Origin of the sequence: uncultured Roseobacter sp. (genome assembly GCF_947499265.1) — a bacterium.
GTDB lineage: Bacteria > Pseudomonadota > Alphaproteobacteria > Rhodobacterales > Rhodobacteraceae > Roseobacter.
Map to the genome: position 1 here is coordinate 165,665 of NZ_CANMNK010000007.1, position 220,321 is coordinate 385,985.

A 220,321-nucleotide genomic window follows, 5' to 3' on the forward strand; every position below is an offset into this window, starting at 1 on the left:
ATTTCTGCGCTTTCAGCAGTGGCAATCTTGCGCATCAGGGCAATCATGACTTCCGGCTCAATCCGCCGCAGATCAAATCGCTGACAGCGGGACAGCACGGTCACCGGGACCTTGCGAATCTCCGTAGTTGCAAAGATGAACTTCACATGCGCGGGCGGCTCTTCGAGCGTTTTCAGCAGCGCATTGAAGGCACCCGTCGACAGCATGTGCACTTCGTCGATGATATAGACTTTGTAGCGCGCGGAGGCGGCGCGGTAGTGCACGGAATCGATGATTTCGCGAATATTGGCCACGCCCGTGTTCGAGGCTGCGTCCATCTCCATCACATCGACATGGCGCCCCTCCATGATCGCGCTGCAATGCTCGCAGACACCGCAGGGCTCAGTCGTGGGCCCGCCCGCGCCATCCGCGCCAATGCAGTTCATGCCCTTGGCAATGATCCGTGCGGTCGTGGTCTTGCCCGTCCCGCGGATGCCCGTCATCACAAAGGCCTGCGCGATCCGATCCGCTTCAAAGGCATTTTTCAGCGTTCGCACCATCGCGTCCTGACCCACCAGATCCGCAAAGGTCTCAGGCCGGTATTTGCGTGCCAGCACCTGATATTGGTTTTTTTCGGTCTCGGTCATGCACCTGCCTTGGGGTAGAGATTCGATGATCAGACCATAGCGTATGCGCAGCAAGGATGGACGTAAACCGGGGCATGGGGAATGGTTGCTGTCGTCGATAAAGCGCGACACCCATGTTTCTTATAGACCTTTGGTCCGCCTCAGGCGTTATGATGCCCATGGGGATGGCAACAGGAGGGCGCTCATGCGGTTGCGCGGCATCAGATCCAGCAAGAACGTGTCTGTCAGGGGCGGTGGGCGCGCACGGGGCGGGCGTGCCGGTGGCATGGGGCTGTTCGGTATTCTGGCTGTTCTGGCGATTGGTTACTTCACCGGCATCGACGTCACGCCGCTGTTGCAAGGGGGCAATGCGCCGACCGAGCAAAGCCGCTCGGCCACTGCCGAAGAAACTGAGGCCGTCGCGTTTTCCGCCAAGGTTCTGACCACCACCGAAGAGGCCTGGAGTCAGGTTTTCGCCCAACAGGTCGGGCGCCCCTATGAACCGCCGCAGCTGATCATTTTCTCAGGCGTCACGCAAAGCGGTTGCGGTGGCGCTTCGGGCGCTACCGGCCCGTTTTACTGCCCGGCGGATCAAAGCGCCTATCTGGATACCCAATTTTTTGTGCAACTTGATCGGCAATTGGGGGCTGCTGGCGACTTCGCCGCAGCCTATGTGATCGCGCATGAAGTGGCGCATCATGTTCAAAACCAGTTGGGCATTCTGGGGCAGGTGAATGACGTCCGCCAGCGCGCCAGCACTGTGGACGCCAATGCGCTGACTGTCCGGTTGGAATTGCAGGCGGATTGTCTGTCGGGCGTTTGGGCGCGGTCCGTTCAGGGGCTGATGGAGCGAGGCGATCTTGAGGAAGCGCTGAATGCGGCGCGCATGATCGGCGATGACCATTTGCAGCGCCAGGCCGGTCGCGTGCCACAGCCGCATACATTCACCCATGGCACCTCCGCGCAGCGTGCGCGCTGGTTCGAGCGGGGATATGACAGTGGTGCGATCCGCGATTGCGACACCTTTGGTGCCCGCCAGCTCTGAGCGCCCATCGGGACGCAACCAGCGGTCTGTGCTAACCGGCTATGGCGAAAAGTTTTGGCAGGTCGCGCAGGACCTCAGAGCTGCGCTTGGCGCGTGCCAATTGCCACCCGCCCTGGATCAATAGAAACAGATGTTCCGCACGTTGGCGGGCTTCTTTTTCGCCCATGCCAAAGCGAGTTGCGTGGTCCTGCACTTCCTCGATCCAGCCCTGATAACATCGGTCCGCGTGCTCCAGGAACGCAGCGTTTTCCGGCCCTTCAAACAGCGTTGAGCCAATCGGGCAGCCGTCTTGCTGACCGGTGAGGTCAAAGAGTTTGGCGAGCTTGAAACACAGCGTTGTGGCCCCGTCATCAAAGGATTTGGCGTCTGCAAAACTGGCCGCGATCACGCGGAGCATCTCATCTGATGCCCAGGTCGCGGCAGCCAGGGCCAGATCCGTCTTGCCGTTCGGAAAGTGGTGATAGAGCGAGCCCTTGGGGGCCGATGCCTCTGCCAGCAGGTCGTTGAGTCCGACACCATGATACCCGCGCGCCCGGAAGAGCTGAGCGGCGGCGCGGATCAGCCGATCCTTGGTGGGCAGGGCAGCGGTTTTCATGAGAAGAGCTTGACAGAAGTAGACCAATTGGTCCAGAGATGTAACTAGACTGATTGGTCTAAAGCAATAGCAGCAGAGGGATATCCGCATGCTGAAAGTCGTCGAAACACCAAATGTGCGTCGCCGCCTGATCAAGACCGAAGATGGCGCCGAGTTGAGTGGCAGGCTCTATAAGCCGCCATTTAAACCGCGTGCCGCGCTGGTGCTGAACGGTGCCACCGGGGTGCCACAGACATATTACAATGCCTTTGCCTATTGGGCGGCAGCTGAGCGGGGCGTGGCGGTTTTGACCTACGATTACCGGGGCATGGGTCGCTCGGCAAACGGCAGCATGCGGGCGAGCCGGGCAACGATGTCGGACTGGGGCCTGCGTGACAACTTAGCGGCGCGCGCGCATCTGCGTCGGGCAGTCCCCGATGTCCCGCTGTGGGTCATGGGGCACTCGCTGGGCGCGATGATGCTGCCGATGCAGGCCGATGTCAGCGGCATTGACCGGGTGATCGGGGTGGGTGCCGGATTGGTCCACCATGTCGATCATCCGTGGCCTTATCGCGGTCTTGCGCTGTTCTTCTGGTACGGGCTGCCGCCAGTGATGTCGCGGTTGCTGGGGTATATGCCGGGCCGGTTTTTGGGGTTCGGCGCGGATATGCCAGCAGCCGCCTTTGCGGAATGGCGCAGATGGTGCACAACGCCAGGGGTCTTTGCCGGTGCCGTGACGCAAAGCCTGCCAAAGCCCGATTGGTCCCGGTCGGGCGCACCGGTGCGGCTGATGTCCTTCACGGATGATGATCTAGTGCCTGAGCCATGCACCCAGCGGCTGGCGCGGCTCTATGGTGGACAGGCGGAGGTCCAGCGGATCGCCCCGGCCGACCATGGTTTGAGACGGGTGGGGCACATCTCGGCGTTTGCGCGTCGTAATGATGCCCTTTGGGACGTCATGCTCGGCACCAAAGATATCGGGGTTTAAAGAAATACACGCGGCACAAGCGCGGGTGGTGAGAGGCTGGACAACGACCCAAGCGGGGCTCGTTACGGCTGCTTCCTTCCGGATCTGACCGGGTTGGCGAGGCGCTCGCCCGCGCCAACCTCTCAACGCTCCATATAGGCAAGGCGGCACCAAGGCGCAAGCCCGGAGCCTAGAGGTGCAAGCGCAATCGTACAAAGCCGTCGCGCGTGTAGCCACAGGCTTCCGGTCGCAGGTGCGCAATGTCGTGCAGGTGGTTCAGGGCATCCGGCGCGGTATGCAGGAAAGCGCGCAAACCAAGATCGGCTTTGAAACGCCATGGGGTTGCGGATCTTACCACGTGGTAATCCGGGTTCTTCAGGTATTCGATCAAGGCCTGCGACAGGGGTGCGTCGTTTCGCACCACGATGTTGTTGTCGCTGAACGCTCGAAACGTGCCGCCGCCGCCCGCGCGGTGATCGGTCACGGCGACCAGAAATTCCTGATCAGGATGAACCGGTTCGCCCTGCCAGCGGATATCTCGGACGCGGCCAGGCGCGCCCTCGACCGGGCGCCCGGCGGCGTCAAAGCGAGATGGTTGGGTCAGATCGATTTCATAGGTCAGACCGTAGAGCGCATCATAGCGGAACCCGGGCACCCTGGGGTCCACCAGCATCTGATCCGGGGTGTCGGCGCTCAGGACATTGAACAGCAAAGCGGAGCGTTCGAGCCATCCCGAAAGCCGTGCACCGGAGGCTTTCACCGCCCAGACCTGATTTGAATAGGGAATGAGACCAGCAATATGGCGTCGTCTGAGTTGGCCTGCGGGGAGAGAGACAAAATTCTCCGGCCCGTCAAAGCCGCCGGTTGCCGGTGTGGCAACAGCCGCGATCAAGGGCAGATCGGCAAGCTCGGTGCCGATGATCGCCTGTTGGATCGCAAAGCGTTTTGCCTCCGCCATCATGGCGGGCACGTGACTGGGATGCGCGAGCGCAAAATAGCTGTGCATGGGGCCGGCAAGCGTGGCAACGGGCTGTGACAGATAGGTGCGGGTCTGAACATGGGCCTCTTGCGCAAGCGCCTCGACCGCCCTGTCATCAACGGTCTCTTTCGTGGGGTGGCGCAGGGTGGCGGCACGCTCTGTGACCTGCCACGACCCTCCGTGCGCCGGGCGGTGCAGGTCCAGGTCAATCACGCCCAGCTCAGATGCACTGCACCCTGGCATGACCACCGGTGTGCCGTTGATCATGCCGTTCTCGCAATCGACGCCGTTCACGCCTGAATGATCGGGCCCCGGGAATTTCAGGTGGGTATGACCCGCGACCACCGCATCCACGTTCTTGAGCTGGGCGACCTCCGCGGTTTGGTTTTGTGCGTCATCCCCCTCGTCAAACTGCGCGATGCCCATGTGCGCCAGCGCAATCACGATATCCGCGCCTTCGGCTTTGGCGGCGGCAATTGCTTCTTCCAGCGCCGGAATGGGATCAGCGACCTGCGCCTGTCCTTCCAGTTGATGGCGGTTCCAAGATGCGGTCTGGCGTGGCAAAGCTGAAACGATCCCGACGCGCAGCACGTCGTCGGTATCGCCCAGGCCGGACACATTCTTTTCCAGCACAATATGGGTGCGAAGCCCCGGCAATGCGGCAGATCTCAGGTTGGCGCTGATCGCGGGCGCATCAAACTGATCGAGACATCGCGCCAGATACGCAAGCCCATGATCACAGTCATGGTTGCCAATGCCAATCGCATCATATCCCAGGTCATTCATTGCGGACGCCATGGGGTGTTTCAGACCAGGATGCATTGCCAGATGACCACCCATCGGCGTGCCCTGCAAGGTGTCGCCATTGTCGACAAGCAGGCACATCGCGTCCGTTTCCTGGGCTTCGGTTTGCGCCTGCCGGATGATGGTTGCCAGTTGAACGAGGCTGTCCCCGCCCGTTTTTTGATCGTTCACGTAGTCATAGGCGACCAACTGCATGTGCAGATCGCTTGTGGCCAACACTCGCAAACGGACGCGTACGTCCGATGCATTGGACTCAGAAATGCCGGTTATCTTGGTCACATCCCTCGTCGGAAAAAATCAACTCTTGCACGAGTTTATATCCATCAGATCGCGCATGGGTTGGCAAGACCGCAGATGCGCCTGCGCGCTTTGGTCTTGCAACAGCGATAGCTGCGTGCCAGTCGTCAACGCCAAGGCGCGGGGGAACACGATGAAACATGCCGAAACAGTCACTTTTGGCGGGTCCGCGCTGGATCGCGCAGGCGAATTGCGAACCGATGATGACGCGGTTGAAACGTTGCGAAATCATCCCGATACGCGGGCAATTCTGTTCTGGCGCGGCAAACCTCTGATCAATACGGAAAACCCTGCCAGTCTAGTGCGGCTCCCTCTCGATCACCCGGTGTTATCCGAGGCCAGCGCGGAGACGATCTTTCTGGGTCGTGAAGAGGGTGCTGGTCGGTTCGGGTTTGATCTGTCGCCCTGGGTTCCGGAATACCTGGATCCCGAAGCCTTGGGTGGGTTTCTCGATCCGTCCGAGCAGCGGCATCCAAAACTACCCGCCTCGATGGCATTCGCCGAATTGCGGCGGATCATGACATGGCTCACGCCACGGGATGCTGAATTGGCGGCAACCGGAAAAGCGATCTTCGGATGGCATGAAAGCCATAAGTTTTGCTCAAAATGTGGTGAAAAGTCCCACATGAGCCAAGCGGGCTGGCAACGCAAATGTCCGGCATGCGCGGGCTCTCACTTTCCGCGCACGGATCCTGTCGTCATCATGCTCATCACCTCCGGCAACAAGGTTCTGATGGGACGCTCACCGGGGTGGCCCGAGGGCATGTATTCATTGCTGGCCGGATTTGTGGAACCCGGCGAGACATTGGAGGCCGCCGTGCGCCGCGAAGTTTTTGAAGAGGCCGGTATCGCGGTTGGTCCGGTGTCTTATCTCGCCAGTCAGCCCTGGCCCTTCCCGTCCTCTTTGATGTTCGGCTGTCGCGGGGACGCTCTGAACGAGGACATCACCATTGATCCGGTGGAAATCGAAGACGCCCTATGGATCAGTCGCGAAGAGATGATGCAGATTTTTGCAAGCGACCATCCAAAGATATTGCCCGCACGCAAAGGGGCGATTGCGCATTTTTTGCTGGAAAACTGGCTTGCGGACCGGCTGGATTGAACCGAGACTGGGCCAACAGGACTGAGCAGGCGACCGCATGAAATTCTCCACCCAAGAGGACATGGAAGCTCCCATCGCGGCAGTTTTTGAAATGTTGTCATCCTTTGAGAACTACGAACGCGCGGCGATGCGGCGGGGCGCGGATGTCAGGCGGGTGGATGGCCTGCCGGTGCCGGGCATCGGCATGAAGTGGGACGCGCAATTTGACCTGCGCGGAAAGCAACGGTCTCTGAGTGTCGAAGTCATCACTTACGATCCGCCCAACGAGATGGTGATGGAACTGACCTCACCAGGGCTCTATGGCAGCACAAGTTGCGAACTCATCGCGCTGTCGCGCGCCCGGACGCGGATCATGATCGCCCTCGAAGTGCGTCCTCAAACTCTGGCGGCGCGGGTCATGTTGCAACCTTTGAAACTGACCAAAGCGACGTTGAACAAACGCTTTAAGGCGCGGGCGGCGCAGTATCTCAAGGAAATCGAAGCAGGCTATCAGGCGCGCGCGTAAGCCCAGCGTCGCAAACGAACGTCTTGGATTTGCCCAAAGCGCGCCCCGACTCCACCGTTTTTCGATGATCACGTCGCGCCATGATAACCCTTCTGCGTCTCCATCACCGCCGCATCCTGGTGGGCACCCTGTTTTTCGGACTGGCGGGATTCTTGCAGTTTCACGCCGTTGATGATGGCGTGCCGCTCGCGTTCGACTTCCTGATCACCGCAATCTTTATGGGGATCATAGCGGTTTTGGGATTCGTGGGCGTGGCGCTCTTTCCAAGCTTTCGGGTGGTGATGGAACTTGGTGGGATCGTCTTTTTCATCACCAGCGTTTGGCAAAATACCGCTCTGTCGACGCTTTCGCGGGGCGTGCCCGAGTGGCTGTCGACCTTTTCGTTCTTCGTGCTGTTCGCCGTTTTGCATCACGTCCTTTATGGATCGTGGTGGCAGAAATCCGGCCTGGGGGTCGCAGTGCGCCTGCGGTCTCGGTTCAAAACCCGGTCGACGCCTGCGCAGGTCTGGGCGCGCTTGGTACCTGATCCGAACAATCTGGAGGCTTATTACTCCGGTACCCTGCGTGGCTTTGATCCCGTGCCGGGTGCACCCGAGCAGTACATTCAAAAAATCGGGTTGGGCGGAAGTGCAGTTTTGGAGTTGCATGTCGAGGTGACGGAGTTCGCATTGCATCGTCGGTATGCGTACAATTTCCATGCCCGAACCAGCGCCCGCAATCGGGATTTCAACAAGGGAACATGCGAAATCACGCTGACCGATCTGGGCGATGGGGGTACCCTGGTTGAGATCTTTGAAATCAACGAAAAGCTGGCAGTGGGCGAAGCCCTGTTGATGTGGTTTGACCATCTTGGCGCGCAGGTTAGCGCCTCGGCCCGAGCCGTCCTTGAGGGGTCGCGCGACCTGACGCTGCTCGGCAAGTTACGGCGTGAGGTTCGAGCGCTCAGCTGATCCTGAACCTTCAATTGCGCCCGGGGTCCGCCGGATAGACACCCAGTATTTCGACCATATTGGTGAAGTAATCCAACTCATCCAGCGCGCGACGCACGCCGGGATCATCCGGGTGGCCTTCGATATCGGCATAAAACTGCGTAGCGGTGAACGAGCCACCGACCATGTAGCTTTCCAGCTTGGTCATGTTGATCCCGTTGGTGGCAAAGCCGCCCATGGCCTTGTAGAGCGCCGCCGGGATGTTGCGGACCTCAAAGACAAAGCTGGTGATCATCCCGTGATCGCCGCGGCGCGTGATATCGGCCTGGGGCGACATCAGCAGAAAGCGTGTGGTGTTGTTGCCCTCATCCTCGATGTGCCGCGCCAGCAGGTCGAGGCCATAGATCTCGCCGGCCAATTCGCTGGCGAGTGCGGCCATGGTCGGATCGCCGCCCGCCGCCACCTCCTTGGCCGAACCCGCGGTGTCTGCACCGGTCACGCGGGAAATGCCATGTTGTGCGAGGAAATCCTTGCATTGCCCCAACAAAACGGTGTGGCTCATGGCACTTTTGACATCAGCGATTTTCGTACCGGGAAGCGCCAGCAGGTTGATGTGAACGCGGACAAAAGCCTCCTCGATGATGTTCAGGCCCGACTTCGGCAACAGCGAATGGATGTCCGCGACGCGTCCGTAGGTGGAATTTTCGACCGGCAGCATCGCCAGTTCGGCCTTGCCCGACCGCACCGCATCAATCGCATCCTCAAAGGTGGCACAGGGCACGGGGGTCATATTGGGTCGGGCCATGCGGCAGGCTTCGTGGCTATAGGCGCCAAGTTCACCCTGAAATGCGATACGGGCGGAAGTTGCGGTGCTCATTAAGTGGTCCTTGGTATTTTTCTTCTATGCGGGGTCGATTGGTCGCGGTAAGTACACCTTGCCACCAGCAAGGTGAAGCAATAGATACCGCGCAAATGCATAGCAACGGACCATAAAGCCATGTTTGATACAATGACCTTCACCAAAGCGGCCGGCGGCATCTGCGGCGCGCTGCTTGTGCTCCTTCTTGGTAAATGGATGGCTGAAGAGCTGTACCACGTAGATAGCCACGGCGAAGCATCATATGTGATCGAAGTTGAGGGCGGCGAAGAAGTTGCTGAGGTCGAAGAAGTGGATTTCGCAACGATCCTCGCATCGGCCAGCGCCGAGGATGGCGCCAAGGTTTTTCGCAAGTGTTCCGCCTGTCACAAGCTGGTTGATGGCGAGAACGGTACCGGTCCGCACCTTTATGGCGTGGTTGGACGCGACAAGGGCGCCGTTGGTGGTTTCAACTACTCCGACACTCTGGCTTCGATGGACGGTGCATGGAGCGCGGACAACCTGAACGGGTTCCTTGAGAAACCCTCCTCCTATGCCCCGGGCACGTCGATGAGCTTTGCGGGTCTTAAGAAAGTTGAAGAGCGCGCAGACCTGATTGCCTATCTGGACAGCCTCGACGACTGATATTAACCGGTCTTTAACCAAAAAAGCCGCTTGTTGAAATGCAAGTGGCTTTTTTGTTGCGCGTCGGCGGCTTTCGACACCTCGGATCACATTTTCGCAACTTGTAACTTGGCGCAACGTCCCGTTAGCTTACATGGTTAACGACAAGAACGCCGAACCGCGCGGCGCCAGACCGGAGGATATGCCAGATGAAAGCCCCACAGGCGAACACGATCATGCCAAACCCTGTTCTTTTTGCGCTCAAGCTGAGTCTGTGTTTGGTGGTGTTGTTGCTGGCATTGATCTGGTCGAATGGCGCGCGGGCCGAAGAAAAGACAATTGTCAGTCACGGTTATTCCTTCTACGGAAACCTGTCCTACCCGGAAGACTATACCCACTTCAACTACGTGAACCCCGATGCGCCCAAAGGGGGGGAAATCTCATTCTCCGCACTGGGCACGTTTGATTCGATGAACCCTTTTACCCGCAAGGGCCGCGGTGGGGCGCTCAGCACCATCATGTATGAAAGCCTGTTGGGGGAGGGCACCGGTGGCACGACCGCGCCCGCCGATGTTTTCGCGGAATACTACGGGCTGGTGGCAGAACGTCTGGAATATGATGAAGGCAAGAATTGGGTTATCTTCTATCTGAGACCCGAGGCGCGGTTTTCAGACGGCACACCGCTTACGGCCCATGATGCGGCGTTCAGCCAGCAGCTTATTCTAGAGCAAGGGCTGAAATCCTACGCGGATGCGGTAAGCAAGCGCATCACCGACATCGAGGTGATTGACGACCACACCATCAAATACTCCTTCACCCCCGGCATTTCGCGCCGGAGCCTGATCGAGGTTGTCGGCGGCATGACGATTTTCTCAAAGGCCTGGTATGAGAAGACCGGCGCGCGGCTTGATGAAAGCCGATTGGATATTTCCCCTGGCTCCGGGCCCTATATGGTCGATACCATCGATGTAAACCGTCGGATCATCTACAAAAGAAACCCCGACTACTGGGGCAAAGATCTGCCCTTTAACGTCGGTCGGAACAATTTCGATACGATCCGTGTCGAGTATTTCGGTGATGAAAACGCCGCGTTCGAGGCCTTCAAGGCGGGAGAATATACCTTCCGAACCGAAGGGAATTCGCGTCAGTGGGCGACGGCCTACAATTTCCCCAAGGTGAACAACGCGCAGATCGTGAAGAAGGAATTGCCCGATGGCTCGCCACCCACACCGACGGGCTTTGTCTTTAATCTGGGGCGGGAGGTATTTCAGGATCGTCGGGTGCGGGAGGCCATAGCGCTTGGGTTCAATTTCGAATGGACCAACGAGTCGCTGCAATTTGGCCTGTTCAAGCCGCGCGCGTCCTTCAATCAGGACACGGATCTGATGGCTGTGGGTGCGCCGGAGGGCGCGGAGCTTGAATTCCTGCAGTCTCTGGGCGATCTGGTACCTGAGGAAATGCTGACCGCCGATGCGCGTGTGCCGCACACATCCAACGGCGATCGGCTGCTGGATCGTCGCAATCTGCGCCGCGCGATGAAACTGCTGGACGAGGCTGGTTGGTCCGTGGATGCCAACGGCCAGCGCCGCAACGTCGATGGGCAACCTTTGAAGATCACCTTCCTGCTGAATTCTGCAGGCTCATCCACGCTCCGCGCTGTGGTCGAAAACTTCCTGTCCAACGTGCAGGCCATGGGCATCGAAACCGTTCTGGAAGCGGTGGATGCGTCGCAATACACCAGCCGCGAGCGGGATCGCGACTATGATCTGGTCTATGATCAATACATCCCTTTCCTCAGCACAGGCGGCGGCCTGCAACAGTTCTTCGGATCCGAAGCTGCGGCATTTTCGGTTTTCAACCCGGCCGGATTGGCCAGCCCGCTGGTGGATGAAATCATCGAGGCCTCCCAGCGCATGGAAACCAAGGAAGACACTGATGTGACCCTGATGGCGCTGGACCGGGCGCTGCGGTATGAGTTTTTTATGATCCCCACATGGTACAATGACAGCTTCTGGGTGGCTTATTACGACCAGTATGAGCACCCCGAAGAAATCCCACCCTTCGCGTTGGGTCAGCTGGACTTCTGGTGGTACAATCAGGACAAGGCGGACGCCTTGCGCGCTGCCGGTGCACTGAGGTAGCAGCCAACCATGGGCGCCTATATTGTCAGAAGGCTTTTGCTGATCATCCCGACGCTATTGGGGATCATGCTCATCAACTTTGCGCTGGTGCAATTTGTCCCAGGTGGCCCGGTGGAGCAGGCCATCGCGCGCGCTCAGGGCGAAGGCGATGTTTTTGGCGGTTTCGCCGGTGCGGGCAATGATGCAGGCAATTCCGATCTGCCCAGCAATGACAGCCAATATGTCGGCGCCCGGGGCCTGCCGCCCGAATTCATCGCCGAGCTGGAGCGGGAATTCGGTTTTGACAAACCACCCGTCGAGCGATTTCTGAACATGATCTGGAACTATATGCGGTTTGATTTCGGGGAGAGCTATTTCCGCTCGATTTCGGTCATCGAGCTGATCAAGGAAAAACTTCCCGTCTCCATCACGCTGGGGCTTTGGTCCACGCTGATCGCCTATCTGGTGTCGATCCCGCTAGGCATCCGCAAGGCGGTTAAGGACGGTACCAGTTTTGATACATGGACGTCGGGTGCCATCATCGCCGCCTATGCGATCCCCGGGTTTCTCTTTGCGATCCTGCTGCTGGTGCTTTTTGCGGGCGGGTCCTATTGGCAGATCTTTCCACTGCGCGGTCTGACATCCGACAATTTCGACCAGCTGAGCCCGCTGGGAAAGGTGGCGGATTACTTCTGGCACATCACGCTGCCGGTGCTGGCCTCGACTATCTCGGCCTTTGCCACGCTGACGTTGCTGACGAAAAACAGCTTTCTTGACGAGATCAAGAAACACTACGTGATTACGGCGCGCGCCAAGGGATTGTCGGAAAGCCGCGTCCTTTACGGGCACGTCTTCCGCAACGCGATGCTGATTGTGATTGCCGGTTTTCCGGCGGTGTTCATCGGCGTTTTCTTTGGTGGATCGCTGATCATCGAGACGATTTTCAGCCTGGATGGGCTCGGGCGTCTGGGCTTTGAGGCTGCTGTCGCGCGCGACTATCCCATCGTCTTTGGCACGCTCTTCATTTTTGGCCTGATCGGGCTGCTGGTCGGGATCATTTCGGACCTGATGTATGTGCTGGTCGATCCGCGCATCGACTTTGAACGGAGGGAAGGCTGATGGCGCTCTCCCCGCTCAATCAACGCCGCTGGCGCAATTTCAAACGCAACCGGCGGGCGTTCTGGTCGCTGTGGATTTTCGCGGTCCTCTTCGGGCTGTCGCTGATCGCTGAATTCATCGCCTATGACAAACCCATTCTGGTGCAATATCGCGGCAGCTACTACACGCCGATCTGGAACTTTTACCCCGAGACTGAGTTCGGCGGCGATTTCCAGACCGAAGCCGTCTACCGCGATCCGGAGGTCAAATGCCTGATCGAAACCGGCGGCCTTGATTTGTGCTTTGATGACCCGGATGCCTACTACGAGGACGCGCAGGATGGCATCATCGACGGCGAGGAAATCGAAAAAGGCTGGGCGCTCTGGCCATTGATCCCCTATTCTTACGACACCGCGGTAGATCGTCCGGGCGCGGCACCGCTGCCGCCCAATGGAGAAAACCTGCTGGGGACCGATGGCACCAAACGCGATGTGCTCGCCCGGGTGATCCACGGTTTTCGGCTGTCGATCTTCTTCACGCTGCTGGTGACTGGCGCGTCCAGCCTCATCGGGATCATCGCGGGGGCCGTGCAGGGCTTCTTCGGCGGCAAGACCGACCTGATTTTCCAACGGATCATCGAGATCTGGGCCTCCACGCCCTCGCTTTACGTGATCATCATCATGTTTGCGATTCTCGGCCGAAGTTTCTGGTTGCTGGTCTTCTTGCTGGTGCTCTTCAGTTGGACTTCGCTGGTGGGGGTCGTGCGCGCCGAGTTCCTGCGCGCTCGAAATCTTGAATATGTTCGCGCTGCCCGCGCTTTGGGCGTCAGCAACATCACCATCATGTTCCGCCACATGCTGCCCAATGCGATGGTCGCGATGCTGACCATGCTGCCCTTCATCATCACCGGCACGATCTCGACACTGGCAATCCTGGATTTCCTAGGCTTCGGCCTGCCGTCCTCTGCGCCGTCATTGGGAGAGCTGACCCTGCAGGCCAAGCAAAATCTGCAGGCCCCCTGGCTCGCCTTCACGGCCTTCTTCACCTTTGCGATCATGTTGTCGCTGCTGGTCTTCATCTTTGAAGGCATTCGCGATGCCTTTGATCCCCGAAAGACGTTTTCATGACAGCATTACTAGAGGTCAAAGACCTGCGGGTCAGCTTTCGGCAGGACGGTGCCGTGACTGAGGCCGTCAAGGGCGTCAGCTTTGCCGTGGAGCGTGGCGAAACGGTGGCTCTGGTCGGCGAATCCGGTTCGGGAAAGTCGGTCTCGGCGCTCTCCACCGTGTCCTTGCTGGGGGAAAGCGCGGAGATTTCCGGCTCCGTCACCTATGACGGGCAGCAGATGATCGGCGCGGATGAAGCGCAGCTGCGCAAGGTGCGCGGCAATGACATCAGCTTCATCTTTCAGGAGCCGATGACCTCGCTCAACCCACTGCATACGATTGAAAAACAGCTTGCCGAAAGCCTCGCCTTGCATCAGGGATTGGCCGGGGCCGCAGCGCGCGCGCGTATTCTGGAATTGCTGGAGCAAGTGGGCATTCAGGACGCGGAAAGCCGGATTGCAAGCTACCCGCACCAGCTTTCCGGCGGGCAGCGCCAGCGTGTCATGATCGCCATGGCGCTGGCCAATGAGCCCGATGTGCTGATCGCCGATGAACCGACGACCGCGCTCGATGTGACCATTCAGGCGCAGATCCTGGACCTTTTGAAGGAGCTCAAGGATCGGCTTGGCATGGGCCTTTTGTTCATCACCCATGATCTCGGGATTGTGCGGCGCATCGCCGACCGGGTCTGCGTCATGCAGCACGGCGAGATTGTGGAAACCGGACCGACCCGCGACATTTTCGACAATCCACAGCACCCCTACACCAATAAGCTGCTGAGCGCGGAGCCCTCCGGCGCACCGGTGCCGGTGCCCGATAGTGCCGAAGTTGTGGCGCAAACCGACAATCTGAAAATCTGGTTTCCCATTCAGGCCGGGTTGCTGCGCCGTACCGTGGGCCATGTGAAGGCCGTCAACGACGCGAGCCTGACCGTGCGGGCGGGTGAAACCATCGGGATCGTGGGTGAAAGCGGCTCTGGCAAGACCACGCTGGCCCTGGCGATCATGCGGCTGATTGCGTCAGAAGGGCAGATCGTCTTCATGGGGCAGGACGTGCGCAAGTGGTCGACACGTCAGTTGCGCGGGCTGCGCAAAGACATGCAGATCGTGTTTCAGGACCCGTTTGGCAGTCTGAGCCCCCGGATGACCTGCGCGCAGATCATCTCTGAGGGCTTGGGCATTCATAAGGTAGATGCCGACCGCGACCCGCGTGACCTCGTGCGCGAGGTGATGGTGGAGGTGGGCCTCGATCCGGCCACGATGGACCGTTACCCGCACGAATTCTCGGGCGGGCAGCGTCAGCGGATCGCCATTGCCCGCGCGATGGTGCTGCGGCCACGCCTTTTGGTGCTGGATGAGCCGACATCGGCGCTGGACATGACGGTTCAGGTGCAGATCGTGGATCTTTTGCGAAACCTGCAGGAAAAATACGGGCTGGCCTATATCTTCATCAGTCACGATCTTAATGTCGTGCGTGCCATGTCTCATCAGGTGATGGTGATGAAACGCGGTGACGTGGTCGAAGTGGGCGATGTGGACACGATTTTTGACGCGCCGTCCCATGATTATACCCGCACGCTGCTGCAGGCGACGGGCTGACTACGTGGTTTCAGATCGCCGTGGCGTGCCCGGCACCTGAGAGCGCATAGGCGTCAAAGTGGCGGGCAATGATACGCGCGAGCGCTTGCGCTTCTTGTCTTATGCGCAGCCCCTCTTCGGTGAGCTGCACCATTTCACCAAACCGCTCCGATGCATTCTGGAGCAGTTGTCTGATTTGGCCGCTGGTCTGCGGGAAACGGGCGATAACATCATCGTAGCTGACGTAGAAATCGCACATGATCGCTTCGATGATACGGGCGCGCAGCTGGTCCTCTGCTGAAAACACATGCCCTCTGGAGACCGCAAATCGGCCCGCGTCGATGGACCTGGCATAGTCCGAGGTCGCCGCAGCGTTTTGTGAATAGCCCTGCGGGAACCGCGAAATCGCTGAGGCGCCCAGGCCAATCAAAACATCTGCCGGATCATCGGTATAACCCTGAAAATTTCTCCGTAAATGGCCGGTTCTTGCCGCTATCGCCAGGCTGTCATGCGGTGCTGCGAAGTGATCGATGCCAATTTGCTGGTAGCCGTCCCATTCAAACAACTGTTTGGCGGTTTCAAAGAGTTTCAGACGTTTCTCTGGCGTCGGCAGCGATTCGGTTGGGATCATCGACTGCCGCCGCGCCATCCAGGGCACATGCGCGTATCCGTATAAGGCAATGCGGTCGGGGTTGAGCGTCAGCAATTTCTGAACCGAGGTGGCAATGCGCGCAGTGTCCTGATGCGGCAGGCCGAAGAGGATGTCGGCATTCAGTGATGTGATCTGCGCAGATCGCAACAATTGTGCGGCATCCCGTGTCACCTCGAACCCCTGAAGGCGCCCGATTGTGGTTTGTACCTCGGGGTCGAAATCCTGCACCCCGATGGAGGCACGGGTCATGCCTGCACGTGCCAGCGCCGCCACCCGGGCCGAATCAATCTCCTTTGGATCGACCTCGACGGAAAACTCGGCATCCTCTGCAAGTGGTGCAACGGCGGCAATCGCGGCAGCCAGTTCGTCAATCATATCGGGGGAAAGCAAAGTCGGGGTACCGCCGCCCCAATGCATACGACTTAGTGTCACACCATGCGGCAGGTTCTGCCCCAGCAGGGCGATCTCGGTGCGCAGCCTTTTAAGGTAGCCCGCAACCGGTGACAGGCTTTGCGTGCCTTGCGTCCGGCAGGCGCAAAACCAGCATAAGTGCCTGCAAAACGGGATGTGCAGGTACAGCGATATCTGGCTTCCAGGAGCGATAGACCGTACCCATGCCCGCATCTGATCGCTGCCAACATCAGCGTTGAACTGAGGTGCTGTCGGGTAACTTGTGTAACGCGGTACCTTCGCGTCAAAAAGCCCCAGCTTGGCTAACTTGGACGTCATGTGCATAGTGGTACAATGGCCAGCGCAGTGTCAGCATTCTTTGACACAGATCAAAATGGGAAACCGACGTGCAACAACTAGTGTCTCCAACCATCAAAAGCTGTTCCGAATGCCCGATCCGTCACCGGGCCGTCTGCGCCAAATGTGACCGGGATGAGTTGGAACTGTTGGAAGACATCAAATATTACCGCAGCTTTTCAGCCGGTCAGACCGTGATGTGGGCGGGCGACCATATGGATTTCGTGGCCTCTGTGGTCTCCGGCGTTGCAACGCTGACCCAAACCATGGAGGACGGCCGGACGCAGATGGTGGGCCTGCTGCTGCCTTCTGATTTCGTCGGTCGCCCGGGGCGCGCTTCTGCGGCCTATACGGTATCGGCGACAACCGACCTGATGATGTGCTGCTTTCGGCGCAAACCCTTTGAGCAGATGATCAACACCACGCCGCATATTGCGCATCGGTTGCTCGAAATGACCCTGGATGAGTTGGATGCCGCCCGCGAATGGATGCTTGTCTTGGGCCGCAAGACAGCGCGCGAGAAAATCGCGAGTTTGCTGTCGATCATTGCACGGCGGGATGCCGTTCTGGATGGCAGTGCACCGGGCAAAGCGCTTGAAATCGAGTTGCCGCTCACACGCGAAGCGATGGCCGACTATCTTGGCCTGACACTGGAAACAGTCAGCCGCCAGGTCTCTGCATTGAAGCGCGACAAGGTCATTACGCTGAGCGGTAAACGCAGCATCACGGTCCCGGACATGGATCGGTTGCTGCTTGAGGCCGGCGATGACAGCGATGGCGGTATTTTGAGCTGATGGGAAGCCGCGTTGTCCGAAGATCTCGGGCGACCGCGCAAGCCTGATCAGTGCGCCATGAACACAGGCGTTTGCGCGTGTTCCAGCATTTCACGGGTGGCACCGCCGAGCACCGCCTCGCGGAACCGGGAATGACCGTAGGCGCCCATCACCAGCATCTGCGCACCGGTCTCCGTCGCATGGCGTCGCAGGCGCTCGCTGACCTTGGCCCCGCTGCGGGTCATCACCTGAATGTCGCAGCTGATCCCATGCCGCGCCAGCATCACCGCCAGCGCACCGCCGGGGTCGGACCGGTCCGGCGCGTGTTCTGGTGGATCGATGATCGCAATATGCACCTCCTTTGCCGATTGCATCAGCGGTACGGCGGCCCGGACGGCGCGCAGGGCCTCGGCACTTTCATTCCAGCCGATGACAATCCTCTCGGGCCGGCCAACGGGATCCACGTCCGGCGTCACCACGGTTGGACAACCCGCATCGAACATCATGGTCTCAAGGATGACGTTTTCTTCGGCCCGGCTGTTGCTGCGGTAGGGCAGGGAGGCCACACATAGATCCGCAAAGCGCGCAGCCTTCGACAGCGGCATGCTCATGTCGGTGAAGGTGGCGACCGAATTCGTCGCATTCCAGCGGATGTTGCTTTTACCGAGCCATTCTATCACTTGCTCTCTTGTGCTTTCGGCCTGAGCATGTGCTTCTTCTATAGCGGCCTGCATAATCACCGCATTTGCGCCGACCTCGTAATAATTGCTGCGTGACCGGTCGATCCCAAGGCACATGACTTCCAGATGGGCGTCCTGCGCCTCCGTCAGTCTGGCCGCCTGCACCAATGCCGCTTTGCTGGTATCAAAGGACGAAAGGGCAGTGAAAATGGTTTTGAAAGACATGGTCCGGATCCTTTCCAACGGTATTTGGACCGGACTATAGCGGTGGGTTTTTGTGGAGCCTTGATCGGTGTCAGGCAAAAACCCCACAATACTTGATGCAGATCAAGGTCGTTCGGACCATTCCGCGCGACATGAGACCAGTTACGAACTTCCCTGCGCCCGGCGCGGGGCAAAGCGGAAGGGAACCCGGACCAATGAATACCGGAACACTCAATTACGTGAAGCTGGTGGTGCTCGCGCTCGCCACGCTGTTTGCGATGATCGCAGCCAGCTACGCGCGCGATCTGGCCTATCAGCTTCACATGGTCATTTTCATGATCGTGGCGGCGGGGTTGTTTCTCACAACACTGCGCGCGACGGATGAACCCGTCACACCAACGCCCAGCCATGAATATTTTGACAGTGTGGTGCGCGCAGGCGTCATCGCAACCGCCTTTTGGGGGGTTGTCGGATTTCTGGTGGGCGTGGTCATCGCCTTTCAGCTGGCGTTTCCGGCGCTGAATTTCGCGTGGGCTGAGGGCTACGCCAACTTTGGCAGATTGCGACCGCTGCACACCTCTGCGGTGATTTTTGCGTTTGGCGGCAACGCTTTGATCGCCACGTCATTCTATGTGGTGCAGCGGACCTCCGCCGCGCGGCTCTGGGGCGGCAATCTGGGCTGGTTCGTCTTCTGGGGCTATCAGCTCTTCATCGTGCTCGCGGCCACTGGTTACCTGCTGGGTGGCACCCAGTCCAAGGAATACGCGGAACCCGAATGGTACGTCGATATCTGGCTGACCATCGTCTGGGTCGCCTATCTGGCGGTCTTCCTCGGGACAATCGTGAAGCGGAAAGAGCCGCATATCTACGTCGCGAACTGGTTCTACCTGGCCTTCATCGTGACCGTCGCGATGCTGCACATCGTCAATAACATCTCCATCCCCGTCTCGATCTGGGGCAGCAAATCGGTGCAGGTCTTTTCGGGCGTGCAGGATGCGATGGTGCAATGGTGGTACGGCCACAATGCGGTGGGCTTCTTCCTGACCGCGGGCTTCCTGGGCATGATGTATTACTTCGTGCCAAAACAGGCCGAACGCCCCGTCTTCTCCTACAAGCTCTCGATCATCCACTTCTGGGCGCTGATTTTCCTGTACATCTGGGCGGGCCCGCACCACTTGCACTACACCGCGCTACCGGATTGGGCGGCAACCTTGGGCATGGTCTTCTCGATCATCCTGTGGATGCCCAGCTGGGGCGGCATGATCAATGGTCTGATGACGTTGCAGGGCGCCTGGGACAAGCTGCGCACCGACCCCGTTTTGCGGATGATGGTGACCTCGCTGGCCTTCTACGGCATGTCGACCTTCGAGGGGCCGATGATGTCGATCCGCTCGGTCAACTCGCTGTCGCATTACACCGACTGGACCATTGGGCACGTGCACTCCGGTGCGCTCGGTTGGAACGGGCTGATCACCTTTGGCGCGCTCTACTACCTGGTGCCGGTGCTTTGGAAACGCGAACGGCTCTACAGCCTTGGCCTCGTCAGCTGGCACTTCTGGCTCGCGACCATCGGCATCGTGCTCTACGCGGCCTCGATGTGGGTGACCGGCATCATGGAAGGCCTGATGTGGCGCGAAGTCGACGCCAATGGCTTCTTGGTGAACTCCTTCGCTGACACCGTGAGCGCGAAGTTCCCGATGTATGTGGTGCGTGGTCTGGGTGGGGTCCTCTTCCTCTCCGGTGCGCTCATCATGTGCTATAACTTGTGGATGACTGTCCGTGCTGCGCCTGCCAAGGCCGGCCTCGGCACAGCTGTCCCTGCTGAATAAGGAGGGAACAGATGTCGATCCTCTCAAAACACAAGTTCATCGAAACCAACGCAAGCCTGCTCTTGGTGCTCAGCTTTCTGGTGGTCACCATCGGCGGTCTGGTACAGATCGTGCCGCTCTTCTACCTCGAAAACACCATCGAGAAGGTTGAGGGCATGCGGCCCTATTCCCCGCTCGAACTCACCGGGCGCGACATCTACGTGCGCGAAGGCTGCTATGTCTGCCACAGCCAGATGATCCGTCCGATGCGCGACGAGGTGGAGCGCTATGGCCACTACTCTCTGGCGGCGGAATCCATGTACGACCACCCGCACCAATGGGGCTCCAAACGGACCGGGCCGGATCTGGCGCGGGTCGGTGGACGGTATTCGGACGACTGGCACATCGACCACCTGCGCGACCCGCAATCGGTGGTGCCGGAATCCATTATGCCAAAGTATGGCTTTCTGGAGCGGACATTTTTGGAACCCGATCATATCGCCGATCTGTTGAAAACCCACGCGTTTGTCGGGGTGCCCTACACCGATGAGATGATCGAAGCCGCCGCCGCTGATTTCCGCGCACAGGCGGATCCCGACAGCGATTATGACGACATGCTGGAACGCTATCCGGGCGCGCAGGTGCGCAACTTTGACGGGCAGCCGGGCATTTCCGAAGCGGACGCCCTGATCGCCTATCTGCAGATGCTGGGCACTTTGGTCGATTTCTCGACCTTCACCCCAGACGCAAACCGCTAAGGAGGATCAGATGGAAACCTATACCTTCTTACGCGAATTCGCGGATAGCTGGATGCTGCTCTTGTTGTTCTGCATCTTCGTGGGCGTTGCGTTCTGGGTCTTTCGACCCGGCAGCCGCAAGGTCCACCAGGACACTGCCAACATCCCGTTCCGCCATGAAGACAGACCCGCCCCAGATCAGGAGGCATCGAAATGAGCAAAGTACCCCCAAAACAAGAGGGCGATCCGAACACCACCGGCCATACCTGGGACGGCATCGAGGAATTCGACAACCCCATGCCGCGCTGGTGGCTCTGGACCTTCTACGTGACCATCATCTGGGGCATTGGCTATACCATCGCCTATCCGGCCTGGCCGCTGGTGTCTTCTGCGACCGCAGGTTTACTTGGGTACTCCACACGCGGTGAGGTCGCCGCGGAGATTGCAGCCGTGGAAGAAGCGAATGCAGGGATCAACGCGCAGCTGGCCTCGGCGGAGCTGACCGAGATTTCGGCCAACCCGGAACTGAACGGCTATGCCGTTTCCGCCGGGGCTGCGGTCTTCCGGACATGGTGCGCGCAGTGTCACGGCTCGGGTGCAGCGGGTTTTGTCGGCTATCCGAACCTTCTGGATGATGATTGGCTCTGGGGCGGTGATATCGAATCGATCCACACCACCATCGCCCACGGCATCCGCAACGAGGAAGACGACGATGCGCGCTATTCCGAAATGCCTGCCTTTGGTGAAATCCTGGAACCCGAAGAAATCTCCCAGGTCGTAAACTACGTTCTGGAGCTTTCGGGCGGACAGGCGGATGCGGCGCTGGCGGGTCCGGGGGCAGAGGTTTTTGCGGATAACTGCTCCGCCTGTCACGGCGAAAACGGCATGGGCGACCGGGAACAGGGCGCGCCCAACCTCACCGATGCCATCTGGCTCTATGGCGGTGATGCCCAGGCGCTGACCGAGACTGTGACCTATAGCCGCTATGGCGTCATGCCACCTTGGACCCAGCGGCTGAGTGAGGCTGAGATCAGGGCGGTGGCACTCTACGTGCACCAGTTGGGCGGGGGCGAGTAACCCCGCCGGCTTCACCCTCTTTTGTGGTAGGGTGCTGTCAGATCGACGTTATCGCGACAGCACCACGCCCAACCCGCAAGGACAGTTGTGACAGATCAAGCACCAACGCCCAGCCTATACGCCGCCCGCGAGCCTATTTTCCCGCGGCGTGTTTCTGGCAAGTTTCGCAACCTCAAATGGGTGATCCTCGCGGTCACTCTTGGCATCTATTACCTTGTGCCATGGATCCGCTGGGATAGGGGGCCGAGCCTGCCGGATCAGGCGGTGCTGCTCGATCTTGCCAATCGCCGTTTTTACTTCTTCTGGATCGAAATCTGGAGCCATGAGTTCTATTTCGTGGCCGGTCTGCTAATCATGGCCGGGCTGGGGCTCTTTCTCTTTACCTCCGCGCTGGGTCGCGTCTGGTGCGGTTACGCCTGCCCACAGACCGTCTGGACCGACCTGTTCATCCTGGTGGAACGCTGGATCGAAGGCGACCGTAACGCGCGCTTGCGCCTGCACCGGCAGGCCAAGATGGATGCGCGCAAACTGCGCCTGCGGGTGACGAAATGGGTGGTATGGCTGTTGATCGCGGTGGCGACGGGCGGTGCCTGGGTTTTCTATTTTGCCGATGCGCCGACGCTGTTTGTGGACATCTTCACCGGGCAGGCTCATGCGGTGGCCTATATCACGGTGGCTGTTCTGACCGCGACAACCTTTGTTTTCGGCGGGTTCATGCGGGAGCAGATCTGCATCTACGCCTGTCCCTGGCCCCGCATTCAGGCGGCCATGATGGACGAAGACACCATGACCGTCGCCTATCGCGACTGGCGGGGGGAGCCGCGCAAACACAGCCAGGAGGCCAAGACGCAACCGATGGGCGACTGCATTGATTGCATGGCCTGCGTGAACGTCTGCCCGATGGGCATCGATATCCGCGACGGGCAGCAGCTTGAATGCATCACCTGCGCGCTTTGCATCGACGCCTGCGATGATGTGATGGAGCGGATCGGCAAACCGCGTGGCTTGATCGACTACATCGCCCTCTCTGATGAAAAGCTGGAGCGGGAAGGCAATGCCCCCCGCAATCCCTGGTTGCATGCGTTCCGGCCACGGACCATCCTCTATTCAGCGCTCTGGGCCGGGGTCGGCGTTGCGCTGGTCGTGGCGCTCTTCATGCGCGCCGAGATCGAGATGACCGTGGCGGCCGTACGCAATCCGACATTTGTGACGCTCTCGGATGGGTCGATCCGCAATACCTATGACGTCCGCCTGCGCAACAAAAACGGCGAGGAACGCCTGTTCCGGCTCTTTGCCAAGGGCGATCCGACCCTGCGGGTTCAGTTGGAGGGCACCCCATATGGGTCCGTCCCGGTGCCTGCGGATACCTCCTTTTTGCAACGGGTCTATGTGATCGCACCGCCCGGATCCGCGCCAGCGGAAGCAGAAAGAACCGATCTGCGGTTCTGGGTCGAAGATCTGACCAACGGCGACCGTGCCTACAAAGACAGCAGCTTCAGTGGAAAAGGAGAAGCGCAATGACCACCACAACCCGCAATCTGACCGGGCGCCATGTTGCCATGATCTTTGTATCCGCGTTCACGGTAATCATCAGCGTCAATCTCTTTCTGGCGTATAGCGCGATCAGCACATTCCCCGGGCTGGAGGTGCGTAACTCCTACGTTGCCAGTCAGAAATTCGACGTGGACCGCGCCGCACAGACTGCGTTGGGCTGGTCCGTTCTGGCCGAGGCGCGCGGGGGTGAGGTGCATCTGTCGATCACCGATGCCGAACGTCAACCGGTGGAAGTCGCGGCGCTTGAGGCGACGCTGGGCCGGGCAACCCATGTGCGTGATGATCAGACGCCTGTCTTTGTCTTTGATGGCACCCGCTATGTCGCACCGGCAGCATTGGCACCGGGCAACTGGAACCTGAGGATGGTTGCGCTCGCGGACGATGGCACTGAATTTCGTCAGCGTGTGATCCTGCACGTGCCAAAAGGGTCGCCGTGACCGCGGCCACGACAAATACACCGGTCGCCTGTCCCGGCTGCCTAGCGACCCCGGTTGAGGGGGCGCCCGTTGCATTGCCGGACGCACGGGTGGTCCTGTCCTTGCCGACAATCCATTGTCAGGCCTGCATCGCGAAGGTGGAAAAGGCGCTGAACGCCCATCCCGGGATCAAAAATGCACGGGTAAACCTGACCCTGAAGCGGGCTTTGGTGGAGGCGGAGCCTGGGGTAAACGCGCCTGAACTGGTCACCTTGCTGGAGGGCGAAGGGTTCGAGGCGCATGAGCTTGATCCCGGAGCGCTCAACGAAACAGCCACCCGCATGGCAAGCCGGGACATTCTGATGCGCCTGGCCGTCGCCGGGTTTGCCTCGATGAATGTGATGTTATTGTCGGTTGCCGTGTGGTCCGGTGCGACCGATTCCACCCGTGACCTGTTCCACTGGATTTCGGCGGCCATTGCCATTCCAGCCATCGCCTTTTCGGCGCAACCGTTTTTTCGCAATGCCTGGGCGGCGCTGCGGGCAGGGCGGTTGAATATGGATGTGCCCATCACGCTGGCCATCCTGCTGGCCCTGGTCACATCGCTCTGGGAGACGTGGTTGTCCGGGCATCATGCCTATTTTGATGCGGCCTTGACGCTGACATTTTTCCTGCTGGCGGGCCGGTGGCTGGATGCGCGCGCGCGCTCCGCCGCCCGTTCCGCCGCTGAGGAACTGACGGCGCTGGAAGTGCCTCGCGCGTGGCGCATCGAGGCGGAAGGTCCGAGCGAAGTCTCTGTCGCGGAATTGCGGGTTGATGACCTTGTTCTGGTGCGTCCCGGAGGCCGCGCGCCGGTGGACGGTGTGGTGACCGAAGGCCATTCGGAGGTTGATCGGGCCATGCTTACGGGGGAAACCCTGCCCGAAGTGCGCGGCGTTGGGGATGTGATCAGCGCGGGTGAGGTCAACCTGACCGGGCCGCTGACATTGCGTGCCACAGCCGTGGGTCAGGATACGTCCCTGCAACGCATGGCAGAACTGGTTGCTGTCGCTGAAAGCGGGCGGTCGCGGTACACCTCGCTGGCGGATCGCGCGGCCAAGCTTTATGCGCCAGGTGTGCACATCCTCTCTGCGCTCGCATTCCTGGGTTGGCTCATCTGGTCCGGCGACATGCGGATTTCGCTGAATATCGCGGCGGCGGTTTTGATCATTACCTGCCCTTGCGCGCTTGGGCTTGCGGTGCCCGCGGTGACGACCGCTGCCTCGGGCAGGCTCTTTGGTAAGGGGTTGCTGATCAAGAATGCAACCGCGCTCGAACGCCTGGCTGAGGTGGATACGGTGGTTTTTGACAAGACCGGCACCCTGACCACAGGCAAACCCCGCCTGTCCAATTGGGCTGACCTGAACGCGCGGCAACAAGAGGTTGCCTATGCTTTGGCGCAAGGCTCTTCCCACCCGCTTTCCCGGGCGATTGTCGCGGTGGCGCAATCAGCCGGATTGCCGGTGCAGCCCCTGAAGGGCCTGGTCGAGAAGCCCGGTTTCGGGACCGAAGCAGAGGCAAACGGGCAGATCCAGCGTCTGGGCCGCCCGGATTGGGTGGGCGTCGCCGTGGAGCAGGATGGCATATGTGCAGCCCTTGACGTCGGGGATGGCGCGCCGGTGTTTTTGACCTTCGAAGACGATGCGCGCATGGGGGCGACGGATGCCATTTCCGGCCTCAAAGACGCGGGCATTCGGGTGGTTTTGCTGTCGGGAGACCGGGTTACCGCCGTGCGTGAATTTGCAGCGGAGCTGCAGGTTTCCGAATGGCACGCCGCTATGTTGCCCCATCAGAAAGCGCAATTTGTCAAAGCTCTCCGTGAGGAGGGGCATCATGTTCTGATGGTCGGCGATGGGCTGAATGATACCGCCGCACTGGCGACAGCACATGTTTCCATCAGTCCGGCGCAGGCCCTGGATGCGGCGCGCGCCGCTTCGGATATGGTGCTGCTGGGGCAGGATCTATCGCCGGTGGCGGAGGCCGTTTTGGTTGCGCGTCAGGCCACAAAGCGGATCAAGGAAAACTTCCGCATTGCAACACTCTACAATGTCATTGCGGTGCCGCTGGCGGTGGCAGGCATGGCAACGCCACTGATCGCCGCGCTGGCAATGTCGACGTCCTCGATCACCGTATCGCTGAACGCCTTGCGGGTCAGGGGGCGAGGATGAACGTACTGGCCTATCTGATCCCGATTTCTCTGATCCTTGGCGGGCTTGGTCTTGTCGGGTTTCTCTACACGCTCAAGTCGCGCCAATACGACGACCCGGATGGCGACAGTCGCCGTATTCTCAGCGATACCTGGGACGACGCGCCGAAGCCCTGATCCAACGATCTCAGGGCTTCTGTGGTCTAGGACGGCCCAACCATCATGCAGCTGATATTTCGTGCAGCCAGGCGGCGGCAGGCGAGATCCGCGCTGTCGCGGGTCATCCCCAGGAAGTTGGCATCAAATCCCGTCGGCTTTTTGACAACTTTCCGCAATGTGCCGTCCAGCGTTGCCATTTCCGCAAGGGCAGTGGTGACAAGCGCGCGTTCCGCGTTGTACCGGCTGTTATACTGGCCAACGTTCACACCCCACTGGTGCCCCCCGGACGTGGAAAGCCGTGTGACAACCTCATTTTCCTGCACCGGCTCACCTTGAGGCGCGGTCGCGACGTCCGTCGGGCGCATGATGGGGCGCAACGTCAGGGCCGTCAGGCCGTTGTTTGGTGCGCCGGGCTCTTGTGTCACGACCGCGGGCTCCACCGGTGTCCGCTGCGCTTCGATCAAAGCGCTGGTGATGTCAGCTGACAACACGCCGCTGGTGCTGGCCTGCGCTGCCACGGTCGGCTCCGCCGGTTTCACGGATTGTGCCACAACGGTGGCCAGAACGTCTTCGACATCCGCCACGGGCCGCAGGCGCGGACGCAGGCTCTGGCGTGTAATGCCGCTGACACGGACCGTTTTGCCCGCACCACCTGGTGTGTAGGCTGGTTTCCGAGGCTTCTGCAGTGCCACGCGCGTTGGCGCGCGTTTGAAGCCCATGTCGAGCAATTCCGCCACCCGTGCGTTGCGCGCGCTGGTCGAAGTGCCGCCGAAAACCGTTGCAATGATGCGTTCCCGGCCGCGCTCAGCAGAGGCTACAAGATTAAACCCGGCTGCACGTGTGTAGCCGGTTTTGATCCCGTCAGCGCCGCGATAAGCCGACAGCAAACGCCGGTTGGTATTGGCGACTTCACGAACGCCCGCATTTGTCGAACGGCGCGAGAAAAGGTTATAATATTCAGGGTAATCATAAAGTACGTGCCGTCCGAGGATCGACATATCCCGGGCCGTCGACAGGTGACCGGATTCCGTCAGACCATGTGCATTTTTGAAGGTTGTGCGCGTCATCCCCAACGCTTTAGCGGTGCGGGTCATACGACGGGCAAAGGCGGCCTCGGACCCTTCAAGCGCTTCGCCGATGGCAGTTGCGGCATCATTGGCAGATTTCACGGCGGCGGCGCGGATCAGATAGCGAAAGGCAATACGCTGACCTGATTTCAATCCCAGTTTGGAGGGCGGCTCGGACGCGGCGTGGCGGGAAACCTTCACCTTGGTATCGAGCGAAATCTCGCCGCGCTCCACCGCCTGAAACGCGATGTAGAGCGTCATCATTTTTGTCAGCGATGCAGGGTGCAATCGTGTATCGGCGTTGCGTGAATGCAGAACTTTGCCCGATCGGGCATCCATCACATATGCTGCATAGGGAGCAGCGGCTGCGCTGAGCGGTACAACCACCAGTAACCACAGTGCTGCGAGAACAAATAGCCCGTAACGGGCCGGCATTGCGCGCCGAACCTTCATGATAACCTGCCTTTTTTCTGCCTCATGCCGCCGAATTGTTTCGACTGGCTATTTTATGTGGAGAGGCTAACACAGCTTTGGATTTCTATAAAGTCTTTGTTTTAAGGTATTTGCGTTAACTTTTGATGAAGTGTAATCCACATCTTGGGGCGCGCTGTGGCGCGTCACCCAATTGAGCTATTGTGGCAGGAATGTGGCAGGGCGTTCGCAGAAACGCGAAAGGACTCAGTCGCCGTCGATTTCGGCGATCAGTCTGGCCAAACCGCTCAGATCGTCCAGGGCGTGATATCTTTTACCCGGTTCGGGCGCGGGCGCCTTTTCCAGTTCCCACTCATCGCCGTGCGGTACGAAGACCCCCCAGCCACCGGCATCAATCATCGGCAGCACATCCGAGCGCATGGAATTGCCGATCATCAACCCATTCTCCGCGCCGTTGCCGTGGCGGGCAAAAATGTCCCGATAAGTTTGTGGCGTCTTGTCGGACACGATTTCAACGGCGTGAAACAAATCCCCCAAGCCAGATTGCGCCAGTTTGCGTTCCTGATCCAAAAGGTCGCCCTTGGTGATGAGAACGATGGCATGGGTCTCGCGGGCCGCCACGACAGCATCGCGCGCATGCGGTAAGAGTTCGACAGGGTGGCGCAGCATCTCACGACCGGCCTCCATGATTTCCGCAATCACAGGCGCCGCGACCTTGCCGTCGGTCACGTCAATCGCGGTTTCGATCATGGAAAGGGTAAAACCCTTCACGCCAAACCCGTAGTGGCCGAGGTTCCGTTTTTCAGCCGCCAGCAGTCGGTCCATCAGGGTTTCAGGGGCGGTGTATTCCGCCAGCAGGTCCGCAAAATGCGCCTGCGTCATCTGAAACACGCGTTCGTTGTGCCAAAGGGTGTCGTCGGCATCGAAACCGATTACGCTGAGCTGCCGTGCCATTCTGCCCTCCCCCTTTTCTAAATGTTCAGACAGGTTATATAGAGCCCTCAACGACTCACCACGACCGAAAAGCAGATCAGGAGCAGAAATGCACCGCGACGCATTCATGATGGCAGACCGCACGGAAGACGAGGGCGATACCTCCATTCTGACAGCGACAAAGCCCAAGACCAAGCGCCCGCCGCTTTACAAGGTCTTGCTGCTCAATGACGACTTCACGCCCATGGAGTTTGTCGTGCACGTGCTGGAACGGTTTTTTGGCCTCAACCACGCACAGGCGTTTGAAATCATGCTGACCGTGCATAAAAAGGGCGTGGCCGTCGTGGGCGTGTTCAGTCACGAGATCGCGGAGACCAAGGTGGCGCAGGTGATGGATTTTGCCCGCCGTCATCAGCATCCGCTGCAATGCACCATGGAAAAAGAAGACTAAGCGCGTGATCGACGCCCGATTGTCGCTCGCCCTCGATGGGGGTGGTTTATCGTGGCCACCCGATGGGCGGATTGCGATTTTTCAACCGACACCAGCCGCTGCTTTGATGGGTGTTCCCAAGGATCGCGCGCAAATTCTGCAAGGTTTCCGCCCGGACTATGATGCCTGGGTCACCCGCGGATATGACTGCGCGGTCGCACCCGAGGGCCGATATGCAGCCGCACTTATCGCCTTGCCTCGTTCGAAGGCTGAAGCCCGCGCAATGATCGCAGAAGCGATGCAATGCGTGGACGGCCCCGTTGTGGTGGATGGTCAGAAAACCGACGGTGTGGACAGCATCCTGCGCGACATGCGCAAACGCTGCGCTGTTGAGGGGCCGATTTCCAAGGCGCATGGCAAGCTCTTTTGGGTGAACGCGGCCGACCCGCAGACTTTTGCGGATTGGGCGGCGGGTCCTGCGCTGACCGATGGTGGGTTCTGGACGGCACCCGGCGTCTTTTCTGCCGATGCGGTTGATCCTGCCTCTGCGCTTTTGATTGAAGCACTGCCCGAAAAACCGGGGAAACGTATCGCTGATCTGGGCGCGGGCTGGGGGTATCTGTCCGCGCATCTGCTCGCCCGCGCGGGTGTAGAAGAGGTCCATCTGGTTGAAGCGGGATATATGGCGCTTGAATGCGCGCGCCATAACGTGACCGACCCGCGCGCGCAATTCCATTGGGCGGATGCCACATCCTGGCGACCGGATGACAAGCTGGATGCCGTTGTCATGAACCCGCCTTTCCACACATCGCGCGCCGCAGATCCCGGCTTGGGGCAGGCGTTTATGCAATCTGCAGCACGGGTATTGCATGCGCAGGGTCAGTTGTGGATGGTCGCCAACCGCCACCTGCCGTATGAGGCGACGTTACAAACGCTGTTTGCGAAGGTGACCGAGATCGGTGCGGATCGGCGCTTTAAACTGTTCCACGCCAGCCGACCGCTTCGCAAACGTGGCTGAGGTGTCTAGGGTGGCAGGGCGCAAAAGGGGAACTGCATGTCTTTTTCGATAAACGGCAAAACCGCGATTGTGACTGGTGCAGCCAATGGCATTGGTCTGGCCATCGCGCGTCAATTCGCGGATCGGGGCGCCAATGTGATGTGCGCCGATATGGATGAAAAGAAGCTGGCCAACGAATGGGGCGATCAGGGCGAGGATGGCAATTTGCGCTATTTCGCGGGGGACCTGCGACAGCGGCTGACAATTGCCAATCTGGTGTCCGCCACCATTGATGCCTTCGAGCGCGTCGACATCCTTGTGAACGCCTCGCGGCAGGTCATGTCGACCGATGCGCTGAATGTCGAGGACACCTCGGTTGCCGTGCTCTTGGAGCAGAACCTGATGACCTCGCTGCATCTGACGCAACAGGTCGCCAAACGGATGATCAAGCAAGGCGCCGAGCAGCCCGAAGGACAATTGGGCACCATCATCAACCTCAGCTCGATTGCGTCGCGCAGCACCCATCCGGAACTGATGGGGTATTCGATTGCCTCGGCGGCTCTGGAACAAATGACCCGGTCGATGGCCCTGGCGCTGGCTCCGGAACGCATCCGGGTTAATGCGGTGGCTTTTGGCTCGGTGATGAGCGCCTCCCTGAAATCCTCCGTGGTGGAAAACAGCGACTGGCGCGAAGACATCCGCAACCACACACCTTTGGGCCGCATCGCGGGGCCCGCGGAACTTACCGAAGCGGTGCAGTTTCTGGCCGCCGAAAGCTCAGGCTTCATGACCGGCGAAATCATCACCGTGGATGGCGGGCGCAGCCTGTTGGATGCCGTGGCGGCCCCTGCGCATTGAGATTTCTCTCTTTTCCATATTGCGGTTTCCGGTCTAGACATGGTGTCAGGAAAAAGTGACACATTGGACCCTGTATGACCGACAGCTTCGCCTCCGAGAAATCCCGTGCATCCGATTGGTTTCGCAGCCTGCGCGATGACATCGTTGCCGCCTTCGAGGCGCTGGAACAGGATCATACATCAGGGCCACTAGCGGACGCGGCACCCGGCGCGTTTGACGTCACCGAAACGCAGCGCAGCAGCGATGACGGGTCTGATGCGGGCGGTGGTCTGATGAGCGTCATGCGCGGCGGGCGTGTCTTCGAGAAAGTCGGGGTGAACATTTCTACCGTCTACGGCACGCTGGGGGAGCGCGCGCAGATGGCCATGGCCGCGCGCAAGGGCATTCCGGGCATGAAGGACGACCCGCGGTTCTGGGCTTCGGGCATCAGTCTGGTGGCCCATATGCAGAACCCGCACGCGCCCGCGGTTCATATGAATACCCGTATGTTCTGGACTCCACATGCGTGGTGGTTTGGGGGTGGGTCGGATCTGAACCCCTGCATCGAATATGCCGATGACACGGCGCATTTTCACGGGACACAGAAGACGCATCTCGATCCCCATGGGTCTGACTTTTACCCACGTTTGAAGGCATGGGCGGATGAGTATTTTTTCATTCCCCACCGCAAGCGGGCGCGGGGTGTGGGCGGGATATTCATGGATGATCATTGTACCGGCGACTGGGAGACGGATTTCAAACTGACCCAGGACATCGGGCGGGCGTTTTTGCCGGCCTATGTTCCGCTGGTGCGCAAACGCCGGACGCAGGCGTGGTCAGATGCTGACAAGGACGCGCAACTGGTGCACCGGGGCCTCTATGCCGAATACAATCTGGTCTATGACCGCGGCACCAAGTTTGGGTTGGAAACCGGACATGATGCCAATGCGGTGCTGATGAGCCTGCCGCCGCTTGCGAAGTGGGTCTGAGAGGGGCGCTGCCCCCGGCCTCTGCCGAGGCCTCCCCCGGGATATTTTTGGCCAGAAGAATGGATCAGCTGTCGTGCCAGTCGAAGAAACCGGATCCGGCGCGCGCAAGCAGCTCTTCGGCCAGTTCTTTGCCCATCGCGGCACCGTCTGAAATGGCGCCTGAGCGCGAACCACTGATCGCCTGACTGCCATCGGGACGCAGCACTTCGCCGCGCAGGTGCAGGGCGTCGCCTTGCAGTTCGGCAAGCCCCGCGATTGGCGTTTCGCAGGAGCCATCCAGCGTCAGCAAAAAGCTGCGTTCCGCCGCCAGGCGCTGCCCGGTCGGGATGTCATGGATCGCCATAAGCAATTCGGCAGTATTGTCATCTGCAATGCGCCGCTCGATTCCAATGGCGCCCTGCGCGACTGCGGGCAACATCTCCGCAGGATCGATGGGCGTCGCGGGCACATCTGCCATGCCGAGGCGGTTCAATCCGGCCGCGGCGAGAAATGTGCATTCCGCGACGCCTTGGCTCAGTTTTTTCAGACGGGTCTGCACATTGCCGCGAAATTCCACAACGTTTAGATCAGGTCGCCGGTTCAGCAACTGCGCTTTGCGGCGCAGGCTAGAGGTGCCGACCACGGCGCCGGAGGCAAGATCGGTGATGCTGCTGAGGCTGGGGGAGACAAAGGCATCCCGCACATCCTCGCGCGGCAGATAGGTGTCGAGGATCAGCCCATCGGGCTGTAGCGTGGGCATGTCCTTCATCGAGTGGACAGCGATGTCAATTTTTCCTGAAAGCAGGTCTTCCTCGATTTCGCGGGTGAAAAGCCCCTTGCCGCCGATCTCTTTCAGCGGGCGATCCTGCACCGCATCGCCAGTGACCTTGATCACCACGATTTCGAAGCATTCTTCCGAAAGATCAAACGCTTGGGCCAGCCTGTCGCGGGTCTCATAGGCCTGCGCCAGCGCCAGCGGCGAGCCACGGGTGCCGATTTTCAGCGGGGAAGCGGGGGAGGGAAGGGTCACTGTCATGAGATCATCTTTATGCGCGTCAATTTATCCTGACAACCCGTCAGTCTCTTGACAACGGTCGCTGTGCCCCCGACCAACAAGCTACGCGAAAATGAGGACACCCATGGCCCCGACAAAAACGATCCTGCGCGCCCTTGCGGGCGAGAGCCTTCCAACGCCACCGATCTGGATGATGCGACAGGCCGGGCGCTATCTGCCCGAATACAAGGCGACGCGCGCGCAAGCCGGGGATTTTCTCTCGCTCTGCTATAATCCCGAATTGGCCGCGGAAGTGACGTTGCAACCCATTCGCCGGTATGGGTTCGACGCGGCCATCCTCTTTGCCGATATCCTGCTGCTGCCGCAAGCGTTGGGGGCGGATCTTTGGTTTGTGACCGGTGAGGGGCCGCGCCTCTCCACCATCCAGACGCAGGCTGATTTCGACAAGCTCGGCCCCGTCGAAGATATTCACGAGACGCTGAACCCGATCTATGAGACGGTCCGTATCTTACGGCGGGAATTGCCTGCTGAAACCACGCTGATCGGTTTTGCGGGCGCGCCCTGGACGGTCGCCACCTATATGATCGCGGGACGCGGCACGCCGGATCAGGGACCCGCGCATGCGCTACGCCAGGAAAACAATGCGCTCTTTGAGGCGCTGCTGGCGCGGATTACGGCGGGCACCATCGACTATCTGGCGGCGCAGATCGATGCGGGCGCCGAGGTCGTCAAGATCTTCGACAGCTGGGCAGGCTCGCTCAAGGGTGAGGCCTTCGACAAATATGCGCTGGAGCCTGCGCGCGAAATCACCGCGGCGCTGAAGGCGCGCTACCCGCATATCCCGATCATCGGGTTCCCGCGTGAGGCAGGCAATCACTACATCGGATTTGCCAAGGCAACCGGTGTCGATTGCGTGGCACTGGACAATTCGGTCAGCGCGGATTGGGCGGCGGCCAAGGTGCAGGTCGATGGCTGCGTGCAGGGCAACCTGGCCAGCAGCCATATGGTCACGGGTGGTCAAGCGCTGGTCGATGAGACCTGCGCCATCGTCAAGGCCTTCTCCAAGGGACCGCATATCTTCAACCTGGGCCACGGCATCACGCCGGATGCGGATCCGGACAATGTCCAGCGGATGATTGACGCGGTCCGGACGTAGGAAACGCGCTTTCTGGCTTGACGGCAAAGCGGGGCTGGCATAGTCCACGCTCCGATGGCGTTATAGCTCAGTTGGTTAGAGCGAACGACTCATAATCGTTAGGTCCCTGGTTCAAGTCCAGGTAACGCCACCATTCCTCCCCTGACATCATTCAGATTGACCCCGGCAAGCCCCCGCGCAAAACATGGGCGCGGGAGAGCGTGATGCCGGATACAGATCAAATCCTGATTGCGGGCGGCGGTATCGGCGGGCTGGCAGCCGCACTTGGGCTGGCGCAAAAGGGTCTGCGGTCGCTGGTGTTGGAAAAATCATCCAAACTGGGTGAAATCGGGGCCGGTATTCAGCTTGGGCCGAACGCCTTTCATGCCTTTGATACGCTGGGCGTTGGCGATCAGGCGCGGGCCATGGCCGTCTACATCGACAATCTGCGTTTGATGGATGCGTTAAGCGCGGATGAGATCACTCGCATCCCGCTGGATGATGCCTTTCGCGCGCGATTTGGCAATCCTTACGCGGTTGTGCATCGGGGCGACCTGCACGGTGTTCTGCTAAAGGCCTGCAGGGTGAGCCCGCTTATTGAATTACAGACAAATGCCGAGGTCACAGCGTACGATCAGACAGAAGCGGACGTGACCGTAACCCTACAGGACGCGCGCCGATTGCACGGGCGCGCGCTGATTGGCGCAGATGGGCTATGGTCGAAAATACGCGCGCAGCTGCTGGGGGACGGGGCGCCGGTTGTCTCCGGGCATAGCACCTATCGGTCGGTGATTCCCGTGGCCGAGATGCCCGAGGATCTGCGCTGGAATGATGCGACGCTCTGGGCCGGTCCAAAGTGTCATATCGTGCACTACCCGCTGTCGGGCGGGAAGCTGTTCAACCTGGTTGTGACCTATCACAATGACGCCCCGGAACCGGTTGCCGGAAAACCGGTAACGCATGAGGAGGTGCGCCGCGGGTTTGAGCATGTGCATCCGAAAGCCCGTCAGATCATCGACAAGGGCTCGGACTGGAAGCTCTGGGTGCTGTGTGACCGCGACCCGGTGATGGGCTGGACGGAGGGGCGCGTTGCCCTGCTGGGGGATGCCGCGCATCCGATGTTGCAGTATTTTGCGCAAGGGGCCTGCATGGCGCTGGAAGATGCGGTGTGCCTTGCCGATGAGCTGGCGGGTGCACGTGACCTGCCCGCGGCCCTGATCCGATATCAAGACCGTCGGCGCCTCAGGACCGCCCGCGTGCAGTTGCAGTCGCGTGAAATCGGGACCCATGTCTATCACCCCACAGGCGCGCATGCGGCATTGCGGAACGCGGTGATGACGGCCCGTGGGCCGCAGGCGTGGTTTGAGCAGATCGCCTGGCTCTATGGCTCCACCGGCCTTGAAGGCGCAGTTTCCCATGAGACACAAAGAGAGCGGAAGTAAGCTGTTAACCCTTTCACTGATAGTTACAAACACAGGTGACATCGGGCAGTATCTGCAATAGCAATTTGTCAGGGAAGACGAGTCCAAGGCCGCAAAACGCAAGGCCGGACCGGGATTTAAGGGAGAAACATGATGAAAATCTCACGGAAATCATTTCTGAATGTGGCCGCAGGGGCGGCGCTGGCATTCGGATTTGGCGCGGCCCCTGCGATGGCGCAGGAGGTCACCTTGCGCCTGCACCAATTCCTGCCGCCACAGGCCAATGTGCCCAAGCTGGTGCTGGACGTCTGGGCGGATAGCGTCGAGGAAGACAGCGGCGGTCGCATCAAGGTCGAACGCTACCCGTCGATGCAGCTCGGCGGCAAGCCACCGGAGCTGATGGACCAGGCCATTGATGGTGTCGCGGACATCGTCTGGACCGTGGTTGGCTACACGCCGGGGCGCTACCCGTCCACCGAAGTGTTCGAACTGCCCTTTATGATGACAAACGCCCGTGCGGCCTCCCGCGCTTATTGGGAAATGTTTGAAACGCATATGAAGGACACCGAATTCAAGGATGTGCACATCCTGGGCACATGGGTGCACGGGCCGGGCCTGATCCATACGAACAAGGAAGTGCGCAAACCCTCCGACATGGAAGGTCTGAAAATTCGCGGCGGCTCGCGCCTGGCCAATGCGCTGCTAGAAAAAGTCGGTGCAACACCTGTTGGGATGCCGGTGCCTGCGGTGCCTGAAGGGCTCTCCAAAGGTGTGATCGACGGCACGACGATCCCTTGGGAAGTGACGGCGGCGCTGAAAATTCCGGAGCTTGTGGAAAACCACACGGAATTCACCGGCAACGCGCTTTACGTGCTGACCTTTGTTCTGGCGATGAACAAGGATCGCTATGACGGCCTGCCTGCCGATCTGCAAAAGGTGATCGACGATAACTCTGGTCTGGAATTCTCGGTCTTTGCCGGGGGCACCCAGGCCGATAGCGATGGCCCCGCGCGTCAGGCAGCGGCGGATCGCGGCAACAACATCGTGACGCTGAACGCGGAAGAAACCGCGGAGTGGAAGGCCGTGGCCGAACCGATTTATGCGGAGTGGGTTGCGGACATGAACGAAAAGGGCATCGATGGTCAGGCGTTGATCGACGAGGCCCGGATGCTCATCGACAAATACACCGAGTAACATCGACACCACTGAAAGAGCCCGGTGCAAGCGCAACTTGCGTCGGGCTTTTTCACACCGGCAGCGGAGCCTCCTGAATGCATCACGCAATTAAACTGCTGGCACGCGGCACAGCGATCATTGGCGGTCTGGTGCTGGTCGGCCTGATCATCCTGACGACACTCTCCATTGTCGGGCGTTCGCTGAACAAAATGCTGCATTCAGACGGAGCTGAGAGCCTGCTGGGCGGCTTTGCCCAGACCTTGCTGGATTTAGGTATCGGCGAGGTGAACGGCAGCTATGAATTGCTCGAGGCCGGGGTCGCCTTTGCCATTTTTTCGTTTTTCCCGATCTGCCAGCTTTATGGCGCCCATGCGACCGTGGATATTTTTACCTCCAAGCTGCCGGGACGGCTACACCGCGCCATTGTGGCCTTTTGGGAGGTGGTGTTAACCGCGGCGCTGCTGCTGATCAGCTGGCGTCTCTATGAGGGCATGCAGCGCTACATTGGCAATGGCGAGACAACCTTGTTTTTGCAGTTCCCGGTCTGGTGGGCCTATTCGGCAAGCTTTGCAGCTTCCGTCGTGACCTGCATCGTTGCCGTCTATTGTGCCGTGATGCGCATCGGTGAAAGCCTTTCGGGGCGTGTTTTGTTGCCGACCGCGTAAGGATCTGACTGTGAGCAATCTCGAACTCGGATTCTGGTCCTTCCCGATCCTGCTGATCATGGTGTTTCTGCGCGCGCCCATCGGGCTTGCGATGCTGCTTTGTGGATTTGCGGGCTGGTATTTTGCCATGGGCGGCAATCCCAACGTGCTGCTGAACAAACTGAAGTCGGAAACCTATACGCAGTTTTCCAGCTATTCACTGTCGATCATTCCGATGTTTTTGCTGATGGGGCAATTCGCAACCCTGTCTGGCATGTCCACATCGCTGTTCAAAGCCGCCGAGAGCTTTCTAGGCCACCGCCGGGGGGGGGTTGCCATGGCCTCCGTGGGGGCCTGTGCCGGATTTGGCGCGATTTGCGGATCATCCCTGGCCACGGCCGCCACGATGTCCAAGGTGGCGCTGCCGGAACTGCGCCGCTACGGCTATTCCGGCGGTTTTTCCACGGCGACGCTGGCGGCGGGCGGGACGCTAGGCATCCTAATCCCGCCGTCCGTGATCCTGGTCATCTACGCCATTCTGACGGAACAGAACATCGCGAAACTGTTCCTCGCTGCCTTCATCCCCGGCATTCTGGCGGCCCTCGGCTACATGCTGACCATTTCGCTCTACGTGCGGCTCTATCCGAAATCGGCAGGCACGCGACCCCCGCAGCCGATGTCTGAACGCTGGGCGGCACTGGCTGAAACATGGCCGGTTCTGATGATCTTTGGCCTTGTGGTTGGCGGCATCTACCTGGGCTGGTTCACCCCCACCGAAGGCTCCGCCATCGGGGCGGCAGGCACCGGGCTGGTGGCGCTTTTGTCCGGTAGCCTCAATTGGTCGGTCTTTCGAGACAGCTTGCTGGGGACCGCCCGCACCACCGCGATGATCTTCTTCATCGTGCTGGGTGCGAGCTTCTACAACAGCTTCCTCGCGCTCTCAGGCGTGCCGCAATTCATGGCGGATTGGGTGCTGGCGCAGGGGTTCAGCCCGTGGTTCGTTTTGTCCATCATCCTCATTTTCTATCTGATCTTCGGCTGCCTGATGGACAGCCTGTCGATGATCCTGCTGACCGTACCGATCTTCTTTCCGGTGATTTCGGCCATGGATTTCGGCATGTCGCCGGAACACGTCGCGATCTGGTTTGGCATCCTTGTGCTGATCGTGGTCGAGGTGGGGCTGATCACGCCGCCCGTGGGCATGAACCTCTTCATCATCAACGCGATGGACCGCGAAACCCCGATGACCGACACCTACAAGGCGGTGATGTTTTTTGTCGGCTCCGACATCGTCAGGGTGGTCATTCTTGTCATGTTCCCGGCCATCACCTTGTTTTTGATACCCGCCTGACCGATGCCCCGGATGAGATCAGGGACATGCAGTAAACTGCACCAAGTTGGGGAACGGCTTGCGGTCATTTGAACATAATGCAGTATAGATCCGAAGTCGCTTTGGAGCCCCGGGGGAGAAAACGGTGACCAGCACCATTGAAAATGCGGCGCATTATTTTGTCGACCGGCACCTCACGGAAGGACGCGGCGACAAGACGGCGTACCGGGAAGCGGGCACCGGCCGCAGCCTGACATTCCAGCAGATGGCCGACGGCGCCGAGACGCTTGCAGGGGCACTTCTACGCGCAGGCATCCGGCCCGAGGAACGCGTGGCCATGTTGGTGCTGGACACGGTGGAATTCCCGCAAATCTTCTTTGGCGCCATGAAATGCGGTGTCGTGCCGATCCCGATCAACACATTGCTGGCCGCCCCGGTTTACGACGCGATCCTGCGCGACAGCCGGGCATCGGCGCTGTTTGTCTCCGCTCCGCTCTATCAGACCATCGCCCCGGTTTTGGCGGAAAATCCCTACCTCCGCCATGTGATTGTTATCGGCGCAGCGGATATTGAGGGCACAGAGACATTCGAAGACTTTCTGAAAGGTGCGGAGCGGGTGTCAACCCGTCCGGTATCAGCGGATGAAACGGCTTTCTGGCTCTACTCTTCGGGCTCGACCGGGCAGCCCAAGGGCGTTCAACATGTCCATTCCAGCCTGCAAGCAACCGCAGATACCTACGGCGCGCATGTGCTGGGCCTTACCGAGGCGGACAGGGTGTTTTCGGCGGCGAAACTCTTCTTTGCCTATGGTCTGGGAAACGCGCTGACCTTTCCTCTGGCCGTTGGGGCAACCACGATTTTATTCGCTGGTCGGCCAACACCGGTTGACATGATCGCGACCCTTAATGCAGAAAAGCCCACAGTTTTTTGCGGTGTACCTACGCTATATGCGGCGATGGTCGCCGAAATGGACAAGACAGGGACGCCTGATGCCCCGCTTCGCAGATGTATCTCGGCGGGGGAGGCGTTGCCCGAAGACGTCGGTATGCGGTGGGAGGCGCATACCGACGTCGCCATTCTGGATGGTGTCGGGTCCACCGAGATGCTGCATATTTTTCTGAGCAATCGACCGGATGATCTGGAATACGGGACTTCTGGCATTGCGGTTCCGGGATATGACATGCGGCTGGTGAATGAAGCGGGCGCAGAGGTCGGTGACAACGAAATCGGTGAGTTGCTGGTCAACGGTGCGTCTTCGGCTGCGGGATACTGGAACCAACGGGCAAAATCCCGCGCGACCTTCGAAGGCGTGTGGACGCGAACCGGCGACAAATACGAGCGCCGCCCCGATGGGCGCTATGTTTATTGTGGGCGCACGGATGACATGTTCAAGGTGTCCGGCATCTGGGTGTCGCCGTTTGAGGTTGAGCAGGCGCTGGCCAGCCATGCATCCGTGCTGGAAGCCGCGGTGGTTGCCGCCCGTGACGCGGAGGGGCTGGAAAAACCCAAGGCATTTGTTGTGCTGGAAGGGGCCGCGCCGGAGGATTTGGAGACGCAGCTCATCGAGCATGTGAAGAGCCGGATCGGCAAGTGGAAATACCCCCGCTGGATCGAGATCGTGGAAGATCTGCCCAAAACCGCGACGGGCAAAATTCAGCGTTTCAAACTGCGCGACGGGGTGGAGTGATGGTAGCCTGGGCCGCTGATCCAGACCAGCGTCTGAGTGTTCAGGGGACCCGCCTGGAATACGCCTGCTATGGTCCACCGCCTGGTGCCGCGCCCACGCTGGTCCTGTTGCACGACGGTTTGGGTTCGGTAGCCCTATGGCGTGATCTGCCGCAACGCCTTGCTGCGGCAACGGGGCTCGGTGTGTTTGTCTATTCACGGCAAGGCTACGGGCGCTCCGACAAGGTCGATTTGCCACGACCGTTGGACTACATGACCCGCGAAGCCGAAGATGTGCTTGGTCAGGTACTGGACGCGGCGGGACTGGGCGATGTGATCCTGCTGGGCCATTCGGATGGTGCCACGATTGCCAGCATCTACGCGGGATCGGTGAGCGACCGGCGGGTGCGCGGGCTGATCCTGATGGCGCCGCATTTTTTCACGGAACCCGAAGGTCTGGCCACCATCCGCGCCGCTGGTGAGGATTTTAGCAGGGGTGATCTCAAGGCAAAACTGGCGCGCCACCATGAGGATGTCGATGGTGCATTCCACGGCTGGCACGACACCTGGACCGATCCGGCGTTTGAAAACTGGAATGTTGCGGACGCCATTGACCATTGGCGCGTGCCGGTACTGGCCATTCAGGGCGACGATGATCCCTATGGCACGCTTGCGCAGATAGATGAGATTAAGGGGCGTATCTACGCGCCGCTGGAAACGCTGGTTCTGGCGGGATGTGGTCATGCACCTCACGTCGAACGCGCGGAGGTGGTTTTGCAGGAGATAACAGCCTTCTGCGCCAGGCTTGTGCGGTTGGAGCAAGAGACCGTTGCCCTGGCCTGATCTGCCGCCCGGCATTCGACTGCCGCCGCATGTTTATGTTCCCGGCAAAAACGCCCGCCACCCGGAAGATTGGTTTGACCTCATCAAGGCAAGTGTCACGCCCGATATCCCGTCCGCCGAACTGCACTGTACCACTGCCTTTCAAACTGGGGTTGCCTATCTCCAGGCCGGATATTTTTGGGAGTGCCACGAAGTGCTGGAGGCGGTGTGGATGCAGACATCCGATCCCAGCCCGGAACGCGAGATGGTGCAGGCGCTGATCCAACTGGCGAATGCGCGCCTCAAACTGCTGATGGGCAAGCCGCGCGCCGCGCGCCGATTGTGCGACATGGTGCAGGCTCATCTGGCACGCTGCGATCAGCATAAGGTCGTGTTGGGCATGGGAATCGAAGAGGTGAGGGCACAGCTTGCCACTACCCAGGTGGATGTAAAAAGTGTATTATAGTGCGTTAAATTGTAGGTTTCATACCTAAAATGAACCGTATAGCAGTTTGTAAATGTAAAAATATGAATTATAGTTCCTTCCAGCACCTCATTTCTTGGTGCTCAGGGAGGGATGGGTGTGACCCAGCGCATAGATTTCCAGGTTGATCCAACCGCAATGAAGCATTGGCGGGTCGAATATGATGGCCCTGTCGCGAACCTCTACATGGATGTGGACGAGGATGGTGGGCTGTTCGACGGCTATCAGCTCAAGCTGAATTCATATGATCTTGGTGTGGATATCGAGCTATCTGACGTGGTGCAGCGCATGCGCTTCGAGCACCCCGAGGTTAAAGTGGTGGTGTTGCAATCCGCAAAGGACAAGGTCTTTTGTGCCGGTGCCAACATCCGGATGCTGGGTGGTGCAGCGCACGCGCATAAGGTGAACTTCTGCAAGTTTACCAACGAGACCCGCAATACCTATGAGGCGGCGCTTGAAGACAGCGGGCAGAACTACATCTGTGCAGTGCGCGGCGCCTGCGCGGGCGGCGGCTATGAGTTGGCGCTTGCTTGCAATCACATCATGCTGACCGATGACAGCGCCTCCTCCGTGGCGCTGCCCGAAGTGCCCTTGCTGGCCGTTCTGCCCGGCACTGGCGGGCTCACACGCGTCACCGACAAGCGCAAAGTCCGCCGCGATCTGGCGGATGTATTCTGCTCCGTTGAGGAAGGCGTCAAAGGCAAGCGCGCCTTGCAGTGGGGGCTGGTGGATGAGGTGATCGCGAATTCAAAATTCGATGACGCGGTGGCGGCGCGGGCGCGGGCGATGGCCGACGCGTCGGATAAACCCGACGTCACGCAGGGCATAAGTCTAACCCCACTGGACCGCGAATTTGCAGAAGATGCGGTCAGCTATTCGACCGTTGCGGTCACGTTGGATCGCAAAGGACGGCGCGCGGTTGTCACGATCACGGGCCCGGATGGCGATGCGCCCGCAGATATGGATGCATTCACGGCGCAGGGGGCTGAGGCATGGATGCTTCGCTGTGCCCGCGAGCTTGATGATGCGATTTTGCATCTGCGCACGAATGAGGGTGAGTTGGGTCTGATCGAATTTCAGACGCAAGGGGAACCGGCCAAGGTGATCGCGCATGAAGCCCTGCTGTTGGCGAACAAGGATCACTGGCTGGCCAATGAGGTTCTGGGGCTTTGGAAACGGGTGCTGAAGCGCGTGGACATGACCTCGCGCAGCCTGGTGGCGATTGTTGAGCATGGGTCGTGTTTTGCGGGGGTGCTGGCGGAGCTGCTCTGGGCGGTGGATCGCAGCTACATGATGCTGGAAGACTTCGAGGATGACGCGCGCCCGATGGCGACGGTGACGATGACAGACAGCAATTTCGGGAGCTTCCCGATGGGCAATGGTCTCAGCCGTCTGCAGACGCGGTTTCTGGGCGCTCCGGAGCAGGTCGATGTTCTGCGCGCCCGGATCGGCAACGCCCTGGAGGCCGATGAGGCGGAGGCGCTTGGCCTTGTGACCTATGCCTATGATGACATCGATTGGGAGGATGAGGTGCGCCTCTTCATGGAAGAGCGCGCCAGTTTCTCCCCCGATGCGATGACGGGCATGGAAGCCAATCTGCGATTTGCCGGACCCGAGACGATGGAAACGCGCATTTTTGGGCGTTTGACCGCCTGGCAAAACTGGATTTTTCAACGCCCGAATGCCGTGGGGCCAGAAGGCGCGTTGCAGCGCTATGGCACCGGCGTGCGTGGTGTCTACGACATGGAACGTGTGTGACCAATGGGGGCTTTCCAGCCACCGAAGTTTGGAGGACAAAATGCTTGATCTGATCAATGTCAGCTACGACAGCCAAATTCCCAATAATGTCGGCCTGAGCTCTGACAAGAAAGTGCTGAAAGCTCTGGAAAAGTGGCATCCGGGCTATATCAACTGGTGGAACGACCTGATCCCCCAGAATTTCCAGGACTCGATGGTTTATCTGCGCACCGCTGTCAGCGTCGACCCCAAGGGCTGGGCCAAATTCGACTACGTGAAGATGCCGGAATACCGCTGGGGTGTTCTGCTCGCCCCTGCCGTCGAAGAGCGCAAGATCCCGATGGGCGAACATATGGGGGAGACCGCGTGGCAGGAGGTTCCCGGCGAATATCGCAACATGCTCAAGCGCCTGATCGTCATTCAGGGCGATACCGAGCCGGGCTCGGTGGAGCAGCAGCGGTTTCTGGGCCTGACCGCCCCTTCGCTTTATGACATGCGCAATCTCTTTCAGGTCAATGTCGAGGAGGGTCGCCACCTCTGGGCGATGGTCTATCTGCTGCAGAAATACTTTGGCCGCGATGGTCGTGAAGAAGCCGATGATCTGTTGGTCCGCTCGTCGGGGTCCGAGGAAGCCCCGCGGATGTTGGGCGCGTTCAACGAGGAAACGCCGGACTGGTTGTCGTTCTTCATGTTCACCTATTTCACTGACCGGGACGGCAAGATGCAGCTGGAAAGCCTCGCGCAATCGGGGTTCGACCCGCTCAGCCGCACCTGCCGTTTCATGCTGACCGAAGAAGCGCATCATATGTTTGTGGGGGAAACGGGCGTGGGCCGCACCATTCAGGCCACGCTGGAAGCGATGAACAAACACGGGATCACCGACCCCTACGACATCAACAAGATCCGCGATCTCGGCGTCATCGATCTGCCGACCATCCAGAAAAAGCTGAACCTGCACTATACATTGAGCCTCGATCTATTTGGGCAGGAAGTCTCCACCAATGCTGCCAATGCGTTCAACGCCGGGATCAAGGGGCGGTACATGGAGCAGCGGATCGATGATGATCACAAGCTGCAAAACGATACCTATGCGGTCACATCCATCAAGGACGGGGCGATTGTGACGGAAGACGTGCCAGCACTGACCGCCATCAACATGCGGCTGCGGGATGACTACGTGCGCGACGCTGCGGGTGGGGTTGGCCGGTGGAACAAGGCCATTGCCAGGGCCGGGGTCGACTATGAACTCAAGCTCCCGCATGAAGGGTTTCATCGGCAAATCGGCGTGTTTTCGACCGTGGCGGTGGACCCCGATGGCAACATCATTTCGGCAGGGGAATGGGAAAAGCGCCGCAACGAATGGCTTCCCACCAAGGCAGACGGGGACTTCATCCAGTCGTTGATGGTGCCCTGTTACGAGCCGGGAAAATATGCCTCGTGGATTGCCGCACCGAAGGTCGGGATCGACAATAAACCCGGCGATTTCGAATATGTGCAATTGCACATGGCTTGATCCACATCAAAGCAACCGCCCTGCGGGCCAGTGAAACTGGCCCGCGTCACCGCCAGTGACCTTGTTTTTCAAAGGAGACCGGACCCATGCAGACCCAAACCGCCAAGACATACGCAACGCCAAAACAGAACTGCCTCGGATGCACCGATTGCAAAGGCTTGTGCCGCGAGATCTATGACCTCGCCTTTATTCCGGATGTGGTGCTGCAAAGATCCTCCGCCAGCCCATGAACAAACCCGTAAAACAGCACCTGATCGACCCCGAAATCTGTATCCGCTGCTACACCTGCGAAATGACGTGCCCGATTGGCGCGATCCAGCATGACGACAATAATGTCGTCGTTGACCCCGACACCTGTAATTTCTGCATGGACTGTATCCCGGTGTGTCCCACCGGCTCCATTGATGAATGGCGGGTTGTTGAAACGCCCTATTCGCTGGACCAGCAATACGGTTTCGAAGAACTGCCTGAGCAGGAAGACATCGCGCTGGATGCAGAGGCCGAAGACGATGGCATCGAGGCGCATGATGATGCCATTGCCGCATTGCTTACTGAGGCGCACAAAGGGGCGGGGGGGCGTGCCAAAGCGCCTGCGTCGGCGTCGAAACCCACGATTAACCTCTATAATCTCGGCAACCCGGCGACCGCCAAGGTGCAGGGGAATTACCGCCTGACGGACCCCGAGAGCGACAGCGATGTACGCCACATCATCCTTGATCTGGGCGCGCTGCCGTTTCCCGTGCTGGAGGGACAGAGCATCGGCGTCATTGCCCCGGGGACGGATGATGCGGGCAATCCGCACCTGCCGCGGCTCTATTCCGTTTCCAGCCCCCGCGATGGTGAGCGACCGGGGTTCAACAACGTCTCGCTGACCGTAAAGCGCGAAGAGAACGGCCTGTGTTCGAACTATATATGCGATCTGGAAAAAGATGACGATGTGCAGATCACGGGTCCCTTTGGCTCGACCTTCCTGCTGCCCTCCGATCCAAATGCGCACCTGCTGATGATCTGCACCGGCACCGGGTCGGCGCCGTTTCGAGGGTTCACCATGCGACGGCAACGCGAAATGCCCGGCCTGGAGGGCAGTCTGACGCTGGTCTTTGGCGCGCGTACCCCGCGTGATCTGCCCTATTTCGGACCGCTCAAGAAGGTACCGGATCGTTTCATGCGCAAGGATTTTGCGTTCAGTCGACAGGAAGGCGCGCCCAAGCAATACGTGCAGGACAGGCTGCGCGCGCAGGCGGATACGGTCGCCGAGATGCTGAAATCGGACGCGGCCCATATCTATATCTGTGGGCTGAAAGCGATGGAGGAAGGTGTCGAAGAGGCGATGCGCGATATCGCGTCAGCCGCCGATATCGATTGGTCCACGCTGCGCGATCAGATGCGCGACGACGGACGATATCATGTCGAAACCTATTGAGATCGACGAAAGATGATGCGTGATAGTGCGCAATTGCTATCTGATGCCGTTGATTTCGAACCTCCGAAGGCTAGGCTTTGCATTATTATTCACATTTGGACCAAGATTGTTTGATGACCGATGAGATTGTCCCCCCGGATCCTGCGGCGCTGCTGATCAAGCGCCTTGCAACGCGTGTGCGCGATATCCGCAAAGCGCAGGGGCTGCCGAGACGGTTGCTGTCGGAAAAATCGGGTGTCTCGCCGAGATATCTGGCACAGCTGGAAGCGGGAGAAGGCAATATTTCCATCAGCCTTTTGCAGCGGATTGCAACAGCGCTTGATGTGAAAATCGAAACGCTGTTGTCGGAAACGGCGCCCTGGGATCGCGAGGTGCAGCGTGTCGCAACGCTCTACCGTCATGCGCCGCGGGAGCTGCAACAACAGGTGCGGGGGCTGCTTGCCCCTCAGAATCCAGCAACCCTGCGGGCGGGCCGGATATGTCTTGTCGGGCTGCGCGGGGCCGGGAAATCCACCTTGGGTAAGCTTGCGGGCGACGCGCTGAAGATACCGTTTATCGAATTGAACAGAGAGATTGAGCAGCACACCGGGATGCCGCTTTCGGAGGTCATGGCGTTTTATGGCCAGGATGGCTACCGCGCGCTGGAAGCCGAGGCAATCACCCGCGTGATCGGTGCACATGACAAGATGATCCTGGCGGTCGCTGGCGGGCTTGTGGCCGAAGAGGGGACATTCGGGCAGGTTCTGGAGCGCTGTCATACGATCTGGGTGCGCACCTCGCCCGCGGAGCATATGCAACGCGTGCGAGCGCAGGGAGATTTGCGTCCGATGCAGGGCAATCCCGCCGCGATGGAACAGTTGAAGCTGCTGCTGCAGACGCGCACGCCGCTCTACCAGCAAGCGGAGGCTGAGATCAACACGTCGAACCGTTCAGTCTCCGCGTCATTGAACGATCTGGTCAAGATCATCGCCTCGCGGGGGTTTCTTGAGGTGTCTGCAGAGTGAAGGATGCGGCGATCGCTCTTGCGCTGACAGAGGGCGCGCGCGCGGCATCGGAAACCCTGCTGATGGATGCCACCAACCCCTGGGAACTGGATGCCGCGATGGTGGCACATGGGTTTGCCGTTGGCGTCTGCGAAGCGCAGGATCTGGAGGGGTTGGACGTCGGCCTTGCCCGGCGCGCAGGTCCGCAGGCTGGCACGAATGAACGGATTATCCCCATCCTGCCCCGCATGGTCTCCGAGGGCCGGCTGGGGCGCAGTGTGGGAGTTGGCTGGTACCGCTATCCGGGCGGTGGCGGGCTGGTCATTGATCCGCTGGTCGAAGACCTTTTGCGGGAGGAGGCGTGGTTTGCCGGTGTCACACGTCAGGATCTGGATGATGCGGTTTTGGTTGAACGTGTCATCATGGGCATGACGCAATCGGCGCTTGCGCTTTTGGCGCAGGGCGCGGAACACGCGCGCATCGATCAGATCAGCATTGATGCGGTTGGATTTCCCCCAGGATCGGGCGGTGTGTTGAACCATGTCGCGTTTCTGGGTCAGGCAGAGGTGACAAGGTGCTTCGAACGGATGTCCTGGCCTGCGCGATGTCTCCGGCAGACGCAGGCCAATCTGGGCGCGTTTTTCGGCGCGGAAAGCCAGATCAGTTCTGGCAGATGAGCACCATGGTTGCGAGGCCCCATAACGTCATCTGGTAATGCGTATTTTGCGCGTCTTCATGACAGAACCAGTAGCAAAAATGGTTTCCGACGATGAGAAACCCGGCCCAGACAGCGGTAAAGCTGGTGGCACCCAACAGCGCCAAAGCCCGGCCTGTTTCGGGTGTTGCGGTCCCGATACTTCCCATCAGCAACCCGATGGTCCCGACCCAAAGAAGGGCACAGGCGAGCCCTTCGACCAGGATCACCAGGCGAAAAGCACCCCTTTGAAGTTTGCGATCTGATATGGCCCGGTGTGCGACCTCCTTGAAGGCGTCCGGGTAGGTTTCGCGCATGCGGGTCATGGCCAGGACTTCGGCGGTGTATGTTTCGTTCACTGAGGGATAAAGCAGATTATCGCGCAGTCCCAATGTCAGCCACGATGCGATCAACCCCGTGGCAATGGCCTGTGCCAGCAATAATACAGTGTCCATGTCAAATCCTCTTGGTGCTTCGGAAAACAGACAAGAAAAAAGGGGCCGCGCAGCGCGCGACCCCCTGTCATGTGGTCCGGATCAGGTCCAGGCGACACGCGCCGGATGGAACTCGAACGCGATGTGGTGGCCGGCACCCACAAGCCCTTCCTTGGTGAAGTTGTAGAGCGACCGCCAATAAGGCTGGATCGTCACGCCTTCTTCCTGAATCAGCGCCTGCATGTCTTTCATCAGCTTGCGGCGTTCTTCCACGTCCGCCGTTGCCAGCGCGACATCGAGCATCTTGTCGAACTCGGCATTGGACCAGCCGAATTCATTCCAGGCCTCGCCGGAGCGATAGGCCAGCGCCCAGATCTGCACGCCCAGCGGACGGTGGTTCCAGTTGGTCGAGGAGAAGGGATACTTCGTCCAGTCGTTCCAGAATGTGGAGCCGGGCAGGATCGTCCGTTTGACCTTGATGCCTGCGTCGCGCAGCTGTGCTGCCACCGCATCGGTGGTGTCCTTGCGCCAGGCGTCGTCAATGGAGAAGAGCTCGTGCTCATAATCGCCCATGCCGGCCTCATCCATCAGCGCCTTGGCGGCTGCGGGGTCGACCGTGCGGGCGGGCAATTCGGCATAATCCGGATGCATCGGACCTACGTGGTGGTTTTCGGCTTCAAGGCCGCGACCGCCATAACCCAGTTCCAGCAGCACCGCATTGTCCACCGCCATGGACAAGGCCTGACGCACGCGCTTGTCTTCATAAGGTTTTACGCCATCCACTTCGGCCAGTTGGTTCGGACGGATCACAATGGTCGCCGCTGTAGCGATGGAGTTTTCAACCCAGCCGTCCAGGGTGGAGAAGATGTCGATAAAGTCGCCCTCGATGGAATAAAGCGCATCGATCTCTTCAGCTTCAGCCGCGGCCACAAAGGCAGAGGGGTCTGTGCCGTAGTCGATGTATTCGATCCGATCCATGTAGGGTCCGCCGAAGACCTCGGTGCCCCACCATGTGTGCTCTTCGTTCTTGACGATTACGCCTTTTACGCCAACTTCGAGCGATTCTGGTAGGTAAGGGCCGGTGCCGATGGGATTGTCCATCATGGCGGCCGCATCAAAGCCCGCAGGCGTGATCGCCGCCGGGTAGTCCGCCATGCCAGGGATCAGTGAGATATCAGGGCGCGGCAGGGCCAGTTTGACGGTGTGGCTGTCTACAACTGTAATGGCGCCGTCGATGGCCTGGCCTGAGGCCTCATCGATGAGAACACCGAAACGGCCCGCCATCGAGTTGCCTTCAAGGGCCTTGTCACACCAGCCGGTGATGTTGCGGGCCACGTCTTCGGCAGTGAAATCGTCGCCGTTGTTCCACTTCACGCCCTTGCGAACGTTCAGCGTGTATTCGGTGGCGTTGTCGTTGATTTCCCAGCTTTCCAGTAGCGCGGGGGTGAATGTGCCGTCATTTTCGTAGATGACCAGATATTCCAGCCAGCCGCGGCTGTAGTTGGCGATCTGTGACCAGTCATAGGTGCGCGGGTCTTTCAAAGCGCGCACTTCTTGCTGGTAGCGGACGGTGCCGCCGGTCTGATGGCCATCCGCGCGCGCAGGTGCGGCCATGCCGATCATGGAATAGGCAGTGGCCGCTGTGGCGCCGAACGCGCTCGCCATGGCCAGGAATTCGCGACGATTTACCGGGTCCGTGCCGACCTTCGCGGCGGACTCCACGACCGTCTTCGGCAAAGGTTTGCCGGTGCGTGTGAAAAATGTCATTTTCTTCCTCTCTGTTGGTGCGCGCATCGTCGCGCGCAGTGCCGGATTCTTGCTCCGGAGTGGTGATGCAGTTGTTCTGCTTTCTTGGCGTCCTCTCGAGGACGGCTGGAGTGTCATTGCTAGAGCTTGTGGCGTCAACCCCATCGGAGCGTCACAAGACCCCCTGAGGCGGGGAGGCCCGAACAGTGAAACGCCTGGATCGCGTATGTCCATTTCTGATCGGCGCGTGGCTTGATGTGCCCGATGCGGGAAGGGCAGGTGCAAATTTTGCTGTTGGGGGCGCATTTTGAACAGTCAGTGTCGCTCTTGCACCTTGATCGCGCGCGGGAATTTGGCAGCCATCTGGCCAGTTCTTGATACGGATCAGTCCAAAAAAAGCCAAAAAAGGCAATCAAAGCGGTTTGAAATTTTTTTCCTGCTTGTTTTTTTATTCAACGGCAATCCGCCCGATTTGGGTGGATATGGTTTGGTTTTGGAGGAGATGCCTGGTCATCGAATCTTCTTTTAAAACCGCGCGCGCCCCTTAATTTCGCCTGGGTAATGGCGTCGATTGCCCATAGTTGCCGGTGCCGCCGCTACGGATAACGATGGGCGTACTACGGGCTGCAGCACATGCCCATTTCATCGGGTGTTTTGGACGTGTCACCAGATCGCCAAAACAGCTTTTCAGCTCCGCATTCAGGTTCGGGCTGTCCCTGAAGAAATCGCGGCTGCGCTTTTTTGACAAGCACAGGCGTATCCATGACCTCAGCAGCGGCGAGTGCCGCCGCAACGGCGGGCCAATCGTTTCTGATTTTGCCGGAAATGGAGGTTATCCCAAAGGCTCCACTTCAAGGAAATCAACAAGCGGCCCTGCGAACCACCTGTGTCAGAAAGGATGATTTGCAGTTTCAAACCGGGCGTGCATCGGCAAGTATCAAGTGGCTCAGATAGATGGAGAGGCCAATGAAATCTCTTTTGCCCAGCAGCATCGCGCCGCCCTTTGCTCGCTATTCTCATGGCGTGGAATTGCCTGCGGGCGCACGCGTGGTGCGCACATCGGGCCAGTTGGGTTTGGCGCGGGATGGCTCTGTCCCGGACGGGGCGGAAGCGCAGGCCAAGATCTGTTTTGCGAATATCCTGGCCATTCTGGGTGAGGCGGGCATGGGGGCGGCGCAGGTCTGCCATGTGAGCGCCTTTGTCACCGATCGAGCGCATATGGCGGGCTATATGCGGGCGCGGGATGCTTTTTTGGCAGAGGTGGAGGTGCTGCCCTCCTCGACCCTCATGATCGTGTCCGGCTTTACCCGGCCCGAGTTTGTTGTTGAGGTTGAGGTTTGGGCCGCGATGACGCCCTAGGTTTCTCTAGAATACTCCTTGCGGATCAGTTTTTTCAGCGTCCACACGAATGTGCCGCCGAAAAACGCCCCGGCAATCCCCAGGGTCTCGAACATCGCAGGCCCCTGAGGCATGCCCCGATATGCAATGGCGCCGATCATCAGGATCAGACCGGCGATGGAAACATAAAGCCGGAATTGCAGTTCTTTCTTGTCGGGGCCGTATTTGCTCATTGCCAGTAAACCTGGGCTGACAAGGCGCGATCATATCGCAGGTGGAAGTCATCAAGCTGTGGCGGGTCAATGCCCAGGGCGTGCAGCTGAACATGCGCCTGCCCGCGGTGATGGACCTGATGCTGGAAGAGATGCAGCAGAAGGGCCTGAACCTCTTCGTGAACCGTTTCTTCGTGGCGTTCTGTCGGGCGCATTTCCAAAAGCATCTCTGGAGTCAATTTGGCGCAAAACCGGATCAGCCTTGCATCAAGTTTCGCCTGCGCCTCTGCGAGATCAGCCATGGCTGGGATGTCGTCGCGCCGGTAGACCGCCCGCCCCAGTCCTTTCTGCTCAATTGCGTCCAGATAATAGAGGTCGACCTCATGGATGTGATTGAGCGTCCTGCTGAGGGTCGGAAAAAACCCCGGCGCGGGATCATGGGCGGCGGTCTCCGGCAGCCGTGTTGCAGCGCCAAAGAGTGTCGCATTTGCCCAGGCGTTGTTGGCCGCCATGGTTTTGAAAGCTTCGACCATCCTTGCCTCTTCTTGAAGAAGTCAATTGTCTTTTAGCGACCCTAACAGGTCCCCCCATGCGTGCAGAGTTTTTTGTCGGCGAAAGCGGTGGTGGCTCTACGGAAAGTCGATTGCGGGCAGGATTTTGCCGGTGCAGGCGCCAAAGCCCACTTTATAGCCGTCTCCTTGTGCATGCCCGGTCAATGTCAGCGTGTCGCCGTCGTCGATGAAGCAGCGCGTTGTGCCATCCTGCAAGGCAATCGGTTTCTCGCCGCCCCAGCTCAGCTCCAGCAGCGAACCGCGCTGATCTTTCTCGGGGCCTGATATCGTGCCCGATCCCAAAAGATCACCTGCGTTCATCGCGCAACCCGATGATGCATGATGTGCCAGTTGCTGTGCGGCGGAATAATACATTTCCTTGTAGTTGGTCCGCGCGATCACCTCCGATGCGCCACCATCCGGTTCAATCAGTACCGCAAGGTCGATGTCGAACAACATAGGCCGCGGTTCCTGCAGATAAGGCAGCAGGTCTTTCTCGCGTTCCGGCGTGGAGGTGCGGAAGGGATCCAGCGCGGCGGTGGTCACGATCCACGGGCTGATGGAGGTGGCAAAGGCCTTGGCCTGAAAGGGCCCAAGCGGCTGGTATTCCCAGGCCTGGATGTCACGCGCGGACCAGTCGTTCAAAAGCACATAGCCAAAGATCATCTGATCGGCTTCGGCCACAGAAATCGGTTGTCCCATTTGCGTCGACATGCCGACGACCGCACCCATCTCCAATTCGATGTCGAGCTTCTGGCAGGGACCGAAAGCGGGCAGGTCGGCATCTGGCGCCTTGGTCTGGCCTGAGGGTCTGCGGATCTCCGTCCCGCTGACGACGACAGTGCTGGCGCGGCCATTATAGCCGATGGGGATGTGCAGCCAGTTGGGTGGGAGCGCGTTTTCAGCGCCGCGAAACATGGTGCCGACATTGGTGGCGTGATGCCGTCCCGCGTAAAAGTCAGTGTATTCGGAGACGACCAGCGGCATGTGCAGGCGGACCTGAGACATGGGCACCAAATGCGGTGCGATCATGGCTTGTTCCGGCGCGTATTCTTTCAGCAATTCAGTGAGCCGGTTGCGTAGCTTTTGCCAGGCATCGGGGCCCAACTCCATCACGTCATTCCAGAAGGGCAGATCAAAGACCGGCTCTTCGCTCAGCCTGATCAGGCCCGCAGCTTCAACCGCTGCCATGTCCAGCACCTGATCGCCAATGGCGACGCCACAGCGCGCGTCATGCGGGTCGTTGGAGAAGACGCCACACGGCAGGTTGTTCAGCGGGAAATGCGTATCGGGATCATTCGCGCTGGCAACCCAGCTTTTTGTCAGTGGCATCTGGGGCGGTCCCGATTTGAAGTCCCTTGAAATACCTGCCTCAGTCTGTAGTCGAAGGGGCATTTCGGGAGATCTGTTTCAATGAAAACCGGAAACCTTTCAGTCATCCTTTGGGGTGTCTCCGCGCTTCTTGCGGGCTTGAAGCCAGCGGAACAAAAAGAAAAAGGCGACGAAGACGCCGATCCAGAAGAGGAGGTCAACAAGTGCAGTGTTCATGCACAGTACTTATTTCTTCCCGGGCGTTCCGTCGAACTTTTTCTCAATATCGCGCCAACAATCGATGTAGTCGTCCTGCAGCGGCGCTTCCTTCGCGGCAAATGCTGTCAGGTGCTGCGGGAAGCGGGTCTCGAACATGAAACTCATCGTATTGGCGAGGTATTCGGGCGCCAGTTCGGCGTTGGAGGCGCCGTCAAAGGCGTTCTTGTCGGGGCCATGGGGTAGCATCATATTGTGGAGGCTCATACCGCCTGGCACAAATCCTTGTGGTTTGGCGTCATAGATACCGTAGATATTGCCCATCAGTTCCGACATGACGTTCTTGTGGTACCACGGCGGGCGGAACGTGTCTTCAGCCACCATCCAACGGTCCCGAAAGAGCACGAAATCGATGTTGGCGGTGCCCTCCACACCAGAGGGGGCGGTCAGCACGGTAAAGATCGACGGGTCGGGATGGTCGAAGAGGATCGCGCCGACCGGGCAGTAGGTGCGCAGATCGTATTTCACCGGCGCGTAGTTTCCGTGCCAGGCGACCACATCCAGCGGGCTGTGACCAATCTCGGTCTCATGGAACTGACCACACCATTTGATCGTCACGGTGGAGGGGGTTTCGCGGTCCTCAAAGGCTGCAACCGGTGTCTTGAAGTCGCGACGGTTCGCCATGCAGTTCGCACCGATGGGGCCACGGCCCGGCAGTTCGAATTTCTGACCGTAGTTCTCGCAGACAAAGCCGCGGCACGGCCCCTCCAGCACTTCGACCCGGTAGAGCAGACCGCGTGGCAGGATCGCGATTTCCTGCGGCGCGATGTCGATGACACCCAGTTCGGTGCAAAACCGCAGACGTCCCTCTTGTGGCACCACCAGCAATTCGCTGTCGGCGGAGTAGAAATAGCTGTCCACCATGGAGGCCGTGACCAGATAGATATGGCTGGCCATGCCGACCTGCGTGTTGACATCGCCCGCCGTTGTCATGGTGCGCATGCCCGTCAGCCAGGTCATCTCTGCCGCGCCATGCGGCACCGGATCCCAGCGGTATTGCCCCAGAGAGGTGACATCCTCGGGGATATGTGGCGCGGATTTCCAATAGGGCAGATCGATCTTTTCATAGCGGTGCGAATGCTTGACCGAGGGGCGGATGCGGTAGCACCAGGTGCGTTCGTTCTGATGGCTGGGTGCGGTGAAAGCGGTCCCTGAAAGCTGCTCGCCGTAGAGGCCGTAGTTCACCTTTTGCGGTGAATTCATCCCTTGCGGCAAAGCCCCGGGCAGCGCCTCGGTCTCGAAATCATTGCCAAACCCGGGCATGTAGCCAGCAACCGTGCCTGCACCGCTGGCTGCTTGCGTTAAACCTGTTGGTGTCACCTGTCTATTCACTGCGCGCTCCCTTGCCAAAGACCTGCGCGCTTGTAATAGTTGTTTTTGTAACTAACAAGGGATCCCAATGACGACACCCGAAAATGACACCTTCGATTTACAGGATTTCCTGCCCTATCTACTCAATCAGGCAGCGGAGGTCAGCAGCCTTGAGTTTCAGCAGGTGTACAAGGACCGTTATGGGATGTTGCGGACGGAGTGGCGGGTGCTGTTCCATCTGGGGCTCTATGGCAGCATGACAGCGGTTGAGATCGGGACCGCCGCGAAAATGCACAAGACCAAGATCAGCCGCGCGGTGCATCGGTTGGCGGAGCGACGGTTCCTGACCCGCAGCCGTGACGAAAGCGATCGTCGGGTGGAACATCTGGGCCTGACAGCGCGCGGGCAGGCGGCATACAAAGACCTGCGGGAAGTTGCCCGAACCTATGACGAGACGCTGAGCGGGCAGTTTGACCCGGCTGACCTCGAAACGCTGCGCAAGGCATTGCGGTTGCTGGCGCAAATGCCCCCGGTGGACAAGGCGAAAGGCCCCTGAACAGGCCTTTCGCGTGGTGGTTTAGCTGCGGGTTTTGCGACGGTGACGCCACCCCATGAAGCCCAATGCGCCCAGCAGCAGCGGCGCGGTTGCGGGCAGGGGGACCGGCGCAACTTCAGTGATCTGGATGGTCAGCAGGTTGAAGGCGCCTGGGTTCGAAGTGAAATCGATCAGCGCCGGGTTCAGTGTGTCGCCTGTTGCAAGCAGCACGCCTTCTCCAAAAAGCTCATCCGACAGCGAAAGGCCCTGCTGGATAGACCCTTCGCCGGTCGGGCTGTCCTCGATGTCGACGCCCTGAATGAAGGCAGCGCCTTCAAGCCCGTTGGCTTCGGTGCCTGCGTCGTAGATTTGCGCACCGGTGACGTTGATCGTGCGGTTGCCCGTGAAGTTACCGGCTGCGTCAAAGATCTGATAGGCCAGCGGATCATCATTACCGATGAAATGGTCGTTGGAGGGCAAAAGCATCGACAGGAAGGTGAAATAGAGCGCCTCGGACGCGTTCACCTCGAGGATGCCGGACACGCGTTCGCCAGGTTGTACCGGCGGCGGACCATTAGGCGACGCCAGGACCAGCGGCTGGGAATCCCCATCGATCGCACGGCGCTCCGCGGCAATTGCGGAGGGCATTCCCGTTTCAGCAATCAGTTCCAGCCCGGGCGAGGCCGTACCCCCCAGATCAAAGGCATCAAAATTCCCGTCGTGTAATGCGGTGTAGAGCGGTGTAATCGACAGACCACCGGGAGCCTGATTGTTCGTCACGGTGATCTGGAGGGTGGTCGCCTGCGCCGAAAAGGCGACTGTCGCGCCCATGGCAGTTACGGCCAGAGCCAAAAGGTTTCTGGATACAAATCTCATTTTTCACTCCTGTCAGATGAGCTCTCCGAATGGAGAAGCTGCGGCACCTTAGGAGCAAGGTCTGATCACCTTATACTCACACCTGCGTGACACCAGCGTGCCTACCGGGGTTGTGAAAAAAACTGAAATTTCCGTGAGTTGGCAGGATCAGAAATCGACCGAAACGCCCGGCAGTTCCAAGGCTTTCATCAGGTCACGCAGCTCCTGCCGGGCTGCCACGTTAGAGATGTTGAGCTGTTTTACCCCAATGTCCTTGAGGTCGAGCAAGGTCAGACCCCGCGGGAATAGCTCACGGAAGACGACGCGTTCGGAAAACCCGGGTGCAATGCGAAATCCAATGCGTTTGGACAGGTTCTTGATCGCACGTTCCATCTTTTCCTTATTGACCATGCGCTGCGCCCCCATGCGGTTGCGCACCACGATCCAGTCAATGGGGGTGAGGCCGGCCTGTGCCCGCAACTGCCGCGCGTTCCAGACCATTTCCGAATAAACCGAAGGGCCGAGAATTTCGTCTCCAGAAGAATCCGTCCGGGCCAGCAGGTCGAAGTCCACGAAGCTGTCATTGAGAGGGGTGATCAACGTGTCCGCCAGCGAATGCGCCACCTGGCTCAAGCGCGTGTGCGACCCCGGGCAGTCGATGAGGATGAAATCATTGTCCGGTTCCAGCGAGGCCACCGCCGCCGAAAGGCGATGATCATAGATGTTTTCACCGGGCTTCAGGCTGTCAGCTGATATCTCGGGCAACTCGTGCGTGCTTGGACTTGCGAGCTCCAGCCCGGCTTTTTTGAGAAAGGATTTCCGGTTTTCGGTATAGCGCCCAAAGGTGCGCTGGCGCAGGTCCAGATCGAGGGCGCTGACCTTGTGTCCCATGCGCGCAAGCGCCGTCGCCACATGCATGGAGACAGTAGACTTCCCCGCGCCGCCTTTTTCATTCCCGACGACGATAATATGCGCCATGTGCCCGATCCTTTGCCCCAGCTGCTTTATGCGGCTTTCTATTGGCAGGCACTATATGTTGGGTTTCGAGATTTGGGAAGGTGTACAGAGGCTGAATCTACCGCTGTTTTGCGGCAATTCAGATGTTTTGGAGCGCGTGACGATCTGCGGGCAAGGGCAAGCGGATGGTATGACCCGACAGGTGTTGTGAGGTCAGAAATCGCTGATTTCCCTTAGCTGATTGTAAACCAGTGACCGATATGAACGCTCCGATGAATTTGGAGCTGCCATGCCAGTAATTGCATATGCATTTGTTTTAACTGTCGCACTGCTCGCGGGGCCTGCCATTGTGCTGGCCAATGCCAAGCCGGTTCCCGGAGAAATCGTGCTGGTTATTTCGCCGAACGAACGGGGGCGTGCGGCGTTGATCCAGCAGTCTGGCGGCAGAATTCTTGGTCCGGAAACGGCGCTTTTGGGGGCCTTGGCCATCTCGGATAACCCGGACTTTCCCGACACGTTGAAATCAGATGGCGCTTGGTTTGTCCTGGATGGCAGACAATTCGCGTTGTTGTGTGGAGTTGCAATATGAATGTGGTAGCGAACGAGAGTAACGATGTGCTGGAGGAGAAGCCGGACACATCCCCGATGCGCCTTGCCTTGGGAAGCATTGCGCTGGTGCCGGTGTCACTTGGTGCCGCAATGCTCGCCCAAACGCCGCTCTTGATCGTGGGTGCAATGGCTGCATTTTTTGCCATCGTCGCGTTGACGGGCGCGAAAATGCAAACGGTGCATGGGCGCATATTTGTCGCATTGGGGCTGGTCGGCCAGGCGATTTGCATAACTGCCGCGCTGTCGGGGCATCCCTGGCAGATCGACAGCCATATGATTTTCTTTGCCGTTTTGGCGGTGTGTATGGTGATGTCGGAACCGATTGTCATTCTGGTTGCTGCCGGGGCCATCGCCGCGCATCACCTTGGTCTGTCCCTGTTCCTGCCCTCCATGGTCTACCCGTCTTTCGATCTGGCGCAAAACCTGCAGCGGACTGCGGTGCATGGTGTCATCGTCGTCGTCGAGGCGGCTTTCCTGTGGACCGCATTGCGTGCCCGCAACCGCGCCTTGGCCAACAGTGTCGCGAAAAGCAAAGAGGCGCAGGCATCGGCTGCGGAGACGCGCACCGCATTGGCGGCGGCCGAAGCGGCGCGTCTTGAGGCGGAAACCGCGTTGCGCGACACCAAAGAGGCGCAGAAAGAGGCGCTTGAGGCCCGCGCGAAGGCGGAGGCTGGCACGGCCGAAGCAATCGAAGCTGACCGGAAAGCCCGCGCCTTTGAATTGGAAGAGCGTGAGAAACGTGCCGTGATCGAGCGGGATCAGCGGGCAGTGGTGGAAACACTCCGCACTGCGCTCAAACACCTCGCAAACGGCGATCTGTCCAAGCAGATCGATACGCCACTGCCCCAGAAATACGAAGACCTGCGAGCAGACTTTAACAAAGCGGTGTCAGAGCTGCGGGAGGCGATTGGGGCCGTCCAGCACAATGCTGGCATCATCAACGATGACGTTGGATCTGTTGAGGCAGCCGCCGAATCTTTGGCAAAACGCACCGAATCCCAAGCGGCAACACTCGAAGAATCGACCGCTGCGATTTCCCAGATCGCAGTGAATTCACAGCAATCCGCGAAGAGCGCACAACAGGCAGATGAGATCGTGCGGACGGCGAAGACGAGCGCCGATTCATCTGATGAAATCGTGCGAAACGCCGTGCAGGCAATGGGTGAAATCGAGGAGTCGTCCGGCAAGATCAGCAAAATTGTCGATGTTATTGAGGACATTGCGTTTCAGACAAATCTTCTCGCGTTAAACGCGGGAGTTGAAGCCGCTCGCGCCGGCGACAAGGGCCGTGGGTTTTCGGTGGTCGCGTCCGAAGTGCGCGAGCTTGCTCAACGCTCGTCAGAGGCTGCTCGCGAAATTGGCAGCCTCATCGAGAACAGTGAAAAACAGGTGGCAACCGGGGTGCAATTGGTCAGTGACACAGGTGTCGCCATCAGTAAGATCAACGCGGCGGTTGGGGAGATTTCATCTTTTGTAGCAAAAATCAAGGTGTCTGCGGAAGAGCAATCGCTTAGTATTTCGCAAACCAATGATGCGATGGTGCAATTGGAAAATGTCACGCAACAAAATGCCGCGATGTTTGAAGAATCCAATGCTGTGACCCATTCTTTGGCAAAGCAGGCCGGGTTACTTCAGACGACATTGGGGCGTTTTGAGATGGGTGGGCATCGGGCCGTCGATGCGCCCGTTCACGACAGGGCTAGGGAAACGGAAGTGCCGTCTGTAGCCCAGATGGAACGCAATGCGCCCGCCGCGAGACTATTCGAGGGAAATGCGGCTCTTGCGCCACCGGAAGAGGATCTTGATTCCGGTTGGGAAGAGTTTTGAGCGGACCAAGATGTTCATTTGCTAAGACGATATGCCTCGTTTGTACAGAGGCAGCAGCAGGCAATCGGATACAATGGAACGGTCTTAGGGGACAAAAAAGGCTGCACCGAAAAAGTGCAGCCCGTGTTCGTTAGATCCGGCGGGTCTTTAGAAGCCCAGGCCTGCGTATTTGTTCTTGAACTTGGACACGCGGCCACCGGTGTCCATCAGGCGCGATGTTCCGCCAGTCCATGCGGGGTGCACGGAAGGATCAATATCCAAAGAAAGCTGATCGCCTTCCTTGCCCCAGGTCGACTTCATTTCTACGATCGTGCCGTCGGTCATCTTGACGTTGATCGTGTGGTATTCGGGATGTGTATCGGCTTTCATGAGACCGGTCCTTACGCGCTGGCGCCCGATTTGGGCTTGTAGTGAGTGTTTTCGGCGATCCGTGCGGATTTGCCACGACGGCTGCGCAGATAGTAGAGCTTGGCACGACGCACGCGGCCACGGCGTACAACCGTAATGCTGTCGATGTTTGTCGAATGCAGCGGGAAAACACGTTCCACACCTTCGCCAAAGGAAATCTTGCGCACGGTGAACGACCCGGCAATGCCATGCCCGTTGTTGCGCGAGATGCAAACACCTTCGTAGTTCTGCACGCGGGTGCGGGTGCCCTCAGTCACTTTAAATCCAACGCGGACCGTATCGCCAGCGCGGAAATCGGGAATATCTTTCCCAAGAGCGGCGATTTGTTCCGCTTCGAGTTCTGCAATCAGATCCATCTGATCGTCTCCTATGATGCTCGTGGTTTTGTCCACGAAGATTTACCGCGTCTCAGAGCTTCCGGTCTGTCATCGGGTCCGCGTATCGCGCCCGCCGGGAGGGTTCAAACGTCATTCCTGGTTTTGTCCGTCTTCTGGGCGTTCGATAGGTGACAGCGCAACCCACCCGTCAGCACATAAGAAACGGGTCCCGAGCCGCCGTTGCGACTCCGAACTCGCGCGGTATAGGGGGGAAATTCAATGAGATCAAGACTAAACGCATACCGATGATCAGGCCTGATCACCATGTTTCCGAGCGCTTATGAAGATCTCGGTTAGGAGACCCATGCTAGAAAGAAAACAAATGCTGTTGCCTTCAGGAACGGCTTTTTTGGCTTTCAGAGGGGTGTCGCGAAAACCTCTCGACGCCCGGCGGGCGCTCTACCGATTGGGCGCTACATCACGCGATTTCGGCAAATCGTATCGGCAGGGCACGGCGCAAGACGGCGACAGAAACGCGTGCCTCAGAATGCAGATGCGCTGCATCGTCGAATTTGGGCTCAGCTCTTTTAGCAGCAAGAGAAGCCGGGCGGTAAGCGGCAACAGGTGCAGGCGTTTGGCGTGCTGGCTGGACCGGGATAACGACGTCCTCGGATAGGGTTTCGCGCACATGGCGCGGCTCAAAGCGCGAAAACTTTTCGGCAGACGTCGCGATGATGCGGTCATGCTTTGCGGTGTTTAGTGTATTGAACAGTCTCAACATGTGACATCTCCCCAGACTTTCACTTTGGGAGAGTGTCGTTAGAAACTTTGACGAAACTTAGTCAAATTGATCGTAATTTGCGGCAATATTGGGGCTTGTTAACCAGTCTCGAAAGACAGCGCCCCGCGCCTAGGGCTCGTCTCGCGCCTTCTCCCAAAGATCGGGACGCCGTTGTTTGGTCAGTGCTTCCGACTGTGCGCGGCGCCATGCCGCGATGTCGCCATGGTTGCCCGACATCAAGACATCCGGGATTGCGCGATCTTCCCATATTGCCGGGCGGGTGTATTGCGGATGCTCCAGAAGGCCATTCGCGTGGCTCTCTTCCACGGTGCTTTGCGCATTTCCCAACACACCCGGCAGCAGCCGTACCGTCGCATCGATCATGGCCTGCGCGGCCAATTCACCGCCCGTCATCACGAAATCACCCAAGGACACTTCCGTAATGTCAAAATGCTCAATCACGCGTTCGTCGACCCCTTCGAAACGGCCACAAAGCAGGGTCACACCATCACATCGCGCCAGATCACGCGCCATCGCCTGATCAAACGGCCGCCCGCGTGGCGACATATAGAATATCGGCCAACGCCCGCGCGCGTGAGATTGCGCGGCGGCGAGAGCAGGTCCAACGACATCCGCGCGCAATACCATGCCCGCGCCACCCCCGGCAGGCGTATCGTCAACATTGCGGTGCTTGCCGATCCCGAAATCACGCAGATCATGCGTGTGCAATTGCCAACGGCCTTCCTGCAACGCCTTTCCGGTTAGCGACAACCCAAGCACGCCGGGAAACGCATCCGGAAAGAGCGTGACAATGCGCGCTTGCCAGACGCCTGCCAGTTCTGCGCCCGTATCCATCAATGACCGTGGTTGCAGTGTTGGCCGAATGGTCTTGCGACCGTGAGATTTCGGGGTGTCGCTCATTTTTGTCCCATCTGCTGAACCCATATTCGGTTTTTGTCCCGGTGGGTACAAGGGGCGAACCCCTGTCGTAATCTGTTGTCTCTTCTTTGTCGCGCGCGTGAAATCAGCTAAATGGCGGGATCGGTCGTATTCATTTGGTGCTGCAGGTTGATTTCTCACGCTCTCAGACGAAGGGTTTGCCCGAGGAAGCGACGATCGAGCAGCAGGGTCAAAACAACCCATCAGGCGGATCCGCGACAATGCGTCCTGCGCCGAGGTCGACCGTTGGGACAGCGGCAAGCGTGAAAGGAAGTAGTACAGTCTCCGATGAACCGGGGCGTTGTACTTCCAACAGGTCACCCGCCCCGTGATCCAGAACATTTTTGACGCGTCCCAACATGGTGCCACCCGTGTCCAAAACGTCCAGCCCGATGAGGTCGGTGTGATAGTATTCATCATCCGGCAAGCTCGGCAGCTGATCGCGGCTGGCAAAAAGCTGCACGCCTTTCAAGGCATCAGCGGCCTCTTTCGTGGCAACTTCGGCAATGCGCGCGACAAAGCCGTTTTTGATCGGCCGGATCAGCGCCAGATGGAAGGTTTGCCCCTGATCTTCCGAGGTCAGCGGGCTGTAGGTTTCGATGTCTTCGGCAACAGCGCAAAAACTCTTGATGCGCAGTTCGCCGCGCACGCCATAGGCGCCCCCGATGGCACCGACACAGATTCTGTCTTCGCTCATTCCTCTGCTCCCAGACACAAACCTTCCGACATTGCACCGCCCCGATCAACACAGGCGTCGCGATGTGCCGCCCGTTCAAAGAATATGCCGGTTACAAATGCAACGACGATCAGGATCAGGGTTCGAATGGGTCTGAACATGATCGCTCCGAACGTGGTGTGAAAAAGGCGCCGGCCCCATGAAAGAGCGCGGCGCCGTTCTTGTCCAGCCTATGGGCTGGTCCGCTCAAAAAGCTCCGATTACTCGGCGCCTTCTGCTGCAGGAGCCTCCTCGGCAGGTGCTTCTTCCGCAGGTGCTGCAGCTTTTGCCGCTTTCTCTTCGGCGCGTTCCTGGGCTTTCTTGCCTGGCGTGCCTTTGTTGGGGTTGTTGCGCTCGGCTTTCTCTTTCAGGCCAGCCGCTTCGAGCATGCGCGCGACTCGATCTGTGGGCTGTGCGCCTTGGCCCAGCCAGTGCTGAACGCGCTCAACATCCATTTTCACCCGCTCTTCGCTGTCTTTTGGCAGCAGCGGATTATAGGTGCCCAGCTTTTCGATGAAGCGGCCATCGCGTGGCATGCGGCTGTCTGCAGCAACGATACGGTAAAACGGGCGTTTTTTGGAGCCGCCACGGGCGAGACGAATTTTCATAGCCATTGTGTATTTCCTTTTACGTTCAGTAGGTAAGGTGGATTTCAATCCATCCTATGATTGGTGTGTTTGATGGTGCTGAATCACTTCAGCGATGATGAAGTTGAGAAACTTCTTGGCGAATTCCGGATCCAGATCAGCCCGGTTCGCCAAATCTTCGAGCCGCTCGATCTGTGCGGCTTCGCGCGCAGGATCGGACGGGGGAAGGTCGTGTTCGGCTTTGAGTTTCCCCACAGCCTGTGTGTGCTTGAACCGCTCGCCCAGCGTATAGACGAGGATCGCATCGAGCCTGTCGATGGAGGCGCGGTGTTCTTTCAGCACCGCGGCGGCGCGGGTGACAACATCAGTCAATGGCCCATCCTTTCGGTTTGAAGAGAGGATCGGCGTAGTGGCTGATCTCCATTTCGATGCCATGCGCCAGCTGCGATCCCTTGAGATCGGCAGGGGCCGGATGGCGGTAAACGGCATCATTGCCATCAATGGTCGCGGCGTCATGGTCCTTGACCGCGCCGAGACGTTCGGCGAGCCGGATACTGTCGAGGTTCTTGGGATCGATGTAACTCACCGCTGTTTCCCAGCCCTTCTGGGCGTATAGGTAATCGCGCACCGCATGTGTGGCTTCCAGCGCGTAGCCATGGCCAGCCTTGTCCGGCCAGATCACCCAGGCGATTTCAGCCTCTGGCCAGGCTGCGGGTTTCCAGGCGCCCGCCATGCCATAGGTCTCATCGCTGGTTTTGTCGTGGATCATCCACATGCCATAGCCACGGATCTGCCAATGGCCGATCTCTGCCGCATAGAGCATCCACGCTTCATAGGCGTTCAGGGGGCCGCCCATATACCGCGCGCGGTAACTGGTAAACGTTGCCTTGAAGTCCGGGTAATCTTTGGGCTCCGGGCCGCGCAGGCTCAGCCTGTTGGTTTCCAGCTTGGGGATCTGCGTGCTCATGCGGATGCCCTCGGATGACGGTAGACCAGCCCGGGTGTTTCGGGCTTGGGCTGCAGGGCTTCGCGGTCAAGTGTCGCTCCGAGACGCTCCGCCAATGCAATTGACGCAGCATTTTCGGGGTGGATGTAGCTGACAATCGTATCCCACTTGAGCACAGTCCAGGCATGCGCAATGCAGGCCTCTGCGGCCTCGCGCGCGATGCCCTGACCTTCGCTGGCGGCGTCAAAGAGGACCCACCCCACTTCTTTTTCCGGCCAGCCATGGGGATACCAATGCCCGACGATGCCAAGAGGATCATCCGATCCCTTGCGGGTGACGATGAACATGCCAAAGCCGCGAATGGCCCAGTGACCGATTTCAGTGCCAAAGAAGTTCCAAGCCTGCCGGTCGGTCATCGGCCCGCCGGTGTATTGCGACCGGTCCGTCCGGTAGAATGCCATGAAGGCTTCCGCATCAGACGGTTGGGGGCCGCGCAGGATCAGGCGCTCTGTTTCGAGCATTGGAAACTCTGTCATCATACCCGCCCTTCCGGGGCCGGATGCCGATAAACCAGAATGTCGTCTGGCATGGCCGCTTCGGCCTTTAGATCGCGGCGCGCGCCAAGGCGTTCGGCCAGTTTGCAGGACCGTGTATTTGCAGGCTCGATTGTGCTGACAAGCGTTGGCATTTCCAGCACCGCATAGCCGTAGTCGCGCGCGGCGAGTGCTGCTTCGCGGGCATACCCTTTGCCCTCTGCAACCGCGCGCAGCATGAAACCAAGCTCGGCTTCGTGATCGCCCGGCTCAAACCCAAGCAAGACAAACCCCAGAACGGTACCGTCTGATTTCAGTTCCACGGTCCACAGACCATGGCCGCGCAGGGTCCACCCCGCGATCATCTGCGTGAAGTCGTACCAGGCCGCCTCGCGGGTCGGGTCCTCAAGGATATGCTGACCACGGGGGCCCACTGTGATCTCGGCGTAATACTTGAAATCGCCAATATGAGGTGCACGCAGGCACAGCCGGTCGGTTTCCAGAACCGGTACAAGCGATTGGAAATTTGCGGCCAATGCCGCCGCGGCACCGATGGATGGTGTCTCACATGGCAAGGTGTTCATGCGATCAACCCCAGCTCGGAGGGGGTGGCGCCCTGCAGCACTGGGCGGGTAAAGCTGCGCTGGTAAGACAGAATGCACTTGGTTTTGGCGGCAAAGGCAAAAGCCGCCTGACATTCGCTATCCTCGGCCATCTCGGCGCGATAGGCTTCGTATGCGGCCAGCGACGGGAAGGAAAACATGGCCCATGCCAGGTCATTTGCGCCCTCGTGCGGCAGGAAATAGCCGTGATGCGTGCCGCCCATCCGGGTCACCAAATGGATCCAGACCTTGGCGTAGGTCTCGAATGCGTCCACCTGATAGGGGTCGATCCGGTATGTGAGCGTGCAGGTGATCATTTCTTCTTGCCGAACCCTGACAATCCCGGGGGCAGGGGCATGCCGCCACCACCACCGAGGCCGCCCAGACCGCCGGGCAGCTTACCCCCCATGGCCTTGGCTGCCGCTTCAAGCTGTTTGGGATCCATCTGCGCGGGGTCCATGCCGCCCTTGCCCATCATCCCCTTCATGGCCTGTTTGAGCATGCCACCTTTGCCCATTTTGCCCATCTTCTTCATCATGTCGCCCATCCGGCGCTGCATCTTCAGAAGCTTGTTCAATTCGGAAACCTCAAGTCCCGCGCCTTTGGCGATCCGCTTTTTGCGCGAGGCCTGCAGGATCTGCGGATTGGCCCGCTCTTTCTTGGTCATGGACTGGATGAGCGCGATCTGGCGACGCAGGATGCTGTCGTCAAAGCCGGCATCTTCCACCTGCTTGGCCATTTTGCCCATACCCGGCATCATGCCCATCATCCCCTGCATGCCGCCCATCTTCAGCATCTGTTCCAGCTGCATCTTGAGGTCGTTCATGTTGAACTGCCCCTTGGCCATGCGCTTCATCATGCGCTCGGACTGTTCCAGCTCGAGCGTTTCTTGCGCCTTCTCAACCAGCGCAACAATATCGCCCATGCCAAGGATGCGGCCCGCGATGCGCTCAGGCTCGAAGGTCTCGATGGCGTCCATCTTCTCGCCGAGGCCCACGTATTTGATCGGTTTGCCGGTGACAGCCCGCATCGACAACGCTGCGCCGCCGCGCCCGTCGCCGTCCATCCGTGTCAGCACGACGCCGGAGACGCCGATCTTGTCGTCAAACTCGGTGGCCACATTGACCGCGTCCTGACCGGTCAGACCATCGACCACCAGCAGGGTCTCACGCGGGTTGGCCACGTCGCGCACGGCCGCGGCCTGCGCGATCAATTCCTGATCGATGTGCAAGCGGCCCGCGGTATCGAGCATATAGACGTCGTAGCCGCCCAAACCCGCCTGCGTCTTGGCCCGTTTGGCGATGGCGACGGGATCCTCGCCTTTGACGATCGGCAGGGTGTCCACACCGATCTGGACGCCCAGGATCGCCAATTGCTCCATCGCGGCGGGACGGTTGACGTCAAGCGACGCCATCAGCACGCGCTTGCCGTCGCGGTCCTTGAGCCGTTTGGCCAGTTTCGCCGTCGTGGTGGTTTTGCCGGAGCCTTGCAGGCCGACCATCAGGATCGGCGCGGGCGGGTTGTCGATTTTCAGGGCACCCGGTTCGCCTTCGCCTTTCAGCACGTCGATGAGCGCGTCATGCACGATCTTGACGACCTGCTGACCGGGGGTGATCGATTTGGTGACCGCCTGGCCGGTGGCTTTTTCCTGAACCGCTTTGACAAAATCACGCGCCACGGGCAGCGAAACGTCAGCCTCCAGCAAGGCGACACGTACTTCGCGCAGGGCGGTTGCGACATCTTCTTCGGAGAGCGCACCCTGTTTCGTCAGGCGGTCGAAGACGCCGGAGAGGCGTTCGGACAGATTTTCAAACATGGGCCATGGCCCCCTTTGGTTCGGTTGCGATACCCCTGATGTAAGGGGCATGCGATTAATGCACAAATGCCCGGCGTCATTTCGCAAGAGGGCAAAACCAAATGGCTTTGCCCCCGTGGGCGCAACGCGCTGACGGAGGGCGATCCCGAATGGTTCGGGACCGGAAGATCAAAGCTTCCGGATGTTGTAACGGCGTTTAGGCTTTGGGCCTTGCGGAGTCAAGCCAGGCATTGATGCGCTGAACGACCTTTTCCGCTTGCGGGCCGCTGCGATAGCTTTGCGTCAGCCCGTGTCGTTTTTCCAACCGGTCTGCGCCAAGCACAAGTGCTATGCGGTGCGTGTCAGCATTGTCATGATCGCCTTTGCGGGTCTGGATCATTGCCCGGGTCACATCGGATAGTGGATGGGTCTGGCGCTCATCCCCTGACATTCGACGCTTGTGCAGGCTGCAGGTTTGCGCGCGTCGGTCAAAGACCACCTGCACCCGTTCGACCGCGAACCACAGGGAAGGCCCCATCAATACAATTGTGATCACCAGGATAAAAAATGCCTTGCCGATTTCCTCGGCCGAATAAGCCGAAAACGCGGCGTAAAGCAGGACCAAAATCATGGCCACCAATGCCAGTGACAGCAGAATAGGTCGACTTTCAATCACCAGCCGGTCCGGAGTGTCGATCAAGATTTTCATGCCCGCAGAGATGCAGATGATATTGGTGTTTTCTGGGCCGTTCCGGCACAAAAAAATGGCGCCGGGAATGGTCCGGCGCCATCTTGCTCGATGTTCGGGGATGCGTCCGCCCTCAGGCGGCCAACGCGTCGATTTGCGCGTGAGCCCCTGTCACGGCCTTTTCCGCATCCGCCATCACCCGGTCAGCGGCGATGATGTCGACATCCGAAATGCCGATGAACCCCATGATGTGGCGCAGGTAGCCAGAGGCGAAATCAATCTCAGACCCAACCGACGTCCCCCCGGTCGCCAGGGCGATCACCGCACGTTTGCCCTCCAGCAGGCCTTTTGGCCCGTTTTCGGTATAGGCAAAGGTGAGCCCGGCGCGGACAATCAGATCGATCCAGGCCTTGAGCGCGGCCGGGACGCCAAAATTATAAACCGGCGCGCCGATCACGATGACGTCTGCGGCTTTGATTTCGTCCACAAGCGCATCAGAAAGCGCGAGTGCTTGTTCCTGCGCTTCGCTGCGTTGGTCGGCAGGGGTGAAGTTGGCGTTGACCCAGGCCTCGTTGATCTGGGGCAGCGCGTCCGTTAAATCGCGGCGGATAACGTCACCGCCCAATTTCTCGACGATGCGTGAGGTCAGCTGGCGGGTGGTGGAACCGGCAAGGCGCGCGGATGCATCAATGTGCAGAATGGTCTTTGTCATTGCAGAGGTCCTGTTATCAGTGGCACGAGTGTTGTGTTGTGCAACAAATATGATTATTGCAATTTCGAACGCAATTAGCGTTATTGAACAAAAATCGTGCGTTTTCGCACATATCTGGGCATCAGTGCGGCGATATGGATAACTGGGACGAAATAAAAACGGCGTATCAGGTCGCGCGCATGGGCACGGTGAGCGGGGCAGCGGATGTGCTGGGCGTGCACCATGCCACGGTGATCCGGCACATTGATGCGCTCGAAGGACGTCTGGGCGTTAAACTGTTTCAGCGTCATGCGCGGGGATATACCGCCACCGAAGCGGGGCAGGACCTGCTGCGGGTGGCGCAGGCCACGGATGATCAGTTCAGCCAATTGGCGGGCAGAATCCGCGGGCTTGGCAACGAGGTGTCCGGCGATCTGGTGGTGACCTCGCTGATCAGTCTTGCGCCGCGCATGGTGCCGCTGCTGGCAAGGTTTCAGACGCAATATCCGGATGTCGTGGTGCGGTATCTGACCGGGGACCGGTTGTTCCGCCTGGAATACGGAGAGGCGCATATTGCGATCCGGGCGGGGTCGGCGCCCGATCAGCCCGACAATGTGGTGCAGGCTTTCCACCCACAGAAAATGGGTCTCTACGCGACAAAGGCCTATCTGAGCGCAAATGGCACGCCCAAAGGCCTGGACGATTTTGCCAAACACCGGTTTGTCGGTCACGACAGCGACAACAGCCGCGCGCCCTTCAATCGATGGCTGCGGTCCCATATCCCGACCGCATCGCTTACGTTCCGTTCCACCGACACCCATGCGCTGGAGGAGGCGATCAAGGCGGGCGCGGGCATCGGGTTCCTGCCCGTGATAGAAGCCCGTCAGGACCCTGATCTTGTGGAAATCTACGAGCGCCAGGAGGAATGGTCCGCACCGCTCTGGCTGGTGACGCATGTCGATTTGCATCGTACCACCAAAGTGCAGGCCTTCCTGACGTTCCTCAAGGAACAGTCGAAAGACTGGATCGTATGACATCGGGCCAGCAAGGGCACCTGGCCATGCTGACGTTTTCTGCGCTTGTCGCCGGGTCCTTCGCGCTGGGCGCACAGGTGGCCAATGTCATCGATCCGGCAGTGCTGAACGCGGCGCGGTTTGTTCTGGCCGCCGCTGTCATCGGGGCCGTGGCAGCGGCGACAACCGGGCTCCCGATGGGCGCGTTCCGCGCGCCCTGGCGTTACATCGTGCTTGGCGGCACCTTCGTGACCTATTTCGTGCTGATGTTCGAGGGGCTGAAAACGGCGGCACCGGTGAGCGCTGCAGCGGTCTTTACGCTGACACCGGTGATGGCTGCAGGCTTTGGCTGGATCCTGTTGCGGCAGGTGACAACGCCGCGCATGGCCTTGGCGCTGACCATTGGGGCGGTGGGCGCGTTATGGGTTATCTTTCGCGCGGATTGGTCGGCGTTTCGGGCGTTTGAAGTCGGGCAGGGTGAGGCAATATATTTTGTCGGCTGCGTTGCGCATGCGGTCTACACGCCGATGGTGCGCAAGCTGAACCGGGGTGAGCCAGCGGTGGTTTTCACCTTTGGCGTTCTGGTGGCCGGGGCCGTGGTGCTGACGCTTTATGCGTGGTCCGACATCATGGCCACCGATTGGGCGGGCTTGCCCATGATCGTTTGGATCACACTCATATACATCGCGGTTTTCGCCTCATCCGCGACTTTTGTGCTGCTGCAGTTTGCGACACTGCGCCTGCCAAGTGCCAAGGTCATGGCCTATACCTACCTCACGCCCAGCTGGGTGATCCTGTGGGAACAGGCGCTGGGTAACGGTGCGCCCGGCATGGCGGTCTTGGGGGGTGTGGCGCTGACAATGGTCGCGCTCTGGCTCTTGCTCAGGGACGATGGTCGGCCACAACTGGAACCGAAACCGACAGGCGCGCGTTGATCCTCCACAGAAATTGAGAGGGAAAAACAATGCACGGTATTATTTATCTTGTCGGACTTGTGGTCATTGTGATGGCTGTGATCAACTTTGCGACCTGATCAAAACCGCGCCGTTCAGGCGCTCTCTTCAGGCAGTTCGGATTCCAGGAACCTCTCAAACGCGTCGAGGTTGACCGGTTCGAACTGCCCGAAGCCCTGCATCCAGACCGATGCGGCCCGCAAGGCGTCGGGCTCCAGCTTGCACCACTTTACACGTCCACGTTTTTCCTGAGAAATCAGGCCCGCATTTGTAAGGACGGTTAAATGCTTTGAGATCGCGGCAAGCGACATCTCAAACGGCTCCGCGACATCCGTGACGGCCATATCGTCTTCCAGCAACATTGTCAGAATGGCCCGCCGTGTCGGGTCGGCAAGTGCCGCAAAGGCCTGGTCGAGGTCGCGTGTCATACCCCGTCATAACGCCCGCCCCGCCGGAGGGAAAGCGTGTCATCCGCGCGGGTGGAACGTGGACTGCGAAGGCAGGGTCAGCCGGTGGCGTTCCATTTCTGCCGGGCTGAGGCCGATGTCGCGCGCCATATGATCACTGAGATCACGGGCATGCGGGATATAGGGTCGGGGCCGCAGAATGTTCAGAATTTGGCGCCAGAGGCTTTTGCGGGGTGTGACGGGTGCGTTTACGACACATCTGTCTTGCACGCAGCAAGCTGCGTTTAAGGTCTGAGTTTGCATGAAAATCACCTGTTTTCAGAGTTTCAGGTTAAATTTAGTATCCCCTATGTTATTTCACAAAGACAATTGCTTGACAGAACCTGTGCAAAAAACGCACGTAAATACCATGTCGCGCAAACTCCCCCCGCTGAATGCCCTGCGTGCCTTTGAGGCGGCGGGGCGGCATGAGAGCTTTTCCCGTGCCGCCGATGAGCTGGGGGTTAGCCATTCGGCGATCAGCCGTCATGTGCGCGGGCTGGAGCATCGGTTGGGTGCGCAGCTCTTTCGTGATTTGCCACGAGGAGTGCAGCTGACGCCCGACGGCAAGGCCTATCTGACGCGGATCATCCCGGCGCTTGATGTGATCAGCGAGGCAACCGAAGAACTGGAGGAGGCCCCGGCAGGGCAGATCACCGTCAGCAGTGAGACCCTGTTTGCGCAGCGGTTCCTGATCCCCCGGCTGCCTGACTTCTACAAGGCATATCCTGACGTAGAGGTCCGGTTGGATGCCTCGCAGAACCTCGCGGACGTCGAACGCTACGAGGCCGACCTGGCCGTGCGGTTCCTGATCTCCGGCGGGGTTGATGCCCCATCCGATCTGCTCAGCAACGCGCCGCTCTATCCCTATGCGGCCCCAGGCCTGATCCCGGAGGGCGGGATCGCAGCGGCCGAGCTGCTGAAATTCCGCCTGCTCAAGGACCGGGGGCGCAATGTCTGGCAGCAATGGTGCGAGGCGGCGGGCATCGGTGCCGACGCCATCACCGAGCCACGCTGGCGCATGCGCTCCACCCTCGCGATCGAGGCGGTGCTGCATGGTCACGGCATCTATCTGGGGTCTGCGGAATGTGTCGATATGGAGTGCCGCATGGGCCGGCTGATCCGGTGTTCCGATGTGGGCATCCGGTCGGGCAGCTACCATCTGGTCTATGGCAGTCGCGGGATGCGCCGCAAAGCGCTGCGCCAGTTCCGCCGGTGGCTGCTGGAGCAGACCGAACCTTTTCGCGAGACCGGGCTATCCGATTAAGGTCAACCAATTGGTTGAATAATGCAAACCGCCGAGGCAGCGCGAAATAAGCCTGTGACATCCTGTACCGGCGTTTTTGCGAGGTCAGGTAAATGTAGATAAATCAGATATTTAAATGGTTCTTGGGGCCTCTCTGCCGGTGCTTGACTCGCAGCGCTGTGCACAATAGCAACAGCGCAACCATCCAAAGGGGTGTTTCGACGTGACGGATCCCGACCAAAAGCAGCGCATGCAGCAGCTTGAGGACAAGATCGAAGCGGCAAAACAGGCGCAAGCGCCAGCGCCCCGCGCGGATGAGCACTACTCTCAGGCGCAACTTGCCTGGCGGATGGTGATCGAATTGGTGGCCGGTCTGGGGATCGGTTTTGGCATCGGATACGGGCTCGACGTTCTCTTTGGAACACTCCCGATCTTCATGGTGCTGTTTACAATGCTGGGTCTGGCAGCCGGGGTGAAAACGATGCTCCGCTCTGCGCAGGAAATCCAGGAAAAGAAATTGGCCGACGAGGCCGAGAAACGAGACGAGGGAGCCCGGAATGGCGGATAAGGCGGAAGAAGGCGGTCTGGTTTTCCACCCGATGGACCAGTTCATCATCGAGCCGATTTTTGGCGGTGATGTCACATGGTACACGCCGACAAATGCGGCGCTCTGGATGGGTCTGTCGATTGTCGCCATCATCCTTCTGCTGGTTCTGGGCAGCTCCAAACGCGCCATCGTGCCAAGCCGGTCGCAATCGGTTGCGGAACTCGCCTACGGCTTTGTCTACAAGATGGTCGAAGACATCTGCGGCAAGGAAGGTCTGCGGTATTTCCCGTATATCATGACCCTCTTTATGTTCATTGTCTGCGCCAACTTCCTTGGCTTGATCCCTACATCTTTCACGCCGACATCGCATTTCGCGGTCACCGTGGTGCTTGCGCTTGCGGTCTTCCTGACCGTGACAATCCTGGGTTTTGTCAAAAACGGCGCGGCGTTTTTGGGTCTGTTCTGGGTATCGTCGGCGCCTCTGGCCCTGCGGCCCGTACTGGCCATCATCGAGCTGATTTCATATTTCGTGCGCCCCGTGAGCCATTCCATTCGTCTGGCGGGCAACGTCATGGCAGGTCACGCGGTCATTAAGGTTTTCGCCGGTTTTGCTGCACTGACGCTTGTAAGCCCGGTTGCGATCCTTGGCATCACCGCGATGTACGGCCTGGAGGTCCTGGTGTCCTTCATTCAGGCCTATGTCTTTACCATCCTGACGTGCGTGTACCTCAAGGACGCGCTTCATCCGCATCACTAATTCGGGCGATTTTGACACCCGTCCAAATACTCAACTTCCAATCGTAAGGAGAATTCACATGGAAGGCGAACTCGCACACATCGGCGCAGGTCTGGCAGCAATCGGTTCCGGCGCCGCCGCAATCGGGGTTGGCAACGTTGCAGGCAACTACCTGGCAGGCGCACTGCGAAACCCATCTGCTGCTGCAAGCCAAACAGCTACACTCTTCATCGGTATCGCTTTCGCAGAAGCGCTGGGGATCTTCGCATTCCTCGTCGCTCTGTTGCTGATGTTCGCCGTCTAAGAGCAGACGACGACTATCCTTACGGTCGGGCGGCGCGACATCTCGCGCTGCCCGATGTAACGGCCCGCCGCGCAGGAGACCGACATGGCAACCGAAACACATAGCGCTGACGCTGCCTCCTCGGGAGGGATGCCACAGCTCGACTTCTCGACATGGGGGAACCAGATTTTCTGGTTGGTGATCACGCTGATTGTGATCTATTTTATCCTGTCTCGGGTGGCCCTGCCCCGGATCGCCGCTGTTTTGGCAGAGCGCCAGGGCACCATCACAAGTGACCTCGCCGCCGCTGAGGATCTGAAAGTCAAAGCGCAGGAAGCTGAAGCCGCCTATGACAAGGCGCTAGTGGACGCACGTGCCGAGGCGCACCGCATTGTTGGTGAGGCCAAGGCAGAAATTCAGTCGGATCTGGATGCCGCTATCGCCAAAGCCGATGCGGAGATTGCGGCCAAGGCTGCAGAATCCGAAAAAGCGATTGCCGAAATCCGTGCGGGCGCGATGGATGCGGTCAAAGAAGTGGCTGCCGATACCGCCGGTGAAATCGTGGCCTCAATGGGCGGCAAACCCGATGCCAAGGCAATTGCCACGGCGGTCGGCGCCCGGTTGAAAGGATGAACGCAATGCGCAAAACATTTTCCTTTTTGACTGCCACATTTGCACTGGGCATTGCGAGCCCGGCGATGGCCGCAGGCGGTGGCATATCCTTGAAGAACACCGACTTCGTGGTGTTCCTCGGCCTGGTCGTTTTCATCGGCATTCTGATCTACTTCAAAGTACCCTCGCTGATCGGCGGCATGTTGGACAAACGCGCCGAAGGCATCCAGTCCGAACTGGAAGAAGCCCGTGCGCTGCGCGAAGAGGCGCAGTCCCTGTTGGCCAGCTATGAGCGCAAACAGCGCGAGGTGCAGGAACAGGCTGATCGCATCGTCGCCGCTGCCAAGGAAGAAGCACGCACAGCCGCCGAGCAAGCCCGCGCCGATCTGGCCGTTTCACTGGAGCGCCGTATGGCCGCCGCGGAAGAGCAGATTGCAACGGCACAGGGCGCTGCGGTCAAGGAAGTGCGGGATCAGTCGATCACCGTCGCTGTCGCTGTGGCCCGCGAGGTGATCGCCAAGCAGATGACCGCCGCGCAGGGCAACAGCCTGATCGATGGGGCGATTGCCGAAGTAGACGCTAAACTACACTGATTGGCTGCCTGAAGCTGATGTCACGGGAACCCCGATCTTCCGATCGGGGTTTTTTGTTGGCTGAGTATGAACGCGGGCAATTTGCATTCTTGCCTGATGCGGCCCCCGGGCAGATATCGCCGCTAGTGGCGTTCCACCTCGTGATCAAGCCGTTGTCGCGCGACTTCTTCGTTGCGGTCCGCCTTGATCTGCCCGTGCAGGCAGGTTTCCACGTAGTTCAGATGCGTTTCCACAGCCTGTCTCGCGCCTTCCGGGTCGCGTTGCTGCAACCGGTCATTGATCGCCCGATGCTGGTCCAGAAGCATACCGCGCGTGGCGCGTTGCTTGAACATGACCTGACGGTTGTAGAACACGCCTTCGCGCAGCAACTGGTACATTGACCGCATCATATGCAGCATGACCACATTGTGGCTGGCCTCGACAATTGCCATGTGAAATTGCGCGTCCAGTTGCGCTTCGTCTTCCGGATTGCGCTTGGTATGGGCCACTTCCATCTTGTCAAAAACAGTCTGCACCACGCGCAAATCCGTATCGGAGCCGACCTGCGCAGCGCGCTCAGCGGCGAGCCCTTCCATGTCTTTGCGAAACGACAAGTAGTCAAATACAGCTTCGTCATGTCGCGCGAAAAGCTGCACCAACGCCGGGGCAAAGGCAGACCCAAGAACATCCGCGACATATACGCCAGCGCCCGCGCGCGTGCTCAACAGCCCTTCCTCCTGCAACACACCGATGGCATCCCGCAGACTGGGGCGCGAAACTTTCAGACGCTCTGCCAACTCCCGCTCCGCAGGCAATCTCTCACCCGGCCGCAGAATGCCGCGCAGGATGAGCTGCTCGATCTGTCGCACAACGGCGGCTGAGAGCTTTTCCGACTGGACTGGGCGAAAGGGCATGCGGCCTCCTATTGGTCAAATAATATGACCACTTTGGCGCGCGGTAAACAACAATAGAGATGTGGCAACACGCTTTCGGTGCCGGGAGCGGTTGACCGCCTGCATGCGGAAAACCGGATATTGACTGTCGGATAGGCTCAGGGCAAGGAGATCGCCGGAAGGGGGATTGCATCAATATCTTGTGGATAACTGACAAATGCTCCCCATCTTGTGGGGTGAATTGGTTGACAGAACGCCCCCTGTCCCCTCACGCTAACGCACCTTAGGAATCATTGGACACCCTGCATTGCGCTTTTCCAAACTGCGACTGACCGGCTTCAAAAGCTTTGTGGACCCCACGGATCTGATCATCGCGGATGGTCTGACAGGCGTTGTCGGCCCCAATGGGTGCGGCAAGTCCAATCTACTCGAAGCGCTGCGCTGGGTCATGGGGGAAAACCGCCCCACGGCGATGCGTGGTGGCGGTATGGAGGATGTAATCTTTGCCGGGGCAGCGACCCGGCCCGCGCGCAACTTTGCGGAAGTGGCCCTGCATATTGACAACTCCGACCGGCTGGCCCCGGCAGGGTTCAACGATAACGACCAGTTGGAAATCGTGCGGCGGATCACCCGTGATGTCGGCAGCGCCTATAAGGTTGGTGCCAAGGACGTGCGCGCGCGAGATGTGCAGATGCTCTTTGCCGATGCGTCGACAGGCGCCCACAGCCCCGCCCTTGTGCGGCAGGGGCAGATTGCGGAGCTGATCAACGCCAAACCCAAGAACCGTCGTCGCATTCTGGAAGAGGCCGCGGGCATCAGTGGGCTCTATCAACGTCGCCACGAGGCGGAACTGAAGCTGAAAGGGGCAGAGACAAATCTGGCCCGGGTCGATGATGTGATCGAACAGCTTGCAAATCAGCTTGCGCAACTGGCCCGGCAGGCCCGGCAGGCGGCCCGCTATCGCGAGATCGGCAATGACCTGCGCCGCGCCGAGGGCATGCTGCTCTATCGGCGGTGGCGTGAAGCGGATGACGCGCGTGCCAGCGCAGAGGAAAGCTTGCGGGGCAAGGTGACCGAGGCGGCGCAGGCAGAAGCGGCGGTGCGTCAGGCCGCCAAACACCGTGAAGAGGCTGAAGGCGCATTGCCGCCGCTGCGGGAAGAGGAAGCCATTGCGGCTGCGGTCTTGCAGCGGTTGACGGTGGAGCGCGACACGCTGAGCGATCAGGAAGCCCGGGCGCAGGCGCTGATCGAAACGCTGACCGGGCGCATCGCGCAACTGGGCCACGATATTGAGCGTGAAGGCGGCTTGAACCGTGATGCGGGTGAGACCATCGCGCGGCTGGAATGGGAAGCGCAGGAGCTGTCCAAGGCTGCCGAAGGGCATGAGGAAAAACTGGAAGAGGCGGCGGAAGCTGCGCGCGAGGCCGCGGCGGTTTTGCAGACGCGCGAGGGGGAGCTGTCGCAGCAAACCGAGGATATGGCGCGGCTTTCAGCCCGGCATGGCTCCGCGCAGCGCTTGCTCGAAGACAGCCGCAAGACGCAAAGCAAGGCAGAAGCCGAGGCGGTGAAGGCCCGCGATGCGGTGGCGGAAAGCCAGGCCGCGCTGACCAAAGCCGGGCAGGACTTCTCAGAGGCTGAAGCGGCGGAAAAGGAAGCGGTTGCGACGGCTGAGAACGCAGAACGGGCGTTGGTTGAAGCGGATGAAGCCCGGGCGGAGACGCAAGGCCGCGAAGCGGATGCACGGGCGCTCCGCTCCGAGGCCGAGGGCGAAATGAACGCGTTGCGTGCCGAGGCGGGTGCGCTCGCCAAACTCGTGGACCGTGACACGGCGGAAGGCGGGCAGGTGCTTGATCAGCTGCAGGTGAAAAGCGGCTATGAGAAAGCGCTGGGGGCTGCCCTGGCCGACGATCTGCGCGCGCCGGAGGTGTCCGCGGACGGGCCGTCTGGTTGGGCTGCATTGCCTGCCTACGAGCGTCATCAGGCTTTGCCGGAAGGGGTTAAGCCCCTGTCTCTTTTTGTGGATGTTCCCGAAGTCCTGGCGCGCCGGATTAGCCAGATCGGTCTTGTGGATGCCGACGAGGGCCCGCGTTTGCAGGCAGCACTGAACCCCGGACAGCGGCTGGTATCGCCCGAGGGGGACTTGTGGCGCTGGGACGGGTTTCGCGCCTGGGCCGAGGATGCGCCATCGGCGGCGGCCTTGCGCTTGCAACAGCTCAACCGTCTTGAGGAGCTCAAACAAAACCTGGAACAGGCGTCGCAACGGGCAGATGGGGCCAAAGCGGCGCATGACCATCTGGGCACGCAACTGGCGGAGCTGACAAAGGCGGATGCCCTCGCGCGGGAGGCGCGCCGCGCGGCGGACCGATTGGTCGCTGAGGCGGGTCGGCGGCTGAGCCGGGCGGAGGCGGATCGAAATCTGGCCGAAGGTCGGCTGGAGTCCCTGGGGCTGGCTGTGACGCGCCACGAAGAAGAAGCGATGGGCGCGCGCACACGGCTGAAGGAAGCGGAGCGCGCGCTGGAAGACCTCGGCGATCTGACTGAGGCGCGCGAGATGGTCGACGCAGTCCGCATGGCCGTAGAAGCCGCGCGGATCACCATGATGTCGCGTCGGTCTGCGCATGACGAATTACGCCGTGAGGGCGAGGCGCGCACCAAACGCGCGCAGGAGGTTACCAAGGAAGTCAGCGGCTGGCGGCACCGTCTGGAGACGGCAGAAAAGCGCAGCGCGGAGTTGGTGGCGCGCAAAACCGCGACCGAAGCGGAATTGGAGGAGGCCAGCGCTGCGCCTGCAGAGATTGCCACCAAACGCGCCGAGATGGGCGAGGCGATCACGGTGGCAGAGGCGCGCAAGGCGCAAAGCTCGGATGCCTTGTCGACCGCTGAAGGTGCTTTGCGTGAGGCGACCATGGCGGAGCGGGAGGCGGAGCGTACAGCTTCTGAGGCCCGTGAAGCACGGGCGCGGGCGGAGGCGCGCAGTGATGCCGCGCGCGAAACGGTGGCCCTGGCCGCAGAACGCATTGCCGATGAAAGCCAGATCACGCCGAACCAGCTTTTGGGTCAATTGGACGTGACCCCCGACCAGATGCCGGGCGCGGAAACCCTGGAGGCGGATGTGAACCGCTTGAAGCGCCAGCGTGACGCCTTGGGCGCGGTCAACCTGCGGGCCGAGGAAGATGCCCGCGAGGTGCAGACCGAATACGATACGTTGACCGGTGAGAAGGCTGATCTGGAAGAAGCGATCAAGACCCTGCGCGGCGGCATTGCCAGTCTGAACCGTGAGGGGCGCGAGCGGTTGTTGACAGCCTTTGAGCAGGTGAATTCGAATTTCTCCATGCTCTTCACCCATCTTTTCGGCGGTGGCGAGGCCAATCTGGTCATGGTCGAGAGCGATGATCCGCTGGAGGCGGGCCTTGAGATCATGTGCCAGCCGCCGGGCAAGAAGCTGTCGACGCTGAGCCTGTTGTCGGGCGGCGAGCAAACCTTGACGGCCATGGCCCTGATCTTCGCGGTGTTCCTGGCCAACCCGGCCCCGATTTGCGTGCTCGACGAGGTGGATGCCCCGCTCGATGATGCAAATGTGACGCGGTTCTGCGATCTGTTGGACGAGATGTGTCGCCAGACGGAAACCCGTTTCCTGATCATCACCCACCACGCGGTAACGATGGCGCGGATGGACCGGCTCTTTGGCGTCACGATGGCTGAGCAGGGTGTCAGCCAACTGGTATCTGTGGACCTGAAGAAGGCTGAGACGCTGGTCGCGTGACGCGCTGCCGGTGCACAGGCTTGCGTGTCTGGAAGATCACCTGATCGTGTAACGCGCGGCCCCGGTTCCGGGCTATGCTGTTCGTCATGTCCCGGGTCATCTTTCTGATTGCAATGTTGATAATTCCGATCGCCGCCGCCGCGCAGGATTGGGCGCTGCGGGCGGGGGACAAATTGCTGTCTCACATGGAAGTGGCGCAGCTGACGACCGGTCAGACGCTTGTGTTTTATGACGATGGGCAGTCCAAGTTTTCGGCGGGTGGGGCGTATTCCTATACCTATGCGAGCGGCCAGTCTGCCTATGGCCGCTACAGGATCGAACCCGACGGGACGGTCTGTATCCAGTATCGCAATGGTTTTGCGCGATGTGATCGCTATGTGCAAAGCGGCACCCGCATCGTGCTGCTGACCGAGGATGGGCAGCGATTTCCAATTCGACCTGAGGTCCTGGAATAAAAAAGACCCCGCGCTGCCTCAGCGCGCAGGGTCGAGTGGTAGAAAACAAACCTGAATGTAAGTTTCACCCGAGAAACTACGTTTTCTGCGGTAAAGAAAGGTTAACGGCGAGGGCGTCAAAGCCGCGAGAGGAGGGTCGGGGTGGGCCAGGCATCCGCAGGTAGCCCCAGCCGTTTCTGCTCGGTTTGCACGGCAGCGCGCGTGCGTGCGCCCAGAATGCCGTCGACCTTGCCCACGTCATGGCCGCGTGCCTGAAGCTTGCGTTGCAGCTCCTTGGTTTGCGCACCGGAAAGTCCAGGGTCTGGGTTGCCTGCGTCGTGAACGGGTGCGCCTTGTAGCCGAGTGGCGAAATATGCGGCGGTCATGACATAGGTAAAGCTTTGATTCCATTCAAAATATACATTGAAATTTGGATAGGCGAGAAAGGCAGGCCCCTTGTGCCCCTGCGGCAGGATCAAGGCGGCGGGCAAATTTTTTTCAAGCGCACCGCTGCGCGCTTCGACGCCCATGGCAGCCCAGTGCGATGTCGGTTTGACAACCTTGAGCCCGCTCTGCGACCAGTCAAATGTGCCCGGTACGCTGACCTCTTGAATCCAGGGCTCGCCAGCCCGCCAGCCGAGGCTCTTGAGCATGGATCCCCCCGACATCAACGCATCCACCGCCGAAGTCTTTAACGAAACCTTACCATCGCCATCCCCATCCACGCCGTTTTCGAGGATATCGCGGGGCAGCATCTGGACCATGCCAATCTCGCCCGCCCAGGCGCCGGTGGTGGTTCTGGGATCAAGGGCACCACGCTCATAAAGCTCAAGGGCGGCAAAGACTTGTGGCCGGAAAAGCTCGGGACGGCGACAGTCGTGAGACAGGGTGACCAGCGCATTGACCGTGTTGAAATCGCCCTGAAACCCGCCGTAATCCGTCTCAAACGCCCAGAAAGCCAGAAGCACGCCGCGATCAACGCCGTAGGTCTGCTCGACCCGATCAAAGGTTGCGTCATATTTCTTCGCGTTGCTGATCCCGCGCTTGAGCCGATCTGCCGAAATCAGGCGTTTTGAAAAATCGAGGAAAGGCCGTTGAAAAACGCCTTGGGCCCGATCCGCCTTGAGCACCCTGCTGTCTTGGGCAACGCCGGCAAAGAACTGGTTCACCTTTGCCCCGTCATGCCCCTTTGCAATCGCCTCGGATTTCAGCCCGCTGACGAAATCGGAAAAGGAGCCACCACAGGCCTGCGCGGAGAAGGGCAAGGCAGCAAGACACAGGGCAATAAGGGGTAGTCGCATCAGAAACCTCCGGAATATCGGGTTACAAAAGAACAATCAGGGCGCAGAGGGCCAGAAAGGCCCCCCACGCTTTCCACAGCATCACGATACTGGCGTCGATGTCTACAGGTGTCAGTGCGCGGCGGCCTTCGGCGTTCACCCAGGGGAAGTCACGCATTTCACCCTCATAGGCGCGGGGGCCGGAAAGGGCGATGCCAAGCACACGCGACAGGGCGGCCTCCGGCCAGCCGGCATTGGGAGAGCGGTGCAACCCGGCGTCTGATCGGATGCCGGTAATGTCCAGACATCCTGCGGGCAGGGCAATCAGCACCGCGGTCAGCCGCGCCGGGATCAGGTTCAAGAGATCGTCCAGGCGCGCAGCGGCCCACCCGAATTCTTCATGTCGTGGCGTGCGGTAACCGATCATGCTGTCTGCCGTATTGATCAATTTGTAAATCACCAGCCCAGGCAGGCCCGCAATCAGGAACCAGAACGCGGGGGCAATCACGCCATCCGACAGGTTTTCAGCGGCGCTTTCAATGGCGGCGCGCGCGATCTGGCTGTCGTCCATGGCCGCGGTATCGCGGCCGACGATCCGGGCCACCATGCGGCGGCCTTCCCGCACCGAGACCCTGAGCCCGTCGCCGACGATTGAGACATGCTGCACCAAAGAGCGCTGCGCGAGCAATACCGCCGCCACCAGGATTTCGACCGCAGGCCCCAGAGCGCTGAGCATTAGGCCAAGTGCGGCACCGGTGATCAGGTGGATGAGAACGCAAGCGAAGCCTTTGACCCGGCGCTGGCTTCCTGTGTTAAAGCGGCGGTCGAGCGCGCCGACAAGCTTGCCCATCAGCACGGCGGGATGGGGCATGCGGCTCCACAGCCATTTCGGTTCTCCTATTGCTGCATCAAGTAGCAGCGCGCAGATGATCAAAAGAGCGTTGCTCATGCCAATGCTGCTTCGACCCGCGGCCAGTGCAGCGGATGTGGCAAGCCGAGGCGCAGCCAACCGCGGGCGTAAGGGAAAGTCCGGCTCCAGATTTTATGCTGTGCCAATCGCGTTTGCCACTCAATTGCCTCGCCCACGTCATAGAGACGGAACAGCGGGGTGCCGCCAATCACCTTGGCGCCGGCAATCTGCATCAGCGCGTCAAGACGTGCGGCATCCTCAGAAAGCCGGTCTCGTGTCGTGCGCGCCCAATCCAGATCGGAAAGCGCCTGCGCACCGATGTGCAGCGCCGGTCCGGATACCGCCCAGGGCCCCAGTGTATCGGCCAGTCGATCGATCAATTCAGGATCTCCGCCAAGAAAACCCAACCGCACCCCGGCCAGCCCCCAGAATTTACCAAAGCTTTTCAGCACAAGGGTGCCGGGCCTGCCTGCGCTGTCAATCAGCGATAGGGAGGGTGCGATGTCACAAAAGCTCTCATCAATGATCGTGAGCGTTGCATCCCGCACCGGGAGTGTATCCTGCGTCCATTGGCGACCATCGGGATTGTTCGGATGCACGACAACCTGAACATCGGCAGGTCCAGCCTGTGTGACCTCCCATCCATAAGTCCTGAAGGCCGCTGCATGCTCGTTATATGTCGGCTCCGGAATACAGACGGTCCCTTTCGGCAACACCTGCGGGATTTGCGCGATCACGGCTGATGCGCCCGGCGCCGCGATCAACCCAGCCTGCTCCGGAATGCCCCAAAAGCGACGTGCCGCTTTGAGCAGGTTGGACAGTGCGGTCTTGTCGGGCAGGGCTGTCCAGGCATCGAAAGGCAGGTTGGAGACAGGGAATGCTACAGGATTGATACCCGTCGAGAGGTCAATCCACCCGATTCGCGTGCCCCCGAAGCGAGCAACTGCAGCATCCAACCCACCGCCATGATCACGCCCAAGTCCCGTCAACAATATGCCTACTTTTCCAAGATCGTGGCGCAAATCCGCGCCTTTCAAACCCGCTAAAAGCGGAAATCAGCCGGTTGTTCAAGTCTATTGCCAATTGATAAAGATGTCGCTGAGTGCTTAATCGTTTGTTAACCTTTGAGGCAGACCACGGGTATGCGGTGCAAACATATTTCAGCAAAAGCTGGAATGGAGGACAGATGAAGGTTCTAATCGTTGAGAGCCAAAACGATCTGGCTACACTATGGCAAAGACACCTTGAGCGCATGGGCATGACAGTTGCACGTGCGTCGGGTCAAGTCGATGCCATCGACCACCTGAGCACGCATCAGACTGACGTGATCATCATGGATCTGATGCTGGGCGATGGATCGGCGTTGGCGGTTGCAGACTATGCAAGTTACAGGTTGCCCGACGCACGGGTAATCTTTGTCACCAACACGTCGTTTTTCTCGGATGGCTCGATTTTCCGGCACGCAACGAACGCCTGCGCGTTTGTGCAGAGTGCCACGCCCCCCGAGGATTTGGCTGCCATGGTCGAGCATTATGGCGGTGTCTCAGAGCATTCCGGGGCGGCCTGAACGGGCCAACCGCTACAAACACCCGTTTTAGGCATCACCCGCGATTGTGGGGAGCCAAAAAATCGAGTTCGGGTCCGATCGGGATGATCCGGTGCGGGTTTATGCTTTCGTGACTGAAATGGTAGTGGCGGATGATATGCGCGAAATTCACCGTTTCGGCGACCCCGGGCGTTTGAAACAGGTCGCGCGTGTAGGCCCAGAGGTTGGGAAAATCGATTAGCCGTTTCCGGTTGCATTTGAAATGCAGGTGATAGACCGGATCAAAGCGCACCAGCGTTGTGAAAAGCCGCCAATCTGCTTCGGTTTGCCGGTCGCCCATCAGATAACGGCTGTCTGCAAGACGGGTTTCCAGCCAGTCCAGCGTCTCGAAAAGTGGCGTTACAGCCGCATCATAGGCCGATTGGGTCGTTGCAAATCCACATTTGTAAACGCCATTGTTCAGGGTGTCGTAAATGCGGTCATTCACCGGGGCAATGGCGTCGTGCAGTGCGTTTGGCCAATAGTCAATGGTGTTCCCCGTGATGCCATCAAAGGCCAGGTTGAACATCCGGATGATCTCTGAGCTTTCATTCGAGACGATGGTTTCGCGCTCCTTGTCCCAGAGGATGGGCACCGTCACACGCCCGGAAAACACCGGATCTGCCTTGGTGTAGATATTGCGGGCAAAAGGCATCTCGTAAAGCGTGTCGCCTGTGGCACCCTGGTCGTCCGTCTCAAAAGTCCAGCCATCGATCAGCATGTCCGGATGAACCACCGAGACGCCGATGTGATCTTCTAATCCTTTGAGTTTACGGAAGATCAACGTGCGATGTGCCCAGGGGCAGGCATAGCTGACATAGAGGTGGTAGCGGCCCGAATCGGCCTTGTAGCCAGCCTCTCCTGAGGGGCCTGCAGCGCCATCCGCGGTGATCCAGTTGCGAAATTTCGCCTCGGACCGCTTGAATTTTCCGCCGGTGGATTTGGTATCATACCACGTGTCGTGCCAGATGCCGTCTACCAAAAGTCCCATGCCGATTCCCCTTATTGCGTTGGTCGTTTTCTACGCAGTCGGCATTAAAGATGACAGCGCAAGTCCCGCGCATAGACCTCCGCATGAGTGCACAGGACAGTCTTTATGACATAAAAACTTAACTTGATTTTTAGCGCATTGGCGCATCAATGTGCTGTGGGGATTATGTAGGGTATTAACGATATGGAAGCGATTTTTTCCAAGGAAATTCAAGCAGGTTTGGACAAGGCACGCGTTGCGTCATTGAAACGCGCCTCTCGGCTGCGTGTGAGCGCCGGGGGTAAAATTCACCCGATCCTGCGCATGTGGAAATCCGGTTTCGCGATGGAAGCAGAAGCGCCGAGCCTGCGTGGTCGGGTGGACCTCTATGATGGCAGTCTGCACCTGATGCAGTGCCTGATCATTGCCAGCGATGACGAAAATGGCGAACGCCGCTACGAATTCAAACGGGCCACGGCAGTGTCACAGGCGCCAGCGGTAGATTTTGAAATTGCCGATGACGCGCCGGTCGGTCTGATCGAAGACGCGCGTTAAGGCCCGAGAAAGCTACTGCAAGTCGCTGAAAGCAGCGGTGAGCCTGTTACAGGCTTCCTGGATGGTTGCACGCGGTGCTGCCAGGTTGAAGCGCAGGAACGTCTCGCCCCCAGCGCCAAATTCCGGGCCTGCACTGGGCGCGATACGCGCGTCTTCGAGCACACGTCTGGAGATCTCCTCATAGCTCATGCCAGTCCCGGCAAAATCCACCCAAGCCAGATAGGTGGAGCGTAGCGGTAGAGAATGCACGCCCGGGATCGTATCAATTGCGGCATCAAATAGCGCGCGATTGCCTTCCAGATAGGCGACCTGCGCGTCGACCCACTCAGCCCCTTCCGGTGAATAAGCCGCGGTGATCATCAGCAGGCTGAGCCCCGCGGGCTTGTAATCCAGCGCATTCAGGCGGGTTTGCATGTCCCGGCGCAAGGAGGCGTTCGGGATGATCATGTTGCCGGTGCGCTGCCCGGCAATATTGAAGGTCTTGGAGGCGGAGGTCAGCACGATCAGCCGATCTTCGTGTTCGGGGACGGCGATATGCATGGGCACGAATGTGCTGCCTGCGTAAACCAGATCATGATGCACTTCATCCGATACCAGCGTGAGGTCATTATGCGCAGCGAAGTCCGCGACGGAGCGCAACTCCTCCGCTGTCCAGACGCGGCCGGACGGGTTTTGCGGTGAACACCAGATCAGCATTTTTTCGCGCCCGGTCATACGCGCCTGCGCATCGTCCAAATCCAGCATGTAGGTGTCGCCGTCCCGTCTCAGCGGGCATTCGTTCACTTCCCGGCCCGATTTTTCCACCTTGTTGCGGAACTCATGGTAGACGGGGCTGAAAATCACAACCTGATCGCCCGGCTCGGTCCAGACATCCAGCGACAGCCCAATGGCATTGCCAAGCCCCTGAGCGGTCAGAATCCAAGAGGGCTCTATCTGCCAGTTGTGCCGGGTCTTCATCCACCATTGGATGGCCGCAAGGTATTCGTCGTTGACCGGGTAATAGCCGAAAATCCCGTGATCTGCTGCGCGGTGCAAGGCATCCGTGACGCAAGCTGGCGTCGGATAATCGCTGTCAGCGGTCCACATGGCCAGCCCGCCCTCCGGTGACACGCCGTAGTATTTCTCCATGTAGTCCCATTTGCTCGATTGCGTGCCGCGCCGGTCGATCACGGTATCAAAACGGGCGTCGTGGCTGTCGTCGAGGCTCATGGGGGTCTCCTTTGGGGCTGTCCTATAGCTAGCGAGATTTCGGCTGGCTGCAAGCCCGGCAATGTTGCAGCCAGCGGGCTCCTGTCTTACATGAAGTTTTATGAAACGAAATATCCTTTTGCATCCGGACCCGCGGCTGAAGAAACACGCCGCGCCCGTCGCTGATCTGAGCGATGAGCTGCGTGCCCTGGCCGATGATATGCTGGAGACGATGTACGCCGCGCCGGGCATCGGGTTGGCGGCCCCGCAAGTGGGCATCCTGCAGCGGCTGGTGGTGCTGGATTGCGTCAAAGGCGAGGCCGAAACGCCGCGGCCGCTGATCATGTTCAACCCCGAGGTCATCGCCTCCTCGGATGAAACCAATGTCTATGAGGAAGGGTGCCTGTCGATCCCCGAACAGTTTGCGGATGTTACACGGCCTGCCGAGGTTGAGGTGCGCTGGATCGATCGCAACGGCAAGGAGCAAACCGAAGTCTTTGACGGGCTGTGGGCGACCTGCACGCAGCACGAGATCGACCATCTGGATGGCAAGCTGTTTATCGACTACCTCAAGCCGCTCAAACGCCAGATGATCACGCGAAAAATGGTCAAACTCAAGCGCGAGCTGGCGCGCGCATGACCGTCAGAGACATTGTGCGCTGGCCGGACCCACGACTCAGCACTGTTTGCGCGCCAGTGGCGGCGATTGACGCGGATCTCCGTGTTCTGGCGGCGGATATGTTGGAAACCATGTATGCCGCACCGGGCCGGGGATTGGCCGGACCACAAGTGGGCGCGATGTCGCGTATTTTCGTGATGGACACCGATTGGAAAGAGGGCACGCCCGCGCCGCTGGTCTTCATCAACCCGGTGATTGAAGCGCGCAGTGCGGCGCGCGCGACGCAAACCGAGGGGTGCCTGTCGATCCCGGGCGTCAGCGCCGAGATCGAACGGCCCGCCGAAATAACCGTGGCATGGACCGATCTGGAGGGCGCGCATCAGGTGCAAACCTTCACCGGGTTTGCCGCCGCCTGTGTGCAGCATGAACTGGACCATCTCGATGGTATCGTCACTTTCGATCATCTGACACCGGAGATGCGCGCCAGGCTGGAAGCGGAATACGCCGAGGCGGTGCAATGACGGTGCGCCGGTGCCTGCCGTGGCCGGACCCGCGTTTGCGCCGACCGGCCGAAGCGGTAGCAGAAATAACTGATGAAATCCGGACGATCTGGGAGGACATGATCGACACGATGGATGCCATGCCGGGCGTGGGTCTAGCCGCGCCGCAGATCGGCATCGGGTTGCAGCTGGCGGTTGTCGACGCATCCGACACCCGCGACCGGCGCATCCGCATGGCCAATCCGACGGTGCTCGACGCCTCGGCGATCATGAATGATCATGAAGAGGCAAGCCCGAACCTGCCCGGATTTTCGGCCAAAGTATCGCGGCCCCGCGGCGTGGCCGTGCGCTTTATGGATGAAAACGGGCTTTATGTTCGCCGCGATTTTGTCGGCCTGGAGGCGACAAGCGTGCAGCACCAGATCGATCACTTGCAGGGGAAGATGTATTTTGATCGTCTCAGCAAAGTGAAGCGTGACATGCTTTTGCGTAAAGCACGGAAGGCCAAAACCTGAAGCAGCGGACACCCCACCGAGTGACCAGCCGCAAACCCTGGCGCCTTGGTGCGTCATGGACCGTAGCATGTTGGAGATGAAGAAATGCGCGTGATCTTTATGGGCACTCCGGATTTTTCGGTTCCGGTGCTGAATGCTTTGGTCGACGCCGGGCATGAGCTTGTATGCGTGTATTGCCAGCCACAGCGCCCGGCGGGCCGTGGCAAGAAAGAGCGCCCCAGCCCCGTGCATGCCAGAGCATTGGAGCTTGGCCTGCCCGTGCGGACCCCTGTGTCGCTCAAAAGCGCCAGTGCCCAGGCGGAATTTCAGGCACTGCAGGCAGATGTGGCTGTCGTTGTCGCCTATGGGCTGATCCTGCCACAGGCGGTGCTTGATGCACCGGCGCGCGGGTGCCTCAACATTCATGCAAGTCTGCTCCCGCGTTGGCGCGGGGCGGCCCCTATTCATCGCGCGATCATGGCCGGTGATGCGAAAACGGGCGTTTGTATCATGCAGATGGACGCGGGGTTGGACACTGGGCCCGTTCTTGCCCGCCGTGAGGTCGACATCGGATTGCACGAGACGACCGCGAGTTTGCATGACCGTCTGAGCGAGATGGGGGCGGGGCTGATCGTCGAAACGTTAACCCATCTGGACGGGCTTTCCGCCATACCACAGCCGGCTGAGGGCGTGACCTATGCTCAGAAAATCGACAAATCGGAGGCGCGTGTGGATTGGCACCAGCCCGCCGAGGATGTGGACAGGCTGATCCGGGGGCTGTCGCCCTTTCCCGGCGCCTGGACGCTTGATGGCGAGACCCGGATTAAGCTGTTGGAGTCCCGCATCGCGCAGGGTCAGGGCGCGCCCGGTCAGGTGCTGCATGACCCCCTGCGTGTGGTCTGCGGCGCGGGCGCCGTGGAACTCATCCGCTTGCAGCGCGCGGGCAAAGGGGTACAGGATGCAGAGGCGTTTCTGCGGGGCTGGCCGCTGGAAGCCGGTAGGCAGCTGGAATAGGAGAGGCCCATGTTTCTGACGCTCTTTGGCACCGTCGTGATTGCGGGTATCGTGGGGTATCTCTGCGAAAAAACCGGATTTACCCACAATGGGTATTTGCAGAGCATCATCATCTGCATTGGCGGGGCGTTTTTATTCTACTTCGTCCGGATCATGTTTGGGTTTGGCTTTTCAAGCCCAGGGATGAACGCCATCGCCGCCTCCATCGGGGCCCTGGTCATTGTGCCGTTCCACTGGCGCAAGTAAACCTATTGCGCTGGCGTGCCTGACAGCGCCGCATCCTCGTCAGGCTTCGGAGCGCGCACACAGAGGCGCAACAACGGCGGGACCGTCAGCAGCGTCAGGAAGGCCGACATCGAGAGCCCGCCGACCACCACCGCCCCCAAACCACGATAAAGCTCGGAGCCTTCGCCGGGAAAGACCACCAGTGGCAGCATGCCGAAGACACTGGTGAGCGTGGACATGAAAATCGGGCGAATGCGGTTCCGCGTGGCCTCTTCAATGGCATCAATCGGCGCCATACCTTCGTCCCGCAGGTGATAAAGGGTCTGGTGCACAATCAGGATCGCGTTGTTCACCACGATCCCCACCAGAATGATGAATCCCAGCAACGTCAGCATATCGAGCGGTTGGTTTTGGAAGGTGTTGAGCAGCGCCAGCCCACCCACGCCACCTGCTGCGGCCACAGGCACGGAAATCAGAATGACCAGTGGCAAAACGAAACTCTCAAACAGGATCGCCATGACGAGGAAAACAATCACCAGCGCCACGGCGAGGTTGATCTGGATCGCATCCCACGTCTGGCTGAGCTGATCCGCGGTGCCGGATACGCTGACGCGGATGCCATTCGGCAGGCCCTGCGCCTCAAGGACAGAGACCACCTCGGTTTCCAAGAGCTCTACTGCCGCTTCGAGTGGCAAGGCGTCCGAGGGGCGCACTTCGAGCGTGACCGTTCGCAACCGATCCCGGTGCCTGATCTCGGTGGGCCCCGCCGTCACAACCACATCAGAGAGCGCTGTGACCGGCACGATCTGACCCCCGGGTGTGACCACGGGGTAGTTGCCGATGTCTTGCGTGCGTTGCGCGACCTGAAGCCCCGGATCGCCCTTGAGCATCAGGTTCAGCCGTTCTGCGCCGACGGTGATTTCCGCCACGCGCAGCCCGTCGTTGAAGGCATCCACCGTCAGCGCAAGATCGGAGGCCGTGAGACCTGCGTCCGCCAACCTGAGCCGGTCCGGGACGAGCCGTACCTCCGGTGCGCCCAGTTCGAGCCCGGGGATCGGGCGGAACTGGTGACCCTCGGAGCGGGGCAGGAGGCCTGCGATTGTGCCCGCGGCCTGACCGGCCACAGCAAGAATTTCGTCCAGATCCTGCCCTGAAATATTGAGCTCAATGGTGCGCCCGCCGCCCACACCCCGCCCGAAAAGCGAAGGCTGTGTCATGAAACCAAAGGTGCCGGGTTCCGCGAAAATAGGGCCCGACAAAACGGGGATCAGCTCGCCCGCGCGCGCGCCGTTCACTGCAGCCGCCCCGACAAAGCTATTGCCAGGGGTCGCTACGAAAAAGAAATTCTCGATGGTGGGTGTGCCATCTTCCATGGCCGGAGCAGGGGCCGCTTCCCAAAGGGGGCGGGCCACGCCTTCGATGCGTTGTGCGATGGTTTGCGTGGTGTCGAGGTTGTATCCCGGCGGCGGGATAATCAGGCCAAAGACAAGGTTACGGTTGCCTTCGGGCAGGTATTCCAGGCGCGGCAGAAAGGCGATGGCGGCAACCCCGGCACCCCCTGCGATGGCCGCGACCATCAACAGCCCGACGCGCCGGTAGCGCACGGTCAGGCGGACATAGGACATCACCAGGCGGTGGAACCCATGGGCCAGATGATCAAGCCCCCAGATCCTCATCGTGACCTGTTCGCCGCGCTTCAGCAGGCGGCTGGCAAGCGCCGGGATCACCGTCACGGCGACAATCAGCGACAGCAGAACAGAGACGGAAATGGCCACGGCGATGTCACGGAAAAGCTGCCCGGCCTCCAGTTGCATGATCAGGATGGGGACAAAGACCAGAACGGTTGTCAACGCAGAGACGAGGATCGCGCCCCAGACCTGTTTCGCGCCGAGATAGGCCGCCTCGCGCCGGGATTTTCCCTGTTCCCGCAGCCGGTAGATGTTTTCCAGAACCACAATGGCCGCGTCAACGATCATGCCGACGGCAAATGCGATCCCAGCCAGCGAGATGACGTTCAGCGTCCGCCCGGTGGCCGCCATGGCGACGAATGTGGCGACGATGCTGACCGGAATGGCCAGCGACACCACCAGCGTTGCGCGCGGACTGCGCAGGAACATCAACAGGATCAGGGCCGCCAACCCACCCCCGATCCAGATGTTCTGCGTCACAAGCTGAATGGCACCATTGATATAGATGGTTTCGTCATAGACCTGGCGCATCTTGAGGCCGGCATCGGTTACCGGCCCTCTTTCCAGCGTGGCCAGGACCTCTTGCACGGCCTCCATGGTTTCAATGACATTTGCGCCCGGTTCCCGCACGATGTTGAAAGCCAGACCCGGCTCGCCCCGGAACCGCAGCCTTGCGGTCGGGTCACCAAAGGCAAAGCCCACATCGGCCACATCGCCCACGCGCACGCGACCAGACCCGCCGGTGCTCCGCTCGGAGCGTAAAACGACCTCCTCGATGGCCGCGACGGTGTTGAGGTTACCTTCGGCCCGCACGATATACCGGCGTTTGCCTTCCTCCACATCGCCTGCCGACAGCGAGATGTTTTCATTGCGCAGTGTGCGGACCACATCGGGAACCGTCATGCCGAAACGGGCCAGCTGGCGCGGGTCCACGACAACCTGCAACTCGCGCGTCACGCCGCCGAACACATTAACGGCGGACACGCCTTCTACCCGCTCGATCCTGTCCTTGATGATGTCTTCGACAAAATCGCCATAGGTCGGCATGGAACGTGTGTTGCCTTCCTGAGCGGTCAGTAGCACCCAGGCAATCGGGCTGTCATCGGCGCCGGAGGTATCCAGCGAAGGTTCGCCCGCCTCGTCAGGGTAGTCGCCCACGCGGTCGAGCCGGTTGGAGACGAGCAGAAGCGACTGCCCCATATCCGTGCCGATCCCGAATTCAAGTGTTACCTCGGCTTCGCCTGACCGGGCGCGGGAGGTCATGATATCCAGACCCTCAAGGCCGCGTAGCGCCTCTTCCTGCGGGTTAAGGATCTCGCGCTCAACCTCGGAAGGCGCAGCCCCCGGCCAATCGGTGCTGATCACCACGATGGGTTTGCGGACATCGGGGGCCAGCTGAATTGGGATGCGGGTGACCGCGATGATGCCGAACAGAACCGCCATGATGACCGCCGCGAGCACCGCGACGGGTCTATCGATGGCAAACCGGATGAAATCCATGGCGGTCTCCCTAGTTGCTGGCGCTCATGGGCGCGATGGATTGGCCCGGGCGCAGCCGCTCGTTGCCGCGCGTGACCACGACATCCCCTTCTGTCAGACCGCTCAACACTTCGAACCGGTCCCCCAGTGCCACGCCGATCTGCACGGTGCGCGGTGTGGCATGCCCGTCCTCCGCGACAAAAACCGTCCATCCGCCCCGTGCCTGTACCAAAGCGTCTTTGGGCACGGAGAGGACTTCGCGCGGCGCACTGATCGGGATCGACACCGTGATCGATTGCCCGATGGCAATGGTTTGCAAATCCGCAAGACCAGGCGAGGAAAAGCGCACTGGCCGCGTGCGGGTCGCTGTATCTTCGACGGGGAGGAGGACGCGCACGGTGAGGTCCAGCTCTTCCCCCGCCTCGCTTATGCCAATCACGCGCAGCCTCGGCTCCAGGACACGCACGTATTTGGACGGTACGCTGGCCTCGATCTCAAAGGATTGGGTGTCGAGCAGCGATACCACCGGCGCGCCGGAACTGATGAATTCGCCCGGATTTGTGTTCACCTCAAGCACGATGCCGGAAAACGGGGCTCTGATCAGCGCGCGTTCCAGTTGATAAGTGGTCTCTGCGACATTGGCCTGTGCGGTTTGAACCCGTGCTTCGGCCTCTGCCAATTCTCCTTGTGCTTCAAAGAAATCGCTCTGCGCTTCGTCGAAACGGCTGGTTGAAAAGGCGGATGTCCCCCGTAACCCTTCGATGCGGGCAAGGGATTTGGTTGACCGGTCTACGCGCGATGTGGCCGTCGCAATCCCGGCCCGCGCCTCCGCCAAAAGCGCGTCTGCCTGGCGCGACAGGATTTCCAGAAGTTCGGTGTCCAGCTCGGCGAGGATGTCGCCTTCATTCACGGTAACTCCTTCCAGAACATGAACTTTATCCACCGTCCCGGCAATGCGGCTAGCCACTGTGCCTTCGCGCGATGTCACCACTTCTGCAAAGAGTGGCACGGTCTCCGCGATGCTCTGATAGTTTACGGTTTCGACACCAACCGCAGCGGGCCCGCCCTGCGCCAGAGCTGATGTGGCTGAAAAAGCAAAAGCCGCCGCCCATGCAAGAGGCTGCGCCAGCCGAAAAATGGATAATAGACTCATGGAGCATGCCTTTGGGGTCAGTCAGCTACGATACCGAACGGTCTAGCATATTCCTGCGGGAAGCAAATAACGCTTAGGTGCGCAGGCGCAGTTTTCCCTGCGGGTTCATCCGAAGACTAATCGCCTTGTTTCTGCGCCTCCACCGCGTCCGCATAGCGCACAAGAGCGGCGATTTCATCCTGACTTGCCTGTTGCCCGGTAAAGCCCAGCAGGTAGCTTGGCAGCAGACGGCTGCGGTCTTCCATCGGCTCACCCAATTGCGCGTCGTCATATCCGATTTGCATGTAGTAGAGAATGCGCGCGCGGGCGACGGCCTCAAGGTCTTCGTAACCGTGACGGATGAACATGGCGTGCAGCGCTTCAAGTCGCTTGTTTTCAGAGGCGTGCAGAATTTTGCGCACCTTGGGTGATCTGCGCGCCCAGTCCCGAATGGCAAAATCCAGCCGCGTGTTAAAAAGCTGCGGGTTGATCACACAGCGGAACACATTGCCCACGGCTTCGGTGATGGTCTGGGCAGGCTCTTCGGTTTTTGCCACAAGGGCCGCGGTATTTGTCTTCTGCCAATGCTCGAGCAGGGCATTCAGCAAGTCCTGGCGCGACTTGAAATACCAGTAAAAGCTGGAGCGAGAGACATCCAGCTGCGCGCCAAGCACCTGGATTTTCACCCCTTCAACGCCATTGGCAATCAGGGCTTCGCGCGCGGCATCCAGCCAGTTCTGGCGTGTGACCTTGATGTTGCCGACCGGGCGGTCGCCCTCTGGCGATGAATCGCCATTTGATGTGTTTTGCGAGTGCTCCAAGGATCAGCTTTCCGGCGGGGCGCCGCCCGCCTCAGATTTTGTGCGAATATACCCGTGCAGCCGCGCCAGTGCATCTGCGTCTATGGACGGCGCTTTTGCCTCTGCCACGATGCGTTTCCACATCTGCGTCGCGCGGGTAGTTGTGTCCAGCGCGCCGCGTTCTTCCCAGGTTCCGAAATTCGACAGATCGCCGATCAATGGCTCATAAAATGCTGTCTGATAGCGTTCCATTGTGTGGGCTGCGCCAAAGAAATGCCCGCCCGGTTGCACTTCGGTCAGGGCATCCAAAGCGATGTCGGCATTTTCCGCCGGGGTGGTGGCGCATAGTTCTGCAACCATCTGCAGAACCTCCAGGTCGGTGATGAGTTTTTCATAAGATACGGTCAATCCCCCTTCCAGCCAGCCCGCGGCATGGATCACCACCGTTGCCCCGGCCAGCAGGCACCCCCAGGTCCCGAATTGCGTTTCATTCGCTGCCTGGACGTCATTCAGATTGGCAGCGGATCCGCTGGCGCAGCGCCAGGGCAGGCCGATGCGACGAGCCAATTGGCCGGCGGCGAGGCTGGCCTTGAAGTGCTCTGGCGTCCCAAAAGCGGGCGCGCCGGATTTCATGTCCACGTTCGAGGTGAAAGTGCCGTAGCACACGGGTGCGCCGGGGCGCACGAGCTGCGTGAGGGTGATCGCGGCCAGCGCTTCGGCGTGGCTGAGGGTCATGGCACCTGCGACCGTGATCGGGGCCATAGCACCCATCAGGGTAAAGGGAGTGACGATGCTGACCTGACCGGCCTTGGCGAAATCCATCAGCCCCTGCGCCATGGGCACGTCGAGTGTGCGCGGTGAATTGGTGTTGATGATCGTGTAGCAATGGCTGACGGCGGCGAATTCCGCGTCGGACAGGCTCCTGAAGTCGCGGAGCATTTCGAAGCTCTGTTCGACCTGTGGCGTGCCCCGCGAGAAGATGAAGGGCACCTTGTCCGACAGCGACAACTGCGCGTCGAGCGTCGCGTAGTGACGCAGGTGCATGGGCACATCCTGTGGCTCAATCAGCGGTGGCACCATGTGCAACACGTCGAAATGCTGGGTGAGCTGCACCAACTCGCGAAAATCGCGTTCCGTGCCGGGACGGCGGCCCCGCTCCAGGTCGGTTGCGTGTGGCGCGCCAGCGCCCGGCTGAAACACCAGATTGCCAAGCTCCAGCACAATATCGCGCTCCCGCGCCCCCGCCGTGACGGGGATCGACGTCGGCGCGGTGGCCAGCGCGGCGGTAACGATTTCACGACCGATGTGCACAATTTCGGTGCTGTCATCGACCTGTGCACCTGCGGCGCGATAGGCCTTGCGCGCCTCCGGCAGCAGCACCCTGATGCCGAGTGTCTCAAGCACATCGAGCGCTGCTTCGTGAATGGCCTCAATGCGATCCTCCGAGAAAATCGTCATCGGTGGGAAAGGGTTGCGCAGGTTTCGATAGTCGACCTTGCGGGTTTGGTGCGCCGCGGCCCCACCGCCCCGGCGTGTGCGTCTGCGGCCTGAGTTTTCTGCCAGCGTCATCCCCGCATCGCCTTACCTTCAGGGTCATAGGGTGAGGGTGGGATCACCTTCGCCCGGTGTTCCACGCCGACCACATGCACGCTCAGCGTGGTGCCCGGCGTTGCGTTTTCGGCATTGATCAGCGCCATGGCGAGCGATTTGCCGGTTGTGTGCCCGTAGGCGCCGGAGGTGACAAAACCAACTTGCTTGCCCTCCGACCAGATGGGTTCAAAGCCGCTGGCATCCGCGCCCTCGGCGTCGATTTCCAGAGTGACCTGGATTTGCGCAGGGCCATTGCCGTCGCGCTCGGCGATAGCGGCGGGTTTGCCCACGAAGTCCTTGTCCCAGTCGATCCAGCGGTCCATGCCGGTCATGCCCGCCGTGTAACCTTGGGTGAATTCGGCGTTCCAGATGCCAAAGCTTTTCTCGATCCGCAAGCTCAGGAGCGCGTTGAAGCCCACTTCGCGGATGCCTTGATCCGTGCCTGCTTCGAGCAGGATGCGGCGTAGGGTGGCGTGATCGCCCGCGCGGCAGTGGATTTCATAGCCCAACTCGCCGGTCACCGACAGTCGCCCAACCTTGCAGCGCAAAAGGCCGATGTCGAAGGCACCGCAGCCCATGAAGGGCAGATCGCCCACGGGACCATCGGTCAGTCTCTCCATAACCTTTGTCGAGGCCGGACCAGAGAGGGAGAAACCGGCCGTGTCTTCACCCAGATCGCGGAGGGCGACGCCGTCCTCCATATGGTCGTTGAACCAGCGCATATGCCAGGCGCGCAGATAGTAGCTGCCCATGATCCACCAGGTGCCGTCGCCCCAGTTGAAGACCGTCAAATCCCCTTTCAGCCGTCCATCTTCGGCCAACATCGGTGCGAGCCGTGCGCGGCCTGGTTTCGGTAGTTTCGAGGCCATAACGCGGTTCAGCCAGCGTTCCGCGTTTGGCCCGGAGACCTCGAAGCGGGAAAAGCCGGTGATATCGAGCAAGCCTACCCGTTCGCGGACCGCGTGGCATTCCTCTGCGACAATATCGTGGGCGTTTGAGCGTTTGAGCGAGGGCGTCTCTGCGAACCCCGGCTCTGCAAAATAAAGCGGTACCTCCAGATCCCAGCTTTGCCCCCATTGGCAACCCGCAGCGGTCATATCCGTGTAGGCGCCGGCAGTTTTCAGCGGGCGACCCGCGGGCAGTTGCTCGTTGGGATAGGTCATCACAAAACGGCGGGTATAGAATTGCCCTGTGGTTTCCTTGATGTATTGCTTGTTCTCGGCCCAGACACCGTAACGCGCCACGTCCATGCCGTAGACATCCGCCTCGGGCGTGCCGTGGATCATCCATTCCGCGAGCGATTTGCCGACGCCGCCGCCCTGCAGGAAACCTGCCATCACGGCGCAGGCCGACCAGTAGCCGCGCTTGCCCGGCACCGGGCCGACCAGCGGGTTGCCATCGGGCGAGAAGGTGAAGGCGCCATTGACCCATGTCTTCACGCCGACCTCCTGCAGGCAGGGGTAGCGTTCAAATCCGAGCGTTAGTTCGTGCTCGATGCGATCGGGGTCTTCCTGCTGCAGTTCAAACCCGTATTCCCAGGGCGCGCCGTCCATCATCCAGTGCTGGTGGTTGATCTCGTAGATGCCCAGCAGCACGCCCTTCTGGTCCTGGCGCAGATAGGTGAAGCCCTCGAGATCCACCGTCATCGGCACCTCGAAGTCAATGTCCTCCAGCTGCGGGATGGTGTCCGAAATCAGGTAGTGGTGGTTGAGCGGCGAGACCGGCAGTTCGATGCCCGCCATGCGCCCCACCTGCTTGGCCCAGAGACCTGCGGCATTGACCACATGTTCGCAGGTCACCGTGCCCTTTTCGGTGACAACCTCCCAGCCCTCAAGGGTCTGGTTCAGCTCCAGCACACGGTTGTGTTCGACGACCGTGGCCCCGCGTTTTTTCGCCGCCCCAGCATAGGCGTGCACCGTGCCGGTGGTATCGATGTAACCTTCACGGTCGGCCCACATGCCGCCGAGCAGCCCCTCGCCCGACATGATGGGGTTGAGCGAAACCGCTTCTTCAACACTGACCAGACGGCAGTCATCAATGCCGATGGACTGGAACGTCCGGTAGGCCGATTGCAACCATTCCCAGCGGTCGGGCGTGCCCGCCATGGTCAACCCACCGGTCATGTGCAGTCCGATGTTCTGACCGCTTTCTGCCTCGATCTCGCTCAGCAGATCGATTGTGTAGGCCTGCAGTTGCGCGATGTTGGGGTCCGCGTTCAGCGCGTGGATGCCGCCCGCCGCGTGCCAACTGGACCCGGCCGTCAGCACCGAGCGTTCAATCAGGCAGACGTCCGTCCAACCCAGTTTGGCCAGATGATAGAGGACGGAGGCGCCGACAACGCCGCCCCCGATGACAACAACGCGGTAGTGCGACTTCATGACGGATCCTCCCGGTGATCTTAGCGATAGCTCTGGACAGTACTGTACATTACTGCCCAGACGCTAAGATCAAATCCGTCCGCCCGTCAAGAAGTTGCTGCAAGGAAGGGCAGAAGAAATTTCTGCCCAACCGGAATGAGACCTATTCGCGTTGCCATCCGGGTTGCGTCATCCCGACAAACCCAAGGCTTTCAGGGTTGGCGATATTCCGCAGGACCAGATCGCGTAGGGCCGCCGTCTGTTCCGGGGTTTGGCCACAAAACGCGCAGAGATCGATGTCGCGGTTCGACGTGTTGTGCTTGAGGTGATTCGGATCGGATTTATCGGTGACTGTCCGAATGAAACCATCCGTCAAACACTGCGCAGATGAAGGGAGCATGCAGGTCGATTCCGTGCAAACCCGCCGGCTTTCCCCGGTGCGCGCAAAAAGCGAATGTAGTTTTTCAAATGCAGATGGTGCGCCTTTCCGGCAACCGGGAATTGGAACGTGTATTGGCAAATCTGAACGCGCGTCTGCGGTTGGTGTGTTGGGTCGACATGGAAGACTGGCGCGGGCTCACGTCGGCGCACCAATCGAAAGCGGTGACCACGCTGGCTGCGGGCGACGGGCCGTGGGCGGTTGCCGCGATGCGCGACCATATCAGCAGGCGGCGCGCGCAGGCAACGGAAGCCGCGCGCAAGACCATCCTGCGCCTCAATGCTCCATCCTGAACCGTGACACCCCGCCGAGGTGTTGGATTGTGATTGCCATCTCCGTCAGAAGCGGCTTTGCATGGCGCATCGCGGCAAGGAATTGATCAGGAGGGGCAGCATGGAACGCATCGTCGTATTGGGTCTGGGCAAGGTGGGCACACTGGCCGGTGAGCTTTTGCAATCTGCGGGGTTCACCGTCACGGGCATTGATATGCAGCGGAAAGCGTCGGATCTGCCGTTTGAGACCAAAACCCGCGATCTGTCGGACCCTGCGCAGTATGAGGATGATCTGAACGCAGCGGATGCGGTTCTATCCTGTCTGCCCTATCATCTGAACACCTCCGTTGCGACAGTGGCGCATGCGGCGGGCATTCATTATTTCGACCTGACCGAAGATGTGCCAACCACCAAGACCATTCTGGAGCTTTCCAAAAATGCCAAAGGGTTGATGGCGCCGCAATGTGGCCTGGCACCTGGATTTGTGGGCATTGTCGGGGCCGATCTGATCAGCCAGTTTTCCGAATGTCGCGCCTGCAAAATGCGGGTGGGCGCGCTGCCACAACACCCCACGGGGTTGATGGGGTATTCGTTCAACTGGTCGCCGGAAGGCGTGGTAAACGAGTATCTGAACGACTGCGAGGTGCTGGAAGACGGCCAGATCAAATGGGTCTCGCCGATGGAATGGATCGAGAAACTCTACATCGATGGCACCGAGCTGGAGGCTTTCACTACCTCCGGCGGGCTTGGCACCATGTGCGAGACCTATCTGGGGCGCGTGCCAAATATCGATTACAAAACAATGCGCTATCCAGGCCACGTGGATTTGATGAATTTCTTTTTCCATGAATTGCTGATGCGGGAACGCCGCCGCGAAGCGGGAGAGATATTGGTCAATGCCAAGCCGCCCGTTGAGGATGACATCGTCTATGTTCATGTCTCCGCCGAAGGCGAGATTGAGGGCAGGCTTGCACGGCGCGAATTCGTGCGGGGCTACAAACCGATCACCCTGGCGGGCAAGCGCCGCACGGCTATCGCCTGGACGACCGCGTCCTCGGTTGTGGGCATCATCGAGATGGTGCGCAAAGGCACACTGCCCGATCAGGGGTTTCTGAAACAGGAAGACGTGCCACTCTCCGCCTTTCTGAAGACGCATACTGGCTCGGCCTACGCCGAACACGGAGCGTTTTAGGGGCTGTCAGCGCGGATCGTTCAACGCCCCTGCAAAACTGCGGGGTGACAGGGCGCTCTGAAACCACGTCACCAGGGTGTAGATGGAATAGACCGGCAGCCCGGTCGCCACCCGGATGTCGGACGCGTAGGGCACCATATTGGTGCACTCCAGAACGATGGCGCCGATGTCATCGTGTTCTGCGGTCAACGCGCGCGCGGCGTCGATCATGTCCAACCGGCAGGCCTCGAAGTCGATCTCATATTCATCGTCTAGGATGGTTTGCGAAAAGCAGCGTCCCCTCTCGGTGCCCATGATCGGCGTCTCGGGCGACACGCCCGCGCCTTTCAGATGATCCGGGGTCAGGCTTTCCTTGGAGATGGTCAGGATCCCAACGCGCTTGTTTGCAGGCAGGGTCTGGGCAATCATCGGCACCTGCATCAGGGATGAACTGGCCACGGGCACTCCCAGCGCCGTTTTGAGATCGTCCTGAAGGATCGACAAGAACCCGCAATTGGTGACGATCCCGTCGCAGCCCATGCGCACCAGCGCCTGCGCCTCGTTGATGAAGGCATCGCGCATGGCGCGCGCGTCCCCTCGTACGATCAGATCAGGCGTCGCACCCTCAACCACGCGGTAGTGCACTGGAAAGGGCCAGGTCAGGGCGTTGCCGATGTCGCCGGGAATGCGCGGGAACCGTGTTTCCAGCATCAGAATACCGACTGTCGCACCGTAGACCGTCTTGCCCCCTGATTGTACGGTCATCTGAAACCTCCCGAAATCTCTACGTTCCAAGCAGCGCAATTTGCTGTCAATGTCCAGCCCGGCGATGTTTTCATCATCTTCTGAAAACGATACATATGGGCATGCAGGCTGGGTGGCCTGTTTTCCGAGGAGATGTGATGACGGCAAACTCCCTCAACGGTGCCGAGGCGATGGTCCGAATGCTGGACGCGCATCAGGTGAAGCATGTCTTTGGGCTCTGCGGGGATACCAGCCTGCCATTCTATGATGCGATGCGTGGGCTCGACCATGGGATGACGCATGTGCTGACCCGTGATGAACGCTCGGCGGCCTATATGGCGGACGGCTATGCGCGGGTGACCGGCCGACCGGGCGTATGCGAAGGGCCGTCCGGGGGTGGTGCCACCTATATTCTGCCGGGGCTGATTGAAGCGAGCGAGAGCTCATATGCGGTTCTGGGCATCACCACCGACATTTCGGTGGGCACCTATGGCAAGTACCCTCTGACCGAGGTGGATCAGGAGGCGCTGATGCGCCCGATGACCAAGTGGAATACCGTGATCAAACAGGCGACCCATGTGCCGCGCATGGTGCGTGCGGCCTTTCGGGCCATGACAACAGGGCGGCCCGGTGCGGCGCATCTGGGTCTGCCCTATGACATCCAATATGACGCGGTCGACCCGGAGGATATCTGGGCAGATCCCATGCACCAAAGCTACCCCGCCTACCGCGCGGCCCCGGCCCCGGGCGCCGTCGAAGCCGCGCTCGACGCGATCTTGTCAGCGAAGTCCCCGGTGATTGTCTGTGGCGGCGGTGTTGTCATTGCCGGCGCGATGGCGGAACTCGACCGGTTGGCAACGCGCCTCGACCTTCCCGTGGTCACGTCGATCTCGGGGCAGGGGTCACTGGCGGAAACGCACCCGCAATCCGTTGGCGTGGTCGGCTCAAATGGCGGTACTGATGAAACATGGGAAGCGTTGGTGGGCGCGGATCTGGTGATTTTCATGGGCTGTCGTGCGGGCTCCACCACAACGGCGCGGTGGGAAGCGCCAAAGCCCGGTGGCAGGGTCGTGCATTTTGACAGTGATCCGATGGTCATCGGCGCGAACTACCGCGCAGAAGTAGCGGTGGTGGCGGATTTGAAACTGGCCTTGGCGGCGGCGAACGCGGTGCTGGACCGCAAGGGGCAGGGGCAGGGGCATGCGACCTTCGGTGGTGCAGCGGCGGCAGAGGACATCAAACGCCGAAAATTCGCGCAGTTTCAGACCTTGGCCAACAGCAATGACGCCCCGATCCGACCGGAACGGGTGATTGCAACCCTGCAGCGCGTATTGCCGGAGGATGCCACCGTCGTGTCCGATCCTGGCACCAGTTGCCCGTATTTCTCGGCCTACTATCAACTGCCAAGGGCCGGGCGCTATTTCATCACCAACCGGGCGCATGGGGCGCTCGGCTATGCGATGTCGGCGGCGCTGGGCGCGTGGTACGGCAGGCCGGAGAGCAAGATCGTCGCGCTGATGGGCGACGGCTCCTTCGGGTTCACCTGCGGCGAGCTGGAAACGGTATGCCGCGCGCGCGCCAACATCACCTACATCGTCTTTTCCAACAGCAATTTCGGTTGGATCAAGGCAAGCCAGAAGGACGACAAGGGCGCGCGTTATCACAACGTGGATTTCACCCGCGTGGATCAGGCCGCGGTCGCTGCGGCTTACGGTGTCACGTCCTGGAAAGTCGAGGCTCCGGAGGATCTGGAGGCGGTGCTGCGCCGCGCGATTGCCCATGACGGCCCAACCCTGGTGGATATCATCACGCAACCGCTTGAAGAGAGCAACGCACCGGTGCGCCGCTGGATGGGCTGATGGTCCTGATCGTGAAAACGGATTGACGAACACATGCGTGCCGTCATTGTGACGGAACCCTCGGGCGCAGTCTCGGATCAGGAACAACAGGCAGGCAAGCTCAACCGTGACACAGAAAATTATCATCGTCGGGGCCGGTATTGTGGGCGTCTCTACGGGAATCTGGCTGAAACGGTTTGGTGCGGATGTCACTCTTCTGGATCGCGCGGCGCCGGGTCAGGGAACCTCCTATGGCAATGCAGGTGTTTTGGCCGCCTGCTCGATGGTGCCGGTGACCGCGCCGGGGCTGGTGCGAAAAGCACCGGGCATGTTGCTGGACGCGAATTTCCCCCTGTTTCTGCGCTGGTCTTACCTGCCGAAACTGGCACCCTGGCTGATGAAATACCTCGGCCATGCCAGTGATACCGAAACCCGCCGGATTGCTGCAGGTTTGACGCCGATTGTCGCGGATGCGGTGGAACAGCACAAAGCGCTGACCGATGGTACAGAGGCCGCGCATTGGGTCACCGACAGCGATTACCACTTCGCCTATGCGGATCGCGCGGCTTTTGAAGCGGACAGCTATACCTGGTCGCTGCGGCGTCAGGCCGGGTTCGAGCCGCACCTGCGTGAAGGCGCAGAGGTGCAGGCGGCGGAGCCCAATCTATCCACCACCATCGGCTGTCTGGCGACGATGAAAGACCATGGGTTTATTCGGGATCCTGGCGGCTACGTCACTGCACTGGCCGAGGTCTTCACCAGGATGGGCGGGCAGATCCGCGAGACAGAAGTGGTGGACTTCGAGATAACAGGCGGGCGCATTGCGTCGGTGGTGACAAAAGAGGGTGCGATGCCCTGCGACAGGGCCATTCTGGCGACGGGTGTCTGGTCAAAGCCGTTGATGCGCAAACTGCGGCTTTCGGTGCCGCTGGAAAGCGAACGCGGCTACCACATCGTCTTTGAAGGGGCAGAAAGCGGGCCAGACGCGCCGACAATGGTGGCCAGCGGCAAATTCGTGGCGACCCCCATGGCGGCAGGTCTGCGCTGTGCGGGGATTGTCGAGTTCGGCGGGTTGGAGGCCGCGCCTTCCAGAGCGCCCTTCGCGCTGCTGCGTCGGAAGGTCAAAGAGGCCTATCCCAACTTGACCTATGGGCGCGAAGAGGAATGGATGGGCCATCGGCCAGCGCCTGCGGACAGTTTGCCGCTGATCGGTGAGATTGGGCAAACCGGTGTGATAACGGCCTTTGGTCACCACCACATCGGATTGACCGGAGGGCCAAAGACCGGGCGGCTGGTGGCCTCCATGCTTACCGGGCGTGCGCCGAACATCGATCTGAAACCCTATGCACCCGACCGCTTTGCGACCCGTTAGGGTTTGACAGCCCGAGGCCCGCATTGCCATCGGCGGATGGATCCAGCTTGAAAGCGTCTCTCGTTTAGGTTGATTTTGAACGGATTTTAGCGGACGCTGGTGCCTATCGCGCCGCAACAGATTTCGTTGCAGGTTGCGGCCTGCTGCGATCTGAAAGTGGGGGTGTTGCCCCTCCGAACACGGCACAAAAACATCAAAAAGCGGTATCTCAAGCCGCACGACCCCGTGACTTTGGCGTGCTTTGACAACCTGTAATTCAATGGGAGGAAAATATGAGATTTTGGTATTGGGCGGTCTGCGCCCTTTCTGCAGCGGGGCTGGCATCAGCCGAACCCCTGAGCGAAGACCGGATACGCGACATCACCGGGGGCATTGATACAGCGGCGATCATTGAGAACGCCTCCGAGACGCGAAATTGGCTGAATTACGGGTTGGATTATGCAGAGACACGGCACTCTAAACTGACCGCAATCAACACCGAGAATGTGGGCGAATTGGGTCTTGTCTGGTCACATGACATGCAGTCGCGGCGGGGTGTCGAAGCAACGCCGATTGTGGTGGATGGGGTGATGTATGTCACCGGTTCCTGGTCGATCGTGCATGCGCTGGATGCGGTCACAGGGGAGGAATTGTGGGTCTATGACCCGGAAGTGCCAAGAGAGTACGCCCACAAGGGCTGTTGCGACGTGGTGAACAGGGGTGTGGCGATCTACGAAGGCACGGTTTTTGTCGGTGCCTATGATGGCTATCTGCACGCGATTGACGCGGCCACCGGCGCGCAGATCTGGAAAACCGACACCATCGAGAACCGCGAGATGTCTTACACGATCACCGGCGCGCCGCGCGTGATCGATGGGCGTGTGATCATCGGCAACGGCGGCGCGGAGTTTGGCGTGCGCGGCTATGTCAGCGCCTATGACGCTGAATCCGGCGCGATGGACTGGCGGTGGTATGTCGTCCCCGGTGACCCGGCAGAGGGATATGAGGATGCGTCAATGGAAGCGGCGGCAGCCACCTGGGACGCGTTTGCGGAATACTGGAAAGCCGGTGGCGGTGGCACGATCTGGGATGCGATGGCCTATGATCCGGAGCTTGGGCTGCTCTATGTGGGCACAGGCAATGGCTCCCCGTGGAACCGGCATCTGCGCTCTCCGGGTGGGGGTGACAACCTCTATCTCGCATCGATTGTCGCGCTTGACCCGGCCACGGGGGAATACCAATGGCACTACCAGAATACGCCCGGCGATACCTGGGATTACACCTCCACGCAGCATATCATTCTGGCCGATCTTGAAATCGATGGTGCCAAGCGCAAGGTGCTGATGCAGGCTCCGAAAAACGGCTTCTTCTACGTGATCGATAGAACGAATGGGGCGTTCATCTCGGCAGAGCCCTTTGTCGAAGTGACCTGGGCCACGGGCTATGATGAAAACGGGCGGCCCATTGAGGCCGAAGGTGCGCGCTCTAAAACCGATCCGTGGGAGACCATCCCCTCGGCCTACGGCGCGCACAACTGGCACCCGATGAGCTTCAACCCTGAGACCGGGCTGGTCTACATCCCCGCCCAAGGCGTGCCTTTGGTGCAATCGACCGACCCCGCCTGGGAGCTCAATTCGCATAAACCCATGTCCACCATGTCCGGCGTCGGCTGGAACCTGGGGTATCTGTTCAACGTGGTCGCACCTGAGGCCACGGCCTTTGGGCACCTGCTGGCCTGGGACCCGGTCGCCCAAAAAGAAGCTTGGCGCGCGGAATACGTCTCCCCCTGGAATGGCGGCACGCTGACGACGGCGGGCGGTCTGGTGTTTCAGGGCACCGCGGACGGGCGTTTCATGGCCTATGACGCGGCCACGGGGGAGGTCTTGTGGCAAACCCCTGTGGGCTCGGGCGTCGTGGCGGCCCCCGCGACATGGGAGAAGGATGGCACCCAATATGTGACTATTGCCGTCGGCTGGGGCGGTGTTTATGGCATGATGCAGCGGGCCACGGATAAGGTCGGTCCGGGGCGTGTCTATACCTTCAAAATTGGCGGCGATGCGCCCTTGCCTGAGACCGTAAAGAGCGAGCGGCTCACACTTGTCGAAGGGGTGCCCTATAATCCGGATCACGTGGGGGACGGGTTGGCGATCTACGTGTCCAACTGCCTTTTCTGCCACGGGGTGCCGGGTGTGAATAACGGCGGTGGCGTGCCCAATCTGGGCTATTCGGATGCTGACCTGCTGATGAATGCCAGTGATATCGTTCTGGGCGGCAGCATGGTGGCCGGTGGCATGCCATCGTTTGCGGACAAGCTGACCGAAGAGGATGTGGAAAAGCTGATCGCCTTTGTCCAGGGCACAGCGGATGCGGTGCGTCCGCAATAGCAAAACACGGTCGCGCGGCACGGCATTCATGTCGCGCAACCAACCTCTGACGCCCCAGATCGCCACATGTGGATGGTGGCGCTGCCGGGTTCGGTCTAGATTGACCGGACCAGAGACTGTGGCGCATGCCACCCGAGGCAAGGCGGCTGATGAAGATTTCCCAGATGAACCTGACGGCTTTGGCCGTTTTCTCTCGCACAGCGGAGCATGGCTCCGTGAGCCGGGCAGCGCAGGAAACCGGTCTTTCGTCGAGCACGGCGTCACATCATCTGCGCAAGCTTGAAGAACTGATGGGTGTGGCCCTCTTTGACCACCAGCGCCGCCCCCTGACCCTGACGACCGAAGGGGAAACCTTTCTGCCGCGGGTCCTTGCGGCGCTGAGCGCGTTGGAGCAGGGAGCGACGGAAACACTGTCAGGCGCGCTTGGCACCACCCGGCAATTGCGCATGGCGATGGTGGAGGATTTCGACAGCGAAATCTCTCCCGAATTGGCCCGGCATCTGGCGGTGGCGCTGCCCCGGTGCACATTCGAGCATCTTACGCGGCCCAGCCACGAGGTCATCTCGCTCGTCAAGGCACGCGACATAGACGTGGGTGTCGGGACCGAGCCAACCTTTGGCGTGGATGACATCACCAGCTTTCCATTGCTGCGCGACCCCTTTGTGCTTGTGGTACCGCGTGGGTTGGCCCACCCCGCTGAGGCCTATCTGGAAAACACCACCGGCCTACCTTTTTTGCGTTACAGCCACCGGCAGATCATGAGCACCCGGATCGAGACGCAGTTGCAACGCATGCGCGTGCAGCTGCCGCAACGGTTCGAGTTCGAGAGCAACCAATCGCTGCTAGGGCTCGTCGCGGATGGTGCGGGATGGACGATTACAACGCCCACCAACTATCTGCGCGGTCGCAGGTTTCACCGGCAGGTTTCCCTGCTGCCGTTTCCCGGCAGCGACTTTGGCCGCACTCTGTCGATTTACCTCGCAAAAGGGTACTCGATGGATGTGCTTGAATTGATCGATGTCACGTTGCGGCGACTGATCGAAGCGCGTGCCATTGACCCGTTGATTGCCGACTATCCCTGGCTGCGCGAACAGTTTCGGCTCTTGCCGCGCATTACGCCAGTATCTTGAAAATGCGTCGGATATCCGCATCCTGATCGGGTGTCAGGTAGTCCGGGTGATGGTCTTGCAAAATGGTCCTGGCCCGCGCATTGGCGCGATACCAGGCATCCTGCGCACCGTTTTCAAGCCATGTGACGGGTTGATCGCGGTCGGCAAGTTGCGGATAGAAATAGTCCCGCTCCATCGCAGCATAGGTGTGCTGGGCTCCCAGGAAGTGACCGTCGCCCAGCACCGCGTCGCAAATCGCTTCAAAGCCCAGGTTCTCTTCGGTCACCTCTATGCCCCGCAACGCGCGATAGGTCGCCGAATGCATTTCATCGTCGAGGACGAAGGCTTCGAAGCTCGCGCCCAGCAATGAGGCCGTCATGCCCGAGCTTTCATAGATGAGATTGCCACCCGCGAGGGCTGCTGCGAGCGATGTCATCCCCTTTTCCGCGCCATATTGCGCGTCGATCGCCTTGGCATCGGTCATCGAGGCCGCAACACCAGAGGGTAAACCCAACCAGTTGGACAATTGCGCCGAGGCTGCGTTCAAAACTGCGATTTCGCCACCGCCCCCGGCAAAGGCCCCCGTGCGCAGATCAATCACCAATGGCCAATTGGAAAAGATCATCGGAAACCCAGGCTGGATCGCATGCACCATCACCAGGCTCGCCAGCGTCTCCGCCAGCGATTGCGCCAGAAAACCGGCCAACGTGGCGGGGGCCGTTGCACCCGATTGCGCCGCCGTGATGCAGGAGACGGGGATATTGTGGCGGATGCATTCGTAGACCACATCGACCGCGTCTGCGCCAAATCGCATGGGTGAAATCACCGGGCTGATATGTGCCTTGACGAAAGGTCGCTTGGCAAAGGCACCCTCACCACCGGCCGCGATGTCAAACATCTGCACAATCGGTGCAACGTGTTCGGCCAGCGTAAAGGCGGTCGCGACCGGCTTGGTGGTGTGCCGCATCAGGGCATAGGCGGTGTTGACATCCAGATCGAAGGTATCCGGTACATCCGTGGCGATGCAGCAGCGGGTGAACCAACTGACGTTGGTTAATGTATCCTGAAGACGTGTAAAGTCATGCAGGTCCTGCAACGTCGACGGTCGGTAAAGGCGCGTTTCGATATCGAGCGTCTGAACCGCTGCACCGCCTGTCCCGAAGTAGACCCTGTCGCCACCCACCTCGATGGAGCGGTCCGGGTCGCGCCCGTGTAGAATGAAACGGCGCGCCGCCTGTGCGATGGCCTCCTCCGTCAAGCTGCGCGGCAGCGTGATGCGACCGTCGCCCGCCACCTCTGCGCCGACGGCCAACAGATCTTCCTGCAATCGTTTTGGCACGTCGCCCATGCCAAGCTCGGCGAGCAGGCGCAGGCTTGTATCATAGATGGCTGTGAGTTCGGTTGCTGTCAGGGGCGCGTAGCGACCACCCGACTGGCCCGGCGCCGCAGGGTTCACGGCGGGTTTTGCCGTGCGCTTTGCGATGCGGTGTTTGCGGCCGGATCGACGGAGGCGGGAGTTTTGGGTGTCCATTGCGATGCGTATCGGGTTTCCCAGGCGGATCAGATGATCGGTGCAGTTTACACGCGCTCAGGCAACCAAATTCTATCTTCTGGCGAAAATTTGAAATAGCATATCTTATTTTTTCGAATATGTGCCGCTTTGCTTGACCTCAATGGCCTCGGCACGTTTGGGTTCGCGAAATCTGTGGGAGCGTTCGATGAAGACACAATGCAAGGCCGTAGTGATTGGCGGGGGGATCGCGGGATGCTCGACCCTCTATCATCTGACGCAAGAGGGCTGGACGGACGTGGTTCTGGTCGAGCGGAATGAATTGACCAGCGGCACAACCTGGCACTCCGCGGCTCAGGTGACGAATTTCGGAATGACGCAGACGATGGTGGGCCTGAAAAGCCACTCCATCGCACTCTACAAGGAACTTGCCGACGATCCTGACTATCCGATCAACTACCACCACGCAGACGGCGGCATTCGTCTGGCTAACACCGAAGCGCAGATGGACGGCTATCGACACTTTGCCTCGATGGCCCGCGGTATGGATGTTGAATTCGAAGTCATCGATGCCGCGGAATGCGCGCGCCGGCATCCGCTGATTTCAACGGAGAATCTGTTGGGGGGGCTCTGGGATCCGCTGGATGGAGATATCGACCCGGCGCAGCTCTGTCAGGCGCTGGCGCGGCGCGCGCGCAAGGCGGGGGCGGAAGTTTACCGCAACACGCCCGTCATCGGGTTGACGCAAAAGCCGGATGACAGTTGGGTCGTCCATACCGAAAAAGGCGACATTGCCTGCGAGGTTGTCGTCAATGCCTGCGGCTACCGGGTGAACGAGGTCGGTGCGATGATGGGGGTGCACCACCCGGTGATGTCGATGGAACACCAGTATTTTCTGACCGAAGAAATCCCCGCCATACGCGACGCGGGCCACCGCATGCCGCTGCTGAGGTGTCCGATCAGCGATTATTATTGCAGGCAGGAAAAGCATGGCCTGCTGGTTGGGTTTTACGAACAGGATTGCAAAACCTGGGGCATGGATGGGATCGACCCCAACTTCGTGAATGCGCTCTGCCCCGACGATCTGGACCGTGTGACGGACGTGCTCGAAGGTGCCTTCGCGCGGATGCCGACGCTGTTGGAAACCGGAATCCATACAGTCGTGAATGGTCCGATAACCTATACAATCGACGGCGCCCCTTTGGTGGGGCCGATTCCGGGCAAACGCAATGCTTTTTGTATCATCGGGCTGCGGGCCGGTCTGGGCGAGGGCGGTGGCCATGGTTGGCTTCTCGCGCAGCAGATCGTGCATGGTGAAGCCTGCTATGACACATGGGTGATCGATCCCCGACGATTCACCGCGCATGCGAATGTCGAACTGACCGCGCTTAAAGCGATCGAGGATTATCAGAACGAGTTCCGCTTTCACTTCCCACACGAACACCGCCCTGCCGGGCGACCGATGAAAACGACCCCTTTAACGCCCGTCCTGGCCGCCGAGGGTGCCGCATTTGGTGTGGTCAATGGCTGGGAGCGCATCGAGTATATCAAGCCGTCGCCGGAGTTTACCGAGACCCACAGCTATCGGTTCAACGAAGCCTTTGACGTGATCGCATCCGAGGTCGCCGCGGTGCAGAACGCCGTGGGGCTGACCGAAGTGAATGGATTCAATCGGATCGAACTGACTGGGCGTGACGTTCATGATTTCCTGGATCGGATGATTTGCGGTCGTGTGCCACGAAAACCCGGCAAAGTGGGGCTGGGGTACTTGTTGAATGAACATGGGCGATTAAAGGCAGAAGCCACAATCGCCAACTTGCCAAACGATAGCGTATGGTACGGCTCCGCCGCCGCATCGGAATTTCATGATCTCGACTGGTTACAGGCGCATGTGCGGGACGATGAGGATGTGTACATCCGGTCCCTTACCAATGACTGGACCATCCTTGTGCTCGCGGGGCCAAAAGCGCGAGAGGTCCTGCAGTCTGTCTCGCGCGGCGATTGGTCAAAGACGGCTTTTCCCTGGCTGTCGGTGCGTGAAGCTTTTGTCGGTATCGCGCCCGCGTGGGTCATGTCCGTTAGCTTTTCCGGTGAACTGGCCTATGAAATCCACGTCCCCAACGCCCAGCTATACGCCGCCTATCTGGCCTTGCGCCAGGCTGGTGAAGCACATGGCCTGAAACTCTTTGGCAGCAGGGCCGTTGACTCAATGCGGATGGAAAAAGGGTATCTTCATTGGAAGAGCGATATCCTGACAGAGTTCGATCCTTTCGAGACAGGCCTGCAGCGCTTTGTCGATGTGAATAAGGGCGATTTTGTCGGGCGTGATGCGCTTTTGAAGCGTCAGATTAGCGGGCCGCGCAAAAAATTGGTCACTTTGAGGGTCGCCGCAAACCATGCTCCAGCCCCGGGCGGTGCGTCCGCGATGCAATATGGCAAGGTGGTTGGCACCGTCACCTCAGGCGACTGGGGGCATCGGGTTGGCGCAAATCTGGTGCTTGCCTTTGTGGATGCCGATATCCTCGATAATCCAAAAGAATTGCAGGTGGATATCCTAGGTATTCTTTGCCCAGCCGAAATTGAGCTTACCCCGCTATACGACCCCGAAAATACGAGGGTTAAGGCGTGAGGACGATTATAGCAAATGCATACGTCTCCGTATGGTTTGAAACGACTTAAATGACCAGCTCACCAATAAGGGCGGCCCATGACGCGCCGTGCATGTCTCGATCCCCAATGGCACCTTGAACGGTCGGACGCGGCAAAGAGAATTTGACGACGTTCAGATCAGGAATGTCAAAGCGCTTGATTGTCTGCGTGTCGGCCTTGAAAACTCCAGCGACATGCGATGTGCCTAGCCCGGAGCAAACTTGTTTGTAGGCATCATTTGAGCCGCAGAAAATGTCAATTGTCAGCCAGAACGGCCCGGCGTTTTTGCTGCGCACTTTGGTGACAAGGCTGCGAAGTTCAGGCAAGATCAATGACCTCCAGTTGAAACGCCTCCATCGGATCGGTCAGATGCAACACGTGGTTGAGCGCGAATTCATAGATCACACCCTGATGCATCTCCGGGGGTGAGAATAGGAAAGCAAAGGTTGGCTGTTCCTCTTCCTGCGTCAGCGGGTGGTGCAGGAGATAGGGGTTCAGCAGCTTACCAATTTCGGCGGCCTGCGCTTCCGTCGGCGCGGTGATGATGCCGATCACGCCGATCTCGACCGGGTCGGCTGTCCTGGTTTCCAGCGCGCCGAAGCTCGCGGAATGGCCCATCAAGCGGATTTCCAGGCTGAAGTCTGCTGCGGTGATATCCATGCGCTGCAACACCTTTGCAGAGCACTTTGCGACAATATCATCGGCCCAAACCGAGGCCTGCGCCACATAATGCGGATCACGCAGCAGCGCCATGACGACGGTGCGTGCGCCGGCGGGCCGCGCCCCTTCGAGCTTCACAGTGTACCGATCCGATGGGAGCCAGGCGGAGCCCTCAACCCGGACGGAGGTCTCATCCAGCGCCGTATAAGTGGCGACCGTCACGTCCAGATGGCCGCCGGGCTCATAGAGAATGAAGGGGTCAGAATTCTCATAGAGCATATGCGCCGACACCGTGTGCGGGCTTGCATGGGCGCCGTCGGCGAGCGGTGTCACGGTAAACCCGGTGGCGTCGAAATCGATCATGATGACGCCCGATTGCGGGTTGGTGGCGCAAAGTGCGCCGCATTCGCCGATCTTGGCCCCGTGCCATGCCGCGCCTGCGTGGCAGTCGTGCATCAGGGGCAGGGCGGCGATGATCGCAGTGTCGGTGGTGCGCCCGGCGATGATCACATCCGCGCCGGTTTCAAGCGCTGCGGCAATCTGCTCCGCCCCTGCCAGCGCCACGATATTTGAACAGGCGCGGATGGTCTCGGAGGTGATCTCCGGCGCCCCTGCCAGCGGTGTGATCTCGCCTCCCTCGAAGCTTTGCGCGATGCGGTCGGGGTCCTGGGAGGAGCGCAGCACGGCCACTTTCAGCGGGGTGCCTTGATCCTGCGCAATCTCGCGCGTGATGTCGAGCATCCAGTCCACTGCGCTGTCTGCGCCGCAGGTCCCCGCCGTGCCGATGACCAGGGGCACGCCAGCCTCCGCCCGTGCGGCCATCAGGCCCGCCCATTCCAGCTTGGTCGAGGCGCGGGCGTATTTTGACACGCCGCGCCCGAGATAAGAGGGGCCGCTGTCAGTGGAGCCGCCATCAATGGCGATGATGTCCGGCTTTGCAGCAATCCCACGCTGCAAAGCCTCTGCGTCATAGTTCAGGCCCAGAGCGCCGGATGGAACCAGAACCCGGACCATCAGTCTGTGACCGCTTGTGGTTTTTTCAGAACCCCTCGCAGGAACATCGGTGCCACAAAGCCCGCAATCGCGGCGATCCAGAGGCCGATGGCGATGGGTGTGGAGAAGAGGAACATCGCGTCCCCATCCGACAGCACCATCGCACGGCGCAGCGCGTCCTCCATGTTGCCGCCCAGCAGGATGCCGAGGATGACCGGCACGGTCGGGATCTCGAGTTTGCGCAGGATATAGCCGAGCACCCCGAAACCGACCATCAACAGCAGGTCAAAATAGCTGCCTGACAGGGAATAGATGCCCACGAAGGAGATCATCGTGACGCCCGGCAGCAGCACCCAGGCGGGCACCATCAGGATTTTCACGAAAATCTTCACCATCGGCACATTCATCAGCAGCAAAACCACATTGGCGATGAGCAGCGAGGCGATCAGGCCCCAGACCACTTCAGGCCGCTCGGTAAAGAGCGTGGGGCCGGGCGTGATGTTGAGCGTCATCAGCAACGCCAGCAACACCGCCGTGGTGCCCGATCCCGGCACGCCCAGCGTCAGCATCGGGACCAGCGCGCCGCCTGCCGCGGAATTATTACCCGCTTCGGGCGCCGCAACACCCTTGGCCACACCGGTGCCAAAGCCGCCCTTTTCACCGGCAATGGATTTTTCCGACATATAGGCGAGGAATGAGCCCAGGGAGGCCCCCGCGCCCGGCAGGATACCCGCGATGAAGCCCACGAAAGACGCACGCAACATGGTCCATTTGGTGGCCATGATGTCTTTCCAGGGGATGCGGACCTTGTCGAGTTTCACACCGATGGAGGAGCCTTTGCCGTGGCTTTCGATGAAGAAAAACACTTCGGCAATCGCGAAGAGCCCGACGATCGCCACCAGGAAGTCGATACCGTCATAGAGGTGCAGATTGCCGCCCGTCAGACGCGGCAGCCCGGAGGAACTGTCCACCCCGATCATGGCAATGCCCAGACCGATACAGGAGGCCAGCGCCGCCTTGGCCTGATTGTTCGAGGCCATGCCGCCGAGCGTGCAGAAAGCCAGCAAATACAGCGCGAAATACTCCGCAGGGCCAAAGAGGTAGGCCACCCGCGCCAACATGGGCGCCAGCAGCATCAACCCGATTGTAGCCAGAAACGCGCCGACGAAAGAGGCGACGCCGGAGAGCACCAATGCGTCCCCCGCACGGCCCTGTTTGGCCATCGGATAGCCATCAAGCGTCGTCATCAGTGCGGGTTCATCGCCGGGGATGTTCAGCAGGATGGAGGAGATCCGCCCGCCGTACATCGCGCCGTAGTAAACAGCCGTCATCAGCACGAGCGCAGAGGTCGCATCCAGTCCCATGGTGAAGGTCAGCGGTATCAGGATTGCCACCCCATTGGACGGGCCAAGCCCCGGCAGTGCGCCGATGATCGTGCCCAGAAAACAACCTGCCACAGCAAGCGCAAGGGTGAAGGGGGAGAGCGCCACGGAAAAGCCCAGGCTGAGATTTGCCAGCATTTCCATATCAGAACCAGCCTTTCGGGAAGCCCACGAGGCTCAGCCCCAGTGCGTATTTGAAGAGCAGAAAGAGCCCTATGGACAGGCCCGCGCCCGACAGGGCGGCCGGAACCATGCGTGGCGAAATCTGATAGCTGAGGATGCCCGCCGCAAAGACGGTTGGGATCACAAAACCCAGCGGTTTCAGGGCGTAGGCATAGATGATCAGCACAATGACGGCGATGGCCAGCGCACCCCAGGTGCGTAGCATGGGCCAATCGGGATCGGGATCGGGTTTGACGATCATGACCAGCGAACAAAGCGCCGCAACCGCGCCGATCAGCATCGGAAAGGCCTTGGGGCCCACGGGGTCGGTCAGAAAGCTGGTCTGGATCTGCGTGGCGCTCGCGATATACCCGAGCGCCACAAAGAGCGTGACCAGACCGAAAATCCGGTCACTTGCCATTACTGGATGACCCCCAGCTCTTTGGACATGGTGTTGATTTCGGCGACGAGGCCATCAACATACGACTGGAAATCGCCGCCCACTTTGGTGAAGGGGGCCAGACCGTTGGCGACCATGGCTTCTTTCCACTCGTCGCTGTCCGCCACCTGTTGCAGCTTGCCGGCCCATTCGTCGAATTTGGCGTCCGGGATGTCCTTGGGCACGTAGAGCCCGCGCCAGTTCACCGCAACCACGTCAAGCCCCTGCTCCTTGGCCGTAGGGATATCCTCGAAACCCGGGATACGTTCTTCAGTCAGAACCGCGATGACGCGTACTTCGCCCGCTTTCAGAAAACCCACAACCTCGGACATGTCGCCGGTCATGGCTTGGGTAAAGCCACCCACCGTCTGGGTGATAGCGTCCGCACCACCGTCAACGCCAATGTATTTCACCTTCTTGATGTCGGTGAAGCCCGCTCGCTGCAGGATCATCAGCGGTTTGATATGGTCAAATCCGCCCACGGCCGAGCCGCCCGCAAAAGCAACAGACCCTGGGTCGGCCTTGATCGCATCCACCAGATCGTTCAGCGACTGGTATGGGCTGTCTGCGGCCACGACGATCACGCCCGGGTCCGCGCCGATGGCGCCGACAAAACGCACCTGGTCCGCGGTCATGCCCGCGTAGGCGTTTTGCGCCAAGCGGGTCGAAGTTGCTGTAGAGGCGGCAACGATCAGGTCTTCGTCTGATCCGCGCTCAGCCACGACATGATTGTAGGCCAGACCGCCACCGGCACCGGCCATGTTGGTGACCTGCACCGGCTGGTCGACCACACCGATGTCATACATGATCTTGCCGATCTGGCGGCAGGTGAAATCCCAGCCGCCGCCGGGGTTCGCGGGCGCGATGCATTCTGCGGCGTATGCGCCACCGGTCACACCCACGGAAAGCACGGCACCCGTCATGAGCGCCTTGAAAAAGCGTTTTGTCATTGGTTCCTCCCATTTGACACACGGGTCTCCACCCGTTTCATGTGGTCACAGGACTGTAGGAACCTGACACCAACCTGTCACGTAGGAAGAACATACGCCGCATATGAGATTTTTACTGGTGGAGGATAACGCCGATCTGGCCCGCGCATTGACCGGTCGTTTTGCCGTGGAGGGTCACGTGGTCGACCACGCGACCTGTCTTGGTGATGCGGAGCTGGCAACACGCACCGTCGCTTACGATATGATTTTGCTGGATATTATGCTGCCCGACGGCGACGGGCGTGAATTTCTGCGCCGTCATCGGGCGCAGGATGACCCAACGCCGGTGATCGTGTTGACGGCGCGCTCGGAGGTGTCTGATCGGGTCGGGTTGCTCGACCTTGGGGCCGATGATTACATCACGAAACCTTTTGATTTTGCCGAGCTTGAGGCCCGCGCGCGGGCCGTGATGCGGCGTCTGGGGGGCTCGGCGGACAATAAAAAGGAATTCGCAGGGCTCATATTCGATTCGAATGCGGGCACGATCACGACAGGGGGGCGTTCCGAGCGATTGCGGAATCGCGAGATGCGGTTGTTGGAGGTTTTCTTTGCCGCGCCGGGGCAGATTTTCTCCAAATCTCACCTGATGGACCGTCTGTTTTCCTTCTCTGATGACGTCTCGGAGAACGCGATCGAAGTTTATGTCGGTCGGCTCCGTCGCAAACTGGGTGAGACGCAGGCGCATATCGAAACGGTGCGCGGGCTGGGCTACCGCATGGTGAAACGCGAATGAGTAGGGCAGGTCCCCCTGTTTCCATACGAAGGCGTCTGGTTGTGCAGCTGGCGCTGGTCGCGGCGCTTCTGTCGGTCGCGTTCTTCTTCTCCCTGCGGGTGGTGGCCGAGGGCGCGACGGAGGCCACGCAGGACAACATCCTTGCCGCCTCCGCCACCTCCATTGCCGATGCGGTTTACACTGATGCGGGCGTGGTGCGGGTCGAAATCCCCTATTCGGCGCTGTCGATGCTGGGCACGGTCAGCGAGGACAGGGTGTTCTACCGCGTGATCGTGAACGGTGAGACGCTGACTGGGTATGACGACCTGCCCGTGCCCGAAGGCCGAAGATCCCGGAACCAGCCACTCTTTGCCACCTATGGCTACCGCGATGACACCTTCCGCGCCGTGGTGGTGAGCCGTGCGCTCAGTGTCGCGAACCAGCCGCGCCGGGTGCAGGTGGTGGTGGCTCAGACCCGGCTGGGGCTCGCGGCGATCTCCTCGCGGATTACCACCACAGCCACGGCCATTGGCGTGGCCTTCTTTCTCACCGCCACGGCACTCAGCACGCTGGCTGCGCAAAATGCGCTCTCTCCGCTCAGCCGTCTGGCCGAGGCGGTGGCGCGCCGCGGGCCCAAGGACCTGCGCCCCGTGACCGCTGAAACGCCGACCGAACTGGCGCCGCTGGTGGGAGGGCTCAACGGCTTCATCGCGCGGCTGAGTGCAGCGCTTACCCGCTCCGAAGATCTGATCGTCGAGGCGGCGCACCGGGTCCGCACGCCGCTGGCCACGGTGCGCACGCAGGCCGAGGTGATGCATTTGCAGATGGAAAAGCCCCACAACCGGCAGGCCCTGCGCCAGATGATCCGTGCGGTGGATGAAAGCTCCCGCTCTGCAGGCCAACTTCTCGATCACGCAATGGTCACTCTGCGCTCCGACCAGCTGGAGACCGAAGAGATTGATCCGGGCGACCTGTTGCGCGACGCGATCAGCCGCCTGTCGCCCACTGCCGATCTTAAGGACATCGCGATCACGCTGGACCTGCCACAAGAGGCTCTGCGCGTGCAGGGGGATCCGATCCTGCTGCAGAATGCGGTCCGCAACATCCTCGACAACGCCATCAAATATTCGCCCGCGGATACGGAAATCACTGTGCGGCTCGTGCCCGGCCCCCCCTGCCGGTTGCAGGTCTGCGATCAGGGCCGGGGCTTTGCCGCCGAAGACATCGCCCGCCTGCCGGATCGCTTTTCGCGCGGCACCAATGTTGATGACGTGATTGGCTCGGGCCTTGGCCTGACCATCGTGCGCGACGTCGCACAGGCCCATGGCGGCGCGCTGGAAATCGGCGCTAACCCGGAAGGAGGTGGCGCATGCGTCTCGCTTGTCTTGCCCTCTTACTGAGCGTCGCGGCCTCGCTGGCCCTGGCCTTCGAGCTTGAGGAAAGCCGCAGCTACCCCGGCACCGGCCCTGGCCATCTGCGCATCCTGTCCACAGCCGATGTGGATGTGTTCGAGCCCATCATCCACGCGTTTCAGGCCCGGCATGCTGTGTCGATCACCTATGACGTGGCGAGTTCCGCGCAGGTCATGATCGCGCTCTACGACGAGGGCGCGGAATACGATCTGGCAATCTCCTCGGCGATGGATTTGCAGACAAAACTGGCCAATGACGGGCTGGCGCAGACCTATAGCTCCGATGCGACGGCGCTGTTGCCGCCCTGGGCGAAATGGCGTGACCAAATCTTTGCCTTCACGCAGGAACCTGCGGTTTTGGTGCTGAACGCCGCCGCCTTCGAGGCCCTGGCGGTGCCCACAAACCGCGAAGGGCTGATTGCGCTCCTGCGCGACCATCCGGAGGCTTTCGACGGGCGCATCGGCACATATGACGTGCGTGTGTCTGGGGCGGGGTATCTCTTTGCCACGCAGGATTCGCGCAATACCGAAAGCTTCTGGCGCATGACGGAAGTGATGGGGCGGCTCAACACACAGCTTTTTTGCTGCTCCAGCGACATGATCGATGCGGTGGCCTCGGGCCGGCTCCTGCTGGCCTACAACGTGTTGGGCAGCTACGCGCGGGCGCGGCTGGCCGATACCCCCGGTGTGCTGGTGGTCGAAATGGATGACTTTGTTTCCGTCATGCTGCGCACCGCGCTGATCCCCCAAACGGCAAAGGCGCCCGAGGCCGCAGGGTTGATGATCGATTTCCTCGCCAACATGCGGCTGCGGCCTGAGCTGGTGGCGCAGACGGGCCTGCCCCCCGTGGTCTCCGCCTCCGGAGAGGACAAGGGGGTCATCCGCCCAATCCGCCTCGGGCCGGGGCTCTTGGTGTTTCTGGACCGGATGCGGCGCGATACTTTCTTGCGCAGTTGGGTCAGCTCGATCAAGCAGGACTAGCTACGCGGCGGGCGGCTTTTGTAGACCGGTAGCCGCCAGCCAAACGCCAGCGAGCCTGCGCGCAGTGCCCATGTTGCACCTGCACAAAGCATCAGTGGCACCAGCGCATCCGGGAAATAAGGCCGTGTGAAGGCCGCAACCGTCGCCCCGGCAAAGGCCGCCGTCACGTAAAGCTCGCCCTGTTTCAGCACCAGCGGCACATCGTCCAGCACCACGTCACGCAAGAGCCCGCCCATGCAGCCGGTGATCGTGCCCATCAGCACCACCACCAGCACCGGCTGGCCCAGTGACAGCGCCACGCCTGTGCCCGCAGGCACGGCCACGGCGAGCGCGAAACTATCCAGCCAGATCAGCGTTTTCAGCCTGCTTTCAAAGAGATGCGCGGTCAGGAAGACCAGCAACGCCGCCGCACAGGCCACGCCGATATAGCTGGGCTGCGCGATCCAGAAGATCGGATTACGGTCCAGGAGCACGTCGCGCACCGTGCCGCCGCCCACTGCCGTGAGGCAGGCGACAAAGGCAAAGCCCACGATGTCGAGCTGCTGGCGGCTCGCTACCAACGCTCCCGTCAGCGCAAAGATAAAGACGGAGGCATAATCCAGCAGCGCAATCAGGTTCATAGGCTGCCTCTGATCCAGTCAAAGGCGCGCTGGAACGGTGTGGCGAAACCTTCGGGGAGAGGCGCATCAAGGTCGATCCAGAAAAAGCGGAAGAGATGCCCGCCGTCATCTGCGCAGCGGTGCTGCCATTGCTCACGCAGTGGCCCCGCCAGACGGCAAAGGCTGAAATGCCAGCGGCTGTCTGCAGCGATCTCTGTGCTCTGACCCAGATGGATCGCCGCGCGTGTCTCCAGCCCGCTTTCCTCGTAGAGCTCCCGTGCAGCGGCCTGTTCGGGCCGCTCCCCTGGCTTAATGCCACCTTTCACCAATTGCAGACCGGCCTGCGGGTGCTCAAAACCGGCGATCCGGCGCGGCACCCCGTCAAGGTGCAGCGCGACCGGGCAGGCGACCTCACGCATTGCCAGCCTTCTTGAAGGGAGCCATGCCTGCACGCGCCAACTCATCGGCGCGCTCATTTTCCGGATGGCCCGCGTGGCCTTTGACCCACTTCCATGTCACATCATGGGCCGCATTTGCCGCATCCAGCCGCTGCCACAGCTCCGCATTGGCCACGGGCTTTTTCGCCGCATTCTTCCAGCCGTTTTTCTTCCAGCCGTGAATCCAGGAGGTGATCCCGTTTTTGACGTAATTGCTGTCGGTCACGATGGTGATCGTGCTGCGACGGTTGAGCGATTCCAGCGCGTGGATCGCGGCCAGCAGTTCCATCCGATTGTTGGTGGTTTCGGGCTCGCCGCCCTTCAGCTCGCGCTCCTTGACCACGGTCTCGCCGTCCATCGCGCGCAGCAAGGCCCCCCAGCCGCCGGGGCCGGGATTGCCGGAACAGGCGCCGTCCGTATATGCGAAAAGCTCAGCCATGAGCCGCGAGGCATATATAGGGGGCCTCTACCCCGTCAAGGCCGGTTGTCACACCGGTCTCCCGCGCGGTGACGAACAACCCAGCATTCTTCAGCAATCCGGTCAGTTCGGCGTCGGTGTAATAGGTGTAAAGCCGCCCGATGGGATCGCGCTTGCTGCCGGTGCCGGTTTTCACGCCGATGTGGAACCGCCCGCCGGGTTTCAGGGCTTGCGCGATGGCGGCCAGGTGGCGCGGCATCTCGGCGCGCGCGGCGTGCAGCAGGGAGAAATTCGCCCAGATGCCATCGTAGACATCTGTACCGCTCAGATCATCGAAACCTGCCAAGCGCGCATCGACATGCGGGTGGCGTCTGGCCAGCGCGATCATTTCGGGCACAGGGTCCATGGCCGTGACCTGCAAGCCGTGATCCGCCATCAGCGCCGCCGATGCCCCGGGGCCGCAACCCAGATCCAGCACATGCGCGCCCTGGGGCAGGGCCGCCACGAAGGTGCGCAACCTGTGATCGGTCTTGTTGAAATCATCGGTCATCTGGTCATAGTCCTGCGCCTTGGCACCATAGACCTTCAGGGTTTCGGGGTCGCTCATCAGATCACCCCCACGCCCAAACAGATCACCGCGATTGTCGTGAGAAGAAGGCGCAGCGACATCCACCACCGCGGCGTCAGGCCCCACTGCCAGAAGGCATAATCCAGCACCAGCAGCCCCAGAAACCCGAAGATCAGGTTGGTCCCCGCCGAGACCGGTCCGCCGCCAGTCATGAAAAACGCCCAGAGCGCGGGGATGACGGACAGCACATAGCCCATCGCGGCCTTGCTGCCGCTGGTTTTTGTGGCAAAGCCCCAGAGCACGCCCGACATGAACGACAGGATCACCGAGCCGTAAAAGAGTTGTACGTAGGGGCCGATGAAGCGCGGCCCGAGAGCGGAGATGCCCCAATCGGCCAGTGTGCCATTGAGCGTGGTGGCCGCGCCCCAGACAAAAGGGATCAGCCCCGCCAGCCCCAGAATCAGAGGTGCGGTGGGGATGCGCGTCACAGACCCGGCACCGATGCGGTGATGTGGTGCGCGCACGTTGTCGCCAGCCTGTCGATCAGGTCAGCGGATCGGTGTTTTAAGGCGTCGATGTCCTTGACGCATGCCGCCGGTGAGATGATCGCTTTGCCCGTCATCCCATTGCTCATGCACGTTCAAGTGCAAGACGCCCCGCGAGGGCAGCGAAGATGGCGGCAAAGGAGCGGTTGAGCCAGCGCATGACAGCTTCCGAGCCCAGGAGCCAGGCGCGGGCCTGCGCGGCAAAGAGGCCGTAGAGCACGAAGACTGCGAAGGTCAGTGCCATGAAAATGCCGCCCAGCACTGTCATTTCCAGCGTTGCCGTAGCCGGGTTGCCTGACAGGAAAGGCGGCAGCAGCGCGAGGAAGAAGATCGACAGCTTCGGGTTCAGGATATTGATCAGCGCGCCGCGCCGGGCGATGCGCCAGCCGTTCTCCACCTTGCGGTCCGCGGAGATGGCCAAAGCGCCCCCCGAGCGCAGCGATTGCCACGCCAGATACAAAAGATATGCGACACCTGCAAACTTCACGACTGTAAAGAGCACGGCGGAGGTATGCAGCACCGCTGCCAGCCCCAGCGTCGCCGCCGCCACATGCGGCACGATCCCGAAGGTGCAGCCCAAAGCGGCCCAGAACGCAGCGATGCGCCCCTGTCCCAGACCCAAAGCCAGCGTGTAGATGACCCCGGTGCCGGGGGCGAGCACGACGACAATCGCCGTCACCAGAAATTGCAGCGAGATCATGCGGGCTCCCTCAGAACGCGTGGGACTTTGAATTGGACGTTTTCAACGGCAGTCTCCACCAACTCGCGCGTCACGTCGTAATGCTCGGAAAACGCATCCATCACCTCGTTGATCAACACTTCCGGTGCCGAGGCCCCGGCGGTGATGCCGATGCTGCGGATGCCCTCCAGCGCCCGCCAATCGATATCGGTCGCCCGTTGCACCAGCTGCGCATATTTGCAGCCCGCGCGCGCGCCCACCTCGACCAATCGCTTGGAGTTTGAGGAATTGGGCGCGCCGACGACCAGCATCGCGTCGCATTTTGGCGCCATCGCCTTCACGGCCTCCTGCCGGTTGGTGGTTGCGTAACAGATGTCTTCCTTGTGCGGGCCAACGATGGCGGGGAACCGGGCTTGCAGGGCGGCCACCACATCCGCCGTGTCATCGACGCTCAGGGTCGTCTGGGTGACATAGGCCAGCCGCTCCGGGTCGCGGACCGCGACGGTGGCCACATCGGCGGGGGTCTCGACCAGCAGCACCTCGCCTTCGGGCAATTGCCCCATGGTCCCCACGGTTTCGGGGTGACCCGCGTGGCCGATCATGATCATCTGCAAGCCGTTGTCGGAATGGCGCTGCGCCTCGATATGCACTTTGCTCACCAGCGGGCAGGTGGCATCGACATAGACCATCTCACGCTTGGCGGCGGCGGCGGGCACCGCCTTGGGCACCCCATGGGCGGAGAAAATTACCGGACGGTCATCGGGGCAGTCATCGAGTTCTTCGACAAAGACCGCGCCCTTGTCACGCAACCCGTCGACGACGAATTTATTGTGTACGATCTCGTGGCGGACGTAGACGGGCGCGCCCCACTTTTCCAGCGCCATCTCAACGATCTTGATGGCGCGGTCCACGCCCGCGCAAAAACCGCGCGGGGCGGCAAGATACAGGGTCAGCGGCGGTTTTGTCATGGCTTAGCTCCGGTTCATATCTCCAGAGGTAAGGCTTTGCTTTGTCAGCGTCCAGAGTGTCGTGTCGCCGCGTGCCCAACTTGTCGGGCAATCACGGCGCAATCCTCCCCGGCCTCAGCCGTTTGCAGCCGCTTCCGGGAATTCACGGGGCGGGCGACCGATCACATCCTTGAGCTCGTCGAGCTCGATGAAATTGTCAGCCTGACGCCGCAGGTCATCGGAAATCATTGGCGGCTGGCTGCGGATGGTCGAGACCACCGAAACGCGCACGCCGGACCGCTGCAGGCTTTCCACCAACGGCCGGAAATCGCCATCTCCGGAGAACAGCACAATGTGATCCACCCGCGGTGCCAGCTCCATCGCATCCACGGCCAGTTCAATGTCCATGTTGCCCTTCACCTTCCGGCGACCCATGCTGTCGGTATATTCCTTGGCCGGTTTGGTCACCATCGTGAAGCCGTTGTAGTTCAGCCAGTCCACCAGCGGACGGATCGGAGAATACTCGTCATTCTCCAGCAGCGCGGTGTAGTAGAACGCCCGCAAGAGCTTGCCTCGACGCATGAATTCTTGGCGCAGCAGTTTGTAGTCGATATCAAAGCCAAGAGACTTGGCTGCCGCGTAGAGATTCGAACCGTCGATGAACAGCGCTAGCCGTTCGTCCTTATAAAACATTTGTTGTCCTTCCGATTGGCCAGACGCTAGCGTTTAAAAAAACGACATGACTTAATAAGCAGCGAGCTGACACGTTGAAAATAGGGGTTTTTATTGGTGCCGCAAGAGTTACTGAGCACGAAAACAGGCGAAATGCTGCCACAAATCCGGTCAATCGGGCTGGTTGCCCTAGGGTCAAATAGCCCTTCGGCGCAGGGTGACCCTAGGGAAACCATCGAAAAAGCTATTCTAGCACTGGTTGAATTTTTCCAAGTGATTCGCGGGGTTAGCAGGCTCTATCGGACCCCTGCTTTCCCCCCAGGCAGCGGGTCGGATTTCGTCAATGCAGTGGTCGCGGTGGAGACCGATGACCCTCCCGAAAAAGTGATAAAAAAACTTCATCAGCTCGAGGAGGGGATGGGACGCACCCGCAAAACGAGATGGGGACCCAGAACGCTGGACCTCGACCTCATCGCGCTGGGTGATTATGTGATGCCGGATGCCGAAACGCATCTGGCCTGGCGCGATCTGCCCCTGAGCCAGCAAATGACCCAAGCACCGGATACATTGATCCTGCCGCATCCCCGCGTGCAGGAGCGTGCCTTTGTTCTGGTGCCGCTGGCAGACGTCGCACCCGATTGGGTGCACCCGGCGCTTGGCCTGTCGGTGGATCAGATGCTTGCAGCGCTGCCGGATGCGGTGAAAGAAGAGGTCGTTGCCCTTGAATAGGCGCTTGTAAATCTCGAAAAAGGGGCCTAAATACCGCACTTCTGACAAATCCCCGATTTATGGAGTGTTCCATGGCCCGCGTCACCGTTGAAGATTGCGTCGATAAAGTACCCAACCGGTTTGAACTGGTCATGCTTGCGGCACATCGTGCGCGCGAAATCTCTGCCGGTGCAGCGATCACCGTGAACCGCGACAACGACAAGAACCCGGTTGTGTCGCTGCGTGAGATCGCGGACGAGACGCAAAGCGCCGACGAGCTGCGCGAGCGCCTGATCGAGAGCAACCAGAATCAGATTGAGGTGGATGAGCCCGAAGAGGACGCAATGGCGTTGCTGATGGGGGCAGAGCAGGACAAGCCCGAAGAGGACAGTATGTCCGAAGAGATGCTTTTACGGCAGCTGATGGCAGCGCAAGGGCAAAGCTGACACCAGCTTCCCCGCCCTGAGGGCAGATGAATGACACCGCCTGACCAGCTCGACATTTCCGCGGACGATCTGGTCAGTCTCGTCACTAAATACAATCCAAAGACAAACGAAGCGCTGATCCGCGCGGCCTATGATTATGGCCGCGATATGCATGACGGTCAGTTTCGCCACTCAGGCGAGCCCTATTTCAATCACCCGGTTGCCGTATCCGCGATCCTGACGGAGCAGCAGCTGGATGACGCCACCATCATCACCGCACTGCTGCATGACACGATCGAGGATACGAAAGCCTCCTATGGCGAAGTGTCCAAGCTCTTTGGCGAAGAGGTGGCGGTATTGGTCGACGGCGTCACCAAGCTGACCAACCTGCAACTGAACTCCAGCGAAACCAAGCAGGCCGAGAATTTCCGCAAGCTATTCATGGCGATGTCCAAGGATTTGCGGGTCATCCTGGTCAAGCTCAGTGACCGTTTGCACAACATGCGCACGATCAAGGCGATGCGCCCGGAGAAACAGGCGCAAAAGGCGCGGGAAACCATGGACATCTTTGCCCCACTGGCGGGCCGGATGGGCATGCAATGGATGCGCGAGGAATTGGAAGACCTTGCGTTCCGGGTGCTGAATCCCGAAGGCCGTGCATCGATCATCCGCCGCTTCATCAACCTGCAGCGTGAAACCGGCGATGTGATCCAGCGGATCACCGGCGACATGCGACTGGAACTCGACAAGGCGGGGGTGGAGGCCGAAGTCTTTGGCCGCGCCAAGAAGCCCTATTCGATCTGGCGGAAGATGCAGGAGAAGGAACAGACCTTTTCGCGTCTGAGTGACATCTACGGCTTTCGCATCCTCACTGAGAGCGAAGAGGATTGTTACCGCGCTTTGGGAGCGATCCACCAGCGCTGGCGCGCGGTACCGGGACGGTTCAAGGATTACATCAGCCAGCCCAAAAGCAACGGGTATCGCTCGATCCATACCACCGTGTCGGGGCGGGATGGCAAACGGGTGGAGGTTCAGATCCGCACCGGCCAGATGCACGATGTGGCCGAAACCGGCGTGGCGGCACATTGGTCCTACCGGGATGGTGTACGCAGCCAGAACCCCTTTGCCGTCGATCCGGCCAAATGGATCACGCAGCTATCTGAACAGTTTGACGCCGAGGTCGACCACCAGGATTTCCTCGAAGCGGTCAAGCTGGAGATGTATTCGGACCAAGTCTTTTGCTTCACGCCCAAGGGCGAGGTGGTCAAGCTGCCGCGCGGTGCGACGCCGATTGACTTCGCCTTTGCCATCCACACCCGGATCGGCATCGCCTGCGTGGGCGCCAAGGTTGATCACATGCGCGTCCCGCTCTGGACCCGTTTGAAAAACGGCCAGAGCGTCGAGATCATCACCGCCGAAGGGCAAAGCCCGCAGGCCACATGGCTTGATATTGCCACAACGGGCAAGGCGCGCTCCGCAATCCGCCGTGCGCTGCGCGACGAGGACCGCGCGCGTTTTGTCAAACTGGGGCGCGAACTGGCCCGTTCCGCCTTTGAGCACGTGGGCAGAAAAGCCACCGACAAGGCCTTGGCCACGGCCGCGCGTCACATGCGATTTGAGAATCGCGACGATCTGCTGGCGCGCCTGGGCAGTGCCGAGATCACCGGTCGCGAAGTGGTGCAGGCGGTCTACCCTGATCTTGCGCCAAAAGCCGGTGAAAAGGTTGACGCGCGCCGTGCGGTGATCGGCCTGTCACAGGGGCAGTCGTTTGAACGCGCGTTCTGTTGCCAGCCACTGCCCGGCGAGCGGATTGTCGGCATCACCTTCAAGGGCCGCGGGGTGGTGGTGCACGCCATCGATTGCGACCGTCTGAGCGCCTATGAAGACCAGCTCGACCGCTGGCTGGATCTGCGCTGGCACGAGGGCCCGCATTCTGCAATTTACGGTGCGACACTCGATGTCACGCTCAATAATGACGCTGGGACACTGGGGCGTATTTGCACCTTGATCGGGGAATCTCGCGCGAATATCTCGGATTTGCAATTTATCGATAGGAAACCTGACTTTTACCGTCTTCTGATCTATGTGGAACTCAGAGATGTGGCACATCTGCATTCGTTGATGCTGACACTTGAGGCAGAAAACGATGTGGCGGCAATATCGCGCTCCCGCAATCTGCCGCAGGGATCGGTCGAAACACCTGCCTGATGCCGCGACCCGGCCATTTAGAGGTCATAATTTTGGGGTTTTTGCACGGGCAAATGCCTCTCAAGGATTGAAAAGGACCCCGCCCGTTGGTTTTTAAACGCCGCGATCCCAAAAGTTGGCCTCGCGCCCTGGTCGAGCTGCTTTGGCCGCGCGGGGGGTGGGCGCGTGCGTTCCACTACGTCAAACATCGGATGCGGCGCTTGCCGGACAGCCCGGAACGTATCGCGCGCGGCATCTGGGCTGGCGTATTTGCCTCCTTCACACCCTTTTACGGGTTTCACTTTTTCATCGCGGCCGGGCTTGCGACGCTGATGCGCGGGAATGTGATTGCGTCGCTCATGGCGACGTTCTTCGGCAATCCACTGACCTACGTTCCGATTGGTGTCGCGGCGCTCTCGACCGGCCATTGGTTGTTGGGCGATGACATGGACGCGCGGATCCCCCGTTCCTTCGGCGGTAAATTCGTCGATGCAGGTGCCGACCTCAAGGACAACTTCATGGCCATGTTCACCGAAGCCACGGCGGATTGGTCCCGGCTATCGGTCTTTTATGACGAGATTTTCTTTCCGTACATGGTCGGCGGCGTGTTGCCGGGCATCTTTTTTGCGAGCCTTTGTTATTATCTTTCCGTGCCGGTCATCCGCGTGTATCAAAAACGACGCAAGGGGATGATCAAATCGAAATTTGACGCCATAAAAGCCAAAGCTGCTGCAAAAGCAGATGCAAAACGCAAAGCGGAACACTCAACCGGGGACTAATTGGGGGGCTGATATGGCCAATACCGAAAAACTGCGCCTCGGCGTAAACATTGACCACGTGGCAACGGTGCGCAATGCGCGCGGCGGGGCCTACCCGGATCCGCTGCGGGCGGCGCGTATTGCCGAAAAAGCGGGCGCGGACGGGATCACGGCGCACCTGCGCGAAGACCGCCGCCACATCTCGGACGCAGACATCGAAGGGTTGATGGAGGTGCTGAACGTGCCTTTGAACTTCGAGATGGCTGCCACGGACGAGATGCAGAAGATCGCCCTGCGGCACAAACCGCATGCGGTCTGCATCGTGCCGGAAAAGCGCGAGGAGCGCACCACCGAGGGTGGCCTGGAAGTGGCGCGCGAGGAAAACAAGCTTGCGCATTTCATCGCCCCGCTCCGGGACGCGGGCTGCCGTGTGTCGATTTTCATTGCAGCGGACAAACGCCAGATCGACGCCGCCCACCGCATTGGGGCACAGGTGATCGAACTGCACACCGGCGCTTATTGCGATGCTTATGCGGATGGTGAACTCGACACCCACCACGATGAACTCGACGCCCTGCGCGAGATGGCGACATACGCCCATTCGCTGGGGCTCGAAGTGCATGCGGGACACGGCCTTACCTATGACACGGTGATGCCGGTTGCGGCCTTCCCCGAGGTGATGGAACTCAACATCGGTCATTTTCTGATCGGGGAGAGTATTTTTCTGGGTCTCGAACCTGCGATCACCGAAATGCGCCGCTTGATGGATGAAGCCCGTGCAGAGCGTTGATCTGCTGCTCCCGCTCTCGGCGGTGCTGCTGGGGTGGATGGTGATGGGCGGCAGTCCCGGGCCGGCGACGCTCGCGATTTCTGGCACCTCCATGCAGCAGGGGCGCCTCGCAGGTCTGACGTTGGCGGCGGGCATCGTAGTGGGCTCCGCCAGTTGGGGGATCGCAGCGGCGCTGGGCTTTTCAGCGGTGATGATGGCCAATGTCTGGCTCTTTGAGCTGATCCGTTATCTTGGGGCCGCCTATCTGCTCTATCTTGCGTTCAAATCCCTTCGATCCGCATGGCGAGGCGCCGGGGTTACGGTCCTGCAGGTGCCACATAACCGGCTCTTTGCAAAAGGTCTGTTACTCCATCTGACGAACCCAAAAGCGATCCTCGGGTGGGGCGCGATTTACGCGATTGCCCTCACACCCGGATCAGGCCCTGCCGCGGTCTGGAGCCTGTTTGCCGCGCTGATCTGTTGCTCCATGGTGGTCTTTTTCGGCTACGCGCTGCTCTTTTCATGGGGGCCGATTGCGCGGGCCTACGTGCGCGCGCGCCGTGCATTCGAACTGACATTCGGCCTGCTCTTTGGCGCCGCCAGTTTCAAAATTCTGACGGCAAGGTTGGTATGATCCTCGGCATCGGCACCGATCTTGCGAATATCGAACGTATTCAGGGTACGCTGGACCGTTTTGGGGATCGTTTTCGCAACCGGGTCTTTACCGACATCGAACAACGCAAGGCGGAGCGGCGCAAGGATGTGGCGGGCACCTATGCCAAACGCTGGGCCGCGAAGGAGGCTTGTTCCAAGGCGCTTGGTACCGGCCTCGCCATGGGCATCGCGTGGAAGGATATGTCCGTCACCAATTTGCGCAGCGGTCAGCCCGTGATGCATGTGACCGGATGGGCCAGGGATCGTCTGGATGCGATGACGCCGGAAGGGCATGAGGCGGTCATTCATGTCACACTGACGGATGATCACCCCTGGGCGCAGGCCTTCGTGGTGATCGAGGCGTTGCCAAAAGCCACCTGACCCGACGCATCACTCGCGTCACATCCACGTGATGTCGAAAGCCCGTCCGCCCTGAAACAGCGACCAGCCCTGCAATTTGCAGAATGCCATCAGCCAAGACTGTCCGACGCCGCGTGACCCCGCCTTGACTTGCCCCCCGCGCCCCCGCATTTAGGCGCAGACCAAATCATGGGAGCGCCAGATGGCCGCCACAGAAAAAAAGCAGCAGAACGCCTTTCTTGAGACGATCAAAACCATCGTCTATGCGCTGCTGATTGCCGGTGTGTTCCGCACCCTGTTTTTTCAGCCGTTCTGGATCCCGTCAGGATCCATGAAGGAAACGCTTTTGGTGGGCGATTTCCTTTTCGTGAACAAGATGGCCTATGGCTATTCCTATGCATCCTGCCCCAGCCTGATCATGCCGCGATTTGGCGTGAATGTGGACGCAAAAGACATCTGCGGGTTTTTCGATGGCGACAACACCCGTTTCCTTGGCGGTGAGCCGGAGCGGGGCGATGTCGTGGTTTTCCGCCATCCCGTCTCCGGTCGTGACTACATCAAGCGATTGATTGGGATGCCCGGGGACAGCATTCAGATGCGTGACAGTGTTGTGTTCATCAACGGGGTGGCCGCACCGCAGGAACCCGCGGGTGTTTTCGAGGAAATCATGGAGCCACAGGGACCGGAAGGCCGCCGCCCACGTTGTGGCAACGGACCCGTGGGCGATGGGGGTACCTGCCAGAAGACGCGCGCGATCGAAACCTTGCCCGGCGGCACCAAACATGTGGTGCTGGACATTGGGTTGCAGGCCTCGGACCGCACAGGCGTCTACCAGGTGCCCGAAGGTCACTATTTCTTCATGGGGGATAATCGCGATAACTCTGCCGACAGCCGTTTGGCGCAGCAGGTGCAGGGCGTCGGTTTTGTACCCTTTGAAAATCTGATTGGCCGGGCGGACCGTATCATGTTTTCCTCCGGTGGCCGCTCCATGCTCTTTTTCTGGACATGGCGAGGTGATCGTTTCTTCAAGGCGGTGGAGTGAAGCTTTCTGCGGAATTGAGGTCCTTTCAGGACCGCTTGGGGCACAGGTTCGCACGCCCGGAGCTCTTGGCGCAGGCCGTCACCCACGCCTCGATGTCATCGGCCAATCGGGATGACAATCAGCGTCTTGAGTTTCTGGGCGACAGGGTGCTGGGTCTGGTCATGGCAGAGGCCCTGCTGTCCTTGGATAAATCCGCGACTGAGGGGCAATTGGCCCCGCGTTTCAACGCGTTGGTACGCAAGGAAACCTGCGCCGATGTGGCCCGCGAGATTGATCTGGGCGCGGTTCTGCGTCTGGGCAGATCGGAGATGCTGTCGGGCGGCAGGCGCAAACAGGCCCTGCTGGGAGATGGTATCGAGGCGGTGATTGCGGCGGTCTACATGGATGCCGGGTTCGAGGTGGCGCGCGCGCTGATCCTGCGCCTTTGGGGCACGCGCGTGCACGAAGTGGAGGAAGACGCGCGGGATGCGAAAACCGCGTTGCAGGAGTGGGCGCAGGCCCGTGGGCTGTCCCCGCCCGCCTATGTCGAAGTTGCGCGCACCGGGCCGGATCATGCGCCGGTCTTTACCATCGCGGCAGAACTCGAAACCGGCCAGAGCCAGAAAGCCACTGCTGGATCAAAGCGACAGGCGGAACAGGCGGCTGCCGGTAATCTGTTGGCCGAACTGGAGAAATCACCATGAGCACACGCGCCGGTTTTGTCGCCCTGATCGGAGAGCCGAATGCGGGGAAATCCACGCTGCTGAACCGCATGGTCGGGGCCAAGGTGTCGATCGTGACCCATAAGGTGCAAACCACACGTGCGCGCATTCGCGGCGTGGCGATGGAGGGCGAGAGCCAGATCGTTTTTGTGGATACGCCGGGATTGTTTCAGCCACGCCGCCGCCTGGACCGCGCGATGGTTGCTGCGGCCTGGGGCGGGGCGGCGGATGCCGATGTCGTGGTTTTGCTGGTCGAGGCACAGCGGGGCGTGACGGAGGGCGTGGAGCGCATTCTCGAAGGGCTGGCCGATATTGGACAGGGTCGCAAAGTCGCGCTTGCGATCAACAAGATCGACCGGGTGCAGGCCGAGGTGTTGCTGGGGCTGAGCAAGGATCTGAACGACCGCTATCCCTTTGTGGAGACCTTCATGATCTCCGCGGAGCGTGGACACGGCGTGGATATGTTGCGGCATTGGCTGGCGGCAGAGGTGCCCGAAGGGCCCTGGCTATACCCCGAAGATCAGATCGCGGATTTGCCGATGCGGATGATTGCCGCCGAGATGACGCGCGAGAAGCTGACGCTACGGCTGCATCAGGAGCTGCCCTATCAACTGACGGTCGAAACCGAGGGCTGGGAAGAGCGCAAGGACGGATCCGCCAAGATCGATCAGTTGATCTATGTTGTGCGGGACGGGCACAAGGGGATCGTCCTGGGCCACAAGGGCGAGACCATCAAAGCCGTGTCCAAAGCCGCGCGTGAGGAGCTGGAGGAATTTCTGGGCCGCAAGATTCACCTGTTTCTTCAGGTCAAAGTGCGGCCAAACTGGCTGGACGAGGCGGAGCGCTATTCGGAAATGGGGCTGGAGTTCAAAGATGGCAACACCTGAGCGGGTTGCGCGTGCGGGAGCCTCCGGCGGAGATATTTTTGGCCAGAAGAAGGTGGCGGCGCAATGGCCCGGCTGACGGCGCGGTTCTGGATTGATGCCTATCTGGCGCGGCTGCGGACCCAGGATATTCCTGCGTTCATCGTCACCCATGGGGATGACACCGCGGGCAGTGTTCTGGTCAAGGTGAACCAGTTGGATGGGCAGGCTACGGTATACCAGCGCAGTTACAATCTGTTGGATGACAAGCACTCCTGGGCCATTCTGGAACAAGGGGATGAGGTGCAGGTCGATGCCAGTATCACCCGGCAACGGGGGTTCGATCCGGATATCTGGGTGGTTGAGGTTGAGGATCGGCAGGGACGGCACCTGCTCGATCAACCCGGGATGACCTGATGGAGTGGCGTGACGAGGGCATTTTGCTGAACACCCGGCGTCACGGCGAAACCTCTGCGATCATCGAGGTTTTTACACCGGAACATGGGCGGCACGCGGGTGTTGTGCGCGGGGGCACCAGTCGCAAAATCGCGCCGATCCTGCAGCCCGGTGCGCAGCTGGATGTGGCGTGGCGGGCGCGGTTGGAAGACCACATCGGCAGTTTTCAGGTCGAGCCGGTGCGCAGCCGTGCTGCGGTGGCTCTGAGTGGCCGGCTGGCCCTCGCCGGGCTGAATGCCGTGACCGCATTGCTGGCGTTTTGTCTGCCGGAGCGGGAGCCGCATCCCCGCCTATACCGGCGGTCCGAACAATTGCTGGATCTGCTGGATCAGGCGGAGTTGTGGCCACTGGCCTATCTGCGGTGGGAGATCTGCCTGTTGGAAGAGATGGGCTATGCGCTGGAGCTTGAGGCTTGCGCGGTGACGGGCACGCAGGACGATCTGGTCTATGTCTCGCCAAAATCGGGGCGTGCCGTTTCGAGAGCGGCAGCGGGCGTATGGGCGGACAGGTTGTTGCCGTTGCCGGATGTCCTAAGGGGACACGGGGATGCTGACAATGACCAGATTGCTCAGGGTCTGGTCACTACCGGGTATTTTTTGACCGCGCATCTGGCGCAAGACCTGGGCAACAAGCCGCTGCCAGAGGCGCGCAGCCGTTTTGTCGAAGCTTTTACCCGTCAGCTTTGAAAGTCATCGTCCTGCCGTCTTCAGTTGACAGGATCAGCGTGTCGCCCAAAACCTCGGATTGGCTCATCTCGGACAGGGCCGAGAAATAAGCTGTCTCGGCTTCCAGATCGGGGCAGGCCATACGCGTCGCCGCAATTGGGCCCATCTCGAACCACGGATAGGGCGCGGTCATACTGCCTGTATAGCTGTTGCAGGGAGCCTTACCGGTGACTCGCCCGGGCTCGGGAAAAATCAGCGTTGCTGCATAGTCGACTGCCGACTGATCCACTTCGACCAGCCGCCAGGTTTTCCCTGCGGCACCATAGGCATTCACAGTTTCGTCCTGATAGCATCCCGCGACGAGGACCAAAGACGCCAGCGCAGCCGACGCCAGTCGCTTTCTGGCCATCATTTCAACGCCAGCACGAGGTCGATCATCGTGTCAAAGGCGGTTGCGGGATCTGCTTGATCCTTCAGTTGCGGCAGGCCGATCAGCGCGCCCAGACAGCTTTGCGCGAAGCCGGGATTGGTCACGCCGAGCTGTCGCAGCAGGTTGGTGAGATAGGTGAGGCGTTCGGCGTCAACCTGGGAGATGGCGGCGGCGACCGTGGACGACTTTTGCGCCCAGGCTCGAAAGGCCGGGTCTTGCGCGTCTGACAGAATCAGAGACCCAAAGCGGCGCAGACGTTGTTCTGAGGTGCCGTGTTCGGCAAGTGCGGCCAGCACTTGTGCAAAGGCTCGGGACTGCCAGTCGGAGATGATTGCCTCCTGAAAGGCGGGCACATCCTTGAAATGCCAATAGAAAGACCCTTTGGTGGTGCCGATCTTGCGTGCAAGAGGCTCTGCAGCCAAGGCGGAGGCACCTTTTTCGATCAGCTCCGCAAGGCCGGCATCGATCCATGATTGGCGGGTGAGTCGCTGGTGTTTCATGCCCTAGGCATAGGTAGCTGCCCACAATGCTGCAAGTGCGAAGAGAGCACAGGTGGCAAAATCGCGCAGCATCTTGAGCCCGGCGCAGCAGAGGCCCGCCGGTGCCCTCAAATCGAGCAGGTTTTTGCCGGCTTTTGCTACCCGAGAATGCGGCGGGCGATGACTTGGGCCTGGATTTCAGCAGCACCCTCGAAGATGTTGAGAATCCGTGCATCACACAGCACACGGCTGATTTTGTATTCCAGCGCGAAGCCATTGCCACCGTGGATCTGCAAACCGTTATCGGCCGCGGCCCAGGCGACCCGTGCACCCAGAAGCTTGGCCATGCCGGCTTCTACATCGCACCGTCGCCCTTCGTCCTTCTCGAATGCGGAGAAATAGGTCAGCTGACGCGCGATCATGATCTCAACGGCCATCATCGCCAGCTTACCTGACACGCGGGGGAAATTGATCAAGGCCTTGCCAAACTGCTTGCGTTCCTCGGCATATTGCATCGAAATGTCCAACGCGGATTGGGCCACGCCAATGGCACGGGCCGCCGTTTGAATACGGGCGGATTCGAAGGTTTCCATCAGCTGTTTGAAGCCTTTGCCCTCTTCGCCCCCCAGAAGGTTTTCACCTTTGACGTGGAAATTGTCGAAGCCAAGCTCGTATTCTTTCATGCCCCGGTAGCCCAGAACCTCGATCTCACCGCCGGTCATGCCCTCGGTAGGAAAAGGGTTGGCATCATCCCCGGGGGTTTTCTCGGCCAGAAACATCGACAGGCCCTTGTAGTTGGAGGTCTCCGGGTCGGTTCGGGCAAGCAAAGTCATGATCTGGGTGCGTGTCGCATGGGTGATCCAGGTTTTGTTGCCTGTGATCCGGTAGTCATCACCGTCCTTTACGGCGCGGGTACGCAGGCTGCCCAGATCGGAGCCGGTATTCGGTTCTGTGAACACGGCTGTGGGCAACGTTTCAGCCGACGCCAGACGCGGCAGCCATTTCTCTTTTTGCGCATCGGTGCCGCCCGCGAGAATCAATTCCGCCGCGATTTCCGACCGGGTGCCTAGGCTGCCGACCCCGATATAGCCGCGCGAAAGCTCCTCCGAGACCACGCACATGGAGGCCTTGGAGAGCCCGAAACCGCCGTATTCTTCCGGGATTGTCAGGCCAAAGACCCCCATTTCAGCCAGCTCTTCGATGACTTCCATCGGGATCAGCTCGTCCTTGAGGTGCCAATCATGCGCAAAGGGTTCGACCTTTTCGACCGCATAGCGCCGGAACTGTTCACGGATCATCTCCAGCTCATCTTCAAGCCCTGAAGCGCCGACCGTGATGTCGGCGGAGTGCTCTTGCATCAGCTCGACAAGCCGCGTGCGCGCGGCTTGGGTGTTGCCGCCCTGGGTCAGCGTCATGATGGCCGGTTCCATCAGCGCGCGCATGTCGGATTGATCAAGGCCCAGATCCTGCAACCGCAGCATTTCGCCCTGGTTCATCTGGATGCCACCGTAGATCTGCCACAAGTATTCGCCAAAGGCGATCTGATGCAGCAATTGCTCCGTTTCGCTGAATGATCCCTTTGCATTCAGGTCTTCTGCCCAGCGTTGCATTTGGCGCAGTGCCTGCGCGTAGGTCGCCAACCAGGCCAACCCATGTGCCGCGGTCTGATGCGTTTCAATCAACGCGCCCGACACCCGCCCGGCGTCGGACACAAGCTCCCGTACCCGGGATGTCGCGGTTTCCAGTACGGCATCCACGGGGGCCAGTGCCGCTGACGTCAGATCGAGAAGGTTTTCCAGAATAACCGGGCTGTGCATCGGTTGTGTCTGTCCATCATGGGGCATCATAAGCTTCCTCTATACATCGCCAGCGGTGTAATTCTTTCGCACCTGCAGCGCAACAAAAATACCAAGAGATGCGGCAATTTGGACGAAAATTGCGCGACAAGTTTATTGATGACGTGGCGGAAAACGCGCTCTGTGCTTTTAGCACAGGGCACAAGATCAAAAAACACCCCTAAAACGGGAAAAACGCCGCTAATGCGGCGTTGCCCAGTCACATACTGATTAACGATTCTAAGGGATACATTTGGCGTGTCAGAAGGCAGGAGAGCCTGTCTTCTGATACGCCGAAGACCAGGGACTAGCCCTGACGTGCGACTGTCACACCGGAAACGTCTTCAATAAACGTTACGATGCGTGTCTTGATTGTATCATCACGGATGGCAGCCAGTGCCGTGACGATTTCGAGGCCGGGATCGCGTCGTTCGGATTTTTCCATTGACGCATCAAGGCCTTCGAAGAAGTAAGACGTAGGCACATCAAGGATGCGCGATAACTCGTAAAGTCTGCTGGCAGCAATTCTGTTGGATCCGATTTCATATTTCTGGATCTGCTGAAAAGACAGATCCAATTCCCGTGCAACATCTGTCTGGGACAGACGGCGCATCGTGCGGATTTGCTTCAATTTGCGACCAACGTGAACATCAACTGGATGGGACATAACTATTTAACACCTCTGGTTGTGACTGCCCTCACTCATCGCGGGAATCGGCGAATCGTTCAACTGAGTACCTTTTTCTTTTTTTTGACTAAAAATGTTCCGGTGATGTATGAAAAATGTTGCGTTACTGGATGATTTATTTACCATCGGTCCCGATGAACCAGATCGTGGCCCCTTCAGAAACAACCCAGGCAGTGAAGAAGCCTGCCGAAACGCATGGCCTTCTGCATGAGATGATCCGGTCGTTCACGACCCTCGCCAGGACGCTGAACCTCAGCCACGCGGTGAAGGAACTGGGCAGCACCCGGCAGACCGTGCGTCGCCACATCACACAGCTCGAAGAGGCGAAGGGCGCGGCGCTCTTCACGGTGGAGGATCGGCAATACCGTCTGACCGAAGAAGGGGAGCGCGCATTGCCAGAAGCGCAGGACCTTCTGGCGCGGGGGAATGCCTGGTTGAACAGCAACGTCAGCCATGTCCACGGGCTGCAGCTTTTCAGTGCAAGCCTGCCGAATGGCTGGTGTTTTTGGCAACAGCAACACTCGCTTAGCCGGATTTGGACTGCGCCATCCTGCCTGATGCGGGAGACGCTCCGCAGTTGGGCCATGGCAGGGGGCGATCTCGAATCACCCTGCATGGAACATGTGCGCCCCTATCTCATCGTTTACCGCCACACGATCGCTGGGTGGATCTGTGTGGAATTTGGGGAGGAGTCCTTTTTTGTAAAGTGGTTCGGATGGGCCAAGGCGCGCAGCAGCGTTGGCCGGTCTCTCGGACGCATGCCCGGCGGCGACGACTTCGCCCGCATGCTCGATGAACCCTTCCACGAAGTGCAAACAACGCAAAGCATGCGCCTGGATCACGTGTTTACGCTGGTTCCGCGCGAATCCGACGGAACTTTGCAGCCTGTTAACTATCAGCGCCTAATGCTCGGGGGACGATTCCCTGACGGCAGTCTGGCACTTTATGCCCTGGTTGAGCCATCAGCAGATGTTGAGATAGTTGGTCTAGATCATGGCAAAATTGTGCAGCCTTCGCCTGAAATTATGGTGCATTTTAACCAAATTAACGCAAAATACGAGCGTTAATCAGTTATTTAGGATAGCCTTTGCCAGAGGATGCTCGGCAAAGGAGTTTTGGCATGTCATTTCATAGTATGAACGAGGGGGCACAATTCGTCGCGACCAGTCGCGATATTTTGCGCCAAAATCAAATTACGGTCACAATTGGGACAAATTTCCTCGCCTATCGCAAGCTCCTGAGAGAGGAACGTCCGCAGCAAATGATGGGCGCGCCATTCGATCCTGACATCCACAATCTTAACGATAAAAACGCGTTCTGGCTGGTCGCGCGCGATGCGGATGGGCAGTTGATGCATACGCAGGCGTCACGGCTTCTGAACCTGCGGAAACAGAAGCTGAGCGGGTATCTGTTGAAGAAGTTTCGCGACTTCCCGCCCCCCCTGCCTGACCTCGATCTTGAACGGTCGCGGTACCGTGCAAGCCCCGGCGCTGGCCGCATCACCGGCAATGTGGTGTATCATGGAGAAGTCTGGATGGGTGACACGGGTCCCTATCGCGGCACCGGCCTCTCCACCGTTCTGGCGCGCTATGGCATCCATGAAGCGATGTGCCGCTGGAACCCTGACCATATTTTCGGGTTCATGGCCCGGACGGTGGCCTTCAAAGGGTTCGCCGAGCGTATGGGTTACATGCACAATGAGCCCGGTGCCGTGCGCTGGTTTCGCAAAGGCAGTGACATGCCGTTTGAAGGGTTTCTCAGCTATCTGAGCAACGAGGACGCCCGCTACATGCTGGAAGTGCCTGTGGTGGACGTTGTCGAGGTGCCAGAGCGTCGTCGCAAGGCGGCCTGACGCCTTCAAATGCGCCAAACCATTTTGCAGCGGTGATCAACTGATCGCCGCTGCTTTTACATCGTCGTCAATGAAGGGCAGGTATTGTTCAAAATTGTCGGAGAACATTTTGACCAGCTTGGCCGCCTGACGATCATAGCTCTCGGCATCGTCCCAGGTGCGACGCGGGTCGAGTAGAATATTCGGTACCCCTTTCACGTCCACCGGCACGTCAAACCCGAAATTCGGATCCTTGCGGAACGCCGCATCGGCCAATGATCCGTCCAGCGCCGCCGTGAGCAAGCCACGTGTCGCCTTGATTGGCATGCGGCTGCCGGTCCCATATGCGCCGCCGGTCCACCCGGTGTTCACCAACCAGCAGGTCGCCCCATGGGTGGCGATCTTTTCGCGCAGCAGATTGCCGTAAACTTCCGGGCGGCGGGGCATGAACGGCGCGCCGAAGCAGGTCGAGAAAGTGGGCTCCGGCTCGGTCACGCCGCGTTCGGTGCCCGCGACCTTGGACGTAAAGCCCGACAGGAAGTGATACATCGCCTGCGCCGGGGTTAGCCGCGAGATGGGCGGCAGGACACCGAAGGCGTCGCAAGTCAGCATGATGATGTTCTTGGGGTGCCCGCCGCGCGCCGAGGCCGAGGCATTGGAGATATAGTGCAGCGGGTAGGCGCAGCGCATGTTCGCGGTCAGGCTATCGTCTTCGAAATCCAGATCCTTGGTTTCCGCGTCGTAGATCATGTTTTCGATCACGGTGCCGAATTTTTCGGTTGTCGCGTAAATCTCTGGCTCGGCATCCGCACTCAGGCTGATGGTCTTGGCATAGCAACCACCTTCGAAGTTAAAGGTGCCGGTGTCCGACCAACCGTGTTCGTCATCGCCGATCAGCATGCGCGCGGGATCCGCGGAGAGGGTTGTCTTGCCGGTGCCCGACAGGCCAAAGAAAACAGCCGTATCCACCGGGTTGCCCATCGCGTGGTTGGCCGAACAGTGCATCGGCATCACACCTTTTTCGGGCAGCAGGTAGTTCAGCAGGGTAAAGACCGACTTCTTGTTTTCGCCCGCGTATTCCGTGCCGCCGATCAAAATAAGCTTCTTATCGAAGTTCATCGCAATCACGGTCTCGGAGCGGCAGTTGTGTTTCGCCGGATCCGCCTGAAAGCTGGGGCAGTTGATCACCGTGAAATCGGCGATGAAATCATCAAGGTCTTCGCGGTCCGGACGACGCAGCATATGGCGGATGAAGAGACCGTGCCACGCCAGTTCCGTGACCATGCGCACGTTGATCGCATGTTTGGGATCGGCGCCGCCGGTCAGATCCTGCACGAAGTAGTCGCGCCCTTCCATATGCGCCAGCATATCGGCATGCAGCGCATCAAACCCCTCCGGGCTCATGGCCGCGTTGTTTTCCCACCAGATCGTGTCGGCAACGCTGTCTGTTTTCACCACATGTTTGTCTTTTGGCGAGCGGCCGGTGAATTTACCGGTGGTCACCAGGAATGCACCGCCCTTGCCCAAAGCACCTTCGCCGCGCTTGAGGGCGTATTGGATCAAATCGGGTTCGATCAGATTGTAATAGACGGTTCCCGCCCCTTTGATCCCTTGATCTTCGAGCGTGAAGTCCGGGTTTACCCGTCCATGTGTCATCCGTCGTTCTCCTTTTCAGCGCTTTCGCCATAGGCGCAGAGGCCTCTTAACATGACGTTTTTGTTGTTGAACAGGACGCTTTGATGCAGTTAGCGCCACCATAGCAAACTTTGTCTCAGGGCGGTCTCAGACCCCCTGTTTTCCTGTCATGACGACGGCAGGAATGTGCGGCAATTTAGCCATTAGTAATCAAATTATGATGCAAATACCGCGGAGTGCCGTGCTGATTCGCACTTAAGGATTGATTCGGAGGGCGAAAAAATGATCAATTGCCCAAAAAAATCTAATAAACGAGCAGTACAAGGAAACGGGTAATGTCTAAGATTGCATTGGTGGACGACGACAGGAATATCCTGACGTCTGTATCCATGACACTCGAAGCCGAAGGTTTTGAGGTCGAAACTTACAATGACGGGCAGGCTGCGCTGGATGCGTTCAACAAGAAACTGCCGGATATGGCAGTGCTCGACATCAAGATGCCGCGCATGGATGGGATGGACCTGCTGCAGCGCCTGCGTCAGAAAACCGCGATGCCGGTGATCTTCCTGACCTCGAAAGACGACGAGATCGATGAGGTTCTGGGGTTGCGCATGGGCGCAGATGATTACGTCAAGAAACCCTTTTCGCAGCGGTTGCTGGTGGAACGTATCCGGGCCCTGTTGCGCCGTCAGGATGCGGTTGCGGGCGATGTGGTTGCGGACAGCGAAGAGACAAAAGTCATGGAACGCGGGGATTTGCGAATGGATCCGCTGCGCCATGCCGTGAGCTGGAAGGGCAGGGATGTGTCGCTGACAGTTACCGAATTTCTACTGCTGCAGGCGCTCGCGCAACGGCCCGGGTTTGTTAAGTCGCGCGATCAGTTGATGGACGTGGCCTATGATGATCAGGTCTATGTCGATGACCGCACCATCGACAGCCATATCAAGCGTTTGCGCAAGAAGATGCGTACCGCTGATGATGAGTTTTCCGCGATTGAGACCCTCTACGGTATCGGTTACAGATATAACGAAGAATAACCGGAGAGATGGCTCTGGCCGAGAGGAACTTTGTGCGGGATCTGACCCCACCTCCTTCCCGGGACGGCGATGTTGTCCTGGGCGAAGACTGGGTGGCACCTGAAAATGCGACCGAAACCGAGATGCGCGCCACCCGCGAGCGTCGCGGTCTTTTGTCTCTGCGCGCGTCACCACTGACGCGTAAAATCATTACTTTGAACCTGATTGCGCTGATTTTCCTGTTCGCCGGGTTTACCTATCTCAGTTCTTCTCGCGATAGCCTGGCCTTGCAGCGCGCGGCATCGCTTGTATCTGAAGCCGAGTTGATCGCTGACGTCATCGAAGCCAAACTGCCTGCGGGCGCCCCGGTCAATCTTGCCACGGGCGATGGCGTTGACGTTTTGGCCACACTGGATCGCCTGGATTTGCGGGGTGGTGTCGAAGTTTTCGTTTTTGATCAATCGGAAACACTGGTGGCAAATACCGAAGGCAGGCTGACGGCTGGCACAATCGCCGGTGGTGCCAGCACGCAAACCTATCTGACCGATGGCTTAGGTTGGCTGTGGTCAACAATCTCAGGCCCATTTTCTGAGCCTACCGTGGCGGATCAGACCCCTCTCACCGACAAACTGAAGCCTTGGATCATTGACAGCATGGTCAATGGCACACAAATCCGGAACGAACTGGATGTCGCAGGCGGCAAGCTCTTCACCGTTGTAACGCCGATCCTGCAGGATGACCGAGCCATCGGCGCTGTAGCTGTCGCCACGGCGGCGGGTGAGATTGACAACCTTGTGCGGGGCGAGCTTGAAAGCGTGCTTCAGATGTTTCTCATCGCAACGGTGGTTTCTGTCGGATTGAGTTTGGTGCTGGCCTCGACGATTGCCAATCCGCTCTCTGATCTGGCCGCGGCGGCCGAGTTGGGGCGCGACAAGAACGCTCGTAAGATGAACCCCGGTCGTATCCGTATTCCCGACCTGACTGCGCGTCCCGATGAGATCGGCCGTCTGAGCGGAGCGTTGCGCGGCATGATTTCGGCGCTCTACAACCGGATTGATGGCAACGAGCAGTTTGCAGCGGACGTTGCGCATGAAATCAAAAACCCACTGGCCTCATTACGGTCCGCCGTTGGCACGCTTCGGATGGTCAAACGGGATGATCAGCGCGAAAAGCTGCTGGATGTAATCGACCACGATGTGCGCAGACTGGACCGTTTGGTCAGTGATATCTCCAATGCTTCAAGGCTCGACAGTGAGCTGGTCAAAGAAGAAGAAGAGGCGTTTGACGTTGTGACGACCCTGTCAAACCTGGGTCAGTATCTTGGCGAAGACGCACGGTCAAAGGGCATCGATTTCATCACTGATTTCCCCAACACATCGATCATGGTGCATGGTTTGGAAGCGCGCCTGGCACAGGTGTTTGTCAACCTGATCACCAATGCGATTTCTTTCTGCGAGGATGGAGACGCAATACGGATTTGGGCGCGCACCAAGGAAAATCGCGTATTGATTGTTGTTGAAGACACCGGGCCCGGCATTCCAGACCAAGCCTTGGCGAAGATTTTCAAGCGCTTCTATTCACAGCGCCCAGATGAGCATTTCGGGAACAATTCGGGCCTTGGTCTCGCGATCTCCAAGCAGATTGTCGAAGCGCACGGAGGGGTGATCTGGGCGGAGAATATTCGCCCGACCGAAGCCGATATCACCTCTGATCCTTTGGGCGCGCGGTTTGTTGTGGGACTCCCGATCTGACCGATGGAGGCTGGTCCGTCGACGGCTTACAAAGAAGACGATGCCATAACAATTCACGCAACCTGCGTCGCGTATGACGGTCGGGCCGCGCTGATCCTGGGCGCTGCGGGGTCTGGCAAATCCAGCTTGGCGCTCCAAATGATGGCATATGGCGCCGCGTTGGTCGCCGATGATCAGACTGTCCTGACAGTACAAAGCGGCACTTTGCTTGCGTCACCGCCACCGACAATCAAGGGCTTGATCGAGGCGCGGGGCGTTGGGCTGCTCAAGGCCGCGAACGTAACAAACGTGCACGTGACCGTCGCTGTCGATATGGATCGGGAGGAAATGCAGCGTCTGCCCAGCAGACATATGCTCACTTTGGCGGGTGTCGAAGTGCCCTGTCTTCACAAAGTAGACAGCCCCCATTTCCCTGCGGCGATTTTGCAATACTTAAAGGGCGGGCGAAGAGATCCGTAATGGCCGATAGCGAACCAACAGCGCGCAGAATTGTTTTTGTTTCCGGCCCTTCGGGCGCCGGGAGGTCTAGTGCGCTCAACGTCCTTGAGGATGCCGGTTTCGAGACGGTGGATAACCTGCCGCTGCGGCTTTTGTCGCATCTGGTCGAAGGGGCGCATCAAGAGCGTCCGCTTGCGCTGGGCATTGATCCACGTAACCGGGATTTTTCCACCAACACGATCATCGATTTGCTGGGGCGGCTGACTGGTGTTCCTGGGCTCGCGCCTGAACTTTTGTATCTGGATTGCACGACGGATGTATTGCTGCGCAGATTTTCGGAAACGCGGCGTCGACACCCGCTTGCGCCAGATGACCGCCCGTCGGAAGGCATCATGCGAGAACTGGAGATACTTGCCCCTTTACGGGCGCGGGCAGATATATTGATCGATACCAGTGACCTGAACGTCCATCAATTGCGCGCCGAGGTGGAACATTGGTTTGCGCCGGGCGGGCAGCGCAAGTTGACGGTCTCTGTACAGTCGTTTTCCTATAAGCGCGGTTTGCCGCGCAGTGTGGATACAGTGTTTGACTGCAGGTTTCTGACAAATCCCTATTGGGTCCCTGAACTGCGCGCATTGAACGGGACGCAAGAAGCCGTTGAGGCGCATGTTACGGCGGATCCAAGATTCGGCGCATTCGCCGAAAAGGTGCTGGACCTGAGCCTGTTGCTTTTGCCCGCTTATCGCGAGGAGGGAAAATCTTACCTGTCAATCGCCTTTGGGTGTACCGGCGGCCAGCATCGTTCGGTGGTTATGGCGGAAAGGCATGCTTTGCAGCTTGCGGAGGCTGGCTGGCAGGTGTCTATAAGACACCGCGAGTTGGACCTGCGTAAGAAAGAAGAGGCATAAGCCGTGATCGGTATCGTGATTGTTGCACATGGCGGTTTGGCAAAAGAATATCTAGCAGCAGTTGAACACGTCGTTGGTCGCCAAATCGGGATCAGGGCGATTTCCATCGAAGCAGATCACGACCGATCCTCCAAAGAGCGTGAGATTTGCAGCGCGGCCGATGCTGTGGATCAGGGCGGCGGCGTGGTTGTTGTCACCGACCTCTATGGCGGCTCGCCCTCGAATCTAAGCCTTTTGGCGTGCCAGCCTGGTGATCGGCGCATTCTTTATGGTGCCAATTTGCCGATGTTGATCAAACTGGCAAAGAGTCGTCAGAAAACCGTATCAGACGCGGTGCGGCTGGCTCTCGAAGCCGGTAAGAAGTACATCGACAGCCAGAATATCAGCGCCGATCAGGAAAGCTAAACGAGACTATGACCGACTGCACGCTAGAAATCGTAAACGAAAAGGGTCTTCACGCCCGCGCATCCGCGAAATTGGTGGAGGTTGTCGAAGGATTTGACGCGAGCGCCGAGATTTCCAAGGATGGCATGACTGCATCAGGTGACAGTATTATGGGACTTTTGATGTTGGCAGCGTCCAAGGGAAGCATTATTGACGTGACGACCTCCGGTCCGGACGCTGATGCGTTGGCAGCTGCGCTGAGAACGCTTGTGGCAGAAAAGTTTGGCGAAGGTCAGTGACGTAACACATCGGCGTTCAGCGCATGAAACAAGGTAACGGGTCTTGGTAGAGAGCACACAAGACGTCAACATAGCCACAGGTGAGGCTGATCCGGTCAATTTTAATCAATATGACCGCAGAAGTCTTTCCTATGCGTCGACCTTCGAGGATCCCTGGAAATCGACCGTTATCAGGGTAATCGAGGCCTTCACGGGCAAGCTCACCATTCTGCGGCTGGTCAAGAAATTTGAACGGCGAGGCGCGCCAAAGGGTCAGGCATTCTGGCGCGCGGCTCTGGATGTGATGGGGATCGATCTGCTCACACCGCAAGTGCAATTGGACAGGATCCCGAAAACGGGGCCGGTGATTGTCGTCTCAAACCATCCCCATGGTATGGTAGACGGCATGATCTTTGCCGATCTGATTGGCCGTGTGCGCCCGGATTATCGCATCCTGACCCGCTCGTTACTGACCGTGATCGATGAGGTCGCCGGGTCCTATATGATCCCGGTACCGTTTCCGCATGATCCTGACGCGCAACGCAAAGGCGTTGAAATGCGTGCCAAGGCGATGACGCATTTGAAAGAGGGCGGTGTCGTTGCGCTCTTCCCGTCAGGCGGTGTTGCCGCGTCCGAAACCTATTTTGGGCCCGCGGTCGAGGGTGAGTGGAACGTCTTCACCGCCAAGCTGATCCGGCGGTCGGGCGCGACAGTCGTGCCGATCAAATTTCTGGGGCAGAACTCGCGTGCCTATCAAATTGCCAACAAGGTGTCACCGATGCTGCGACAGGGGCTGTTGCTGCATGAAATCGTGCATTCGCTCAACAAACCGCAGGCTCCAATTGTGGGACATCCGTTGTCCCAAGAGGACTTGAGCAAATGGGACGATGACCCGCGCGGGTTCATGGCCTGGTTGCGGGACCACACGCTGTCTTTGGAAGACTAAACCATATCGACATCGAACACTGTGGCCGCATGGTCGACCGTCGCTGCGTTCAGCGCGTTGGTGTAGGCGTTTCGCCACGGTAATCGTAGAAACCACGCTGAGTCTTGCGCCCAAGCCAGCCTGCTTCCACATATTTGGTCAACAGCGGGCAGGGGCGATACTTGGTATCCGCCAACCCGTCGTGCAGCACATTCATGATCGCAAGACATGTATCCAGGCCAATAAAGTCAGCAAGCTCCAGCGGCCCCATCGGATGGTTCGCGCCCAGTTTCATTGAGCTGTCGATGGACTGAACGCTGCCGACGCCCTCGTAGAGCGTATATACGGCCTCGTTGATCATCGGCATCAGAATCCGATTGACGATAAATGCGGGAAAGTCCTCTGCCGAAGCGGCCGTCTTTCCCAGCCGATCAACCACTTCCTTGCAGGCGGTAAAGGTTGGCTCATCCGTCGCGATGCCGCGAATGAGCTCAACCAATTGCATCACGGGCACAGGGTTCATGAAATGAAAGCCCATGAATTTCTCTGGCCGGTCGGTGCGGCTGGCCAGTCGCGTGATCGAAATGGAAGATGTATTGGAGGTCAAAATCGTATGCGGCTGCAAATGCGGGACAAGATCTTCGAAGATCGCCTGTTTCACGGCTTCACGCTCTGTGGCCGCCTCGATGATCAGGTCCGTCTGCCCCAGTTCCGTCAGTGTCTGGGTGGTCTTGATCCGTGCGAGGGCCTGAGCCTGATCCTCCCCGGTGATTTTGCCCCGCGATACCTGCCGCTCCATATTCTTGGTCATCAGGGCCATCGCGGCATCCAGAGCGTCCTGGCTGATGTCATTCAGCAGAATATCATATCCGGCGAGCGCCATGACATGGGCAATGCCGTTGCCCATCTGACCCGCACCCACAATTCCGATCGCTTTGATGTCCATCGGACGCCCCTTCTAGGTTTCCTGCACTCTACGGTGCCTGCTCGGTGAGCCGCAAGGCCGCATGCTGCTTAAAATACGGGGCAAATTCGCCGTTTAACAGAATCTAAGGGTCCGGCGTGCACATTGCGTATTGGGTGATTCAAAAGAGGTGGGTTTTATGACCTATGACGTTCTGGGGGCGGGGGCTCTCGACTATGCGCCATGTCGTTATGGCAATTCGAAATTGTTGTTTAGAGGGCCACAACGACGGCTGGACGCGCCCTATGTCGCGTTCCTTGGTGGCACTGCAACATATGGAAAATTTATCAAGAGCCCGTTTCCGGCGCTTGTGGAAAGCGATTTGGGTGTGAATTGCGTCAATTTCGGTGTCTCGAACGCGGGTGTTGATGTGCTCGTAAATGACGCCTTGATCGGTGATGCGTGCAACGGGTCCGTTGCAACGGTCGTTCAGGTTATCGGCGCGCAGAATCTTTCAAACCGATTTTACACGGTACATCCGCGTCGCAACGACCGGTTTGTGACGGCTTCGCCGCTCTTGTCCGCCGTGTATCCGGAGGTCGATTTTGCAGAGTTTCATTTTACCAAACACATGCTGAGCTGCCTCTATCAGGTTTCCAAAGATCGCTTTGCGGTGGTGCGGGGTGAGCTGCAAAAGGCGTGGTTGGCCCGCATGCAGCTCTTGCTCAAGCGTATTTCCGGCAAAACGGTATTGGTTTGGTTTGCCGATCACGCGCCGTTAAGCGAAGAACCGATCGGGCTGGATCCGGCGAAGGCCAAGACGCCACTCTTTGTGACCCGGCAGATGCTGGATGAGTTGAAGCCCTGGGCCAACAGCTTCGTTGAAGTTGTTGTGACGCCCGAGGCCTTGGCGGCAGGCACCGACGGTATGGTGTTCAGCCAAATGGAAGCCATGGCAGCGGCGGAAATGCTGGGCCCCAAAGCGCACGGCGAGGTTGCCCGTCAACTGGGAGAAGTGCTGCACGATCTGATTTAACAAAAAGGCCGCGCAAAAAAAGCGCGGCCTTGGTTATTTAAAGCATGTCTGAGGGGTCAGAGTTTTTCGATCAGCTCTGGAACCGCCGAGAAGAGATCCGCGACCAGACCATAGTCCGCGACCTGGAAGATAGGCGCCTCTTCGTCCTTGTTGATGGCCACGATGATCTTGGAATCCTTCATGCCCGCCAAGTGCTGGATGGCGCCTGAGATGCCAACCGCCACATAAAGATCGGGTGCAACCACTTTACCGGTCTGACCAACCTGCCAATCGTTGGGGGCGTAGCCTGAGTCTACCGCGGCGCGGGATGCGCCCACAGCAGCGCCCAGTTTGTCAGCTAGCTTTTCGATCAGGGCAAAGTCATCTTCGGAGCCAACACCGCGGCCACCGGAAACAACGACGCCAGCAGAGGTCAGTTCCGGGCGATCACTTGCCGCCACCTTGTCCTCGACCCATTCACTGAGGCCAGGGTCGTCAGCAGCCGAGACCGCTTCAACGGCAGCCGATCCGCCTTCACCCGCAGCGTCAAAGGTCGACGTCCGGAAGGTCACGACTTTCTTGGCGTCTGCGGATTTCACGGTTTGAACCGCATTGCCGGCATAGATCGGTCGCTCGAATGTACTGCCATCGACAACACCGGAGGCGTCCGAAATCACCATGACATCCAGCAATGCCGCCACACGCGGCATGACGTTTTTGGCGTCGGTGGTCGCAGGGGCGACAATGTGCTCATAATCGCCTGACAGCGAAACGATCAATGCGGCTGTGGATTCTGCAAGGCGGTGACCCAGCGTTGCATCTTCGGCCACCAGCACTTTGCTCACACCCTCGATCTTGGATGCTGCCTCGCCAGCTGCGGCGGCAGATCCGCCAGCCGCCAGAACGGTCACATCACCCAGCATCTTGGCAGCGGTCACAGCTTTTGACGTGGCATCCATCGCCAGTTCGCCATCGGTTACTTCTGCAAGGAGTAGAACAGCCATTACACAGCCCCCGCTTCTTTGAGTTTCGATACCAGTTCTTCGACCGAACCAACCTTGATGCCTGCCGCGCGCGCTTCGGGCTCCACGGTTTGCACGATTTCAAGGCGGGGGGTTACATCAACGCCGTAATCCGCCGCGGATTTCTCATCCAATGGCTTTTTCTTGGCTTTCATGATGTTCGGCAGCGACGCGTAACGCGGCTCATTGAGGCGCAAATCGACGGTGATCACGGTTGGCATGGTCACTTTGATGGTTTGCATGCCGCCGTCCACTTCGCGGCTGACAACCGCATGCTCGCCCTCAATCGCGACTTCGGAAGCAAAGGTTGCCTGGCTCCAGCCCATCAGAGCGCTCAGCATCTGACCAGTAGCATTCATATCGTTGTCGATCGCCTGCTTGCCGCAGAGCACGAGGCCCGGCTGCTCTTCGTCCACAATGGCTTTGAGAATTTTGGCCACGCTCAGCGGCTCAATGTCCTGATGCACGTCATCCGCGGCGATCACCAGAATGGCGCGGTCCGCGCCCATCGCCAGGGCTGTGCGCAGCGTTTCCTGGCTTTGCTTCACGCCGATGGAGACCACGACCACTTCGTCGGCCTGTCCTGCTTCTTTGAGGCGGATGGCCTGTTCGACGGAAATCTCGTCAAACGGGTTCATCGACATTTTCACATTGGCAAGATCAACACCCGATCCGTCCGCTTTGACGCGCACTTTCACGTTGTAATCGATCACGCGTTTGACAGGTACCAGAACCTTCATTGGCGTCTCTCTCCTTAGGATGGCGACTCACGCGATGCGCAAGCCAGATTTTTATCTGAGGTGTGGTTTAACCAAGCTTAGCTGCATGAAACAGTGTAAAATCGTCACGCCCGCGCACAGGAACGCCGCGTTTTTAACGAATTTCCCGGTTTGGAGCAAAAATTTCCGATGAGATGCAATGCAAGGGCGACAAATCACGCGCCCGAACGGTTTGCCGGGTCACCCTGTGGCAATGTAGGTGGCTCTCTTTTTCAAAAGCCTGCCGTCGCGACCGGCGGCAGCGCCGCTTTCAGCGGTTCGCGCCAGGCACCCACAACACATCGTCCTTGCCGCCATTGTTTGCCATGCGCGCGGCAACGAAAAACCAATCGCTGAGGCGATTGAGGTATTTGACGGCCGAGGTATTGATCGCTTCCATCGTCGCGAGTTCCACACAAAGCCGTTCGGCCCGGCGCGATACCGTGCGGCAAACATGCAGATGCGCGGCCAGCGCGGACCCACCGGGCAGAATGAAACTCCGCAGCGGATCAAGCTCGGCATTCATAGCGTCAATCTCGTTTTCCAGCCGCGTCACCTGCGCATCGATCATCCGCAGGGGCGGATATTCGGCTTCGGCGTCCTGTTCCATGTCGGGGCGGCAGAGGTCCGCCCCCAGATCAAACAGGTCATTCTGGATCCGGCTTAGCGCGCCATCGACCTCACCCGTCGCTTCCAGCCGCGCAACGCCGACAAAGGAGTTCAGCTCGTCCGACGTGCCATAAGCGGTGACGCGCAACGCGTGTTTGGCGACCCGTGCGCCGTTGCCAAGCGCCGTTTCACCGGCATCGCCTGTCTTGGTGTAAATCTTGTTCAATACAACCATTTCACTGGCCCCCTTGGCTGCGGAAAAAGACATAGGCAAGGATCAGACATACGGCGATGAACTGCGCCCCGATCCGGTAGCGCATCAGCTTGTTGGCGTTTTTCTTGTTGAACGCACCGCCTTTGGCAAAGCCCCCCAGGCCCAACATCAACACAACCACAACCGCAAGGCAGGCCAGAACGGCAATCACGAATAGGGGGTCACCCACAGCATTTTTCCTTTTCTTCCACAGCCGCACATGTAGGCGGACATCCTGAAAAAGCGAACCGGTTTTTTGTGACGGGCATCATTCAGCCGCGTGACAGCACCCAATCTAGCGCGCGGGTGGGCAATATCCGCCGCAATGTGCCCATGATGTAGGTCGGCGTTGTGACGTAATAGCGCGGGCGAGGGTGCGTTGCATTCAACGCCTGGATCAGTTTGGCCAGAACCGCATTTGCAGGTAGTTCAAAAGGGTCTGGCCCGCGATCTTCGTATAGTCTTTTGTTCAGCCCGGTTTCGTATTGCCCACGCCGCGCAGAGGTGCGCCAATCCACCCAGCGTTCGTAATGTGGAATGGCGTTTTGCCGAATTTTGGACGTGACCGGGCCGGGCTCGATCAGGATGATGTCAATCGGTGTGTCGCGCATCTCGATCCGCATCGTGTCGGTCAACCCTTCCAGCGCGAATTTGGTCGCATTGTAAGCGCCGCGCCATGGCATTGTCACGAAACCAAGGACGGAGGAGCATTGCACGATGCGCCCGTGCCCCTGCGCCCTCATGACCGGTATCACCGCGCGGGTCAGGTGGTGCCAGCCAAAGAAATTAGCCTCGAAAATGGCGCGCAGCGCGTCTGTTGGCAAATCTTCCACGGCACCGGGAGTGCCATGAGCCCCATTGTTAAAAAGCGCGTCCAGCGTGCCGCCGGTCGCCGCGAGTACCTCAGCAAGGGCTGCGTCGATCGCTCCGCTGTCTGTGTAGTCCAGGCGCGGGCTCTCGAACCCCTCAGCTTTTAATTTGTCACAATCTTCTTGTTTGCGACAGGCTGCGAAAACGCGCCAGCCTTGGGCTTTCAGACCAATCGCGCAGCTATACCCGATGCCGGATGAGCAGCCGGTGATCAGTATCGATTTTTGTGCCAAGAGCTTCTCCGCTGTTGCCACCCTCAGGAATGGCAACTTGAGCGCCAGGGCGCAAGCTTATCCGTTGGTCAGAAGATAGTCGGCGATCCAGCCTTCGGGGCCGCCAGTGAGCGGGCGCAGTTTCACCCATCCTGTACCGTCATCCTGCAGGATTTCGACCTGCGTGTCGCGGTTCAGCTTGGTGACCACGTCAAAGCCCGTGCCTGGCCCGCCGCGCATGTTCACCACCGCAGCCGAGACAAATCGGATGTCGCGCGGGGTGGAAACAGCGGCAGAGGAGGCTTGCGTGCTTGTGCCGGGGAAAATGATGCTCGGCACGACGCCCTGCGCGTCGGGCGTACCGTCAAAGGTCACTGCCGTGATGCCGATCACGTTCGGCGTCTCCAGCGCTGCCACCTGTGGCTCGGGTGCGGCGGGCGTTTCAGCCGCGGGGGGTGCGGGGGCCTCTCTCTCGGTCAGCACATCCTCAAAAGACGTCAGGCTGAGCGACATGCGCGTCACCTCGGGCGCATTGGTCTCGGCTGCTGCGACCTCAACGGGTTCTGCGGGAAGTGCGCCATCCGTACGCGCCATAACGGCTGCGTTGCGCGCCGCGACCGGGTCGAAATCGGCCCCGCCGCTCAGTTCATAAAATGCCAATGCCATAAAACCAAAACTCAACAGAATGAATCGCTTCATTTAATTACCCTCGTACAACTTCTGACAGACTAACACGTTTCTCTGCCATTTGGGTCCATAACAATCCAAATTGGTTTCCGTGAGTGGGAAACTGGCTCTGCAATCGTCAATTTGAACCTGTTGCGGCGGTGCCACGGCGAGCAGATGCGTTTTACGCCATATCGCGCTTGTTCGGCGCGTACCGGGGGGGTACACAACATCCGATGGCCGACGATATAGACACTCCCGACATGCCCCCCGCTGACCTGTCCGAACCTTTGCGTCGGGCCTTGGGCGAGCGTTATCTGACCTATGCGCTCAGCACGATCATGCACCGGGCATTGCCCGATGCGCGTGACGGGCTGAAGCCGGTGCACCGCCGGATCCTTTACGCCATGCGTGAATTGCGACTGACCTCAACCGGCGGGTTTCGGAAATCAGCCAAGATTTCCGGCGATGTCATGGGCAACTACCACCCGCATGGGGATGCGGCGATCTATGACGCGATGGCGCGGCTGGCGCAGGATTTCAACGTGCGCTACCCGCTGGTCGATGGTCAGGGTAATTTTGGCAATATTGACGGCGATAACCCGGCCGCCAGCCGCTATACCGAGGCGCGGATGACCGCCGTGGCCGAGGCCATGCTCGAAGGGTTGAACGAGAACGCCGTCGATTTCCGGGAAAACTATGATGGCACGCTGACAGAGCCTGCCGTGCTGCCCGCGCAGTTCCCGAACCTGCTGGCCAATGGCTCCAGTGGGATCGCGGTGGGGATGGCCACGAACATTCCCCCCCATAACATCGCAGAGCTCTGTGACGCCTGCATTCACCTGATCAAAACGCCGGATGCGCGCGATGATACCCTGCTGAACTACGTCCCCGGGCCGGATTTTCCGACCGGCGGGGTGATCGTTGAACCGCCTGAGAATATCGCCACGGCCTACCGGACCGGGCGCGGGTCGTTCCGGTTGCGGTGTCGCTGGGAGGTTGAGGACCTGGGGCGCGGGCAGTGGCAGATCGTGGTCACGGAAATCCCGTATCAGGTGCAGAAATCCAAGCTGATCGAGAAAATCGCCGAGTTGATCCAGACCAAGAAAATCCCGATCCTTGGCGATGTGCGCGACGAATCTGCGGATGACGTGCGGATGATCATCGAACCGCGCTCACGGTCGGTCGATCCAGAAGTCCTGATGGGCATGCTCTTTCGGAACTGCGATCTGGAAGTGCGGTTTTCACTGAACATGAACGTGCTGATCGATGGGCTGACGCCTAAGGTCTGCTCAATGAAGGAGGTGCTGCGCGCCTTCCTTGATCACCGCCAGGAGGTTCTGATCCGCCGGTCGACGCACCGGTTGGAAAAAATCGATCATCGGCTCGAAGTGCTGGAAGGCTTCATCGTTGCGTTCCTGAACCTCGACCGGGTGATCGATATCATTCGCTATGACGAAGACCCCAAGGCCGCGCTGATGCGTGAGGATTGGGGAAAATCGCATGTGCGGGCGATGGACGAGGCGGATTATGTCTCACCGCCGCCCGGAGAGGGCGAGCTGAGCGAGGTGCAGGCCGAAGCCATCCTCAATATGCGGTTGCGGTCCTTGCGGCGCCTGGAGGAAATGGAACTGCTGCGCGAGCAATCCGACTTGATGGAAGAACGCGCGGGCCTTGAGGATCTGCTTGAGAACCCACAACTGCAGTGGGACAGCATCACCGCGCAACTGCGCGAGACTAAAAAACAGTTCGGCAAGGAGTACGAGGGCGGCGCGCGGCGCACCACATTTGCCGAAGGGGCGGTGATCGAAGAGGTGCCGATTGAGGCCATGATCGACCGCGAGCCGATCACTGTGGTCTGCTCACAAATGGGCTGGGTCCGGGCGATGACTGGCCACATTGACCTGACCCGTGAGTTGAAATTCAAGGACGGGGATGGCCCGCGGTTCATCTTCCACGCCGAGACCACGGATCGTCTGTTGGTCTTTGGCTCGAATGGCCGTTTCTATACGGTGTCTGCCGCCAACCTGCCCGGCGGGCGCGGGATGGGGGAGCCGCTGCGGCTGATGGTGGATCTGCCGAACGAAGCGGAGATTGTCACCATCCTGACCCATCAGGCCGGTCGGAAGCTTTTGGTCGCGTCAAATGCCGGGGATGGGTTCATCGTGCCCGAAGATGACGTGGTGGCGCAAACACGGTCCGGTAAACAGGTGCTGAACGTGCGCGGCGACACCCGCGCGCTGGTGTGCAAACCGGTTCAGGGCGATAGCATTGCGGTGGTCGGTGAGAACCGCAAGGTACTGGTTTTCGACCTTGATGAGCTGCCGGAAATGGGCCGGGGTAAGGGCGTACGGTTGCAGAAGTACAAGGACGGCGGGCTGTGTGATGCAACGACATTTGCCCGTACGGACGGTCTCAGTTGGCTGGATCCAGCCGGGCGCACGCGGACTGAAACGGAACTGGCGGAATGGACCGGCAAACGCGCCAGTGCAGGCCGCATGGCCCCACGCGGTTTCCCGCGGGACAATAAATTCACCTGACACCCCCAACAGGCTATCAGACGGGTTCCGCCATCAACCACACACCGCCTTCCGGGCGCAGCGTCAGGATCATCACCGGCTTGGGATCGCGCCCTTTTACGGGCGAAAACCGGAAACGGCCCAGCAAGGTGGCCAGAATGATCACCGCTTCTTGTAGCGCGAAAGATGCACCAATGCAGATGCGGGGCCCATCGCCAAACGGCAAGTAGGCGTAGCGATCAATCGACTTGCGATCCGCGAAACGGTCAGGGTCAAACTGATCCGGGTTGTCCCAGAGCCTCTGGTGCCGTCCCAGGGCATAGATCGGGATCATCACCGTATCGCCCGCTTGAATATCCGCTCCGCCCAGATCAGCGGCTTTCTGGGCTGTGCGCGACACAATTCCGGCGGGTGGATAGAGCCGCAGCGCCTCTTCGATGATTTGCCGTACAAACACCAGCTTGTCGACGTCGTCCCCCGTGGCGGCGCGACTACCCAGGACATCCTGCACTTCGGCGCGGGCACGCTCCTGTACCGATGGGTCGAAGGCGCAGAGGTAAAGCGACCACGCCAGGGTCAGCGCCGTTGTCTCATGGCCCGCGACAATGAAGGTCAGCAGGTTGTCGCGAAGTTCGTCGATGGTCATGCGGCGTTTGGTTTTTGGGTCCTGACCCTCAAGCAACAGGTCCAGAAAGTCCGGAATAGGGCCGGGGCCACGGGCGGCGCGGGCCTCAATCGCTTTGTTCGCATCCGCCTTCATATCGCTCATCGCGGCGGTTGAGACCATGCGCCCGGGCCGGGGCACCCAGTCAGGGGCGCCCAACACATCCAGCAAGGAGACCCGCCCGGCCTCGGCAATATAGGCATCAATCGCGCGGTGCACCGCCGCTTGATCGAAACTGCCGTCGCCGCTGAATGTCACCTCGGATATCACGTCAAATGTTGCTGTGGTCATCTCGTCCAGCAGATTGACGGCCCGCGCACCAGCCTGTCCGATGCGGTCGGCGCTGCGTTCCGCGGCCGCGGTCATGATCGGGGCGAGGTTGCGCACATTGCGGTGGGAAAAGGCGGGTGCTGCGGTGCGCCTTTGCCACCGCCAATGTGCGCCCTCCGCAATGATGAGCGAGTCGCCCACCGCCGGGCGTAGAAGGTTCTTGGTCACAATCGATTTGGGATAGTCTTCCACCCTATCCAACAGCATCTGGCGGATGGCGGTGGGGTCCATGATCATGTGCCAGCGTCTGGCGGTTCGGCCCGAAACAACGGGTTCTTGCGTCGCGACCTCGGGGATGATGCTCAGTATGTTTTCCCGCATTAGCTGGAAGCTGCGCAGCACCCCTTGCGGTTCGCGTACCAAAGCGACGCGCACCGGCAGGTTTGGTTCAATGATCGCGCGATTATGGGTCATCAGGGCCCTCATTTGCTGACCGATAATCTAGCGCGACCTGCGCGCGCTTCCACCAATGACACGCGGGATGGATTGCGCGACAAGGGCGCTTCGGCTAGGCAGAGGGTCAAGAAAAGAAAAGGTGCAGTATGCTCAGGCAAATCATTGTTCTTGCAGGCGCGTTCGGGCTGGTGGCATGCACGGGCGCGAAAGATCTGAATGAACCGCCTGTACCGTTGGGCAACTTCAGCCTCGGGCACAATGTCGTTGTCGCCCCGAAGGTCGAGACCACGGCGACCGTGAGCCGCGAAGTGACCAAGGAGGAGCTGACCGATGCCGTCAAGCTTGCCATTGCAGAGCGGTTTGACCGCTACGACGGGTCCAAGGACTATCATTTCGGCGTGAGCGTCGAGGGCTATGTACTGGCCAAACCCGGCGTGCCGGTGGTGCTGGCCCCGAAATCCGGCATGATCCTGCGTGTAACGGTCTGGGATGATGCCCTGGGTAAAAAGCTGAACGAGGAACCCGAGCAACTGACCGTGCTCGAGACGCTCGATGGCGACAGCATCATTGGCACAGGCTGGACCCAGACCAAGGAGACCCAGCTGCGCAACCTGTCGCGCAATGCCGCACAGGCCATCGAAAACTTCATCGTGAAGAAGAACGCCGAAGAAGGTTGGTTCATGGATGCAGCGCTGGACGGCGCGGCCCAGAGTGACGCCTCAGCAGACGGACAGAGCCTGCCATCTGACGCCACCCTGGCGGAATGACCGGCCCATTGCAGGTCGTGCTTGATTTTCTGCGCTGATCACAATACATCGCGCGCCATATGAAAGACCGGGTCGCTTATGACCCCTTGCAAGCAAAAGGGCGCCTCTCACCATGGCAAAGGCAAAGTTTGAACGTACTAAACCGCACGTAAACATTGGCACGATTGGTCACGTTGACCACGGCAAGACGACGTTGACGGCGGCGATCACGAAGTATTTTGGCGATTTTCAGGCCTATGACCAGATCGACGGCGCGCCCGAGGAGAAAGCCCGTGGCATCACCATTTCCACCGCCCACGTGGAATATGAAACCGACGCGCGCCACTATGCCCACGTCGACTGCCCCGGCCACGCGGACTACGTGAAAAACATGATCACCGGTGCGGCGCAGATGGACGGCGCAATCCTGGTGGTGAACGCCGCGGACGGCCCGATGCCGCAAACGCGCGAGCACATCCTGCTGGGCCGTCAGGTGGGCATCCCCACCATGGTTGTCTACATGAACAAGGTCGACCAGGTGGATGACGACGAGCTGCTTGAGCTGGTGGAAATGGAAATCCGCGAGCTCTTGAGCTCCTACGAATATCCCGGCGACGACATCCCCGTGATCCCCGGCTCGGCGCTGGCGGCGATGGAAGGCAACAACCCCGAGATTGGTGAAGAATCCATCAAGAAGCTGATGGCCGCCGTCGACGAGTGGATCCCGACGCCTGAGCGTGCGATCGACCAGCCGTTCCTGATGCCTGTGGAAGACGTCTTCTCGATCTCCGGCCGCGGTACCGTTGTGACAGGCCGTGTCGAGCGTGGCGTGATCAACGTGGGCGACGAGATCGAAATCGTCGGCATCCGCGACACCCAGAAAACCACCTGCACCGGCGTGGAAATGTTCCGCAAGCTGCTGGACCGCGGCGAAGCGGGCGACAACATCGGCGCGCTGCTGCGTGGCATCGACCGGGACGGCGTTGAGCGTGGACAGGTGCTGTGCAAGCCGGGTTCGGTGACCCCGCACACCAAGTTCGAAGCCGAAGCCTACATCCTGACCAAGGAAGAGGGTGGCCGTCACACGCCATTCTTTGCCAACTACCGCCCGCAGTTCTACTTCCGCACGACGGATGTGACCGGCACGGTGCAGCTGGCTGAGGGCACCGAGATGGTGATGCCGGGCGACAACGTGAGCTTTGGCGTTGAGCTGATCGCACCGATCGCGATGGAAAACGGGTTGCGCTTCGCGATCCGCGAAGGCGGCCGCACCGTCGGCGCAGGCGTCGTCTCAAAGATCACTGAGTAAGCGTTGACGCGCCGCACTGCGGCGCGCGTGCTGAACTCGTGACTATCAAAGAAAAGAGCCACCAGCAGACCGGTGGCTCTTTTTTTGTGCTGCGGCTTCCGAGGTCAAGCGCAACACCGGGTCCTTAAGAGGTTCAGCAAAAGGGACCCGTCACCTCAATAGCGCGCGACGCGCGGCGCCGACATGAACTGGACGGAATCGCCGACCGAGGCGGCGTTGCCGGTCAGGGGGTAATGGTTCTGGCCGGCGCATCCGGCGAGGATGATGGCGGATCCTGCGATGAATGAGATGAATTTCATGTGCATGTCGTCGTTCCTTGCAATCGCCGGAAAATATGAACCGGCTCGTATCAAAATGGTCTTTGGTGGTTTGCGGCGCGAAATTGCGCGGCATGAAACCTGATTAGGCGCCGGGTGTCGCAACGTCAGTGAACAGGATCACACCCTATTAACTTTTTGGTTGGGAAGCCGCATTTTCTTTGTCAGCTGTTTCTGTACAAGGGCCACATCAGGCATCTGTGCGGAGATAGCTTCATGACTTTTCCATCCCCTGACACGGTGCACCCGGTCACTTTGCCGGATGGGTCCGCGCTGCCCAACAACGTGTTTCTGAAAGCGGTGATCGATCATCCGCGGATCGAGGTGGGCGATTACACTTATGCCAATGACTTTGATCCTCCGGCGGACCCTGCGGGCTGGGCAGGGCGGATCGCGCCCTATCTGTTTCCCCCGTCCAGCGACAGACTCATCATCGGCAAGTTCGGGCAGTTTGCGCATGGGGTGCGTTTCATCACACACAGCGCCAACCATGATATGCGCGGGTTTTCGACTTTTCCTTTCGCCATTCATGATCCCGACCGTTTCATGGCCTACCCGGCTTCACTGCCAAAAGGGAACGACACGGTTGTCGGTCACGACGTCTGGATTGGCGCAGATGCGCGGATCCTGCCCGGGGCGCAAATCGGGTCCGGTGTCATCATCGGTACCGGTGCCGTTGTCGGCGGGACAGTCCCGGATTACAGCGTGGTCGTCGGCAACCCCGGCCGGGTCATCCGGCGTCGTTTTGAACCCGAGATAATCACCCGGTTGATGGCGATCGCTTGGTGGGACTAGCCCATCGAAAAGATCCTGGCGCATGAGGCGCTGATCACCGGGGCGGATATCGACGCGCTGGAAGCGCTTTAGATCAGGTTGCCCTTTCTTTTTCGGTCTCGGAGGCGCGATCCCTCTTGAACCCTGCGGCTTTTCCGACTAGGCCAGCAACCGGCATAGGGGTTTAGCTCAGTTGGTAGAGCATCGGTCTCCAAAACCGAGGGTCGTGGGTTCGAGTCCCTCAGCCCCTGCCAGCCTTTCCGCCACATCTACGCCATGTTTCTGCCACTGAAACGCCCGACTCATCCCTTACAAATGCCGTGTTGGGGATGGGGCCGGACGATTGGGTGAAGAAATGGGAAACACACAGGACGTTGACGCGGACATTGTTGCCATTCGCGCACTACTGGCTGACGAGGTCGTGCCAAAGAACACACCAAAGGAATTCAACCGGCTGAAGACATTGCCGACACAGTCACGGGCAGAGACCGCGAGGCGCGATGTTGAGAAACCTACCGCGGTCAAAGCCGCCACGCCGCGCACCGTCAGGAAGCCGGTACTACGGCCTGTTCTGTTTCGGCTGCTGCGCCGCGTCAGAGCATATCGGCCAAATACAAAATCTGTTCTATGGACCAGCCTGATCCTGATGTTGTTGCTCCAGCCTGTGCTTGTTTTTGGCACTCTATTGTTGGGCGCCGTCCTCTTTCTGAGCGGGTATCTCATAATGGGTAGCGATCGATTTTGGCGCCGACTTCTCGAAGTCTTTGCGGTTTTTGCGCGTTGGTGCCCCGGGCCTGCAAGACGGTTTCGCGTGGGGTGCCGGATTGCCGCGCGCAAGTGGGATGCCTGTCTGAACCGCTTGCCGGGACGCTGGACAGATGGGTTTCGCGCGCCAGACCTGCGCCAGATTGCCCGTGCCGACAAATTGCATGCAGAGGTCATGGGGGATCGCCTGAGCCGGTTGCGCGATGAAGGTACCACATAACACGTCTTCCGTGCCTGCATGCATGCCCTTGAATTCCGGCACTGGCCTCGCTATGTCGCCATCATCGATAGTGCAGGAAGATGATCATGGCCACGACCAACCCGCTCCAGTTTATTCAGCAGGTCCGCGCAGAAGTCGCCAAAGTTGTTTGGCCGACGCGGCGCGAGGTGATGTTGACCACCGTGATGGTGTTTATCCTGGCGGCGCTCACAGCGATTTTCTTTGCGACTGTTGATATCATCATCCGGGGCGGGCTTCAGGCGGTTCTGAATATGTTCGGCTGAGGCTGAACGAACCGGTTCAAAAAACGCACCAAACCCCTTGAAACATTTGGCCGTGCGGAGTATGCCGCACACCTGACCAGAAACAGGGCGTGCGGCGATTCGAGTTGCGCGCCGATTTTTTGTTTAAAGTCAGCGGGCTAAGTGTCTGAAAGATAGTGAAATTTACGGCGTTGAGCAGGCGTCGGACGAGACAGGGACCTAAGATCAGATGGCAAAACGGTGGTATTCGGTGAGTGTGCTGTCGAACTTCGAAAAGAAGATCGCAGAACAAATCCGTACATCCGTGGCTGAACAGGGCCTGGAAGATCAGATCGACGAAGTGCTGGTGCCGACCGAAGAAGTGATCGAAGTGCGCCGCGGCAAGAAGGTGACAACCGAGCGTCGGTTCATGCCAGGCTACGTTCTGGTGCACATGGAAATGTCCGACGGCGGGTACCACCTGATCAACTCCATCAACCGGGTGACCGGCTTTCTGGGCCCGCAAGGCCGCCCGATGCCGATGCGCGATGCCGAAGTGAACGCCATCCTGAACCGTGTTCAGGAAGGCGAAGAGGCGCCACGGACGCTCATTCACTTTGAAGTGGGTGAAAAAGTTAAAGTGGCCGATGGCCCGTTCGAAGATTTCGACGGCATGGTCGAGGAAGTGGATGACGAAAACCAACGCCTGAAGGTGACGGTATCGATCTTTGGCCGGGAGACCCCGGTCGAACTGGAATACACGCAGGTCAACAAACAGACCTGAGGTGCCCGTCGCATCCTGCATGGCAGGTGCGACGCTCAAAGCGTGGGAGGCGAGGGTGCCGCGGCATCCAGACCGGACCACGACAACAATCGCGATCATGGGATTGCGTATGAACCCGAACCGGCGCGCCGGGGTGGGGTTGGAAAAGGAGAAGGCCAATGGCCAAGAAACTTGTTGGCAGCATGAAGCTGCAGGTGCCTGCGGGTCAGGCGAACCCGTCCCCACCGGTGGGTCCGGCGCTGGGTCAGCGCGGCATCAACATCATGGAATTCTGCAAGGCGTTTAACGCCAAGACCGCAGACATGGAGCCAGGTGCGCCATGCCCGACCGTGATCACATACTATCAGGACAAATCCTTCACCATGGATATCAAGACGCCGCCTGCGTCCTATTATCTGAAGAAGGCGGCCAAGGTAAAATCCGGTGCAAACAACCCCAGCCGCGAAATGGTTGGCTCCGTGAGCTCCAAGCAGGTGCGCGAAATCGCCGAAGCGAAAATGAAAGATCTCAACGCCAATTCTATCGAAGCGGCCATGCAGATCATCCTGGGCTCCGCCCGCTCCATGGGCATCGAGGTGAAGTAAGATGGCAAAACTCGGTAAAAGAACCCGCGCCGCACGTGAAGCCTTTGCTGGCAAAGATGATGTGACTGTTGAAGAGGCGGTTGCGCTGATCAAGGGCAATTCAAAGGTGAAATTCGACGAAACCGTCGAGATCGCCATGAACCTGGGCGTTGACCCGCGCCACGCCGACCAGATGGTCCGCGGTGTGGTCGGCCTGCCGAATGGCACCGGCAAATCAGTCCGCGTTGCTGTTTTTGCACGTGGTCCGAAAGCGGAAGAAGCTGAAAAGGCCGGTGCGGACATCGTGGGTGCCGAAGACCTGATGGAAACCGTGCAAAGCGGCAAGATCGAATTTGATCGCTGCATTGCGACCCCGGATATGATGCCGATCGTAGGCCGTCTGGGTAAGGTCCTTGGCCCCCGCAACCTGATGCCGAATCCCAAGGTCGGCACCGTGACCATGGACGTCGAAGCCGCTGTGAAAGCAGCAAAAGGCGGCGAAGTTCAGTTCAAGGCGGAAAAAGGCGGTGTTGTGCACGCCGGTGTCGGCAAAATCAGCTTCGACGAAGCCAAGCTGGTCGAAAACATCCGCGCCTTTGTCGGTGCCGTGTCCAAGGCGAAGCCAACGGGCTCCAAGGGCACATACATGAAAAAAATCGCGCTGAGCTCGACCATGGGCCCTGGCGTTTCGGTCTCCGTCGACAACGCGGTCACCGAATAAGAATTTGGCGGGGCGACCCGTCAGATAGGCAAGGCCTTCGGGCCTTGCTTCTGTCCGAGACGGAGGGTGTGGGGCTACTCACATAATTCCTTCCTGAGATGGGAAACGAGAAAATTCAGCCTATCAAGGCGGTTTTGGTCTCGGGACCCTGAATTGGACCCGAAACGGGATGCAGACCATCGCATTCCTAAACTGAGCCGGGTGGGGAAACCTGCCCAATTTTGGAGTGAAACTGTGGATAGAGCACAAAAAGAACAGCTGGTCGACGAACTCGGCCAGATCTTTGAAAGCTCTGGCGTCGTTGTGGTAAGCCACTACGCCGGTCTGACAGTTGCTGAAATGCAGGACCTGCGCGCGAAAGCACGTGAAGCGGGTGGGTCTGTGCGTGTTGCCAAAAACAGGCTCGCCAAGATCGCCCTTGAGGGCAAGCCATGCGCAAGCATTGCTGACCTTCTGTCGGGTATGACCGTTCTGACCTATTCTGAGGATCCTGTGGCTGCGGCCAAGGTGGCTCAGGACTACGCCAAGGGGAATGACAAATTCGTCATTCTCGGTGGCGCCATGGGTGAGAACGCGTTGGACGTCGCCGGTGTCGAAGCCGTGTCCAAAATGCCATCGCGCGAGGAGCTTATCTCCACCATCGCGGGCATGTTGGGCGCACCTGCATCGAACATCGCCGGGGCCATTGGCGCACCTGCAAGCAATATCGCATCCATCTTGTCCACGATTGAGGACAAGGCGGCTGCTTGAAGCACATCGTCAAACTGGCGTCGGGCCCTAAGCGCGACGTTGGAACACACATATCGTTAACGGAAAGAGCTAAACATGGCTGATCTGAAAAAACTGGCAGAAGAGATCGTTGGTCTGACCCTGCTTGAAGCACAAGAACTGAAAACAATCCTCAAAGACGAGTACGGCATCGAGCCCGCCGCTGGTGGTGCTGTGATGATGGCTGGTCCTGCAGACGGTGCTGGTGCCGCTGAGGAAGAAAAGTCGGAATTCGACGTTGTCCTGAAAAACGCAGGCGCCTCGAAAATCAACGTGATCAAGGAAGTACGCGGCCTCACCGGTCTTGGCCTGAAAGAAGCCAAGGACCTCGTGGAAGCGGGCGGCAAGATCAAAGAAGGCGTCGACAAAGCCGAAGCCGAAGAAGTCAAAGCCAAGCTGGAAGCAGCTGGCGCGGAAGTCGAGCTGGCCTAAGCTGCCGGATCTGGGGGCTGCGCGCGACTAGCGTGCGGCGAGGGGGCCAAACCCCGACACCCCGTACAAAAAATAAGCTGGGCCCGAGAATTTTCGGGTCCAGCTTAACCCGTCTTGGCAAGGGCCGTTGGGCTCAGAGGCCTTTTCCAAGATGCGGTTCAATGGTCGGGAGGACACCGGTGGGACGGTGACCACGAATAGACCGAAACGTATCGTCTCGTATGGGCGAGGTGCCGTGGCCCGACGGCTCCCTCGACCGGTGAGAACTCTGAAAGGTGACACCTGATATGGCTCAATCGTTCCTTGGCCAGAAACGTCTACGTAAATATTATGGCAAAATCCGTGAAGTTTTGGATATGCCCAACCTCATCGAGGTCCAGAAATCTTCTTATGATCTCTTCCTGAATTCCGGCGATGCTGACACGCCCACCGATGGTGAGGGCATCACGGGCGTTTTCCAGTCCGTCTTCCCGGTGAAGGATTTCAACGAAACCTCCGTGCTGGAGTACGTGAAGTACGAGCTGGAAAAGCCGAAATACGATGTTGAGGAATGTCAGCAACGCGACATGACCTATTCGGCGCCGCTCAAGGTGACCTTGCGCCTTATCGTCTTTGATGTGGATGAAGACACCGGTGCCAAATCGGTGAAAGACATCAAGGAACAGGACGTGTTCATGGGTGACATGCCCCTGATGACGCCCAACGGGACGTTCGTTGTGAACGGCACCGAGCGTGTGATCGTGTCCCAGATGCACCGCTCCCCCGGTGTGTTCTTTGATCACGACAAAGGCAAAACGCACTCTTCCGGTAAACTCCTCTTTGCCTGCCGCATCATCCCCTACCGCGGCAGCTGGCTGGACTTTGAATTCGACGCAAAAGACATCGTCTTTGCCCGGATCGACCGCCGTCGGAAACTGCCTGTGACAACGCTGCTCTACGCGCTTGGTCTCGACCAGGAAGCGATCATGGACGCCTATTACAACACGGTGACCTATAAGCTGAAGAAGAACAAAGGCTGGGTCGCCCCTTTCTTCCCGGATCGTGTGCGCGGGACCCGCCCGACATATGATCTGGTGGACGCCAAAACCGGCGAAGTGCTCTTTGAAGCCGGCAAGAAAGTTACGCCACGCGCGGTCAAGCAATTGATCGACGACGGCAAGGTGACCGAACTGCTGCTGCCCTACGAGCACATCGCGGGCAAGTTCGTGGCCAAAGACATCATCAACGAAGAAAACGGCGCGATCTACGTCGAAGCCGGCGACGAAATGACGCTGGAGTACGACAAGGACGGCACGCTCATTGGCGGAACGGCCAAAGAGCTGATCGATGCAGGGATCACCGAGATCCCGCTGCTGGACATCGATAACGTCAACGTCGGCCCCTATATGCGCAACACCATGGCGCAGGACAAGAACATGAACCGCGACACCGCGCTCATGGACATCTACCGTGTCATGCGTCCGGGCGAGCCGCCCACCGTCGAAGCGGCCTCTGCGCTCTTTGACACGCTGTTCTTTGATAGCGAGCGCTATGATCTCTCGGCCGTTGGTCGGGTGAAAATGAACATGCGTCTGGCGCTCGATGCCGAGGACACCCAGCGCACGCTGCGTCGCGAAGACATCGTGGCTTGCATCAAGGCGCTGGTGGATCTGCGCGACGGTCGCGGTGACATCGATGACATCGACCACCTTGGTAACCGCCGGGTGCGGTCCGTTGGTGAGTTGATGGAAAACCAGTACCGTGTGGGTTTGTTGCGCATGGAGCGTGCGATCAAGGAGCGGATGTCTTCGGTCGAGATCGACACGGTGATGCCGCAAGACCTGATCAACGCAAAACCGGCCGCTGCGGCCGTGCGCGAATTCTTCGGCTCCTCGCAGCTCAGCCAGTTCATGGACCAAACCAACCCGCTGTCGGAAGTCACGCACAAGCGTCGTCTATCCGCACTTGGGCCGGGCGGTCTGACCCGTGAGCGCGCAGGCTTTGAGGTCCGCGACGTGCACCCGACCCACTACGGTCGGATGTGCCCGATTGAAACGCCGGAAGGCCCGAACATCGGTCTGATCAACTCGCTGGCGACCTTTGCCCGTGTAAACAAATACGGCTTCATCGAAACGCCGTATCGCAAGGTTGAAGGCGGCAAGGTCACCGACGAAGTGCACTATATGTCCGCCACCGAGGAAATGCGTCACACCGTGGCGCAGGCCAACGCCAACCTCGATGACAGCATGAAGTTCGTGAATGATCTGGTGTCCACGCGGAAATCCGGTGACTACACCTTGTCGCCATCGGAAAGCGTTGATCTGATTGACGTTTCGCCAAAACAGCTGGTGTCGGTTGCGGCCTCGCTCATTCCGTTCCTGGAAAATGACGACGCTAACCGCGCTCTGATGGGCTCGAACATGCAACGTCAGGCGGTTCCGCTTCTGCAGGCCGAGGCACCGCTGGTCGGGACCGGCATCGAAGAGGTTGTGGCGCGCGATTCCGGTGCGGCGATCATGGCGAAACGCGCGGGCATCATTGACCAGGTCGATGCGCAGCGGATCGTGATCCGGGCCACCGAAGATCTGGAGCTGGGGGACGCGGGTGTGGACATCTACCGTATGCGTAAGTTCCAGCGCAGCAACCAGAACACCTGCATCAACCAGCGTCCGCTGGTAAAAGTGGGTGACACGGTCATTAAAGGTCAGGTGGTTGCTGACGGCCCATCGACGGATATGGGGGAACTGGCGCTCGGCAAGAACGTCGTCGTCGCCTTCATGCCGTGGAATGGCTACAACTATGAGGACTCCATCCTGATCTCCGAGCGGATTGCCCGCGACGACGTCTTTACCTCGATCCACATCGAGGAGTTTGAAGTCGCCGCGCGTGACACCAAGCTTGGGCCGGAAGAGATCACCCGCGACATCCCGAACGTCGGCGAGGAAGCCCTTCGCAATCTCGACGAGGCGGGCATCGTCTACATCGGCGCGGACGTCGAGCCGGGCGATATCCTCGTGGGCAAGATCACCCCGAAGGGCGAAAGCCCGATGACGCCGGAGGAGAAACTCCTGCGCGCGATCTTCGGTGAGAAAGCCTCGGACGTGCGCGATACATCGTTGCGGGTGAAACCGGGCGACTTCGGGACTGTCGTGGAAGTCCGCGTCTTCAACCGCCACGGTGTGGAAAAAGACGAACGTGCGCTGCAAATCGAGCGTGAGGAAGTTGAACGTCTGGCGCGGGACCGCGATGATGAGCTCGCGATCCTCGACCGCAACATCTACGCGCGTCTGAAATCCATGATCATGGGCAAGGTGGCTGTGAAAGGTCCCAAAGGGGTCAAATCCAATGCTGTGATCGATGAGGAACTGCTGGAAATGCTGACCCGTGGTCAGTGGTGGCAGCTGGCCCTCAAGGATGAAGCTGACGCGCAGGTGGTCGAAGCTCTGAATGAGCAATACGAGATCCAGAAACGGGCGCTGGATGCGCGCTTCGAGGATAAGGTCGAGAAAGTTCGTCGCGGCGACGATCTGCCCCCGGGCGTGATGAAGATGGTCAAGGTCTTCGTGGCGGTGAAGCGCAAGCTGCAGCCGGGCGACAAGATGGCCGGACGTCACGGCAACAAAGGTGTGATCTCCAAGGTGGTGCCGATGGAGGACATGCCGTTCCTCGCGGATGGGACCCCGGTTGACTTCTGCCTCAACCCGCTGGGCGTGCCGTCGCGCATGAACGTCGGGCAGATCCTCGAGACACACATGGGCTGGGCCGCGCGCGGTCTGGGTCTGAATGTGGACGAGGCGCTGCAGGAATACCGACGCTCCGGCGATCTGACGCCTGTGCGTGACGCGTTACACCACGCCTATGGCGAGAACGTCTATGACGAAGGTATCGTTGGTCTCGACGAGGAAACGCTGATCGAAGCGGCGGGCAATGTCACACGGGGTGTGCCGATTGCGACGCCGGTCTTTGACGGTGCGAAAGAGGCAGACGTGAACGACGCGCTGACCCGTGCGGGCTTTGACAGCTCGGGCCAATCGGTGCTCTTTGACGGCCGCACAGGTGAGCAGTTTGCCCGACCTGTGACCGTCGGCGTCAAGTACCTGCTGAAACTGCATCACCTGGTGGATGACAAGATCCACGCACGCTCGACCGGCCCATACTCGCTGGTCACCCAGCAGCCTTTGGGCGGTAAAGCGCAATTCGGTGGGCAGCGCTTCGGGGAGATGGAGGTCTGGGCGCTGGAAGCCTACGGTGCCGCCTACACCCTGCAGGAAATGCTGACCGTGAAGTCGGACGACGTGGCCGGACGGACGAAAGTCTACGAAAGCATCGTCAAGGGCGAGGACAACTTTGAAGCAGGCGTACCGGAAAGCTTCAACGTTCTGGTCAAAGAAGTCCGCGGCCTCGGCCTCAACATGGAACTCCTGGATGCGGAGGAGGATGAGTGACGGGTTGATCCCCGTCACTTCGCTCCCAACGCACCCCTTTCAAGGATTTGAAAATGAACCAGGAACTGACAAACAACCCGTTTAACCCGCTCACACCCCCCAAGGTGTTTGATGAGATCAAGGTGTCTCTGGCCTCGCCGGAGCGCATCCTGAGCTGGTCCTTCGGGGAGATCAAGAAACCAGAAACCATCAACTACCGGACCTTCAAGCCGGAGCGTGATGGTCTTTTCTGCGCGCGTATCTTTGGGCCGATCAAGGACTACGAATGCCTCTGCGGCAAATATAAGCGCATGAAGTATCGCGGCGTTGTCTGCGAGAAATGCGGTGTGGAAGTCACGCTGCAAAAGGTCCGCCGCGAGCGGATGGGCCATATCGAGCTAGCCTCGCCCGTGGCCCACATCTGGTTCCTCAAGTCGCTGCCTTCGCGCATCGGTCTGATGCTGGACATGACGTTGCGGGATCTGGAGCGGGTGCTCTATTTCGAGAACTACGTGGTGATCGAACCCGGTCTGACGGACCTCACCTACGGTCAGATGATGACCGAAGAAGAGTATATGGACGCGCAGGACGCTTACGGCATGGACGCCTTCACGGCGAACATCGGGGCGGAAGCGATCCGTGAAATGTTGGCGGCGATCGATCTGGAAGCCGAAGCGGAGCAGCTGCGCGCCGATCTGAAAGAGGCGACAGGCGAGCTGAAGCCCAAGAAGATCATCAAGCGTCTGAAGGTCGTTGAATCCTTCCTCGAGTCCGGCAACCGCCCGGAGTGGATGGTTCTGACCGTCATTCCGGTCATTCCGCCGGAACTGCGCCCGCTGGTGCCGCTGGATGGCGGCCGTTTTGCGACCTCCGACCTCAACGATCTCTATCGCCGGGTGATCAACCGTAACAACCGCCTCAAACGGCTCATTGAGCTGCGCGCGCCGGATATCATCGTGCGCAACGAAAAGCGGATGCTGCAGGAATCCGTCGATGCTCTGTTCGACAACGGCCGTCGGGGCCGGGTGATCACAGGCGCCAACAAGCGCCCGCTGAAATCGCTCTCCGACATGCTGAAAGGCAAGCAGGGTCGCTTCCGTCAGAACCTTCTGGGGAAACGCGTCGACTTCTCCGGTCGTTCGGTCATTGTGACCGGGCCGGAGCTGAAGCTGCACCAGTGTGGCTTGCCGAAGAAGATGGCGCTGGAGCTCTTCAAGCCTTTCATCTATTCGCGGTTGGAGGCCAAAGGCCTTTCCAGCACCGTGAAACAGGCGAAGAAGCTGGTCGAGAAAGAGCGTCCGGAGGTCTGGGACATCCTCGATGAGGTGATCCGCGAACACCCTGTGATGTTGAACCGTGCGCCCACGCTGCACCGTTTGGGCATTCAGGCGTTCGAGCCCGTGCTGATCGAAGGGAAAGCGATCCAGCTTCACCCGCTGGTGTGTTCAGCCTTCAACGCCGACTTCGACGGGGACCAGATGGCCGTGCACGTCCCGCTCTCGCTGGAAGCCCAGCTGGAAGCGCGTGTGCTGATGATGTCCACCAACAACGTGCTGTCGCCCGCCAACGGTGCGCCGATCATCGTGCCTTCGCAGGATATGATCCTGGGTCTTTACTACACCACGCTGGAGCGTGAGGGCATGCCGGGCGAAGGCATGGTCTTTGGCTCCGTCGAGGAGGTTCAGCATGCGCTGGACGCGGGTATGGTGCATCTGCATTCCAAGATCACCGCGCGGATTCCGCAGATCGACGAGAACGGCATGGAGGTCATGCAGCGGTTTGAAACCACGCCGGGCCGGGTGCGCCTTGGCGCGCTGCTGCCGCTGAACGCCAAAGCGCCGTTTGAGCTGGTGAACCGTCTGCTGCGCAAGAAAGAAGTGCAGCAGGTGATCGATACCGTCTACCGCTACTGCGGTCAGAAGGAATCCGTCATTTTCTGCGATCAGATCATGACCATGGGTTTCCGCGAGGCGTTCAAGGCCGGGATTTCCTTCGGCAAGGACGACATGCTGATCCCCGACACCAAATGGCCCATCGTGCAGGAAACGCGTGAGCTGGTGAAGGATTTCGAACAGCAGTACATGGACGGCCTGATCACCCAGGGTGAAAAGTACAACAAGGTAGTCGATGCCTGGTCGAAGTGTAACGACAAGGTCACCGATGCGATGATGGGCTCGATCTCTGCCAGCCAGCGCGATGATGCGGGTGCCGAGAAAGAACCGAACTCGGTCTACATGATGGCGCACTCCGGTGCCCGGGGTTCGGTGACGCAGATGAAACAGCTCGGCGGGATGCGCGGCCTGATGGCCAAGCCGAACGGCGACATCATCGAGACACCGATCATCTCGAACTTCAAGGAAGGTCTGACCGTTCTTGAGTACTTCAACTCCACGCACGGTGCGCGGAAAGGTCTGTCGGATACCGCTCTGAAAACGGCGAACTCCGGGTACCTGACACGCCGACTGGTGGATGTGGCACAGGACTGCATCGTGCGCATGCTCGATTGCGGGACGGAGACGTCGATCACAGCTGTTGCAGCCGTGAACGATGGCGAAGTCGTTTCCTCCTTGTCGGAGCGCATTCTGGGCCGCGTTGTGGCCGAAGACATCATGCGTCCGGGCACGGATGAGGTGATGGTTGCCTCGGGCACGCTGATCGATGAACGCATGGCGGATTCCATCGAAGACGCAGGCGTTGCCTCGGCGCGCATCCGCAGCCCGCTGACCTGTGAGGCCGAGGAGGGCGTTTGCGCCATGTGCTACGGGCGTGACCTCGCGCGCGGCACCATGGTCAACACCGGTGAGGCGGTCGGCATCATCGCCGCGCAATCCATCGGTGAGCCGGGCACGCAGTTGACGATGCGGACGTTCCACATCGGCGGTGTTGCGCAGGGTGGCCAGCAATCGTTCCTTGAGGCCAGCCATACCGGCAAGGTCGTGTTCGAGAACGCACAGACCCTGGAGAACGCCTCGGGCGAGACCATGGTGATGGGCCGGAACATGAAGCTGATCATTCAGGACGAGAATGGCGAGGAACGGGCCAGCCACAAGGTTGGATACGGTACCAAGCTCTTCGTCACCGATGCTCAGGACGTGGTCCGCGGCGACAAACTCTTTGAGTGGGATCCCTACACCCTGCCGATCATCGCGGAGAAATCCGGGACAGCGAAATTCGTGGACCTGGTGTCCGGGATCGCGGTCAAGGACGAAACCGACGATGCGACCGGCATGACCCAGAAGATCGTGATCGACTGGCGCTCGGCGGCCAAGGGCAACGAGCTCAAGCCTGAAATCATTCTGGTCGGGGCGGATGGCGAACCGGTCCGCAACGACGCGGGCAACCCGGTGACCTATCCGATGTCCGTGGATGCGGTTCTGTCCATCGAGGATGGCTCCGAGATCAAGGCCGGTGACGTTGTGGCACGTATCCCTCGCGAGGGCGCCAAGACCAAGGACATCACCGGGGGTCTGCCGCGTGTGGCCGAACTCTTTGAGGCACGCAGGCCCAAGGATCACGCCATCATCGCGGAAATCGACGGCTACGTGCGTTACGGCAAGGACTACAAGAACAAACGCCGTATTGCGATTGAATCCGCCGAAGATCCGGACACCAAGGTCGAATACATGGTGCCCAAGGGCAAGCACATCCCGGTTGCGGAAGGTGATTTTGTCCAGAAGGGCGATTACATCATGGACGGTAATCCGGCGCCGCATGACATCCTCGCGATTATGGGTGTCGAAGCGCTGGCGGACTACATGATCGACGAGGTGCAGGACGTTTACCGCCTGCAGGGTGTGAAGATCAACGACAAGCACATCGAAGTCATCGTGCGCCAGATGCTGCAGAAGTGGGAAATCCAGGACTCTGGCGATACCACGCTTTTGAAGGGCGAACATGTCGACAAGCAGGAGTTCGATCTCGCCAATGAGAAAGCGCTCAGCAAAGGTGGTCGTCCAGCGCAGGGGGAACCGATCCTGCTCGGCATCACCAAGGCCAGCTTGCAGACCCGCAGCTTCATCTCGGCGGCGTCCTTCCAGGAGACCACACGTGTTCTGACCGAAGCCTCCGTGCAAGGGAAGAAAGACAAACTCGTTGGCCTGAAAGAGAACGTCATCGTGGGCCGTCTGATCCCGGCGGGCACCGGCGGTGCCACCATGAAGGTGCGCCGCGTGGCACAAGACCGCGACAATGTCGTGATCGAAGCACGCCGTGAAGAAGCCGAAGCCGCTGCCGCCCTGGCAGCCCCTTCCGGTGACGACATGGTTGGTGGTGATGTTTTTGATCAGGTCATCACACCGGATCCTGACAGCCGCGACTAAAAGCGGTAGATAGCAAAATGAAACCTCCGGCGGAGCAATTCGCCGGGGGTTCTTTTTTGGCGGTTCAGTCCACTGAAGATCGCGGCTCGAACTCTCCGGCAAAGCACGATTTTCATGGCTCCAATCTCAAAACGCCCACAAAATGTGTGGCTATGACGGCTTTTCAACGATAGCGTCCGGGATATTGCACACGACCCAAGAGGTCGTTTCAAATTGATCCAGAAGGTCGTTCATGTCTGACACGCAGCACCCATTAGCCCCGCATCACCTTCCGCACTATTTTGCCACCGCCGACGGCAGCGACTACCTCTTTACAGTCATGGTTTTCTTCGTTTTGGGGATCATTCTGCTGGTGGGCGTCGCTTACTTCACGTTGCACGCGCTGCCGGAACAGATGGCGCATAAAGGGAATGCGACGCAGCTGCAGTTGATCAGTATTCTGGCGATGCTGGCGCTCTTTACACACAACAATATCTTCTGGGTCGCAGCACTGGTTCTGGCAGCCTTCAGGCCACCTGACATCGTCACCCCCCTGTCGTCCATCGCGCAATCGCTTCAGGCCATGGTCAGCAAGGAAAAGTAAGATATGTTTGAGCTTATTTTCTGTTCATTGCTGACGGTTCTGCCCGATTATCTGCTGCGCCGTCGTTTTCAGGGCAAGCGCTGGGGTGTGGAGATCGACTTTTTCACCGTCTGGTATGAGCTGCGCTGGGGCATCACCATGTGTGCGATGCTCACCACGATGCTGATCACCATCGTCTTTTATTATCATCCGTCGACCTCCAATGTGGCGTCGTTTTTTCGAACGCTGACCATCCTGTCCGAGGGCGGTGGGCGCGTTGAAGAAGTCTATGTCGAGATCAACGAGGAGGTGAAAGCAGGCGACCCGATCTTCAAGCTGGACAGCAGCAGTCAGGAAGCGGCAGCCGAAACCGCGCGGCGGCAAATCGAAGAGGTGAATGCAGCCCTGCAGGTGGTCGAGGCCGAGCGTGGTACCGCAAATGCCATCGTGGCGCAGGCGCAGGCTGCCTATCAACAGACGTTGGAAGATTTTCAGCGGCAGGTGGCCTTGCGTGACCGCGGGTCGACCGCTGTCAGTGAGCGCGATGTCACCGTGCTGCAAAACGAATTGGCTGTGCGACAGGGTGAAGTGGATGCCGCAAAAGCCGGTCTTGATGCGCTTCAGGTGCAGATTGACGTACAATTGCCGGCGCAGCTCGCCAGTGCCGAGGCCGCTCTGGCACAGGCCGAAACCGAAATTTCCAAGCTCACCGTATATGCGGGTGTTGATGGCACAATCGAGCAGCTGACGCTGCGCAGGGGTGATATCGTCAATCCGATTTTGCGGCCCGCGGGCATTCTGGTGCCGTCGGATGCCGGGCGAAACAGGTTTCAGGCCGGGTTCTCGCAGGTCTCCGCACAGGTCGTCAAAAAGGGTGGCGTGGCTGAAATCATGTGTGCGTCGAAACCCTTTACGGTCATCCCGATGGTGATCACCGAGGTGCAGGATGTCATCGCGTCGGGCCAGATCCGCCCGTCGGATCGTCTGGCCGACGTGCAGGTGCAGAGTGCTCCGGGGACCATCCTTGCGTTTCTGGAACCGATCTATCCCGGACAGACTGACGATATTCCCCCCGGCAGCAACTGCCTTGCCAATGCCTATACCTACAACCACGATCTTCTGGACGACCCGTCGCTTGGCTTCGGGCAGTGGCTCTTCATGCATGTGGTGGATACGGTTGGCGTCGTGCACGCCGCTGGGCTGAGGATTCGCTCCCTACTTTTGCCGCTTCAGACGCTGGTCTTTACCGGCCATTAGGAGATCGCATTGAACGCAGAGGATTTCATGCCTGACTGTGAGCGGTTTGAATCATTGTGACGGATGGGCAGGTCGACGCGGGCGTCTGGTCCCCGAATGTGACAGGGGCCATGTTGATGATGGCATCCATGGCCTGTTTCACCGTCAACGACGCGCTGATCAAGGCGACGGGTGGTGTCGTGCCCTTGTTCCAGCTGTTGGTCCTGCGGGGGGTGCTGGCGACCTTGCTGATTGCTCTTCTGGCAGGGTCGCGTGGGGCGTTTCGCGTGAGGGCGTCGCGCCGCGATTGGGCCTTGATCATCCTGCGGTCGGTCTCGGAGGTTGGCGCGGCCTACTTCTTTGTCACCGCCCTGTTGAACATGCCTCTGGCGAATATCACGGCCATTCTCCAGGTGTTGCCTTTGACGGTGACGCTGGGATCGGCTCTGATCTTTCGGGAGGCGATTGGCTGGCGCCGCATGACCGCCATCCTGATCGGTTTTTGCGGCATGTTGCTGATCGTCCGGCCAGGCCCCGAGGGCTTCACCCAATGGTCGCTCTATGCGTTGATCGCGGTGCTTTGTGTGACGGCGCGTGATCTCTCCACGCGACGCATCTCGCCGGAAGTACCCTCTTTGCTGGTCACCTTCTCCGCGTCCCTGACCGTTCTGATCGCCGCGGGGCTGGCATCGCTCAGCATTGAGTGGGCGCCCATCACACCGAGCCTCGGCGGCTTGATCGCGGCATCGTCGTTGTTCATCGTCGGAGGTTATTTCTTCAGCGTGCAGGTGATGCGGGCAGGGGATGTCTCCTTCATTGCACCCTTTCGATACACGGGGCTGATCTGGGCGCTGCTGCTGGGATGGGTGGTCTTTGGTGAATGGCCCGGGATGATGACGCTTCTGGGGGCAGGCATTATCGTCGCAACCGGGCTTTTTACCCTCTACCGGGAACACGCGCTCATGCGTGGATAACCACGTCGCCCACCGTTGTGATGTTGCTTGCGCTCGCAATTTCCAAGGGGGCGAATTGCCAGGTGAACCCTTACCATCCCTGGTACCACGCATCGGTGCCGCAGCGGCCCGATAAGATTGGCGGGCCTGTTGACACCATGCGCGACTCCTTCTATACGCCCGCTATCTCGACGGCAGGGGTCCACCCTGCGCGCCGAATTCAGAACTGAAGTGGTCACGATCCGGCCCCCTATCGGCCCGATCCTCTGTAAACCCACCGCGTCGTTTCCTCGGTACGGAAGCGTGGCGGTCTTTTCGCATTGCGCCATAGGCGCATGTAAATCGTAGCGCCTATGGCGCAGTTTAGAGATTGCGCCATAGGTGCATTCAAATTGTAGGCGGACGCGTCTGCGAGAGAGTCAAACCGCATGGGGGTCGTCCTCGTGCACACATATGTGAGCAACACGGGGAAAGAACCGGAATGCCAACGATCCAACAGCTGATCCGCAAACCGCGGCAGCCAAAAATTAAACGTTCAAAGTCCATGCACCTGCAGGAATGCCCGCAGAAGCGTGGCGTTTGTACGCGTGTTTATACCACCACTCCAAAGAAGCCGAACTCGGCGATGCGGAAAGTGGCCAAGGTCCGTCTGACCAATGGCTTTGAGGTGATCAGCTACATCCCGGGCGAAAGCCACAACCTTCAGGAACACTCCGTGGTTCTGATCCGTGGCGGCCGTGTCAAAGACCTTCCCGGTGTCCGTTACCACATTCTGCGTGGTGTTCTGGATACCCAGGGCGTCAAAGACCGTAAGCAACGTCGTTCGAAGTACGGCGCGAAGCGTCCGAAGTAAGAGGAATAGAGAATGTCCCGTCGCCACGCAGCCGAAAAACGCGAAGTCCTGCCAGATGCCAAATATGGTGATCTGGTTCTGACGAAATTCATGAACAACCTGATGATCGACGGCAAGAAGTCGGTCGCAGAACGCATCGTTTACAGCGCGCTTACCCGTGTTGAAGACAAGATCAAACGTGCGCCCATCGAGGTCTTCCACGAAGCGCTCGACAACATCCAGCCCTCGGTCGAAGTTCGCTCCCGCCGGGTTGGTGGTGCGACGTATCAGGTGCCTGTCGAAGTGCGCCCCGAGCGCCGTCAGGCTCTGGCCATCCGCTGGCTGATCAAAGCCGCCCGTTCGCGCAATGAGAACACCATGGAAGAGCGCCTGGCAGGCGAGCTTCTGGATGCTGTTCAATCCCGCGGCACCGCGGTGAAGAAGCGCGAAGACACCCATAAAATGGCCGACGCCAACAAAGCGTTCAGCCACTACCGCTGGTAAACACTGTCGCGCCCCCTGTGGGCGCGATGATCCGTTTTTAGATACCTCAAGGAAGCAGCCCCATGGCACGCGACTATCCGCTCGACCGCTACCGCAACTTTGGCATCATGGCGCATATTGATGCCGGTAAAACAACCTGTTCGGAACGCATCCTGTATTACACAGGCAAGTCCCACAACATCGGTGAGGTGCACGATGGTGCGGCTACCATGGACTGGATGGAGCAGGAGCAGGAACGCGGCATCACCATCACGTCGGCTGCGACCACCACGTTCTGGGAACGCACCGAAGACGGCTCTACCGCGGACACGCCCAAGCACCGCATGAACATCATCGACACGCCCGGCCACGTGGACTTCACCATTGAAGTCGAGCGTTCGCTGGCGGTTCTCGATGGTGCGGTTGCCGTTCTGGACGCTAATGCCGGTGTTGAGCCGCAGACAGAAACCGTCTGGCGTCAGGCTGACCGCTACAAGGTGCCGCGCATCGTGTTCGTCAATAAGATGGACAAGATCGGCGCGGATTTCTTCAACTGCGTTCACATGATCCAGGACCGCACAGGTGCGATCCCTTGCCCGATCCAGATTCCGATCGGGGCGGAGAACGAACTGGAAGGCATGATCGATCTGGTCACCATGGAAGAGTGGGTCTGGGCCGGTGAGGACCTTGGTGCGTCTTGGGAAAAACGCCCCATTCGCGACAGCCTGAAGGCGCAAGCCGAAGAATGGCGCGGCAAGATGATCGAAGTTGCGGTCGAAATGGACGACGACGCGATGATGATGTACCTCGAAGGCGAAGAGCCCGACGTACCGACATTGCGCCGCCTGATCCGCGAAGGCACGCTGGCGATCAAATTCATCCCCGTTCTCTGCGGCTCCGCGTTCAAAAACAAAGGTGTTCAGCCTTTGCTCAACGCTGTGATCGACTACCTGCCATCGCCGATGGACGTGGTTGACTACATGGGCTTCAAACCCGGTGACGAGACAGAAACCCGTGACATCGCCCGCCGCGCGGACGACAGCATGGCGTTCTCGGCGCTGGCGTTCAAAATCATGAACGACCCCTTTGTCGGCACGCTGACCTTCACACGCATCTATTCGGGTGTGCTGAACAAGGGTGACACGCTGCTGAACTCGACCAAGGAGCGCAAAGAGCGCGTGGGTCGGATGATGATGATGCATTCCAACGACCGCGAGGAAATCACCGAAGCCTTCGCGGGCGACATCATCGCGCTGGCCGGTCTGAAGGATACCACAACCGGGGATACGCTCTGCGCTGTCAACGATCCGGTCGTTCTGGAAACCATGACCTTCCCCGATCCGGTGATCGAGATCGCGGTTGAGCCCAAAACCAAGGCCGACCAGGAGAAGATGTCGACAGGTCTGCAACGTCTTGCCGCGGAAGACCCGTCTTTCCGCGTGGAAACGGATCTGGAATCAGGTCAGACCATCATGAAGGGCATGGGCGAGCTTCACCTCGACATCCTCGTGGACCGTCTGAAGCGTGAATTCAAGGTTGAGGCCAACATCGGTGCGCCGCAGGTTGCCTACCGCGAGACCATTGGTCACGAGGTTGAACACACCTATACGCACAAGAAACAGTCGGGCGGTTCGGGTCAGTTCGCCGAGGTGAAAATGATCATCTCGCCGACAGAGCCGGGCGAAGGCTATTCCTTCGAGAGCCGCATCGTCGGTGGTGCCGTTCCAAAGGAATACATCCCCGGTGTGGAAAAAGGCATCCAGTCGGTCATGGACAGTGGCCCGCTGGCGGGCTTCCCGGTGATCGACTTCAAGGTGGCCCTGATCGACGGTAAGTTCCACGATGTGGACTCCAGTGTGCTGGCCTTTGAAATCGCAGCCCGTATGGGCATGCGCGAAGGCATGAAGAAAGCCGGTGCGAAACTGCTCGAGCCGATCATGAAGGTCGAAGTTGTGACGCCTGAGGAATACACCGGTGGCATCATCGGCGACCTCACATCCCGTCGCGGTCAGGTGCAGGGTCAGGACACACGTGGTAATGCGATTGCCATCGATGCCTTCGTTCCGCTGGCCAACATGTTCGGCTACATCAACACCTTGCGGTCGATGTCGTCGGGGCGTGCGAACTTCACCATGCAGTTCGATCACTACGAGCCCGTGCCGCAGAATATCTCTGACGAGATTCAGGCCAAATTCGCGTAAATTCCGCTGCCCCTTTTTCGGGGCGGCGAAACCCAATGACCGGCGGGCCGACCGCCACACGATAAAATCCGGGCCTTTCGCCCGACAGAACACCTAAGGAGGCCACCATGGCAAAGGCAAAGTTTGAACGTACTAAACCGCACGTAAACATTGGCACGATTGGTCACGTTGACCACGGCAAGACGACGTTGACGGCGGCGATCACGAAGTATTTTGGCGATTTTCAGGCCTATGACCAGATCGACGGCGCGCCCGAGGAGAAAGCCCGTGGCATCACCATTTCCACCGCCCACGTGGAATATGAAACCGACGCGCGCCACTATGCCCACGTCGACTGCCCCGGCCACGCGGACTACGTGAAAAACATGATCACCGGTGCGGCGCAGATGGACGGCGCAATCCTGGTGGTGAACGCCGCGGACGGCCCGATGCCGCAAACGCGCGAGCACATCCTGCTGGGCCGTCAGGTGGGCATCCCCACCATGGTTGTCTACATGAACAAGGTCGACCAGGTGGATGACGACGAGCTGCTTGAGCTGGTGGAAATGGAAATCCGCGAGCTCTTGAGCTCCTACGAATATCCCGGCGACGACATCCCCGTGATCCCCGGCTCGGCGCTGGCGGCGATGGAAGGCAACAACCCCGAGATTGGTGAAGAATCCATCAAGAAGCTGATGGCCGCCGTCGACGAGTGGATCCCGACGCCTGAGCGTGCGATCGACCAGCCGTTCCTGATGCCTGTGGAAGACGTCTTCTCGATCTCCGGCCGCGGTACCGTTGTGACAGGCCGTGTCGAGCGTGGCGTGATCAACGTGGGCGACGAGATCGAAATCGTCGGCATCCGCGACACCCAGAAAACCACCTGCACCGGCGTGGAAATGTTCCGCAAGCTGCTGGACCGCGGCGAAGCGGGCGACAACATCGGCGCGCTGCTGCGTGGCATCGACCGGGACGGCGTTGAGCGTGGACAGGTGCTGTGCAAGCCGGGTTCGGTGACCCCGCACACCAAGTTCGAAGCCGAAGCCTACATCCTGACCAAGGAAGAGGGTGGCCGTCACACGCCATTCTTTGCCAACTACCGCCCGCAGTTCTACTTCCGCACGACGGATGTGACCGGCACGGTGCAGCTGGCTGAGGGCACCGAGATGGTGATGCCGGGCGACAACGTGAGCTTTGGCGTTGAGCTGATCGCACCGATCGCGATGGAAAACGGGTTGCGCTTCGCGATCCGCGAAGGCGGCCGCACCGTCGGCGCAGGCGTCGTCTCGAAGATCACTGAGTAAGCGAACTTGCTCTAGACAATCGGGGTGCCGGGTCATATTCGGCACCCCAGCCATTTCGGAGCAAGGCTCCGATACGCAAAAAGACGCGATGAAGGGTGGCAATAAGGCTGCTCTTCCTCTCCGTTCAAGACCCCAGTTAGGGAAAAGAAAAAATGGCCATCCAAAGCCAAAACATCCGCATCCGCCTGAAGGCGTTTGACTATCGTGTGCTGGACGCGTCCACACAAGAGATCGTCAACACCGCCAAGCGGACCGGCGCATCTGTTCGCGGTCCGATTCCGCTGCCGAACAAGATCGAAAAATTCACCGTTCTGCGTGGCCCCCACGTGGACAAGAAATCCCGTGACCAGTTTGAGATCCGCACGCACAAGCGTCTGCTGGATATCGTTGATCCGACCCCCCAGACCGTGGACGCGCTGATGAAGCTCGACCTGGCCGCTGGTGTGGACGTCGAGATCAAGCTGCAATCGTAAGCCAGGGAGGGACATTATCATGTTGCGCTCAGGCGTTATTGCAAAAAAAGTCGGGATGACCCGGCTGTTCATGGAAGACGGTAAGCAGATCCCTGTGACCGTGCTTCAACTCGACAAGCTGCAGGTCGTGGCGCAGCGGACATCTGACAAGGACGGCTATTCGGCCGTTCAACTCGGTGCCGGTTCTGCCAAGGCCAAGCGGACGTCTCAGGCCATGCGCGGTCACTTCGCTGCGGCGAAGGTGGAACCAAAGCGCAAGGTTGCAGAGTTCCGCGTGGACGAGGAAAACCTGATTGGTGTGGGTGAAGAGATCACCGCGAACCATTACTTTGAAGGTCAGTTCGTCGATGTGGCGGGCACCTCTATCGGTAAAGGGTTTGCCGGTGCGATGAAGCGCCACAACTTCGGTGGTCTGCGCGCGTCGCACGGTGTGTCGATCTCGCACCGCTCGCACGGCTCCACAGGCCAGTGTCAGGATCCGGGCAAGGTTTTCAAAGGCAAGAAAATGGCCGGTCACATGGGGGCGGCGCGTGTCACCACCCAGAACCTGCAAGTGGTTCGTACCGATGCCGACCGTGGCTTGATCATGGTCAAAGGCGCCGTTCCAGGCTCCAAAGGCGGCTGGGTCACTGTCAAGGATGCGGTTAAGAAGCCGTTCCCTGAGAACGCGATCCTGCCTGCGGCGCTGAAATCTGCTGCTGAAGAAGCTGCAAAAGCTGCCGAGGAAGCCGCTGCTGCAGCTGCCGCAGAGGCCGAAGCGGAAGCCAAGCGTCTGGCCGAAGAGCAAGCCGCTCAGGAAGCCGAACAGTTGAAAGCTGCTGAAGCTGATATCGCGGCTGACAAGGCTGATGATGCCGGCGACGCCGAAGACAAGAAAGAAGGTGACGCATGAAACTCGATGTCATCAAACTAGACGGCGGCAAGGCCGGGTCGGTCGATCTGGACGAGGCACTCTTTGGTCTTGAGCCACGGGCCGACATCCTGCACCGCGTCGTGCGCTGGCAGCGCAATAACGCGCAGGCAGGCACGCATAAGGTCAAGACCCGTTCGGAAACTAGCTACTCGACCAAGAAGATCTATCGCCAGAAGGGCACCGGCGGCGCACGCCACGGCTCCCGCAACGCGCCGATCTTCCGCGGTGGTGGTATCTACAAGGGCCCGACCCCGCGCAGCCACGGTCACGAGTTGACCAAGAAGTTTCGCAAGCTGGGCCTGTGCCACGCGCTTTCCGCGAAAATGAAAGCGGGCGAGCTGGTCATCATCGACGAGGCCTCCTCCGAAGGCAAAACCGCCGCTCTGGCCAAACAGGTTGCAAACCTGGGCTGGAAACGCGCGCTGGTCATCGACGGGGCGTCCGTGGACGAGAACTTCGCCCAAGCCGCGCGCAACATTGACGGTCTGGATATCCTGCCGACAATGGGCGCAAACGTATATGACATCCTCAAGCGTGACACCCTGGTGATCACGAAGGCGGGCGTCGAAGCACTGGAGGCCCGTTTGAAATGAGCGCCAAGGCAGAACATTACGATGTGATCCGCAAGCCGATCATCACCGAGAAAGCAACCATGTCGTCCGAGAACGGCGCGGTGGTTTTTGAGGTGGCGATCGACAGCAACAAGCCGCAGATCAAGGAGGCCGTCGAGGCGCTCTTTGGTGTGAAGGTCAAAGCGGTCAACACCACGATCACCAAAGGCAAAGTGAAGCGTTTCCGCGGCCAGCTCGGCAAGCGGAAGGACGTCAAGAAAGCCTATGTGACGCTGGAAGCCGGCAACACGATTGACGTGTCTACCGGGCTCTGAGTAGACATCAGAAAGAAGTTGAAAACCCCGGCTTTGAGAGGCCGGGGTTTTTCTTTTTGCTTACACGCTGACGCGGGAAGTCGACGAGAAATATCAAAAAGAAAAGAGTGCTTTGAATAAGTCGAAAAAGAAATATCCAGTTGGCCCGGGTGACTTCGTGGACGGTCAAGCGATTACGACCTTCCAAGCGCTGTGCATATTATCCGGAGCTATTTTGGCTTGTTTCGTGCTGGGCTATCTACTCGCCGGATCAATGTCTGATCAATTTATCAATTCTCTCAGACGCTTATGGTTGATAGGCCCTCGTGTAGAAAGTTATAGTAGATATTCCCCAATTTCAGTTCCTTATTATATCGCGACACTGATAGTGAGTTTCCCAACTTCTATTGGTGTATTAATATGTTTCAAAAACAGATATTTGGGTAAAAAACGTGGCCATAGAAACTTGAGCGCAGAGCTCTTTAGACGTGCGCTGATCGCAATGTCGTTCGCTATGCTCATATTCATGATCGTTAACTTCATGCCGATAAGCGATCCAAATGGTGTTTCTGCGCCCCTATTCTTCCCAGCTTTACCGGTTTTGGGTCCCTTGGCTGCCATGTTGCTTCCAGTCGGGTTTATGCAATTTTTTCCTTGGATCTATAAAAATAGTTGAGGGTGCCGGTATGTTGATTGCGGAGCCATCTTTCTGACATGCGTGAAAAAATGCGCCAACGGTCCTGTTGAAGTTCGCGGAGCGCCATCAAATGCTGATCCACGACAATAAGGTCGTCTGACATCTTGACCCGCCCTCGCGTCTTTAATAAGTGAACCCATCGGCACAGCCCCGGATTCGTCCGGGGCTTCGCCTTTGTCCGTATGGACATCCAAGTCGGGCACCTACGGGGGCCTTTATACCATAGGCGCTTCACCGCGCCGTACAGCAAAACGGAAGACAGACAACATGGCACTCAAGTCGTATAAACCGACGACGCCGGGCCAGCGTGGGCTGGTACTGATCGACCGTTCGGAGCTCTGGAAAGGCCGCCCGGTCAAAGCCCTCACAGAAGGCTTGACCAAGAATGGCGGACGGAACAACACCGGACGGATCACGATGCGCCGCAAAGGCGGCGGGGCCAAGCGCCTCTACCGGATCGTTGACTTCAAGCGGAACAAACTGGATGTGGCGGCCACGGTCGAACGCATCGAATATGACCCCAACCGCACAGCCTTTATCGCCCTCGTGAAATACGAAGACGGTGAGCAGGCCTACATTCTGGCGCCGCAGCGTCTGGCCGTAGGTGACAGCGTGGTTGCGTCGCAAAAAGCAGATATCAAACCCGGCAACGCGATGCCTTTCTCTGGCATGCCCATCGGGACAATCGTGCACAACATCGAGATGAAGCCCGGCAAGGGTGGTCAGATCGCCCGTGCCGCCGGCACCTACGCACAATTCGTCGGCCGCGATGGTGGCTACGCTCAGATCCGTCTGAGCTCTGGCGAGCTGCGTCTGGTGCGTCAGGAATGCATGGCCACCGTGGGTGCCGTCAGCAACCCCGACAACTCCAACCAGAACTACGGTAAAGCGGGCCGCATGCGTCACAAGGGCATTCGCCCGTCTGTGCGTGGTGTTGTTATGAACCCGATCGACCACCCGCATGGTGGTGGTGAAGGCCGGACCTCTGGTGGTCGTCACCCGGTGACGCCTTGGGGCAAGCCGACAAAGGGTGCAAAGACCCGGAACAAGAAAAAAGCGTCCAGCAAGCTTATCCTGCGCTCGCGGCACGCCAAGAAGAAGGGGCGTTAATCTATGTCTCGTTCAGTATGGAAAGGTCCTTTTGTCGACAGCTACGTGTTGAAAAAGGCCGAAGCGTCCCGCGAAAGCGGCCGCAACGAAGTGATCAAGATCTGGTCGCGCCGCTCGACAATCCTGCCCCAGTTTGTGGGCCTGACGTTCGGTGTCTACAACGGTCACAAGCACATCCCTGTCAACGTCAGCGAAGACATGATTGGTCAGAAGTTTGGTGAGTATTCGCCAACGCGGACCTACTACGGTCATGCCGCCGACAAAAAAGCGAAGCGGAAGTAAGCCATGAGCAAGGATAAAAATCCCCGCCGCGTGGCTGACAACGAAGCAATGGCAAAACTGCGCATGCTTCGTACATCCCCGCAGAAACTGAACCTCGTCGCCGCGATGATCCGGGGCAAGAAGGTGGACAAGGCCCTGACGGACCTGACCTTCTCCAAGAAACGGATCGCTCTGGACGTGAAGAAATGCCTTCAGTCCGCCATCGCGAACGCGGAAAACAACCACAACCTCGACGTCGACGAATTGGTCGTCGCTGAGGCCTATGTGGGTAAAAACCTGACCATGAAGCGTGGACGCCCGCGCGCGCGTGGCCGGTTCGGCAAGATCATAAAGCCGTTCTCGGAAATCACGATCAAGGTGCGTCAGGTAGAGGAGCAAGCCTAATGGGTAACAAAGTCAATCCGATTGGCATGCGCCTGCAGGTGAACCGCACCTGGGACAGCCGCTGGTATGCCGACACGAAAGATTACGGGGATCTTCTGCTGGAAGACCTCGCGATCCGTGAATTCATCAAGAAAGAGTGTCATCAGGCCGGTGTGGCCCGTGTGATCATCGAGCGTCCGCACAAGAAGTGCCGCGTCACGATCCACACAGCCCGCCCCGGTGTCATCATCGGCAAGAAAGGTGCAGACATCGAAGGCCTGCGCCAGAAGATCGCCAAGATGACCGACAGCGAGCTGCACCTCAACATCGTTGAAGTGCGCAAGCCCGAGCTGGACGCGGCATTGGTCGGTGAGAGCATTGCACAGCAGCTGGAGCGTCGGGTGTCTTTCCGCCGCGCCATGAAACGTGCGGTTCAGAACGCCATGCGTATGGGCGCCCTTGGCATTCGTGTGAACGTCGCGGGCCGCCTTGGCGGTGCCGAGATCGCGCGGACTGAATGGTACCGCGAAGGCCGCGTGCCTTTGCATACCCTGCGGGCCGACATCGATTACGCACATGTGGAAGCGACGACTGCCTATGGCATCATCGGGATCAAGACCTGGATCTTCAAAGGCGAGATCATGGAGCACGATCCGGCCGCGCGTGACCGTAAAGCACAGGAACTCCAAGATGGCCCAGCACCCCGCGGTGCAGGCGGTCGTCGCTAAGGGGGAATGACAGATGCTACAACCAAAACGCACGAAATTCCGCAAGCAGTTCAAGGGCTCGATCAAGGGCTTGGCGAAGGGCGGGTCTGACCTGAACTTCGGCACCTATGGCCTCAAGGCCATTGAGCCCGAGCGGGTCACAGCCCGTCAGATCGAAGCGGCACGCCGCGCGATGACGCGTCACATGAAACGTCAGGGCCGGGTCTGGATTCGGATTTTCCCGGATGTGCCGGTCACGGCCAAACCCATCGAAGTTCGGATGGGTAAAGGTAAAGGCTCCGTCGACCGTTGGGCGGCGAAGGTCAAGCCGGGCCGCGTGATGTTCGAGATCGACGGTGTGAATGACGACGTCGCCCGCGAGGCCCTGCGTCTGGCAGCGATGAAGCTGCCGATCAAGACACGGGTCGTGGTCAGAGAAGATTGGTAATCTTCTCTGAGTGCGGTGTAGCGGGTTTTCCCAGAAAACCTGCGGGCCGGCACCCGGTAGAAATTGAGAGCCTCCGCTGAGACATCAGCGGGGGTTTTTAATTGGGTCTGCGCCGAGCCATATGCCTCCAATCCTCTTGAAGCGATCAACTGAATCTAAGAACACTCTATGCGTTTATCTCGTCTGCATGTTTCCCGCATAGGTATGTCGCAACTGTTGAACAAAAAATGTGTATGAGAAGGCCGCTGTTATGAAGAAATATCTATTGTTGATCGCATTCGGATTGATGTCGGCCTGTGCGACACAGATCATGCAAGGCTATGTCGGCCGCGACATAACAGAAGTTGTTTTGGACTATGGCAAACCTACCAATGTGGTGGAACTTCCGGATGGGCGGACAGCATTCCAATGGAATAGAACGACTTCATATACCGCTCCGATCACGACCAATATATATGGTAGTGGAAGCTACGCGACCGCTACGACATACGGCGGTGGAACGAGTTATAGTGACTGCCTCTACACACTGTTTGCACAACCAAACGCACAAGGTTCGTTTACTGTAACTGGCTATAAGGAACCCAGCTTTAGTTGCCTATGAAGGTTAGCGGTGCTTCGGTGGCAAAAAAGGCGTTGCAAAGGTATCAATCAAGGCCGCTTTGCTCGAACTCCCCAATGAAAGGCGAAACGACCCACTCATAGAGTTTCTTGAGATCGCTGTTTTTGTTGCTATGCATCTTTTGTTGCTCTGTCCTTGCGACGGAGTGCGGCCCGCAGGTTTTCTACGAAAACCCGCTACACCGCACGCGTCTCATTCAACTGGCTGGGCTAGACCCAGCTGTAGTTGAATGAGACGGAAATTCGTTCCTCTTCCGCCATGTTCAGTGGGACTTCGTGGCGCAGCCAGCTTTCCCAGAGGAGCACCTCGCCAGTTTCGGGCGTGACGTAATGGAAGCTGCGCATCTCGGGGCGGGCGTCTTTCACACGGGCGGGTGCGGCCATCATCATCGGCAGCCGCGGGTCCTCGAATTTGATTGCGCTCGCGCCGGGGGGAACGGTCACGTAGGTCGTGCCGCTGATGACACTTTGCGGGTGGATGTGTGACGTATGGATGCCGCCGGGGGGCAGGATGTTGATCCAGATGTCCTCCAACTTCAGCTTGCGGCCATCGAGGTTGAATTCAAGGTCTTTAGTGAAGGCTTTGACGTGTTTGTTCAGGGCCTTGACCAGATCCTTGAAGATCGGGAAGCGGTAGGGCAGGTCGGTCAGTGAGGCGTAACTGGTGTAGCCCGGGTAGCCGTTTTCGTCGCACCACTCCTGGCCCGCCTCGTCATCTTCAGCGATGGACCAGCACGAGGCCTCAAGTTCGGCGGTGTCGATAGGCTTGCCCTGCTCAGAAAGGGTGGCGCGGTAGAGGCGAGTCACGAAGAGGGATTCGATGTCAGACATGCGTCTGTCTTATCCGAGCCGTGCGGTGCTGGCGAGTGGGTTAACCGTGCGGCTGCGCAACACTTGATCCGGTGCACATGCGGTAGGACGGGGCCGCGACGCGGAACCCAGGGTTAACGCTATAAAGACACCGGGTTCCGCGGACATGCCATACATACACAGTGCGTGCACACACTGCGCACTGAGTGTGCGCATTTGGCGGGATTAAGGCATCTCGCGGCTCGCGGTAGGACAAGGGTGGCGATGCTTAAACGGCCAGCTTGCGGGACAAATCGGACTTGTGCAGAAGCAGCTATTGATGACGCAGCAAGTGTTTGCATTTGCGGCGTAGCTTATTTGGCAGTGCAGCATATTTCACCAAATCGACCGTTCCATTGGCCGATCCTCGCTGTTCCCACAACGGGCCTTCGCGGCGGTCTTTCCTAACCACATGATGCAGTCTTAGCGACCGTCTCGCCAAGCTCTCGGCGGGTGCTTTTGCTTGGAACAAGGAATTGTGGCTTGCTCCCTTGCGGAGGAAGGCGTCGTTTTGTACTCCAACTTGCGCATGTTTCTCTGCGGAAATCGTGGGGAGCGATGACCGGGATCTGATGCGGTTCGCCTTGCGTGTCGCACAGGGCCCGAAGGGATTGCAGCCGCCGGTTGACAGGGGCGATCCTCAAGTCAGTGTTTTGGAGGAGTAGATCCGTGAACCGCGGGGGTGTCTGATCTGAGGGTTCATTTGTGGACAAAACCGCCGCGTTAACAATGATTCCGGTTTATTGGGAGTTTGTTAACTATCTTCTTGCCAAGGGCAATCGGTGCATGTTTTGGTTGAATGCAACTGCTTTGTGCAATTTCTGGTCGGCTGTTCTTGTAAAGAAGATTTTCCTGATTTTCATCCTGTTGCATGCGTTATTTGATCATCGGAGTTTCGCCGAGGGACAGAAGTTTGCTCACTGCGCGGCGATTTGGTCAGATTACGTCGAATTGGGGCGGCATTTGCTGGGGTGCAACGAAAGGGAAGCACCAACACTCTTGTTCGTTGGAACAGGTGGCGAGATTCACAACCGCTTGGGCGAACGGGTCGAACTTGATACCCTAAGAACAGTTCAGGGGCATGAAACATCTCTTTCAGTGATTTTTGATGGCGAAATTGGCGACAAGCCTAAGGACTGCCCATTGAACGTTTGCACGGTCGCCAATGCCCGATTGGAACCGCTCACCTACTGGAAAGTAAACCTTCCATATGAACCGTCGATCTTAAGGGGCGCAACCTCGAGTGGAGCGGGACCTCTTGATTTTTTGTCGAATGCTTCAAGACATTTTTTTTATAACTTTGGATGCTTCGAAAAATATTAGCTCTAGAGAAAAGCTTAACTGTAATCGTAGGAGTAGTTCTTCGTGAAGGACAATCGTCACTTTCGTAGGTTGGCTTGGACCATTTTTACTTGGTTTTTCTGTTTGGCCATTTTTCTGTACGCGGACGACCAAGCTGCTAGTGAAACAAGAGGGTTTATTTTGTTGGAGCTTTTCGCAAAATTTGGCTGGATATATGTAATATTTACTATATTTCAATATGTTAGGAATCTTAGATGAACCAGTTTGTTCGCGCTGACGACGAGCAAGTGGAGATTGCAGGAAAAGTTTTTGGACTGGGCTTTGAATATTCAATTGGCCAATTGGATCAACTTGGAGATTTTAACTCAGCCCCCGGAAAAGCTTTTGGAACGGTGAAAGGATTCGTATTGTCAGCCAGTTGTTTGACACGGCAAATAGAGGCCAGGGACTTGAAGTCATTGAGTTCAGCGACGGAGTCATTTGGTCGCGTGATGATATTGAAGCGAATACGAAGACGGAAGGGACCTCGGGCAACGATACTCTGATTGGTACGCAAGCGGGGGATAACATCTATGGTTTTGCCGGTAATGACACTCTAAATGGTGGTCAAGGCAGCGATGTCCTCACGGGAGGGAGGGATTCCGACGTTTTGACTGGATCTGCGGGCGCCGACCAGTTTGTGTTCACGGCAAACGATGGTGCGGACACCATCTCGGACTTTGCGATTAACGCCGATCTCATCGTGTTCAATGTGCCGGATTGGTGTTCGGAGACCTAACGCTGTCTGAGGCAAACGGAAACACCAGCATTGATTATGTATCAGGCTCGATCATCCTGGAGGGCGTTGCCAGCGCCACGCTGGATGAACAGGACTTTGTGTTCGTGTAAGCAAAAAACCTGATCAAGGCGAGACTGAAGGTGCCGACAGCAGGGCCTTTGCAAGTATAAATGCACAAAGAGCGGCCTTTGGCGCGTGCGCAGCAAACTCACGGTTTGCCCCGCGACCTGTGAGTTCGGGCAATAAATCTCGCTGCGGTATGCATGAACGGCAGCTCCTCGCGCCACGTAGCAGCGCTGATGATGCTGCGGTTGCCGCGATTTTCGTGCTGCGTGCGCGCGCAGCGAGAAATTGGCACTTCCGGTGTGGGCTCAATACTGCCATTCAAATCGTTGGCAGACATGTGATGTAAGGCACCCCACGGTGTTTGCTGACTGGGACTTTGGCAGGGCTGGAGCCTCCTCGGTTGCGCCTTAGGCAAGAGTAGGGTGTGAGAAGGGCTCAGCCCGGCCATAGCGCAGCCTTCCACCGGTATGATTTGCCAAGGGAATAAGGGGTTGCCATAGGCCCACAACCCTCCTATACGGCCCCTTCATCATGAACTCCACGGGAATCAGGGTGACCAGAGTGCATTGCACGTTGGGCCTTCTCGTGATGTTGAAAGGAAAAAGGCGATGGACGCCAAGGAATTGCACGACAAGACGCCGGACCAGCTGCGTGAAGAGCTGGCCAATCTGAAGAAAACCTCCTTCAACCTGCGCTTCCAGCAAGCGACAGGCCAGTTGGAGAACCCTGCGCAGATCCGCAAGGCCCGCCGTGATGCGGCGCGTGTGAAGACTGTGTTGAACCAAAAAGCAGCCGCCGCTGCAGCATCTGAGTAAGGAGAGCCCTCATGCCAAAGCGTATCCTGCAGGGCGTCGTCACTTCTGATGCCAACGCACAAACCGTTACCGTTTCCGTAGAGCGCCGCTTTACGCACCCGGTTCTGAAGAAGACCATCCGTAAGTCCAAGAAATACCGGGCGCACGATGAGAAGAACACGTTCAAAGTGGGCGACAGCGTCCGCATCATCGAATGTGCACCAAAGTCAAAGACCAAACGTTGGGAAGTGCTGGAAGCCGCTGAGGCCTAAAGCACCAACCGCTTAATCGAAACCCTGGGGATACGGCCACGCATCGGCCCCCCAAAGGTCGGGAGAAACCAAATGATCCAGATGCAGACCAACCTGGATGTTGCTGACAACTCAGGCGCGCGCCGTGTTCAGTGCATCAAGGTCCTGGGTGGTTCCAAGCGTAAATACGCATCCGTCGGCGACATCATTGTCGTGTCGGTCAAGGAAGCCATCCCCCGCGGTCGTGTGAAGAAAGGTGACGTCCGTAAGGCCGTTGTTGTTCGCACTGCCAAGGAAGTCCGCCGCGAAGACGGCACCGCGATCCGTTTTGACCGCAACGCCGCCGTCATCCTCAACAACAACAACGAACCCATCGGTACCCGTATCTTTGGTCCGGTTGTGCGTGAGTTGCGTGCGAAGAACTTCATGAAAATCATCTCACTTGCGCCGGAGGTGCTGTAATGGCTGCCAAACTTCGCAAAGGTGACAAGGTCATCGTTCTGGCCGGTAAGGACAAGGGCAAGACGGGCAATATCACGTCTGTGGACCCGAAATCCAACAAGGCCATCGTGGACGGCATCAACATCGCCATCCGCGCCACCCGTCAGTCCCAGGAAAGCCAGGGCGGCCGCATCCCGAAAGCGATGCCGGTCGATCTGAGCAATCTGGCCATCGTTGACGCAAAAGGCAAAGCCACACGCGTCGGCTTCAAAATGGACGGCGACAAGAAAGTGCGTTTTGCCAAGACAACAGGGGACGTGATCTGATGCTCGACACTGCAAATTACACCCCGCGCCTGAAAGCTGCCTATGCGGACACGATCCGCGCGGCGATGAAGGAAGAGTTCGGCTATAAGAACGACATGCAGATCCCGCGTCTGGACAAGATTGTTCTGAACATTGGCTGCGGTGCCGCCGCCGTGCGCGACAGCAAGAAAGCCAAATCAGCGGTCGAAGATCTGACGCTGATCGCGGGCCAGAAGGCATTGACCACCACGGCCAAGAAATCCATCGCGGGTTTCCGGGTCCGTGAGGATATGCCGATGGGCGCGAAAGTAACCCTGCGCGGCGACCGCATGTATGAATTCCTCGATCGTCTGATCACGATTGCAATGCCTCGTATCCGCGACTTCCGCGGCGTATCGGGCAAGTCTTTTGACGGGCGTGGCAACTATGCCATGGGTCTGAAAGAGCATCTGGTGTTCCCGGAGATCAACTTCGACAAGATCGATGAGAACTGGGGAATGGACATTGTGATCGCCACAACGGCGCAAACCGATGCTGAAGCAAAGAGCCTGTTGAAAGCTTTCAACATGCCTTTCAACAGCTGATCGGGAGGGAATAGATATGGCTAAGAAATCTATGATCGAACGCGAGAAGAAGCGCGAAGCTCTGGTTGCGAAATACGCTGCTAAGCGCGCCGAACTCAAGGCAATCGTGAATGACCAGGAAAAGCCGATGGAAGAGCGTTTCCGCGCCTCCCTGAAGCTGGCGAAACTGCCGCGTAACTCGTCAGCTGTGCGTCTGCACAACCGCTGCCAGTTGACCGGTCGTCCACACGCCTACTATCGCAAACTGAAAATTTCGCGGATCGCGCTGCGGGACCTTGGCTCGAACGGCCAAATCCCCGGCATGGTCAAGTCGAGCTGGTAAGGAGCGCATCAGATGAACGATCCTATCGCAGATATGCTGACACGCATCCGGAACTCCTCGATGCGCGGTAAATCCACCGTCCACACGCCTGCCTCCAAGCTGCGCGCCTGGGTGCTGGATGTGCTTGCGGACGAGGGCTACATCCGTGGTTATGAGAAGACCACCGGTGCCGATGGTCATCCGGCGATCGAAATCAGCCTCAAGTACTACGAAGGCGAACCTGTCATTCGCGAACTCAAGCGGGTCTCCAAGCCCGGGCGTCGTGTTTACATGGGCGTCAATGACATCCCCGTTGTCCGTCAGGGCCTGGGCGTGTCGATTGTCTCCACCCCCAAGGGTGTGATGTCTGACCAAGCAGCACGCAGCGCCAACGTTGGTGGCGAAGTGCTCTGCACCGTCTTCTAAGGAGAGATTGCATGTCTCGTATTGGTAAAAAACCGGTCGAACTGCCCAGCGGTGTATCCGCCTCCGTAAGCGGTCAGACCATCGAAGTGAAAGGCCCGAAAGGCACGCGTTCGTTCAATGCAACGGATGATGTCTCGCTGGCCGTCGAGGACAATGTTGTCACCATCACGCCGCGCGGCAAATCCAAGCGTGCGCGTCAGCAGTGGGGCATGTCCCGCACGATGGTTGCAAACCTTGTCACCGGCGTCACCGAGGGCTTCAAGAAAGAGCTGGAAATCCAGGGTGTGGGTTACCGGGCGCAGATGCAGGGCAACACCCTGAAGCTGAACCTCGGCCTGAGCCACGACGTGGATTACACCGCGCCCGACGGCGTGACCGTAACCGCTCCAAAGCAAACCGAAGTTGTGGTGGAAGGCATTGACGAACAGCTTGTTGGTCAGGTCGCCGCGAACATCCGCGCTTGGCGTAAGCCCGAGCCCTACAAGGGCAAAGGCATCCGCTACAAGGGCGAGTTCATCTTCCGCAAAGAAGGCAAGAAGAAGTAAGGACGCAAGACATGGCAAACAGCAAAAGACAACTGTTCTTGAAGCGCCGCCTGCGCGTTCGGAACAAACTCCGCAAGGTCAACGCAGGTCGCGTGCGCCTTTCGGTTCACCGCTCGAACAAGAACATCTCCGTGCAATTGATCGACGATGTGGCTGGCAAAACACTCGCCGCCGCCTCGACGCTCGAAAAAGCGCTGGGTGTTGTGGGCAAGAACAACATCGAAGCGGCCACCAAGGTCGGGGCTGAAATCGCGAAACGCGCGAAAAAAGCCGGTGTTGAAGAAGCCTACTTTGATCGTGGCGGGTTCCTCTTTCATGGGAAGGTCAAGGCCGTTGCCGACGCCGCCCGCGAAGGTGGTCTGAAGATCTAAGAACTGAAGGTCGCCCCACACGGGCGACCTCGATGATCCGGGGGCTTTGGCTCACTTGGATTGACACAATCGGGCGCTGGCCCACTGAATGAAGGATGTTCTCAATGGCAGAACGTGAAAACCGTCGCGGCAACCGCCGGGACCGTGACGAAGCACCGGAATTTGCCGACCGTCTGGTCGCGATCAACCGCGTGTCCAAAACCGTTAAAGGTGGTAAGCGCTTTGGTTTCGCAGCCCTCGTGGTTGTGGGCGACCAAAAAGGCCGTGTCGGCTTTGGCAAAGGTAAAGCGAAAGAGGTCCCCGAGGCCATTCGCAAAGCCACCGAGCAGGCCAAGCGCCAGATGATCCGCGTGCAACTGCGCGAAGGTCGGACACTGCACCACGACATGGAAGGCCGTCATGGCGCCGGTAAAGTGGTCATGCGCACCGCCCCTGAGGGTACCGGGATCATCGCCGGTGGTCCGATGCGGGCTGTTTTCGAGATGCTGGGCGTCAAGGACGTTGTGTCCAAGTCCATCGGCTCGCAGAACCCTTACAACATGATCCGCGCCACCATGGACGGTCTGCGTAAGGAAAGCTCGCCCCGGTCTGTCGCGCAGCGTCGCGGCAAGAAAGTGGCTGATATTCTGCCCAAGCGGGAAGACAATGTTGAGTCGTCCGCCCAAGTGGCTGAGGAGGCATAAGCATGGCCAAGACTATTGTTGTGAAACAGATCGGCTCCCCGATCCGCCGCCCCGCCAAACAGCGCGCAACGCTGATCGGCCTGGGCCTGAACAAAATGCACAAGACCCGCGAGCTGGAAGACACACCTTCCGTGCGCGGCATGATCAACTCGGTCAGCCATATGGTCGAGATCGTGGAAGAACGAGACTAAGCGTTTCGCACTACTGAAATTGAAAGCGCCCCGCAGGAAACTGGGGGACGCTTTTCAATGGAAGTGTTTCTCAAGTCGGTTGTGAACTTCGTAAGCCTCGGCGGCAAGCTGATCTGCACTAAGTATGCGGGCTACAAAGGAAACACAGAGAACTCCCCGGAAAAACTGGTTGTCAAAATCATGTCGGTGATCTTTTAGAAGACTCGACTCTGGGTAACCGGTTAGTCGAAAACTTCTTCTCTTTGGGTCGTAGAGCTCAAGAAGTTGCGGCGCAGCTGCGTGGAGGTAACCAGAATATAGACGACTAAGATATGCCGATACCGCGATTGCGCTGTGATCGGTTGCTCTTTCTGGGTTCACTTGAGATAAGTACCTCCTCACGGTTTTTCGGGGAATGCTCCATCGATTTCTTTGATGGCCTGAGAACTCGCGAAATTCGGGCTCGTTTGCCCAAAAATTTTGGAGGTATCTTTGGTGGTCTTCTGTTTTCGAGAACCCGAAGAATGGCATTCCAAGGAAGAGAATATCCTCGTGTATCTCGTCCAGTGTTCGCTGCAAGGTGGACAACTCTTGCAAGAAGCCTTGCGCTAACAATAGCTGTCCGGCGTGAAGACTGCTTATGTATCTCGCCAGCTTCAGCAGTAGGGCGGCTTCGATGTTTTCCTTTTCGAACCTGAATGCGGTCTTTTCGCGAACAGACTGCGGTTGTGGAAGCGGATGCTCGTTTTGAAGTTGCTCGAATGCGCTGGTGTACCATCGCAGTGGCGGGATTGGTCTGTCGTCTGAGTTGCTCATATGTTGATGCTCCGCTAATCGCTACTCGATTTCAACAGCCCGTGATCCCCGATCACGGGCAGCGCCCGACCGCCCCCATGGGCGGGCGCTTCGCGCCCCGGGGGGGGTAAACCCCGCTGCGGCCTCAAAAGGTCCCCCGGACCTTTTGCAAGACGGCCTTCGCCCCGCGGTCGGGCCCTGCCCTTCCGATGCGCTCAAACTGCACCCTTGATCCATCCTCCAACCCCGTCTATACGCCCACGATCACCCCTGAGGTGACAGAATCGAAACGCCGTGTTTGCCCGCTCCCGTCGCTGGGGGGTACATCCGGCCAAAGGAGAAGCGACAATGAAACTGAATGAACTGTCTGACAACGCAGGCGCCACCAAGAAACGCAAGCGCGTGGGCCGTGGCCCCGGATCCGGCACCGGTAAAATGGGTGGCCGGGGTATCAAAGGTCAGAAATCCCGCTCGGGCGTGGCAATCAATGGGTATGAAGGCGGGCAGATGCCGCTCTACCAACGTCTGCCAAAGCGTGGCTTCAACAAGCCAAACCGCAAATCATACGCAGTTGTGAACCTGGGCCTGATCCAGAAATTCATCGACGCCAAAAAGATCGACGCCAAGAAAACCATCACCGAAGACGTTTTGGTCGAGTCCGGCCTTATTCGCCGTAAATTGGACGGTATTCGCGTTCTGGCAAAGGGCGAAGTGACCGGCAAGCTGACCATCGAAGTGACCGGCGCATCGAAATCTGCCGTGGAAGCGGTGGCAAAAGCAGGCGGATCGCTGACTGTGGCAGCCCCTGCGGCGGCTGAAGCGGACGCTTAAGCCCAAGGAATAGGCTTGTGGGCGGCGGTCTCGCCGCTTACATAAGCTAACGAGTTTTCCTTTACGCCGCCCGCCGCAACCGGCCCGGGCGGCGTAACCGTACTGAAAGAGAGCCCTTCATGGTATCTGCCGTTGAAAATATGGCTGCAAACACCAGCTGGTCCGCGCTGGGTAAAGCAACCGACCTGCGCAACCGCATCCTTTTCACACTTGGCCTGCTGATCGTTTACCGTCTGGGCACTTTTATCCCGGTGCCCGGGATCGACGGCGTGGCCCTGCGCGAGTTCATGGAGCAGGCGGGGCAGGGCATTGGCGGCATGGTCAGCATGTTCACTGGCGGTGCGCTGGGGCGGATGGGCATTTTTGCCCTCGGGATCATGCCCTATATCTCGGCCTCGATCATCGTGCAGCTTCTGACCTCGATGGTGCCCAAGCTGGAACAGCTGAAGAAAGAAGGCGAGCAGGGTCGCAAGAAGATCAACCAATACACCCGTTTCGGCACGGTTTTCCTCGCCACGCTGCAGGCCTACGGTCTCGCGGTGAGCCTGGAAGCGGGCGATATCGTCACCGATCCGGGGCTCTTTTTCCGCGCCTCCTGCGTGATCACGCTGGTCGGCGGGACCATGTTCCTGATGTGGCTGGGTGAACAGATCACAGCGCGTGGCATCGGCAACGGTATTTCGCTGATCATCTTCGTCGGCATCATCGCCGAGGTGCCTGCCGCCATGGCGCAGTTCTTCGCCTCTGGTCGCTCCGGTGCGATCAGCCCGGCGGTGATCATCGGCGTGATTGTCATGGTGATTACGACGATCATGTTCGTGGTCTTCATGGAGCGGGCGCTGCGGAAGATCCACATTCAATATCCGCGCCGTCAGGTGGGCATGAAGGTCTATGACGGCGGCTCCAGCCACCTGCCGGTCAAGGTCAACCCAGCGGGCGTGATCCCGGCGATCTTTGCCTCGTCACTGCTACTGCTGCCGGTCACAATCAGCACGTTTTCGGGCAATTCAACCAATCCGATCATGTCGTGGCTGCTGGCCAACTTCGGCCCCGGACAGCCGCTTTATCTGACGTTCTTCGTCGTGATGATCATCTTCTTTGCCTATTTCTACACCTTCAACGTCAGCTTCAAACCTGACGATGTGGCGGACAACCTGAAAAACCAGAACGGCTTTGTCCCAGGCATCCGGCCCGGCAAGAAGACCTCGGAATATCTGGAATATGTGGTCAACCGCGTGCTGGTGCTGGGCTCCGGCTATCTGGCAGCGGTCTGTCTGCTGCCGGAAATCCTGCGCGGGCAATTCGCCATCCCGTTCTACTTTGGTGGTACTTCCGTGCTGATTGTGGTCTCTGTAACCATGGACACGATCCAGCAAGTGCAAAGTCACCTTCTGGCCCACCAATACGAAGGCCTGCTTGAAAAGTCGCAGCTGCGCGGCAAATCTGGCGGTAAAACACGCAAGAAACGGAGCCCCGTCCGCCGATGAATATAATACTGCTGGGGCCTCCCGGGGCTGGTAAGGGGACGCAGGCGCGTCACCTCGTTGAAACGCGCGGCATGGTGCAGTTGAGCACGGGCGATATGTTGCGTGAGGCCAAGGACTCCGGCACGGAAATGGGTAAGGTCGTTGCGGATGTGATGGCGCGTGGTGCGCTGGTGACCGATGAGATCGTGATTGGTCTGATCCGCGAGAAACTGGAAACGGTCAAAGCCAACGGGTTCATCTTCGACGGCTTCCCACGCACGCTGGCGCAGGCCGATGCGCTGGGTGATTTGCTGGAGACCGAGGGCGAAACCCTTGATGCCGTGATCGAGATGCGGGTGGATGACAGCGCTTTGGTCGCGCGGATCGTGGCGCGGTCGACCTGCGCGATGTGCGGTGAAGTTTACAACGATGCCACCAAACCCATTCCGGCCGATGGCAAATGCACCAACTGCGGTGGCACCGAATTCAAGCGCCGGGCGGATGACAATGAGGAAAGCCTCAAGACCCGTCTGATGGAATACTACAAGCAGACTTCGCCGTTGATCGGCTACTATTATGCCAAGGGCATGTTGTCCCGTGTGGATGGCCTGGGTGCGATCGAGGCAGTCCAGGGCGAGATCCAGAACGCGCTGGACGCGTAGGGACCTGCGATGACGCTGCGCGCGAGTGAGGGTGACAAGACGGTTTATCTGAAGATCGGCGTCTTTTACAAACCTGATACCGGTCACATCCACATCGCGCATGGTGGTGAAGAAGGGTTCATTACAACGGTGAGCCCTGATCCAGCCAGCAAACGTGGTAACCCCAATCTTTACTGGCACCTTGCGGATTGCCTTCGTGCGAAAGGCATGCCCGCGCCTGACAAGGAATGAGGGTCAGATTTCACGAAAGCGCGGAGCCGCGCTGGAAAAAATACTGAAGGGTTGACGCCTTTCCCAAAAGCCCATAACACGCGCTATCTCTAACGAGAATCAATTTGTCCTGAGGGTCGCTCCCGAAAGACAAGATCACCTGATCAGCTGACGCCCGGCGGCCTTTTGTGCTCCGGGCTTCGTTTGTGAAAAAAGGGTCTGGCACTACGGACCCGCAACGAAAAGGAATACTCCACGTGGCACGTATTGCCGGCGTAAACATCCCGACTGCAAAGCGGGTTCCCATCGCCCTCACTTACATCACCGGTATCGGCAACGCCTCTGCGAAAGCGATTTGCGAAGCGGTTGGTATCGACGCGGCCCGCCGGGTCAATGAACTTTCCGACGCCGAAGTGCTGTCTGTGCGCGAGCACATCGACGCCAACTACACCGTCGAAGGGGATCTGCGGCGCGACACGCAGATGAACATCAAGCGTCTGATGGACCTGGGTTGCTACCGTGGCCTGCGCCACCGTCGTAACCTGCCGGTTCGCGGCCAGCGCACCCACACCAATGCTCGTACCCGCAAAGGCCCCGCGAAGGCCATTGCCGGTAAGAAGAAATAAGGGAGGGTCTGACCGATGGCACGTGATAAAGTACGCGTTAAGAAAAAGGCCAGCAAGAACATCGCCGCAGGTGTGGCGCATGTGAACAGCTCCTTCAACAACACCAAGATCCTGATTTCCGATGTGCAGGGCAATGCGATCTCCTGGTCGTCTGCTGGCACCATGGGCTTCAAAGGCTCGCGGAAATCCACACCCTATGCCGCCCAGATGGCGGCAGAGGATGCGGGCCGCAAGGCGCAGGAGCATGGCGTCAAAACGCTGGAAGTTGAAGTGCAGGGGCCAGGCTCTGGCCGTGAAAGCGCGCTGCGCGCTCTGGCTGCTGCCGGGTTCAACATCACCTCGATCCGTGATGTGACCCCGATGGCGCATAACGGCTGCCGCCCGCCGAAGCGCCGCCGCGTTTAAGCACAAGTTGACACTCTGGGACCGTGTGTTTTTGCACGGCCCCATTTCGCTTTTTTGAAACCTCGAGAGTCTTCACCTTTAGGACATGGGGCGTAGACAAGAATGGAGGGACGCATGATCCACAAGAATTGGGCTGAGCTTATCAAGCCACAACAGCTTGACGTGAAACCGGGCAACGACCCGGCGCGCCAGGCGACGGTTACCGCCGAACCGCTGGAGCGCGGTTTTGGTCTGACCATGGGCAACGCGCTGCGCCGCGTGCTGATGTCGTCTTTGCAGGGTGCGGCAATCACCTCCGTTCAGATCGACAACGTATTGCACGAGTTTTCATCTGTTGCCGGTGTGCGTGAAGACGTGACCGACATCATCCTGAACCTCAAAGGCGTGTCCCTGCGCATGGAAGTCGAAGGCCCCAAGCGTCTGTCGATTTCTGCGAAGGGTCCTGGCGTTGTAACAGCTGGCGATATTTCCGAATCCGCGGGCATCGAAGTGCTGAACCGCGAGCATGTGATCTGCCACCTCGACGATGGCGCCGATCTTTACATGGAACTGACTGTCAACCAGGGCAAAGGCTATGTGTCTTCCGAGAAGAACAAGCCCGAGGACGCGCCCATCGGTCTGATTCCGATCGACGCGATCTATTCGCCGGTCAAGAAAGTTAGCTATGACGTGCAGCCGACACGTGAAGGTCAGGTTCTGGACTATGACAAGCTGACCATGAAAGTGGAAACAGATGGCTCTCTGACACCGGATGACGCGGTAGCCTTTGCCGCGCGTATTCTGCAGGACCAGTTGGGCATCTTCGTGAACTTCGACGAGCCTGAATCCGCATCCCGTGCCGACGAGGACGATGGTCTGGAGTTCAACCCGCTGCTGCTCAAGAAAGTCGACGAGCTGGAATTGTCGGTGCGTTCGGCGAACTGCTTGAAAAATGACAACATTGTCTACATCGGCGATCTGATCCAGAAAACCGAAGCGGAGATGCTGCGCACGCCGAACTTTGGCCGCAAGTCCTTGAACGAGATCAAGGAAGTGCTGTCGGGCATGGGTCTGCACCTGGGCATGGACGTCGAAGACTGGCCGCCCGACAACATCGAAGATCTGGCGAAGAAATTCGAAGACTCCTTCTAACAGGGGTCTTTACTGAGTTGCCCACCCCTGGCGGGACAAAAATGCCCGCGCTGGCGGGGACGATCTGGGTCGCAAGACCCCAAGGAGAACCGGGTGACACGCATCACCCGGTCAGACAAAGCAAAATCGCCCGTAGAGGGCACAGTTAGGAGACTAGAAAATGCGTCACGCACGTGGATACCGCCGCCTGAACCGCACACATGAGCACCGCAAGGCGCTCTGGGCCAACATGGCCGGCTCGCTCATCGAACATGAGCAAATCAAGACAACGCTTCCCAAGGCAAAAGAACTGCGCCCGATCATCGAGAAAATGATCACGCTGGCGAAACGGGGTGACCTGCACGCCCGCCGTCAGGCCGCAGCCAAGCTGAAGCAGGACCAATACGTCACAAAGCTCTTTGACGTTCTTGGCCCACGCTACAAGGACCGTCAGGGTGGCTATGTGCGCGTTCTGAAAGCTGGTTTCCGCTATGGCGATATGGCACCGATGGCGATCATCGAATTCGTGGATCGCGACCGCGATGCCAAAGGTGCGGGCGACAAGGCGCGCCTGGCTGCCGAGGAAGCCCCTGAAGAATAAGACGGACGCATCGCTGCGAAAGTCCAGGCCCCTGTCCGAGACCGGACGGGGGCTTTTTCTATGAGGCGATCATGTTTTCGCACAGAGGACCCGGACATCTTTTTGACCGATGCGGGGCTGCTCTGAACGGCCAGCTCCTCTTCATCTACTCGCAGAGGCGATGGCCAATCCGTCGGTGACGGCGGTGAAGACTTCGGTGAAGGAATGCCGGGCCTCGGCAAACTGCGTTTTCATCGTTTTCGAGATCATCGACATCAGGCTTGACCCGCCAACATAGATCACCCGGTCCACCTGATCGGGGGCGGCCCCCGCGCGCTGCAGCGTTTCTGCCGCGCCTTCCCGCAGTCTTTGCGCATAGGGCGCAAGCACATGGTCAAGCATTCCGGAGGGCAGGGGGGCGGAAAGCGCCCGTTCAATCTGATCCAACGCAATCACCGGATCCGCACCGCCGGTGTTTGCTGCGATCTTGCCGCGCTCAACGGCAAAGGCCAGATCGTGGCCGATTTCTTCCTCCAAGACCGTCGTAAGACGGGTCAGTTTCTCAGGCTCTTCGGCAAGGTGCGCCATCTCCGCGACCACGCGGCGGTTCTGTGCGGTATAGAGAAATGGGATTTTCTCCCAGGTCGCCAGATCGTTGAAGATCGCGTTGGGCACCGGCGACGTGCCGGGACCCATTCCCTTACGCAATTCGGTGCCCTTGCCCAGCAGCGGCATCACCCTGTCGATACTGATCGCGCGGTCAAAATCCGTGCCCCCGATGCGCACACCGTGATTGGCGAGAATGTCCACACCGTCAGGCGTCGATCGAAACAGCGAGAAATCGGAGGTCCCGCCGCCGATGTCGACAATCAGACCGACCTCGCCCGACTGATCGAGCGCGCCACTGGCGATGGCGGCGGCCTCGGGTTCAGGCATGAACGCGACATCCCTGAACCCCGCCGCCAGATAACAGGCCCTCAGATCGGCCTCTGCCTGCGCTTCACGCGCATCGCCCGCGCCGTGGAAAACCACGGGCCGACCCGACAGCGCGCGATCAAAAATCAACCCGGTTTCGGCCTCGGCCCGGATTTTGATCTGGTGCAGGAAACGGGCAATGATCTCAACGAAGGTGACACGCTCATTCAGGATCTGGCGTTTCTCATGCATCAGCGTGGTGCCGAGCACCCGTTTCAACGCGCGCATGAAGCGCCCGTCCGCACCATCAAGGAGCGCCTGGTTGGCGGGTTCACCGATCAGGGTCTCGCGGGTTTCGAAATCAAAAAAGAATGTCGTGGGCAGCGTTGCCATTCCGGGGGACATCTCGATTAGTCGCGGTTTGCCATCCGCCAGATACCCCGCCGCTGAATTGGATGTGCCGAAATCAATGCCCAATACCTGGCCGCGCGACGCCATGCCTGATCCCTCCCGGTGCTGAAACGAAAGGCGCGTGTCTATGAGCGCGCTGCGCAGAGGTCAATAGGGAACATCAATGCCAGGGCAAACCGTCTAGTCCGTTTCTTGCTGCCGCTTGGCGCGCAGTTTCTCGAAATAGGCCAGTCGTTTTTTCATCTCACGCTCAAATCCGCGGTCAGGCGGCGCGTAAAATGACACCCGCTCCATATCGTCGGGAAAGTAGTGTTGCCCGGAAAAACCGTCCTCAGCGTCATGATCATAGGCATAGCCGCTGCCATAGCCTTCTTCCTTCATCAGGGTCGTTGGCGCGTTCAGGATGTGTTTGGGCGGTGGCTCTGAGCCCGTTTGCTTGGCCAGCCCCATGGCCTGTTTGTAAGCGACATAGGCCGCGTTGGATTTCGGCGCCAGCGCGAGGTAGAGCACAGCCTGCCCCAAGGCCAAATCACCTTCGGGCGAGCCCAGACGCTCATAGGTTGCCCAAGCATCAAGACACAGCCGGTTGGCCTGCGGGTCCGCCAGACCGATGTCTTCGACGGCCATGCGGGTGATCCTGCGCGCCAGAAAACGCGGGTCTTCACCCCCGGCCAACATGCGCGCCAGCCAGTACATCGCCGCATCCGGATCGGACCCGCGCACAGCCTTGTGCAGCGCGGAGATCAAATTGTAATGCGCATCGCCGGATTTGTCGTAGTGCGCCGCGCGCCGTTGCAGCCGCGCGGCCAGCTCCTTGGGGCCGAGCGGGGCATCTGCCACGATGGTTGATGCTTGTTCGACAAGGTTCAACAGCGCGCGCCCGTCGCCATCGGCCATCTGCACCAGTGCGGATCGGGCGTCAGCATCCAGCGGCAGTTGCTTGCCCAGCATCTCTTCGGCCCGGGCTATCAATTCATTCAGCGCCTCGGTCTCAAGTCGGCGCAGGACCAAAACCTGCGACCGCGACAGCAGCGCCGAGTTCAACTCGAAAGACGGGTTTTCGGTGGTGGCCCCCACAAGCACGATGGTGCCATCTTCCATATGGGGTAGGAAACCGTCCTGCTGTGCCTTGTTGAACCGATGGATTTCATCGACGAACAGCAGGGTGCCCTGCCCGATACGTTGTCGCGTTTTGGCGGCCTCGAACACTTTGCGCAAATCGGAAACGCCGGAGAATATGGCGCTGATCTGAACGAAGGCGCGGTCCGAGGCGTCAGCCAGCAATCTGGCGATGGTCGTTTTCCCCACCCCCGGCGGCCCCCAAAAAATGAGGGAAGAGAGCGTATTTGCCGCCAGCATCGCACCAAGCGGCGCCTCAGGTGCCAGAATGTGATCCTGACCAATCACCTCATCGAGCCGCGTGGGCCGCAGTCGGTCCGCCAGCGGGCGGTCGCGGGCTTCGTCACCTTGGGGGGGTGCACTTTCTGGCAAGTCGCCGAATAAGTCAGTCATGGGCAATCTTTTAGCGCAGAGCGGGGGGAGATGAAATCGCGATCCGAAACGGCGCCGCAATACGCCGCGCAGGAAACTTGACAATCAAGCGGCTGTGCGTGACAGACCGCGCATGATGAAAACTCTGATCATGGTGGCCCTTGGCGGCTCGATTGGCGCGTCGTTGCGCTTTCTCTGGGGGGTGTCGGTCTTTCGCCTGACCGGCCCGACGGAGCTGCCCTTGGCGATCATGGCCGCGAATGTGATCGGGTCGTTTCTGATGGGGGCTTTCGTCGTGCTGGCGGCGCACCGCGGGCTGACACATCTCAGCCCCTTCATCATGACGGGCCTGCTGGGCGGCTTCACGACATTTTCCGCGTTTTCATTGGAAACGGTGACCTTGCTGGAGCGGGGCAGTCTTGGGCTGGCGGGGCTCTACATCGCCTTGTCCGTTGGCCTGTCCATTGCCGGTCTGATGCTGGGTCTCTGGGTGATGCGGGGGGTGCTGCTGTGAGCCGGGTTCAGATGCTGACCATCAAGGACGGTGATGCGGATCAACGGCTGGACCGTTGGTTTCGCGGGCAGTTCCCGCACATCAGTCAGGGCCGGATCGAGAAAATGTGCCGCAAGGGCGAGATCCGCGTTGATGGCGGCCGGGTCAAAGGCTCCACACGGCTGGAGGCCGGGCAGCAGGTGCGGGTGCCGCCCTTGCCGAGCAGTGATGCCCCGCCGCCCACGCCCAAGGCAAAAGTCTCTGATGCGGATGCAAAGCTGATCCAGTCCTGTGTGATCTACCGCGACGATCATGTGATTGCGCTGAACAAACCGGCGGGGTTGCCGACGCAGGGCGGGTCCAAGCAAACGCGGCATGTGGATGGCATGGCGGAGGCCCTAAAATTCGGGCTGGATGAAAAACCGCGGCTGGTTCACCGGCTCGACAAGGATACCTCCGGCGTATTGCTTCTGGCCCGTACGCGCGCTGCAGCCAAAGCGCTGACCGCCGCGATGCGACATCGGGAGACGCGCAAGATTTACTGGGCGCTGGTGGCCGGTGTCCCGACACCCTACCTCGGTGAGATCAAATACGGTCTGGTCAAGGCGCCCGGTCGTGGTACCGGCGGCGAGGGGGAAAAGATGATCGCGGTGCATCCGCGTGACATTGACGACACCTATGGCGCCAAACGCGCGCATACGCTTTACGCCACGCTCTACCGCGTTGCATCGCGGGCCGCCTGGGTCGCGATGGAGCCGGTCACGGGCCGGACGCATCAGCTGCGCGCGCATATGGCGGAGATCGGGCATCCGATCATCGGGGATGGCAAATACGGTGGCTCCGGTCAGGAAAACATGGGGGACGGCTGGGGCGCGCAACTGGGCGGGATCATCTCCAAGAAGCTGCATCTGCATGCACGGATGATGCGTTTTGAACACCCGGAGACGCGCAAGGTGGTGACAGTGACCGCGCCGATGCCCGATCACATGGCGCAGAGTTGGGACACCTTTGGCTGGACAACAGATCTGGCCGCCGAAGATCCGTTTGAGGCGCTGGAATGAGCGCGCCGCTGCGGTTGGTGATTTTCGATGTGGATGGCACGCTGGTAGACAGCCAGGCCGACATCCTCGCCGCCATGGCGCAGGCCTTTGCCGCCGTTGGACAGCCCGCACCGTCGCGCAATGCAATTTTGGGGATCGTTGGCCTGTCGCTGGACGTGGCCATGGCCCGTTTGGCGCCGGATGCGGATCATGCCCGCATGGTTCAGGGCTACAAGGACGCCTACATGGTATTGCGGGCCAAGACCGGGGCGGCGCAATCCTCTCCGCTCTACCCCGGCGCGCGGGAGGCTTTGACGCGGCTGCGTGCGCAGCCAGAGGTGCTGTTGGGGGTGGCGACCGGAAAATCAAAGCGCGGCCTCGACAAGCTGATCGAAGCGCACGGGCTTGAAGGTGTCTTTGTCACGCAGCAGGTCGCGGATTTTCACCCCTCAAAGCCGCACCCGTCGATGATCCATCAGGCGATGATGGACACCGGCGTTGCGGCTGGCCAAACGGTGATGATCGGCGACACCAGTTTTGACATGGATATGGCCGCAGCGGCGGGTGTGCACGGGGTGGGCGTGAGCTGGGGATACCATCCGGTTTCCGCGTTGCGCGCCGCGCGGACGGTATTGCCCGATTTTACAGCACTTGATGCGGTTCTGGGCGAGCTCTGGGGGATCACGGCGTGAGCGAGTGGAAGGCCAAGAGGTTCTGGAAAACCGCAGCGGTTGTCGAAAAAACCGGTGGGTTCGAGATCGCATTGGATGCACGCCCGGTCAAAACACCGGCAAAACGCGCCTTGCTGGTGCCCAGCCGCGGGTTTGCCGAGGCGATTGCCGCAGAATGGGATGCGCAAGAAGATCAGATTGACCCACAAAGCATGCCCTTTACCCGCACGGCAAATGCGGCGGTGGACAAGGTTGCGACCCAGCATGCCGAAGTCGCCGAAATGCTGGCAGCCTACGGCGACAGCGATCTGCTGTGTTACCGGGCGGAGCAACCTGTCGAACTCGTGGCGCGTCAGGCGCAGATTTGGGATCCATTTCTCGACTGGGCAGACACGGCGCTGAACGCGCGTCTGGAAGCGCGGGCAGGGGTCATGCACATCCCACAGGACCCACAAGCGCTGGAACGCCTATCGGCCAAGGTGGCCGCGCTGTCCGCCTATCAGCTGGCTGCGTTTCACGATCTGGTCAGCCTCTCGGGGTCGCTGATTCTCGGCTTTGCGACCGCGCAAGATGTGCAAAGCGCCAGGGCCATTTGGGACGTTTCCCGTCTCGATGAAATCTGGCAGGCAGAGCAATGGGGCCAGGACGAAGAAGCCGAAGCAGCGGCGGCCATCAAGCAAGCGGCTTTTGAACACGCAAAAGTGGTTTTTGACCTCTCCAAGCCCGATTCTTAGGAGATTGCATGACAGTGATGCGAAGTTACGCAACGCCGAGCGCGATTTTCCGAAGCCTACCCTTGACGTTATTGCTTGAATCCGACCAGTATGTCGCCCACTTGGAAGGTACTAACATCCAATATCGCCTCCGGCCGAAATGTGCCGGTAGACCCGCCAAAACCGGCGGAAAATCAGGAAGAGGTAAAAATGAAAAAATCTGTACTCCTTGGCGCGTTGACCGTTGCTGGCCTTGCGGCTGGCGCAGCGGCCGCTGGTACGTTGGACGACGTAAAAGCGCGCGGCAAACTTAACTGTGGTGTGACCACGGGGCTTGTGGGCTTTGCGGCTCCGGACGCAAATGGCGAATGGAAGGGCTTTGACGTTGCGGTGTGCCGCGCTGTTGCCGCCGCCGTTCTGAACGACCCGACAGCGGTGGAATTCGTGCCGACAACCGGCAAAACACGCTTCACGGCACTGGCATCCGGTGAAATCGATATGCTGGCGCGGAACACCACATGGACGTTCAGCCGCGATGTCGACCTGAAGTTCACCTTCGTTGGTGTGAACTACTATGACGGTCAGGGCTTCATGGTGCCCAAAGCGCTTGGCGTGACCTCGGCAAAAGAGCTGGACGGTGCAACGGTTTGCATCCAGACCGGTACGACCACAGAGCTGAACCTCGCGGATTTCTTCCGTGCCAACAACATCAGCTATGAGCCCGTGCCAATCGAGACAAACGCGGAAGGTCAGCAACAGTACCTCGCGGGTGCTTGCGATACCTACACCACAGACGCTTCCGGCCTGGCGGCGACTCGTGCTACGTTTGAGAACCCGGGCGACCACGTTCTGCTGCCTGAAATCATCTCCAAAGAGCCACTGGGCCCGCTTGTACGCCACGGCGACGACGAATGGGGTGACGTGGTGCGCTGGACGTTGAACGCGCTGATCACAGCCGAAGAACTGGGTGTGACATCGACCAACATCAACGAGATGGCCGCAAACACCACCAACCCGGAAGTTGCACGCCTGCTGGGCACTGAGGGTACATTGGGCGAAATGCTCGGCCTTGACGCCGAGTGGTCCAAGCGTGCGATTGCAGCCGAAGGCAACTACGGTGAGGTCTTTGCCAAGAACATTGGTGAAGAAACACCGATTGGTCTGGCACGCGGTCTCAACGCGCAGTGGACAAACGGCGGCCTGATCTACTCGCCTCCGTTCCGCTAAGAACAACACGGCCAAGGGCGCAGAAAAAATCTGCGCCCTTCGCTTTTTAACGACCCATAAAACCAAAACCCGACCACCGAGGTGCGCAAAGTACCCGTTAAAACAAAGGTCGGAACCACGGGGAACATTTCAATGACGACACTGACGGACCCACCGCAGGGCTCCTTTCACCTGTCTATGTTGATCAATGATACGCGGTATCGATCAATGACATTCCAGGTGATCGCTTTCATCCTGCTGTCGCTTTCGGTCGGCTATTTGTATAGCAATCTGGCCGCCAATCTTCAGGCACAGGGCTTAAGGATCGATTTTTCCTTCCTGGGCGCGCCCGCGGGCTATGACATCAACCAGCGCCTGATTGAATACACCAGCCAATCCACAAACGCCCGCGCCGCCATTGTCGGTATTCTGAATACCCTGCTGGTGGCCTTTCTGGCCTGTCTGATGGCGACCGTCTTCGGTGTTTTTGCCGGTGTGCTGCGCCTCTCCAACAACTGGCTCGTGTCCAAGATCATGGCCTTTTACGTGGAGATTTTTCGCAACATCCCGGTCCTGATCTGGATCCTGATCATCTACGGCATCATGACCGTTTCGATGCCTGGCGCCCGTCCTTATCTGGGCGAAAACCCGGAACGTGAGATGCTTTTTGGCATGTTTGCCTTTACCAACCGGGGCGTTTATTCGCCCGCGCCGATTTGGGGCGAGGGGTCCATGGTCGTGGTGGCCGTGTTCATTCTGTCCATCATCGGGACCATCGGCTATCGGCGCTACGCGACCAACCTGCTCTACAAGACCGGTCAGTTGCTGCCCATGGGGTGGCCGTCTCTGGTGATCCTCTTCGTGCCGACAATCGCCATTTTTCTTTTGATGGGTCAGCCCATCGGGCTCGACCTGCCTGATCCGCTTGCCAACCGGTTCAACCTGAGGGGCGGCATTCAGATCGGTGCGCCGCTGATTGCGATCTGGTTTGCCCTGTCCATCTACACCGGCGCTTTCATCGCTGAAAACGTGCGCGCGGGCATCCAGGCGGTTTCCCGAGGGCAGACAGAGGCCGCATCGGCGCTTGGGTTGCGCTCGGGCCGTGTGATGAGCCTCGTTGTGTTGCCCCAGGCGTTGCGGGTGATTATCCCGCCGCTGATCTCGCAATATCTCAACATCACCAAGAACTCGTCGCTCGCCATCCTCGTGGGCTACGCGGACGTGACCGCGACACTGGGCGGGATCACCTTGAACCAGACCGGTCGCGCCATCGAATGCGTGGTCCTGATGATGTTGTTTTATCTCACGATCTCGCTGCTGATCTCAGCGGTGATGAACGTCTACAACAACTCTGTTAAGCTGAAGGAGCGCTGATGCCCATGTCAGATACGCATGCACATTCCGTCGCCTTCGTCCGTACAGAGGAGGTGCCGACAGCACCGCCGCCCAGCAATGCCGCCGGACCAGCCAAGTGGGTGAAGGACAATCTCTTCGCCACGCCGCTGAACGGGCTGCTGACGCTGGTCGCGCTGTATTTCATCTATGCCATCCTGTCATCCGCGCTGCCGTGGATCATGGGCGGTATCTGGCAGGCGCCAAGCCTTGCCGCCTGCCGCGAAATCCTCGATGGAGCGTCTGCGGCCTGTTTCGCCGTCCTGTCGGAGCGCTGGAACCAGCTGCTCTTTGGCTTCCAATACCCTGATGATCAGTATTGGCGTCCCGGTCTGGCCTTCATCCTGCTGTTCGTGGCGGCTGCACCGGTGCTGTTTTTCGACCTGCCGCGCAAGCTGCTGGCCTTCACTGCCATATACCCGTTCATTGCCTATTACCTGCTCTGGGGGGGCACGGTCTTTGTCCCGATCCTCGCCTTTGTCGGTATTGTTGGTGGTTTCCTGGTCTATCAGCGTCTGGTCGCGGGTAGCTTCGCTGCGGGCTTCTTTGGGGGTATCATCGCGGCCTTTGTCATCTGGACGATCGGGGGATGGCTGATCCCTGACAATGCTTCGGCCAATGCGGCGCTTCCTGCGGTGCCCAGCCGGTACATGGGGGGCTTTATGCTCAACATGATGCTGGGCGTGACCTGTGTGTCCCTGTCCGTGCCGATTGGGATTGCGCTGGCGCTTGGACGTCAGTCCAGCATGCCGCTGATCAAATGGATTTGTGTGGTTTTCATTGAATTCATCCGCGGTGTGCCACTGATCACCCTGCTTTTCGTGGCGAACGTCATGCTGGCGTATTTCTTTCCGCCCGGCTCTGGCGTCGATCTGTTCCTGCGCGTGGTGATCATGATCACCATGTTCTCGGCGGCCTACATCGCCGAGGTGATCCGGGGCGGCCTCGCCGCCTTGCCGAAAGGTCAGTATGAAGCCGCCGACAGTCTGGGGCTGGATTATCCGCAGGCGATGCGGCTGATCATCCTGCCGCAAGCGCTCAAGATCTCGATTCCGGGCATCGTGAACGTGGCCGTCGGTCTTTTCAAGGATACGACGCTGGTGTCGGTCATCTCGATGTTCGACATGGTTGGGATGATCCGCGGACCGATCTTGGCCTCGACCGAGTGGAATGGTGTCTATTGGGAGCTCTTTGGCTTTGCGGCCCTCCTCTTCTTCATCGTCTGCTACGGCATCTCGCAATACTCACAATGGTTAGAGCGTCGCCTCGCGACTGACCATCGGTAACACACCCTCAAGTAGCGTAAGCGATAGGGTATAATAAGGAGGCCAGATCATGGCTGAACACGCAACTCAAATGCAGGTCTCGGATGAGATCGCGATCACCATCAACAAGATGAACAAGTGGTATGGCACTTTCCACGTGCTGCGCGACATTGATCTTACTGTGAACCGTGGCGAACGGATCGTGATCTGCGGGCCCTCCGGGTCCGGTAAGTCCACGCTCATCCGCTGCATCAACGCGCTGGAAGAGCATCAGCAAGGATCGATCGAGGTGGATGGCACGCTGCTCTCGTCAGACCTCAAGAACATCGACAAGATCCGCTCCGAGGTCGGCATGTGCTTTCAGCATTTCAACCTCTTCCCGCATCTGACGATCCTGGAAAACTGCACGCTGGCGCCGATCTGGGTGCGCAAGACACCCAAGAAAGAAGCCGAAGAAACGGCGATGCATTTCCTGGAGAAGGTGAAAATCCCCGATCAGGCCAACAAATTCCCTGGTCAGCTGTCGGGGGGCCAACAGCAACGGGTGGCGATTGCGCGGTCCTTATGCATGCGTCCGCGCATCATGCTCTTTGACGAGCCGACCTCCGCGCTTGATCCGGAGATGATCAAGGAAGTGCTCGACACGATGATCGAGCTTGCCGAAGAGGGCATGACCATGCTCTGTGTGACCCATGAGATGGGTTTTGCCCGTCAGGTGGCGAACCGCGTGATCTTTATGGATGCGGGTCAGATCGTGGAACAGAACGAACCTGAAGCCTTCTTCAACAACCCGCAAAGCCCGCGTACACAGCTCTTCCTCAGCCAGATCCTGGGCCACTGACGGGTAGGGTGGGCTTTCAGGCCACCCTCAGCACAGATCACGCGGAACGGTAAAATCAATCGGCTGGCCAATGTGCCAGCCGATCTCGTTCCAGCCTTCGATGTCGAAATCAACAACCAGTGTCGCCCCTGTGGGGTAGTCAAAGAACCGCGGGTGGTCGGGTGCGATAGCGACCAGACGTTCGGCCATGTCCGCGATGCCGGGATTGTGCCCAATCATCAGCACCGATTGCGCTGTTGCTCCGCTCAGCACCGCTCTCATGTCGTCTGCTTCTGCCAGATAAAGGCTTCTGGTGAACGACACCTCTGTTTGCGTAGGCAGATCCAAGCCCAACAGTGTTTGCCCGGTGCGTTCCGCTGAAGAGCAGATCACCTGATCCGGGACATAACGCGCCTGCCTCAGCCACGCGCCCAAAGCTTTTGCAGCGGCTTTTCCCCGGTTGTTGAGGGGGCGGTCATGATCCTCAAGACCGACATGCCCCCAATCAGACTTTGCGTGGCGCATCAGTATCAGGCGGCGCATACGGTCACCCTTTGAAGGTGGTCATGTGGAATGCGGATTGTTCCGGCGCACGATCAAAGGCCATCGAAATCGGACAGGCCCGTCGCACCTGACACCCATTTTCCATACAATCCTGACCTTCCATTGTGTCGAGATAGGCTTTGCAGCCAGGAACATCATAGGCCTGCGCGCCGGACAATGCACCCACCGGGCAGGCAGAAACACAAGGCTGCTCGACGCAGGTGTCACAGGGGTTGCGCGCTGCGGAACTGTCGAGGTCCAGCTTGGTGGTGAACGCCAATGCGCCTCTGATGGAGATCATCAACCCGGCACTCTCATGCACCATCATGCCTGTAGGGCTTTGAAAAAAGCGACCGGTGTTGAGCGCCCAATCAATAAACGGCGCGTAGGGCGGCCCATCCGAAGGATAGATATCATCTGAGCCAATCTGCACGGCAATGGCGCCGATAACCCTCTTGGACCAGCGGTCAAGGGGATCGGGGTGGCCATCGCGATATTCAGATGCCGATTTGAACGTGGGCCAACACAATCTGCCCGCGCCGAGCAGGACAAGGGTGCGGTGCGCATTTGAGCGCGCATTTGGATGGGCATGGAACGCACCCATCACAAATAGACCCGAAGGCGCGGCCAGCCTTTCGATCTCGGGCAGTGTCATTTCCGAACGAAAGGCAGGGAGATCGACCAGCCAAACCGGCTGGGTCTGTCGTCCTGCCATTCCAGCCCGACCTGCATTTCGTCGTGGCCCGCCTTGGGTTGGGGAATGTAGGTGCCGAACATCTGATCCCAGATTGACAGGGCAAAGCCATAGTTGCTGTCATGTTCGGAGCGGTGCACCGAGTGATGGACCCGGTGCATATCTGGCGTCACCAGAAAGCGCCGCACAATGGCATCGAGCCAGAGCGGCAGACGGATATTGGCATGATTAAACATGGCCGTGCCATTCAGCAGAATCTCGAACACGATCACCGCCAGCGCGGCAGGCCCCAACAGATAGACCAATCCGATTTTCAACAGCATCGACAGGGCAATTTCAACCGGATGGAAGCGAATGGCCGTTGTCACATCCATGTCCACATCCGCGTGGTGCACTTGATGCAATCGCCAGAGCAGGGGCACCTTATGGGTGATCAGGTGCTGCAGCCAAATGGCAAAATCGAGCACCAGAACGGCGAGGGTAAACTCAAGCCAAAGGGGCCAACTGAGCGCGTTGAAAAGCCCCCAGCCCTGTGCCTGCGCATCCAGCGCGGCACCGACCGCCAACAGCGGCAATGCAAAGGCCAATGCTCGCAGCGTCAGGGTGTTTGCAAGCGTGATCCCCCAGTTGGTGGTCCAACGACGGCTGCGCGGTTGACTGCGCACACGCCGGGGTGCCAGCGCTTCCAGCGTCGCCAGCAGTGCAAACAGGCCCAGAAAAATACTCAGCCGAATGAGAGTTTCGTTTTCCATGCGCTACACTTAGAACACACCGCGCGGTGCTCCAAGCGACAGCATGACACATCTGCGTCAGTCCGCGCGAATAATCGATCCCGCGCCATGCTCGGTAAAGAGCTCCAGCAGGCAGGCGTTGGGCGCGCGCCCATCGAGAATGACGGCCGCGCGCACGCCGCCCTGCAGCGCATCGAGCGCCGTTTCCGTCTTGGGGATCATGCCGCCCGCAATGGTGCCTTGCGCCGTCATCTCCCGGATCTGGGTGGCGCTGAGTTCGGTCAACACATCGCCTTGGGCGTTTTTGACCCCCGCAACATCCGTCAGCAATAACAGCCGGTCTGCCTTGAGCGCGGCGGCGACTGCGCCCGCGGCGGTATCGCCATTGATGTTGAAGGTCTCTCCCGCATGTCCGGCACCCAGGGGCGCAATCACCGGGATGTATTCCTTTTCCGCCAGATCCCGCAGCAGACGCGGATTGACCACATCGGGTGTGCCGACAAATCCAAGTTCCGGGTGCGTCTGCGTGCAGGTGATCAATGCGCCATCCTTGCCAGAAAGGCCCACGGCCCGCCCGCCCTGACGGTTGATCGCCTGCACGATACGCTTGTTGACAAGACCGCTCAGCACCATTTCGACCACTTCCATAGTGGCCGCGTCTGTCACACGTTTGCCATGCACGAATTCGGATTTGATCTGCAGCGCGTCGAGCTTTGCGTTGATCATCGGGCCGCCGCCATGCACGATCACCGGATTCACCCCGACATGCCGCATCAGCACGACATCGCGGGCGAATTCCTCCATCGCCTCGTCGCTGCCCATCGCGTGGCCGCCGAGTTTGATCACGACCGTGGCACCGGCATAGCGTTGCAGATAGGGGAGCGCCTTGTTGAGCGTGCTGGCGGTGGCAATCCAATCGCGGTTCATATCTTGGGTCTTCATTCTGGGCCTTGGGTCATGCGGTTATGTGCGCAGGTCAGCGATGGTGCAAGGGATCCGCTATTCCAGCGTCGCGATGATAGAGCGCAAAGTGGGAATGCCCCAGCCCTTTTCACTGGAGGTCACGACAATCTCGGGAAAGGCGGCGGGATGTTTTGACAGGGCGCTGCGCACCTGATCCATAACCTTGGCGCGTTCTGCTTCCTTCACCTTGTCGGCCTTGGTCAGCACGACCTGAAAGGTGACTGCGGCGCTGTCGAGCAGGCTCAGGATTTCTTCGTCGACCTTTTTGACGCCATGGCGTGCATCAATCAGCACGAAGGCGCGGCGCAGGGTCTGGCGTCCGGACAGATATTGCTTGAGCAGCCGCTGCCACTTTTCCACCACCGGGATCGGTGCATTCGCAAAGCCGTAGCCGGGCAAATCGACCAGATAGTGCGTCTCGCCCGCGGTGAAAAAGTTAATCTCCTGCGTACGACCGGGTGTATTGGATGCACGGGCCAGCCCTTTGCGGCCGGTCAGGGCGTTAATCAAAGACGACTTGCCCACATTGGAGCGACCGGCAAAGCAGACCTCCAGCCGATCCGGTTCGGGCAGCCCTGACATGGCCACGACACCTTTGACGAATTCGGTCTCGCCCGCAAAAAGCAATCGACCGGTTTCGGCAATTTGTGGGTCAGGCTCATCGGCGATGGGAAAGGGCAACTGCATCACAAGACCTCAACCGGGTCGCCAAGCTGCAAGGGGCCCGCTTCGATCACCTCTGCACGCACGCTGAAATCCTGATGTCCCCAATGTTTCAACGCGCCCAGCATGTCGGTATCGCGCTCGCCTGTTTCTGGGTTGGCCGTGGTTGCAAGGCACCGATCGGTGCGTTCGCGCAACCGAAGGACACAGCCCCCAACACGAACATCGCGCCCCATCCAGTCAAATTCGATCCAAGGCGCTGTGCTTTCAAACCATATGTTACCGCGCCAGCGGTGGATGGAAAGGGGCTGTCCGATCTGCTCCTCCACAGCCCTGTGGGAGGCCAGATTGCACAGGGTCACGGACGCGAAATGACTGTCTGTGAAGCCCCGCCCGTTCAGGCGGATAATTCTTTCAGGCAGGGCACGGTTTTGCGGCACCAGTGGCATCACCCAATCGATCAGTTTGTCGCCTTCGGTATCGGGGTGAAAACTGAGGTCAGGACGATCTGGGTGAGAGAGATGCAAGACCTCTGCATCCTCCTCCAGACGCGATGAAATCGCCAGCAAGCTTGGCGCTTTTGACCCACGGCTGAAGTTTGCGCAGGGTGCCCACGCGCTGCCATCCGCTTTTGACGCCTCATGCGCGACCGCCCACACCCGGTCATAGGGCATGGATTGCCCTGCCTGCAGGTTGACGGTTTCCAGCGCTTCCCGGCCATGGCTTTTCAACGGATGGCGCAGGATGTGAGCGACTTTCATCACTGTGGGTCCGATTTGGATTTGCGGTTAAAGCCGCTTTTGATGTTGCCAAAAACGTCAGGTTTGTAGCCCTGGCTGCGCATGATCAGGTATTGCTGTGTGAAGGTGATCGTGTTGTTGGCGATCCAATACACCACCAGCCCGCTCGCGAAACCACCCAACATGAACATGAAGACCCAAGGCATCCAGGCAAAGATCATCTGCTGGGTCGGATCTGTGGGGGCGGGGTTCAGCTTTTGTTGCAGCCACATGGAAATGCCCAGTAGCAGGGGCAGAATGCCGATGAAGATCAACGCCATGATCGAATTCGGTTCCGGGCCAGTGAATGGTAGCAGGCCAAACAGGTTCATGATGGAGGTCGGGTCTGGCGCGCTCAGATCCTGGAAGGGGCCAAAGAAGGGCGCGTGCCGCAATTCGATTGTGACAAAAATCACCTTGTAGAGCGAAAAGAAGATCGGGATTTGTAGAAGGATGGGCAGACAGCCAGCGGCGGGGTTCACTTTCTCCCGCTTGTAAAGCTCCATCATGCCTTGCTGCATTTTCTGTCGATCGTCGCCAGCCTCTTCCTTGAGCTTCTCCATCTGCGGTTGAAGCTCTTTCATTTTGGCCATGGAAACATAGGATTTGTATGCAAGTGGGAAGAGCACAGCCTTGATGATTAAGGTCAATCCTATGATCGCCCAACCCATGTTGCCGATCAGTTGGTTCAACTCGTGCAGCAACCAGAAAATCGGTTTCGTCAGAAAGAAGAACCATCCCCAATCGATGCTATCGATGAAGCGATCTACGCCCGCGGACTGATATTCGCGGATGGTTTCCCATTCCTTTGCACCGGCAAAAAGCTGCGTTGAGACCGTGGCTGTCGCACCCGCGGCCACCGTTTGTGTCGGCAGAACGGTTTCAACCTGGTAGATGTCGTTGCGCGGCAGATACTTTGTGGTCAGACGCGTTGGCGTGGTTTGATCAGGGATGAGTGTCGCCATCCAGAAGTGATCGGTAAAGCCGATCCAGCCATTGGTTACGTCCTCGATCCGTTCTGATGGCACGCCTTCTCGCTGCCCGACTGCGAATTCCGGAATGTCGGACCAATCTGTTTCTGTCAACTCGCCATCCGCCATCGCGACAACGCCTTCGTGCAGGATGAAGAAGTTCTTAAGCTCTGATGGTTCCCCGTGGCGGGCCAAGATGCCGTAGGGCGCGAGATTGACGGCGGCGGCGGATGTGTTCGCAACCGACTGTGAGACAGAAAACATGTAGTTTTCATCGATCTCGATGGTCCGCGTGAAAACCAGACCGGCGCCATTGTCCCAGGTCAATGTGATGGGGGCGCCAACACCCAGTTGATCACCCTGCGACAGTGTCCAGAGCGTGGTTGGCCCAGGGACAGCATCCGGTGCAACGCCTGCTCCCGGCGCCCAGCCGTAAAGTGCATAATAAGCATCTGCGCTGCCGACGGGTGCCAGCATTGTAACGATCTCCGCTTCGGCATCCCGACTGACGCGGTAGTCCCTGAGCGAAAGGTCGTCGATGCGGCCACCCAGCAGAGAAACCGATCCGGTCAGGCGGTCCGTGGTCAGGGGTACGCGTGGCGCGTCGGAAATTGCCTCATTGCCGTTGCCGGTCTCGGGGGTGAGGGTCTCCTGAGATGTCGGAGAAGGCGCAGCAGACGGAACAGATGCAGTCGAATCCGCAGTTGAGGATTGGGTGGCAGGGATGCCTTCGAGGGGAACGTCAGGTTCAGGCGGTGGAAAGAGAACAAACCACACCAGAATCACGAGGAAACTGAGCGCTGTTGCAAGAATGAGGTTCTTGTTCTGATCGTCCATAGGGACAGCCACCTGATCTGTTTGATATCAGCGTGGGTTCAACAGAGTGCGGGCACAAAGGTCAAGCGGAATCGGGGTTTTTGGCTGATTTCGCGCTGTGTCCTTTGATGAAATTCATTTTCAGAGGAACCGCGCCATCACAGACACAAGGACCTATCCGGTGCGATTGCCAATGATGCGCGGCACATCTTGCAGTTTGGCGTTATGCACTGCGATCCAATCGAGTGTCTGGTCAAACGGCATTGGTTTGCCAATTCCAAACCCTTGAACGTGATTGCATCCCAATTGCGCCAGAAGCGCATGCTCGCCAACGGTCTCAACACCTTCGGCGAGCGTTTCCACGTTCAGCCGCTCTGCCATGGTCAGAATGGCACTGATCATGCGTTGTTGTTCGGGATCAAGATCAGCCTTCATAACAAATGAACGGTCAATTTTGATCCGGCTCACCGAAAACCTGCGAATGGATGCAATCGAGGCATGGCCGGTGCCAAAATCATCCAGATCGACACTGCAGCCAAGCTCGCCCAGGCCATTTATGTTCCGGCTGATCACGTCATCAGGGGCCCCCGCAACCACGGTTTCGAGCACCTCCACCGTCAACCGCTCTGGGGTGAGATCAAATCGATCCAGCTCCCATTTCACTTTGTCGATCAAACGCGGGTTCTTCAGTTCCGGCCCGGCAAAATTGACGCCGATTTTTGGAACAACCACTCCCGCTTTGTCCCACTCCTTCAGAGCGTTGAACGCGTGGAACATCATAACCTCAGCAAGGCGCTCCAGCATGTCAGCCTGCTCGATTGCGGGCAGAAAGTCTGCAGGTGAGATCATACCACGTTCAGGATGCTGCCATCTGGCCAACGCTTCAAAACCGGTTACCAAGCCTGTGTCAGTGGAAATCTGGGGCTGAAACCATGGGCGAATTTGCCCGCTTTCCAAAGCTTTGGCCACTTCTTCGCGCAGTTCCGCCTTGGTCTGCGATTTTCGCTTCATTTCGTCAGAGTAGGCTCTGATGGCGCTGGGCCCATGGTGTTGTGCCTCTCTGAGAGCGGTGCCAGCGGCCTCCATCCAGCTTTCGGCGGTGCCATTGCTGATCCGGCTCAGTTGGCAAAACCCGACAGAAGACGTGATGTAAACCGACGTGCCATCAATCGAGATCGGTTCTTCCAGAGCGCTCTGCATGCGTCCGGCGAGTTGGATGCACAGCTCAAGATCCAGTTGACGAACCGGCTGCAAGCAAATTGAGAATTTGAAATCCCCTGTCTGCGCAATCGCGTCCCCGTCGCGCAGGGTGGCGATCAGACGTTCGCTGACGCGGCTCACTACGGTGTCGCTGGCTGCCTGGCCATAGCGTTCAGCAAGTTCATCGGCGTCGTCGATTTCGATCCGGAATGTCGCGCTGGTCAGGGTGGTTTCCTGCGCCTTGTCAAAGGTGCGTTGTACCATCGCTGCAAACAAGCTTTTATCCAGCATGCCTGATGCCATACGGCCTACACCAAAGGTGAAGCGGTTACTGTCTGATCCACCGATCAGCATGTAGATCAAAGGCATGATGACGGCTGCCGCAATCAGAGCCGTATCACCACC

At 59.2% G+C, this 220,321-nt stretch carries 239 protein-coding genes, 2 tRNA genes and 1 other RNA gene (2 of these 242 cut by a window edge); 153 read left to right on the top strand and 89 right to left on the bottom strand.

What is annotated here, in order from left to right; all coding sequences use genetic code 11:
- Window positions 1-626 carry the start of a DNA polymerase III subunit gamma/tau gene (locus Q1A63_RS19250; protein ID WP_298974648.1) on the bottom strand. 1,141 nt of this gene lie to the left of the window's left edge, so the window shows 626 of its 1,767 coding nt (coding positions 1-626); its start codon is at window positions 624-626; its stop codon lies beyond the left edge, outside the window.
- Between the two features lie 184 nt (window positions 627-810).
- Here Q1A63_RS19250 and Q1A63_RS19255 point away from each other — a divergent pair, with 184 nt between their 5' ends.
- Complete coding sequence (locus Q1A63_RS19255; RefSeq protein WP_298974650.1) at window positions 811-1,650, top strand: neutral zinc metallopeptidase; 840 nt, start codon at window positions 811-813, stop codon at window positions 1,648-1,650.
- A 31-nt stretch (window positions 1,651-1,681) separates the two neighbouring features.
- Here Q1A63_RS19255 and Q1A63_RS19260 read toward each other — a convergent pair whose 3' ends face one another.
- Window positions 1,682-2,245, bottom strand: a complete 564-nt coding sequence (locus Q1A63_RS19260; RefSeq protein ID WP_298974652.1) for a TetR/AcrR family transcriptional regulator — start codon at window positions 2,243-2,245, stop codon at window positions 1,682-1,684.
- A gap of 88 nt (window positions 2,246-2,333) precedes the next feature.
- On the opposite strand from Q1A63_RS19260, the gene Q1A63_RS19265 reads away from it, so the two are divergent.
- A complete protein-coding gene (locus Q1A63_RS19265; protein ID WP_299632382.1) occupies window positions 2,334-3,212 on the top strand; it encodes an alpha/beta fold hydrolase in 879 nt (292 codons plus the stop codon).
- Between the two features lie 26 nt (window positions 3,213-3,238).
- On the opposite strand, the gene ffs is transcribed toward Q1A63_RS19265, so the two are convergent.
- Together ffs and Q1A63_RS19275 are read right to left on the bottom strand one after the other, a co-directional pair.
- Window positions 3,239-3,337, bottom strand: an RNA gene (gene ffs, locus Q1A63_RS19270) — signal recognition particle sRNA small type.
- Between the two features lie 44 nt (window positions 3,338-3,381).
- The gene (locus Q1A63_RS19275) at window positions 3,382-5,253 is read right to left on the bottom strand and encodes a 5'-nucleotidase C-terminal domain-containing protein (RefSeq protein WP_298974655.1); all 1,872 of its coding nucleotides are present in this window, start codon (window positions 5,251-5,253) and stop codon (window positions 3,382-3,384) included.
- 151 nt (window positions 5,254-5,404) lie between these two features.
- On the opposite strand from Q1A63_RS19275, the gene nudC reads away from it, so the two are divergent.
- The 3 genes from nudC to Q1A63_RS19290 all read left to right on the top strand — a co-directional run bounded on the left by nudC (window position 5,405) and on the right by Q1A63_RS19290 (window position 7,828).
- On the top strand, window positions 5,405-6,373 hold the full coding sequence (gene nudC, locus Q1A63_RS19280; RefSeq protein ID WP_298975002.1) for an NAD(+) diphosphatase: 969 nt from the start codon (window positions 5,405-5,407) through the stop codon (window positions 6,371-6,373).
- Between the two features lie 37 nt (window positions 6,374-6,410).
- Window positions 6,411-6,878 (top strand): SRPBCC family protein, encoded by a 468-nt coding sequence (locus tag Q1A63_RS19285; RefSeq protein ID WP_298974659.1) that lies wholly within the window; start codon window positions 6,411-6,413, stop codon window positions 6,876-6,878.
- A gap of 80 nt (window positions 6,879-6,958) precedes the next feature.
- Window positions 6,959-7,828, top strand: a complete 870-nt coding sequence (locus tag Q1A63_RS19290) for a hypothetical protein (protein ID WP_298974661.1) — start codon at window positions 6,959-6,961, stop codon at window positions 7,826-7,828.
- Window positions 7,829-7,838: 10 nt separating this feature from the next.
- Here the strand turns inward: Q1A63_RS19290 and Q1A63_RS19295 are convergent, their stop codons facing one another.
- Window positions 7,839-8,684 (bottom strand): prephenate dehydratase, encoded by an 846-nt coding sequence (locus Q1A63_RS19295; protein WP_298974662.1) that lies wholly within the window; start codon window positions 8,682-8,684, stop codon window positions 7,839-7,841.
- A gap of 120 nt (window positions 8,685-8,804) precedes the next feature.
- On the opposite strand from Q1A63_RS19295, the gene Q1A63_RS19300 reads away from it, so the two are divergent.
- The 5 genes from Q1A63_RS19300 to Q1A63_RS19320 all read left to right on the top strand — a co-directional run bounded on the left by Q1A63_RS19300 (window position 8,805) and on the right by Q1A63_RS19320 (window position 15,209).
- The gene (locus Q1A63_RS19300) at window positions 8,805-9,308 is read left to right on the top strand and encodes a cytochrome c family protein (protein ID WP_298974664.1); all 504 of its coding nucleotides are present in this window, start codon (window positions 8,805-8,807) and stop codon (window positions 9,306-9,308) included.
- A 188-nt stretch (window positions 9,309-9,496) separates the two neighbouring features.
- Window positions 9,497-11,428 carry an extracellular solute-binding protein gene (locus tag Q1A63_RS19305; protein ID WP_299632383.1) on the top strand — a complete coding sequence of 644 codons (1,932 nt, stop codon included), beginning with the start codon at window positions 9,497-9,499 and terminating at the stop codon, window positions 11,426-11,428.
- A 9-nt stretch (window positions 11,429-11,437) separates the two neighbouring features.
- Window positions 11,438-12,526, top strand: coding sequence for a microcin C ABC transporter permease YejB (locus Q1A63_RS19310; protein WP_298974666.1), 1,089 nt, complete (start codon window positions 11,438-11,440; stop codon window positions 12,524-12,526).
- Window positions 12,526-13,632: an ABC transporter permease gene (locus tag Q1A63_RS19315; RefSeq protein ID WP_298974668.1), complete on the top strand. Its 1,107-nt coding sequence runs from the start codon at window positions 12,526-12,528 to the stop codon at window positions 13,630-13,632. The genes Q1A63_RS19310 and Q1A63_RS19315 overlap by 1 nt, the downstream gene beginning before the upstream one ends.
- Window positions 13,629-15,209 carry an ABC transporter ATP-binding protein gene (locus Q1A63_RS19320; protein ID WP_298974669.1) on the top strand — a complete coding sequence of 527 codons (1,581 nt, stop codon included), beginning with the start codon at window positions 13,629-13,631 and terminating at the stop codon, window positions 15,207-15,209. The genes Q1A63_RS19315 and Q1A63_RS19320 overlap by 4 nt, the downstream gene beginning before the upstream one ends.
- A gap of 10 nt (window positions 15,210-15,219) precedes the next feature.
- On the opposite strand, the gene hemN is transcribed toward Q1A63_RS19320, so the two are convergent.
- On the bottom strand, window positions 15,220-16,575 hold the full coding sequence (gene hemN, locus Q1A63_RS19325; protein WP_298974670.1) for an oxygen-independent coproporphyrinogen III oxidase: 1,356 nt from the start codon (window positions 16,573-16,575) through the stop codon (window positions 15,220-15,222).
- 62 nt (window positions 16,576-16,637) lie between these two features.
- On the opposite strand from hemN, the gene fnrL reads away from it, so the two are divergent.
- A complete protein-coding gene (fnrL, locus tag Q1A63_RS19330; RefSeq protein ID WP_298974671.1) occupies window positions 16,638-17,381 on the top strand; it encodes a transcriptional regulator FnrL in 744 nt (247 codons plus the stop codon).
- Window positions 17,382-17,428: 47 nt separating this feature from the next.
- Here fnrL and Q1A63_RS19335 read toward each other — a convergent pair whose 3' ends face one another.
- Window positions 17,429-18,265 carry a universal stress protein gene (locus Q1A63_RS19335; RefSeq protein WP_298974673.1) on the bottom strand — a complete coding sequence of 279 codons (837 nt, stop codon included), beginning with the start codon at window positions 18,263-18,265 and terminating at the stop codon, window positions 17,429-17,431.
- Window positions 18,266-18,459: 194 nt separating this feature from the next.
- Between Q1A63_RS19335 and ccoN the strand changes: the two genes are divergently transcribed.
- From ccoN to ccoS, 8 genes are all read left to right on the top strand, one after another.
- The gene (gene ccoN, locus Q1A63_RS19340) at window positions 18,460-20,073 is read left to right on the top strand and encodes a cytochrome-c oxidase, cbb3-type subunit I (protein WP_298974675.1); all 1,614 of its coding nucleotides are present in this window, start codon (window positions 18,460-18,462) and stop codon (window positions 20,071-20,073) included.
- 11 nt (window positions 20,074-20,084) lie between these two features.
- On the top strand, window positions 20,085-20,810 hold the full coding sequence (gene ccoO, locus Q1A63_RS19345; protein WP_298974677.1) for a cytochrome-c oxidase, cbb3-type subunit II: 726 nt from the start codon (window positions 20,085-20,087) through the stop codon (window positions 20,808-20,810).
- 10 nt (window positions 20,811-20,820) lie between these two features.
- Window positions 20,821-21,006: a cbb3-type cytochrome c oxidase subunit 3 gene (locus Q1A63_RS19350; protein ID WP_298974679.1), complete on the top strand. Its 186-nt coding sequence runs from the start codon at window positions 20,821-20,823 to the stop codon at window positions 21,004-21,006.
- Window positions 21,003-21,866, top strand: coding sequence for a cytochrome-c oxidase, cbb3-type subunit III (gene ccoP / locus Q1A63_RS19355; protein WP_298974682.1), 864 nt, complete (start codon window positions 21,003-21,005; stop codon window positions 21,864-21,866). Before Q1A63_RS19350 ends, ccoP begins: the two co-directional genes overlap by 4 nt.
- 87 nt (window positions 21,867-21,953) lie before the next feature.
- On the top strand, window positions 21,954-23,387 hold the full coding sequence (ccoG, locus tag Q1A63_RS19360) for a cytochrome c oxidase accessory protein CcoG (RefSeq protein ID WP_299502234.1): 1,434 nt from the start codon (window positions 21,954-21,956) through the stop codon (window positions 23,385-23,387).
- A complete protein-coding gene (locus Q1A63_RS19365; RefSeq protein ID WP_298974685.1) occupies window positions 23,384-23,857 on the top strand; it encodes a FixH family protein in 474 nt (157 codons plus the stop codon). Before ccoG ends, Q1A63_RS19365 begins: the two co-directional genes overlap by 4 nt.
- Complete coding sequence (locus tag Q1A63_RS19370) at window positions 23,854-26,043, top strand: heavy metal translocating P-type ATPase (protein WP_298974687.1); 2,190 nt, start codon at window positions 23,854-23,856, stop codon at window positions 26,041-26,043. Before Q1A63_RS19365 ends, Q1A63_RS19370 begins: the two co-directional genes overlap by 4 nt.
- A complete protein-coding gene (gene ccoS / locus Q1A63_RS19375) occupies window positions 26,040-26,198 on the top strand; it encodes a cbb3-type cytochrome oxidase assembly protein CcoS (protein WP_298974689.1) in 159 nt (52 codons plus the stop codon). Before Q1A63_RS19370 ends, ccoS begins: the two co-directional genes overlap by 4 nt.
- 26 nt (window positions 26,199-26,224) lie before the next feature.
- On the opposite strand, the gene Q1A63_RS19380 is transcribed toward ccoS, so the two are convergent.
- Window positions 26,225-27,700: a D-alanyl-D-alanine carboxypeptidase family protein gene (locus tag Q1A63_RS19380; RefSeq protein ID WP_298974691.1), complete on the bottom strand. Its 1,476-nt coding sequence runs from the start codon at window positions 27,698-27,700 to the stop codon at window positions 26,225-26,227.
- Window positions 27,701-27,925: 225 nt separating this feature from the next.
- Window positions 27,926-28,633, bottom strand: a complete 708-nt coding sequence (locus Q1A63_RS19385) for an HAD family hydrolase (RefSeq protein ID WP_298974693.1) — start codon at window positions 28,631-28,633, stop codon at window positions 27,926-27,928.
- An 88-nt stretch (window positions 28,634-28,721) separates the two neighbouring features.
- On the opposite strand from Q1A63_RS19385, the gene clpS reads away from it, so the two are divergent.
- The 4 genes from clpS (at window position 28,722) to hemF (ending at window position 31,865) form a co-directional block, all read left to right on the top strand.
- Window positions 28,722-29,063 (top strand): ATP-dependent Clp protease adapter ClpS, encoded by a 342-nt coding sequence (gene clpS / locus Q1A63_RS19390; RefSeq protein WP_298974695.1) that lies wholly within the window; start codon window positions 28,722-28,724, stop codon window positions 29,061-29,063.
- Window positions 29,064-29,067: 4 nt separating this feature from the next.
- Entirely contained in the window at window positions 29,068-30,060 is a 993-nt protein-coding gene (locus Q1A63_RS19395) for a class I SAM-dependent methyltransferase (RefSeq protein ID WP_298974697.1), read from the top strand.
- Window positions 30,061-30,096: 36 nt separating this feature from the next.
- Window positions 30,097-30,897 (top strand): SDR family oxidoreductase, encoded by an 801-nt coding sequence (locus Q1A63_RS19400; protein WP_298974699.1) that lies wholly within the window; start codon window positions 30,097-30,099, stop codon window positions 30,895-30,897.
- 74 nt (window positions 30,898-30,971) lie between these two features.
- Window positions 30,972-31,865: an oxygen-dependent coproporphyrinogen oxidase gene (hemF, locus tag Q1A63_RS19405; protein ID WP_298974702.1), complete on the top strand. Its 894-nt coding sequence runs from the start codon at window positions 30,972-30,974 to the stop codon at window positions 31,863-31,865.
- A gap of 64 nt (window positions 31,866-31,929) precedes the next feature.
- Here hemF and hemC read toward each other — a convergent pair whose 3' ends face one another.
- On the bottom strand, window positions 31,930-32,880 hold the full coding sequence (gene hemC / locus Q1A63_RS19410; protein ID WP_298974705.1) for a hydroxymethylbilane synthase: 951 nt from the start codon (window positions 32,878-32,880) through the stop codon (window positions 31,930-31,932).
- Window positions 32,881-32,983: 103 nt separating this feature from the next.
- Here hemC and hemE point away from each other — a divergent pair, with 103 nt between their 5' ends.
- From hemE to Q1A63_RS19485, 15 genes are all read left to right on the top strand, one after another.
- A complete protein-coding gene (gene hemE / locus Q1A63_RS19415) occupies window positions 32,984-34,015 on the top strand; it encodes a uroporphyrinogen decarboxylase (protein ID WP_298974708.1) in 1,032 nt (343 codons plus the stop codon).
- Between the two features lie 56 nt (window positions 34,016-34,071).
- Window positions 34,072-34,148 (top strand) — tRNA-Met (locus tag Q1A63_RS19420).
- A 70-nt stretch (window positions 34,149-34,218) separates the two neighbouring features.
- Window positions 34,219-35,436 (top strand): 3-hydroxybenzoate 6-monooxygenase, encoded by a 1,218-nt coding sequence (locus Q1A63_RS19425; RefSeq protein WP_298974711.1) that lies wholly within the window; start codon window positions 34,219-34,221, stop codon window positions 35,434-35,436.
- 132 nt (window positions 35,437-35,568) lie between these two features.
- A complete protein-coding gene (locus Q1A63_RS19430; protein ID WP_298974714.1) occupies window positions 35,569-36,609 on the top strand; it encodes a TRAP transporter substrate-binding protein in 1,041 nt (346 codons plus the stop codon).
- Window positions 36,610-36,686: 77 nt separating this feature from the next.
- Window positions 36,687-37,256, top strand: coding sequence for a TRAP transporter small permease (locus tag Q1A63_RS19435; RefSeq protein WP_298974717.1), 570 nt, complete (start codon window positions 36,687-36,689; stop codon window positions 37,254-37,256).
- Between the two features lie 10 nt (window positions 37,257-37,266).
- The gene (locus Q1A63_RS19440; RefSeq protein ID WP_298974720.1) at window positions 37,267-38,586 is read left to right on the top strand and encodes a TRAP transporter large permease; all 1,320 of its coding nucleotides are present in this window, start codon (window positions 37,267-37,269) and stop codon (window positions 38,584-38,586) included.
- A 124-nt stretch (window positions 38,587-38,710) separates the two neighbouring features.
- Window positions 38,711-40,252: a benzoate-CoA ligase family protein gene (locus Q1A63_RS19445; protein ID WP_298974722.1), complete on the top strand. Its 1,542-nt coding sequence runs from the start codon at window positions 38,711-38,713 to the stop codon at window positions 40,250-40,252.
- Entirely contained in the window at window positions 40,252-41,073 is an 822-nt protein-coding gene (locus Q1A63_RS19450; RefSeq protein ID WP_298974724.1) for an alpha/beta hydrolase, read from the top strand. The genes Q1A63_RS19445 and Q1A63_RS19450 overlap by 1 nt, the downstream gene beginning before the upstream one ends.
- The gene (locus Q1A63_RS19455; protein WP_299632385.1) at window positions 41,060-41,518 is read left to right on the top strand and encodes a DUF309 domain-containing protein; all 459 of its coding nucleotides are present in this window, start codon (window positions 41,060-41,062) and stop codon (window positions 41,516-41,518) included. Before Q1A63_RS19450 ends, Q1A63_RS19455 begins: the two co-directional genes overlap by 14 nt.
- A gap of 117 nt (window positions 41,519-41,635) precedes the next feature.
- Complete coding sequence (gene boxC, locus Q1A63_RS19460) at window positions 41,636-43,294, top strand: 2,3-epoxybenzoyl-CoA dihydrolase (protein WP_299632386.1); 1,659 nt, start codon at window positions 41,636-41,638, stop codon at window positions 43,292-43,294.
- A gap of 40 nt (window positions 43,295-43,334) precedes the next feature.
- Window positions 43,335-44,786, top strand: a complete 1,452-nt coding sequence (gene boxB, locus Q1A63_RS19465; RefSeq protein WP_299632387.1) for a benzoyl-CoA 2,3-epoxidase subunit BoxB — start codon at window positions 43,335-43,337, stop codon at window positions 44,784-44,786.
- A gap of 86 nt (window positions 44,787-44,872) precedes the next feature.
- Entirely contained in the window at window positions 44,873-45,016 is a 144-nt protein-coding gene (locus Q1A63_RS19470) for a hypothetical protein (protein WP_298974729.1), read from the top strand.
- On the top strand, window positions 45,013-46,209 hold the full coding sequence (boxA, locus tag Q1A63_RS19475; RefSeq protein ID WP_298974730.1) for a benzoyl-CoA 2,3-epoxidase subunit BoxA: 1,197 nt from the start codon (window positions 45,013-45,015) through the stop codon (window positions 46,207-46,209). The genes Q1A63_RS19470 and boxA overlap by 4 nt, the downstream gene beginning before the upstream one ends.
- A 113-nt stretch (window positions 46,210-46,322) precedes the next feature.
- Window positions 46,323-47,213, top strand: coding sequence for a helix-turn-helix transcriptional regulator (locus tag Q1A63_RS19480; protein ID WP_298974731.1), 891 nt, complete (start codon window positions 46,323-46,325; stop codon window positions 47,211-47,213).
- A complete protein-coding gene (locus Q1A63_RS19485; protein ID WP_298974732.1) occupies window positions 47,210-47,869 on the top strand; it encodes a 3-hydroxyacyl-CoA dehydrogenase family protein in 660 nt (219 codons plus the stop codon). Before Q1A63_RS19480 ends, Q1A63_RS19485 begins: the two co-directional genes overlap by 4 nt.
- On the opposite strand, the gene Q1A63_RS19490 is transcribed toward Q1A63_RS19485, so the two are convergent.
- Together Q1A63_RS19490 and Q1A63_RS19495 are read right to left on the bottom strand one after the other, a co-directional pair.
- Complete coding sequence (locus tag Q1A63_RS19490; protein ID WP_298974733.1) at window positions 47,853-48,341, bottom strand: DUF2165 domain-containing protein; 489 nt, start codon at window positions 48,339-48,341, stop codon at window positions 47,853-47,855. The two genes, Q1A63_RS19485 and Q1A63_RS19490, sit on opposite strands and share 17 nt — an antisense overlap.
- A gap of 81 nt (window positions 48,342-48,422) precedes the next feature.
- Entirely contained in the window at window positions 48,423-50,087 is a 1,665-nt protein-coding gene (locus Q1A63_RS19495) for an ABC transporter substrate-binding protein (protein WP_298974734.1), read from the bottom strand.
- Window positions 50,088-51,032: 945 nt separating this feature from the next.
- Here Q1A63_RS19495 and Q1A63_RS19500 point away from each other — a divergent pair.
- Window positions 51,033-51,425, top strand: coding sequence for a RidA family protein (locus Q1A63_RS19500; protein WP_298974735.1), 393 nt, complete (start codon window positions 51,033-51,035; stop codon window positions 51,423-51,425).
- Here Q1A63_RS19500 and Q1A63_RS19505 read toward each other — a convergent pair.
- The 4 genes from Q1A63_RS19505 to hmgA form a co-directional block, all read right to left on the bottom strand.
- Window positions 51,422-51,637, bottom strand: a complete 216-nt coding sequence (locus Q1A63_RS19505) for a hypothetical protein (protein WP_298974736.1) — start codon at window positions 51,635-51,637, stop codon at window positions 51,422-51,424. The genes Q1A63_RS19500 and Q1A63_RS19505 overlap by 4 nt on opposite strands.
- Entirely contained in the window at window positions 51,634-52,149 is a 516-nt protein-coding gene (locus Q1A63_RS19510; protein ID WP_298974737.1) for a DinB family protein, read from the bottom strand. Before Q1A63_RS19510 ends, Q1A63_RS19505 begins: the two co-directional genes overlap by 4 nt.
- Window positions 52,150-52,245: 96 nt before the next feature.
- The gene (gene fahA / locus Q1A63_RS19515; protein WP_298974738.1) at window positions 52,246-53,499 is read right to left on the bottom strand and encodes a fumarylacetoacetase; all 1,254 of its coding nucleotides are present in this window, start codon (window positions 53,497-53,499) and stop codon (window positions 52,246-52,248) included.
- A 225-nt stretch (window positions 53,500-53,724) separates the two neighbouring features.
- Window positions 53,725-55,017, bottom strand: a complete 1,293-nt coding sequence (gene hmgA / locus Q1A63_RS19520) for a homogentisate 1,2-dioxygenase (protein WP_298975003.1) — start codon at window positions 55,015-55,017, stop codon at window positions 53,725-53,727.
- A 136-nt stretch (window positions 55,018-55,153) separates the two neighbouring features.
- Between hmgA and Q1A63_RS19525 the strand changes: the two genes are divergently transcribed.
- Entirely contained in the window at window positions 55,154-55,621 is a 468-nt protein-coding gene (locus tag Q1A63_RS19525) for a MarR family transcriptional regulator (protein ID WP_298974739.1), read from the top strand.
- 21 nt (window positions 55,622-55,642) lie between these two features.
- Here the strand turns inward: Q1A63_RS19525 and Q1A63_RS19530 are convergent, their stop codons facing one another.
- Complete coding sequence (locus Q1A63_RS19530; protein ID WP_298974740.1) at window positions 55,643-56,476, bottom strand: spondin domain-containing protein; 834 nt, start codon at window positions 56,474-56,476, stop codon at window positions 55,643-55,645.
- Between the two features lie 147 nt (window positions 56,477-56,623).
- Window positions 56,624-57,433, bottom strand: coding sequence for a division plane positioning ATPase MipZ (locus Q1A63_RS19535; RefSeq protein ID WP_298974741.1), 810 nt, complete (start codon window positions 57,431-57,433; stop codon window positions 56,624-56,626).
- A 268-nt stretch (window positions 57,434-57,701) separates the two neighbouring features.
- Here Q1A63_RS19535 and Q1A63_RS19540 point away from each other — a divergent pair, with 268 nt between their 5' ends.
- Both Q1A63_RS19540 and Q1A63_RS19545 read left to right on the top strand, forming a co-directional pair.
- Window positions 57,702-58,001 (top strand): hypothetical protein, encoded by a 300-nt coding sequence (locus Q1A63_RS19540; protein ID WP_298974742.1) that lies wholly within the window; start codon window positions 57,702-57,704, stop codon window positions 57,999-58,001.
- Window positions 57,998-59,848, top strand: a complete 1,851-nt coding sequence (locus Q1A63_RS19545; protein WP_298974743.1) for a methyl-accepting chemotaxis protein — start codon at window positions 57,998-58,000, stop codon at window positions 59,846-59,848. Before Q1A63_RS19540 ends, Q1A63_RS19545 begins: the two co-directional genes overlap by 4 nt.
- A gap of 147 nt (window positions 59,849-59,995) precedes the next feature.
- Here Q1A63_RS19545 and rpmE read toward each other — a convergent pair whose 3' ends face one another.
- The 15 genes from rpmE to Q1A63_RS19620 form a co-directional block, all read right to left on the bottom strand.
- On the bottom strand, window positions 59,996-60,217 hold the full coding sequence (gene rpmE / locus Q1A63_RS19550) for a 50S ribosomal protein L31 (RefSeq protein WP_298974744.1): 222 nt from the start codon (window positions 60,215-60,217) through the stop codon (window positions 59,996-59,998).
- Window positions 60,218-60,228: 11 nt separating this feature from the next.
- A complete protein-coding gene (gene rplS, locus Q1A63_RS19555; protein WP_298974745.1) occupies window positions 60,229-60,612 on the bottom strand; it encodes a 50S ribosomal protein L19 in 384 nt (127 codons plus the stop codon).
- Between the two features lie 439 nt (window positions 60,613-61,051).
- Window positions 61,052-61,354, bottom strand: coding sequence for a hypothetical protein (locus Q1A63_RS19560; RefSeq protein ID WP_298974746.1), 303 nt, complete (start codon window positions 61,352-61,354; stop codon window positions 61,052-61,054).
- 129 nt (window positions 61,355-61,483) lie between these two features.
- Window positions 61,484-62,275 (bottom strand): tRNA (guanosine(37)-N1)-methyltransferase TrmD, encoded by a 792-nt coding sequence (trmD, locus tag Q1A63_RS19565; RefSeq protein ID WP_298974747.1) that lies wholly within the window; start codon window positions 62,273-62,275, stop codon window positions 61,484-61,486.
- A 208-nt stretch (window positions 62,276-62,483) separates the two neighbouring features.
- Window positions 62,484-62,990 carry a ribosome maturation factor RimM gene (gene rimM, locus Q1A63_RS19570; RefSeq protein WP_298974748.1) on the bottom strand — a complete coding sequence of 169 codons (507 nt, stop codon included), beginning with the start codon at window positions 62,988-62,990 and terminating at the stop codon, window positions 62,484-62,486.
- A complete protein-coding gene (locus tag Q1A63_RS19575; RefSeq protein WP_298974749.1) occupies window positions 62,987-63,130 on the bottom strand; it encodes a hypothetical protein in 144 nt (47 codons plus the stop codon). The genes rimM and Q1A63_RS19575 overlap by 4 nt, the downstream gene beginning before the upstream one ends.
- 99 nt (window positions 63,131-63,229) lie before the next feature.
- Entirely contained in the window at window positions 63,230-63,622 is a 393-nt protein-coding gene (rpsP, locus tag Q1A63_RS19580; RefSeq protein WP_298974750.1) for a 30S ribosomal protein S16, read from the bottom strand.
- 48 nt (window positions 63,623-63,670) lie between these two features.
- Window positions 63,671-63,967 carry a chorismate mutase gene (locus Q1A63_RS19585; RefSeq protein ID WP_298974751.1) on the bottom strand — a complete coding sequence of 99 codons (297 nt, stop codon included), beginning with the start codon at window positions 63,965-63,967 and terminating at the stop codon, window positions 63,671-63,673.
- On the bottom strand, window positions 63,960-64,562 hold the full coding sequence (locus Q1A63_RS19590; RefSeq protein WP_298974752.1) for a GNAT family N-acetyltransferase: 603 nt from the start codon (window positions 64,560-64,562) through the stop codon (window positions 63,960-63,962). Before Q1A63_RS19590 ends, Q1A63_RS19585 begins: the two co-directional genes overlap by 8 nt.
- Window positions 64,559-65,077, bottom strand: coding sequence for a GNAT family N-acetyltransferase (locus Q1A63_RS19595; protein WP_298974753.1), 519 nt, complete (start codon window positions 65,075-65,077; stop codon window positions 64,559-64,561). Before Q1A63_RS19595 ends, Q1A63_RS19590 begins: the two co-directional genes overlap by 4 nt.
- On the bottom strand, window positions 65,077-65,658 hold the full coding sequence (locus Q1A63_RS19600) for a GNAT family N-acetyltransferase (protein WP_298974754.1): 582 nt from the start codon (window positions 65,656-65,658) through the stop codon (window positions 65,077-65,079). The genes Q1A63_RS19595 and Q1A63_RS19600 overlap by 1 nt, the downstream gene beginning before the upstream one ends.
- Entirely contained in the window at window positions 65,655-65,993 is a 339-nt protein-coding gene (locus Q1A63_RS19605; protein ID WP_298974755.1) for an NIPSNAP family protein, read from the bottom strand. The genes Q1A63_RS19600 and Q1A63_RS19605 overlap by 4 nt, the downstream gene beginning before the upstream one ends.
- On the bottom strand, window positions 65,990-67,492 hold the full coding sequence (ffh, locus tag Q1A63_RS19610) for a signal recognition particle protein (RefSeq protein ID WP_299632388.1): 1,503 nt from the start codon (window positions 67,490-67,492) through the stop codon (window positions 65,990-65,992). The genes Q1A63_RS19605 and ffh overlap by 4 nt, the downstream gene beginning before the upstream one ends.
- A gap of 196 nt (window positions 67,493-67,688) precedes the next feature.
- The gene (locus tag Q1A63_RS19615; RefSeq protein WP_298974758.1) at window positions 67,689-68,180 is read right to left on the bottom strand and encodes a hypothetical protein; all 492 of its coding nucleotides are present in this window, start codon (window positions 68,178-68,180) and stop codon (window positions 67,689-67,691) included.
- 112 nt (window positions 68,181-68,292) lie between these two features.
- Complete coding sequence (locus Q1A63_RS19620; RefSeq protein ID WP_298974759.1) at window positions 68,293-68,871, bottom strand: NAD(P)H-dependent oxidoreductase; 579 nt, start codon at window positions 68,869-68,871, stop codon at window positions 68,293-68,295.
- A 134-nt stretch (window positions 68,872-69,005) separates the two neighbouring features.
- Here Q1A63_RS19620 and Q1A63_RS19625 point away from each other — a divergent pair, with 134 nt between their 5' ends.
- Entirely contained in the window at window positions 69,006-69,884 is an 879-nt protein-coding gene (locus Q1A63_RS19625) for a LysR family transcriptional regulator (RefSeq protein ID WP_298974760.1), read from the top strand.
- Window positions 69,881-70,798, top strand: a complete 918-nt coding sequence (locus Q1A63_RS19630) for a DMT family transporter (RefSeq protein ID WP_298974761.1) — start codon at window positions 69,881-69,883, stop codon at window positions 70,796-70,798. The genes Q1A63_RS19625 and Q1A63_RS19630 overlap by 4 nt, the downstream gene beginning before the upstream one ends.
- Window positions 70,799-70,911: 113 nt before the next feature.
- On the opposite strand, the gene Q1A63_RS19635 is transcribed toward Q1A63_RS19630, so the two are convergent.
- Window positions 70,912-71,244, bottom strand: coding sequence for a metalloregulator ArsR/SmtB family transcription factor (locus Q1A63_RS19635; RefSeq protein WP_298974762.1), 333 nt, complete (start codon window positions 71,242-71,244; stop codon window positions 70,912-70,914).
- 39 nt (window positions 71,245-71,283) lie between these two features.
- Window positions 71,284-71,493, bottom strand: a complete 210-nt coding sequence (locus Q1A63_RS19640) for a hypothetical protein (RefSeq protein ID WP_298974763.1) — start codon at window positions 71,491-71,493, stop codon at window positions 71,284-71,286.
- A gap of 139 nt (window positions 71,494-71,632) precedes the next feature.
- Between Q1A63_RS19640 and Q1A63_RS19645 the strand changes: the two genes are divergently transcribed.
- The 6 genes from Q1A63_RS19645 (at window position 71,633) to Q1A63_RS19670 (ending at window position 75,279) form a co-directional block, all read left to right on the top strand.
- Window positions 71,633-72,529, top strand: coding sequence for a LysR substrate-binding domain-containing protein (locus Q1A63_RS19645; protein ID WP_298974764.1), 897 nt, complete (start codon window positions 71,633-71,635; stop codon window positions 72,527-72,529).
- A gap of 202 nt (window positions 72,530-72,731) precedes the next feature.
- Window positions 72,732-73,076: an AtpZ/AtpI family protein gene (locus Q1A63_RS19650; protein WP_298974765.1), complete on the top strand. Its 345-nt coding sequence runs from the start codon at window positions 72,732-72,734 to the stop codon at window positions 73,074-73,076.
- Window positions 73,066-73,812 carry a F0F1 ATP synthase subunit A gene (locus Q1A63_RS19655; RefSeq protein WP_298974766.1) on the top strand — a complete coding sequence of 249 codons (747 nt, stop codon included), beginning with the start codon at window positions 73,066-73,068 and terminating at the stop codon, window positions 73,810-73,812. Before Q1A63_RS19650 ends, Q1A63_RS19655 begins: the two co-directional genes overlap by 11 nt.
- Before the next feature lie 58 nt (window positions 73,813-73,870).
- On the top strand, window positions 73,871-74,095 hold the full coding sequence (locus Q1A63_RS19660; RefSeq protein WP_011567586.1) for a F0F1 ATP synthase subunit C: 225 nt from the start codon (window positions 73,871-73,873) through the stop codon (window positions 74,093-74,095).
- An 84-nt stretch (window positions 74,096-74,179) separates the two neighbouring features.
- On the top strand, window positions 74,180-74,707 hold the full coding sequence (locus Q1A63_RS19665; RefSeq protein WP_298974767.1) for a F0F1 ATP synthase subunit B': 528 nt from the start codon (window positions 74,180-74,182) through the stop codon (window positions 74,705-74,707).
- Between the two features lie 5 nt (window positions 74,708-74,712).
- Window positions 74,713-75,279 carry a F0F1 ATP synthase subunit B gene (locus tag Q1A63_RS19670; protein ID WP_298974768.1) on the top strand — a complete coding sequence of 189 codons (567 nt, stop codon included), beginning with the start codon at window positions 74,713-74,715 and terminating at the stop codon, window positions 75,277-75,279.
- Window positions 75,280-75,401: 122 nt separating this feature from the next.
- Here Q1A63_RS19670 and Q1A63_RS19675 read toward each other — a convergent pair whose 3' ends face one another.
- Window positions 75,402-76,172, bottom strand: a complete 771-nt coding sequence (locus tag Q1A63_RS19675; RefSeq protein ID WP_299632389.1) for an FCD domain-containing protein — start codon at window positions 76,170-76,172, stop codon at window positions 75,402-75,404.
- A gap of 286 nt (window positions 76,173-76,458) precedes the next feature.
- Here Q1A63_RS19675 and smc point away from each other — a divergent pair, with 286 nt between their 5' ends.
- On the top strand, window positions 76,459-79,914 hold the full coding sequence (gene smc, locus Q1A63_RS19680; protein ID WP_299632390.1) for a chromosome segregation protein SMC: 3,456 nt from the start codon (window positions 76,459-76,461) through the stop codon (window positions 79,912-79,914).
- A 113-nt stretch (window positions 79,915-80,027) separates the two neighbouring features.
- Entirely contained in the window at window positions 80,028-80,369 is a 342-nt protein-coding gene (locus Q1A63_RS19685) for a hypothetical protein (RefSeq protein WP_299632391.1), read from the top strand.
- Window positions 80,370-80,485: 116 nt separating this feature from the next.
- Here the strand turns inward: Q1A63_RS19685 and Q1A63_RS19690 are convergent, their stop codons facing one another.
- From Q1A63_RS19690 to Q1A63_RS19700, 3 genes are read right to left on the bottom strand one after another with little or no spacing between them, the layout of a single operon-like run.
- On the bottom strand, window positions 80,486-81,649 hold the full coding sequence (locus Q1A63_RS19690; protein ID WP_299632392.1) for a lytic murein transglycosylase: 1,164 nt from the start codon (window positions 81,647-81,649) through the stop codon (window positions 80,486-80,488).
- 22 nt (window positions 81,650-81,671) lie between these two features.
- Complete coding sequence (cbiB, locus tag Q1A63_RS19695) at window positions 81,672-82,577, bottom strand: adenosylcobinamide-phosphate synthase CbiB (RefSeq protein WP_298974773.1); 906 nt, start codon at window positions 82,575-82,577, stop codon at window positions 81,672-81,674.
- On the bottom strand, window positions 82,574-83,527 hold the full coding sequence (locus Q1A63_RS19700) for a threonine-phosphate decarboxylase (RefSeq protein ID WP_298975004.1): 954 nt from the start codon (window positions 83,525-83,527) through the stop codon (window positions 82,574-82,576). The genes cbiB and Q1A63_RS19700 overlap by 4 nt, the downstream gene beginning before the upstream one ends.
- Window positions 83,528-83,724: 197 nt before the next feature.
- Between Q1A63_RS19700 and Q1A63_RS19705 the strand changes: the two genes are divergently transcribed.
- Window positions 83,725-84,105: a response regulator gene (locus tag Q1A63_RS19705; RefSeq protein ID WP_298974774.1), complete on the top strand. Its 381-nt coding sequence runs from the start codon at window positions 83,725-83,727 to the stop codon at window positions 84,103-84,105.
- 34 nt (window positions 84,106-84,139) lie between these two features.
- On the opposite strand, the gene Q1A63_RS19710 is transcribed toward Q1A63_RS19705, so the two are convergent.
- Window positions 84,140-85,114 carry a glutathione S-transferase family protein gene (locus Q1A63_RS19710; RefSeq protein WP_298974775.1) on the bottom strand — a complete coding sequence of 325 codons (975 nt, stop codon included), beginning with the start codon at window positions 85,112-85,114 and terminating at the stop codon, window positions 84,140-84,142.
- A gap of 183 nt (window positions 85,115-85,297) precedes the next feature.
- On the opposite strand from Q1A63_RS19710, the gene Q1A63_RS19715 reads away from it, so the two are divergent.
- Window positions 85,298-85,648, top strand: a complete 351-nt coding sequence (locus Q1A63_RS19715; protein ID WP_298974777.1) for a hypothetical protein — start codon at window positions 85,298-85,300, stop codon at window positions 85,646-85,648.
- A 12-nt stretch (window positions 85,649-85,660) separates the two neighbouring features.
- Here Q1A63_RS19715 and Q1A63_RS19720 read toward each other — a convergent pair whose 3' ends face one another.
- Window positions 85,661-86,857, bottom strand: coding sequence for a PatB family C-S lyase (locus Q1A63_RS19720; protein WP_299632394.1), 1,197 nt, complete (start codon window positions 86,855-86,857; stop codon window positions 85,661-85,663).
- A 100-nt stretch (window positions 86,858-86,957) separates the two neighbouring features.
- Here Q1A63_RS19720 and def (Q1A63_RS19725) point away from each other — a divergent pair, with 100 nt between their 5' ends.
- The 5 genes from def (Q1A63_RS19725) to Q1A63_RS19745 all read left to right on the top strand — a co-directional run bounded on the left by def (Q1A63_RS19725) (window position 86,958) and on the right by Q1A63_RS19745 (window position 89,709).
- Window positions 86,958-87,476, top strand: a complete 519-nt coding sequence (gene def, locus Q1A63_RS19725; RefSeq protein ID WP_298974779.1) for a peptide deformylase — start codon at window positions 86,958-86,960, stop codon at window positions 87,474-87,476.
- Window positions 87,473-87,976, top strand: coding sequence for a peptide deformylase (gene def / locus Q1A63_RS19730; protein WP_299632396.1), 504 nt, complete (start codon window positions 87,473-87,475; stop codon window positions 87,974-87,976). The genes def (Q1A63_RS19725) and def (Q1A63_RS19730) overlap by 4 nt, the downstream gene beginning before the upstream one ends.
- On the top strand, window positions 87,973-88,470 hold the full coding sequence (def, locus tag Q1A63_RS19735; protein ID WP_298974781.1) for a peptide deformylase: 498 nt from the start codon (window positions 87,973-87,975) through the stop codon (window positions 88,468-88,470). Before def (Q1A63_RS19730) ends, def (Q1A63_RS19735) begins: the two co-directional genes overlap by 4 nt.
- Before the next feature lie 84 nt (window positions 88,471-88,554).
- Window positions 88,555-89,463 carry a methionyl-tRNA formyltransferase gene (gene fmt, locus Q1A63_RS19740; protein WP_298974782.1) on the top strand — a complete coding sequence of 303 codons (909 nt, stop codon included), beginning with the start codon at window positions 88,555-88,557 and terminating at the stop codon, window positions 89,461-89,463.
- A 9-nt stretch (window positions 89,464-89,472) separates the two neighbouring features.
- Window positions 89,473-89,709: a hypothetical protein gene (locus Q1A63_RS19745; protein ID WP_298974783.1), complete on the top strand. Its 237-nt coding sequence runs from the start codon at window positions 89,473-89,475 to the stop codon at window positions 89,707-89,709.
- Between the two features lie 2 nt (window positions 89,710-89,711).
- Here the strand turns inward: Q1A63_RS19745 and Q1A63_RS19750 are convergent, their stop codons facing one another.
- The 6 genes from Q1A63_RS19750 to Q1A63_RS19775 form a co-directional block, all read right to left on the bottom strand.
- Window positions 89,712-92,876 carry an efflux RND transporter permease subunit gene (locus Q1A63_RS19750; RefSeq protein ID WP_298974784.1) on the bottom strand — a complete coding sequence of 1,055 codons (3,165 nt, stop codon included), beginning with the start codon at window positions 92,874-92,876 and terminating at the stop codon, window positions 89,712-89,714.
- A 10-nt stretch (window positions 92,877-92,886) separates the two neighbouring features.
- Window positions 92,887-94,008, bottom strand: a complete 1,122-nt coding sequence (locus tag Q1A63_RS19755; RefSeq protein ID WP_299632397.1) for an efflux RND transporter periplasmic adaptor subunit — start codon at window positions 94,006-94,008, stop codon at window positions 92,887-92,889.
- A gap of 116 nt (window positions 94,009-94,124) precedes the next feature.
- Window positions 94,125-94,808: a TetR/AcrR family transcriptional regulator gene (locus Q1A63_RS19760; RefSeq protein ID WP_299632398.1), complete on the bottom strand. Its 684-nt coding sequence runs from the start codon at window positions 94,806-94,808 to the stop codon at window positions 94,125-94,127.
- Window positions 94,809-94,811: 3 nt separating this feature from the next.
- The gene (locus tag Q1A63_RS19765) at window positions 94,812-96,356 is read right to left on the bottom strand and encodes a trimethylamine methyltransferase family protein (protein ID WP_299632399.1); all 1,545 of its coding nucleotides are present in this window, start codon (window positions 96,354-96,356) and stop codon (window positions 94,812-94,814) included.
- Window positions 96,353-98,755 carry an FAD-dependent oxidoreductase gene (locus tag Q1A63_RS19770; protein WP_299632400.1) on the bottom strand — a complete coding sequence of 801 codons (2,403 nt, stop codon included), beginning with the start codon at window positions 98,753-98,755 and terminating at the stop codon, window positions 96,353-96,355. Before Q1A63_RS19770 ends, Q1A63_RS19765 begins: the two co-directional genes overlap by 4 nt.
- Window positions 98,756-98,897: 142 nt before the next feature.
- Entirely contained in the window at window positions 98,898-99,134 is a 237-nt protein-coding gene (locus Q1A63_RS19775; protein WP_298974789.1) for a hypothetical protein, read from the bottom strand.
- Between Q1A63_RS19775 and Q1A63_RS19780 the strand changes: the two genes are divergently transcribed.
- Complete coding sequence (locus tag Q1A63_RS19780; RefSeq protein ID WP_298974791.1) at window positions 99,122-99,466, top strand: FCD domain-containing protein; 345 nt, start codon at window positions 99,122-99,124, stop codon at window positions 99,464-99,466. The two genes, Q1A63_RS19775 and Q1A63_RS19780, sit on opposite strands and share 13 nt — an antisense overlap.
- Before the next feature lie 100 nt (window positions 99,467-99,566).
- Window positions 99,567-100,637: a saccharopine dehydrogenase C-terminal domain-containing protein gene (locus Q1A63_RS19785; RefSeq protein ID WP_298974792.1), complete on the top strand. Its 1,071-nt coding sequence runs from the start codon at window positions 99,567-99,569 to the stop codon at window positions 100,635-100,637.
- 6 nt (window positions 100,638-100,643) lie between these two features.
- Here the strand turns inward: Q1A63_RS19785 and Q1A63_RS19790 are convergent, their stop codons facing one another.
- Entirely contained in the window at window positions 100,644-101,381 is a 738-nt protein-coding gene (locus Q1A63_RS19790; protein ID WP_298974793.1) for an aspartate/glutamate racemase family protein, read from the bottom strand.
- Window positions 101,382-101,518: 137 nt separating this feature from the next.
- Between Q1A63_RS19790 and Q1A63_RS19795 the strand changes: the two genes are divergently transcribed.
- From Q1A63_RS19795 to Q1A63_RS19810, 4 genes are all read left to right on the top strand, one after another.
- Entirely contained in the window at window positions 101,519-103,219 is a 1,701-nt protein-coding gene (locus Q1A63_RS19795; protein WP_298974794.1) for a thiamine pyrophosphate-binding protein, read from the top strand.
- 106 nt (window positions 103,220-103,325) lie between these two features.
- Window positions 103,326-104,570 (top strand): FAD-binding oxidoreductase, encoded by a 1,245-nt coding sequence (locus Q1A63_RS19800; RefSeq protein WP_299632401.1) that lies wholly within the window; start codon window positions 103,326-103,328, stop codon window positions 104,568-104,570.
- A 272-nt stretch (window positions 104,571-104,842) separates the two neighbouring features.
- Window positions 104,843-106,933: a PQQ-dependent dehydrogenase, methanol/ethanol family gene (locus tag Q1A63_RS19805; protein ID WP_299632402.1), complete on the top strand. Its 2,091-nt coding sequence runs from the start codon at window positions 104,843-104,845 to the stop codon at window positions 106,931-106,933.
- 149 nt (window positions 106,934-107,082) lie between these two features.
- Window positions 107,083-108,063 carry a LysR family transcriptional regulator gene (locus Q1A63_RS19810; protein ID WP_298974798.1) on the top strand — a complete coding sequence of 327 codons (981 nt, stop codon included), beginning with the start codon at window positions 107,083-107,085 and terminating at the stop codon, window positions 108,061-108,063.
- On the opposite strand, the gene Q1A63_RS19815 is transcribed toward Q1A63_RS19810, so the two are convergent.
- Entirely contained in the window at window positions 108,047-109,573 is a 1,527-nt protein-coding gene (locus tag Q1A63_RS19815; RefSeq protein WP_298974799.1) for a trimethylamine methyltransferase family protein, read from the bottom strand. The two genes, Q1A63_RS19810 and Q1A63_RS19815, sit on opposite strands and share 17 nt — an antisense overlap.
- A gap of 187 nt (window positions 109,574-109,760) precedes the next feature.
- On the opposite strand from Q1A63_RS19815, the gene Q1A63_RS19820 reads away from it, so the two are divergent.
- The gene (locus tag Q1A63_RS19820; protein WP_299632403.1) at window positions 109,761-112,181 is read left to right on the top strand and encodes an FAD-dependent oxidoreductase; all 2,421 of its coding nucleotides are present in this window, start codon (window positions 109,761-109,763) and stop codon (window positions 112,179-112,181) included.
- Window positions 112,182-112,227: 46 nt separating this feature from the next.
- Here Q1A63_RS19820 and Q1A63_RS19825 read toward each other — a convergent pair whose 3' ends face one another.
- The 5 genes from Q1A63_RS19825 to Q1A63_RS19845 are packed head-to-tail and all read right to left on the bottom strand — an operon-like array spanning window position 112,228 to window position 116,787.
- Window positions 112,228-112,527: a DUF4387 family protein gene (locus tag Q1A63_RS19825; protein WP_298974801.1), complete on the bottom strand. Its 300-nt coding sequence runs from the start codon at window positions 112,525-112,527 to the stop codon at window positions 112,228-112,230.
- Window positions 112,520-113,875 carry an acyclic terpene utilization AtuA family protein gene (locus Q1A63_RS19830; protein ID WP_299632404.1) on the bottom strand — a complete coding sequence of 452 codons (1,356 nt, stop codon included), beginning with the start codon at window positions 113,873-113,875 and terminating at the stop codon, window positions 112,520-112,522. The genes Q1A63_RS19825 and Q1A63_RS19830 overlap by 8 nt, the downstream gene beginning before the upstream one ends.
- Entirely contained in the window at window positions 113,875-115,380 is a 1,506-nt protein-coding gene (locus Q1A63_RS19835) for a tripartite tricarboxylate transporter permease (protein WP_299632405.1), read from the bottom strand. Before Q1A63_RS19835 ends, Q1A63_RS19830 begins: the two co-directional genes overlap by 1 nt.
- A 1-nt stretch (window position 115,381) precedes the next feature.
- The gene (locus Q1A63_RS19840; RefSeq protein ID WP_298974804.1) at window positions 115,382-115,819 is read right to left on the bottom strand and encodes a tripartite tricarboxylate transporter TctB family protein; all 438 of its coding nucleotides are present in this window, start codon (window positions 115,817-115,819) and stop codon (window positions 115,382-115,384) included.
- Complete coding sequence (locus tag Q1A63_RS19845; protein ID WP_298974805.1) at window positions 115,819-116,787, bottom strand: tripartite tricarboxylate transporter substrate-binding protein; 969 nt, start codon at window positions 116,785-116,787, stop codon at window positions 115,819-115,821. The genes Q1A63_RS19840 and Q1A63_RS19845 overlap by 1 nt, the downstream gene beginning before the upstream one ends.
- Before the next feature lie 103 nt (window positions 116,788-116,890).
- Here Q1A63_RS19845 and Q1A63_RS19850 point away from each other — a divergent pair, with 103 nt between their 5' ends.
- The 3 genes from Q1A63_RS19850 to Q1A63_RS19860 are packed head-to-tail and all read left to right on the top strand — an operon-like array spanning window position 116,891 to window position 119,930.
- Window positions 116,891-117,559: a response regulator transcription factor gene (locus Q1A63_RS19850; protein WP_298974806.1), complete on the top strand. Its 669-nt coding sequence runs from the start codon at window positions 116,891-116,893 to the stop codon at window positions 117,557-117,559.
- Window positions 117,560-117,600: 41 nt separating this feature from the next.
- Window positions 117,601-118,938 carry a sensor histidine kinase gene (locus tag Q1A63_RS19855; protein WP_298974807.1) on the top strand — a complete coding sequence of 446 codons (1,338 nt, stop codon included), beginning with the start codon at window positions 117,601-117,603 and terminating at the stop codon, window positions 118,936-118,938.
- Window positions 118,908-119,930, top strand: coding sequence for a substrate-binding domain-containing protein (locus tag Q1A63_RS19860; RefSeq protein WP_298974808.1), 1,023 nt, complete (start codon window positions 118,908-118,910; stop codon window positions 119,928-119,930). The genes Q1A63_RS19855 and Q1A63_RS19860 overlap by 31 nt, the downstream gene beginning before the upstream one ends.
- Here Q1A63_RS19860 and Q1A63_RS19865 read toward each other — a convergent pair.
- From Q1A63_RS19865 to Q1A63_RS19905, 9 genes are all read right to left on the bottom strand, one after another.
- Complete coding sequence (locus Q1A63_RS19865; protein ID WP_298974810.1) at window positions 119,927-120,550, bottom strand: trimeric intracellular cation channel family protein; 624 nt, start codon at window positions 120,548-120,550, stop codon at window positions 119,927-119,929. The two genes, Q1A63_RS19860 and Q1A63_RS19865, sit on opposite strands and share 4 nt — an antisense overlap.
- On the bottom strand, window positions 120,547-120,948 hold the full coding sequence (locus Q1A63_RS19870; RefSeq protein WP_298974811.1) for an NUDIX domain-containing protein: 402 nt from the start codon (window positions 120,946-120,948) through the stop codon (window positions 120,547-120,549). The genes Q1A63_RS19865 and Q1A63_RS19870 overlap by 4 nt, the downstream gene beginning before the upstream one ends.
- Window positions 120,941-121,405, bottom strand: coding sequence for a ribonuclease HI (gene rnhA / locus Q1A63_RS19875; RefSeq protein ID WP_298974812.1), 465 nt, complete (start codon window positions 121,403-121,405; stop codon window positions 120,941-120,943). The genes Q1A63_RS19870 and rnhA overlap by 8 nt, the downstream gene beginning before the upstream one ends.
- Window positions 121,398-121,991: a class I SAM-dependent methyltransferase gene (locus Q1A63_RS19880; RefSeq protein ID WP_298974814.1), complete on the bottom strand. Its 594-nt coding sequence runs from the start codon at window positions 121,989-121,991 to the stop codon at window positions 121,398-121,400. The genes rnhA and Q1A63_RS19880 overlap by 8 nt, the downstream gene beginning before the upstream one ends.
- Window positions 121,991-122,440: a DUF3429 domain-containing protein gene (locus Q1A63_RS19885; RefSeq protein WP_298974816.1), complete on the bottom strand. Its 450-nt coding sequence runs from the start codon at window positions 122,438-122,440 to the stop codon at window positions 121,991-121,993. The genes Q1A63_RS19880 and Q1A63_RS19885 overlap by 1 nt, the downstream gene beginning before the upstream one ends.
- Window positions 122,437-122,586 carry a hypothetical protein gene (locus tag Q1A63_RS19890; RefSeq protein ID WP_298974820.1) on the bottom strand — a complete coding sequence of 50 codons (150 nt, stop codon included), beginning with the start codon at window positions 122,584-122,586 and terminating at the stop codon, window positions 122,437-122,439. The genes Q1A63_RS19885 and Q1A63_RS19890 overlap by 4 nt, the downstream gene beginning before the upstream one ends.
- Window positions 122,583-123,197, bottom strand: coding sequence for a LysE family translocator (locus Q1A63_RS19895; protein ID WP_298974822.1), 615 nt, complete (start codon window positions 123,195-123,197; stop codon window positions 122,583-122,585). Before Q1A63_RS19895 ends, Q1A63_RS19890 begins: the two co-directional genes overlap by 4 nt.
- The gene (gene ispH / locus Q1A63_RS19900; RefSeq protein ID WP_298974823.1) at window positions 123,194-124,144 is read right to left on the bottom strand and encodes a 4-hydroxy-3-methylbut-2-enyl diphosphate reductase; all 951 of its coding nucleotides are present in this window, start codon (window positions 124,142-124,144) and stop codon (window positions 123,194-123,196) included. Before ispH ends, Q1A63_RS19895 begins: the two co-directional genes overlap by 4 nt.
- Before the next feature lie 114 nt (window positions 124,145-124,258).
- On the bottom strand, window positions 124,259-124,816 hold the full coding sequence (locus Q1A63_RS19905) for an NYN domain-containing protein (protein ID WP_298974824.1): 558 nt from the start codon (window positions 124,814-124,816) through the stop codon (window positions 124,259-124,261).
- A gap of 132 nt (window positions 124,817-124,948) precedes the next feature.
- On the opposite strand from Q1A63_RS19905, the gene folK reads away from it, so the two are divergent.
- From folK to recO, 12 genes are all read left to right on the top strand, one after another.
- Window positions 124,949-125,524 carry a 2-amino-4-hydroxy-6-hydroxymethyldihydropteridine diphosphokinase gene (gene folK / locus Q1A63_RS19910; RefSeq protein ID WP_298974825.1) on the top strand — a complete coding sequence of 192 codons (576 nt, stop codon included), beginning with the start codon at window positions 124,949-124,951 and terminating at the stop codon, window positions 125,522-125,524.
- A 71-nt stretch (window positions 125,525-125,595) separates the two neighbouring features.
- The gene (gene rpoZ / locus Q1A63_RS19915) at window positions 125,596-125,949 is read left to right on the top strand and encodes a DNA-directed RNA polymerase subunit omega (protein ID WP_298974826.1); all 354 of its coding nucleotides are present in this window, start codon (window positions 125,596-125,598) and stop codon (window positions 125,947-125,949) included.
- Between the two features lie 30 nt (window positions 125,950-125,979).
- Window positions 125,980-128,136, top strand: a complete 2,157-nt coding sequence (locus tag Q1A63_RS19920; RefSeq protein ID WP_298974827.1) for a bifunctional (p)ppGpp synthetase/guanosine-3',5'-bis(diphosphate) 3'-pyrophosphohydrolase — start codon at window positions 125,980-125,982, stop codon at window positions 128,134-128,136.
- A gap of 86 nt (window positions 128,137-128,222) precedes the next feature.
- Window positions 128,223-128,894, top strand: a complete 672-nt coding sequence (locus Q1A63_RS19925) for a DUF2062 domain-containing protein (RefSeq protein WP_298974828.1) — start codon at window positions 128,223-128,225, stop codon at window positions 128,892-128,894.
- A 13-nt stretch (window positions 128,895-128,907) separates the two neighbouring features.
- Window positions 128,908-129,663, top strand: coding sequence for a pyridoxine 5'-phosphate synthase (locus Q1A63_RS19930; RefSeq protein ID WP_298974829.1), 756 nt, complete (start codon window positions 128,908-128,910; stop codon window positions 129,661-129,663).
- A gap of 37 nt (window positions 129,664-129,700) precedes the next feature.
- Window positions 129,701-130,276: a LysE family transporter gene (locus tag Q1A63_RS19935; protein ID WP_298975005.1), complete on the top strand. Its 576-nt coding sequence runs from the start codon at window positions 129,701-129,703 to the stop codon at window positions 130,274-130,276.
- Complete coding sequence (gene acpS / locus Q1A63_RS19940; protein ID WP_298974830.1) at window positions 130,273-130,677, top strand: holo-ACP synthase; 405 nt, start codon at window positions 130,273-130,275, stop codon at window positions 130,675-130,677. Before Q1A63_RS19935 ends, acpS begins: the two co-directional genes overlap by 4 nt.
- Window positions 130,678-130,858: 181 nt before the next feature.
- The gene (gene lepB / locus Q1A63_RS19945; RefSeq protein ID WP_298974831.1) at window positions 130,859-131,698 is read left to right on the top strand and encodes a signal peptidase I; all 840 of its coding nucleotides are present in this window, start codon (window positions 130,859-130,861) and stop codon (window positions 131,696-131,698) included.
- Window positions 131,695-132,381: a ribonuclease III gene (rnc, locus tag Q1A63_RS19950; protein WP_298974832.1), complete on the top strand. Its 687-nt coding sequence runs from the start codon at window positions 131,695-131,697 to the stop codon at window positions 132,379-132,381. Before lepB ends, rnc begins: the two co-directional genes overlap by 4 nt.
- Complete coding sequence (gene era / locus Q1A63_RS19955; RefSeq protein WP_299502038.1) at window positions 132,378-133,286, top strand: GTPase Era; 909 nt, start codon at window positions 132,378-132,380, stop codon at window positions 133,284-133,286. The genes rnc and era overlap by 4 nt, the downstream gene beginning before the upstream one ends.
- A 63-nt stretch (window positions 133,287-133,349) precedes the next feature.
- Window positions 133,350-133,679, top strand: coding sequence for a DUF1491 family protein (locus Q1A63_RS19960; protein WP_298974834.1), 330 nt, complete (start codon window positions 133,350-133,352; stop codon window positions 133,677-133,679).
- On the top strand, window positions 133,679-134,404 hold the full coding sequence (gene recO / locus Q1A63_RS19965; RefSeq protein ID WP_299632406.1) for a DNA repair protein RecO: 726 nt from the start codon (window positions 133,679-133,681) through the stop codon (window positions 134,402-134,404). The genes Q1A63_RS19960 and recO overlap by 1 nt, the downstream gene beginning before the upstream one ends.
- On the opposite strand, the gene Q1A63_RS19970 is transcribed toward recO, so the two are convergent.
- From Q1A63_RS19970 to Q1A63_RS19985, 4 genes are all read right to left on the bottom strand, one after another.
- The gene (locus Q1A63_RS19970; RefSeq protein WP_298974836.1) at window positions 134,388-134,795 is read right to left on the bottom strand and encodes an META domain-containing protein; all 408 of its coding nucleotides are present in this window, start codon (window positions 134,793-134,795) and stop codon (window positions 134,388-134,390) included. The two genes, recO and Q1A63_RS19970, sit on opposite strands and share 17 nt — an antisense overlap.
- Complete coding sequence (locus Q1A63_RS19975) at window positions 134,792-135,313, bottom strand: TetR/AcrR family transcriptional regulator (protein ID WP_298974837.1); 522 nt, start codon at window positions 135,311-135,313, stop codon at window positions 134,792-134,794. The genes Q1A63_RS19970 and Q1A63_RS19975 overlap by 4 nt, the downstream gene beginning before the upstream one ends.
- A gap of 137 nt (window positions 135,314-135,450) precedes the next feature.
- The gene (locus Q1A63_RS19980) at window positions 135,451-137,136 is read right to left on the bottom strand and encodes an acyl-CoA dehydrogenase family protein (RefSeq protein ID WP_298974838.1); all 1,686 of its coding nucleotides are present in this window, start codon (window positions 137,134-137,136) and stop codon (window positions 135,451-135,453) included.
- A 298-nt stretch (window positions 137,137-137,434) separates the two neighbouring features.
- Entirely contained in the window at window positions 137,435-137,794 is a 360-nt protein-coding gene (locus tag Q1A63_RS19985; protein ID WP_298974839.1) for a helix-turn-helix transcriptional regulator, read from the bottom strand.
- 116 nt (window positions 137,795-137,910) lie between these two features.
- Here Q1A63_RS19985 and Q1A63_RS19990 point away from each other — a divergent pair, with 116 nt between their 5' ends.
- Both Q1A63_RS19990 and Q1A63_RS19995 read left to right on the top strand, forming a co-directional pair.
- Window positions 137,911-138,882: a LysR family transcriptional regulator gene (locus Q1A63_RS19990; protein WP_298974840.1), complete on the top strand. Its 972-nt coding sequence runs from the start codon at window positions 137,911-137,913 to the stop codon at window positions 138,880-138,882.
- A 53-nt stretch (window positions 138,883-138,935) separates the two neighbouring features.
- A complete protein-coding gene (locus Q1A63_RS19995) occupies window positions 138,936-139,667 on the top strand; it encodes a hypothetical protein (protein ID WP_298974841.1) in 732 nt (243 codons plus the stop codon).
- Between the two features lie 36 nt (window positions 139,668-139,703).
- Here Q1A63_RS19995 and Q1A63_RS20000 read toward each other — a convergent pair whose 3' ends face one another.
- On the bottom strand, window positions 139,704-141,302 hold the full coding sequence (locus tag Q1A63_RS20000; RefSeq protein WP_298974842.1) for a phosphoenolpyruvate carboxykinase: 1,599 nt from the start codon (window positions 141,300-141,302) through the stop codon (window positions 139,704-139,706).
- A 314-nt stretch (window positions 141,303-141,616) separates the two neighbouring features.
- On the opposite strand from Q1A63_RS20000, the gene Q1A63_RS20005 reads away from it, so the two are divergent.
- The 7 genes from Q1A63_RS20005 to Q1A63_RS20035 are packed head-to-tail and all read left to right on the top strand — an operon-like array spanning window position 141,617 to window position 147,002.
- Window positions 141,617-142,318 carry a response regulator transcription factor gene (locus Q1A63_RS20005; protein ID WP_298974843.1) on the top strand — a complete coding sequence of 234 codons (702 nt, stop codon included), beginning with the start codon at window positions 141,617-141,619 and terminating at the stop codon, window positions 142,316-142,318.
- An 8-nt stretch (window positions 142,319-142,326) separates the two neighbouring features.
- Window positions 142,327-144,048 (top strand): sensor histidine kinase, encoded by a 1,722-nt coding sequence (locus Q1A63_RS20010; RefSeq protein WP_299632407.1) that lies wholly within the window; start codon window positions 142,327-142,329, stop codon window positions 144,046-144,048.
- Between the two features lie 3 nt (window positions 144,049-144,051).
- On the top strand, window positions 144,052-144,507 hold the full coding sequence (locus tag Q1A63_RS20015; protein WP_298974845.1) for an HPr kinase/phosphatase C-terminal domain-containing protein: 456 nt from the start codon (window positions 144,052-144,054) through the stop codon (window positions 144,505-144,507).
- Complete coding sequence (gene rapZ, locus Q1A63_RS20020) at window positions 144,507-145,394, top strand: RNase adapter RapZ (protein ID WP_298974846.1); 888 nt, start codon at window positions 144,507-144,509, stop codon at window positions 145,392-145,394. Before Q1A63_RS20015 ends, rapZ begins: the two co-directional genes overlap by 1 nt.
- A gap of 3 nt (window positions 145,395-145,397) precedes the next feature.
- Window positions 145,398-145,799, top strand: a complete 402-nt coding sequence (locus Q1A63_RS20025; protein WP_298974847.1) for a PTS fructose transporter subunit IIA — start codon at window positions 145,398-145,400, stop codon at window positions 145,797-145,799.
- Between the two features lie 8 nt (window positions 145,800-145,807).
- Window positions 145,808-146,077: an HPr family phosphocarrier protein gene (locus Q1A63_RS20030; protein ID WP_298974848.1), complete on the top strand. Its 270-nt coding sequence runs from the start codon at window positions 145,808-145,810 to the stop codon at window positions 146,075-146,077.
- A gap of 43 nt (window positions 146,078-146,120) precedes the next feature.
- Window positions 146,121-147,002 carry a lysophospholipid acyltransferase family protein gene (locus Q1A63_RS20035; RefSeq protein ID WP_298974849.1) on the top strand — a complete coding sequence of 294 codons (882 nt, stop codon included), beginning with the start codon at window positions 146,121-146,123 and terminating at the stop codon, window positions 147,000-147,002.
- A gap of 49 nt (window positions 147,003-147,051) precedes the next feature.
- Here Q1A63_RS20035 and Q1A63_RS20040 read toward each other — a convergent pair whose 3' ends face one another.
- Window positions 147,052-147,927, bottom strand: a complete 876-nt coding sequence (locus Q1A63_RS20040) for a 3-hydroxybutyryl-CoA dehydrogenase (RefSeq protein WP_298974850.1) — start codon at window positions 147,925-147,927, stop codon at window positions 147,052-147,054.
- 157 nt (window positions 147,928-148,084) lie between these two features.
- Between Q1A63_RS20040 and Q1A63_RS20045 the strand changes: the two genes are divergently transcribed.
- Entirely contained in the window at window positions 148,085-148,921 is an 837-nt protein-coding gene (locus Q1A63_RS20045; RefSeq protein WP_298974851.1) for a DUF6473 family protein, read from the top strand.
- A 56-nt stretch (window positions 148,922-148,977) separates the two neighbouring features.
- Here the strand turns inward: Q1A63_RS20045 and Q1A63_RS20050 are convergent, their stop codons facing one another.
- The 6 genes from Q1A63_RS20050 to Q1A63_RS20075 all read right to left on the bottom strand — a co-directional run bounded on the left by Q1A63_RS20050 (window position 148,978) and on the right by Q1A63_RS20075 (window position 153,323).
- Entirely contained in the window at window positions 148,978-149,904 is a 927-nt protein-coding gene (locus Q1A63_RS20050; protein WP_298974852.1) for an FAD-binding protein, read from the bottom strand.
- Window positions 149,904-150,662: an electron transfer flavoprotein subunit beta/FixA family protein gene (locus Q1A63_RS20055; RefSeq protein ID WP_298974853.1), complete on the bottom strand. Its 759-nt coding sequence runs from the start codon at window positions 150,660-150,662 to the stop codon at window positions 149,904-149,906. The genes Q1A63_RS20050 and Q1A63_RS20055 overlap by 1 nt, the downstream gene beginning before the upstream one ends.
- Before the next feature lie 289 nt (window positions 150,663-150,951).
- On the bottom strand, window positions 150,952-151,524 hold the full coding sequence (locus Q1A63_RS20060) for a cob(I)yrinic acid a,c-diamide adenosyltransferase (RefSeq protein WP_298974854.1): 573 nt from the start codon (window positions 151,522-151,524) through the stop codon (window positions 150,952-150,954).
- Between the two features lies 1 nt (window position 151,525).
- Window positions 151,526-151,732: a twin transmembrane helix small protein gene (locus Q1A63_RS20065; RefSeq protein WP_298974855.1), complete on the bottom strand. Its 207-nt coding sequence runs from the start codon at window positions 151,730-151,732 to the stop codon at window positions 151,526-151,528.
- 82 nt (window positions 151,733-151,814) lie between these two features.
- Window positions 151,815-152,645: an SDR family NAD(P)-dependent oxidoreductase gene (locus Q1A63_RS20070; RefSeq protein WP_298974856.1), complete on the bottom strand. Its 831-nt coding sequence runs from the start codon at window positions 152,643-152,645 to the stop codon at window positions 151,815-151,817.
- Window positions 152,646-152,702: 57 nt separating this feature from the next.
- Window positions 152,703-153,323, bottom strand: a complete 621-nt coding sequence (locus tag Q1A63_RS20075; protein ID WP_298974857.1) for an SH3 domain-containing protein — start codon at window positions 153,321-153,323, stop codon at window positions 152,703-152,705.
- A gap of 203 nt (window positions 153,324-153,526) precedes the next feature.
- On the opposite strand from Q1A63_RS20075, the gene Q1A63_RS20080 reads away from it, so the two are divergent.
- Window positions 153,527-155,830 (top strand): DNA topoisomerase IV subunit A, encoded by a 2,304-nt coding sequence (locus Q1A63_RS20080; protein ID WP_299632408.1) that lies wholly within the window; start codon window positions 153,527-153,529, stop codon window positions 155,828-155,830.
- 16 nt (window positions 155,831-155,846) lie between these two features.
- Here Q1A63_RS20080 and Q1A63_RS20085 read toward each other — a convergent pair whose 3' ends face one another.
- Complete coding sequence (locus Q1A63_RS20085) at window positions 155,847-157,217, bottom strand: cytochrome P450 (protein ID WP_299632410.1); 1,371 nt, start codon at window positions 157,215-157,217, stop codon at window positions 155,847-155,849.
- 128 nt (window positions 157,218-157,345) lie between these two features.
- On the opposite strand from Q1A63_RS20085, the gene Q1A63_RS20090 reads away from it, so the two are divergent.
- Both Q1A63_RS20090 and tuf (Q1A63_RS20095) read left to right on the top strand, forming a co-directional pair.
- The gene (locus tag Q1A63_RS20090) at window positions 157,346-157,966 is read left to right on the top strand and encodes a hypothetical protein (protein WP_298974860.1); all 621 of its coding nucleotides are present in this window, start codon (window positions 157,346-157,348) and stop codon (window positions 157,964-157,966) included.
- A 112-nt stretch (window positions 157,967-158,078) separates the two neighbouring features.
- A complete protein-coding gene (gene tuf, locus Q1A63_RS20095) occupies window positions 158,079-159,254 on the top strand; it encodes an elongation factor Tu (RefSeq protein WP_298974861.1) in 1,176 nt (391 codons plus the stop codon).
- A gap of 155 nt (window positions 159,255-159,409) precedes the next feature.
- Here tuf (Q1A63_RS20095) and Q1A63_RS20100 read toward each other — a convergent pair whose 3' ends face one another.
- A complete protein-coding gene (locus Q1A63_RS20100) occupies window positions 159,410-159,559 on the bottom strand; it encodes a hypothetical protein (protein WP_298974862.1) in 150 nt (49 codons plus the stop codon).
- 228 nt (window positions 159,560-159,787) lie between these two features.
- On the opposite strand from Q1A63_RS20100, the gene Q1A63_RS20105 reads away from it, so the two are divergent.
- The 29 genes from Q1A63_RS20105 (at window position 159,788) to Q1A63_RS20245 (ending at window position 187,571) form a co-directional block, all read left to right on the top strand.
- On the top strand, window positions 159,788-160,366 hold the full coding sequence (locus tag Q1A63_RS20105; RefSeq protein ID WP_366524381.1) for a CatB-related O-acetyltransferase: 579 nt from the start codon (window positions 159,788-159,790) through the stop codon (window positions 160,364-160,366).
- Between the two features lie 157 nt (window positions 160,367-160,523).
- Window positions 160,524-160,599: transfer RNA gene (locus Q1A63_RS20110), tRNA-Trp, on the top strand.
- Between the two features lie 101 nt (window positions 160,600-160,700).
- Complete coding sequence (locus tag Q1A63_RS20115) at window positions 160,701-161,330, top strand: hypothetical protein (protein ID WP_298974863.1); 630 nt, start codon at window positions 160,701-160,703, stop codon at window positions 161,328-161,330.
- A gap of 86 nt (window positions 161,331-161,416) precedes the next feature.
- Window positions 161,417-161,614 (top strand): preprotein translocase subunit SecE, encoded by a 198-nt coding sequence (gene secE / locus Q1A63_RS20120; protein WP_195819712.1) that lies wholly within the window; start codon window positions 161,417-161,419, stop codon window positions 161,612-161,614.
- A 208-nt stretch (window positions 161,615-161,822) separates the two neighbouring features.
- Window positions 161,823-162,356, top strand: coding sequence for a transcription termination/antitermination protein NusG (gene nusG, locus Q1A63_RS20125; RefSeq protein WP_298974867.1), 534 nt, complete (start codon window positions 161,823-161,825; stop codon window positions 162,354-162,356).
- A gap of 158 nt (window positions 162,357-162,514) precedes the next feature.
- The gene (gene rplK, locus Q1A63_RS20130; RefSeq protein ID WP_298974868.1) at window positions 162,515-162,940 is read left to right on the top strand and encodes a 50S ribosomal protein L11; all 426 of its coding nucleotides are present in this window, start codon (window positions 162,515-162,517) and stop codon (window positions 162,938-162,940) included.
- 1 nt (window position 162,941) lies between these two features.
- Entirely contained in the window at window positions 162,942-163,640 is a 699-nt protein-coding gene (gene rplA, locus Q1A63_RS20135) for a 50S ribosomal protein L1 (RefSeq protein WP_298974869.1), read from the top strand.
- Between the two features lie 234 nt (window positions 163,641-163,874).
- Complete coding sequence (gene rplJ, locus Q1A63_RS20140; protein ID WP_298974870.1) at window positions 163,875-164,390, top strand: 50S ribosomal protein L10; 516 nt, start codon at window positions 163,875-163,877, stop codon at window positions 164,388-164,390.
- Window positions 164,391-164,465: 75 nt separating this feature from the next.
- Entirely contained in the window at window positions 164,466-164,840 is a 375-nt protein-coding gene (rplL, locus tag Q1A63_RS20145) for a 50S ribosomal protein L7/L12 (RefSeq protein WP_298974871.1), read from the top strand.
- 287 nt (window positions 164,841-165,127) lie between these two features.
- Complete coding sequence (rpoB, locus tag Q1A63_RS20150) at window positions 165,128-169,264, top strand: DNA-directed RNA polymerase subunit beta (RefSeq protein ID WP_298974872.1); 4,137 nt, start codon at window positions 165,128-165,130, stop codon at window positions 169,262-169,264.
- A gap of 53 nt (window positions 169,265-169,317) precedes the next feature.
- Entirely contained in the window at window positions 169,318-173,562 is a 4,245-nt protein-coding gene (gene rpoC, locus Q1A63_RS20155) for a DNA-directed RNA polymerase subunit beta' (protein ID WP_298974873.1), read from the top strand.
- A 232-nt stretch (window positions 173,563-173,794) separates the two neighbouring features.
- Window positions 173,795-174,145: a hypothetical protein gene (locus tag Q1A63_RS20160; protein ID WP_298974875.1), complete on the top strand. Its 351-nt coding sequence runs from the start codon at window positions 173,795-173,797 to the stop codon at window positions 174,143-174,145.
- Between the two features lie 3 nt (window positions 174,146-174,148).
- On the top strand, window positions 174,149-175,381 hold the full coding sequence (locus Q1A63_RS20165) for a biotin/lipoyl-binding protein (RefSeq protein ID WP_299632411.1): 1,233 nt from the start codon (window positions 174,149-174,151) through the stop codon (window positions 175,379-175,381).
- Window positions 175,382-175,491: 110 nt separating this feature from the next.
- Complete coding sequence (locus Q1A63_RS20170; protein WP_299632421.1) at window positions 175,492-176,334, top strand: DMT family transporter; 843 nt, start codon at window positions 175,492-175,494, stop codon at window positions 176,332-176,334.
- Between the two features lie 460 nt (window positions 176,335-176,794).
- Window positions 176,795-177,166 carry a 30S ribosomal protein S12 gene (gene rpsL, locus Q1A63_RS20175; RefSeq protein ID WP_011570072.1) on the top strand — a complete coding sequence of 124 codons (372 nt, stop codon included), beginning with the start codon at window positions 176,795-176,797 and terminating at the stop codon, window positions 177,164-177,166.
- 12 nt (window positions 177,167-177,178) lie between these two features.
- Window positions 177,179-177,649 carry a 30S ribosomal protein S7 gene (gene rpsG, locus Q1A63_RS20180; RefSeq protein ID WP_195819724.1) on the top strand — a complete coding sequence of 157 codons (471 nt, stop codon included), beginning with the start codon at window positions 177,179-177,181 and terminating at the stop codon, window positions 177,647-177,649.
- A 62-nt stretch (window positions 177,650-177,711) separates the two neighbouring features.
- A complete protein-coding gene (fusA, locus tag Q1A63_RS20185) occupies window positions 177,712-179,829 on the top strand; it encodes an elongation factor G (RefSeq protein WP_298974882.1) in 2,118 nt (705 codons plus the stop codon).
- 107 nt (window positions 179,830-179,936) lie between these two features.
- Window positions 179,937-181,112 carry an elongation factor Tu gene (gene tuf / locus Q1A63_RS20190; protein ID WP_298974861.1) on the top strand — a complete coding sequence of 392 codons (1,176 nt, stop codon included), beginning with the start codon at window positions 179,937-179,939 and terminating at the stop codon, window positions 181,110-181,112.
- Window positions 181,113-181,270: 158 nt separating this feature from the next.
- Window positions 181,271-181,585: a 30S ribosomal protein S10 gene (gene rpsJ / locus Q1A63_RS20195; protein WP_108838874.1), complete on the top strand. Its 315-nt coding sequence runs from the start codon at window positions 181,271-181,273 to the stop codon at window positions 181,583-181,585.
- Between the two features lie 19 nt (window positions 181,586-181,604).
- A complete protein-coding gene (rplC, locus tag Q1A63_RS20200) occupies window positions 181,605-182,477 on the top strand; it encodes a 50S ribosomal protein L3 (protein ID WP_298974884.1) in 873 nt (290 codons plus the stop codon).
- Entirely contained in the window at window positions 182,474-183,091 is a 618-nt protein-coding gene (gene rplD / locus Q1A63_RS20205) for a 50S ribosomal protein L4 (RefSeq protein ID WP_298974886.1), read from the top strand. Before rplC ends, rplD begins: the two co-directional genes overlap by 4 nt.
- Window positions 183,088-183,384, top strand: a complete 297-nt coding sequence (locus tag Q1A63_RS20210; protein WP_298974888.1) for a 50S ribosomal protein L23 — start codon at window positions 183,088-183,090, stop codon at window positions 183,382-183,384. Before rplD ends, Q1A63_RS20210 begins: the two co-directional genes overlap by 4 nt.
- 112 nt (window positions 183,385-183,496) lie before the next feature.
- On the top strand, window positions 183,497-184,039 hold the full coding sequence (locus tag Q1A63_RS20215; RefSeq protein ID WP_299632412.1) for a hypothetical protein: 543 nt from the start codon (window positions 183,497-183,499) through the stop codon (window positions 184,037-184,039).
- Window positions 184,040-184,327: 288 nt separating this feature from the next.
- Window positions 184,328-185,170, top strand: coding sequence for a 50S ribosomal protein L2 (gene rplB / locus Q1A63_RS20220; RefSeq protein ID WP_298974892.1), 843 nt, complete (start codon window positions 184,328-184,330; stop codon window positions 185,168-185,170).
- A 3-nt stretch (window positions 185,171-185,173) separates the two neighbouring features.
- The gene (gene rpsS / locus Q1A63_RS20225) at window positions 185,174-185,452 is read left to right on the top strand and encodes a 30S ribosomal protein S19 (protein ID WP_067296663.1); all 279 of its coding nucleotides are present in this window, start codon (window positions 185,174-185,176) and stop codon (window positions 185,450-185,452) included.
- Between the two features lie 3 nt (window positions 185,453-185,455).
- Window positions 185,456-185,836 (top strand): 50S ribosomal protein L22, encoded by a 381-nt coding sequence (gene rplV / locus Q1A63_RS20230; protein ID WP_195819734.1) that lies wholly within the window; start codon window positions 185,456-185,458, stop codon window positions 185,834-185,836.
- Window positions 185,836-186,543: a 30S ribosomal protein S3 gene (rpsC, locus tag Q1A63_RS20235; RefSeq protein WP_195819735.1), complete on the top strand. Its 708-nt coding sequence runs from the start codon at window positions 185,836-185,838 to the stop codon at window positions 186,541-186,543. Before rplV ends, rpsC begins: the two co-directional genes overlap by 1 nt.
- Before the next feature lie 13 nt (window positions 186,544-186,556).
- Window positions 186,557-186,970, top strand: coding sequence for a 50S ribosomal protein L16 (gene rplP / locus Q1A63_RS20240; protein WP_219499988.1), 414 nt, complete (start codon window positions 186,557-186,559; stop codon window positions 186,968-186,970).
- Between the two features lie 250 nt (window positions 186,971-187,220).
- Window positions 187,221-187,571 (top strand): hypothetical protein, encoded by a 351-nt coding sequence (locus Q1A63_RS20245; protein ID WP_298974900.1) that lies wholly within the window; start codon window positions 187,221-187,223, stop codon window positions 187,569-187,571.
- A 227-nt stretch (window positions 187,572-187,798) separates the two neighbouring features.
- Here the strand turns inward: Q1A63_RS20245 and Q1A63_RS20250 are convergent, their stop codons facing one another.
- A complete protein-coding gene (locus Q1A63_RS20250) occupies window positions 187,799-188,419 on the bottom strand; it encodes a 2OG-Fe(II) oxygenase family protein (protein WP_298974902.1) in 621 nt (206 codons plus the stop codon).
- Between the two features lie 723 nt (window positions 188,420-189,142).
- Between Q1A63_RS20250 and Q1A63_RS20255 the strand changes: the two genes are divergently transcribed.
- The 14 genes from Q1A63_RS20255 (at window position 189,143) to rpmD (ending at window position 195,475) form a co-directional block, all read left to right on the top strand.
- Window positions 189,143-189,760 (top strand): hypothetical protein, encoded by a 618-nt coding sequence (locus Q1A63_RS20255; RefSeq protein ID WP_298974903.1) that lies wholly within the window; start codon window positions 189,143-189,145, stop codon window positions 189,758-189,760.
- A gap of 379 nt (window positions 189,761-190,139) precedes the next feature.
- On the top strand, window positions 190,140-190,517 hold the full coding sequence (locus tag Q1A63_RS20260) for a hypothetical protein (protein ID WP_298975007.1): 378 nt from the start codon (window positions 190,140-190,142) through the stop codon (window positions 190,515-190,517).
- The gene (locus Q1A63_RS20265; protein ID WP_299632413.1) at window positions 190,502-190,627 is read left to right on the top strand and encodes a hypothetical protein; all 126 of its coding nucleotides are present in this window, start codon (window positions 190,502-190,504) and stop codon (window positions 190,625-190,627) included. The genes Q1A63_RS20260 and Q1A63_RS20265 overlap by 16 nt, the downstream gene beginning before the upstream one ends.
- A 564-nt stretch (window positions 190,628-191,191) precedes the next feature.
- Window positions 191,192-191,398 carry a 50S ribosomal protein L29 gene (gene rpmC / locus Q1A63_RS20270; RefSeq protein WP_298974904.1) on the top strand — a complete coding sequence of 69 codons (207 nt, stop codon included), beginning with the start codon at window positions 191,192-191,194 and terminating at the stop codon, window positions 191,396-191,398.
- Window positions 191,399-191,409: 11 nt separating this feature from the next.
- Entirely contained in the window at window positions 191,410-191,649 is a 240-nt protein-coding gene (rpsQ, locus tag Q1A63_RS20275) for a 30S ribosomal protein S17 (protein WP_298919265.1), read from the top strand.
- Between the two features lie 72 nt (window positions 191,650-191,721).
- Window positions 191,722-192,090, top strand: coding sequence for a 50S ribosomal protein L14 (gene rplN, locus Q1A63_RS20280; RefSeq protein WP_011567679.1), 369 nt, complete (start codon window positions 191,722-191,724; stop codon window positions 192,088-192,090).
- Window positions 192,090-192,395 (top strand): 50S ribosomal protein L24, encoded by a 306-nt coding sequence (gene rplX / locus Q1A63_RS20285; protein WP_298974905.1) that lies wholly within the window; start codon window positions 192,090-192,092, stop codon window positions 192,393-192,395. The genes rplN and rplX overlap by 1 nt, the downstream gene beginning before the upstream one ends.
- Window positions 192,395-192,958, top strand: a complete 564-nt coding sequence (gene rplE, locus Q1A63_RS20290) for a 50S ribosomal protein L5 (protein WP_298974906.1) — start codon at window positions 192,395-192,397, stop codon at window positions 192,956-192,958. The genes rplX and rplE overlap by 1 nt, the downstream gene beginning before the upstream one ends.
- Before the next feature lie 16 nt (window positions 192,959-192,974).
- The gene (rpsN, locus tag Q1A63_RS20295) at window positions 192,975-193,280 is read left to right on the top strand and encodes a 30S ribosomal protein S14 (RefSeq protein ID WP_298974909.1); all 306 of its coding nucleotides are present in this window, start codon (window positions 192,975-192,977) and stop codon (window positions 193,278-193,280) included.
- A 12-nt stretch (window positions 193,281-193,292) separates the two neighbouring features.
- Window positions 193,293-193,685: a 30S ribosomal protein S8 gene (gene rpsH, locus Q1A63_RS20300; protein ID WP_195819744.1), complete on the top strand. Its 393-nt coding sequence runs from the start codon at window positions 193,293-193,295 to the stop codon at window positions 193,683-193,685.
- A gap of 11 nt (window positions 193,686-193,696) precedes the next feature.
- Window positions 193,697-194,230, top strand: coding sequence for a 50S ribosomal protein L6 (rplF, locus tag Q1A63_RS20305; protein ID WP_298974911.1), 534 nt, complete (start codon window positions 193,697-193,699; stop codon window positions 194,228-194,230).
- 11 nt (window positions 194,231-194,241) lie between these two features.
- The gene (rplR, locus tag Q1A63_RS20310; protein WP_298974913.1) at window positions 194,242-194,601 is read left to right on the top strand and encodes a 50S ribosomal protein L18; all 360 of its coding nucleotides are present in this window, start codon (window positions 194,242-194,244) and stop codon (window positions 194,599-194,601) included.
- Between the two features lie 104 nt (window positions 194,602-194,705).
- Entirely contained in the window at window positions 194,706-195,284 is a 579-nt protein-coding gene (gene rpsE, locus Q1A63_RS20315; RefSeq protein ID WP_298974914.1) for a 30S ribosomal protein S5, read from the top strand.
- Between the two features lie 2 nt (window positions 195,285-195,286).
- Window positions 195,287-195,475 (top strand): 50S ribosomal protein L30, encoded by a 189-nt coding sequence (rpmD, locus tag Q1A63_RS20320; protein WP_298974916.1) that lies wholly within the window; start codon window positions 195,287-195,289, stop codon window positions 195,473-195,475.
- 54 nt (window positions 195,476-195,529) lie between these two features.
- Here rpmD and Q1A63_RS20325 read toward each other — a convergent pair whose 3' ends face one another.
- Window positions 195,530-196,270: a hypothetical protein gene (locus tag Q1A63_RS20325; protein WP_298974918.1), complete on the bottom strand. Its 741-nt coding sequence runs from the start codon at window positions 196,268-196,270 to the stop codon at window positions 195,530-195,532.
- Window positions 196,271-196,597: 327 nt separating this feature from the next.
- Between Q1A63_RS20325 and rplO the strand changes: the two genes are divergently transcribed.
- From rplO to rplQ, 8 genes are all read left to right on the top strand, one after another.
- The gene (gene rplO / locus Q1A63_RS20330) at window positions 196,598-197,080 is read left to right on the top strand and encodes a 50S ribosomal protein L15 (RefSeq protein WP_298974920.1); all 483 of its coding nucleotides are present in this window, start codon (window positions 196,598-196,600) and stop codon (window positions 197,078-197,080) included.
- Window positions 197,081-197,199: 119 nt separating this feature from the next.
- Window positions 197,200-198,567 carry a preprotein translocase subunit SecY gene (gene secY / locus Q1A63_RS20335; RefSeq protein WP_298974922.1) on the top strand — a complete coding sequence of 456 codons (1,368 nt, stop codon included), beginning with the start codon at window positions 197,200-197,202 and terminating at the stop codon, window positions 198,565-198,567.
- A complete protein-coding gene (locus Q1A63_RS20340) occupies window positions 198,564-199,208 on the top strand; it encodes an adenylate kinase (protein ID WP_298974924.1) in 645 nt (214 codons plus the stop codon). Before secY ends, Q1A63_RS20340 begins: the two co-directional genes overlap by 4 nt.
- Window positions 199,209-199,217: 9 nt before the next feature.
- A complete protein-coding gene (locus tag Q1A63_RS20345) occupies window positions 199,218-199,439 on the top strand; it encodes a hypothetical protein (RefSeq protein ID WP_298974926.1) in 222 nt (73 codons plus the stop codon).
- A 236-nt stretch (window positions 199,440-199,675) separates the two neighbouring features.
- A complete protein-coding gene (rpsM, locus tag Q1A63_RS20350) occupies window positions 199,676-200,044 on the top strand; it encodes a 30S ribosomal protein S13 (RefSeq protein ID WP_298974928.1) in 369 nt (122 codons plus the stop codon).
- A gap of 15 nt (window positions 200,045-200,059) precedes the next feature.
- Window positions 200,060-200,449: a 30S ribosomal protein S11 gene (gene rpsK, locus Q1A63_RS20355; RefSeq protein WP_011567694.1), complete on the top strand. Its 390-nt coding sequence runs from the start codon at window positions 200,060-200,062 to the stop codon at window positions 200,447-200,449.
- Window positions 200,450-200,563: 114 nt separating this feature from the next.
- The gene (locus Q1A63_RS20360) at window positions 200,564-201,580 is read left to right on the top strand and encodes a DNA-directed RNA polymerase subunit alpha (protein ID WP_298974932.1); all 1,017 of its coding nucleotides are present in this window, start codon (window positions 200,564-200,566) and stop codon (window positions 201,578-201,580) included.
- Window positions 201,581-201,740: 160 nt separating this feature from the next.
- Window positions 201,741-202,160, top strand: coding sequence for a 50S ribosomal protein L17 (gene rplQ, locus Q1A63_RS20365; RefSeq protein ID WP_298974934.1), 420 nt, complete (start codon window positions 201,741-201,743; stop codon window positions 202,158-202,160).
- Window positions 202,161-202,301: 141 nt separating this feature from the next.
- Here rplQ and Q1A63_RS20370 read toward each other — a convergent pair whose 3' ends face one another.
- Window positions 202,302-203,552, bottom strand: a complete 1,251-nt coding sequence (locus tag Q1A63_RS20370) for an Hsp70 family protein (protein ID WP_298974936.1) — start codon at window positions 203,550-203,552, stop codon at window positions 202,302-202,304.
- Between the two features lie 93 nt (window positions 203,553-203,645).
- Window positions 203,646-204,977, bottom strand: coding sequence for a replication-associated recombination protein A (locus tag Q1A63_RS20375; protein WP_298974937.1), 1,332 nt, complete (start codon window positions 204,975-204,977; stop codon window positions 203,646-203,648).
- A gap of 112 nt (window positions 204,978-205,089) precedes the next feature.
- On the opposite strand from Q1A63_RS20375, the gene crcB reads away from it, so the two are divergent.
- The 8 genes from crcB (at window position 205,090) to Q1A63_RS20415 (ending at window position 212,577) form a co-directional block, all read left to right on the top strand.
- Window positions 205,090-205,470, top strand: coding sequence for a fluoride efflux transporter CrcB (crcB, locus tag Q1A63_RS20380; RefSeq protein WP_298974939.1), 381 nt, complete (start codon window positions 205,090-205,092; stop codon window positions 205,468-205,470).
- Window positions 205,467-206,510, top strand: a complete 1,044-nt coding sequence (locus Q1A63_RS20385; protein ID WP_298974940.1) for an RluA family pseudouridine synthase — start codon at window positions 205,467-205,469, stop codon at window positions 206,508-206,510. Before crcB ends, Q1A63_RS20385 begins: the two co-directional genes overlap by 4 nt.
- Complete coding sequence (locus Q1A63_RS20390) at window positions 206,507-207,181, top strand: HAD-IA family hydrolase (protein ID WP_298974941.1); 675 nt, start codon at window positions 206,507-206,509, stop codon at window positions 207,179-207,181. The genes Q1A63_RS20385 and Q1A63_RS20390 overlap by 4 nt, the downstream gene beginning before the upstream one ends.
- Window positions 207,178-207,894 carry an ATP12 family protein gene (locus Q1A63_RS20395; RefSeq protein ID WP_298974943.1) on the top strand — a complete coding sequence of 239 codons (717 nt, stop codon included), beginning with the start codon at window positions 207,178-207,180 and terminating at the stop codon, window positions 207,892-207,894. Before Q1A63_RS20390 ends, Q1A63_RS20395 begins: the two co-directional genes overlap by 4 nt.
- Before the next feature lie 189 nt (window positions 207,895-208,083).
- Complete coding sequence (locus Q1A63_RS20400) at window positions 208,084-209,100, top strand: amino acid ABC transporter substrate-binding protein (protein WP_298974945.1); 1,017 nt, start codon at window positions 208,084-208,086, stop codon at window positions 209,098-209,100.
- Between the two features lie 132 nt (window positions 209,101-209,232).
- Window positions 209,233-210,453 (top strand): ABC transporter permease subunit, encoded by a 1,221-nt coding sequence (locus Q1A63_RS20405; RefSeq protein WP_298974947.1) that lies wholly within the window; start codon window positions 209,233-209,235, stop codon window positions 210,451-210,453.
- A 5-nt stretch (window positions 210,454-210,458) separates the two neighbouring features.
- Window positions 210,459-211,757, top strand: coding sequence for an amino acid ABC transporter permease (locus Q1A63_RS20410; RefSeq protein ID WP_298974949.1), 1,299 nt, complete (start codon window positions 210,459-210,461; stop codon window positions 211,755-211,757).
- A 49-nt stretch (window positions 211,758-211,806) separates the two neighbouring features.
- A complete protein-coding gene (locus tag Q1A63_RS20415; protein WP_298974951.1) occupies window positions 211,807-212,577 on the top strand; it encodes an amino acid ABC transporter ATP-binding protein in 771 nt (256 codons plus the stop codon).
- A gap of 27 nt (window positions 212,578-212,604) precedes the next feature.
- Here the strand turns inward: Q1A63_RS20415 and Q1A63_RS20420 are convergent, their stop codons facing one another.
- From Q1A63_RS20420 to Q1A63_RS20455, 8 genes are all read right to left on the bottom strand, one after another.
- Window positions 212,605-213,099 (bottom strand): histidine phosphatase family protein, encoded by a 495-nt coding sequence (locus Q1A63_RS20420; RefSeq protein WP_298974953.1) that lies wholly within the window; start codon window positions 213,097-213,099, stop codon window positions 212,605-212,607.
- 4 nt (window positions 213,100-213,103) lie between these two features.
- Window positions 213,104-213,754 carry a ferredoxin gene (locus Q1A63_RS20425; RefSeq protein ID WP_298974957.1) on the bottom strand — a complete coding sequence of 217 codons (651 nt, stop codon included), beginning with the start codon at window positions 213,752-213,754 and terminating at the stop codon, window positions 213,104-213,106.
- Window positions 213,751-214,545 (bottom strand): sterol desaturase family protein, encoded by a 795-nt coding sequence (locus Q1A63_RS20430; protein ID WP_298974958.1) that lies wholly within the window; start codon window positions 214,543-214,545, stop codon window positions 213,751-213,753. The genes Q1A63_RS20425 and Q1A63_RS20430 overlap by 4 nt, the downstream gene beginning before the upstream one ends.
- Window positions 214,546-214,602: 57 nt before the next feature.
- Window positions 214,603-215,466: an acetylglutamate kinase gene (gene argB, locus Q1A63_RS20435; protein ID WP_298974959.1), complete on the bottom strand. Its 864-nt coding sequence runs from the start codon at window positions 215,464-215,466 to the stop codon at window positions 214,603-214,605.
- 57 nt (window positions 215,467-215,523) lie between these two features.
- A complete protein-coding gene (gene yihA, locus Q1A63_RS20440; RefSeq protein ID WP_298974960.1) occupies window positions 215,524-216,174 on the bottom strand; it encodes a ribosome biogenesis GTP-binding protein YihA/YsxC in 651 nt (216 codons plus the stop codon).
- Window positions 216,174-216,911: an MOSC N-terminal beta barrel domain-containing protein gene (locus tag Q1A63_RS20445; protein WP_298974961.1), complete on the bottom strand. Its 738-nt coding sequence runs from the start codon at window positions 216,909-216,911 to the stop codon at window positions 216,174-216,176. The genes yihA and Q1A63_RS20445 overlap by 1 nt, the downstream gene beginning before the upstream one ends.
- Window positions 216,911-218,737, bottom strand: a complete 1,827-nt coding sequence (gene yidC, locus Q1A63_RS20450; RefSeq protein ID WP_299632417.1) for a membrane protein insertase YidC — start codon at window positions 218,735-218,737, stop codon at window positions 216,911-216,913. Before yidC ends, Q1A63_RS20445 begins: the two co-directional genes overlap by 1 nt.
- 153 nt (window positions 218,738-218,890) lie before the next feature.
- Window positions 218,891-220,321: the 3' portion of a bifunctional diguanylate cyclase/phosphodiesterase gene (locus Q1A63_RS20455; RefSeq protein WP_298974963.1), read on the bottom strand. It continues 117 nt past the right edge of the window; the window shows 1,431 of its 1,548 coding nt (coding positions 118-1,548); its start codon lies off the right edge, out of view; the stop codon is at window positions 218,891-218,893.

What these genes read in the sequence shown, in the direction of transcription:
- Q1A63_RS19255 (WP_298974650.1), top strand. Translation starts at nt 811, where the DNA reads ATGCGGTTGCGCGGCATCAGATCCAGCAAGAACGTGTCTGTCAGGGGC.
- Q1A63_RS19260 (WP_298974652.1), bottom strand. Translation starts at nt 2,245, where the DNA reads ATGAAAACCGCTGCCCTGCCCACCAAGGATCGGCTGATCCGCGCCGCC.
- Q1A63_RS19265 (WP_299632382.1), top strand. Translation starts at nt 2,334, where the DNA reads ATGCTGAAAGTCGTCGAAACACCAAATGTGCGTCGCCGCCTGATCAAG.
- nudC (WP_298975002.1), top strand. Translation starts at nt 5,405, where the DNA reads ATGAAACATGCCGAAACAGTCACTTTTGGCGGGTCCGCGCTGGATCGC.
- Q1A63_RS19285 (WP_298974659.1), top strand. Translation starts at nt 6,411, where the DNA reads ATGAAATTCTCCACCCAAGAGGACATGGAAGCTCCCATCGCGGCAGTT.
- Q1A63_RS19290 (WP_298974661.1), top strand. Translation starts at nt 6,959, where the DNA reads ATGATAACCCTTCTGCGTCTCCATCACCGCCGCATCCTGGTGGGCACC.
- Q1A63_RS19295 (WP_298974662.1), bottom strand. Translation starts at nt 8,684, where the DNA reads ATGAGCACCGCAACTTCCGCCCGTATCGCATTTCAGGGTGAACTTGGC.
- Q1A63_RS19300 (WP_298974664.1), top strand. Translation starts at nt 8,805, where the DNA reads ATGTTTGATACAATGACCTTCACCAAAGCGGCCGGCGGCATCTGCGGC.
- Q1A63_RS19305 (WP_299632383.1), top strand. Translation starts at nt 9,497, where the DNA reads ATGAAAGCCCCACAGGCGAACACGATCATGCCAAACCCTGTTCTTTTT.
- Q1A63_RS19310 (WP_298974666.1), top strand. Translation starts at nt 11,438, where the DNA reads ATGGGCGCCTATATTGTCAGAAGGCTTTTGCTGATCATCCCGACGCTA.
- Q1A63_RS19315 (WP_298974668.1), top strand. Translation starts at nt 12,526, where the DNA reads ATGGCGCTCTCCCCGCTCAATCAACGCCGCTGGCGCAATTTCAAACGC.
- Q1A63_RS19320 (WP_298974669.1), top strand. Translation starts at nt 13,629, where the DNA reads ATGACAGCATTACTAGAGGTCAAAGACCTGCGGGTCAGCTTTCGGCAG.
- hemN (WP_298974670.1), bottom strand. Translation starts at nt 16,575, where the DNA reads ATGCACATGACGTCCAAGTTAGCCAAGCTGGGGCTTTTTGACGCGAAG.
- Q1A63_RS19335 (WP_298974673.1), bottom strand. Translation starts at nt 18,265, where the DNA reads ATGTCTTTCAAAACCATTTTCACTGCCCTTTCGTCCTTTGATACCAGC.
- ccoN (WP_298974675.1), top strand. Translation starts at nt 18,460, where the DNA reads ATGAATACCGGAACACTCAATTACGTGAAGCTGGTGGTGCTCGCGCTC.
- ccoO (WP_298974677.1), top strand. Translation starts at nt 20,085, where the DNA reads ATGTCGATCCTCTCAAAACACAAGTTCATCGAAACCAACGCAAGCCTG.
- Q1A63_RS19350 (WP_298974679.1), top strand. Translation starts at nt 20,821, where the DNA reads ATGGAAACCTATACCTTCTTACGCGAATTCGCGGATAGCTGGATGCTG.
- ccoP (WP_298974682.1), top strand. Translation starts at nt 21,003, where the DNA reads ATGAGCAAAGTACCCCCAAAACAAGAGGGCGATCCGAACACCACCGGC.
- Q1A63_RS19365 (WP_298974685.1), top strand. Translation starts at nt 23,384, where the DNA reads ATGACCACCACAACCCGCAATCTGACCGGGCGCCATGTTGCCATGATC.
- ccoS (WP_298974689.1), top strand. Translation starts at nt 26,040, where the DNA reads ATGAACGTACTGGCCTATCTGATCCCGATTTCTCTGATCCTTGGCGGG.
- Q1A63_RS19380 (WP_298974691.1), bottom strand. Translation starts at nt 27,700, where the DNA reads ATGAAGGTTCGGCGCGCAATGCCGGCCCGTTACGGGCTATTTGTTCTC.
- Q1A63_RS19385 (WP_298974693.1), bottom strand. Translation starts at nt 28,633, where the DNA reads ATGGCACGGCAGCTCAGCGTAATCGGTTTCGATGCCGACGACACCCTT.
- clpS (WP_298974695.1), top strand. Translation starts at nt 28,722, where the DNA reads ATGCACCGCGACGCATTCATGATGGCAGACCGCACGGAAGACGAGGGC.
- Q1A63_RS19400 (WP_298974699.1), top strand. Translation starts at nt 30,097, where the DNA reads ATGTCTTTTTCGATAAACGGCAAAACCGCGATTGTGACTGGTGCAGCC.
- hemF (WP_298974702.1), top strand. Translation starts at nt 30,972, where the DNA reads ATGACCGACAGCTTCGCCTCCGAGAAATCCCGTGCATCCGATTGGTTT.
- hemC (WP_298974705.1), bottom strand. Translation starts at nt 32,880, where the DNA reads ATGACAGTGACCCTTCCCTCCCCCGCTTCCCCGCTGAAAATCGGCACC.
- hemE (WP_298974708.1), top strand. Translation starts at nt 32,984, where the DNA reads ATGGCCCCGACAAAAACGATCCTGCGCGCCCTTGCGGGCGAGAGCCTT.
- Q1A63_RS19425 (WP_298974711.1), top strand. Translation starts at nt 34,219, where the DNA reads ATGCCGGATACAGATCAAATCCTGATTGCGGGCGGCGGTATCGGCGGG.
- Q1A63_RS19430 (WP_298974714.1), top strand. Translation starts at nt 35,569, where the DNA reads ATGAAAATCTCACGGAAATCATTTCTGAATGTGGCCGCAGGGGCGGCG.
- Q1A63_RS19435 (WP_298974717.1), top strand. Translation starts at nt 36,687, where the DNA reads ATGCATCACGCAATTAAACTGCTGGCACGCGGCACAGCGATCATTGGC.
- Q1A63_RS19450 (WP_298974724.1), top strand. Translation starts at nt 40,252, where the DNA reads ATGGTAGCCTGGGCCGCTGATCCAGACCAGCGTCTGAGTGTTCAGGGG.
- boxB (WP_299632387.1), top strand. Translation starts at nt 43,335, where the DNA reads ATGCTTGATCTGATCAATGTCAGCTACGACAGCCAAATTCCCAATAAT.
- Q1A63_RS19470 (WP_298974729.1), top strand. Translation starts at nt 44,873, where the DNA reads ATGCAGACCCAAACCGCCAAGACATACGCAACGCCAAAACAGAACTGC.
- boxA (WP_298974730.1), top strand. Translation starts at nt 45,013, where the DNA reads ATGAACAAACCCGTAAAACAGCACCTGATCGACCCCGAAATCTGTATC.
- Q1A63_RS19480 (WP_298974731.1), top strand. Translation starts at nt 46,323, where the DNA reads ATGACCGATGAGATTGTCCCCCCGGATCCTGCGGCGCTGCTGATCAAG.
- Q1A63_RS19490 (WP_298974733.1), bottom strand. Translation starts at nt 48,341, where the DNA reads ATGGACACTGTATTATTGCTGGCACAGGCCATTGCCACGGGGTTGATC.
- Q1A63_RS19495 (WP_298974734.1), bottom strand. Translation starts at nt 50,087, where the DNA reads ATGACATTTTTCACACGCACCGGCAAACCTTTGCCGAAGACGGTCGTG.
- Q1A63_RS19500 (WP_298974735.1), top strand. Translation starts at nt 51,033, where the DNA reads ATGAAATCTCTTTTGCCCAGCAGCATCGCGCCGCCCTTTGCTCGCTAT.
- Q1A63_RS19505 (WP_298974736.1), bottom strand. Translation starts at nt 51,637, where the DNA reads ATGAGCAAATACGGCCCCGACAAGAAAGAACTGCAATTCCGGCTTTAT.
- Q1A63_RS19510 (WP_298974737.1), bottom strand. Translation starts at nt 52,149, where the DNA reads ATGGTCGAAGCTTTCAAAACCATGGCGGCCAACAACGCCTGGGCAAAT.
- fahA (WP_298974738.1), bottom strand. Translation starts at nt 53,499, where the DNA reads ATGCCACTGACAAAAAGCTGGGTTGCCAGCGCGAATGATCCCGATACG.
- hmgA (WP_298975003.1), bottom strand. Translation starts at nt 55,017, where the DNA reads ATGCCCGGGTTTGGCAATGATTTCGAGACCGAGGCGCTGCCCGGGGCT.
- Q1A63_RS19525 (WP_298974739.1), top strand. Translation starts at nt 55,154, where the DNA reads ATGACGACACCCGAAAATGACACCTTCGATTTACAGGATTTCCTGCCC.
- Q1A63_RS19530 (WP_298974740.1), bottom strand. Translation starts at nt 56,476, where the DNA reads ATGAGATTTGTATCCAGAAACCTTTTGGCTCTGGCCGTAACTGCCATG.
- Q1A63_RS19535 (WP_298974741.1), bottom strand. Translation starts at nt 57,433, where the DNA reads ATGGCGCATATTATCGTCGTCGGGAATGAAAAAGGCGGCGCGGGGAAG.
- Q1A63_RS19540 (WP_298974742.1), top strand. Translation starts at nt 57,702, where the DNA reads ATGCCAGTAATTGCATATGCATTTGTTTTAACTGTCGCACTGCTCGCG.
- Q1A63_RS19545 (WP_298974743.1), top strand. Translation starts at nt 57,998, where the DNA reads ATGAATGTGGTAGCGAACGAGAGTAACGATGTGCTGGAGGAGAAGCCG.
- rpmE (WP_298974744.1), bottom strand. Translation starts at nt 60,217, where the DNA reads ATGAAAGCCGATACACATCCCGAATACCACACGATCAACGTCAAGATG.
- rplS (WP_298974745.1), bottom strand. Translation starts at nt 60,612, where the DNA reads ATGGATCTGATTGCAGAACTCGAAGCGGAACAAATCGCCGCTCTTGGG.
- Q1A63_RS19560 (WP_298974746.1), bottom strand. Translation starts at nt 61,354, where the DNA reads ATGTTGAGACTGTTCAATACACTAAACACCGCAAAGCATGACCGCATC.
- trmD (WP_298974747.1), bottom strand. Translation starts at nt 62,275, where the DNA reads ATGAGCGACACCCCGAAATCTCACGGTCGCAAGACCATTCGGCCAACA.
- rimM (WP_298974748.1), bottom strand. Translation starts at nt 62,990, where the DNA reads ATGAGCGAAGACAGAATCTGTGTCGGTGCCATCGGGGGCGCCTATGGC.
- Q1A63_RS19575 (WP_298974749.1), bottom strand. Translation starts at nt 63,130, where the DNA reads ATGTTCAGACCCATTCGAACCCTGATCCTGATCGTCGTTGCATTTGTA.
- rpsP (WP_298974750.1), bottom strand. Translation starts at nt 63,622, where the DNA reads ATGGCTATGAAAATTCGTCTCGCCCGTGGCGGCTCCAAAAAACGCCCG.
- Q1A63_RS19590 (WP_298974752.1), bottom strand. Translation starts at nt 64,562, where the DNA reads ATGAGCACGCAGATCCCCAAGCTGGAAACCAACAGGCTGAGCCTGCGC.
- Q1A63_RS19595 (WP_298974753.1), bottom strand. Translation starts at nt 65,077, where the DNA reads ATGACAGAGTTTCCAATGCTCGAAACAGAGCGCCTGATCCTGCGCGGC.
- Q1A63_RS19600 (WP_298974754.1), bottom strand. Translation starts at nt 65,658, where the DNA reads ATGAACACCTTGCCATGTGAGACACCATCCATCGGTGCCGCGGCGGCA.
- Q1A63_RS19605 (WP_298974755.1), bottom strand. Translation starts at nt 65,993, where the DNA reads ATGATCACCTGCACGCTCACATACCGGATCGACCCCTATCAGGTGGAC.
- ffh (WP_299632388.1), bottom strand. Translation starts at nt 67,492, where the DNA reads ATGTTTGAAAATCTGTCCGAACGCCTCTCCGGCGTCTTCGACCGCCTG.
- Q1A63_RS19615 (WP_298974758.1), bottom strand. Translation starts at nt 68,180, where the DNA reads ATGAAAATCTTGATCGACACTCCGGACCGGCTGGTGATTGAAAGTCGA.
- Q1A63_RS19620 (WP_298974759.1), bottom strand. Translation starts at nt 68,871, where the DNA reads ATGACAAAGACCATTCTGCACATTGATGCATCCGCGCGCCTTGCCGGT.
- Q1A63_RS19625 (WP_298974760.1), top strand. Translation starts at nt 69,006, where the DNA reads ATGGATAACTGGGACGAAATAAAAACGGCGTATCAGGTCGCGCGCATG.
- Q1A63_RS19630 (WP_298974761.1), top strand. Translation starts at nt 69,881, where the DNA reads ATGACATCGGGCCAGCAAGGGCACCTGGCCATGCTGACGTTTTCTGCG.
- Q1A63_RS19635 (WP_298974762.1), bottom strand. Translation starts at nt 71,244, where the DNA reads ATGACACGCGACCTCGACCAGGCCTTTGCGGCACTTGCCGACCCGACA.
- Q1A63_RS19645 (WP_298974764.1), top strand. Translation starts at nt 71,633, where the DNA reads ATGTCGCGCAAACTCCCCCCGCTGAATGCCCTGCGTGCCTTTGAGGCG.
- Q1A63_RS19655 (WP_298974766.1), top strand. Translation starts at nt 73,066, where the DNA reads ATGGCGGATAAGGCGGAAGAAGGCGGTCTGGTTTTCCACCCGATGGAC.
- Q1A63_RS19660 (WP_011567586.1), top strand. Translation starts at nt 73,871, where the DNA reads ATGGAAGGCGAACTCGCACACATCGGCGCAGGTCTGGCAGCAATCGGT.
- Q1A63_RS19665 (WP_298974767.1), top strand. Translation starts at nt 74,180, where the DNA reads ATGGCAACCGAAACACATAGCGCTGACGCTGCCTCCTCGGGAGGGATG.
- Q1A63_RS19670 (WP_298974768.1), top strand. Translation starts at nt 74,713, where the DNA reads ATGCGCAAAACATTTTCCTTTTTGACTGCCACATTTGCACTGGGCATT.
- Q1A63_RS19675 (WP_299632389.1), bottom strand. Translation starts at nt 76,172, where the DNA reads ATGCCCTTTCGCCCAGTCCAGTCGGAAAAGCTCTCAGCCGCCGTTGTG.
- Q1A63_RS19685 (WP_299632391.1), top strand. Translation starts at nt 80,028, where the DNA reads ATGTTGATAATTCCGATCGCCGCCGCCGCGCAGGATTGGGCGCTGCGG.
- Q1A63_RS19690 (WP_299632392.1), bottom strand. Translation starts at nt 81,649, where the DNA reads ATGCGACTACCCCTTATTGCCCTGTGTCTTGCTGCCTTGCCCTTCTCC.
- cbiB (WP_298974773.1), bottom strand. Translation starts at nt 82,577, where the DNA reads ATGAGCAACGCTCTTTTGATCATCTGCGCGCTGCTACTTGATGCAGCA.
- Q1A63_RS19705 (WP_298974774.1), top strand. Translation starts at nt 83,725, where the DNA reads ATGAAGGTTCTAATCGTTGAGAGCCAAAACGATCTGGCTACACTATGG.
- Q1A63_RS19710 (WP_298974775.1), bottom strand. Translation starts at nt 85,114, where the DNA reads ATGGGACTTTTGGTAGACGGCATCTGGCACGACACGTGGTATGATACC.
- Q1A63_RS19715 (WP_298974777.1), top strand. Translation starts at nt 85,298, where the DNA reads ATGGAAGCGATTTTTTCCAAGGAAATTCAAGCAGGTTTGGACAAGGCA.
- Q1A63_RS19720 (WP_299632394.1), bottom strand. Translation starts at nt 86,857, where the DNA reads ATGAGCCTCGACGACAGCCACGACGCCCGTTTTGATACCGTGATCGAC.
- def (WP_298974779.1), top strand. Translation starts at nt 86,958, where the DNA reads ATGAAACGAAATATCCTTTTGCATCCGGACCCGCGGCTGAAGAAACAC.
- def (WP_299632396.1), top strand. Translation starts at nt 87,473, where the DNA reads ATGACCGTCAGAGACATTGTGCGCTGGCCGGACCCACGACTCAGCACT.
- def (WP_298974781.1), top strand. Translation starts at nt 87,973, where the DNA reads ATGACGGTGCGCCGGTGCCTGCCGTGGCCGGACCCGCGTTTGCGCCGA.
- fmt (WP_298974782.1), top strand. Translation starts at nt 88,555, where the DNA reads ATGCGCGTGATCTTTATGGGCACTCCGGATTTTTCGGTTCCGGTGCTG.
- Q1A63_RS19745 (WP_298974783.1), top strand. Translation starts at nt 89,473, where the DNA reads ATGTTTCTGACGCTCTTTGGCACCGTCGTGATTGCGGGTATCGTGGGG.
- Q1A63_RS19750 (WP_298974784.1), bottom strand. Translation starts at nt 92,876, where the DNA reads ATGGATTTCATCCGGTTTGCCATCGATAGACCCGTCGCGGTGCTCGCG.
- Q1A63_RS19755 (WP_299632397.1), bottom strand. Translation starts at nt 94,008, where the DNA reads ATGAGTCTATTATCCATTTTTCGGCTGGCGCAGCCTCTTGCATGGGCG.
- Q1A63_RS19765 (WP_299632399.1), bottom strand. Translation starts at nt 96,356, where the DNA reads ATGACGCTGGCAGAAAACTCAGGCCGCAGACGCACACGCCGGGGCGGT.
- Q1A63_RS19770 (WP_299632400.1), bottom strand. Translation starts at nt 98,755, where the DNA reads ATGAAGTCGCACTACCGCGTTGTTGTCATCGGGGGCGGCGTTGTCGGC.
- Q1A63_RS19780 (WP_298974791.1), top strand. Translation starts at nt 99,122, where the DNA reads ATGAAGGGAGCATGCAGGTCGATTCCGTGCAAACCCGCCGGCTTTCCC.
- Q1A63_RS19775 (WP_298974789.1), bottom strand. Translation starts at nt 99,134, where the DNA reads ATGCTCCCTTCATCTGCGCAGTGTTTGACGGATGGTTTCATTCGGACA.
- Q1A63_RS19785 (WP_298974792.1), top strand. Translation starts at nt 99,567, where the DNA reads ATGGAACGCATCGTCGTATTGGGTCTGGGCAAGGTGGGCACACTGGCC.
- Q1A63_RS19790 (WP_298974793.1), bottom strand. Translation starts at nt 101,381, where the DNA reads ATGACCGTACAATCAGGGGGCAAGACGGTCTACGGTGCGACAGTCGGT.
- Q1A63_RS19795 (WP_298974794.1), top strand. Translation starts at nt 101,519, where the DNA reads ATGACGGCAAACTCCCTCAACGGTGCCGAGGCGATGGTCCGAATGCTG.
- Q1A63_RS19805 (WP_299632402.1), top strand. Translation starts at nt 104,843, where the DNA reads ATGAGATTTTGGTATTGGGCGGTCTGCGCCCTTTCTGCAGCGGGGCTG.
- Q1A63_RS19810 (WP_298974798.1), top strand. Translation starts at nt 107,083, where the DNA reads ATGAAGATTTCCCAGATGAACCTGACGGCTTTGGCCGTTTTCTCTCGC.
- Q1A63_RS19815 (WP_298974799.1), bottom strand. Translation starts at nt 109,573, where the DNA reads ATGGACACCCAAAACTCCCGCCTCCGTCGATCCGGCCGCAAACACCGC.
- Q1A63_RS19820 (WP_299632403.1), top strand. Translation starts at nt 109,761, where the DNA reads ATGAAGACACAATGCAAGGCCGTAGTGATTGGCGGGGGGATCGCGGGA.
- Q1A63_RS19830 (WP_299632404.1), bottom strand. Translation starts at nt 113,875, where the DNA reads ATGGTCCGGGTTCTGGTTCCATCCGGCGCTCTGGGCCTGAACTATGAC.
- Q1A63_RS19835 (WP_299632405.1), bottom strand. Translation starts at nt 115,380, where the DNA reads ATGGAAATGCTGGCAAATCTCAGCCTGGGCTTTTCCGTGGCGCTCTCC.
- Q1A63_RS19840 (WP_298974804.1), bottom strand. Translation starts at nt 115,819, where the DNA reads ATGGCAAGTGACCGGATTTTCGGTCTGGTCACGCTCTTTGTGGCGCTC.
- Q1A63_RS19845 (WP_298974805.1), bottom strand. Translation starts at nt 116,787, where the DNA reads ATGACAAAACGCTTTTTCAAGGCGCTCATGACGGGTGCCGTGCTTTCC.
- Q1A63_RS19850 (WP_298974806.1), top strand. Translation starts at nt 116,891, where the DNA reads ATGAGATTTTTACTGGTGGAGGATAACGCCGATCTGGCCCGCGCATTG.
- Q1A63_RS19860 (WP_298974808.1), top strand. Translation starts at nt 118,908, where the DNA reads ATGCGTCTCGCTTGTCTTGCCCTCTTACTGAGCGTCGCGGCCTCGCTG.
- Q1A63_RS19865 (WP_298974810.1), bottom strand. Translation starts at nt 120,550, where the DNA reads ATGAACCTGATTGCGCTGCTGGATTATGCCTCCGTCTTTATCTTTGCG.
- Q1A63_RS19870 (WP_298974811.1), bottom strand. Translation starts at nt 120,948, where the DNA reads ATGCGTGAGGTCGCCTGCCCGGTCGCGCTGCACCTTGACGGGGTGCCG.
- rnhA (WP_298974812.1), bottom strand. Translation starts at nt 121,405, where the DNA reads ATGGCTGAGCTTTTCGCATATACGGACGGCGCCTGTTCCGGCAATCCC.
- Q1A63_RS19880 (WP_298974814.1), bottom strand. Translation starts at nt 121,991, where the DNA reads ATGAGCGACCCCGAAACCCTGAAGGTCTATGGTGCCAAGGCGCAGGAC.
- Q1A63_RS19890 (WP_298974820.1), bottom strand. Translation starts at nt 122,586, where the DNA reads ATGAGCAATGGGATGACGGGCAAAGCGATCATCTCACCGGCGGCATGC.
- Q1A63_RS19895 (WP_298974822.1), bottom strand. Translation starts at nt 123,197, where the DNA reads ATGATCTCGCTGCAATTTCTGGTGACGGCGATTGTCGTCGTGCTCGCC.
- ispH (WP_298974823.1), bottom strand. Translation starts at nt 124,144, where the DNA reads ATGACAAAACCGCCGCTGACCCTGTATCTTGCCGCCCCGCGCGGTTTT.
- Q1A63_RS19905 (WP_298974824.1), bottom strand. Translation starts at nt 124,816, where the DNA reads ATGTTTTATAAGGACGAACGGCTAGCGCTGTTCATCGACGGTTCGAAT.
- folK (WP_298974825.1), top strand. Translation starts at nt 124,949, where the DNA reads ATGCTGCCACAAATCCGGTCAATCGGGCTGGTTGCCCTAGGGTCAAAT.
- rpoZ (WP_298974826.1), top strand. Translation starts at nt 125,596, where the DNA reads ATGGCCCGCGTCACCGTTGAAGATTGCGTCGATAAAGTACCCAACCGG.
- Q1A63_RS19920 (WP_298974827.1), top strand. Translation starts at nt 125,980, where the DNA reads ATGACACCGCCTGACCAGCTCGACATTTCCGCGGACGATCTGGTCAGT.
- Q1A63_RS19930 (WP_298974829.1), top strand. Translation starts at nt 128,908, where the DNA reads ATGGCCAATACCGAAAAACTGCGCCTCGGCGTAAACATTGACCACGTG.
- Q1A63_RS19935 (WP_298975005.1), top strand. Translation starts at nt 129,701, where the DNA reads ATGGTGATGGGCGGCAGTCCCGGGCCGGCGACGCTCGCGATTTCTGGC.
- acpS (WP_298974830.1), top strand. Translation starts at nt 130,273, where the DNA reads ATGATCCTCGGCATCGGCACCGATCTTGCGAATATCGAACGTATTCAG.
- lepB (WP_298974831.1), top strand. Translation starts at nt 130,859, where the DNA reads ATGGCCGCCACAGAAAAAAAGCAGCAGAACGCCTTTCTTGAGACGATC.
- era (WP_299502038.1), top strand. Translation starts at nt 132,378, where the DNA reads ATGAGCACACGCGCCGGTTTTGTCGCCCTGATCGGAGAGCCGAATGCG.
- Q1A63_RS19960 (WP_298974834.1), top strand. Translation starts at nt 133,350, where the DNA reads ATGGCCCGGCTGACGGCGCGGTTCTGGATTGATGCCTATCTGGCGCGG.
- recO (WP_299632406.1), top strand. Translation starts at nt 133,679, where the DNA reads ATGGAGTGGCGTGACGAGGGCATTTTGCTGAACACCCGGCGTCACGGC.
- Q1A63_RS19970 (WP_298974836.1), bottom strand. Translation starts at nt 134,795, where the DNA reads ATGATGGCCAGAAAGCGACTGGCGTCGGCTGCGCTGGCGTCTTTGGTC.
- Q1A63_RS19975 (WP_298974837.1), bottom strand. Translation starts at nt 135,313, where the DNA reads ATGAAACACCAGCGACTCACCCGCCAATCATGGATCGATGCCGGCCTT.
- Q1A63_RS19980 (WP_298974838.1), bottom strand. Translation starts at nt 137,136, where the DNA reads ATGCCCCATGATGGACAGACACAACCGATGCACAGCCCGGTTATTCTG.
- Q1A63_RS19985 (WP_298974839.1), bottom strand. Translation starts at nt 137,794, where the DNA reads ATGTCCCATCCAGTTGATGTTCACGTTGGTCGCAAATTGAAGCAAATC.
- Q1A63_RS19990 (WP_298974840.1), top strand. Translation starts at nt 137,911, where the DNA reads ATGTTGCGTTACTGGATGATTTATTTACCATCGGTCCCGATGAACCAG.
- Q1A63_RS19995 (WP_298974841.1), top strand. Translation starts at nt 138,936, where the DNA reads ATGTCATTTCATAGTATGAACGAGGGGGCACAATTCGTCGCGACCAGT.
- Q1A63_RS20000 (WP_298974842.1), bottom strand. Translation starts at nt 141,302, where the DNA reads ATGACACATGGACGGGTAAACCCGGACTTCACGCTCGAAGATCAAGGG.
- Q1A63_RS20005 (WP_298974843.1), top strand. Translation starts at nt 141,617, where the DNA reads ATGTCTAAGATTGCATTGGTGGACGACGACAGGAATATCCTGACGTCT.
- Q1A63_RS20010 (WP_299632407.1), top strand. Translation starts at nt 142,327, where the DNA reads ATGGCTCTGGCCGAGAGGAACTTTGTGCGGGATCTGACCCCACCTCCT.
- Q1A63_RS20015 (WP_298974845.1), top strand. Translation starts at nt 144,052, where the DNA reads ATGGAGGCTGGTCCGTCGACGGCTTACAAAGAAGACGATGCCATAACA.
- rapZ (WP_298974846.1), top strand. Translation starts at nt 144,507, where the DNA reads ATGGCCGATAGCGAACCAACAGCGCGCAGAATTGTTTTTGTTTCCGGC.
- Q1A63_RS20030 (WP_298974848.1), top strand. Translation starts at nt 145,808, where the DNA reads ATGACCGACTGCACGCTAGAAATCGTAAACGAAAAGGGTCTTCACGCC.
- Q1A63_RS20040 (WP_298974850.1), bottom strand. Translation starts at nt 147,927, where the DNA reads ATGGACATCAAAGCGATCGGAATTGTGGGTGCGGGTCAGATGGGCAAC.
- Q1A63_RS20045 (WP_298974851.1), top strand. Translation starts at nt 148,085, where the DNA reads ATGACCTATGACGTTCTGGGGGCGGGGGCTCTCGACTATGCGCCATGT.
- Q1A63_RS20050 (WP_298974852.1), bottom strand. Translation starts at nt 149,904, where the DNA reads ATGGCTGTTCTACTCCTTGCAGAAGTAACCGATGGCGAACTGGCGATG.
- Q1A63_RS20055 (WP_298974853.1), bottom strand. Translation starts at nt 150,662, where the DNA reads ATGAAGGTTCTGGTACCTGTCAAACGCGTGATCGATTACAACGTGAAA.
- Q1A63_RS20060 (WP_298974854.1), bottom strand. Translation starts at nt 151,524, where the DNA reads ATGGTTGTATTGAACAAGATTTACACCAAGACAGGCGATGCCGGTGAA.
- Q1A63_RS20075 (WP_298974857.1), bottom strand. Translation starts at nt 153,323, where the DNA reads ATGAAGCGATTCATTCTGTTGAGTTTTGGTTTTATGGCATTGGCATTT.
- Q1A63_RS20080 (WP_299632408.1), top strand. Translation starts at nt 153,527, where the DNA reads ATGGCCGACGATATAGACACTCCCGACATGCCCCCCGCTGACCTGTCC.
- Q1A63_RS20085 (WP_299632410.1), bottom strand. Translation starts at nt 157,217, where the DNA reads ATGACCCATAATCGCGCGATCATTGAACCAAACCTGCCGGTGCGCGTC.
- Q1A63_RS20090 (WP_298974860.1), top strand. Translation starts at nt 157,346, where the DNA reads ATGCTCAGGCAAATCATTGTTCTTGCAGGCGCGTTCGGGCTGGTGGCA.
- tuf (WP_298974861.1), top strand. Translation starts at nt 158,079, where the DNA reads ATGGCAAAGGCAAAGTTTGAACGTACTAAACCGCACGTAAACATTGGC.
- Q1A63_RS20100 (WP_298974862.1), bottom strand. Translation starts at nt 159,559, where the DNA reads ATGCACATGAAATTCATCTCATTCATCGCAGGATCCGCCATCATCCTC.
- Q1A63_RS20105 (WP_366524381.1), top strand. Translation starts at nt 159,788, where the DNA reads ATGACTTTTCCATCCCCTGACACGGTGCACCCGGTCACTTTGCCGGAT.
- Q1A63_RS20115 (WP_298974863.1), top strand. Translation starts at nt 160,701, where the DNA reads ATGGGAAACACACAGGACGTTGACGCGGACATTGTTGCCATTCGCGCA.
- secE (WP_195819712.1), top strand. Translation starts at nt 161,417, where the DNA reads ATGGCCACGACCAACCCGCTCCAGTTTATTCAGCAGGTCCGCGCAGAA.
- nusG (WP_298974867.1), top strand. Translation starts at nt 161,823, where the DNA reads ATGGCAAAACGGTGGTATTCGGTGAGTGTGCTGTCGAACTTCGAAAAG.
- rplK (WP_298974868.1), top strand. Translation starts at nt 162,515, where the DNA reads ATGGCCAAGAAACTTGTTGGCAGCATGAAGCTGCAGGTGCCTGCGGGT.
- rplA (WP_298974869.1), top strand. Translation starts at nt 162,942, where the DNA reads ATGGCAAAACTCGGTAAAAGAACCCGCGCCGCACGTGAAGCCTTTGCT.
- rplL (WP_298974871.1), top strand. Translation starts at nt 164,466, where the DNA reads ATGGCTGATCTGAAAAAACTGGCAGAAGAGATCGTTGGTCTGACCCTG.
- rpoB (WP_298974872.1), top strand. Translation starts at nt 165,128, where the DNA reads ATGGCTCAATCGTTCCTTGGCCAGAAACGTCTACGTAAATATTATGGC.
- rpoC (WP_298974873.1), top strand. Translation starts at nt 169,318, where the DNA reads ATGAACCAGGAACTGACAAACAACCCGTTTAACCCGCTCACACCCCCC.
- Q1A63_RS20160 (WP_298974875.1), top strand. Translation starts at nt 173,795, where the DNA reads ATGTCTGACACGCAGCACCCATTAGCCCCGCATCACCTTCCGCACTAT.
- Q1A63_RS20165 (WP_299632411.1), top strand. Translation starts at nt 174,149, where the DNA reads ATGTTTGAGCTTATTTTCTGTTCATTGCTGACGGTTCTGCCCGATTAT.
- Q1A63_RS20170 (WP_299632421.1), top strand. Translation starts at nt 175,492, where the DNA reads ATGTTGATGATGGCATCCATGGCCTGTTTCACCGTCAACGACGCGCTG.
- rpsL (WP_011570072.1), top strand. Translation starts at nt 176,795, where the DNA reads ATGCCAACGATCCAACAGCTGATCCGCAAACCGCGGCAGCCAAAAATT.
- rpsG (WP_195819724.1), top strand. Translation starts at nt 177,179, where the DNA reads ATGTCCCGTCGCCACGCAGCCGAAAAACGCGAAGTCCTGCCAGATGCC.
- fusA (WP_298974882.1), top strand. Translation starts at nt 177,712, where the DNA reads ATGGCACGCGACTATCCGCTCGACCGCTACCGCAACTTTGGCATCATG.
- tuf (WP_298974861.1), top strand. Translation starts at nt 179,937, where the DNA reads ATGGCAAAGGCAAAGTTTGAACGTACTAAACCGCACGTAAACATTGGC.
- rplC (WP_298974884.1), top strand. Translation starts at nt 181,605, where the DNA reads ATGTTGCGCTCAGGCGTTATTGCAAAAAAAGTCGGGATGACCCGGCTG.
- rplD (WP_298974886.1), top strand. Translation starts at nt 182,474, where the DNA reads ATGAAACTCGATGTCATCAAACTAGACGGCGGCAAGGCCGGGTCGGTC.
- Q1A63_RS20210 (WP_298974888.1), top strand. Translation starts at nt 183,088, where the DNA reads ATGAGCGCCAAGGCAGAACATTACGATGTGATCCGCAAGCCGATCATC.
- rplB (WP_298974892.1), top strand. Translation starts at nt 184,328, where the DNA reads ATGGCACTCAAGTCGTATAAACCGACGACGCCGGGCCAGCGTGGGCTG.
- rpsS (WP_067296663.1), top strand. Translation starts at nt 185,174, where the DNA reads ATGTCTCGTTCAGTATGGAAAGGTCCTTTTGTCGACAGCTACGTGTTG.
- rplV (WP_195819734.1), top strand. Translation starts at nt 185,456, where the DNA reads ATGAGCAAGGATAAAAATCCCCGCCGCGTGGCTGACAACGAAGCAATG.
- rpsC (WP_195819735.1), top strand. Translation starts at nt 185,836, where the DNA reads ATGGGTAACAAAGTCAATCCGATTGGCATGCGCCTGCAGGTGAACCGC.
- rplP (WP_219499988.1), top strand. Translation starts at nt 186,557, where the DNA reads ATGCTACAACCAAAACGCACGAAATTCCGCAAGCAGTTCAAGGGCTCG.
- Q1A63_RS20245 (WP_298974900.1), top strand. Translation starts at nt 187,221, where the DNA reads ATGAAGAAATATCTATTGTTGATCGCATTCGGATTGATGTCGGCCTGT.
- Q1A63_RS20250 (WP_298974902.1), bottom strand. Translation starts at nt 188,419, where the DNA reads ATGTCTGACATCGAATCCCTCTTCGTGACTCGCCTCTACCGCGCCACC.
- rpmC (WP_298974904.1), top strand. Translation starts at nt 191,192, where the DNA reads ATGGACGCCAAGGAATTGCACGACAAGACGCCGGACCAGCTGCGTGAA.
- rpsQ (WP_298919265.1), top strand. Translation starts at nt 191,410, where the DNA reads ATGCCAAAGCGTATCCTGCAGGGCGTCGTCACTTCTGATGCCAACGCA.
- rplN (WP_011567679.1), top strand. Translation starts at nt 191,722, where the DNA reads ATGATCCAGATGCAGACCAACCTGGATGTTGCTGACAACTCAGGCGCG.
- rplX (WP_298974905.1), top strand. Translation starts at nt 192,090, where the DNA reads ATGGCTGCCAAACTTCGCAAAGGTGACAAGGTCATCGTTCTGGCCGGT.
- rplE (WP_298974906.1), top strand. Translation starts at nt 192,395, where the DNA reads ATGCTCGACACTGCAAATTACACCCCGCGCCTGAAAGCTGCCTATGCG.
- rpsN (WP_298974909.1), top strand. Translation starts at nt 192,975, where the DNA reads ATGGCTAAGAAATCTATGATCGAACGCGAGAAGAAGCGCGAAGCTCTG.
- rpsH (WP_195819744.1), top strand. Translation starts at nt 193,293, where the DNA reads ATGAACGATCCTATCGCAGATATGCTGACACGCATCCGGAACTCCTCG.
- rplF (WP_298974911.1), top strand. Translation starts at nt 193,697, where the DNA reads ATGTCTCGTATTGGTAAAAAACCGGTCGAACTGCCCAGCGGTGTATCC.
- rplR (WP_298974913.1), top strand. Translation starts at nt 194,242, where the DNA reads ATGGCAAACAGCAAAAGACAACTGTTCTTGAAGCGCCGCCTGCGCGTT.
- rpsE (WP_298974914.1), top strand. Translation starts at nt 194,706, where the DNA reads ATGGCAGAACGTGAAAACCGTCGCGGCAACCGCCGGGACCGTGACGAA.
- rpmD (WP_298974916.1), top strand. Translation starts at nt 195,287, where the DNA reads ATGGCCAAGACTATTGTTGTGAAACAGATCGGCTCCCCGATCCGCCGC.
- Q1A63_RS20325 (WP_298974918.1), bottom strand. Translation starts at nt 196,270, where the DNA reads ATGAGCAACTCAGACGACAGACCAATCCCGCCACTGCGATGGTACACC.
- rplO (WP_298974920.1), top strand. Translation starts at nt 196,598, where the DNA reads ATGAAACTGAATGAACTGTCTGACAACGCAGGCGCCACCAAGAAACGC.
- secY (WP_298974922.1), top strand. Translation starts at nt 197,200, where the DNA reads ATGGTATCTGCCGTTGAAAATATGGCTGCAAACACCAGCTGGTCCGCG.
- Q1A63_RS20340 (WP_298974924.1), top strand. Translation starts at nt 198,564, where the DNA reads ATGAATATAATACTGCTGGGGCCTCCCGGGGCTGGTAAGGGGACGCAG.
- Q1A63_RS20345 (WP_298974926.1), top strand. Translation starts at nt 199,218, where the DNA reads ATGACGCTGCGCGCGAGTGAGGGTGACAAGACGGTTTATCTGAAGATC.
- rpsK (WP_011567694.1), top strand. Translation starts at nt 200,060, where the DNA reads ATGGCACGTGATAAAGTACGCGTTAAGAAAAAGGCCAGCAAGAACATC.
- Q1A63_RS20360 (WP_298974932.1), top strand. Translation starts at nt 200,564, where the DNA reads ATGATCCACAAGAATTGGGCTGAGCTTATCAAGCCACAACAGCTTGAC.
- rplQ (WP_298974934.1), top strand. Translation starts at nt 201,741, where the DNA reads ATGCGTCACGCACGTGGATACCGCCGCCTGAACCGCACACATGAGCAC.
- Q1A63_RS20370 (WP_298974936.1), bottom strand. Translation starts at nt 203,552, where the DNA reads ATGGCGTCGCGCGGCCAGGTATTGGGCATTGATTTCGGCACATCCAAT.
- Q1A63_RS20375 (WP_298974937.1), bottom strand. Translation starts at nt 204,977, where the DNA reads ATGACTGACTTATTCGGCGACTTGCCAGAAAGTGCACCCCCCCAAGGT.
- crcB (WP_298974939.1), top strand. Translation starts at nt 205,090, where the DNA reads ATGATGAAAACTCTGATCATGGTGGCCCTTGGCGGCTCGATTGGCGCG.
- Q1A63_RS20390 (WP_298974941.1), top strand. Translation starts at nt 206,507, where the DNA reads ATGAGCGCGCCGCTGCGGTTGGTGATTTTCGATGTGGATGGCACGCTG.
- Q1A63_RS20400 (WP_298974945.1), top strand. Translation starts at nt 208,084, where the DNA reads ATGAAAAAATCTGTACTCCTTGGCGCGTTGACCGTTGCTGGCCTTGCG.
- Q1A63_RS20405 (WP_298974947.1), top strand. Translation starts at nt 209,233, where the DNA reads ATGACGACACTGACGGACCCACCGCAGGGCTCCTTTCACCTGTCTATG.
- Q1A63_RS20410 (WP_298974949.1), top strand. Translation starts at nt 210,459, where the DNA reads ATGTCAGATACGCATGCACATTCCGTCGCCTTCGTCCGTACAGAGGAG.
- Q1A63_RS20415 (WP_298974951.1), top strand. Translation starts at nt 211,807, where the DNA reads ATGGCTGAACACGCAACTCAAATGCAGGTCTCGGATGAGATCGCGATC.
- Q1A63_RS20420 (WP_298974953.1), bottom strand. Translation starts at nt 213,099, where the DNA reads ATGCGCCGCCTGATACTGATGCGCCACGCAAAGTCTGATTGGGGGCAT.
- Q1A63_RS20425 (WP_298974957.1), bottom strand. Translation starts at nt 213,754, where the DNA reads ATGACACTGCCCGAGATCGAAAGGCTGGCCGCGCCTTCGGGTCTATTT.
- Q1A63_RS20430 (WP_298974958.1), bottom strand. Translation starts at nt 214,545, where the DNA reads ATGGAAAACGAAACTCTCATTCGGCTGAGTATTTTTCTGGGCCTGTTT.
- argB (WP_298974959.1), bottom strand. Translation starts at nt 215,466, where the DNA reads ATGAAGACCCAAGATATGAACCGCGATTGGATTGCCACCGCCAGCACG.
- yihA (WP_298974960.1), bottom strand. Translation starts at nt 216,174, where the DNA reads ATGCAGTTGCCCTTTCCCATCGCCGATGAGCCTGACCCACAAATTGCC.
- Q1A63_RS20445 (WP_298974961.1), bottom strand. Translation starts at nt 216,911, where the DNA reads ATGAAAGTCGCTCACATCCTGCGCCATCCGTTGAAAAGCCATGGCCGG.
- yidC (WP_299632417.1), bottom strand. Translation starts at nt 218,737, where the DNA reads ATGGACGATCAGAACAAGAACCTCATTCTTGCAACAGCGCTCAGTTTC.